This window comes from Serratia sp. CMO1, assembly GCF_015689115.1.
In the GTDB taxonomy this organism is placed as follows: Bacteria; Pseudomonadota; Gammaproteobacteria; order Enterobacterales; family Enterobacteriaceae; genus Serratia; species Serratia marcescens.
The window spans coordinates 1,477,633-1,708,318 of sequence record NZ_CP065032.1; the positions used below are offsets into that span (position 1 = coordinate 1,477,633).

The 230,686-nt window shown below is 58.6% G+C and carries 205 protein-coding genes, 3 pseudogenes and 1 other annotated feature (2 of these 209 running past the window's edge); of the genes and pseudogenes, 119 read left to right on the forward strand and 89 right to left on the reverse strand.

The features are described 5' to 3' along the window. From IT763_RS07020 to IT763_RS07030, 3 genes are all read right to left on the reverse strand, one after another. On the reverse strand, window positions 1-1,462 hold the 5' portion of the coding sequence (locus tag IT763_RS07020; RefSeq protein WP_015377182.1) for an FMN-binding glutamate synthase family protein. 164 nt of this gene lie to the left of the window's left edge; 1,462 of the gene's 1,626 nt are visible here — the first part of the coding sequence; it begins with the start codon at window positions 1,460-1,462; its stop codon lies off the left edge, out of view. Between the two features lie 180 nt (window positions 1,463-1,642). Further along, window positions 1,643-2,233, reverse strand: a complete 591-nt coding sequence (locus tag IT763_RS07025; protein WP_004939094.1) for a LuxR family transcriptional regulator — start codon at window positions 2,231-2,233, stop codon at window positions 1,643-1,645. 21 nt (window positions 2,234-2,254) lie between these two features. Beyond that, entirely contained in the window at window positions 2,255-2,971 is a 717-nt protein-coding gene (locus tag IT763_RS07030; RefSeq protein WP_016928483.1) for an EAL domain-containing protein, read from the reverse strand. 514 nt (window positions 2,972-3,485) lie between these two features. On the opposite strand from IT763_RS07030, the gene IT763_RS07035 reads away from it, so the two are divergent. The 4 genes from IT763_RS07035 (at window position 3,486) to IT763_RS07050 (ending at window position 8,458) form a co-directional block, all read left to right on the forward strand. Then, window positions 3,486-4,013 carry a fimbrial protein gene (locus IT763_RS07035; RefSeq protein WP_004939088.1) on the forward strand — a complete coding sequence of 176 codons (528 nt, stop codon included), beginning with the start codon at window positions 3,486-3,488 and terminating at the stop codon, window positions 4,011-4,013. 66 nt (window positions 4,014-4,079) lie between these two features. Beyond that, the gene (locus IT763_RS07040; RefSeq protein ID WP_016928482.1) at window positions 4,080-4,763 is read left to right on the forward strand and encodes a molecular chaperone; all 684 of its coding nucleotides are present in this window, start codon (window positions 4,080-4,082) and stop codon (window positions 4,761-4,763) included. Window positions 4,764-4,790: 27 nt separating this feature from the next. Further along, window positions 4,791-7,406 (forward strand): fimbria/pilus outer membrane usher protein, encoded by a 2,616-nt coding sequence (locus IT763_RS07045; RefSeq protein ID WP_028127938.1) that lies wholly within the window; start codon window positions 4,791-4,793, stop codon window positions 7,404-7,406. Between the two features lie 11 nt (window positions 7,407-7,417). Beyond that, window positions 7,418-8,458, forward strand: a complete 1,041-nt coding sequence (locus IT763_RS07050) for a fimbrial protein (RefSeq protein ID WP_016928480.1) — start codon at window positions 7,418-7,420, stop codon at window positions 8,456-8,458. Between the two features lie 76 nt (window positions 8,459-8,534). Here the strand turns inward: IT763_RS07050 and IT763_RS07055 are convergent, their stop codons facing one another. The 5 genes from IT763_RS07055 to IT763_RS07075 form a co-directional block, all read right to left on the reverse strand. Then, the gene (locus tag IT763_RS07055; RefSeq protein ID WP_206195294.1) at window positions 8,535-8,993 is read right to left on the reverse strand and encodes a helix-turn-helix domain-containing protein; all 459 of its coding nucleotides are present in this window, start codon (window positions 8,991-8,993) and stop codon (window positions 8,535-8,537) included. Window positions 8,994-9,198: 205 nt separating this feature from the next. After that, window positions 9,199-10,779 (reverse strand): malate dehydrogenase (quinone), encoded by a 1,581-nt coding sequence (gene mqo, locus IT763_RS07060; RefSeq protein WP_016928479.1) that lies wholly within the window; start codon window positions 10,777-10,779, stop codon window positions 9,199-9,201. 461 nt (window positions 10,780-11,240) lie between these two features. Then, entirely contained in the window at window positions 11,241-12,668 is a 1,428-nt protein-coding gene (gene phoA / locus IT763_RS07065; RefSeq protein ID WP_016928478.1) for an alkaline phosphatase, read from the reverse strand. A gap of 132 nt (window positions 12,669-12,800) precedes the next feature. Then, window positions 12,801-13,508, reverse strand: coding sequence for a glutathione S-transferase N-terminal domain-containing protein (locus IT763_RS07070; RefSeq protein ID WP_016928477.1), 708 nt, complete (start codon window positions 13,506-13,508; stop codon window positions 12,801-12,803). A gap of 74 nt (window positions 13,509-13,582) precedes the next feature. Next, the gene (locus tag IT763_RS07075; RefSeq protein WP_049299839.1) at window positions 13,583-14,266 is read right to left on the reverse strand and encodes a helix-turn-helix transcriptional regulator; all 684 of its coding nucleotides are present in this window, start codon (window positions 14,264-14,266) and stop codon (window positions 13,583-13,585) included. Window positions 14,267-14,441: 175 nt separating this feature from the next. Between IT763_RS07075 and IT763_RS07080 the strand changes: the two genes are divergently transcribed. Beyond that, a complete protein-coding gene (locus IT763_RS07080; protein ID WP_049299838.1) occupies window positions 14,442-14,789 on the forward strand; it encodes an antibiotic biosynthesis monooxygenase in 348 nt (115 codons plus the stop codon). Window positions 14,790-14,823: 34 nt separating this feature from the next. Here the strand turns inward: IT763_RS07080 and IT763_RS07085 are convergent, their stop codons facing one another. After that, on the reverse strand, window positions 14,824-15,555 hold the full coding sequence (locus IT763_RS07085) for an isochorismatase family protein (RefSeq protein ID WP_049299837.1): 732 nt from the start codon (window positions 15,553-15,555) through the stop codon (window positions 14,824-14,826). Between the two features lie 132 nt (window positions 15,556-15,687). Here IT763_RS07085 and IT763_RS07090 point away from each other — a divergent pair, with 132 nt between their 5' ends. Continuing rightward, a complete protein-coding gene (locus IT763_RS07090; RefSeq protein ID WP_049299836.1) occupies window positions 15,688-16,584 on the forward strand; it encodes a LysR family transcriptional regulator in 897 nt (298 codons plus the stop codon). Between the two features lie 170 nt (window positions 16,585-16,754). Further along, complete coding sequence (locus IT763_RS07095; protein ID WP_206195295.1) at window positions 16,755-17,252, forward strand: ATP-binding protein; 498 nt, start codon at window positions 16,755-16,757, stop codon at window positions 17,250-17,252. Between the two features lie 32 nt (window positions 17,253-17,284). Here IT763_RS07095 and IT763_RS07100 read toward each other — a convergent pair whose 3' ends face one another. From IT763_RS07100 to IT763_RS07115, 4 genes are all read right to left on the reverse strand, one after another. After that, window positions 17,285-17,791: a GNAT family N-acetyltransferase gene (locus tag IT763_RS07100; RefSeq protein WP_033640897.1), complete on the reverse strand. Its 507-nt coding sequence runs from the start codon at window positions 17,789-17,791 to the stop codon at window positions 17,285-17,287. A gap of 61 nt (window positions 17,792-17,852) precedes the next feature. Continuing rightward, on the reverse strand, window positions 17,853-18,110 hold the full coding sequence (locus IT763_RS07105) for a YjhX family toxin (RefSeq protein WP_004939031.1): 258 nt from the start codon (window positions 18,108-18,110) through the stop codon (window positions 17,853-17,855). A gap of 233 nt (window positions 18,111-18,343) precedes the next feature. Next, a complete protein-coding gene (cynS, locus tag IT763_RS07110; RefSeq protein ID WP_004939029.1) occupies window positions 18,344-18,814 on the reverse strand; it encodes a cyanase in 471 nt (156 codons plus the stop codon). A 20-nt stretch (window positions 18,815-18,834) separates the two neighbouring features. Then, entirely contained in the window at window positions 18,835-19,488 is a 654-nt protein-coding gene (locus IT763_RS07115) for a carbonic anhydrase (protein WP_016928470.1), read from the reverse strand. A gap of 114 nt (window positions 19,489-19,602) precedes the next feature. On the opposite strand from IT763_RS07115, the gene cynR reads away from it, so the two are divergent. Continuing rightward, window positions 19,603-20,553 carry a transcriptional regulator CynR gene (cynR, locus tag IT763_RS07120; protein ID WP_049299834.1) on the forward strand — a complete coding sequence of 317 codons (951 nt, stop codon included), beginning with the start codon at window positions 19,603-19,605 and terminating at the stop codon, window positions 20,551-20,553. On the opposite strand, the gene IT763_RS07125 is transcribed toward cynR, so the two are convergent. Further along, on the reverse strand, window positions 20,477-20,908 hold the full coding sequence (locus tag IT763_RS07125; protein WP_049299833.1) for a hypothetical protein: 432 nt from the start codon (window positions 20,906-20,908) through the stop codon (window positions 20,477-20,479). The two genes, cynR and IT763_RS07125, sit on opposite strands and share 77 nt — an antisense overlap. Window positions 20,909-20,966: 58 nt before the next feature. Next, the gene (locus IT763_RS07130; protein WP_049299832.1) at window positions 20,967-21,434 is read right to left on the reverse strand and encodes a helix-turn-helix domain-containing protein; all 468 of its coding nucleotides are present in this window, start codon (window positions 21,432-21,434) and stop codon (window positions 20,967-20,969) included. Window positions 21,435-21,497: 63 nt separating this feature from the next. Between IT763_RS07130 and IT763_RS07135 the strand changes: the two genes are divergently transcribed. Together IT763_RS07135 and IT763_RS07140 are read left to right on the forward strand one after the other, a co-directional pair. Beyond that, window positions 21,498-21,725 (forward strand): tautomerase family protein, encoded by a 228-nt coding sequence (locus IT763_RS07135; RefSeq protein ID WP_033650586.1) that lies wholly within the window; start codon window positions 21,498-21,500, stop codon window positions 21,723-21,725. A 139-nt stretch (window positions 21,726-21,864) separates the two neighbouring features. Beyond that, window positions 21,865-23,457: an ABC-F family ATPase gene (locus IT763_RS07140; RefSeq protein ID WP_028127944.1), complete on the forward strand. Its 1,593-nt coding sequence runs from the start codon at window positions 21,865-21,867 to the stop codon at window positions 23,455-23,457. A gap of 51 nt (window positions 23,458-23,508) precedes the next feature. On the opposite strand, the gene moeB is transcribed toward IT763_RS07140, so the two are convergent. Both moeB and moeA read right to left on the reverse strand, forming a co-directional pair. Then, on the reverse strand, window positions 23,509-24,264 hold the full coding sequence (gene moeB, locus IT763_RS07145) for a molybdopterin-synthase adenylyltransferase MoeB (protein ID WP_048796072.1): 756 nt from the start codon (window positions 24,262-24,264) through the stop codon (window positions 23,509-23,511). 2 nt (window positions 24,265-24,266) lie between these two features. Then, entirely contained in the window at window positions 24,267-25,505 is a 1,239-nt protein-coding gene (gene moeA / locus IT763_RS07150) for a molybdopterin molybdotransferase MoeA (protein ID WP_143778763.1), read from the reverse strand. A gap of 157 nt (window positions 25,506-25,662) precedes the next feature. Between moeA and IT763_RS07155 the strand changes: the two genes are divergently transcribed. The 8 genes from IT763_RS07155 (at window position 25,663) to IT763_RS07190 (ending at window position 33,492) form a co-directional block, all read left to right on the forward strand. Beyond that, the gene (locus IT763_RS07155) at window positions 25,663-26,199 is read left to right on the forward strand and encodes a DUF924 family protein (RefSeq protein WP_038629078.1); all 537 of its coding nucleotides are present in this window, start codon (window positions 25,663-25,665) and stop codon (window positions 26,197-26,199) included. Window positions 26,200-26,556: 357 nt separating this feature from the next. Continuing rightward, the gene (locus tag IT763_RS07160; RefSeq protein ID WP_015377209.1) at window positions 26,557-27,513 is read left to right on the forward strand and encodes an isoaspartyl peptidase/L-asparaginase family protein; all 957 of its coding nucleotides are present in this window, start codon (window positions 26,557-26,559) and stop codon (window positions 27,511-27,513) included. 19 nt (window positions 27,514-27,532) lie between these two features. After that, window positions 27,533-29,407, forward strand: a complete 1,875-nt coding sequence (locus tag IT763_RS07165) for a dipeptide ABC transporter ATP-binding protein (RefSeq protein ID WP_049299830.1) — start codon at window positions 27,533-27,535, stop codon at window positions 29,405-29,407. Window positions 29,408-29,430: 23 nt separating this feature from the next. Continuing rightward, window positions 29,431-30,966, forward strand: coding sequence for a glutathione ABC transporter substrate-binding protein GsiB (gsiB, locus tag IT763_RS07170; protein WP_016928459.1), 1,536 nt, complete (start codon window positions 29,431-29,433; stop codon window positions 30,964-30,966). Between the two features lie 52 nt (window positions 30,967-31,018). Then, the gene (gene gsiC, locus IT763_RS07175) at window positions 31,019-31,939 is read left to right on the forward strand and encodes a glutathione ABC transporter permease GsiC (RefSeq protein WP_016928458.1); all 921 of its coding nucleotides are present in this window, start codon (window positions 31,019-31,021) and stop codon (window positions 31,937-31,939) included. Between the two features lie 9 nt (window positions 31,940-31,948). Then, window positions 31,949-32,857 (forward strand): glutathione ABC transporter permease GsiD, encoded by a 909-nt coding sequence (gene gsiD, locus IT763_RS07180; RefSeq protein ID WP_016928457.1) that lies wholly within the window; start codon window positions 31,949-31,951, stop codon window positions 32,855-32,857. An 81-nt stretch (window positions 32,858-32,938) separates the two neighbouring features. Then, window positions 32,939-33,181 (forward strand): type II toxin-antitoxin system CcdA family antitoxin, encoded by a 243-nt coding sequence (locus tag IT763_RS07185; protein WP_079449478.1) that lies wholly within the window; start codon window positions 32,939-32,941, stop codon window positions 33,179-33,181. Between the two features lie 2 nt (window positions 33,182-33,183). Continuing rightward, window positions 33,184-33,492, forward strand: coding sequence for a CcdB family protein (locus IT763_RS07190; RefSeq protein WP_025302144.1), 309 nt, complete (start codon window positions 33,184-33,186; stop codon window positions 33,490-33,492). 35 nt (window positions 33,493-33,527) lie between these two features. Here the strand turns inward: IT763_RS07190 and fghA are convergent, their stop codons facing one another. The 3 genes from fghA to IT763_RS07205 are packed head-to-tail and all read right to left on the reverse strand — an operon-like array spanning window position 33,528 to window position 36,460. Then, window positions 33,528-34,370, reverse strand: a complete 843-nt coding sequence (gene fghA / locus IT763_RS07195; RefSeq protein WP_015377214.1) for an S-formylglutathione hydrolase — start codon at window positions 34,368-34,370, stop codon at window positions 33,528-33,530. Between the two features lie 14 nt (window positions 34,371-34,384). Continuing rightward, window positions 34,385-35,509, reverse strand: coding sequence for an S-(hydroxymethyl)glutathione dehydrogenase/class III alcohol dehydrogenase (locus IT763_RS07200; RefSeq protein ID WP_016928454.1), 1,125 nt, complete (start codon window positions 35,507-35,509; stop codon window positions 34,385-34,387). Window positions 35,510-35,539: 30 nt separating this feature from the next. Continuing rightward, a complete protein-coding gene (locus IT763_RS07205; RefSeq protein WP_116403718.1) occupies window positions 35,540-36,460 on the reverse strand; it encodes a LysR family transcriptional regulator in 921 nt (306 codons plus the stop codon). A 105-nt stretch (window positions 36,461-36,565) separates the two neighbouring features. On the opposite strand from IT763_RS07205, the gene IT763_RS07210 reads away from it, so the two are divergent. The 8 genes from IT763_RS07210 to IT763_RS07245 all read left to right on the forward strand — a co-directional run bounded on the left by IT763_RS07210 (window position 36,566) and on the right by IT763_RS07245 (window position 45,561). Continuing rightward, the gene (locus tag IT763_RS07210) at window positions 36,566-37,723 is read left to right on the forward strand and encodes a YbfB/YjiJ family MFS transporter (RefSeq protein ID WP_033640883.1); all 1,158 of its coding nucleotides are present in this window, start codon (window positions 36,566-36,568) and stop codon (window positions 37,721-37,723) included. 244 nt (window positions 37,724-37,967) lie between these two features. Next, window positions 37,968-38,633 (forward strand): GTP cyclohydrolase I FolE, encoded by a 666-nt coding sequence (gene folE, locus IT763_RS07215; RefSeq protein ID WP_004938969.1) that lies wholly within the window; start codon window positions 37,968-37,970, stop codon window positions 38,631-38,633. 79 nt (window positions 38,634-38,712) lie between these two features. Beyond that, a complete protein-coding gene (gene yeiB, locus IT763_RS07220; RefSeq protein WP_016928451.1) occupies window positions 38,713-39,885 on the forward strand; it encodes a DUF418 domain-containing protein YeiB in 1,173 nt (390 codons plus the stop codon). A 127-nt stretch (window positions 39,886-40,012) separates the two neighbouring features. Beyond that, complete coding sequence (galS, locus tag IT763_RS07225) at window positions 40,013-41,050, forward strand: HTH-type transcriptional regulator GalS (RefSeq protein ID WP_049299827.1); 1,038 nt, start codon at window positions 40,013-40,015, stop codon at window positions 41,048-41,050. Window positions 41,051-41,314: 264 nt separating this feature from the next. Next, window positions 41,315-42,307 carry a galactose/glucose ABC transporter substrate-binding protein MglB gene (mglB, locus tag IT763_RS07230; protein ID WP_004938962.1) on the forward strand — a complete coding sequence of 331 codons (993 nt, stop codon included), beginning with the start codon at window positions 41,315-41,317 and terminating at the stop codon, window positions 42,305-42,307. Window positions 42,308-42,406: 99 nt separating this feature from the next. Beyond that, the gene (mglA, locus tag IT763_RS07235) at window positions 42,407-43,915 is read left to right on the forward strand and encodes a galactose/methyl galactoside ABC transporter ATP-binding protein MglA (RefSeq protein ID WP_004938959.1); all 1,509 of its coding nucleotides are present in this window, start codon (window positions 42,407-42,409) and stop codon (window positions 43,913-43,915) included. Window positions 43,916-43,926: 11 nt separating this feature from the next. Beyond that, complete coding sequence (mglC, locus tag IT763_RS07240) at window positions 43,927-44,937, forward strand: galactose/methyl galactoside ABC transporter permease MglC (RefSeq protein WP_004938953.1); 1,011 nt, start codon at window positions 43,927-43,929, stop codon at window positions 44,935-44,937. A 231-nt stretch (window positions 44,938-45,168) separates the two neighbouring features. Continuing rightward, the gene (locus IT763_RS07245; protein WP_049299825.1) at window positions 45,169-45,561 is read left to right on the forward strand and encodes a tautomerase family protein; all 393 of its coding nucleotides are present in this window, start codon (window positions 45,169-45,171) and stop codon (window positions 45,559-45,561) included. A 126-nt stretch (window positions 45,562-45,687) separates the two neighbouring features. On the opposite strand, the gene sanA is transcribed toward IT763_RS07245, so the two are convergent. The 8 genes and pseudogenes from sanA to metG form a co-directional block, all read right to left on the reverse strand. Further along, a complete protein-coding gene (gene sanA, locus IT763_RS07250; RefSeq protein ID WP_016928448.1) occupies window positions 45,688-46,431 on the reverse strand; it encodes an outer membrane permeability protein SanA in 744 nt (247 codons plus the stop codon). A gap of 169 nt (window positions 46,432-46,600) precedes the next feature. Continuing rightward, window positions 46,601-48,298, reverse strand: a pseudogene (locus tag IT763_RS07255) (NAD-dependent malic enzyme). Window positions 48,299-48,519: 221 nt separating this feature from the next. Continuing rightward, entirely contained in the window at window positions 48,520-49,404 is an 885-nt protein-coding gene (cdd, locus tag IT763_RS07260; protein WP_016928447.1) for a cytidine deaminase, read from the reverse strand. Between the two features lie 137 nt (window positions 49,405-49,541). Beyond that, window positions 49,542-50,237 (reverse strand): CidB/LrgB family autolysis modulator, encoded by a 696-nt coding sequence (locus IT763_RS07265; protein WP_206195296.1) that lies wholly within the window; start codon window positions 50,235-50,237, stop codon window positions 49,542-49,544. Further along, window positions 50,234-50,641, reverse strand: a complete 408-nt coding sequence (locus tag IT763_RS07270; RefSeq protein ID WP_115435788.1) for a CidA/LrgA family protein — start codon at window positions 50,639-50,641, stop codon at window positions 50,234-50,236. Before IT763_RS07270 ends, IT763_RS07265 begins: the two co-directional genes overlap by 4 nt. A gap of 138 nt (window positions 50,642-50,779) precedes the next feature. After that, entirely contained in the window at window positions 50,780-51,991 is a 1,212-nt protein-coding gene (locus IT763_RS07275) for an MFS transporter (protein ID WP_197817539.1), read from the reverse strand. A 131-nt stretch (window positions 51,992-52,122) separates the two neighbouring features. After that, on the reverse strand, window positions 52,123-53,190 hold the full coding sequence (locus IT763_RS07280) for a sugar ABC transporter substrate-binding protein (RefSeq protein ID WP_049299821.1): 1,068 nt from the start codon (window positions 53,188-53,190) through the stop codon (window positions 52,123-52,125). 223 nt (window positions 53,191-53,413) lie between these two features. Continuing rightward, entirely contained in the window at window positions 53,414-55,441 is a 2,028-nt protein-coding gene (gene metG / locus IT763_RS07285) for a methionine--tRNA ligase (RefSeq protein WP_028127949.1), read from the reverse strand. A gap of 159 nt (window positions 55,442-55,600) precedes the next feature. On the opposite strand from metG, the gene apbC reads away from it, so the two are divergent. After that, complete coding sequence (gene apbC / locus IT763_RS07290) at window positions 55,601-56,713, forward strand: iron-sulfur cluster carrier protein ApbC (RefSeq protein WP_016928441.1); 1,113 nt, start codon at window positions 55,601-55,603, stop codon at window positions 56,711-56,713. Window positions 56,714-56,757: 44 nt separating this feature from the next. On the opposite strand, the gene IT763_RS07295 is transcribed toward apbC, so the two are convergent. Then, window positions 56,758-57,387: a phosphatase PAP2 family protein gene (locus IT763_RS07295; RefSeq protein WP_016928440.1), complete on the reverse strand. Its 630-nt coding sequence runs from the start codon at window positions 57,385-57,387 to the stop codon at window positions 56,758-56,760. Between the two features lie 228 nt (window positions 57,388-57,615). Between IT763_RS07295 and udk the strand changes: the two genes are divergently transcribed. The 4 genes from udk to dcuC all read left to right on the forward strand — a co-directional run bounded on the left by udk (window position 57,616) and on the right by dcuC (window position 62,369). Further along, the gene (udk, locus tag IT763_RS07300; protein WP_004938922.1) at window positions 57,616-58,257 is read left to right on the forward strand and encodes a uridine kinase; all 642 of its coding nucleotides are present in this window, start codon (window positions 57,616-57,618) and stop codon (window positions 58,255-58,257) included. 125 nt (window positions 58,258-58,382) lie between these two features. Then, on the forward strand, window positions 58,383-58,964 hold the full coding sequence (gene dcd, locus IT763_RS07305; protein WP_004938917.1) for a dCTP deaminase: 582 nt from the start codon (window positions 58,383-58,385) through the stop codon (window positions 58,962-58,964). 44 nt (window positions 58,965-59,008) lie between these two features. Further along, window positions 59,009-60,841: an outer membrane assembly protein AsmA gene (asmA, locus tag IT763_RS07310; protein ID WP_079449473.1), complete on the forward strand. Its 1,833-nt coding sequence runs from the start codon at window positions 59,009-59,011 to the stop codon at window positions 60,839-60,841. A gap of 175 nt (window positions 60,842-61,016) precedes the next feature. Beyond that, entirely contained in the window at window positions 61,017-62,369 is a 1,353-nt protein-coding gene (gene dcuC / locus IT763_RS07315; protein WP_015377222.1) for an anaerobic C4-dicarboxylate transporter DcuC, read from the forward strand. Between the two features lie 31 nt (window positions 62,370-62,400). Here the strand turns inward: dcuC and IT763_RS07320 are convergent, their stop codons facing one another. Then, a complete protein-coding gene (locus IT763_RS07320) occupies window positions 62,401-63,984 on the reverse strand; it encodes a TerC family protein (RefSeq protein ID WP_016928437.1) in 1,584 nt (527 codons plus the stop codon). 611 nt (window positions 63,985-64,595) lie between these two features. On the opposite strand from IT763_RS07320, the gene galU (IT763_RS07325) reads away from it, so the two are divergent. The 18 genes from galU (IT763_RS07325) to IT763_RS07410 all read left to right on the forward strand — a co-directional run bounded on the left by galU (IT763_RS07325) (window position 64,596) and on the right by IT763_RS07410 (window position 86,980). Further along, window positions 64,596-65,492 carry a UTP--glucose-1-phosphate uridylyltransferase GalU gene (galU, locus tag IT763_RS07325; protein WP_028127951.1) on the forward strand — a complete coding sequence of 299 codons (897 nt, stop codon included), beginning with the start codon at window positions 64,596-64,598 and terminating at the stop codon, window positions 65,490-65,492. A gap of 53 nt (window positions 65,493-65,545) precedes the next feature. Beyond that, complete coding sequence (gene galU, locus IT763_RS07330; RefSeq protein WP_016928435.1) at window positions 65,546-66,439, forward strand: UTP--glucose-1-phosphate uridylyltransferase GalU; 894 nt, start codon at window positions 65,546-65,548, stop codon at window positions 66,437-66,439. Window positions 66,440-66,887: 448 nt separating this feature from the next. Continuing rightward, on the forward strand, window positions 66,888-68,024 hold the full coding sequence (locus IT763_RS07335; RefSeq protein WP_016928434.1) for a polysaccharide export protein: 1,137 nt from the start codon (window positions 66,888-66,890) through the stop codon (window positions 68,022-68,024). A gap of 14 nt (window positions 68,025-68,038) precedes the next feature. Beyond that, on the forward strand, window positions 68,039-68,473 hold the full coding sequence (locus tag IT763_RS07340; RefSeq protein ID WP_016928433.1) for a protein-tyrosine-phosphatase: 435 nt from the start codon (window positions 68,039-68,041) through the stop codon (window positions 68,471-68,473). Window positions 68,474-68,485: 12 nt separating this feature from the next. Further along, window positions 68,486-70,633 carry a tyrosine-protein kinase Wzc gene (wzc, locus tag IT763_RS07345; protein WP_028127952.1) on the forward strand — a complete coding sequence of 716 codons (2,148 nt, stop codon included), beginning with the start codon at window positions 68,486-68,488 and terminating at the stop codon, window positions 70,631-70,633. A gap of 87 nt (window positions 70,634-70,720) precedes the next feature. Next, complete coding sequence (locus IT763_RS07350) at window positions 70,721-71,410, forward strand: cytidylyltransferase domain-containing protein (RefSeq protein WP_016928431.1); 690 nt, start codon at window positions 70,721-70,723, stop codon at window positions 71,408-71,410. Window positions 71,411-71,413: 3 nt separating this feature from the next. After that, on the forward strand, window positions 71,414-73,654 hold the full coding sequence (locus IT763_RS07355; RefSeq protein ID WP_016928430.1) for an N-acetylneuraminate synthase family protein: 2,241 nt from the start codon (window positions 71,414-71,416) through the stop codon (window positions 73,652-73,654). Next, window positions 73,655-74,896, forward strand: a complete 1,242-nt coding sequence (locus tag IT763_RS07360) for an oligosaccharide flippase family protein (protein WP_016928429.1) — start codon at window positions 73,655-73,657, stop codon at window positions 74,894-74,896. It begins immediately after the preceding gene. Beyond that, window positions 74,890-75,396: a DapH/DapD/GlmU-related protein gene (locus IT763_RS07365; RefSeq protein ID WP_071525944.1), complete on the forward strand. Its 507-nt coding sequence runs from the start codon at window positions 74,890-74,892 to the stop codon at window positions 75,394-75,396. Before IT763_RS07360 ends, IT763_RS07365 begins: the two co-directional genes overlap by 7 nt. Before the next feature lie 47 nt (window positions 75,397-75,443). Then, window positions 75,444-76,460, forward strand: a complete 1,017-nt coding sequence (locus tag IT763_RS07370; protein ID WP_016928427.1) for a hypothetical protein — start codon at window positions 75,444-75,446, stop codon at window positions 76,458-76,460. Between the two features lie 28 nt (window positions 76,461-76,488). After that, a complete protein-coding gene (locus IT763_RS07375) occupies window positions 76,489-77,628 on the forward strand; it encodes a glycosyltransferase family 4 protein (protein ID WP_049299856.1) in 1,140 nt (379 codons plus the stop codon). Next, on the forward strand, window positions 77,628-78,962 hold the full coding sequence (locus IT763_RS07380; protein WP_016928424.1) for an O-antigen ligase family protein: 1,335 nt from the start codon (window positions 77,628-77,630) through the stop codon (window positions 78,960-78,962). Before IT763_RS07375 ends, IT763_RS07380 begins: the two co-directional genes overlap by 1 nt. Window positions 78,963-78,993: 31 nt before the next feature. Next, complete coding sequence (locus tag IT763_RS07385) at window positions 78,994-80,052, forward strand: glycosyltransferase family 1 protein (protein WP_028127954.1); 1,059 nt, start codon at window positions 78,994-78,996, stop codon at window positions 80,050-80,052. Continuing rightward, window positions 80,052-81,116, forward strand: a complete 1,065-nt coding sequence (locus tag IT763_RS07390) for a glycosyltransferase family 4 protein (protein ID WP_206195297.1) — start codon at window positions 80,052-80,054, stop codon at window positions 81,114-81,116. Before IT763_RS07385 ends, IT763_RS07390 begins: the two co-directional genes overlap by 1 nt. Before the next feature lie 70 nt (window positions 81,117-81,186). Next, window positions 81,187-82,602, forward strand: coding sequence for a mannose-1-phosphate guanylyltransferase/mannose-6-phosphate isomerase (locus IT763_RS07395; protein ID WP_028127955.1), 1,416 nt, complete (start codon window positions 81,187-81,189; stop codon window positions 82,600-82,602). 63 nt (window positions 82,603-82,665) lie between these two features. Continuing rightward, window positions 82,666-84,039, forward strand: a complete 1,374-nt coding sequence (gene cpsG / locus IT763_RS07400) for a phosphomannomutase CpsG (protein WP_028127956.1) — start codon at window positions 82,666-82,668, stop codon at window positions 84,037-84,039. 128 nt (window positions 84,040-84,167) lie between these two features. Beyond that, window positions 84,168-85,562: an undecaprenyl-phosphate glucose phosphotransferase gene (gene wcaJ, locus IT763_RS07405; protein WP_049299854.1), complete on the forward strand. Its 1,395-nt coding sequence runs from the start codon at window positions 84,168-84,170 to the stop codon at window positions 85,560-85,562. A 92-nt stretch (window positions 85,563-85,654) separates the two neighbouring features. Continuing rightward, the gene (locus IT763_RS07410) at window positions 85,655-86,980 is read left to right on the forward strand and encodes a cellulase family glycosylhydrolase (protein ID WP_050487525.1); all 1,326 of its coding nucleotides are present in this window, start codon (window positions 85,655-85,657) and stop codon (window positions 86,978-86,980) included. Between the two features lie 219 nt (window positions 86,981-87,199). Here the strand turns inward: IT763_RS07410 and IT763_RS07415 are convergent, their stop codons facing one another. Then, window positions 87,200-90,190, reverse strand: a complete 2,991-nt coding sequence (locus IT763_RS07415) for a DUF4214 domain-containing protein (protein ID WP_049299816.1) — start codon at window positions 90,188-90,190, stop codon at window positions 87,200-87,202. Between the two features lie 641 nt (window positions 90,191-90,831). Here IT763_RS07415 and IT763_RS07420 point away from each other — a divergent pair. From IT763_RS07420 to gnd, 5 genes and pseudogenes are all read left to right on the forward strand, one after another. After that, on the forward strand, window positions 90,832-92,604 hold the full coding sequence (locus IT763_RS07420; RefSeq protein ID WP_028127960.1) for a type I secretion system permease/ATPase: 1,773 nt from the start codon (window positions 90,832-90,834) through the stop codon (window positions 92,602-92,604). A 52-nt stretch (window positions 92,605-92,656) separates the two neighbouring features. Then, window positions 92,657-93,988: an HlyD family type I secretion periplasmic adaptor subunit gene (locus tag IT763_RS07425; protein WP_016928416.1), complete on the forward strand. Its 1,332-nt coding sequence runs from the start codon at window positions 92,657-92,659 to the stop codon at window positions 93,986-93,988. A 2-nt stretch (window positions 93,989-93,990) separates the two neighbouring features. Continuing rightward, window positions 93,991-95,367: a TolC family outer membrane protein gene (locus tag IT763_RS07430; protein ID WP_016928415.1), complete on the forward strand. Its 1,377-nt coding sequence runs from the start codon at window positions 93,991-93,993 to the stop codon at window positions 95,365-95,367. A 457-nt stretch (window positions 95,368-95,824) separates the two neighbouring features. Continuing rightward, a pseudogene (locus tag IT763_RS07435) lies at window positions 95,825-96,004 on the forward strand (SDR family NAD(P)-dependent oxidoreductase); the annotation flags it as partial. Window position 96,005: 1 nt separating this feature from the next. After that, window positions 96,006-96,953, forward strand: a pseudogene (gene gnd / locus IT763_RS07440) (decarboxylating NADP(+)-dependent phosphogluconate dehydrogenase); the annotation flags it as partial. A gap of 74 nt (window positions 96,954-97,027) precedes the next feature. Here gnd and hisIE read toward each other — a convergent pair. The 9 genes from hisIE to hisL form a co-directional block, all read right to left on the reverse strand. After that, window positions 97,028-97,648 (reverse strand): bifunctional phosphoribosyl-AMP cyclohydrolase/phosphoribosyl-ATP diphosphatase HisIE, encoded by a 621-nt coding sequence (gene hisIE / locus IT763_RS07445; RefSeq protein ID WP_049299812.1) that lies wholly within the window; start codon window positions 97,646-97,648, stop codon window positions 97,028-97,030. Further along, window positions 97,642-98,418 (reverse strand): imidazole glycerol phosphate synthase subunit HisF, encoded by a 777-nt coding sequence (gene hisF / locus IT763_RS07450; protein ID WP_016928406.1) that lies wholly within the window; start codon window positions 98,416-98,418, stop codon window positions 97,642-97,644. The genes hisIE and hisF overlap by 7 nt, the downstream gene beginning before the upstream one ends. Further along, on the reverse strand, window positions 98,400-99,137 hold the full coding sequence (hisA, locus tag IT763_RS07455; RefSeq protein ID WP_016928405.1) for a 1-(5-phosphoribosyl)-5-[(5-phosphoribosylamino)methylideneamino]imidazole-4-carboxamide isomerase: 738 nt from the start codon (window positions 99,135-99,137) through the stop codon (window positions 98,400-98,402). Before hisA ends, hisF begins: the two co-directional genes overlap by 19 nt. A gap of 5 nt (window positions 99,138-99,142) precedes the next feature. Beyond that, entirely contained in the window at window positions 99,143-99,733 is a 591-nt protein-coding gene (hisH, locus tag IT763_RS07460; RefSeq protein ID WP_004938803.1) for an imidazole glycerol phosphate synthase subunit HisH, read from the reverse strand. Beyond that, a complete protein-coding gene (hisB, locus tag IT763_RS07465; RefSeq protein WP_016928404.1) occupies window positions 99,733-100,800 on the reverse strand; it encodes a bifunctional histidinol-phosphatase/imidazoleglycerol-phosphate dehydratase HisB in 1,068 nt (355 codons plus the stop codon). Before hisB ends, hisH begins: the two co-directional genes overlap by 1 nt. Continuing rightward, window positions 100,797-101,885, reverse strand: coding sequence for a histidinol-phosphate transaminase (gene hisC / locus IT763_RS07470; RefSeq protein ID WP_206195298.1), 1,089 nt, complete (start codon window positions 101,883-101,885; stop codon window positions 100,797-100,799). Before hisC ends, hisB begins: the two co-directional genes overlap by 4 nt. Then, complete coding sequence (gene hisD, locus IT763_RS07475) at window positions 101,882-103,189, reverse strand: histidinol dehydrogenase (RefSeq protein WP_033640853.1); 1,308 nt, start codon at window positions 103,187-103,189, stop codon at window positions 101,882-101,884. Before hisD ends, hisC begins: the two co-directional genes overlap by 4 nt. Before the next feature lie 4 nt (window positions 103,190-103,193). Beyond that, a complete protein-coding gene (hisG, locus tag IT763_RS07480; protein ID WP_004938793.1) occupies window positions 103,194-104,093 on the reverse strand; it encodes an ATP phosphoribosyltransferase in 900 nt (299 codons plus the stop codon). A 71-nt stretch (window positions 104,094-104,164) separates the two neighbouring features. Further along, window positions 104,165-104,291 (reverse strand) — a sequence feature (His leader region). Further along, window positions 104,267-104,314, reverse strand: coding sequence for a his operon leader peptide (gene hisL, locus IT763_RS07485; protein ID WP_100396937.1), 48 nt, complete (start codon window positions 104,312-104,314; stop codon window positions 104,267-104,269). Its footprint overlaps the feature before it by 25 nt. 229 nt (window positions 104,315-104,543) lie before the next feature. On the opposite strand from hisL, the gene IT763_RS07490 reads away from it, so the two are divergent. Then, window positions 104,544-105,368, forward strand: coding sequence for an SDR family oxidoreductase (locus IT763_RS07490; RefSeq protein ID WP_016928401.1), 825 nt, complete (start codon window positions 104,544-104,546; stop codon window positions 105,366-105,368). Here IT763_RS07490 and IT763_RS07495 read toward each other — a convergent pair. After that, a complete protein-coding gene (locus IT763_RS07495) occupies window positions 105,365-106,288 on the reverse strand; it encodes a LysR family transcriptional regulator (protein WP_206195299.1) in 924 nt (307 codons plus the stop codon). The genes IT763_RS07490 and IT763_RS07495 overlap by 4 nt on opposite strands. Window positions 106,289-106,537: 249 nt before the next feature. Here IT763_RS07495 and speB point away from each other — a divergent pair, with 249 nt between their 5' ends. The 3 genes from speB to IT763_RS07510 all read left to right on the forward strand — a co-directional run bounded on the left by speB (window position 106,538) and on the right by IT763_RS07510 (window position 109,846). Then, entirely contained in the window at window positions 106,538-107,470 is a 933-nt protein-coding gene (speB, locus tag IT763_RS07500; protein WP_164052578.1) for an agmatinase, read from the forward strand. A 77-nt stretch (window positions 107,471-107,547) separates the two neighbouring features. Then, the gene (locus tag IT763_RS07505; RefSeq protein ID WP_143778776.1) at window positions 107,548-108,933 is read left to right on the forward strand and encodes a sodium:solute symporter; all 1,386 of its coding nucleotides are present in this window, start codon (window positions 107,548-107,550) and stop codon (window positions 108,931-108,933) included. 103 nt (window positions 108,934-109,036) lie between these two features. Further along, entirely contained in the window at window positions 109,037-109,846 is an 810-nt protein-coding gene (locus IT763_RS07510; protein WP_206195300.1) for a nitrilase-related carbon-nitrogen hydrolase, read from the forward strand. A gap of 74 nt (window positions 109,847-109,920) precedes the next feature. Here the strand turns inward: IT763_RS07510 and IT763_RS07515 are convergent, their stop codons facing one another. Next, window positions 109,921-110,904, reverse strand: a complete 984-nt coding sequence (locus IT763_RS07515) for a magnesium and cobalt transport protein CorA (protein WP_015377262.1) — start codon at window positions 110,902-110,904, stop codon at window positions 109,921-109,923. Window positions 110,905-110,915: 11 nt separating this feature from the next. Beyond that, complete coding sequence (locus IT763_RS07520) at window positions 110,916-111,335, reverse strand: GNAT family N-acetyltransferase (RefSeq protein WP_049241084.1); 420 nt, start codon at window positions 111,333-111,335, stop codon at window positions 110,916-110,918. 131 nt (window positions 111,336-111,466) lie between these two features. Here IT763_RS07520 and IT763_RS07525 point away from each other — a divergent pair, with 131 nt between their 5' ends. Beyond that, a complete protein-coding gene (locus tag IT763_RS07525) occupies window positions 111,467-112,567 on the forward strand; it encodes a PQQ-dependent sugar dehydrogenase (RefSeq protein WP_016928391.1) in 1,101 nt (366 codons plus the stop codon). Window positions 112,568-112,580: 13 nt separating this feature from the next. On the opposite strand, the gene IT763_RS07530 is transcribed toward IT763_RS07525, so the two are convergent. Next, the gene (locus tag IT763_RS07530) at window positions 112,581-113,201 is read right to left on the reverse strand and encodes a glutathione S-transferase family protein (RefSeq protein WP_033640845.1); all 621 of its coding nucleotides are present in this window, start codon (window positions 113,199-113,201) and stop codon (window positions 112,581-112,583) included. 89 nt (window positions 113,202-113,290) lie between these two features. Further along, window positions 113,291-113,947 (reverse strand): HAD family phosphatase, encoded by a 657-nt coding sequence (locus IT763_RS07535; protein WP_206195301.1) that lies wholly within the window; start codon window positions 113,945-113,947, stop codon window positions 113,291-113,293. A 107-nt stretch (window positions 113,948-114,054) separates the two neighbouring features. Here IT763_RS07535 and IT763_RS07540 point away from each other — a divergent pair, with 107 nt between their 5' ends. Beyond that, window positions 114,055-114,291, forward strand: a complete 237-nt coding sequence (locus tag IT763_RS07540; RefSeq protein ID WP_206195302.1) for a hypothetical protein — start codon at window positions 114,055-114,057, stop codon at window positions 114,289-114,291. Beyond that, window positions 114,236-115,258 carry an isopenicillin N synthase family oxygenase gene (locus tag IT763_RS07545; RefSeq protein ID WP_206195449.1) on the forward strand — a complete coding sequence of 341 codons (1,023 nt, stop codon included), beginning with the start codon at window positions 114,236-114,238 and terminating at the stop codon, window positions 115,256-115,258. The genes IT763_RS07540 and IT763_RS07545 overlap by 56 nt, the downstream gene beginning before the upstream one ends. A gap of 59 nt (window positions 115,259-115,317) precedes the next feature. Here IT763_RS07545 and IT763_RS07550 read toward each other — a convergent pair whose 3' ends face one another. Both IT763_RS07550 and IT763_RS07555 read right to left on the reverse strand, forming a co-directional pair. Then, window positions 115,318-116,463, reverse strand: coding sequence for a PLP-dependent aspartate aminotransferase family protein (locus tag IT763_RS07550; RefSeq protein WP_206195303.1), 1,146 nt, complete (start codon window positions 116,461-116,463; stop codon window positions 115,318-115,320). 12 nt (window positions 116,464-116,475) lie between these two features. Beyond that, entirely contained in the window at window positions 116,476-117,843 is a 1,368-nt protein-coding gene (locus IT763_RS07555; protein ID WP_206195304.1) for a cystathionine beta-synthase, read from the reverse strand. 467 nt (window positions 117,844-118,310) lie between these two features. Here IT763_RS07555 and IT763_RS07560 point away from each other — a divergent pair, with 467 nt between their 5' ends. Then, the gene (locus IT763_RS07560) at window positions 118,311-119,516 is read left to right on the forward strand and encodes a serine hydrolase (protein WP_015377270.1); all 1,206 of its coding nucleotides are present in this window, start codon (window positions 118,311-118,313) and stop codon (window positions 119,514-119,516) included. Between the two features lie 102 nt (window positions 119,517-119,618). On the opposite strand, the gene IT763_RS07565 is transcribed toward IT763_RS07560, so the two are convergent. From IT763_RS07565 to IT763_RS07575, 3 genes are all read right to left on the reverse strand, one after another. After that, the gene (locus IT763_RS07565) at window positions 119,619-120,110 is read right to left on the reverse strand and encodes a fimbrial protein (protein ID WP_228009660.1); all 492 of its coding nucleotides are present in this window, start codon (window positions 120,108-120,110) and stop codon (window positions 119,619-119,621) included. A 19-nt stretch (window positions 120,111-120,129) separates the two neighbouring features. After that, window positions 120,130-120,975, reverse strand: a complete 846-nt coding sequence (locus IT763_RS07570) for a fimbrial protein (protein ID WP_228988424.1) — start codon at window positions 120,973-120,975, stop codon at window positions 120,130-120,132. Window positions 120,976-121,179: 204 nt separating this feature from the next. After that, on the reverse strand, window positions 121,180-121,509 hold the full coding sequence (locus IT763_RS07575) for a hypothetical protein (protein ID WP_016928383.1): 330 nt from the start codon (window positions 121,507-121,509) through the stop codon (window positions 121,180-121,182). Window positions 121,510-122,173: 664 nt separating this feature from the next. On the opposite strand from IT763_RS07575, the gene IT763_RS07580 reads away from it, so the two are divergent. The 9 genes from IT763_RS07580 (at window position 122,174) to IT763_RS07620 (ending at window position 130,582) form a co-directional block, all read left to right on the forward strand. Further along, complete coding sequence (locus tag IT763_RS07580) at window positions 122,174-122,695, forward strand: fimbrial protein (RefSeq protein WP_206195305.1); 522 nt, start codon at window positions 122,174-122,176, stop codon at window positions 122,693-122,695. A gap of 78 nt (window positions 122,696-122,773) precedes the next feature. Continuing rightward, entirely contained in the window at window positions 122,774-123,310 is a 537-nt protein-coding gene (locus IT763_RS07585; RefSeq protein ID WP_016928382.1) for a fimbrial protein, read from the forward strand. Window positions 123,311-123,356: 46 nt separating this feature from the next. Next, window positions 123,357-125,891 carry an outer membrane usher protein gene (locus IT763_RS07590; protein WP_075205891.1) on the forward strand — a complete coding sequence of 845 codons (2,535 nt, stop codon included), beginning with the start codon at window positions 123,357-123,359 and terminating at the stop codon, window positions 125,889-125,891. 81 nt (window positions 125,892-125,972) lie between these two features. Continuing rightward, the gene (locus IT763_RS07595; protein WP_079451001.1) at window positions 125,973-126,737 is read left to right on the forward strand and encodes a fimbria/pilus periplasmic chaperone; all 765 of its coding nucleotides are present in this window, start codon (window positions 125,973-125,975) and stop codon (window positions 126,735-126,737) included. A gap of 71 nt (window positions 126,738-126,808) precedes the next feature. Continuing rightward, window positions 126,809-127,447: a fimbrial protein gene (locus IT763_RS07600; protein WP_033640839.1), complete on the forward strand. Its 639-nt coding sequence runs from the start codon at window positions 126,809-126,811 to the stop codon at window positions 127,445-127,447. A gap of 50 nt (window positions 127,448-127,497) precedes the next feature. Beyond that, window positions 127,498-128,052, forward strand: coding sequence for a fimbrial protein (locus IT763_RS07605; RefSeq protein ID WP_028127969.1), 555 nt, complete (start codon window positions 127,498-127,500; stop codon window positions 128,050-128,052). 24 nt (window positions 128,053-128,076) lie between these two features. Then, window positions 128,077-128,499: a hypothetical protein gene (locus tag IT763_RS07610; protein ID WP_016928377.1), complete on the forward strand. Its 423-nt coding sequence runs from the start codon at window positions 128,077-128,079 to the stop codon at window positions 128,497-128,499. Beyond that, window positions 128,496-129,884 carry an FKBP-type peptidyl-prolyl cis-trans isomerase N-terminal domain-containing protein gene (locus tag IT763_RS07615; protein ID WP_151254356.1) on the forward strand — a complete coding sequence of 463 codons (1,389 nt, stop codon included), beginning with the start codon at window positions 128,496-128,498 and terminating at the stop codon, window positions 129,882-129,884. Before IT763_RS07610 ends, IT763_RS07615 begins: the two co-directional genes overlap by 4 nt. Continuing rightward, window positions 129,881-130,582: a helix-turn-helix transcriptional regulator gene (locus IT763_RS07620; protein WP_206195306.1), complete on the forward strand. Its 702-nt coding sequence runs from the start codon at window positions 129,881-129,883 to the stop codon at window positions 130,580-130,582. Before IT763_RS07615 ends, IT763_RS07620 begins: the two co-directional genes overlap by 4 nt. Before the next feature lie 17 nt (window positions 130,583-130,599). Here IT763_RS07620 and IT763_RS07625 read toward each other — a convergent pair whose 3' ends face one another. The 4 genes from IT763_RS07625 to deoC form a co-directional block, all read right to left on the reverse strand. Beyond that, window positions 130,600-131,967: an L-serine ammonia-lyase gene (locus IT763_RS07625; protein WP_206195307.1), complete on the reverse strand. Its 1,368-nt coding sequence runs from the start codon at window positions 131,965-131,967 to the stop codon at window positions 130,600-130,602. A 93-nt stretch (window positions 131,968-132,060) separates the two neighbouring features. Then, complete coding sequence (locus IT763_RS07630) at window positions 132,061-133,359, reverse strand: HAAAP family serine/threonine permease (RefSeq protein WP_004938697.1); 1,299 nt, start codon at window positions 133,357-133,359, stop codon at window positions 132,061-132,063. A 979-nt stretch (window positions 133,360-134,338) separates the two neighbouring features. Then, a complete protein-coding gene (deoR, locus tag IT763_RS07635; protein WP_016928372.1) occupies window positions 134,339-135,103 on the reverse strand; it encodes a DNA-binding transcriptional repressor DeoR in 765 nt (254 codons plus the stop codon). A 151-nt stretch (window positions 135,104-135,254) separates the two neighbouring features. Next, complete coding sequence (gene deoC / locus IT763_RS07640) at window positions 135,255-135,935, reverse strand: deoxyribose-phosphate aldolase (RefSeq protein ID WP_016928371.1); 681 nt, start codon at window positions 135,933-135,935, stop codon at window positions 135,255-135,257. A 219-nt stretch (window positions 135,936-136,154) separates the two neighbouring features. Here deoC and IT763_RS07645 point away from each other — a divergent pair, with 219 nt between their 5' ends. Beyond that, window positions 136,155-136,988 carry a hypothetical protein gene (locus IT763_RS07645; protein ID WP_049299039.1) on the forward strand — a complete coding sequence of 278 codons (834 nt, stop codon included), beginning with the start codon at window positions 136,155-136,157 and terminating at the stop codon, window positions 136,986-136,988. Between the two features lie 36 nt (window positions 136,989-137,024). On the opposite strand, the gene ybjG is transcribed toward IT763_RS07645, so the two are convergent. Together ybjG and IT763_RS07655 are read right to left on the reverse strand one after the other, a co-directional pair. Further along, window positions 137,025-137,630, reverse strand: coding sequence for an undecaprenyl-diphosphate phosphatase (gene ybjG, locus IT763_RS07650; protein WP_028127970.1), 606 nt, complete (start codon window positions 137,628-137,630; stop codon window positions 137,025-137,027). A 5-nt stretch (window positions 137,631-137,635) separates the two neighbouring features. After that, a complete protein-coding gene (locus tag IT763_RS07655; protein WP_033634209.1) occupies window positions 137,636-138,370 on the reverse strand; it encodes a phosphatase PAP2 family protein in 735 nt (244 codons plus the stop codon). Between the two features lie 292 nt (window positions 138,371-138,662). Here IT763_RS07655 and eco point away from each other — a divergent pair, with 292 nt between their 5' ends. Continuing rightward, a complete protein-coding gene (gene eco / locus IT763_RS07660; protein WP_016928367.1) occupies window positions 138,663-139,175 on the forward strand; it encodes a serine protease inhibitor ecotin in 513 nt (170 codons plus the stop codon). A gap of 471 nt (window positions 139,176-139,646) precedes the next feature. After that, window positions 139,647-140,015: a hypothetical protein gene (locus IT763_RS07665; RefSeq protein WP_071796762.1), complete on the forward strand. Its 369-nt coding sequence runs from the start codon at window positions 139,647-139,649 to the stop codon at window positions 140,013-140,015. A gap of 456 nt (window positions 140,016-140,471) precedes the next feature. On the opposite strand, the gene IT763_RS07670 is transcribed toward IT763_RS07665, so the two are convergent. Continuing rightward, complete coding sequence (locus tag IT763_RS07670; RefSeq protein WP_004938680.1) at window positions 140,472-142,160, reverse strand: aspartate:alanine antiporter; 1,689 nt, start codon at window positions 142,158-142,160, stop codon at window positions 140,472-140,474. A gap of 294 nt (window positions 142,161-142,454) precedes the next feature. Between IT763_RS07670 and IT763_RS07675 the strand changes: the two genes are divergently transcribed. Further along, window positions 142,455-142,844: an inner membrane protein YbjM gene (locus IT763_RS07675; RefSeq protein WP_004938679.1), complete on the forward strand. Its 390-nt coding sequence runs from the start codon at window positions 142,455-142,457 to the stop codon at window positions 142,842-142,844. Window positions 142,845-142,883: 39 nt separating this feature from the next. Here IT763_RS07675 and IT763_RS07680 read toward each other — a convergent pair whose 3' ends face one another. Beyond that, complete coding sequence (locus tag IT763_RS07680) at window positions 142,884-143,147, reverse strand: GrxA family glutaredoxin (protein WP_004938676.1); 264 nt, start codon at window positions 143,145-143,147, stop codon at window positions 142,884-142,886. Window positions 143,148-143,377: 230 nt separating this feature from the next. On the opposite strand from IT763_RS07680, the gene IT763_RS07685 reads away from it, so the two are divergent. From IT763_RS07685 to rlmC, 9 genes are all read left to right on the forward strand, one after another. Beyond that, window positions 143,378-143,692, forward strand: a complete 315-nt coding sequence (locus tag IT763_RS07685) for a YbjC family protein (protein WP_151254360.1) — start codon at window positions 143,378-143,380, stop codon at window positions 143,690-143,692. Between the two features lie 54 nt (window positions 143,693-143,746). Next, window positions 143,747-144,649, forward strand: a complete 903-nt coding sequence (gene rimK / locus IT763_RS07690; RefSeq protein WP_016928363.1) for a 30S ribosomal protein S6--L-glutamate ligase — start codon at window positions 143,747-143,749, stop codon at window positions 144,647-144,649. Between the two features lie 136 nt (window positions 144,650-144,785). Continuing rightward, window positions 144,786-145,265 (forward strand): YbjN domain-containing protein, encoded by a 480-nt coding sequence (locus tag IT763_RS07695; RefSeq protein WP_107227697.1) that lies wholly within the window; start codon window positions 144,786-144,788, stop codon window positions 145,263-145,265. Window positions 145,266-145,669: 404 nt separating this feature from the next. Next, a complete protein-coding gene (gene potF, locus IT763_RS07700) occupies window positions 145,670-146,779 on the forward strand; it encodes a spermidine/putrescine ABC transporter substrate-binding protein PotF (RefSeq protein ID WP_015377292.1) in 1,110 nt (369 codons plus the stop codon). 122 nt (window positions 146,780-146,901) lie between these two features. Continuing rightward, window positions 146,902-148,035, forward strand: coding sequence for a putrescine ABC transporter ATP-binding subunit PotG (potG, locus tag IT763_RS07705; protein ID WP_206195308.1), 1,134 nt, complete (start codon window positions 146,902-146,904; stop codon window positions 148,033-148,035). Window positions 148,036-148,059: 24 nt separating this feature from the next. Beyond that, a complete protein-coding gene (gene potH / locus IT763_RS07710; RefSeq protein WP_016928361.1) occupies window positions 148,060-149,022 on the forward strand; it encodes a putrescine ABC transporter permease PotH in 963 nt (320 codons plus the stop codon). After that, complete coding sequence (gene potI, locus IT763_RS07715; protein ID WP_206195309.1) at window positions 149,019-149,864, forward strand: putrescine ABC transporter permease PotI; 846 nt, start codon at window positions 149,019-149,021, stop codon at window positions 149,862-149,864. The genes potH and potI overlap by 4 nt, the downstream gene beginning before the upstream one ends. Before the next feature lie 104 nt (window positions 149,865-149,968). After that, window positions 149,969-150,448 carry a YbjO family protein gene (locus tag IT763_RS07720; RefSeq protein WP_028127974.1) on the forward strand — a complete coding sequence of 160 codons (480 nt, stop codon included), beginning with the start codon at window positions 149,969-149,971 and terminating at the stop codon, window positions 150,446-150,448. Between the two features lie 69 nt (window positions 150,449-150,517). Next, window positions 150,518-151,645, forward strand: coding sequence for a 23S rRNA (uracil(747)-C(5))-methyltransferase RlmC (gene rlmC / locus IT763_RS07725; protein WP_151254362.1), 1,128 nt, complete (start codon window positions 150,518-150,520; stop codon window positions 151,643-151,645). On the opposite strand, the gene IT763_RS07730 is transcribed toward rlmC, so the two are convergent. From IT763_RS07730 to IT763_RS07765, 8 genes are all read right to left on the reverse strand, one after another. Next, on the reverse strand, window positions 151,642-151,926 hold the full coding sequence (locus tag IT763_RS07730; RefSeq protein WP_015377296.1) for a type II toxin-antitoxin system RelE/ParE family toxin: 285 nt from the start codon (window positions 151,924-151,926) through the stop codon (window positions 151,642-151,644). The genes rlmC and IT763_RS07730 overlap by 4 nt on opposite strands. Beyond that, window positions 151,916-152,167: a type II toxin-antitoxin system Phd/YefM family antitoxin gene (locus tag IT763_RS07735; RefSeq protein ID WP_004928423.1), complete on the reverse strand. Its 252-nt coding sequence runs from the start codon at window positions 152,165-152,167 to the stop codon at window positions 151,916-151,918. Before IT763_RS07735 ends, IT763_RS07730 begins: the two co-directional genes overlap by 11 nt. Window positions 152,168-152,268: 101 nt before the next feature. Next, the gene (gene artJ / locus IT763_RS07740) at window positions 152,269-153,003 is read right to left on the reverse strand and encodes an arginine ABC transporter substrate-binding protein (protein ID WP_016928355.1); all 735 of its coding nucleotides are present in this window, start codon (window positions 153,001-153,003) and stop codon (window positions 152,269-152,271) included. 200 nt (window positions 153,004-153,203) lie between these two features. Beyond that, entirely contained in the window at window positions 153,204-153,872 is a 669-nt protein-coding gene (artM, locus tag IT763_RS07745; RefSeq protein WP_033637817.1) for an arginine ABC transporter permease ArtM, read from the reverse strand. Next, entirely contained in the window at window positions 153,872-154,588 is a 717-nt protein-coding gene (gene artQ / locus IT763_RS07750; protein WP_028127976.1) for an arginine ABC transporter permease ArtQ, read from the reverse strand. The genes artM and artQ overlap by 1 nt, the downstream gene beginning before the upstream one ends. Window positions 154,589-154,597: 9 nt before the next feature. Further along, window positions 154,598-155,329: an arginine ABC transporter substrate-binding protein gene (gene artJ / locus IT763_RS07755; RefSeq protein WP_004928409.1), complete on the reverse strand. Its 732-nt coding sequence runs from the start codon at window positions 155,327-155,329 to the stop codon at window positions 154,598-154,600. Between the two features lie 32 nt (window positions 155,330-155,361). After that, window positions 155,362-156,090 (reverse strand): arginine ABC transporter ATP-binding protein ArtP, encoded by a 729-nt coding sequence (artP, locus tag IT763_RS07760; protein ID WP_116403778.1) that lies wholly within the window; start codon window positions 156,088-156,090, stop codon window positions 155,362-155,364. Between the two features lie 263 nt (window positions 156,091-156,353). After that, a complete protein-coding gene (locus tag IT763_RS07765) occupies window positions 156,354-156,896 on the reverse strand; it encodes a lipoprotein (RefSeq protein ID WP_206195310.1) in 543 nt (180 codons plus the stop codon). A gap of 159 nt (window positions 156,897-157,055) precedes the next feature. Here IT763_RS07765 and IT763_RS07770 point away from each other — a divergent pair, with 159 nt between their 5' ends. Then, window positions 157,056-157,379 (forward strand): heavy metal-binding domain-containing protein, encoded by a 324-nt coding sequence (locus IT763_RS07770; RefSeq protein ID WP_004928400.1) that lies wholly within the window; start codon window positions 157,056-157,058, stop codon window positions 157,377-157,379. A gap of 53 nt (window positions 157,380-157,432) precedes the next feature. Here IT763_RS07770 and IT763_RS07775 read toward each other — a convergent pair whose 3' ends face one another. Continuing rightward, window positions 157,433-158,989 carry a DUF3300 domain-containing protein gene (locus IT763_RS07775; protein WP_206195311.1) on the reverse strand — a complete coding sequence of 519 codons (1,557 nt, stop codon included), beginning with the start codon at window positions 158,987-158,989 and terminating at the stop codon, window positions 157,433-157,435. A 187-nt stretch (window positions 158,990-159,176) separates the two neighbouring features. Between IT763_RS07775 and IT763_RS07780 the strand changes: the two genes are divergently transcribed. Beyond that, a complete protein-coding gene (locus IT763_RS07780; protein WP_206195312.1) occupies window positions 159,177-160,013 on the forward strand; it encodes an N-acetylmuramoyl-L-alanine amidase in 837 nt (278 codons plus the stop codon). Here the strand turns inward: IT763_RS07780 and IT763_RS07785 are convergent, their stop codons facing one another. Continuing rightward, on the reverse strand, window positions 160,014-161,024 hold the full coding sequence (locus IT763_RS07785) for an NAD(P)-dependent oxidoreductase (RefSeq protein WP_206195313.1): 1,011 nt from the start codon (window positions 161,022-161,024) through the stop codon (window positions 160,014-160,016). It abuts the gene before it with no gap. Between the two features lie 158 nt (window positions 161,025-161,182). Beyond that, window positions 161,183-162,622 (reverse strand): DUF2867 domain-containing protein, encoded by a 1,440-nt coding sequence (locus tag IT763_RS07790; RefSeq protein ID WP_206195314.1) that lies wholly within the window; start codon window positions 162,620-162,622, stop codon window positions 161,183-161,185. 149 nt (window positions 162,623-162,771) lie between these two features. On the opposite strand from IT763_RS07790, the gene IT763_RS07795 reads away from it, so the two are divergent. After that, the gene (locus IT763_RS07795; RefSeq protein WP_028127981.1) at window positions 162,772-163,119 is read left to right on the forward strand and encodes a DUF1294 domain-containing protein; all 348 of its coding nucleotides are present in this window, start codon (window positions 162,772-162,774) and stop codon (window positions 163,117-163,119) included. Here IT763_RS07795 and IT763_RS07800 read toward each other — a convergent pair whose 3' ends face one another. Further along, window positions 163,120-163,947 carry a MurR/RpiR family transcriptional regulator gene (locus IT763_RS07800; protein ID WP_028127982.1) on the reverse strand — a complete coding sequence of 276 codons (828 nt, stop codon included), beginning with the start codon at window positions 163,945-163,947 and terminating at the stop codon, window positions 163,120-163,122. 167 nt (window positions 163,948-164,114) lie between these two features. Here IT763_RS07800 and IT763_RS07805 point away from each other — a divergent pair, with 167 nt between their 5' ends. Further along, window positions 164,115-165,671 (forward strand): PTS transporter subunit EIIC, encoded by a 1,557-nt coding sequence (locus IT763_RS07805; RefSeq protein ID WP_028127983.1) that lies wholly within the window; start codon window positions 164,115-164,117, stop codon window positions 165,669-165,671. After that, window positions 165,668-166,363: an N-acetylmannosamine-6-phosphate 2-epimerase gene (locus IT763_RS07810; protein ID WP_206195315.1), complete on the forward strand. Its 696-nt coding sequence runs from the start codon at window positions 165,668-165,670 to the stop codon at window positions 166,361-166,363. The genes IT763_RS07805 and IT763_RS07810 overlap by 4 nt, the downstream gene beginning before the upstream one ends. 28 nt (window positions 166,364-166,391) lie before the next feature. Here the strand turns inward: IT763_RS07810 and ltaE are convergent, their stop codons facing one another. The 5 genes from ltaE to IT763_RS07835 form a co-directional block, all read right to left on the reverse strand. Next, window positions 166,392-167,408: a low-specificity L-threonine aldolase gene (gene ltaE / locus IT763_RS07815; RefSeq protein ID WP_016928343.1), complete on the reverse strand. Its 1,017-nt coding sequence runs from the start codon at window positions 167,406-167,408 to the stop codon at window positions 166,392-166,394. 75 nt (window positions 167,409-167,483) lie between these two features. Next, window positions 167,484-169,205 (reverse strand): ubiquinone-dependent pyruvate dehydrogenase, encoded by a 1,722-nt coding sequence (gene poxB / locus IT763_RS07820; protein WP_021504349.1) that lies wholly within the window; start codon window positions 169,203-169,205, stop codon window positions 167,484-167,486. 198 nt (window positions 169,206-169,403) lie between these two features. Beyond that, a complete protein-coding gene (hcr, locus tag IT763_RS07825; RefSeq protein WP_176063435.1) occupies window positions 169,404-170,405 on the reverse strand; it encodes an NADH oxidoreductase in 1,002 nt (333 codons plus the stop codon). A 55-nt stretch (window positions 170,406-170,460) separates the two neighbouring features. After that, the gene (hcp, locus tag IT763_RS07830; RefSeq protein ID WP_049299061.1) at window positions 170,461-172,110 is read right to left on the reverse strand and encodes a hydroxylamine reductase; all 1,650 of its coding nucleotides are present in this window, start codon (window positions 172,108-172,110) and stop codon (window positions 170,461-170,463) included. A 179-nt stretch (window positions 172,111-172,289) separates the two neighbouring features. Further along, on the reverse strand, window positions 172,290-173,186 hold the full coding sequence (locus IT763_RS07835; RefSeq protein WP_004928363.1) for a lysine exporter LysO family protein: 897 nt from the start codon (window positions 173,184-173,186) through the stop codon (window positions 172,290-172,292). A 187-nt stretch (window positions 173,187-173,373) separates the two neighbouring features. Between IT763_RS07835 and IT763_RS07840 the strand changes: the two genes are divergently transcribed. Further along, the gene (locus tag IT763_RS07840) at window positions 173,374-175,032 is read left to right on the forward strand and encodes an ATP-dependent endonuclease (RefSeq protein ID WP_016928338.1); all 1,659 of its coding nucleotides are present in this window, start codon (window positions 173,374-173,376) and stop codon (window positions 175,030-175,032) included. A gap of 14 nt (window positions 175,033-175,046) precedes the next feature. On the opposite strand, the gene IT763_RS07845 is transcribed toward IT763_RS07840, so the two are convergent. Beyond that, window positions 175,047-176,000, reverse strand: coding sequence for a VirK/YbjX family protein (locus IT763_RS07845; protein WP_206195316.1), 954 nt, complete (start codon window positions 175,998-176,000; stop codon window positions 175,047-175,049). A 242-nt stretch (window positions 176,001-176,242) separates the two neighbouring features. Between IT763_RS07845 and macA the strand changes: the two genes are divergently transcribed. Together macA and macB are read left to right on the forward strand one after the other, a co-directional pair. Continuing rightward, the gene (gene macA, locus IT763_RS07850) at window positions 176,243-177,310 is read left to right on the forward strand and encodes a macrolide transporter subunit MacA (RefSeq protein ID WP_016928336.1); all 1,068 of its coding nucleotides are present in this window, start codon (window positions 176,243-176,245) and stop codon (window positions 177,308-177,310) included. Continuing rightward, the gene (macB, locus tag IT763_RS07855) at window positions 177,310-179,256 is read left to right on the forward strand and encodes a macrolide ABC transporter ATP-binding protein/permease MacB (RefSeq protein WP_206195318.1); all 1,947 of its coding nucleotides are present in this window, start codon (window positions 177,310-177,312) and stop codon (window positions 179,254-179,256) included. The genes macA and macB overlap by 1 nt, the downstream gene beginning before the upstream one ends. A gap of 87 nt (window positions 179,257-179,343) precedes the next feature. On the opposite strand, the gene cspD is transcribed toward macB, so the two are convergent. Then, window positions 179,344-179,565, reverse strand: a complete 222-nt coding sequence (cspD, locus tag IT763_RS07860) for a cold shock-like protein CspD (RefSeq protein ID WP_004928349.1) — start codon at window positions 179,563-179,565, stop codon at window positions 179,344-179,346. A gap of 355 nt (window positions 179,566-179,920) precedes the next feature. Between cspD and clpS the strand changes: the two genes are divergently transcribed. Continuing rightward, the gene (clpS, locus tag IT763_RS07865; RefSeq protein WP_004928347.1) at window positions 179,921-180,241 is read left to right on the forward strand and encodes an ATP-dependent Clp protease adapter ClpS; all 321 of its coding nucleotides are present in this window, start codon (window positions 179,921-179,923) and stop codon (window positions 180,239-180,241) included. A 27-nt stretch (window positions 180,242-180,268) separates the two neighbouring features. Beyond that, on the forward strand, window positions 180,269-182,548 hold the full coding sequence (clpA, locus tag IT763_RS07870; RefSeq protein WP_206195319.1) for an ATP-dependent Clp protease ATP-binding subunit ClpA: 2,280 nt from the start codon (window positions 180,269-180,271) through the stop codon (window positions 182,546-182,548). A 205-nt stretch (window positions 182,549-182,753) separates the two neighbouring features. Here clpA and infA read toward each other — a convergent pair whose 3' ends face one another. From infA to trxB, 5 genes are all read right to left on the reverse strand, one after another. After that, complete coding sequence (gene infA / locus IT763_RS07875; protein ID WP_002211347.1) at window positions 182,754-182,972, reverse strand: translation initiation factor IF-1; 219 nt, start codon at window positions 182,970-182,972, stop codon at window positions 182,754-182,756. A 105-nt stretch (window positions 182,973-183,077) separates the two neighbouring features. Further along, complete coding sequence (aat, locus tag IT763_RS07880) at window positions 183,078-183,803, reverse strand: leucyl/phenylalanyl-tRNA--protein transferase (RefSeq protein WP_016928334.1); 726 nt, start codon at window positions 183,801-183,803, stop codon at window positions 183,078-183,080. Between the two features lie 29 nt (window positions 183,804-183,832). Beyond that, window positions 183,833-185,572 (reverse strand): cysteine/glutathione ABC transporter ATP-binding protein/permease CydC, encoded by a 1,740-nt coding sequence (cydC, locus tag IT763_RS07885; RefSeq protein WP_143778791.1) that lies wholly within the window; start codon window positions 185,570-185,572, stop codon window positions 183,833-183,835. A gap of 2 nt (window positions 185,573-185,574) precedes the next feature. Further along, a complete protein-coding gene (cydD, locus tag IT763_RS07890; protein WP_206195320.1) occupies window positions 185,575-187,341 on the reverse strand; it encodes a cysteine/glutathione ABC transporter permease/ATP-binding protein CydD in 1,767 nt (588 codons plus the stop codon). A 240-nt stretch (window positions 187,342-187,581) separates the two neighbouring features. Continuing rightward, window positions 187,582-188,553, reverse strand: a complete 972-nt coding sequence (gene trxB, locus IT763_RS07895) for a thioredoxin-disulfide reductase (protein ID WP_019454557.1) — start codon at window positions 188,551-188,553, stop codon at window positions 187,582-187,584. A gap of 654 nt (window positions 188,554-189,207) precedes the next feature. Between trxB and lrp the strand changes: the two genes are divergently transcribed. The 5 genes from lrp (at window position 189,208) to serS (ending at window position 197,045) form a co-directional block, all read left to right on the forward strand. After that, window positions 189,208-189,702: a leucine-responsive transcriptional regulator Lrp gene (lrp, locus tag IT763_RS07900; RefSeq protein ID WP_004928318.1), complete on the forward strand. Its 495-nt coding sequence runs from the start codon at window positions 189,208-189,210 to the stop codon at window positions 189,700-189,702. A gap of 120 nt (window positions 189,703-189,822) precedes the next feature. Continuing rightward, window positions 189,823-193,479 (forward strand): DNA translocase FtsK 4TM domain-containing protein, encoded by a 3,657-nt coding sequence (locus IT763_RS07905; protein ID WP_206195322.1) that lies wholly within the window; start codon window positions 189,823-189,825, stop codon window positions 193,477-193,479. A 198-nt stretch (window positions 193,480-193,677) separates the two neighbouring features. Further along, window positions 193,678-194,289 carry an outer membrane lipoprotein chaperone LolA gene (lolA, locus tag IT763_RS07910; RefSeq protein ID WP_015377319.1) on the forward strand — a complete coding sequence of 204 codons (612 nt, stop codon included), beginning with the start codon at window positions 193,678-193,680 and terminating at the stop codon, window positions 194,287-194,289. Between the two features lie 67 nt (window positions 194,290-194,356). After that, window positions 194,357-195,643, forward strand: a complete 1,287-nt coding sequence (locus IT763_RS07915) for a replication-associated recombination protein A (protein WP_048796507.1) — start codon at window positions 194,357-194,359, stop codon at window positions 195,641-195,643. A gap of 109 nt (window positions 195,644-195,752) precedes the next feature. After that, complete coding sequence (gene serS, locus IT763_RS07920) at window positions 195,753-197,045, forward strand: serine--tRNA ligase (protein ID WP_016928328.1); 1,293 nt, start codon at window positions 195,753-195,755, stop codon at window positions 197,043-197,045. Between the two features lie 53 nt (window positions 197,046-197,098). On the opposite strand, the gene IT763_RS07925 is transcribed toward serS, so the two are convergent. After that, the gene (locus IT763_RS07925; RefSeq protein WP_049300517.1) at window positions 197,099-197,464 is read right to left on the reverse strand and encodes a DUF1801 domain-containing protein; all 366 of its coding nucleotides are present in this window, start codon (window positions 197,462-197,464) and stop codon (window positions 197,099-197,101) included. Between the two features lie 163 nt (window positions 197,465-197,627). On the opposite strand from IT763_RS07925, the gene IT763_RS07930 reads away from it, so the two are divergent. Next, window positions 197,628-198,779, forward strand: a complete 1,152-nt coding sequence (locus tag IT763_RS07930) for an MFS transporter (protein ID WP_028127990.1) — start codon at window positions 197,628-197,630, stop codon at window positions 198,777-198,779. 48 nt (window positions 198,780-198,827) lie between these two features. Here the strand turns inward: IT763_RS07930 and pflA are convergent, their stop codons facing one another. From pflA to ycaO, 4 genes are all read right to left on the reverse strand, one after another. Further along, on the reverse strand, window positions 198,828-199,568 hold the full coding sequence (gene pflA, locus IT763_RS07935) for a pyruvate formate lyase 1-activating protein (RefSeq protein WP_016928325.1): 741 nt from the start codon (window positions 199,566-199,568) through the stop codon (window positions 198,828-198,830). A 281-nt stretch (window positions 199,569-199,849) separates the two neighbouring features. Continuing rightward, a complete protein-coding gene (gene pflB / locus IT763_RS07940; protein WP_016928324.1) occupies window positions 199,850-202,132 on the reverse strand; it encodes a formate C-acetyltransferase in 2,283 nt (760 codons plus the stop codon). Window positions 202,133-202,186: 54 nt separating this feature from the next. Beyond that, window positions 202,187-203,047: a formate transporter FocA gene (focA, locus tag IT763_RS07945; protein WP_004928284.1), complete on the reverse strand. Its 861-nt coding sequence runs from the start codon at window positions 203,045-203,047 to the stop codon at window positions 202,187-202,189. 461 nt (window positions 203,048-203,508) lie between these two features. Beyond that, entirely contained in the window at window positions 203,509-205,272 is a 1,764-nt protein-coding gene (gene ycaO, locus IT763_RS07950; protein ID WP_033640817.1) for a 30S ribosomal protein S12 methylthiotransferase accessory factor YcaO, read from the reverse strand. Between the two features lie 148 nt (window positions 205,273-205,420). Here ycaO and ansB point away from each other — a divergent pair, with 148 nt between their 5' ends. The 9 genes from ansB to lpxK all read left to right on the forward strand — a co-directional run bounded on the left by ansB (window position 205,421) and on the right by lpxK (window position 217,723). After that, the gene (ansB, locus tag IT763_RS07955) at window positions 205,421-206,467 is read left to right on the forward strand and encodes an L-asparaginase 2 (protein WP_016928322.1); all 1,047 of its coding nucleotides are present in this window, start codon (window positions 205,421-205,423) and stop codon (window positions 206,465-206,467) included. Window positions 206,468-206,769: 302 nt separating this feature from the next. Next, on the forward strand, window positions 206,770-207,855 hold the full coding sequence (gene serC / locus IT763_RS07960; protein ID WP_206195323.1) for a 3-phosphoserine/phosphohydroxythreonine transaminase: 1,086 nt from the start codon (window positions 206,770-206,772) through the stop codon (window positions 207,853-207,855). Window positions 207,856-207,968: 113 nt separating this feature from the next. Further along, complete coding sequence (aroA, locus tag IT763_RS07965) at window positions 207,969-209,255, forward strand: 3-phosphoshikimate 1-carboxyvinyltransferase (RefSeq protein WP_016928320.1); 1,287 nt, start codon at window positions 207,969-207,971, stop codon at window positions 209,253-209,255. A 262-nt stretch (window positions 209,256-209,517) separates the two neighbouring features. Then, the gene (cmk, locus tag IT763_RS07970) at window positions 209,518-210,207 is read left to right on the forward strand and encodes a (d)CMP kinase (RefSeq protein WP_028127992.1); all 690 of its coding nucleotides are present in this window, start codon (window positions 209,518-209,520) and stop codon (window positions 210,205-210,207) included. Window positions 210,208-210,391: 184 nt separating this feature from the next. Further along, the gene (gene rpsA / locus IT763_RS07975) at window positions 210,392-212,065 is read left to right on the forward strand and encodes a 30S ribosomal protein S1 (RefSeq protein WP_004928267.1); all 1,674 of its coding nucleotides are present in this window, start codon (window positions 210,392-210,394) and stop codon (window positions 212,063-212,065) included. 62 nt (window positions 212,066-212,127) lie between these two features. Next, window positions 212,128-212,412 (forward strand): integration host factor subunit beta, encoded by a 285-nt coding sequence (gene ihfB / locus IT763_RS07980; RefSeq protein ID WP_004928264.1) that lies wholly within the window; start codon window positions 212,128-212,130, stop codon window positions 212,410-212,412. Window positions 212,413-212,727: 315 nt separating this feature from the next. Further along, entirely contained in the window at window positions 212,728-214,959 is a 2,232-nt protein-coding gene (locus tag IT763_RS07985; protein WP_371811613.1) for a ComEC family protein, read from the forward strand. A gap of 35 nt (window positions 214,960-214,994) precedes the next feature. Beyond that, on the forward strand, window positions 214,995-216,743 hold the full coding sequence (msbA, locus tag IT763_RS07990) for a lipid A ABC transporter ATP-binding protein/permease MsbA (protein WP_110146850.1): 1,749 nt from the start codon (window positions 214,995-214,997) through the stop codon (window positions 216,741-216,743). After that, entirely contained in the window at window positions 216,743-217,723 is a 981-nt protein-coding gene (gene lpxK, locus IT763_RS07995) for a tetraacyldisaccharide 4'-kinase (protein WP_016928316.1), read from the forward strand. The genes msbA and lpxK overlap by 1 nt, the downstream gene beginning before the upstream one ends. Before the next feature lie 2 nt (window positions 217,724-217,725). Here lpxK and IT763_RS08000 read toward each other — a convergent pair whose 3' ends face one another. Continuing rightward, the gene (locus IT763_RS08000; RefSeq protein ID WP_016928315.1) at window positions 217,726-219,132 is read right to left on the reverse strand and encodes a VOC family protein; all 1,407 of its coding nucleotides are present in this window, start codon (window positions 219,130-219,132) and stop codon (window positions 217,726-217,728) included. 525 nt (window positions 219,133-219,657) lie between these two features. On the opposite strand from IT763_RS08000, the gene IT763_RS08005 reads away from it, so the two are divergent. The 6 genes from IT763_RS08005 (at window position 219,658) to IT763_RS08030 (ending at window position 223,926) form a co-directional block, all read left to right on the forward strand. Next, window positions 219,658-219,867: a cold shock domain-containing protein gene (locus IT763_RS08005; protein WP_004928244.1), complete on the forward strand. Its 210-nt coding sequence runs from the start codon at window positions 219,658-219,660 to the stop codon at window positions 219,865-219,867. 223 nt (window positions 219,868-220,090) lie between these two features. Next, the gene (locus IT763_RS08010; protein WP_004928241.1) at window positions 220,091-220,312 is read left to right on the forward strand and encodes a cold-shock protein; all 222 of its coding nucleotides are present in this window, start codon (window positions 220,091-220,093) and stop codon (window positions 220,310-220,312) included. Between the two features lie 113 nt (window positions 220,313-220,425). After that, complete coding sequence (locus IT763_RS08015) at window positions 220,426-221,652, forward strand: winged helix-turn-helix domain-containing protein (protein WP_079449438.1); 1,227 nt, start codon at window positions 220,426-220,428, stop codon at window positions 221,650-221,652. Between the two features lie 298 nt (window positions 221,653-221,950). After that, window positions 221,951-222,133, forward strand: coding sequence for a Trm112 family protein (locus tag IT763_RS08020; protein ID WP_004928237.1), 183 nt, complete (start codon window positions 221,951-221,953; stop codon window positions 222,131-222,133). Then, window positions 222,130-222,879 carry a 3-deoxy-manno-octulosonate cytidylyltransferase gene (kdsB, locus tag IT763_RS08025; protein ID WP_004928235.1) on the forward strand — a complete coding sequence of 250 codons (750 nt, stop codon included), beginning with the start codon at window positions 222,130-222,132 and terminating at the stop codon, window positions 222,877-222,879. The genes IT763_RS08020 and kdsB overlap by 4 nt, the downstream gene beginning before the upstream one ends. Window positions 222,880-223,029: 150 nt before the next feature. Beyond that, window positions 223,030-223,926, forward strand: a complete 897-nt coding sequence (locus IT763_RS08030; RefSeq protein ID WP_206195324.1) for a YcbJ family phosphotransferase — start codon at window positions 223,030-223,032, stop codon at window positions 223,924-223,926. Between the two features lie 7 nt (window positions 223,927-223,933). Here IT763_RS08030 and elyC read toward each other — a convergent pair whose 3' ends face one another. After that, a complete protein-coding gene (elyC, locus tag IT763_RS08035) occupies window positions 223,934-224,707 on the reverse strand; it encodes an envelope biogenesis factor ElyC (protein ID WP_015377333.1) in 774 nt (257 codons plus the stop codon). 152 nt (window positions 224,708-224,859) lie between these two features. On the opposite strand from elyC, the gene cmoM reads away from it, so the two are divergent. The 4 genes in view from cmoM to mukB are tightly spaced (each overlapping or abutting the next) and all read left to right on the forward strand, a layout consistent with a single transcriptional unit that may run on beyond the window. Then, entirely contained in the window at window positions 224,860-225,645 is a 786-nt protein-coding gene (cmoM, locus tag IT763_RS08040) for a tRNA uridine 5-oxyacetic acid(34) methyltransferase CmoM (protein ID WP_206195325.1), read from the forward strand. Continuing rightward, a complete protein-coding gene (mukF, locus tag IT763_RS08045) occupies window positions 225,642-226,964 on the forward strand; it encodes a chromosome partition protein MukF (protein WP_004928228.1) in 1,323 nt (440 codons plus the stop codon). The genes cmoM and mukF overlap by 4 nt, the downstream gene beginning before the upstream one ends. Beyond that, window positions 226,945-227,673 (forward strand): chromosome partition protein MukE, encoded by a 729-nt coding sequence (gene mukE / locus IT763_RS08050; RefSeq protein WP_206195326.1) that lies wholly within the window; start codon window positions 226,945-226,947, stop codon window positions 227,671-227,673. Before mukF ends, mukE begins: the two co-directional genes overlap by 20 nt. Further along, window positions 227,670-230,686 carry the 5' portion of a chromosome partition protein MukB gene (gene mukB, locus IT763_RS08055; RefSeq protein WP_016928310.1) on the forward strand. Its footprint extends 1,432 nt past the window's final position, so the window shows 3,017 of its 4,449 coding nt (coding positions 1-3,017); its start codon is at window positions 227,670-227,672; its stop codon lies beyond the right edge, outside the window. The genes mukE and mukB overlap by 4 nt, the downstream gene beginning before the upstream one ends.

The following is a 230,686-nucleotide window of genomic DNA, read 5'->3' on the forward strand; positions in this document are numbered from 1 at the left end:
GCAGCATATGGTGCGAGGTCAGCTGCTCCGGGCGGCTGACGCCGGCCGCCGCCAGCATGTCCGCCAGCGCTTTCACCGTATTTTGATGGAAGTGGTAGACGCGTTCCGCCTTGTTCGGCACCACCAGCGCCTTTTGCCGCAGCGGATCTTGCGTCGCGACGCCGGTCGGGCAGTGGTTGGTGTGGCAGCTTTGCGACTGGATGCAGCCGACGGCGAACATAAAGCCGCGCGCCGAGTTCACCCAGTCGGCGCCGAGCACCAGCACGCTGGCGATGTCAAAGGCGCTGATGATCTTGCCGCTGGCGCCAATCTTGATTTGGTCGCGCAGGCCGCAGCCCACCAGCGTGTTATGCACGAACAGCAGCCCTTCGCGCAGCGGCATGCCCATATAGTTGGAGAGTTCGAGCGGCGCGGCGCCTGTGCCGCCTTCCTTGCCGTCCACCACGATGAAGTCCGGCAGGATGCGGGTGTGCAGCATCGCCTTGACGATGGCGACGAACTCCCACGGGTGGCCGATGCACAGCTTGAAACCGACCGGCTTGCCGCCTGACAGCTCGCGCAGCTGTTGGATGAACTGCATCATTTCCAGCGGGGTGGTGAAGGCGCTGTGCGAAGCCGGCGAGATGCAATCCACGCCTTCCGGCACGCCGCGGGTGGCGGCGATTTCCGCATCCACCTTCTTCGCCGGCAGAATGCCGCCGTGGCCCGGTTTAGCGCCCTGGCTGAGCTTGATTTCAATCATTTTCACCTGCGGGCTTTGCGCCTGTTCGGCAAAGCGGCGCGGATCGAAATGGCCGTCGGCGGTGCGGCAGCCGAAATAGCCGCTGCCCAGCTCCCACACCAGATCGCCGTTGTTTTCGCGGTGATAGCGGCTGATGCTGCCCTCACCGGTGTCGTGGTAGAAGTTGCCCTTGGCCGCGCCGAGGTTGAGCGCGCGGATGGCGTTGGCGGAGAGCGCGCCGAAGCTCATGGCCGAAATGTTGAAGATCGACGCGGAGTAGGGCTGGCGGCAATCGGCACCGCCGATGGTGATGCGGAAACTGGTTGGGTCGGCGGCTTCCACCGGCCGCATGGAGTGGCCGATGCACTCATAGCCGGTTTGGTAGACGTCCAGCAGGGTGCCGAACGGTTTGTCACCCATCTCATTTTTCGCACGGCGATACACCAGCGTGCGCTGGGTGCGCGAAAACGGGATCTCTTCATTATCCTGCTCGAGGAAATACTGGCGCAGTTCTGGGCGGATGAACTCGAAGAAGAAGCGCAGGCGGCCGATGATCGGGTAGTTGCGGCAGATGGCGTGGCGCTGCTGCGTGAGATCGTAGATACCCAGCACCATCAGGCAACCGCAGGCCAGGGCCGGCAGCCAGAACCACGGATGGTTGTGCATCATGATCAAGAAAACCAGGGTGAGCAAGATGCTCAGCACAAAGCAGGTATAGCGGCTGAATAAGGACGACTTCATAACATCTCCTGATGTTTATTTTAATCCACACGACATGACTCACGGATAATCCGTGTGCAAATCGTAACCAACAGGAGAGGATGTTGTGTGTCTGTTGCTGCTTTGTCGCTGGTTGTTACATTAATTTAACCTGGCGGAAGGGGGTTGCCGCGCGGCGTGCCGCGCAACAAGCCAAGATATTTATTTTCCGGCGACGAAGATGGTGCTCATGCTGCGCAGCCGCAGCTTTTTCATCGCGCTGTATTTTTGCGAGAAGATGGTTTTCGGGTGCGTGCCGCGTTTTTCCGCAATGTGCAGCAGGCTGTCGCCGCGCAGCAGATTGAAGATCACGTCGCTTTCCGCCGGGCTGAGCTCGCGGGTTTTCTGCACCCGGATGCCGCCCGGTTCCTTGCTTTCCAGCAGCCGCTGGATTTTTTCCTGCAGCGAATAAAGCGGAATGCGGGTAGAAACCAACTCAACGGAAATCCCCAGGATCGACAGCAGTTTCACTACGCGCTCGTCGTCATAGAACACCAACAGGCGCGTCTTGCTGTTGTATTGCTGGTGCAGGGACACCAGGCTTTCTATCACGTTGACGCTCTGTTCCAGGTTTTGCGAGGTGAAAATCAGCGCGATATCGTGCTTGGTGATCTTCTCCGCTTTGGCGCCGCCATGCATGAAATCGGAAAACAGGCGGATATCGTACGCGCCGTAGTGTTTCTTCAGCAGCACCGACAGGCCAACATAGCTGTACTTACACTCACTAATCACAAGAACGTTGTTTTTAGACATAGGGCAAACACCAATACCGAGTTAAAAGTATTCAGCTGTAAGAAGCGAGTTCAAATCCTTGATGCTGGATTCCTTCCACAGCTTTCCCTGCAGTGCGTAATATGGCATTTCATCCAGCCATTTCTTGTGTTCGGGAGTTTCAACTCCTTCGATAATTACCTTGTAATGATTAAGGTAAAAGAAGCGCAGTAACGCGCGCATCAAGCCCTCGCCGCCGGACTTTTTCATAAAGTCCCAAAGCAAAAAACGGTCGAGCTTAACGAAGCGGAACTGGCTGTTGTACAACGCGGAAAAACCCGCATAGCCAGAACCAAAATCATCGAGCCAAAATGAATAACTATTCAATGACGGATCGCCGTGCACGCGATCTTTCACCAGCCGGGTTGAATTCTCGCTGATCTCAAAATGAATACAGCGCAGGGCATTAATTCTTTCGGCAAAGTGAGTATTCGCCAGCGATTGCAGGGAATAATCGTCAACATTCAAAGTGGCTATCACTTGGTTTTCATGAAACCAGTGTTTGTATTTATCGATCAGATTGATCTGATCCATCAAAATCTCAATCCGGGTTGCGCTGTCGGCGTGACGAAAGAACTGTTCAGGAGAAAAATGGGCGTATTCGCTATTAAACGTAAAGCGAGACAGACATTCAACGGCCAGCAATTGTCCCGATTTCGCGAACATTGGCTGAAAAACATAATTAATGCCGTTATTTTTCTCTCTGAAAGAACCGCTCATTTCCCAATCCTTGGATTGATATTTAACTTGTTGATTTTTAATGGTTAAAAAGAAAGTTACTCCAGGTTTATTGGTAAATTTCTTATTTAAAGCGTCAGGATGGCCGAAACGTGTCGACAGACCATTAAACGCGTAATTCGTGCCAAAGTCCAAACGTCGCAATCTGTTACTAAATGTAAATATTCGGGATAATATTCTGATTTTCAGGCCTTAACGCAAAATCTTGAACTCTGCAGCTTTCCCAAACACAGATTATTCCTATTCATATGAATCGTCAACATCGATCGATAGGTATCCTCCGATAGTTTATTCCTATCAAGAGGGGGCTTATGAATGTTTTAAACGATTTAACATTAAGAATATGCTTAGTCTATATTTCGTCCGGCAATGAGTTCATCGAGGCAACGCTCCTTTTCAGCAAGGGAGTGCTATCGCTGAGTGTATGCTCAGTGGCGGCAATATATATATAAGCCCGCCACTGAATCGATTATTTTATTGTTCTATGGAGCTGGAAATGAAAAAAGTATTATTGCCTTTGGCTGCCCTGGTATTGTCTGCAACTGCTTCCAACGCAATGGCAGCAAACGGCAACGTTAAATTCACCGGTGAAATTGTACAGTCCACCTGTAAAGTTGTTGATAAAGACCAGAATAAAGAAGTTTACCTGGGTAAATATCCTACCACCGCTTTCCCAACTGCCGGTTCTACCAGCGGTGCTAAAGCTTTCGATATCAGCCTGGAGAAATGTGAAGCGGGTAACTACACCCTGCGTTTCGACGGTAACACCCCAGCCGGCCACCCAGAGCTGTTGGCTGTAACTGGCGGCGCGACTGGCGTTGGCGTTGAAATTCTGGATAACAACGGTTCTACTCTGCCAATCTCTCAGGAAGTGGCTACCCCAGCTACCGTAACCGTTGCTGCTGATGGCGATAACCCAGGCGCTGCGACTTTCAACCTGCGCGCTCGTTACAAATCCTTCCAGGATCTGGTAACTGCCGGTCAGGCAAACTCTAACGCTACCTTCACCATCGAATACAAATAATTCGCTGGCAGGATAGATAGAGTTATTGGCCAAGGATGGCTAAATTTTGAGAGTTGAGACATTCCGATGAAAAAAATTCTGACTGGTATTTTATTCGCATTCTCTGTTAATGCCTTTGCCGGCATTCAGGTTGATGCGACGCGTGTCATCTATAACAGTGCAAGTAAATCCGCATCGCTCTCAATCAGCAATGACAGCGACGATACCTACATGGTGCAAACCTGGCTGGATACTGGCGATGCAAGCCAGATGCCTAAGAATTTGCCGATCGTGGTGACGCCACCCATTTTGAAGCTGGCTGCCAAGAAAGACGCCATTTTGCGTTTTATCTATTCCGGCAGCGGTTTGCCGCAGGACAGAGAATCTCTGCTCTGGGTCAACGTACAGGAAATTCCGCCAACGCCTAAGCAAGATAACGTGCTGCAGGTGGCGATCCGTACCCGTATCAAACTGTTCTATCGCCCGGATTCGTTGAAAACCAACCTGCAACAGCAGGCGGAAGCGCTGAAGTGGAAGCGCCAGGGCGGCAATTTAGTCGTGACTAACGATGGCCCGCTGTTCGTCACGCTGGGCGTGCTGAACCTGAAGAGCGGCGGCAAGAGCTGGAAAGTGAACGCCGACATGGTCAAGCCACACGACAGCCTGCGCATCTCCCTGCCTCAGGGGGCGCAATCAGCCAACACTATGTCGTTTACCTATATCAACGACTATGGCGGTCACACCGAGATTAAAAACGTCGCACTGAATTGATTTGAAGCACTTCAAGGAATGAAAGAAATGGCACACAAAAGAATAACAACCCTCGCGCCAAAACGTTTGGTGAAGCTGATTAATGGTGTAATTTATTTTTCTGCTGTGCCTTTTTCATTCTCACAGATGGCCATGGCGGAGGAGCAGTTCAACACCTCCTTCATCCATGGCGATGACAATATCGCCCAGGTGGCGTCGTTGGCCAGCGGGGATGATATTCTGCCGGGTAAATATCCGTTTGATATCTATCTCAACGGGCAGCGTATCGATCACCGCGAAATCGAGTTCAAGAAAGAATCCAAAGACTCTCCGGTAGCGCCGTGCCTGACGGCGGTGGACTACCAGGATTACGGCGTAAAGCTGCCCGGCGATCTGACCACCGCCGGTGCCGCGCAATGCTACGCATTGCCACAACAGATCTCCGGCGCCAAGCTGAGCTATGACGCCGCCGTACAGCGTATGGATCTGGAAGTGCCGCAGGTGTTTCTGATCCCGCGCCCGCAAGGCGCCATTTCGCCGAAAGTTTACGATCGCGGCATCAATGCCGGCTTTGTTAACTATAACTTTAGCGGCACTCATAACCGCTACGGCAACAACCAGAACGACAAGACTTCCGACTATTACTTCCTGAGCCTTAATAATGGCCTCAATATTGGCGATTGGCGCCTGCGCAACAACTCGACGTTGAACCAACAGTCGGGCGCCGGTACGCATTGGAAGAACATTTCCAGCTGGGCTGAAACGGACATCGTTTCTCTGCGCAGCCGTCTGGTGATCGGCCAGACCAACACTAATAACAATGTTTTCGACAGCATTCAGTTCCGCGGTGTGCAGATGTCCAGCGCCGACGACATGCTGCCGGAAAGCCAGCGCGGCTATGCGCCGGTGGTGCGCGGTGTGGCGACGACCAACGCGCGCGTTGAAGTGCGTCAGAACGGCTATACCATTTACAGCACCAACGTGCCGCCAGGGCCGTTTGCGCTGACGGACATTTTCCCAAGCACCCTGAGCGGTAACCTGGACGTGACGGTTATCGAAGCCAACGGTTCGAGAACCTCTTTCGTCGTGCCGTTCTCCTCGGTGCCGAACATGCTGCGCGAAGGGATTTGGAACTATCAGCTGACCGCCGGTAAATACCACGACGGCACCAGCCGCTATCAGCCCAAGTTTGTCCAAGGCACCTTGTCGCACGGTATGGCGTATGACATCACGCCTTACGGTGGCGTGCTGGTGGCGGAAAACTACCGTTCAGCGGTCGTGGGCCTCGGTAAAAACCTGGGGAACTGGGGGGCTGTCTCTTTTGATATGTCCTATTCCGACACCAACCTGGTGAACGGCGATGACAAGCAGGGGGAGAGTTTCCGTTTCCTGTATTCCAAGTCGCTCAACGATTGGGGGACGGAATTCCGCATTGCCGGTTACCGTTACTCGACCTCCGGCTATTATGATTTCTCCGATGCGGTTGCCGAGCGCGAACGCTATGAGAACGGTTATTACCGTAACGATTACTACGATCAAAACGATCGCAACCTGGGCGTGCCGGACTGGGCGGAATCTCGCCGTCGCAGCTATTACACCAGCCGTTTCAACAACAAACGCCAACGTGTTGAGCTGTCTGTCAACCAGCGCATCGCCGGTAATTCGACGCTGTACGCCAACGTCAGCAACCAGTCTTACTGGGGCGGATCCGGCGAAGACCGCACCGTACAAACCGGTTTCAACAGCAGCTATAAAAATATCAGCTATGGCGTCTTCTATCAGGACAGCCGCAGCAACTACGGCTATAAAGACCGCAGCGTCAACCTGACCGTATCGATTCCGTTCAGCTTCTTCAGCAAGGATTCGTCGGACATGACCGCCAGCTTCAACGCCGGCCACAGCAAGCAGAGCGGCAATACCTACAGCGCCGGCCTGAGCGGCACCGCGCTGGATGACAACCGCTTGAACTATGCGGTGCAAAGCGGTCATGATCGTTATTCGGGCCAAACCAGCTCGGCCAACGTCGGTTATCAGGGCAGCATGGGGACCATCAATGCCGGTTATAGCTACAGCAAAGATTATCAGCAGTCTTCGTTGGGCGTGGCGGGCGGTATCGTCGCACACTCCGGCGGCGTGACGTTGACCCAGCCGCTGCAGAATACGTTTGTGCTGGTGGAAGCCAAAGACGCCAAGGGCGTTCGTATCGAAAACCAACCGGGTGTCGCCATCGACCGCTTCGGTTACGCGGTGATGACCTCTGCGTCGCCATACCGCCATAACCGCGTGGCGCTGCGCACCGAAGATATCGGCAACGGCCTGGATATCCCGATGGCGGCGAGAGACGTGGTGCCGACTTACGGCGCAATCACCCGCGTGAAGTTTGAAACGCACACGGGCCAAAGCCTGTTGGTACACAGCAAGATGGCCGACGGCAGCGTACCGCCGATTGGCGCCAACGTCTTCAGTGCGGACGGCAAGAACAACGGTACTGTCGGTACCAACGGCGATATTTATATTTCAGGGGCTTCCGCAGGGGATCGCCTGCTGGTGAAATGGGGCAACGACGCGGGCGAAAGCTGCTCACTGGTGGTGCCGGAATTGAAAGCGGCGACCGAACAGCTGATGGGTTATCAGGAACTTTCGCTGACCTGCGGAAAACCGTAAAAGGAAAGGATATGTCTTCTTTGTTAAAGCACAAGAATCTCGGGTTGGCGGCTGGGCTGCTGGTCACGCTGGGCGCGTTTTCGCAGAGCAGCTATGCGCTGTCGTGTAAGCAGAACGGCAGCATTCGCCAGGATATCGTGCTGGATAAAGCCATCAAGGTGTCGACCGCCAATACCGCGCCGGGCGCGTTGCTGTGGCGTTCGCAGACCTTTACCTCGACCTTCCAATGTACGGATGACTGGAACAACCCGAAAGGGGAAAATGCCTACCTGTACTGGGATCCGCAGTCCCGGATGAGTCAGATCCATAATTCGATCGAAGTGGGTGTCACTTATCAGGGGATCGATGTCAAACCGACTAAAGGCGCACGTCAGGACGTCGGTCCCGGCACGGAATGCCGCCGTTCGGGCAGCCGTTGTTTGTCTCCGGCCAGATCGCTGACGGTAACCGTGTCTTACGCCATCTATATTAAAGCAACCGGCAAGGCGCCGCCGGCCGGCGGCAAGATCAACGACAACAACTCGTACTCGGTATTTCAGGTTGATGGCGTCGGCGGCTTGAACGGCACGCCGAACAGCAACTTTAACGCCTACATTTCCGGGCTGGGCAACATTCAGTTTATTTCCTGCAACCCGAAAATCACCGTGGTGGCCAACAACGGTTCGACGGTGAACTTCGGCACTATCCCGCGTCAGAATGCGGTGGTGGGCAAAATCGAGAAGCAGGTGCCGTTCTCGGTGGCCGCCAATATGTCCGATCCGACGACCGGACAGGACTGCCAGGGGGAGACGCTGCAGGCCAGCTTCAGCAGCACTTATCCGCTGCAGGATAACAGCGTGATCCTGCCGACCAGCGACAGCGGCTTCGGTATTTTGATCTCGCAGGCGGCGACGCCAAATACGCCGATCATGATGAACAGCCCGGTCGATCTGGGCCTGGTCAACGGCACCATCGTTGAAAAGAACTTTATGGCCAGCCTGAAATGGTTGAGCACCAACCCGAAAGTGGGGCCGTTCAGCGCATCGGCGAATATTGACGTCACCTTCAAATAATTCGGTGCCTGGTCAATAAAAGAAAGGGTTCAGTTCTCGCGAACTGAACCCTTTTTTGTGCCTTATACCGCGCTGATTAACGCAGCCCCATCCAGCTGGTGCAAACGCCTTCCGGCGGTTTGCCGGCGTACCAACGGGGCAGCGTAGGGGCATCATGGCGCGGTTCGGCCTGCATTTCTATCGGCTGCGCCGGCCATTCTGCGACGTCCCAGCGGGTGGTGCGGCGATACACTGCTGGGGTTTTGCCGAACTGTTTCTTGAAGGCGCGCGAGAACGAAGGCTGAGAGTCGAAATGGTATTGCAGGGCGATATCCAGGATCGGGCGTGGGGTGGAGCGCAGCGCCTGCGCCGCCTGTTCCAGGCGCCGCTCGCGGATATAGCTGCCGAGCGCGTGGCCGGTGGTGCTGCGGAACATGCGCTGCAGGTGCCATTTGGAGTAGCCCGACTTGGCGGCGACGTTATCCAGCAGCAGCGGCTGATCCAGATGAGTTTCAATCCAGTCTAGTAAATCGTGAATGATATTGACGCGATCCATGGTTTTAGTTCTCCCGCAAAAACGACATTCAGGTCACAGTGACTTAGCTTAATTATCCAAGTATATTCTTTGATAATAGGCGTGAGTGCGCCGTTACGCAAGGGTAAACCGGGGGTAAAAAGGTGGCCAAAAATGCTCTTTGAATGGCAGGGAGATAAAAGAAAGGCCGCATAAAGCGGCCTTTTCAGTAGGAAGTGACGGAAAATCAGTTAGTTTCTGGTTTCACTTCAATGTAGTTCAGACCCAGTACGCTGCTGGTGTAACCGCGGATCTTGTTGGTCATCTCGATATCGCCGTTCAGCTTGTGGCCGTAGGACGGGATGATCTCTTTCAGCTTGCTCTGCCATTCCGGCGTTGCCACTTTGTCTTTGAACACGGTTTCCATCAGGTGCAGCATGATTGGCGCAGCGGTGGAAGCGCCCGGCGAAGCGCCCAGCAGAGCGGCGATGCTGCCGTCTTCAGAGCTGACGACTTCGGTGCCGAACTGCAGCACGCCGCCTTTATCCGCGTCTTTCTTGATGATCTGTACGCGCTGGCCTGCGGTCCACAGCTTCCAGTCTGCCTGCTTGGCGTCCGGGAAGTACTCTTTCAGCGCGGCGAAGCGATCGTCGTCGTTCATCATCAGCTGGCCGACCAGGTATTTCACCAGATCGAAGTTATCCAGACCGACGTGGGTCATCGGCATCAGGTTCGAGGTGCTCAGCGAGTGCATCAGATCGAACAGCGAACCGTTCTTCAGGAACTTGCTGGAGAAGGTGGCGAACGGCCCGAACAGCAGCACGCGCTTGCCGTCCAGCATGCGGGTATCCAGGTGCGGCACGGACATCGGCGGCGAACCTACGCTGGCCAGGCCATACACTTTGGCCAGGTGCTGGTTGGCGATCGCCGGGTTGGTGGTGACCAGGAACTGGCCGCCGACAGGGAAGCCGCCGTAGCCGTCGGCTTCAGGGATGCCGGATTTCTGCAGCAGGGTCAGGGACGCGCCGCCTGCGCCGATGAACACGAACTTGGCGTTAACGGTGGTTTCTTTGCCGTCGCGGTTCAGATCGGCAACGGTCACGCTCCAGGTCTGATCGGCGTTGCGTTTGATGTCGCGCACTTCGTGGCTCAGGTTCAGCTTGAACTTGTCGCTGGCGCTTAGCGCGTCAACCAGCTGGTGGGTGATCACGCCGAAGTTAACGTCGGTACCCAGCGGCATGCGGGTCGCGGCGATTTTCTGCGCCGGATCGCGGCCGTTCATCACCAGTGGCGCCCACTGTTTGATTTGCGCAGGGTCTTCGGAATATTCCATGCCGCGGAACAGGGTGCTGTGCTGCAGCGCCGCGTAGCGTTTACGCAGGAAGTTGACGTTGTCGTCGCCCCACACGAAGCTCATGTGCGGCACGCTGTTAATAAAGGATTTCGGATCTTTCAGGACATTGTTTTTCACCTGATAAGACCAGAACTGACGGGAGATTTCGAAAGACTCGTTGACCTTCACCGCCTTGCTGATGTCGATGGTGCCATCGGCTTTTTCCGGCGTGTAGTTCATTTCGCTGAAGGCGGAGTGGCCGGTACCGGCGTTGTTCCAGCCGTTGGAGCTCTCTTCCGCCACGCCGTTCATGCGCTCATACATGTCGATGGTCCAGGTCGGCTCCAGCTCATGCAGATAGGTACCCAAGGTGGCGCTCATGATGCCGCCGCCGATCAACACCACGTCGACGGTTTTATTCTTCTCTTCAGCCGCCGCCTGCTGCGTAACGCCAAACAGGCTGAGACTGAAAATCAGGACGAGTAATTTTCTCATTGAATTAAATCTCTTGTGTGTAAATTCTACTCATTGCAGGTGAAAGAATTTAGCGGGAGTTACCCTGGAAAATAATGAAGCCGACCGCCCGGCGTGAGCCGATAGGCAGCGATAATGCCTTTTTGTTAATAGGGTATTTAACGAAAAGTGAACTATTGCAGGCCGTCCGGATGCAAATTGATCGGTTCACGTTACTGGCGGGGTATTATTGTTTGCGAGAATGTTAAAAACTACTTTTGTAACTAAAAAAAATGAATATAAGCAAAAATAGGCCGGTTGCTGTCGCAGTAATAAACAAAGAGGGGGGAGAGGCCGTATAACCGCGTTATTTTAGGGGGTTAATTGTCGCGCAATTAAACGTTATTTCGTTATCACACAATAATTGCGGTTAAATTGCAAATACCTATCGGTAACCAATAATAAATGGCCGCCGTTGCGGGCGGCCATCGTGCGGAAGGCGGTTACTGGATGCCCATCGCATCGCGCATGGTGAAGAATAGATCGGTCTGATCGGTCAATCCCACCACGTTGGCGGCGTGCGGACCGTAGGCCGCGACGCGCAATTGGGTGCCGGTGTGCCCCTGCGATTCTTCTTCCGAGTTGCCGTAGCTGAGGGTCATCGGCGCGCCGTCTTTGGTGGTCAGCAGCTGGGTCAGGCCCGGCGCTTTGGCGCCGGCGGCGACGATCTGGCTGGAGTGCGCATGGTCGGCGGTGACGATCACCAACGTGTTGCCGTCGGCGCGGGCGAAGGCCAGCGCTTTTTGCACCGCTTCGTCCAGATCGACGGTTTCACCAATCTGCCCGCACGGGTTGGCGGCGTGATCCTGCTTATCGATCGACGCGCCCTCGACCTGCAGGAAGAAGCCGTTCGGGTTATCTTTCAACAGCGCGATCGCTTTTTCGGTCATCGCCGCCAGCGTTGGCGTGGCCGCGGTGCGCGCCGGGTTGTTTTCGCAGGTTACCGCCGGCTTGTCGAGGTTGCCGTGATAGCTGGCTTTCGGCCCCAACCAGCGCACCGGCATGTTGCCGTCGGCGAACAGGCCCAGCAGCGGTTTTTGCTGGTTGGCCAACGTAACGGCCTGCAGCTCATCCGCGTTGCTCACCCATTGGTAACCCTGCGCCGCCGCCTGATCTTTCAGCGATTTTCCTTGCCATTCGCCGCTTTTCGCCAGCTGGTTGAAGGACTTCGCGCCGCCGCCCAGCGTGACGTCGGCGCGGGTCTTCAGCAACTGCTCGGTAATGGAGCCGCGGCCGCCGTTTTCCAGTGCGTTAGCGGCGCATTTCTCGCTGGTTTCCTCCGGGCCGTAGCATTTGCGCGAGGTGACGTGCGACACCAGCGCCGCTGGCGTAGCGTCTTGCAACTCGGCGGTGGAGACGTTGCCGGTGGCCTTGCCGGCCGCTTTGGCGATCTCCAGCAGCGTCGGCTGATCTTTGCCGTTCACGTCCACGCCGAGCGCGCCGTTATAGGTTTTCACCCCAGTGGTCCAGGCGGTGGCGGAGGCGGCGGAATCGGTCACGTAATCCGGCTTGTGGGTTTTCTTGTCCAGCGAGTAGTGGGTGTATTGCCCGGTCAGCGGCAGGGCGTCGATGCCCTTGAAGTAACCGCCTGCGCCTTCAGCGTAGTTGCGCGCGGCGGTGATCTCGGAATCCCCCATGCCGTCGCCGATCAGCAGTATCACGTTTTTCGCCGTTTTGTCCGACAGCGACGCCTTCAGCGCGGCGGTCTGATCGCCGGCCAGACGACGGGCGCCGCCCGGTTCGGCGAGGTTGCCGCGCGCGGCGCGCTCGGTCAGGCCATCGGTATTGGCCGAGGTTTCCGCCGCGATGGCGGAGGAACAGAGCAGGGCGGACAGCACGGCGCCGGCGAGCAGGGATACAGCAGGTTGCATGGGGTAAGCTCCTTGTCGTAATACAACAATATAAATAACATCAAATTGTTACGTAAGGAGAGTAGAGCAGAGGGATGACAATTTTATGACAGCGAAAGGCGGGATGGCCCGGCGGCCACCCCGTTTGGCGTCTCAGGCCGTGCGCGCCGGAATAGCCAGCCCGCGCTGCACCGCCGGCCGCGCCAGACCGCGCTCCAACCACTGCGCGACGCGGGGGAAACTGTCGAACGCCACCAGTTCGCGCGCCTCATAGAAGCCGATCAGGTTGCGCACCCAGCCCAGCAGCGAGATATCGGCGATGGTGTACTCCGCGCCCATGATCCAGTCGCGGCCCTCCAGGCGCGTTTCCAGCACGCCGAGCAGGCGTTTCGATTCGTTTTTGTAGCGCTCCAGCGGCCGCTTGTCTTCATATTCGCGCCCGGCGAATTTATGGAAGAAACCGAGCTGGCCGAACATCGGGCCGACGGCGGCCATCTGGAAGAACACCCACTGAATGGTTTCGTAACGCTGCGCCGGATCCTGCGGCAGGAAACGGCCGCTCTTTTCCGCCAGGTAGAGCAGAATGGCGCCGGATTCGAACAGCGGCAGCGGCCGGCCGCCGGGGCCGTCGGGATCGATGATCGCCGGGATCTTGCCGTTCGGGTTCAGCGCCAGGAATTCCGGCGTCCAGGTCTCGTTGTTGCCGATGTCGATCAGGTGCGCTTCATAAGGCAGGCCGATCTCTTCCAGCATGATGGACACTTTGACGCCGTTCGGCGTCGGCAGAGAGTAGAGCTGCAGCCGTTCCGGATGTTGAGCCGGCCAGCGTTTGACGATCGGGAATTGGGTGGAATCGAGCATGGAAACTCCTCGGGTTGGCGGGGTCGCTTAAGCGTACCCCTAGAGTATTGCAGTAAAACTACCCTGTCGCCGGGTTACACCGTGAGGTCAAAATGTGCGGCCAGCGCTTTTTTACCGGCGGGGGTCAGCTGCAGCTCACGGCTGTCGAGCCGGCGAAGGATCCAGCCGCGTTGGATAAAGACGGCCAACAGCGCTGCGCCCAGCGCGCCGCCGAGGTGAGATCGGCGTTCGCTCCAGTCCAGGCACCCGCAGGCGAAGCGACGGCGGGTGGGGGCGGGCGAGCAATCGACGCCCAGCCGCGTCAGCGCGGCCTGACCGGCGTCGCTTAACCGGTAGTCTTCTTCGCCGGTCAGCCAGTTCAGCGCATGCAGCCGATCGTGCAGCTTCACCGCCACCTCGCCCGCCATATGGTCGTAGCAGGTGCGAGCATACTGCAGCGAGGTAGGCGTGCTGCTCTTCACCGACGGGCGCGGCACGCCCGCCAGCGCCATCAGGCCTTCCAGCGCTGCGGCCACCGGTTGCCCGGCCAGCCGGAAATAGCGGTAGCGCCCCTGTTTGACGCAGGCAATCAGCCGCTGCTCCAGCAGTTTCGCCAGGTGTGCGCTGGCGGTAGACGGGGCGACCTCGACCGCCGCGCTGAGCTCGGTGGCGGTGTAGGCGCGCCCGTCCATCAACAGGCACAGCATGCGCGCCCGGGTGCGGTCGGCGATGGCGGCGCTTAGCGCCGCTAAACGAGCTTCTATCTCGATGTTATGCATACTTCGAGGTTAGACGAAGTATGACGGCGCGTCCATCGCTAGCCTGTGGCTATCGCATTCTGGTGCTGTGTGTCTGCGTTCGCTGGATATTGATGAGCGGGCGTTGAAATCGGTGCAGTGGCGCCGTTCGTTCAATGCGCGCGTGCCGGAATTTTACCGTTGAGAGGAGACGAGGATGATCGCCGTGATTTTTGAACTGCAGGCCGCCGACGGGCAGCGGGAGACTTACCTGGAGTTGGCGGCGGCGCTGAAGCCGCTGCTGGCGCAGATCGACGGATTCATTTCCATCGAGCGTTTTCAAAGCCTGGCCGATCCCGCGCGCCTGTTGTCGCTCTCCTTCTGGCGCGACGAGGTGGCGGTGCAGCAGTGGCGCAATCTCGAACAGCACCGGGCGGCGCAGGCGCGCGGCCGTGGCGAGGTGCTGGCGCAGTACCGGCTGCGGGTGGCGGAGGTGGTGCGGGACTACGGGCTGGAGAGCCGCGACCAGGCGCCGCAGGATAGCCGTGGCTATCACCGCACCTGAAAAAAGCCCGCCGGCGGCGGGCTTTCTTCGTCCGTTATTTCGCTTCGCTGCCCACCTTCATCGCCCCGGCGTAGCTGGCGCCCATCCCCCAGGCGGCGCCGTGGTCGCGGGCGATCTGCAATACGCCTCCCGCCGTGGCTTTGCGGCTCCAGTCCTGCTGCCATTCCAGCATCAACGCCACCCAGTTGATGGGCGTGGCGCCCGCCTGTATCAGGCGCTGCATGGCGTTGTTTTGGCTGTCTGGCGTAATGTCGCCGGTGACGTCCGACAGGATATAAACTTCATACCCCTCGCCCAGAGCAGACAGCGCCGGCAGCATCACGCAGCTGGCGGTCCACAATCCGCCGATGATGATTTTCTTGCGGCCGGATTGTTTGATCAGATCGACCACGCGCCGATCCTGCCAGACGTTGATGGCGGTGCGATCGTACACCTGCAGGTCCGGGCGTGCCTGCGTCACCTGCTGGAATACCGGCCCGGCGAAGCTTTTGGCATTGGCCGAGGCCAGAATGGTCGGCACGTTGAACACCTTGGCGGCCTTGGCGATGCCGGCGGCGTTATTCACCAGATTGGTTTGATCGATAGAGGAAATGGTCATGCCGAACATGTCCTGCAGATCGACCAGCAGCAACAGGCTGTTGTCGGCGGTCAGCGGTTGCACATAACCCGCCTGGCGGCTATCGGCGGCGGGGGATTGCGCCAGCGCGGCGACGGGGGCGACGGCGGCGCTCAGACCGAGCATCAGGGCGAACAGGGTCTTTTTCATTATTAACTCCATGATTATCAGTAGATTAAATTCACTTCCCACTCAGGGAAGCGGTTGAATGAAGTCTACTGAGGTTGTTGAGGTTAATAATCTGTGTTTTATTGAATTAATAATTAACCCATAGGACATAATATGGACGTGCTACTGACGATGCGCGCCTTTCGCCGCGTGGTTGAGCGCAACAGTTTCTATAAGGCGGCGGAGGATCTGGCGATCACGCCGGCGGCGTTGAGCAAGCAGATTAAGCAGTTGGAAAGTCGGTTGGGGACGCTATTGCTGGTGCGCACCACCCGCAGCATGAGCCTGACCGAAGCCGGGCAGCTCTATTACCAGGAAGCCTGCCGGTTGCTTGGCGAGTTCGACGCGCTGGAGCAGACGGTTGCCGCCAGCGCGCAGCAGGTCTCCGGCACGCTGCGGGTCAATGCGCCGCTCTCGTTCGGCCTGACGGTGCTGTCGCCGCTGCTGCCGCCGTTTATGCAACGCTACCCGCAGCTGCAGGTGGAACTGACGCTGGACGACAGGGTATTGGACGTGGTGGCGGCCGGTTTCGATATTTCCTTGCGCATTCGCCGCCGACTGCCGGATTCTTCCCTCAGTGCCCGGGCACTGGGTGAAGTGCACCAGCGAATTTGCGCCGCGCCCGGCTATTTGGCGCAGCACGGCGTGCCGCAAACGCCCAATGAATTGCAGCGACACAGCTGTCTGGCCTATTCCCTGGCGGAAAAGCCGGGGCAGTGGCAGTTCACCGCCGGCGAGGAGAGCCTGAGCGTGACGTTCACTCCCCGGCTGATCGCCAACAACAGCCTGATGCTGCGGGATATGCTGATGGCGGGACTGGGCATCGGTTCGCTGCCGTCGTTCGTGGCGGATCCCGAAATCGCCGCCGGCAGACTGGTGCGGCTGTTCCCTGAACAGATTGCCGACGTGCATCAGGTTTTCGCGGTTTACCCGACGCGCCGGCATCTGCAGCAGAAAGTGAGTTTATTCACCGAGTTTGTGCGAGAACAGGGATTGATGACGGCGAATTGACAACGGCGCACGGTTGTCATATTCCTTAGTTATGAAAAGATCCTATCGCCCATTCGCGCAAATTATTATCACCATGCTTCGTGTGGTGGGATAGCGCGTGTGTCGCCAATAAAAAACCCGCCGGCAAGGCGGGTTTTTTTATCCCCTTCCGGCAATGACCGGAGAACGGCATGAAAACCTACCCTGCAGTTTTACACCTGATGTGCGGCAAGGCCGGCGCAGGCAAATCGACGCTGGCGCAGCGTTTGGCGCAGCAACCGCAAACGCTGTTGCTGGTCGAAGATGCTTGGCTGGCGACGCTGTATGAACAGGAGATGGCCAGCCTGCAAGACTATGCGCGCTGTTCCGAACGGTTACGGCGGGCGCTGGGCGGGCACCTCGTTCAACTGCTGCGCGGCGGCTGGTCCGTGGCGCTCGATTTCCCGATGAATACGCCGGACAGGCGGCGTTGGGCCAAAGCGTTGGCGGAGGAGGCCGGCGTCGCGCACTGCCTGCATTTTCTCGACGCCAGCCATGCGCAGTGCCTGAGCCGGATAACGCTGAGAAACGCGCGCGGCGAGCACCCGTTTACACTGAGCGAAGCGGAGTTTGAGCGCCTGGCACAGTACTTTGGTCCCCCGGCGGAAGAGGAAGGAATGACCGTCTTACGTTATGGCGAACGGGACTGAAAACCGGCGCCATGACGGCGCCGGCAACAGGGTTATGCGTCGGCGTTAAACGCGTTGTGGAAGGCGACCTCCGCGCACGGCAGCGCGCCCTGGAAGGCGATGGCGCGGAAGTAGTCTTGCGGCACGCCCGGCAGGGTCAGCGCGCTTTGCGCCTGGAAGCCGAAACGGCCGTAATAGTTCGGATCGCCCAGCACCACGCAGCCTGCGGCATGCCGTTCTTGCAGTTCGGCCAATAGCTGGCGGATCAGCCGGCTGCCGATCCCCAAGTTCTGACAGGCCGGCAGCACCGACACCGGCGCCAGCCCGTACCACCCGGCGGCGCCGTTGCTGAGCACGACCGGCGAGACGGACGCGTGCCCGATCGGTGTGCCATTTTGCTCGGCGACCAGCGACAGGGTGAGGGCTCCCGCCGCGCGCAGCGCATTGACGATAAACTGCTCGGTGTGGCTGCTGTGTTCGGCGTGCAGGAACGCAGCGGCGGTCAGGGTGGTGATGGCGCCGACGTCGGCCGGCGTTTCGTGGCGTAACGTGATGTTCATGGTTGTATCCTGATTAAAAACGCTGAACCGACCGGACTGCCTGCCCGGCCGGTATCGATGATTAACGGTTGTCCAGCTGCGCCCGCACGGCCTTGAGCCCGGCGAAGGTGACGCGATAAGGGCGCCCCTGGCGAGAGAGGATCAGGCGTTTGGTTTTGAGCTTGGTGAAAACGGCCAGCGAGCAGTCGGCCAGGCCGAGCCCTTCGCGGGTGTAGCATTCGACGTGGGTGACGCGACCGGCGTCGTTGCGGGTGAAGGCGATATAGCCGCCTTTGGCCAACACGTGCAGCACGCGTTGTTCCGCTTTGGAAATGTTCATGTTGGGAGATCCTGTAATAACCCCAGATACGCGCATCCCCGCGCAAACGCGCGTCGGATACGTCAGAGTCCCTCGCCATACGGCAAGGAAGCGACTATCGGGTGGTTACAATCTCCAACATACAGGCCTCGGGCAGTGAAAAACGCCAGGGCGGCGTTTCAGCGCAGTTAATGTAGCCAATGGCCGGTTGGCTGTCAATTTGCCGGCGACACGGGCCGCCGGCGCAAGGCCAATCAGAAAGGCTTGGTCGGCAGGTATTTGCCGTCCAGGGTGATCACTGCGCGTTCGCCGCCGTCCGGATCGGCGACCTTCTTGATATCCAGCTTGAAGTTGATGGCGCTGATGATGCCGTCGCCAAACTGCTCGTGCACCAGCGCTTTCAGCGTGGAGCCGTAGACCTGCAGCATTTCATAGAAGCGATAAATGGTCGGATCGGTCGGCACGCCGCCGGGAATGCTGCCGCGCAGCGGGATGGTTTGCAGCAGCTGCACCGCCTCTTCGTCCAGCCCCAGCTTGGCCGCCACCGTGCGCGCCGCCGGTTCCGGCAGCGCGTGCTGCCCCAGCAGGGCGGCGGTGACAAACGCCAGGCTGAGGCCGGTGCCCTCGGCCAGCGCTTCGAACGTCAGGTTATGGCGGATCTTGGCGGCCATGATGGTGTCGGTGAGCGCTTCGCGCGGGGCGGCGTTGTGCAGAGAGTGTGTCATGTTAGCTCCTTATTGTAGGCTTAAAAACGGGCGATCGCCGGGGTGGCGGTCACCTCGGGATGGGTAGCGAGCGGCACGAAGCGGCGGGTTTCGCCGTCCAGCGCCTCGATAGCGCCGCTGGCGATGTCATAGACCCAGCCGTGCAGCGCCAGGCGGCCCTGATCCAGCGCCAGGGCGACGGAAGGGTGCGTTTTGATGTTGTTGAGCTGGGCGATGACGTTCTCGCGCACCATCGACGCGACCCGCGCCTCGTCGGAGGCATGCGGATAAGCCTGATTGACCGCCTTGGCGGAATCGGCGTAACGCAGCCAGCCGGCCACCGTCGGCAGGTGATCCAGGCACTGGCAGGTGGCGATGGCGGTCATCGCGCCGCAGTCGGAGTGGCCGCAGATCACGATATCTTCCACGCCCAGTGCGGCGACGGCGTACTCGACCGAGGCGGTCACCCCGCCGGGTTCGGGGCCGAAAGAAGGCACGATGTTACCGGCGTTGCGGATCACAAACAGATCGCCCGGCTCGCGCTGGGTGACCAGCTCCGGCACCAGGCGGCTGTCGGAACACGAGATAAACAGGGTGCGCGGGTTTTGGCGGGTCGCCAGCCGCTGAAACAGCGCCGTGCGTTCAACAAAGGCTTCGCGCTGGAACTTCAGGAAGCCTTCAATCACCTCTTTCATCCGTTTCTCCATTGGGTGTCGTTATGCGATGGCGGCATGATGAACGCTTCTGGCTATAGGGTCTAAGACCCATTTATAATGTCGGCTATAGGTTTTACTAATAGCTGGGGCGCTATGCTGCTGCGACACATCCGTTATTTTCTGGCCGTTGCCGAACAGGGCAACTTCACCCGCGCCGCCGAAGCGCTGCACGTCTCGCAACCGACGCTCTCCCAACAGATCAAACAGTTGGAGGATACGCTGGGAGCGCCGTTGTTCGATCGCAGCGGCAGAGCCGTGCGCCTGACCGACGCCGGTGAGGCCTGGATGCGCTATGCGCGGCTGGCGCTGCAGGATCTGGACGCCGGCGCGCGGGCGATCCATGACGTAGCGACGTTGGCGCGCGGCCATTTGCGGCTGGCGATGACCCCGACGTTCACCGCCTATCTGGTGGGGCCGGCGATCGATGCGTTCTACCGCCGCTATCCGGGGATTACGCTGAGCATTGAGGAGATGACGCAGGAGCGGATCGAGGCGCTGCTGGCGCAGGATAGGTTGGATCTGGGGATTGCCTTCGAGATGGCGCAGTCGGCGGAGGTAGAAGCCATGCCGTTGTTCAGTGAGACGCTGGAACTGATGGTCGGCGCCGATCATCCCCTGGCGGCGCGGCGTCGGCCGCTGACGCTGGCGGAGTGGCAACATCTGCCGCTGGCCTTGCTGAGCGGCGACTTCGCCACGCGGCAGTTTATCGATCGCTACTGCACACAGCTGGGATTTCGGCCGCAGGTGGCGGTGGAGGCCAATGCGCTGGGCGCCATTGTCGAGATCGTGCGGCGCGGGCAGCTCGCCACGCTGCTGCCGGCCGCGATTGCGCGCGAGAACCGGCAGTTGAAAAAGGTGGCGCTGGCCAACGCCATGCCGGCTCGGCAGGCGGTGTTGCTGCAGCGTAAAGACGCTTACCGCAGCGCCGCCGCGCAGGCGTTTATCGCCGTCCTGCAGCAACAGGGCGTTACGCCAACGCACTCCAGCGCTGCGTCATCCCCAGCAGATGCACCAGTCCGAAGCCGAGGCAAATCAGCGAGCTGACGACGATAAAACGCTGGCTGCGGCCGGTATCGCGCAGGGCGAAGGGGCCGGCGACACCGCGCAGCAGATAGATAAAGGTGATGATAAACAGCGCGGGCCGCAGCAGCGGCAGCGGCGCGATCAGGCCCGCGCCGGATAGCGCATACAGCGCCCAAATAAACAGCACCAGCGCGATACCGGCGGTGACGACGGCAGGGAACTTTTTACCCGCTTCCGCCGCCTTAATGAAGCGATCGCCGGCGCCGCACAGCCGATAGCCGCGCGGCCCGGTGGCGATCACCCAAATATGCAGCAGGGCGGCGATGGCGCTCAGCGCGGCGCCGATCAGCAGCGCGGTGTTATAGAGGTGTGGCATGGTTCAGCTTCCTTGTCCTAAATCAGTCTGGTATCAAGCGTAGACCAGAATGAGTAAGTCAGGCCGGGGGGCGCTCAACGGCCGACATTTGCAGCGCGTCTTCAGGCACCACGCGGGTCTGCGCATCGATAAATGCCAGCTGCACCGGCAGCCCGCTGCGTTTATCCACCAGTTGAACGTGGGGGGTGTCATGCAGAATATGCCGGTGGCCCCACGCCATCAGCGCAACCAGGATGGGCCCCAGGCTGCGTCCCTTGTCCGTCAAGACATATTCATGTCGCTCACGCTCGCCCGGCTCCCGGTAAGCGCGTTTGGCCAACAGTTCTTGTTCTACCATGACATTCAGACGGTTGCTCAACGCCTGGCGCGAAGCGCCGATATTCTCGCGCAGCTCTTCAAAACGGCGAACGCCGTAGAATGATTCGCGCAGGATCAGCAACGTCCAGCGATCGCCAAGCAGATCCGCGGCTTGCGCCAGCCCGCACAGGGCAAGAGAAACGGTAGGGAGATCGGGAGATTTTGACATGGGCATTTTCCTTCGCTAATCTAAGTCTTTTTTTTAGACTTAACTATATTCAAGGAGAGTATAATGCCATTTGTTAATGTGCAAACGGTGAAAGGCATGCTGGATGAACGGCAAAAAAGCGAATTGCTGTCCCGCATTACCGAATTGCTGGTAGAGATAGAAGGGCGAGGCGATCCGGCGTTCAGGCAGTCGGTTTGGGTCCGAATCGATGAACATGCGCCTGAACAATGGAGCCTGGGCGGCGTGCAGCCGACGGCGGCGATGATTGCCGCGAAGTTCCCGCCGCGTTAATTCAGCTATGCCGCCTGCGAAAAGGATCGGATGCCGCAGGCGCCGCTCAAAATGTCACCGAAACTTCCCGCGATCTCTGCACCCCGTTGTGGCATAATGCGCGCCAAATCACATTCCCTATGTATAAAGAGCGAGCGCTGTGTTAAGCACTAACAACATCACCATGCAGTTCGGCAGCAAGCCGTTGTTTGAAAACATCTCTGTCAAATTCGGCGGCGGCAACCGTTACGGCCTGATCGGCGCCAACGGCTGCGGCAAGTCCACCTTTATGAAAATCCTCGGCGGCGATCTGGCGCCGAGCGGCGGCAACGTGTTCCTCGATCCGAACGAGCGCCTGGGTAAACTGCGTCAGGATCAGTTCGCCTTTGAGCAGTACAGCGTGCTGGATACCGTGATCATGGGCCACACCGAACTGTGGGCGGTGAAGGAAGAACGCGACCGCATCTACGCATTGGCGGAGATGAGCGAAGAAGACGGCTATAAAGTGGCCGATCTGGAAGTGGCCTACGGCGAAATGGACGGCTACAGCGCCGAAGCGCGCGCCGGCGAACTGTTGCTCGGCGTGGGTATTCCGGTGGAGCAGCACTACGGCCCGATGAGCGAAATCGCGCCGGGCTGGAAGCTGCGCGTGTTGCTGGCGCAGGCGCTGTTCTCCGATCCGGAAATCCTGCTGCTCGACGAACCGACCAACAACCTGGACATCGACACCATTCGCTGGCTGGAAAACGTGCTCAACGAGCGCAACAGCACCATGATCATCATCTCGCACGACCGTCACTTCCTGAACATGGTCTGCACCCACATGGCGGATCTGGACTATGGCGAACTGCGCGTTTATCCGGGCAACTACGACGAATACATGACCGCCGCCACCCAGGCGCGTGAGCGTCTGCTGGCGGACAACGCCAAGAAGAAGGCGCAGATCAATGAGCTGCAATCGTTCGTCAGCCGCTTCAGCGCCAACGCCTCCAAATCCAAGCAGGCCACCTCGCGCGCTCGTCAGATCGACAAGATCCAACTGGAAGAGGTGAAAGCCTCCAGCCGCCAGAACCCGTTCATCCGCTTCGAGCAGGACAAGAAGCTGTTCCGTAATGCGCTGGAAGTGGAAGCGCTCACCAAGGGCTTCGATGATGGCCCGCTGTTCAGCAAGCTGAACCTGATGGTGGAAGTGGGCGAGAAGGTCGCGGTGCTGGGCGCCAACGGCATCGGTAAAACCACCCTGCTGAAAACGCTGGTGGGCGACGCGCAGCCGGACAGCGGCACCGTGAAATGGTCAGAAAACGCCCGTATCGGTTACTACGCGCAGGATCACGAATACGAGTTCGACGACACCCTGAGCGTGTTCGACTGGATGAGCCAGTGGAAGCAGGAAAAAGACGACGAGCAAGCGGTGCGCAGCGTGTTGGGCCGTCTGCTGTTCAGCCAGGACGACATCAAGAAGAAAGTGAAGGTGCTGTCCGGTGGTGAGAAGGGCCGCATGCTGTTCGGCAAGCTGATGATGCAGCGCCCGAATATTCTGGTGATGGACGAACCGACCAACCACCTGGATATGGAATCCATCGAATCGCTGAACATGGCGCTGGAGATGTACGAAGGCACGCTGATCTTCGTCTCCCACGACCGTGAGTTCGTCAGTTCGCTGGCGACGCGCATTCTGGAAATCACCCCGAACAAGGTGATCGACTTTACCGGCAACTACGAAGACTATCTGCGCAGCCAGGGCATCGTATAACCCTCGCGGCAACGCATCAGGGCGGGAATTATCCCGCCCTTTTTTTATCCGTCATTCCCCGCCGCACACTTCGCAGTGCGGATCCTTCGGCAGTTTCATTTCGCGGAACTGCATGCTCATCGCATCGAACATTAACAACTTGCCGCGCAGCGGCTGACCATAGTCGGCCAGCAGCTTTATCGCTTCCATCGCCTGCAGGGTGCCGATGGTGCCGACCAGCGGCGCCATCACGCCCGCTTCGACGCAGGTGAGGGCGCTGTCGCCGAACAGCCGGCTCAGGCAGCGGTAGCAGGGTTCGCCCGGCTGATAGGTGAACACGCTGAGCTGGCCTTCCATGCGGATCGCCGCGCCGGAAACCAGCGGTTTGCGCTGCGCGTGGCACAGGCGGTTCAGCGCGTCGCGCGCCGCCACGTTGTCGGTGCAGTCCAGCACCAGATCGCTGGCGGCGATCTCTGCCGCGACCGCGTCATCTTCCAGACGGCCGTCGATGGCGTCGATGCGGATATGCGGATTGATGGCGCTCAGTTCCTGCCTGGCGGAGCTGACTTTACTCTGGCCGATGCGATCGTCGCGGTGCAGGATCTGGCGCTGTAGGTTGGAGAGCGAGACGGTGTCGAAATCCACCAGCACCAGATGGCCGACCCCGGCCGCCGCCAGATAAGGCGCGGCGGCGCAGCCCAGCCCGCCCAGCCCGGCGATCAGCACGCGGGCGGCCTTCAGCTTCTCCTGGCCGTCGAAGTCAAAGCCGCGCAGCACGATCTGGCGGTTGTAACGCAGCGCTTCGGCGTCGGTCAATTCCGGCAACATGTTCAGCTCCTCAGCAGGGCGTTGAACGGCTCGATCTCCACCGTTTCACCCGCCGCCACCGAACCGCGTTCGCGCTCCAGCACGATGAAACAGTTGCCCTGGCTGTAGGAGCTGAAGACGTGCGAGCCCTGGTGGCCGGTAGTGCTGACCTCCAGTTCGCCCGCGGCGTTGCTGCTGAACACCCCGCGCTGGAAATCGAGGCGGCCCGGCGATTTCTTCAGCGGCGTCAGCGCGCGGGCGCGCAGGCGCGGCGGCAGGCGCCAATCGCTGTGGCCGGCCAGTTTCGCCAGCAGCGGTTGCACCAGTTGGTAGAAGGTCAGGGCGGCGGAAACCGGGTTGCCAGGCAGGCCGCAGAACCAGGCGTGGCCCAGTTTGCCGAAGGCGAACGGTTTGCCGGGTTTGATCGCCAGCTTCCAGAAGCTGACCTGGCCCAGTTCATCGAGCATCTGTTTGGTGTAGTCGGCTTCGCCGACCGAGACGCCGCCGCTGCTGATCACTACGTCGGCCTGGCTGTTCGCCTGTGTGAAGGCGTCGCGCAGCGCATCGCGATCGTCGCGGATAATGCCGAGATCGAGCACTTCGCAGCCCAACTGCTCCAGCATCAGGCGCACCGCGAAGCGGTTGGTGTCATAGATTTGGCCTGCCTGCAGCGGCTGGCCGACCGGCTGCAGTTCGTCGCCGGTGGAGAACACCGCCACCTTCAGCTTACGCATCACCTGCACTTCGGCGACCCCGAGCGAGGCCAGCAGCGGCAGCTGCGCGGCGCCCAGCTTCACGCCGGCCGGCAACACGCTGGCGCCTTGGCGAATGTCTTCACCCGCCAAACGGATATTCTGGCCGGCTTCTACCGGGGCGGTAAAACGCACGCCCTGGTCGCTCACTTCGGCCTGTTCCTGCATGACCACGGCGTCCGCCCCGGCCGGGATCGGCGCGCCGGTCATGATGCGCACGCAGCTGTTGGCCGGCCATTCACCGTCGAACGGCGCGCCGGCGAAGGCTTTCCCGGCGACCGGCAGCGGCGCATTGGCCGCCAGATCGGTGAGGCGCACCGCATAGCCGTCCATCGCCGAGTTGGCGAACGGCGGCACGTCGAGCGGTGAGACCACCGGCGCGGCGGTGATGCGACCGGCGGCGGCGGTCAGCGCGACGGATTCGGCCTGTTGCAGCGGGGCGATCTGCCCGAGCATTTTTTCCAGCGCTTGCTCCAGGGAGATGAGATCGGAAGTATGGCAATGATCCATAAGGGGAACTCCGTAATCAGGGTGCGCAATGATAGCGACAAAGTGCGAGTATTATGGCAGAGAACGCCGGGGGGGAGAACGGGTTATGCCCGCCATCTTTCGCACTGCGGCGTCAGGGCGATCGGGTATAAACTGCGAAAAACAGAGGAGGATCATGATGCATAAACAGGTTATCGAGTTCTGGTTCGACGAGATCGAACCGGTGATGTGGTTCAAAAAGGACGATGATTTCGATCGTCTGCTGCACAGCCGTTTCGGCGAAATCTGGCGGGCGGCGGCGGCGGGGGAGCTGGCGCACTGGCGCGACACCATCGAAGGGCGCCTGGCGGAGGTGATCGTGCTCGATCAGTTCAGCCGCAACCTGTTTCGCGGCACGCCGCAGTCATTCGCCTGCGACGGCATGGCGCTGGTCCTGGCGCAGGAGGCGATCCGCAGCGGGGAGTGCGAACGGCTGAGCCGCGAGCAGCGCGGCTTCCTTTATCTGCCGTTCATGCATTCGGAATCGCCGCTGATCCACCAGCAGGCGCTGGTGTTATATACCGAGCTCAATAACGGCGACCAGCTGGAGTTCGAGCTGCGGCATAAGGCAATCATCGATCGTTTCGGCCGCTACCCGCATCGCAATGCGATATTGGGGCGCACCAGCACGCCGGAAGAAGAGGCCTTTTTACAGCAGCCAGGATCGGGTTTTTAATCGTCGGATCATCTGCGCCCGGCCGGGCAAAAACAGCAGGCCGGGCGCCGCAATAAGCGTGACTCAGCGCGAACGTTTATTTCATTACGCTCTACCGCTATTTCCTCTCGCGAAGTTACCAATAATTCCAGCCGCACTGTCAGCGGTTTACCGCTTTTTATAACCTGCTGTTTTTATTCCAATAAGCTATTTCAAGGTGCGAAATGGTCTAAGCGCGCTACGCTAAAAGCGGGGCGTGGACGTTATGCTGTACTTCCACTGTAGGACTAAATAGAGTCGAAAAAGACTGAATAATAATGATACCGCGTTCAGCTTATTCGCTGCGCAACGGCGGGATTAACACAGGGTGTCAGGCAAATGAGCAAACCAGTGATTGCCATTCATGGCGGCGCGGGCGCAATTACCCGGGCGGCGCTGAGTGCGGAAAAAGAACGGCAGTATATCCAGGCGCTGTCCGAGATCGTGGCCGCCGGGCAGGCGGTATTGGCGCAGGGCGGCAGCGCGCTGGACGCGGTGACCGAAGCGGTGCGGCTGCTGGAGGAATGCCCGCTGTTCAACGCCGGCAAAGGCTCGGTGTTTACCCATCAGGGCACCCACGAACTGGACGCCTGCGTGATGGACGGCCGCACCTGCGACGCCGGCGCTGTCGCCGGCGTCAGCCATATCCGCAACCCGGTGCTGGCGGCGCGCGCGGTGCTAGAAAACAGCGAACACGTGCTGTTTGCCGCCGAAGGCGCCGAGAAGTTTGCCGCCGCCCACGGCCTGGAAATGGTTACTCCCGACTTCTTCTTTACCCAGGAACGCTTTGATCAGCTGCACCGCGCCCAGGCGGAGCAAGGGCGGGTCTTGCTCGATCACGACGGCGCGGCGCAGGCCGGGGATCCGCTCGATCCCGATCGCAAATTCGGCACCGTCGGCGCGGTGGCGCTGGATGCGCTGGGCAACCTCGCCGCCGCTACTTCCACCGGCGGCATGACCAACAAGCAGGCCGGGCGGGTAGGCGACACGCCGATCATCGGCGCCGGTTGCTATGCCAACAACGCCACCGTGGCGGTCTCCAGCACCGGCACCGGCGAAATCTTCATGCGCGGCGTGGCGGCCTATGACGTCTCCGCCCTGATCGAATACGGCGGGCTCAGCCTGCAAGAGGCCAGCGATCGGGTGGTGATGGAGAAGCTGCCGGCGCTGGGCGGCAGCGGCGGCATGATCGCCGTCGATCGCCACGGCAATATCGCGCTGCCGTTCAACAGCGAGGGGATGTACCGCGGTTTTGGCTATGTCGGCGATGCGCCGTCCGTCGGGATTTATCGCTAAGCGTTCACCGGGAGGGTGTATGACCGACGTTTCATTCCGGCCCGCCGGCGACGGGCTGTCATTGCCGCCGCAGCGGGTGCTGGCGGTGCGCGATCTGAGCATCAGCTTTCCTCAAGCGGACGGCGCCGTAGACGCGGTGCGCAACCTGTCGTTCGATCTCGATCGCGGCGAGACGCTGGCGATCGTCGGCGAGTCCGGCTCCGGCAAATCGGTCACTTCGCTGGGGCTGATGCGGTTGGTGGAGCAGGGCGGCGGGCGTATCGTCAGCGGCGCCATGACGCTGCGCCGGCGCGACGGCGGGTTGCTCGATTTGGCGCGCGCCTCGCAGCGCACGCTGCGCACGGTGCGCGGCGCCGACATGGCGATGATCTTCCAGGAGCCGATGACCTCGCTCAACCCGGTGTTTCCGGTCGGCGAGCAGATCGCCGAATCGCTGCGTTTGCATCAGGGCATGGACCACCGCAGCGCGCGCCAGGAGGCGCTGCGCATGCTCGATCTGGTGCGCATTCCGGAGGCTAAAGAGGTGCTGGGGCGCTACCCGCATCAGCTTTCCGGCGGCATGCGCCAGCGGGTGATGATCGCCATGGCGCTCTCCTGCAAGCCGGCGTTGCTGATCGCCGATGAACCCACCACCGCCCTCGACGTCACCATTCAGGCGCAGATCCTGCAGCTGATCCGCGTGCTGCAACAGGAGATGCAGATGGGGGTGATCTTCATCACTCACGACATGGGCGTGGTGGCGGAGATCGCTGACCGGGTGCTGGTGATGCGCCGCGGTGAGCAGGTGGAGCAAAATCGGGTGCGCGAGCTGTTCGCCGCGCCGCAACAGGCCTATACCCGGGCGCTGCTGGCGGCGGTGCCGAAGCTGGGGGCGATGGCCGATCGGCCGCTGCCGGCGAAGTTTCCGCTGCCGGATGGCGAGGGCGATGCCGCGCCGCAGGATACCGTGCCGCCAGACGCTGCGCCGATCCTGCGGGTGGAGCATTTGGTCACGCGTTTTGATCTGCGCGGCGGGCTGTTCAATCGGGTCACTCGCCGGGTGCACGCGGTGGAAAACGTCAGTTTCGATCTTTACCCCGGCGAGACGCTGGGGCTGGTGGGCGAGTCCGGCTGCGGCAAGTCCACCACTGGGCGCTCTTTGCTGAAGCTGGTGGACAGCCAAAGCGGCACCATTACCTTCGCCGGGCGGCGAATCGATCGGTTGAAGGGATCGGCGCTGCAGCACCTGCGGCGCGATATTCAGTTCATCTTTCAAGATCCTTACGCCTCGCTCGATCCGCGCCTGACGGTCGGTTTTTCCATCATGGAGCCGCTGTTGGTGCATAACGTGATGCGCGGCCGCGAGGCGGAACGGCGGGTGGCCTGGCTGCTGGAACGCGTCGGCCTGTTGCCGGAACATGCGCGCCGCTATCCGCACGAGTTTTCCGGCGGTCAGCGTCAGCGCATCTGCATCGCGCGCGCGTTGGCGCTGAACCCGAAAGTGGTGATCGCCGACGAGGCGGTCTCGGCGCTGGACGTGTCGATTCAGGCGCAGATCGTCAATCTGCTGCTCGATCTGCAGCGTGAGTTCGGCATCGCTTTTCTGTTCATTTCACACGACATGGCGGTGGTGGAGCGCATCAGCCACCGGGTGGCGGTGATGTACCTCGGGCAGATCGTCGAGATCGGCCCGCGGCAGGCAGTGTTCGACAATCCGCAGCACCCCTATACCCGCAAGCTGATGGCGGCGGTGCCGGTGGCCGATCCCGCACATGCTCACAAACGGCAGCCGCTGCCGGCCGATGAGATCCCCAGCCCGGTGCGCGCACTGGGCGATGAACCCGTTACCGCACCGCTGGTGCAGGTTGGCGCCGGGCACTTTGTCGCCCGCCACCCGATCGCCGGTGCTTTTTAAAGACCTCAGGAGAGACAAGCGACATGAAGCACACATTCAAACGCAATGCGCTGTTGGCCGCCGTACTGCTGGCGGCGGGAACCGGCCCGGTCTGGGCGGCGAAGGACGCGGTGATCGCCGTGGCCTCCAACTTCACCACCCTCGATCCTTACGACGCCAACGACACGCTGTCGCAGGCGGTGGCCAAGTCTTTCTATCAGGGGCTGTTCGGCTTCGACAAGGACATGAAGCTGGTAAACGTGCTGGCGGACAGCTATGAGGTCAGCAAAGACGGCCTGACCTACACCGTCAAACTGCGCCAGGGCATCAAATTCCACGACGGCACCGCGTTCAACGCCGAAGCGGTGAAGATCAACCTCGATCGCGCCAGCAACCCGGACAGCCACCTCAAGCGCTACAACCTGTTCAAGATGATCGACAAAACCGAAGCGGTGGACGCCAATACGGTGAAGATCGTGCTGAAGGCGCCGTTCTCGGCGTTCGTCAACAACCTGGCGCACCCGGCGGCGGCGATCATCTCCCCGGCGGCGCTGAAGCAATACGGCAAGGAAATCGGTTTCCACCCGGTGGGCACCGGGCCGTATCAGTTCGTGACCTGGAACCAGACCGATTTCGTCAAGGTGAAGAAGTTCGACGGCTACTGGCAGCCGGGGCTGCCGAAGCTCGACAGCATCACCTGGCGCCCGGTGGTGGATAACAACACCCGCGCGGCGATGCTGCAGACCGGCGAGGCGACCTTCGCCTTCCCGATCCCTTACGAGCAGGCCAAGGTGCTGGAAGGCAACGCCAAGCTGGACGTGGTGGCCGCGCCGTCGATCCTGCAGCGTTACATCAGCATGAATGTCACCCAAAAGCCGTTCGATAACCCGAAGGTGCGCCAGGCGCTGAACTACGCCATCAATAAGGACGCGCTGATCAAGGTGGCGTTCGCCGGCTACGCGGTGCCGGCGGAAGGACCGGTGCCGCCGGCGATCGATTTCGCCGCCCGCTATAAGCCGTGGCCGTACGATCCGGCCAAGGCGCGCGAGCTGCTGAAAGAGGCCGGCTACCCGAACGGCTTCACCACCACGCTGTGGTCTTCCCACAACCACAGCACCGCGCAGAAGGTGCTGCAGTTCACCCAGCAGCAGCTGGCGCAGGTGGGGGTGAAAGTGACGGTGACGGCGATGGACGCCGGGCAGCGCGCGGCGCAGGTGGAGAGCGTCGGGGTGAAAGACACCGGCGTGCGGCTGTTCTACACCGGCTGGTCGGCCTCGACCGGGGAAGCGGACTGGGCGCTGTCGCCGCTGTTCTCTACCCAGGCGGCGCCGCCGAAGCAGTTCAACACCGCGTTCTACAGCAATCCGCAGGTGGACAAGGATCTGACCGACGCGCTGGCGACCACCGATCGCGCCGAGAAGCAGAAACTGTATCAGGACGCGCAGGATCGCATCTGGGCCGACGCGCCCTGGATCTTCCTGGCGACCGAACGTCTGTTGTCGGCCAACAGCAAACAGCTGAGCGGCTTCTACGTGATGCCGGATACCTCGTTCAACTTTGATAACGCCGATCTGAAATAAGGCGCCCATCCCCGCCTGCGGCCAGACGGCGGCGGGCGGGGGAAGGAATGAGATGCTCAATTATTTTCTGAAACGATTGCTGGGTCTGATCCCGACGCTGCTGATTGTGGCGGTGCTGGTGTTCCTGTTCGTCCACCTGCTGCCGGGCGATCCGGCGCGGCTGGCGGCGGGGCCGGAGGCCGACGAGGCGGTGGTGCAGCTGGTGCGCAAGGATTTGGGGCTGGATAAGCCGCTGCCGCAGCAGTTCGCGCACTTCTTCGGCAACGCGCTGCGGGGCGACTTCGGCATCTCGATGGTGTCCAAGCGCCCGGTGAGCGAAGAGATCGCCTCGCGCTTTATGCCGACCTTCTGGCTGACCGTCGCCAGCATGCTGTGGGCGGTGGCGTTCGGTCTGGCGATTGGCGTGGTGTCGGCGGTGTGGCGCAACCGCTGGCCGGATCGCCTCGGCATGACGCTGGCGGTGTCGGGGATCTCGTTCCCGGCCTTTGCGCTCGGCATGCTGCTGATGCAGGTGTTCTCGGTCGAGCTGGGGTGGCTGCCGACGGTGGGCGCCGACAGCTGGCGGCACTACATTCTGCCTTCGATCACCCTGGGGGCGGCGGTGGCGGCGGTGATGGCGCGCTTCACCCGCGCTTCGTTCGTCGAGGTGTTGCAGGAGGACTACATGCGCACCGCGCGCGCCAAGGGCGTGCGGGAAAGCGTGGTGGTGATGAAGCACGGCCTGCGCAACGCGATGATCCCGGTGGTGACCATGATGGGGCTGCAGTTCGGCTTCCTGCTCGGCGGTTCGATCGTGGTGGAGAAGGTATTCAACTGGCCGGGGTTGGGGCGCTTGCTGGTGGATTCGGTGGAGATGCGCGATTACCCGGTGATCCAGGCCGAGGTGCTGCTGTTCTCGCTGGAGTTCATCCTGATCAACCTGCTGGTGGATATGCTGTACGCGGCGATCAACCCGGCGATTCGTTACCAATGAGGATGCGGCATGATTAAGCATTGGCGGCGCAACGCCGCACTGAAGGCGATGCCGCTTATCGACCCTAACGCGGTACGCACGCCGTGGGGTGAGTTTTGGCGGCGTTTTCGCCGTCAGCGGGCGGCGCTGGTCGCCGGCCTGTTGGTGCTGCTGCTGATTGCGGCGGCGCTGCTGGCGCCTTATCTGGCGCCGTTCGATGCGGAAAATTACTTCGATTACGACCGGCTGAATGAGGGGCCTTCGCTGGTGCACTGGCTGGGCGTAGATTCCCTCGGGCGCGATATCTTCAGCCGCATCCTGATGGGCACGCGCATTTCGCTGGCGGCCGGGGTGTTCTCGGTGCTGGCGGGCGGGGCGATCGGCACCCTGCTGGGGCTGCTGGCCGGCTACTATGAGGGCTGGTGGGATCGCCTCACCATGCGCGTCTGCGACGTGCTGTTCGCGTTTCCCGGCATTTTGCTGGCGATCGGCGTGGTGGCGATCATGGGCAGCGGCATGGCCAACGTGATCGTCGCGGTGGCGATCTTCAGCATTCCGGCCTTCGCCCGCCTGGTGCGCGGCAATACGCTGGTGCTGAAGCACCTGACCTATATCGAGTCGGCGCGCAGCATCGGCGCCTCGGACGGGACCATCATCCTGCGGCACATCCTGCCGGGCACCCTGTCTTCGATCGTGGTCTATTTCACCCTGCGCATCGGCACCTCGATCATCACCGCCGCCAGCCTGTCATTTTTGGGGCTTGGCGCCCAGCCGCCGACGCCGGAGTGGGGGGCGATGCTCAATGAAGCGCGCGCCGATATGGTGATCGCGCCGCACGTGGCGATCTTCCCCAGCCTGGCGATATTCATCACCGTGCTGGCGTTCAACCTGTTGGGCGACGGATTGCGCGACGCGCTCGATCCGAAATTGAAGGGGTGAGGGCATCGCTGAATTGGCATACCCCTGTTTTACGAGTATAATTGATGAAAATTTGACCCGTGTATATTACAGGGATGAGGTATGGATATGGCAAATAGCAATGTGACGAAAAAGACAGTCAACGTAACCATCGATCGCGATCTTTTCCAGCGCGCAAAATCCCTGGGCGTCAATGTGTCATCCGTATTGACAGACGCATTGAGCGTCCGCGTCAGGGATATTGAGATTCAACAGTGGCGCGAGCAAAATCGCGCGGCGTTAGAAGAACTTAATCGTATCACTGAAGAAAATGGTTTGTTGTCTGATGAATATCGGACATTTTGAACATGCAATTTACCGTATATGACAATACGTATCCGGCATCAGCCTATCCCTACTTACTGGACGTTCAAAGCGATCTTATTGATGTCCTCTCGACCCGGTTAATGATCCCTCTTTATGCTTTGGATAACGTCAGGGTTAAAATTTCTGCACGTTTATGCCCGGAGATTGAGGTCAACGGCGAAAAGTTTCTTGTTATGACGCATGAGATGGCTGCCGTACGTATTTCGCAGATTGGGAAGGCCGTTGGTAATGTCAATGAGCACAGGAATCAAATTAAAGCCGCTATCGATTTTCTGATTGATGGCTTTTGAAGAAATCCGGGCGGTTAAACCGCCCGGATTTTTTATCAGCGGAACAGGTGCTCGGCGTGGAAGCGCAGGTGATCTTCCACGAAGGTGGCGATGGTGAAGTAGCTGTGATCGTACCCCGGCTGAATGCGCAGCGTCAGCGGCCAGTCGCGCTGGCGCGCCAGTTCGGCCAGCCGCGCCGGCTGCAGCTGATCGGCCAGGAACTGGTCGTCATCGCCCTGATCGATAAGGACCGGCATTTTTTCCGCGCCGCTGGCCAGCAGATGGCAGCTGTCGTACTGCAGCCACTGGCTCTCGTCGCTGCCCAGATAGGCGGTGAATGCCTTGCGGCCCCACGGCACCTGGCACGGGTTGACGATCGGCGCGAAGGCTGATACCGAGCGGAAGCGCTGCGGATTGCGAAACGCCATCATCAGCGCGCCGTGGCCGCCCATCGAGTGGCCGAAGATCGACTGACGATCGCTGACGCTGAAGTGCTGTTCGATCAGCGCCGGCAGTTCGGCGCTGATGTAGTCGTACATGCGGAAGTGACGATCCCACGGCGCCTGGGTGGCGTTCAGGTAGAACCCGGCGCCCTGGCCCAGATCGTAGCCTTCGTCGTTCGGCACCTCGTCGCCGCGCGGGCTGGTGTCCGGCATCACCAGCACCAGGCCCAGCTCGGCGGCGATGCGCTGCGCGCCGGCTTTCAACGTGAAGTTCTCGTCGTTGCAGGTCAGCCCCGACAGCCAGTACAACACCGGCGGCGGGTTGTCATCGCGCGGCGGCGGCAGGTAGATGCTGAATGTCATGTTGCAATTCAGGCTCTGCGCCGCGTGGCGATAACGCTGTTGCCAGCCGCCGAACATGCGGTGCTCTTCGAGAAGTTCCAATGACAACGTCATCTCTGCCTCCTGGCTTATTTGTCGAAGTGGATGACGGAACGGATCGATTTGCCTTCGTGCATCAAATCGAACGCTTCGTTGATCTGCTCCAGCCCCATGGTGTGGGTGATAAAGTCGTTCAGCGCGAATTCGCCGTCCAGATAGCGCTCGACGATGCCCGGCAGCTGCGAACGGCCCTTGACGCCGCCGAATGCCGAACCGCGCCAGACGCGGCCGGTGACCAGCTGGAACGGCCGGGTCGAGATCTCTTCGCCGGCGCCCGCGACGCCGATGATCACCGATTCACCCCAACCCTTGTGGCAGCACTCCAGCGCGGAACGCATCACGTTGACGTTGCCGATGCACTCGAAGGAGAAGTCGACGCCGCCGTCGGTCAGCTCGACGATCACTTCCTGAATCGGTTTGTCATAGTCTTTCGGGTTGATCAGATCGGTAGCGCCCAGCTTGCGCGCCAGATCGAACTTGCTGGTGTTGATGTCGATGCCGATGATGCGGCCCGCGCCGGCCATCTGCGCGCCGATGATCGCCGACAGGCCGATGCCACCCAGACCGAAGATCGCCACGGTGTCGCCCGGCTGCACTTTGGCGGTGTTCATCACCGCACCCATGCCGGTGGTGACGCCACAGCCCAGCAGGCACACTTCTTCCAGCGGCGCTTCCTTGTTGATTTTCGCCAGTGAAATCTCCGGCACCACGGTGTATTCGGAGAAGGTGGAGGTGCCCATGTAGTGGAAGATCGGCTTGCCGTCCTTGAAGAAGCGGGTGGTGCCGTCCGGCATCAGGCCTTTGCCCTGAGTGGCGCGGATCGCCTGGCACAGGTTGGTCTTGCCGGATTTACAGAATTTGCACTCGCCGCACTCCGGGGTGTAGAGCGGGATCACGTGATCGCCGACCGCCACGCTGGTGACGCCTTCACCGACCGCTTCCACCACGCCGCCGCCCTCGTGGCCGAGGATCGCCGGGAACACGCCTTCCGGATCTTTGCCGGACAGGGTGTAGGCGTCGGTGTGACAAACGCCGGTGGCGACGATCCGCACCAGCACTTCGCCTTTTTGCGGTGGCATCAGCTCGACTTCTTCGATCTTCAGCGGCTGGTTCGGGCCCCAGGCAACGGCGGCGCGGGTTTTGATCATCTCCATCATAGTCTCCTCAGTGGTTTTCTTTTTAAATCAGGCGATATCGACAACGTCTGATAAATCGTTGGGGGTGCTTTCATCAACAGCGGCGGTTTCCGTCTGTTCAATAATCAATTCTTTCAGCGCGCGCACGTTCGGCCCGAACGCGTCGCGGCGCCACAGCAGCCAGGTGGCGGTGTCGGCCACGTCCGGCGGCAGGGTGTGAACCCGAACCCGCTCATGGCCCGGCAGCAGGCTGAGCACCGAATGCGGGATCATCGCCAGCCCGGCGCCGCTGGCGACGCAGGCCAGCATGGCGTGATAGGACTGGATCTCCATGATCTGCCCCGGCCGCGCGCCTTCGCGCTTGAACCAGGCTTCCAGCCGCAGGCGGTAGGAGCAGCTGGCGCGAAAGGCGAACAGCGTTTCGCCGTTGGCGTCTTTGGCGCTGTAGATCGGCGCGTGATCGAGACAGGAGATCACCACCATATGTTCAGGATAGGCGATACAGCCGTTCAACTCGTCATAAGGCACCGGCCCGTCGACCAGGGCGGCCGCCAACGTGCCGGCGCGCACCCGATCGGCGATTTCGCCGGAGGTGCCGGTGGTCAGCGACAGTGAAACCTGCGAGAAGCGCTGGTGGTAAGCCGCCAACAGCGAGGGCAGGCGGGTGGCGGCGGTGCTTTCCATCGAACCGAGGGCGAAGTTGCCTGCCGGTTCGCCGGCGTGGGTGATGCTCATCGCCTCGTCGCTCAGCGCCAGGATGCGATTGGCGTAGCACAGAAAGTTATGGCCCATCGGCGACAGGCGCAGGCGCTGTTTTTCGCGGATAAACAGATCGGCGCCCAGTTCCTGCTCGAGCTGGCGCAGCCGGGTGGTCAGATTCGACGGCACGCGGTGCAGCTGCTCGGCGGCGCGGGCGACCGAGCCGGTTTCCGCTACGCAGCAGAACATGCGAAGCTGGGTCAGATCCATAATATTCTCGTTTCGTGATGAACTTGATTAGTATTATTCAGTTTTTGTGAGTTTAATACTGCGGCATGATACTGGCAACTTTCTTTTAACCTTTTGGATGCCGATATGGCTTTACGTATTGCCTTGAGCGGGTTTGCCGCGCTGATCGTTGCGATGGGCATTGGCCGCTTCGCTTTCACCCCGCAGGTGCCGCTGATGATCGCGGAACATCAGTTCAGCCTGACCGGCGCCGGGCTGGTGGCGGCGATCAACTATTTGGGCTACTTGTGCGGCGCCTACGACGCGATGCGCGCCACGCGCCACGTCGAGCGGCGCCTGTGGCTGGGCGTATGGGGCGCGATGGCGCTGACGCTGCTGTCGGCGCTGGCGCAGGATGAATGGACGCACGGCGCGCTGCGCTTCGTCATCGGCTGGGCCAGCGGCTGGGCGATGGTGCTGGTGGCGGCCTGGACCAACGAGCGGTTGGCGCACTACGGCCGGCCGGCGCTGAGCGCGGCGGTATTCGCCGGGCCGGGCGCCGGCATCTTCCTCAGCGGCATGCTGGCGGTGGGCATCAACGCGCTGGGGCTGACGGCGGCGCAGGCCTGGCTGGTGTATGGCGGGCTGGCGCTGGTGCTGGTCGGGGGGATTAGCGCCTTTCTGCCGCGCAGCGGCGAGCTGCATCGCCCGGACGTGGCCCCGGAGCCGCTGCTGCTGACGCCGGCGCTCAAACGCCTGGTGTGGAGCTACAGTCTGGCCGGCTTCGGCTACATCCTGCCGGCGACCTTTTTGTCGCAGATGGCGGCGGCGCGCTTTCCCGCCAGCCTGTTCGCGCAATTCGTCTGGCCGGTGTTCGGCGGTGCGGCGGTGCTGGGGATTGTCATCGGCATTCTGACCCGCCATCGGCTGACCACCCAGACCCGGTTGGCGATCACGCTGTGGATACAGGCGGTGGGCGTGCTGAGCGCCGAAGTGGTGCCGGGCGTGGCCGGCCTGGCGCTCGGGGCGCTGCTGACCGGCGGCGGTTTCCTCTGCGTGGTGCAACTTGCTCTTCAGCACGGGCGTGAGCTGGCGCCGCGTCATGCGCGTTACATGGCCGGACTGTTGACCACCGGTTATGCGATCGGCCAACTGGTCGGGCCGATGTTGTCGGCGCTGTCGACCGCCATGACCCATCGACTGGAGCCGGCGCTGTATGTGGCGGTGGCGGCGCTGTTGGCGGCCGGGGGGCTGGTGGTGAATACCCCGGCGCGGCGGTTGGCGCAAAAAACGGCGACTCGGTGATTAAAATCCATACAAAAAACATGGAAACCCGCAGCCGGCCCGATTGTGCTAAATGCGAATATTTCACCTGCGGATGAAGCACTATCGCTGGATAATCGCCGCGCTCTCATCTACAGTGGGGGCAAAATCTTGACCGGGTTCACGTTATCCACCACGAAAACTCTGCCGTCACGAGAGCAAGCAATTCGCCGGCCGCACGCCCTACCAGGCCGCCGGCGGGTTCCGTCCGCAGGAGAACAAATACATGACATCATTAAGTAAAGAAGCCGCGCTGGTGCATGCGGCACTGGAAGAGCGTGGTCTGGAGACGCCGCTGCGCGGGGAAGTGCTGGATCGCGAAACGCGCAAGCGTCGCATCAAAGAGCACATGACCGAAATCATGCAGCTGCTGAATCTCGATCTGTCCGATGACAGCCTGGCGGAAACGCCGCATCGCATCGCCAAAATGTATGTCGACGAGATCTTCTCCGGGCTGGACTACGCCAACTTCCCGAAAATCACCGTCATCGAGAACAAGATGAAGGTGGATGAGATGGTGACGGTGCGTGATATCACGCTGACCAGCACCTGTGAACACCACTTCGTGACCATCGACGGCAAGGCTACCGTGGCCTATATCCCGAAAGACTCGGTGATCGGCCTGTCGAAGATCAACCGCATCGTGCAGTTCTTCTCCCAGCGTCCGCAGGTGCAAGAGCGCCTGACCCAGCAGATCCTGGTCGCGCTGCAGACTCTGCTCGGCACCAATAACGTGGCGGTATCGATCGATGCGGTCCATTATTGTGTCAAGGCGCGCGGCATTCGTGACGCGACCAGCGCCACCACCACCACCTCGCTGGGGGGGCTGTTCAAGTCCAGCCAGAATACCCGCCAGGAGTTCCTGCGTGCGGTGCGTCATCACCAGGGGTGATGGCGTTGCGGGGCGACCCGCAAGACGACAACAGGCGCCTGCGGGCGCCTTTTTCATGAGCGGAAGACAGCGATAAAAAATGAACAGTCATCCTCTGCCGCGCATCGCCACGCTGGACTGCGTGCGCGGCATCGCCATCCTCGGCATTTTATTGCTGAACATCAGCGCTTTCGGCTTGCCGAAGGCCGCCTACCTCAACCCGGCCTATTTGGGGATGCCGTCATCGCGCGACGCCTGGACCTGGGCGTTGCTCGATCTCTTCGCCCAAGCCAAGTTCCTGGCGATGTTCGCGCTGCTGTTCGGCGCCGGGCTACAAATGCTGCTGCGGCGCGGCAAAAGCTGGATCCGCGCGCGCTTGTCGTGGCTGGTGCTGTTCGGCCTCGCACACGCGATCTTCCTGTGGGACGGCGACATTCTGCTGGCCTACGGGCTGATCGGCCTGGTGTGCTGGCGCATGATCCGCGAAGCCAAAGAAACCGTCCAACTGCTGAAAACCGGCGTGGTGCTGTACTTGATTGGCGTGGCGGTGCTGCTGCTGCTCGGCTTCGTCTCGCACGGTGAGCCGGGCAGCTTCTGGCAGCCGGGCGTGGCGGAGTTGCAGTACGAGAAGTTCTGGAAGCTGCAGGGCGGTTTCGAAGCCTGGCGCAGCCGCGCCGATTTGCTCTCCTCCAGCCTGCTGGCCATCGGCGCGCAGTATGGCTGGGAGCTGGCGGGGCTGATGCTGTTCGGCGCCGGGCTGATGCGCAGCGGCTGGCTGCGCGGTAGCTACTCATCCGGCTATTACCTGCGGCAGGCGGCGTGGCTGCTGCCGCTTTCGGTGCTGATCCAGCTGCCGGCGGTGGCGCTGCAATGGCAGGTGCAGTGGGACTATCGCTGGAGCGGTTTCCTGCTGCAGGTCCCGCGCGAGCTGGGCGCACCGCTGCAGGCGATGGGCTATCTGGCGCTGTGTTACGGTTTTTGGCCCGCACTGTCGCGCCTGCGCATCGCCCGCTGGCTGACCCTGGTGGGGCGTATGGCGTTGAGCAACTACCTGCTGCAAACGCTGATCTGCACCACGCTGTTTTATCGTTTCGGCCTCTATGAGCAGTTTGACCGGCTGCAGCTGTTGGCGTTCGTGCCGCTGGTCTGGCTGACCAACCTGGCGTTTTCCGCACTGTGGCTGCGTTACTTCGAGCAGGGGCCGATGGAATGGCTGTGGCGCAAGCTGACGCAGCTGGCCGCCGGCGCAGCGGAACCCAGGACGCTGAAGTGAGCGCCCGTCGGCAGGTTAAAAAAATGTATGTAAACGTTTTCTTTCCTGTGACGTAATTCACGCAGAGCAGCGGGCCAATCGGGGTAGGATAGCGCCACCGGCCACAACCCCGATTTCAGGATCCCGCATGCCTCCAGTTCATCCGATCACCATTCGCGACGTGGCGAAACGCGCCGGGGTCTCCGTGGCGACCGTCTCCCGCGTGCTGAACCACAGCGCGCTGACCAGCAAAGAGACGCGCGAGCAGGTGCTGCAGGCGGTGGCGGATCTGGGCTATCGCCCCAACGCCAACGCGCAGGCGTTGGCGACCCAAAGCAGCGATACCCTGGGCGTGGTGGTGATGGACGTCTCCGATCCGTTCTTCGGCGCGCTGGTGAAAGCGGTAGACACGGTGGCGCAGAAACACCACAAGTATCTGCTGATCGGCAACAGCTATCATCAGGCGGACAAAGAGCGCCACGCGATCGAAGTGCTGATCCGCCAACGCTGTAACGCCCTGATTGTTCACGCCAAAGCCCTGAGCGACGCCGAGCTGATCGGTTTTCTGGAGCAGGTGCCGGGCATGGTGCTGATCAACCGGACTATCCCCGGCTATGAGCCGCGCTGCGTCGGGCTGGATAACGTCTGCGGCGCAGAAATGGCGATGCGTCTTTTGCTGTCGCAGGGCCATCGGCGCATCGGCTATCTGGGCTCCAATCATCCGATCGAAGACGGGCCGCTGCGCCAGCAGGGCTATGCGCAGGCGATGGCCGCCGCCGGACTGGCCACGCCCGACAACTGGCGTGCCTATGGTTCGCCGGATCTGCAGGGCGGTGAGGCGGCGATGGTGGAGCTGCTGGGGCGCAACTTACAGCTGAGCGCAGTGTTCGCCTACAACGACGCCATGGCCGCCGGCGCTATGGCGGTGTTGAAAGAAAACGGTATCACGGTGCCGCAGCATTTCTCGCTGATCGGCTTCGACGACATCCCCATCGCGCGTTACACCAGCCCCAAACTCACCACGGTGCGCTACCCGATCGTCTCGATGGCCACGCTGGCCACCGAGCTGGCATTGCAGGGCGCAGCAGGCCTGGCGGAGCCGCAGGCCGGTCATCTGTTCATGCCGACGCTGGTGCGGCGCCATTCTGTCGCCCCTTGGCAAAGTGAGGCGACGGTCACTCTCTGACGATTTAATCTTGTGTAACCGTTTTCAATCTGTGAGAAAATTCACAGAATATTAACATCGCGCCGTCTATGCTCTAGGCGTTTTCCGGCGCAAAGGCCCTTGCCGCTGCAACCTTTATCTCGCGCTGACACAGCATTTCTCGGAAATAACAAGATCCACGGACGACAGGTGTTGAGTGGAAATCGCCAGGCCTGGGGTGTGCGCACTGCCGGTGACCATTGGCTCAAAGACGAGTAATACCCTACACAGAACCGGAGACTGACAATGAATAAGAAGGTTTTCACCCTGGCCGCCATGGCCGCAGCCATGATGTTTGGCGCCGCAGCCCATGCTGACACCCGTATTGGCGTCACGATTTACAAATACGACGACAACTTCATGTCGGTGGTGCGCAAGGCGATCGAGAAAGATGCCAAGGCTTCACCGGACGTTACCCTGTTGATGAATGACTCGCAGAACGACCAGTCCAAGCAGAACGATCAGATCGATGTGCTGCTGGCCAAAGGCGTGAAAGCGCTGGCGATCAACCTGGTCGACCCGGCCGCGGCGCCGGTGGTTATCGATAAGGCGCGCGCAAACGATATCCCGGTGGTGTTCTACAACAAAGAACCTTCCCGCAAGGCATTGGACAGCTATGACAAGGCATATTACGTCGGCACCGACTCCAAAGAGTCCGGCGTGATCCAGGGCGAACTGATCGCCAAACACTGGCAAGCCAACCCGGCCTGGGATCTGAACAAAGACGGCCAGATCCAGTTCGTGTTGCTGAAAGGCGAGCCGGGCCACCCGGATGCCGAAGCGCGCACCACCTACGTGGTGAAAACGCTGAACGAAAAAGGCATCAAGACCCAGCAGCTGCAGATGGATACCGCGATGTGGGATACCGCGCAGGCGAAAGACAAGATGGATGCCTGGCTCTCCGGCCCGAACGCCAACAAGATCGAAGTGGTGATCGCCAACAACGACGCCATGGCGATGGGCGCGGTGGAAGCGCTGAAAGCGCACAACAAGACCAGTATTCCGGTGTTCGGCGTCGATGCGCTGCCTGAAGCGCTGGCGCTGGTGAAATCCGGCGCGATGGCGGGCACGGTGCTGAACGACGCCGACAACCAGGCGAAGGCCACCTTCGAGCTGGCGAAAAACCTGGCGGCGGGCAAGCCGGCCACCGAAGGCACCCAATATAAAATCGAAAATAAAGTCGTGCGTATTCCTTACGTCGGCGTAGATAAAGACAACCTGTCTCAGTTTGTTAAATAAGAATTGAGATCCCGCTAAGACCCCGCCTGCGGCGCCAACACCAGGGATACCGCCGGCGGGGATGTTTACGACTGCAAGATCGTTAAGCCAGGTGTATTTATGGCCGATAGCTCACGCGAATTTTTGCTGGAAATGACGGATATCTGTAAGTCATTTCCCGGCGTCAAAGCCTTGGACAATGTCAATTTACGCGTCCGTCCGCACTCGATTCACGCCCTGATGGGGGAGAACGGCGCGGGGAAATCGACGTTGTTGAAATGCCTGTTCGGCATTTACAAAAAAGACAGCGGCAGCATTGTATTTCAGGGCCGGGAAATCGATTTCAAGAGCTCGAAGGAAGCGCTGGAACACGGCGTTTCGATGGTGCATCAGGAACTGAACCTGGTGCTGCAACGCACCGTGATGGACAACATGTGGTTGGGACGCTACCCGACCAAAGGCCTGTTCGTCGATCAGGACAAGATGTTCAAAGACACCCAGGCGATCTTCGACGAGCTGGATATCGACATCAACCCGCGCGAAAAGGTGGGCAACCTGTCGGTGTCGCAGATGCAGATGATCGAGATTGCCAAGGCGTTTTCCTACGACGCCAAGATCGTCATCATGGATGAACCGACCTCTTCGCTGACGGAGAAAGAGGTCAATCACCTGTTCACCATCATCCGCAAGCTGAAAGAACGCGGCTGCGGCATCGTCTATATCTCGCACAAGATGGAGGAGATCTTCCAGCTGTGCGACGAGATAACGGTGCTGCGCGACGGCCAGTGGATCGCCACCCAGCCGCTGGAGGGGCTGGATATGGACAAGATCATCGCCATGATGGTCGGCCGCTCGCTGAGCCAGCGCTTCCCCGACAGGCAAAACACGCCGGGTGAGGTGATCCTCGAGGTGAAAAACCTGACGTCGCTGCGCCAGCCTTCGATCCGCGATGTGTCCTTCGATCTGCATCAAGGGGAGATCCTCGGCATCGCCGGGCTGGTGGGCGCCAAACGCACCGATATCGTCGAGACCCTGTTCGGCATTCGCGAAAAGGTGGCGGGCACCATCAAGCTGCACGGGAAAGCGATCGATAACCACAGCGCCAACGAAGCGATTAACCACGGTTTTGCGCTGGTGACCGAAGAGCGCCGATCCACCGGGATTTACGCTTACCTCGATGTGGGCTTCAACTCGCTGATCTCCAACATTCGCAATTATAAAAACAAGCTCGGCCTGCTGGATAACGCGCGGATGAAGAGCGACACCCAGTGGGTGATCGACGCCATGCGGGTGAAAACGCCGGGGCATCACACCCATATCGGCTCGCTGTCCGGTGGCAACCAGCAGAAGGTGATCATCGGCCGCTGGCTGCTGACGCAGCCGGAGATCCTGATGCTGGATGAACCGACGCGCGGCATCGACGTGGGCGCCAAGTTCGAGATTTATCAGCTGATGACCGAACTGGCGAAGAAGGGCAAGGGGATCATTATCGTCTCGTCCGAAATGCCGGAGCTTTTGGGGATCACCGACCGTATTTTGGTGATGAGCAATGGTCAGGTTGCGGGCATCGTTAACACCAAACAGACCTCGCAAAATGAAATCTTACGTCTCGCCTCCCTGCACCTTTAAGGATCGGAATTATGAACGCGCTAAATAAAAAAACCTTATTTACCTATTTCAAGGAAGGCGGCATTTACGTGGTGTTGCTGGTGCTGTTGGCCATCATCATCATTCAGGATCCTACCTTCCTCAGCCTGATGAACCTGAGCAACATCCTGACGCAGTCTTCGGTGCGCATCATCATCGCGCTGGGCGTGGCAGGGCTGATCGTGACTCAGGGCACCGACCTGTCCGCCGGGCGGCAGGTGGGGTTGGCGGCGGTGGTGGCGGCCACGCTGCTGCAATCGATGGATAACGTCAACAAGGTGTTCCCGCACATGGAAACCTGGTCGATTCCCCTGGTCATCCTGCTGGTGTGCGCGGTCGGCGCGGTGATCGGCCTGGTTAACGGCCTGATTATCGCCTATCTCAACGTGACGCCGTTCATCACCACCTTGGGCACCATGATCATCGTCTACGGCATCAACTCGCTGTATTACGATTCGGTCGGCGCGTCGCCGGTCGCGGGCTTTGATCCGAAGTTTTCCACCTTTGCCCAGGGCTTCTTGCGCTTCGGCGACTTTAAGCTGTCCTACATCACCTTTTACGCGCTGATCGCCATCATATTCGTCTGGATCCTGTGGACCAAGACCCGCTTCGGCAAGAACATCTTCGCCATCGGCGGCAACCCGGAAGCGGCCAAGGTGTCCGGGGTCAACGTGCCGTTGAACCTGATCATGATCTATGCGCTGTCCGGCGTGTTCTACGCCTTCGGCGGCTTGCTTGAAGCGGGACGCATCGGCAGCGCCACCAATAACCTCGGCTTTATGTATGAGCTGGACGCCATCGCCGCCTGCGTGGTGGGGGGCGTCTCCTTCGCCGGCGGGGTGGGTACGGTGTGGGGCGTGGTGACCGGGGTGATCATCTTTACCGTCATCAACTACGGTCTGACCTATATCGGCATCAACCCGTACTGGCAGTACATCATCAAGGGCAGCATCATCATCTTCGCCGTGGCGCTGGACTCGTTGAAATACGCCAAGAAGAAGTAGGTTTACCGCAGTACAGACAACAAGGCCGGCCTATTGCCGGCCTTGTTACGTTGGGGCGCTGTACGGTGCCAGGCAAAATAATAAGGCATTATTTGGCAATGGCTGGCGAGGTATCTCGGGATATCGCCTGATCTTAGGCTGGACTGGTTACAGCGTGACACAGTTTTCGGGCTACCAACGCGGTATGAAGTCAGTAAACTTGTTTCACCTACCGTTTCCGGGGAGCAAACTATGCCTGTATTTACCATTACGCTGAAAAGCCGTAATACGCTTGATAAGAAAAGAATTTCATCAGCTATTCACGCGGCGGTAGTAAAAACCGGCTATCCTGCGAACGATCAATTTCAGCGCTTTATCCGTCTTGAGGAAGACGATTTATATGTGGATCCCACTTATCCTGACCTGGATTCCCCCCGCAGCGCCAACTTCGTGTTGATTGAAGCCATGCTTTCCTCTGGTTCCCCTGATGCCCGCAAACATTTGCTCTTGCAATCACTGGTACAGGAACTCGCCCTGATTGGACTGGACAGCAATGATCTGATGGTCCTCTTCATTGAATTGGACCGTTTGAATAGTTCATTCGGCGGTGGCAGAAGGGCATCCCCGCTTTCAATGCCGCAATAAGCTGTCAGCGTACGTAGAGAGCGCTTTACGCAAATCATCCGGTATTCGTTAACACGGTGTTTTCTCTCGGATAATACGCCCTTTTAGCGTATTGCCGAGGCGCGTGTCAAACCCTCTGCCGGATGATTAAGGCTGTTTGGCTCTCTGCTTCTCTTCTTTCAGCTTGTGCTCCAGCTCAACCAACTGTTCCGGTGACACGGCGGGATAGCCCTGGGCGTCTTCCGGCACGGTGTGCATGGCGGAGATTGGGATCAGCGGGCCGAGGAAGCGCGGTTCGCGCTTGAGGATGTACAGATCGGTCAGCGCGCCCAGGCGAGCGAAGATCTCGCGGGCGCGCACCGTCATCATGTCTTTCGGCGACGGCACCGCGTAACACTGCGCCTGAATGCCCATGTGCAGGGCGATGAATAGCGCGCGCTCGCAGTGGAAGCGCTGGGTGATGATGATGAAATCGTTGGTGTCGAACACCTTGCGGGTGCGCACGATGGAGTCCAGGGTGCGGAAACCGGCGTAGTCCAGCACGATATCGCTCGGCGCCACGCCGGCGGCGATCAGATCGCGCCGCATGGTCATCGGTTCATTATAGCTTTGCTGGGCGTTGTCGCCGCTCAGCAGCAGGTATTTCACCTTGCCGCTGTTATAGGCGTTGATCGCCCCCTGAATGCGGTAACGGTAGTACTGGTTGATCACGCCGGTGCGGTAATACTTGGCGGTGCCGAGCACCACGCCGACCTGGCGGTGCGGCAATTCCTGCAGTTCGTCGTAGACGTAAGGCGCGGTTTTCCAACTGATCCAGCGATCGAGCGCAATAGCCGAACCCATCAACACCGCAATGATGATGAACAGGCTGATGATCAGGCGTTTCCACATGTTGTTGCCTTACGCGCGCCGGGCTGAAAAAGATGGATCAAGGCTACTTTACCTGACCGACCGACGCAAGACGCGAACCGCCTGAAGCACGCGCGCCGCCGCATTTTTCGGCGGTTTTGCCGCACAAAAAAGCCCGGCGGAGCCGGGCTGGGTCATTTCAGCTCACCATTCAGAACGAGGTGCGCTTGTAGCTGCGGTACTGCGGCCGCCAGAAGTTGTGCTCGATGGCTTTCGACAGCGCATCTTCGGAGGTGACGATCGCCACGCCCTGCAGCTGGGCGGCTTTACCCACTTCCATGGCGATGCACTTCGACACGCCCTGAATATCGTCGATATTCGGCAGCAGCGCGCCGTGGCCGTCGGTGGCCAGCGGCGAACAGTCCGCCAGCGCGCGGCTGGCGGCCATCAGCATGGCGTCGGTGACGCGAGTGGCGCCGGAGGCCAGCACGCCCAGACCAATTCCCGGGAAGATGTAGGAGTTATTGCACTGGGCGATCGGGTACAGCTGCTCTTTATAGCTTACCGGCGCGAACGGGCTGCCGGTCGCCACCAGGGCGGCGCCGTCGGTCCAGTTGATGATGTCTTCCGGACGGGCTTCCACGCGCGAGGTCGGGTTGGACAGCGGCATCACGATAGGGCGTTCGCAGTGCTTGTGCATCTCGCGGATCAGCTCTTCGGTAAACAGCCCCGGCTGGCCGGACACGCCGATCAGGATGGTCGGCTTGGCGTTGCGCACCACGTCCAGCAGCGAGATGGCGTCGCTGGCGGTTTCCCAACCGGCCAGATTGTCGCTCTTCTGCACCAGCTTGCTCTGGAAGTCGAGCAGGTTCGGCAGTTTGTCGGTCAGCAGGCCGAAACGGTCAACCATGAACACGCGGGCGCGCGCTTCGTCTTCGCTCAACCCTTCGGACTTCATCTGCGCGATGATCTGCTCGGCGATGCCGCAGCCGGCGGAACCGGCGCCGAGGAAGGTGACGGTCTGATCGCGCAGCTGGCTGCCGGCGGCGCGGCTGGCGGCGATCAGGCTGCCGAGGGTGACCGCGGCGGTGCCCTGAATGTCGTCGTTGAAGCAGCAAATCTCGTCGCGGTAGCGGTTCAACAATGGGGTGGCGTTGTTCTGCGCGAAGTCTTCGAACTGCAGCAGGACGTTCGGCCAGCGGCGTTTGACCGCCTGAATAAACTCTTCGACGAAGGCGTGGTACTCCTCGCCGGAGATGCGAGGATGGCGCCAGCCCATGTACAGTGGATCGTTGAGGCGCTGCGGGTTGTTGGTGCCGACGTCCAGCACCACCGGCAGCGTGTAGGCCGGGCTGATGCCGCCGCAGGCGGTGTAAAGCGACAGCTTGCCGATTGGGATGCCCATGCCGCCGATGCCCTGATCGCCCAGGCCGAGAATACGCTCGCCGTCGGTGACCACGATCACCTTAACGTTCTGCTTGGTGGCGTTTTGCAGCATGTCATCGATGCGATCGCGGTTCGGGTAGGAGATGAACAACCCGCGCGCACGGCGATAGATATCGGAGAAGTGTTCGCAGGCCTCGCCGACGGTCGGGGTTTAGATGATCGGCATCATCTCACTCAGGTGCGAGTCCAGCAGACGGTAGAACAGGGTTTCGTTGGTGTCCTGGATGTTGCGCAGGTAGATGTGCTTATCGTTATCGTTCTTGAAATCCTGATACTGACGGTAGGCGCGTTCCACCTGTTCTTCGATGGTCTCCACCGCTTCCGGCAGCAGGCCGTGCAGGTTGAAGTGGCTACGTTCTTCCTCGGTGAAAGCGCTGCCTTTGTTCAGCAGCGGAAATTCCAGCAGAATCGGGCCGGCGTAAGGGATGTAGAGCGGGCGTTTGCTTTCGTATTCTAGTTCCATCAGTTTTACTCTTCACGTATCAGATAACTGTATTGCCGACGATCCTAAAAGATAAAGAGAAGATGTACAGCATTTGTTGCCCGATGATGAACCAGGTTGGCGTAATTATCGACAATCAAATGATTTTTTAACTAAAGAAAGTCTCTCTGGCGGCGTCGGGGCATTGTATTTGGCGGGCGGGGCTGTTAGCGGCGGAACCGGATGGCCCCGCCGTTGTGCGCTTAGAAGGCGGCGCGGCTGACGTTTTGGCAACCCAGCGCCGCCAGGGTGGCGCGGGTGGCGTCCCATTGGCTGAGGATCGCCTCCTGCGGCTCGACCAGTACGGCGCGGCGGATGTTCAGGCAGTCGCCGCCGGAGAGGTTCAGCAGGATCAGCGCGGCCTGCAGCGGCGGCAGGCTCGGGTTGAAGGCGGCGTTTTCCGCATAGCGGCCGGCGTAGAGGCTGCCGTCCTCCGTTTCCAGCGCTACGCCGCTGTGGGCGTTGCTGTACGGAGCATGGCTCTGATTGGCCGCCGCCAGCGCCGCCTGCGTCAGCGCATCGTCCAGCGCCAGTCGGTGGCCGTGATCGACCTTGTCCATCAGCAGCGAAGCGATATCCAGATCTTTCGGGCCGAAGGCGTCCGGCAGATAGTCCGCCAGCGTGGCCGGTGCGCGGCCCGGCAGACGGATCTGCAGTTCGCCGCCGCTGTTCAGTTCATTCATAAACTGGCGGCAATGGCCGCACGGCGTGTAGTTGACGGTGATCGAGGCCAGCGCTGGCTCACCGCGCAACCAGGCATGGGTAACCGCGCACTGTTCCGCATGCACGGTTTGCTGCAGCGGGGCGCCGCTGAATTCCATATTGGCGCCGAAATAGAGGTTGCCGCTTTGCCCGCGCGCGATGGCGCCGACGTGGAAATGCGATATCGGGGTTAACGAGCAGGCCGCCGCCAGCGGCAGCAGCGCGAATGCCAGTGCGTCATCGTCCAACCCGCAGCCTGAGCGGATCGCCGCCGCTTGCTCGGCCGTGAACATCGCCGGAAAGTCGGACGCGTCCAGATAGGGCTGCAGGGCGGATTGCAGTGTCGCGGGCAGTGCGCTGAAAGCGGTGTGAAAACGCGGATGCATAGAAAGTCTCTCTACGGGTTAACGGGATAACATTCTAGGCAGGCCAGAGACATTAAAGTGTGATTAATGTCTCTTAATTAATGAAATTAATGCAATGGAATACATAAATGCGAGATGTATCGCAAGTTTCACCCTGATCAACCGAACAGATGCAGCAGCACCGGAAACACAAACGGCGCCAGCAGCGAGGTGATGATGCCGCAGATGACCAACGCCAGCGAGCCGAAGGCGCCCTCCTGATAGTCCATCTCCGCGCAGCGCGCGGTGCCCAGCGCGTGGGAAGCCGTGCCCATCGCCAGGCCACGCGCCGAGGGGGTGGTGATTTTCAACAGGTTGAACAGCGTGTGGCCGAACACGGCGCCGAGGATGCCGACGAAAATGACGCAAACCGCGCTGATCGCCGGAATGCCGCCGAGCGAGTCCGCGACGGCCATCGCGATCGGCGTAGTGACCGATTTCGGCAAGATAGAGGCGGCGATTTCCGGCGTGGCGCCCAACCACCGGGCGATGGCGCCGCCGCTGATCATGGCGGTCAGGCTGCCGATGAAGCACACCGTGATAATCGACTTCCAGCGTGCGCGGATTTGGTGCAGCTGCTCATAGAGCGGGAAGGCCAGCGCGACGACCGCCGGCTGCAGCAGATCGTTGAGGATTTTGCTGCCCTGAAAGTAGCGCTCATAGGGAATGCCGGTGAGCAGCAGCAGCGGGATGATCACCGCCATGGACACCAGCAGCGGGTTGAGCAGCGGCATATTCAGCTTGCGCGCCAGCCAGCGCGCGCCAAAATAGACCGCCAGCGTCAGCGGCAACGACCACCAGATTTCATGGATCATGAATTGTCCTCCGGGTCGTCGGGCTTGCCGGCGATGCGGCGCTCGCGATGAAAATAGTGTGAGGTATAGCCGACTACCACCAGCACCATCAGCGTGCTGATGAGGCAAGAGATAACCAGCGGGCCCAGATGCGCGACGATCTGGTCGTAATATTTCATCACCCCGACGCCGATCGGCACGAACAGCAGCACCATATAGCGGATCAGCAAATGGCAGCCGGGTTTAACCCATTTGGCTGGCATAATCTGGGTTGAGAGCAGGGCGAACAGCAGCAGCATGCCGATGATGCTGCCGGGAATGGCGAACGGCAGCAGCGCCGCCACCGCGTTGCCGACGAACAGACACAGGTAGATGAGGAGCAGAGCCCTCAGGTATTTCCAGCACAGTGTGAGCACGTTGGCCATTGTCTTTTCCCGTTTAACTGATGTATTCATCATACAATTAAACTGTGAGCCATGCCACAGATCGCACCATGAATTCTCGCTATGGGTGCTATGCCCGAGCGGCGGGTTGACAGCCCGTATTGGCCGCTGCCTGCGGGATCAGCGTACGTCTTCGGCCGCCGCCATGTGTTCTGCCAGCCGGTGGCCGAGGAAGAAAAACAGCAGGCTGAGCAGGGCGGCGACGATCAGCATCACGAACATCAACGGCGGCGCGGCATAGCTGAGCAGCACCCCGCACAGAACCGGGTTGATGGCGCCGCCCAGCGCGCTGAGGTTTTGTACCCCATAGTAGCTGCCTTTCAGGTGCGGCGGCGCGATAAAGTCGATAAACATGTATTCCACCGGGATAACGATGATTTCGCCGAGGGTAAACACCGCCATCGCCGCCAGCCATAGCCAGACCGCCTGGCCGGCCGCCATGAAACCGAGCAGCCCGACGATGAAAAACAGCGTGCCCAGCACCAGCCAGCGCAGCATGTTTTCCTGGCGCATGCCGCGGCTGAGCAGGTATTGCAGGGCGATGACGATGCTGGCGTTGACGATCATCACCAACCCAATGATTTTGTAGGCGAACTCGGCGCTGGAGACGGTGATCAGGTACTGCGACAGATAGCCGGTGAACTGACCGAACACCACGGCGCCCAGGGTGCTGCCGAGGGTGAAGTAGATAAGCCGCCGATCGCTTCGCAAGATGGTCAGCGTCTGACGGAAGTTGGGGAGCGCGGCCGGTACAGCGGCGGCAGGCGTTGCGCGCTGTTCCCGGCCGCGCAAGCGCAGGCTCAGTGCCGCCACCGTCGCCAGCGCCAATCCGCCCGACAGATAAAACGGCAGCAACGGGCTAAGCCCGGCCACCAGGACGCCGAGCGCAGAGCCGATCGCCCAGCCGACGTTGACCAGCGTGTAGTTGATGGAAAAAGCCTTGATGCGCTGCTCGACCGGCAACCCGTCGGCGAAACAGGCCTTAATGGTGATGCTTAGCACCGAATAACAGGTATGCAAGATGGCCAGCACCACGATCACGCCGCCGGGGCGCGGGATCCAGGGAATGGCGAAAAAGCTCAGCGCAAACAATACAATCGACAGCAGGATCAGGCGGTTTTTGCTGAATTTGTCCACCAGATAGCCGCCGTACAGGCTGGCAAGGATGCCGAGGGTGAGGCTGACGCCCAGAATCACGCCCACGCTCTTCGGCAGCAGATGGAAATGTTCGGTGAGGTAGATGGTGATGAACGGCAGCGTAACGCCGCGGCCGATGGTCAACACCAGCGAACTGGCCAGCAGTACGTTGATCAGCGAGGGGAATCCCTTCATTTGAGGCCTGTTTATGCATACAGTTATTGGGCGATGCAGATAACATAGCGTATTTTGGCGAGGACGGAAGGGGAAAGCCGATAATTAGTTTAAAAACAGAGGCTGCGTCGGCAGCCTCGTCAAAAACAGCATTATTTACCGTGTTCGGCCTGCAGCGTGGCGAACCACGGCTGAACGAAATCGCTGCTGGTGCCCCAGCCGGGGATGATCTTCGCCAGCCCGGCGACGTTGACCGGCCCCGGCTGCGCCAGCAGCAACGCCTGCGGAATGACCGCCGCTTTGAATTGATAGCTGTCCGGCGTGCTTTCCCCGGCGATCTTGTTAGCCACCAGGCGCAGGTTGACCGCGCCGATCAGCTTCGGATCCACCGCCACGCTGACCTGCCATGGGCTGCCGGCTTCGCGCATCAGCTGCAAGTCCTGGTTGGAGATATCGATGCTGTACAGTTTGATTTCGGTGCGGCCGTTCTCTTTCAGCGCCTTGTAAGCGCCCTGGGTGAAAGCGTCCCAGGTGCCCCAGATGGCGTCAATCTTGCCTTTCGGGTATTTCGCCAGCACCGCACCCACTTTATTGGCGGTATCGCCCTGCACGTCGGATGAAACCGCGCCAATCGATTCCAGCTCGTGAATGCCCGGATGCTGTTTCAGCAACTGCTGATAGGCGGCCTGGCGACGCTCCATCGGCGGGAAGCCTGCTACCCAGAGTTTGATGATGTTGGCCTGGCCGTTGAAATCCTTCACCAACTGGCCGAACGAGGCGTTAGCCAGCGAAGCGTCGTCCTGCTGCGAGACGGTGACGCCGGGAACGTGGCCGCCGACGTCGGTATCGAACGCCGCGACGGCGATGCCGGCCGCCGCGATGCGTTTAACCAGGTCGGTGGAATAGGGGGCTCGCCCCTGCGAGAGAATAATACCGTCATATTTCTGGCTGATAGCCTGGTTGACGAAGTCCTGGAAGCGCGCATCGTCGCCGTTGCTGAGGAAGGTGTCCACCTTGAAGCCCAGCTTGCGCCCTTCCTGAATGGCGCCCGCCAAAAATTGCGTGGTGTTGTCGTCGGATCCGAGGTTGCGGATCACCGCGATGCGCACCGGCCCTTGATGTTGAGCGATGGCGGCCGGCACGGCGGCGTTTTCCGCCGCCTGCAGCGGCAGGGCGGCCAGCAGGCTGAGGGCGAGCAGCGAAGACGTGAGGTTTTTCATTATTATAGGCTCCAAAAAAGCAGGGGAAACGACCCCGGTGAAGAGTGGTTATAGCAATCTTTCTGTCTGGACGTCTATTCGTTGTGTGGGAGCATCATAGCCGGATGCAGCGTGCGAGGGAATCAGGGCGGTTATGACTTTTTCTTACTGTTTATAACGTTGGCGACGGATCAATAAAAAAGGGCCGAGCAAGCTCGACCCTCGATGTTACGCGCTGGCGCGGTTACTTGACCTGCATGCCAGGCTGCGCGCCGCTGTCCGGGCTCAGCAGGAAGATCTCTTTCCCACCGGGGCCTGCCGCCATCACCATGCCTTCTGAAATGCCGAAGCGCATTTTGCGCGGCGCCAGGTTGGCGACCATGATGGTCAGGCGGCCTTCCAGCGCTTTCGGATCCGGGTAAGCGGAGCGGATGCCGGAGAAGATCTGGCGCGATTCACCGCCCAGGTCCAACTGCAGTTTCAGCAGTTTGTCGGAGCCTTCGACAAAGTCGGCGCTCTTGATCAGGGCGATGCGCATGTCCACCTTGGCGAAGTCGTCGAAGGTGATGGTTTCCTGAATGGGATCATCGGCCAATGGACCGGTCACCGGTTTGGCGGCGGCCATGTCTTCCTTCGAGGCGTTGACCATTTCGCTGACCTTGTCCAGATCGATGCGGTTGAACAGCGCTTTGAACGCGTTCACCTGATGGCCCAGCAGCGGTTGCGGGATCGCGTCCCAGCTGAGCTCGGCGTTGAGGAACGCTTCGGCGCGTTCGGTCAGCGAAGGCAGCACCGGCTTCAGGTAAGTCATCAGCACGCGGAACAGGTTAATGCCCATCGAGCAGATGGCCTGCAGATCGGCATCGCGGCCTTCTTCCTTCGCCACCACCCACGGCGCCTGCTCATCCACGTAACGGTTGGCCAGATCGGCCAGCGCCATGATTTCGCGGATCGCGCGGTTGAACTCGCGGCCGGCGTAGGCTTCGGCGATGCTCTGCGCCGCGTCGACGAAGGTCTGGTACAGCGCCGGATCGGCCAGGCTGTCGGCCAGCTTGCCGCCGAAGCGCTTGTTGATAAAGCCGGCGTTGCGCGAAGCCAGGTTCACCACCTTGTTGACGATGTCGGCGTTCACGCGCTGCACGAAGTCTTCCAGATTGAGATCGATGTCATCAATGCGTGAAGAGAGCTTGGCGGCGTAGTAATAACGCAGGCAGTCGGCGTCCAGATGCTGCAGGTAGGTGCCGGCCTTGATGAAGGTGCCGCGCGATTTGGACATCTTGGCGCCGTTCACCGTCACGTAGCCGTGCACGAACAGGTTGGTCGGTTTGCGGAAATTGCTGCCTTCCAGCATTGCCGGCCAGAACAGGCTGTGGAAGTAGACGATGTCCTTGCCGATAAAGTGATACAGCTCGGTGGTGGAGTCTTTGCGCCAGAACTCGTCGAAGTCCAGATCGCCGCGCTTGTCGCACAGGTTCTTGAAGGAACCCATGTAGCCGATCGGCGCGTCCAGCCAGACGTAGAAGTATTTGCCCGGCGCATCCGGGATTTCGAAGCCGAAGTAAGGCGCATCGCGGGAGATGTCCCACTGCTGCAGACCGGATTCGAACCACTCCTGCATCTTGTTCGCCACCTGCTCTTGCAGCGCGCCGGAGCGCGTCCACGCCTGCAGCATTTCGCTGAAGGCCGGCAGATCGAAGAAGAAGTGCTCCGAGTCGCGCATCACCGGCGTCGCGCCGGAAACTACGGACTTCGGATCGATCAGTTCCGTCGGGCTGTAGGTGGCGCCGCACACTTCGCAGTTGTCGCCGTACTGATCCGGCGATTTGCATTTAGGGCAGGTGCCCTTCACGAAACGGTCCGGCAGGAACATGCCTTTCTCCGGATCGTACAGCTGAGAAATGGTGCGGTTCTTGATAAAACCGTTTTCTTTCAGGCGGCTGTAAATCAGGGTGGACAGCTCACGGTTTTCATCGCTATGGGTCGAATGGTAGTTGTCATAGCTGATGCCAAAGCCGGCGAAATCCTGTTGGTGCTCCTGGCTCATCTCCGCGATCATTTCTTCCGGTTTCACACCCAGTTGCTGCGCTTTCAGCATGATCGGCGTGCCGTGCGCGTCGTCCGCGCAGATGAAATGCACTTCGTGGCCGCGCATTCGTTGGTAACGCACCCAGATATCCGCCTGGATGTGCTCGAGCATGTGGCCGAGATGGATGGAACCATTTGCGTACGGTAGCGCGCACGTCACCAATAATTTTTTCGCGACTTGAGCCATAGTGAGAACTTGCTTTCTGTAATGAATAAAAGGGCCTTCGATGTTAACCGATCGCGCCCTTCGCTGCTAGGGCGGTTTCTTACAGGTTATACGCGCCAGCTACCGGGCAGTTCTGATATGCTTAGCCGGAAGCGACTCATTCAAAATCAAGGAGCCGGGATGAACGCAAAATCCCCTGAGCAGACCAACCCCGAAGTTCTGCGCGCCCTGGTGACCGGTGTACTGGCCGCCTTTGAACACCCGACGTTGAAAAACAACCTGACCGCGCTGAAGGCTATTCATCACTGCGCATTATTGGACGACGTACTGCATATCGAACTGACGATGCCGTTTGCCTGGCAGAGCGGTTTTGAAGCGCTGCAGGCGAGCGTCGGCCCTGAGCTGTTGCGCGTGACCGGCGCCGCCGCCATCGACTGGAAGCTGAAACACGATATCACGACGCTGAAACGCGCCAACGGCCAAGCCGGGATCAAAGGCGTGCGCAACATCATCGCCGTCAGCTCCGGCAAAGGCGGGGTGGGGAAATCCAGCACCGCCGTCAACCTGGCGCTGGCGCTGGCCGCCGAAGGCGCCAAGGTCGGCATTCTGGACGCCGACATTTACGGCCCGTCGATCCCCAATATGCTGGGCACCGAACATGAGCGGCCGACTTCGCCGGACGGGCAGCACATGGCGCCGATCATGGCGCACGGCCTGGCGACCAACTCCATCGGTTATCTGGTGACCGACGACAACGCCATGGTGTGGCGCGGCCCGATGGCCAGCAAGGCGCTGATGCAGCTGCTGCAGGATACGCTATGGCCGGATCTGGATTATCTGGTGCTGGACATGCCGCCGGGCACCGGCGACATTCAGCTGACGCTGTCGCAGAACATTCCGGTGACCGGCGCGCTGGTGGTCACCACGCCGCAGGATATCGCCCTGCTGGATGCCGCCAAGGGCATCGTGATGTTCGAGAAAGTGCATGTGCCGGTGCTGGGCATTGTCGAAAACATGAGCGTGCACATCTGCAGCCACTGCGGCCACCATGAGCCGATCTTTGGCACCGGCGGCGCCGAGAAGCTGGTGCAGAAATATAACAGCCGTCTGCTGGGGCAGATGCCGCTGCACATCTCGCTGCGCGAAGATCTGGATCGCGGTACGCCGACGGTGATCAGCCGCCCGGAGAGCGAATTCGCCGACATGTATCGTCAACTGGCCGGCCGCGTGGCCGCGCAGATGTATTGGCAGGGTGAAGCGATCCCGACGGAGATTGCCTTCCGCGCGCTGTAATCTGCCTATGGCGATGAAAAACCCGGCTTAAGCGCCGGGTTTTTTTATGGGATGCGGGTAGGGTTGTGCAAATCTGCCCGGGTATAAGGGCGTTCGATCTGCGCCAGCGTTTTGGCGATATGTTCCAGCAATCCCTGGGTGGGGGCCGGCTGCCGCTGTCCCATCAGCGCCAACGGCAAGGCCAGCGCGATGGCCAAATGCGACCAGGCAAGCTGTGGTCGCGCTTTCCCTCGCTGCAGCCATAGAAACAGCGCGCTGGCCAGGTAGCCTAACATCAGCCCGCTGATGACCTCGGATACCGAATGCACGCGGATTTCCAGGCGCGACACGCCGATGGTGAAAGGCAATATCCATCCGGTCACCAGCGCGATGCTGCGCACCGGGTGGGAAAATCGACCGGTTAAAGCCCAAAGCAGCGGCGGCCAGATGCTGGCCGCGAGGGCCGAATGGCCGCTGAATCCGGTGAAATCATAACTTGCGCTACCAATGCCCCAGCCCATAAAGGCCAACTTGGACAGGCAGACCAGTCCGCCGGTGAAACCGAAAATCAGCGCCCATTGCCAACCTGCAACGCGGGTGGCGGGCGATGCGAGCAGCAATAAAAACAGAATCAGCGCGCAGGGCAGCAGCAGCATGCTGTCGCCGAAAAAAGTCAAAAAATACCAATCCAGCACATCATTCTCCGATGAAAGACTACGGGGTCCCTAAGTCAGCGCAGGAGTGTAACCTGTTGCGGGGCATTGCCCTAGCCGTGAGATTCTTAAAATGCCGCGTGCCCGTGGCGTGGCAGCCCGAATTCACCCGCCGCCGCGCAATATACAGTGGCGCAATCCCCGGCGACTCCCTATAATTGTCGCGTTTTAGTTCCCCCCTTCACACTATGAAATCAGGTCTTTAATTTTATGACTGACAATCCGCATCAGTGCGTCATTATTGGTATAGCTGGCGCATCTGCCTCCGGAAAAAGCCTTATCGCCAGCACGTTGTACCGCGAACTCCGCGAGCAAGTCGGTGATGAGCACATCGGCGTTATTCCAGAAGACAGTTACTATAAAGACCAGACTCACCTGACCATGGAAGAACGGGTCAAAACCAACTATGACCACCCGAGCGCCATGGATCATAACCTGCTGTTCCAGCATCTGCAGATGCTGAAGGCCGGTAAGGCGATCGAGCTGCCGCTGTATAGCTACACCGAACACACGCGCAAGAAAGAAACCGTCCACCTGGAACCTAAAAAAGTGATCATTCTGGAAGGGATCTTGCTGCTGACGGATATCCGTTTGCGCCAGGAGATGAACTTCTCGATCTTCGTCGACACGCCGCTGGATATCTGCCTGATGCGCCGTATGAAGCGCGACGTCAACGAGCGCGGTCGCTCGATGGATTCGGTGATGGCGCAATACCAGAAGACCGTGCGCCCGATGTTCCTGCAGTTTATCGAACCTTCCAAACAATACGCCGATATCATCGTTCCGCGCGGCGGCAAAAACCGCATCGCGATCGATATTCTGAAAGCCAAAATCAGCCAATTCTTTGAATAATGCCGCTTAATGGCCGGAAATGCGCATTTCCGGCCGACGGCCAACTATTTGCACCCCGGCGTAGACCTTTCGCCCGTTGTGTGGCAATTTTTGTTTAGTTACGCGTTTTGATGGAGAAGAAAGACATGAGACTGTGCGACCGCGATATAGAAGCCTGGCTGGATAGCGAGAAACTGGTGATTTCGCCGCGCCCGCCGCTCGAACGCATCAACGGGGCCACAGTAGATGTCCGTTTGGGCAATCAGTTCCGCGTGTTCCGCGGCCATACCGCGCCGTTTATCGATCTCAGCGGGCCGAAAGATGAAGTCAGCGCCGCGCTGGATCGCGTGATGAGCGACGAGATTGTCCTGCCGGAAGGCGAGGCGTTCTTCCTTCATCCCGGCGAACTGGCTCTGGCGGTGACGTTCGAATCCGTGACGCTGCCGAACGATCTCGTGGGTTGGCTCGACGGCCGTTCTTCTCTGGCGCGTCTGGGGCTGATGGTGCACGTGACCGCGCACCGTATCGATCCGGGCTGGCACGGGCGCATCGTGCTGGAGTTTTACAACTCCGGCAAGCTGCCGCTGGCGCTGCGGCCGGGGATGCTGATTGGCGCCTTGAGCTTTGAGCCGTTGTCCGGCCCGGCGGCCCGGCCATATAACAGCCGGCAGGACGCAAAATATCGCGATCAGCAGGGCGCAGTAGCCAGTCGAATCGACAAGGACTAACGGCGCGGGATGCGCCGTCGGTGTGGCGCTGACAAGAGGGTGGCATGAGAAGATTACTGACGACATTGGCGATTTTACTGGTGGTCGTGGTGGCGGGAATGTCCGCGCTGGTACTGCTGGTCAATCCGAATGATTTTCGCGGTTACATGGTCAAAAAGGTCGAGCAGAAGAGCGGCTACCAGCTAACGCTTGAAGGCGACCTGCGTTGGCATATCTGGCCGCAGCTCAGTATTTTGGCCGGGCGCATGACGCTGACCGCGCCGGGCGCCAAGGCGCCGGTGGTGAGCGCGGAAAACATGCGCCTTGACGTCAAACTGTTGCCGCTGCTGTCACATCAGCTGTTTGTGAAACAGGTGATGTTGAAAAATGCCGTCATTCGTCTCACGCCCGACAGTGAAGAGCACTCACAAGTGGACGCCCCGATTGCGCCGGCCGGCAGCGGCGCTGATGCGGCAGACACGGCCTGGAAGTTCGACATCGATAACTTGCGCGTCGTGGACAGCCTGCTGATTTGGCAGCGTGCCGACAACGCGCAAATCAATGTTCGGGACATCAATCTTACCCTGCAGCAAACGGAGAAACGGCAGGCGCAGCTTGAACTGTCCAGCCGGGTCAACCGCGATCAGCGCGACCTGGCCTTCAGCATGACGGCCGATATCGATTTGCAGCAGTTCCCGCACCAGATCGGCGCCAAAGTGACCCAGTTCAATTATCAACTGGCCGGGGCGGACATTCTTAACGGCGGCATTCAGGGCGAGGGCAATGCCCAGGTAGTCTATCAACAGACGCCGGCGCAGATTGCCGTCAGCCAACTGAACGTCAGCGCCAACAACAGCCAGTTGGCCGGCGATATCAGCGCCACGTTGGGGGCGGTGCCGGGCTATGTGGTGAATCTCAATTCGGCTAACCTCGATCTCGACGCGCTTTCCGGCTGGCAATCCAGCACCAATACCGCCGAACAGCCCGCCGTGACCGCCGCGCCGGTGATCGCCAGCCAGGTCGACGATCGGCAGCAGAACCTGGAAGCGCTGCGCGATTTCAATGCGCAGTTGAACCTGCAAGCGGCGCAGTTGACCTATCGCGGTATGAACGTCACCCAATTGGCCGTTGCCGCGGACAATCAACGCGGCCTGCTGACGCTGCATAAGCTTGCCGGGCACTTGGCCGGCGGTGATTTCTCCTTGCCGGGATCGCTCGACGCACGCGGCAATAAACCGGTCATCAGCGTGCAACCGACGCTGAACCAAATTGAGCTGGGCACGGTGCTCAAAGCTTTCGACATGCCGCAGATGCTGACCGGCAAGTTCAGCATGAAAGGGGATCTGACCGGCGATCGCCTCTCTTCACAGTCATTTGAGCACCGCTGGCGCGGTACGGCGCAGCTGGCGATGCAGGATGCGCAACTGCACGGTTTGAACATCCAGCAACTGATCCAACAGGCCGTGGCGCGCAATGACAACAGCGTGCGCGGTCAAGACAGCTATCAGCGCTATACCGAAGTCAAAAATGTTTCGGCGCAAGCTACCCTGAACCAGGGCACGGTCAAACTCAGCGGCCTGACGGCGGATTCGCCTTTGCTGGCGCTGACCGGCGCCGGCAGCATCGATATGCCGGGCAAACAGTGTGATATGGCGCTTAACGTGCGCGTCACCGGCGGTTGGCAAGGGCGCGGCGAGCTGATCGAACAGCTGCAAAAAACGCCGATCCCGCTGCGGGTCTACGGGCCGTGGCAACAGCTGAATTATCAACTGCAGGTCGATCAGGTGCTGCGTAAAACGCTGCAGGATCGGGCCAAGGATGCGCTGAACAAGTGGGCTGAAAAGAACAAGGGTTCGCGCGAGGGTCAGGATTTGAAAAAGCTGCTCGACAAGCTGTAATCCCTCCTGACGCGGGCCGTTTTGCGGCCCGCGTCAGTATCGACGTTTCCCGCGATAATTTCCCTCCGTTACCTTGATGAAGGTCATGAAGACCCGCGATCAATTTGTGCAGAGTAAGGGCGCATTCTGCTATGACTATGCGCCTGAGCGCGAAAAAATGACGAGTTGAGGAAACATGATAGAGCTTCTTATTGGCGCGGCGGTGGCGGCGGGCGTGGGCCGTTATATCATCAAAGGGTATTCCGCCACGGGCGTCTTGATGGTGGGAGGGCTGCTGCTGCTTGGCATCAGCGCCCTGATGGGGAAAACGCTGTTGCCGTCCGGCGCCGCATCTACCGGCTGGCGCGCGACCGATATGATCGAGTACGTCAAGATCTTGCTGATGAGCCGCGGCGGCGATCTGGGCATGATGATCATGATGCTGTGCGGTTTCGCCGCCTATATGACGCATATCGGCGCCAACGACGTGGTCGTCAAGCTGGCCTCGCGCCCATTGCAGATGATCAATTCGCCTTATCTGCTGATGGTGGCGGCCTATTTTGTCGCTTGCCTGATGTCATTGGCGGTTTCTTCCGCGACTGGACTCGGCGTATTGCTGATGGCGACGCTGTTCCCATTGATGGTGAACGTTGGCATTAGCCGCGGCGCCGCGGCGGCCATTTGCGCTTCGCCGGCGGCGATTATCCTGGCGCCGACTTCCGGCGACGTGGTGCTGGCAGCCAAGGCGGCGGAAATGCCGCTGGTGGACTTCGCGTTCAAAACCACGCTGCCTATCTCGATTGCGGCCATCGTCTGCATGGCCGTGGCGCACTTTTTCTGGCAGCGTTATCTCGATAAGAAGAGTGATGAACAGCACCACATCATGGACGTCAGTGAAATAAAAACGCATGCGCCGGGGTTCTACGCGATATTGCCGTTTACGCCGATCCTCGGCGTGCTGATCTTCGACGGCAAATGGGGACCGGAGCTGCACATTATTACCGTGTTGGTAGGGTGCATACTGTTGGCGGCTGCGATCGAGTTCGTGCGCAGTTTCAGCGCCAAACAGGTATTCAGCGGCCTGGAAGTGGCGTATCGCGGTATGGCGGATGCATTCGCCAGCGTGGTGATGCTGTTGGTGGCCGCGGGTGTCTTCGCGCAAGGGTTGAGCACCGTCGGTTTTATCAGCGGGTTGATCGGGTTGGCGCAGTCGTTCGGTACCGGCGGTTTGATCATGATGCTGGTGTTGGTGGTGATCACCATGCTGGCGGCTATGACCACCGGCTCCGGCAATGCGCCGTTCTATGCGTTTGTCGAACTGATCCCGAAACTGGCGGCACAGATGGGCGTGAATCCTGCCTATCTGGTGATCCCGATGCTGCAGGCCTCTAATCTCGGCCGTACGCTGTCGCCGGTTTCCGGCGTGGTGGTGGCGGTCTCCGGCATGGCGAAAATCTCGCCGTTTGATGTGGTGAAGCGTACTTCAGTGCCGGTAATTGTCGGGTTGGTGGTGGTGATCGTGGCGACGGAGCTGCTGGTTCCCCAGTAAAAGGAAGGCCGGGCGATGCCCGGCCTCGATGTTAAACCTCGTACTCCTCCGGTGGAGGCGGCGGGGTGATCTTCACTTTCAGGATGCGGTGGCTGTTGACCTCCAATGGTTCGAACAGGTAGTCACCGATCTTGATTTGTTCTCCTTCTTGCGGCACGCGCTGGCTGTGTTCCATCAACAGCCCCGCCAGCGTGTGGTATTCGCGCTTTTCTTCCAGCGGCATCGGCAGATACAACACCAGATCTTCCAGCGGCATATAGCCGTTGGCGGTCCAGCTGCCGTCCTCGTTTTGCTGAATGTCGTGGCGTGCGTCCACCTCTTCGCCGGCCTCCGGCAGGTTGCCGGCGATGGTTTCCATCACGTCCGTCAGGGTGACGACGCCTTCGACGGAGCCGAACTCATCGACCACAAAGGCAAAATGCGTCTGCGCCTGGCGGAATTGCTCCAGGGCGCTTAACAGCGTGAGCTGCTCCGGGAAGATTAACGGTTGGCGTATCAGCGCTCGCAGATCCAGCGGCGCCTGCGCCAGTTGCTGTTTGAGGACGTCGATGGTGTGGATCACGCCCAGCGGTTCGTCGCTGGCGCTGCTTTCCACCACCACGATGCGCGTGTGCTGATTACGTTCCAGCAACTGCGTCAGCTTTTCCTGCGGATCGTTCAGCTCAAGGTATTCGACGTCGTGACGCGAGGTCATGATGCTACTGACCGTGCGCTGCGCCATGCCGAGTACGCGTTCGATCATGCGCCGCTCTTGCTGATTGAAGATCTCGCCGTTTTCGCTGTCGCTGTCCGCCAGCAGGTTGGCGGAATGGCTGTCGACTTCCGCTTCTTCATGTTTGCCGCTCAGCATGCGCAGCACCGCTTCGGCGGTGCGTTCACGCAGCGGCCGCACCTTCGACAGGAAGCGACGGCGGTTGAACTGCGCCAGCTGGTTCAGCGCCTCGATCATGACCGAGAAGCCGATCGCCGCGTAGAGGTAGCCTTTAGGAATGTGATAGCCAAAGCCCTCCGCCACCAGGCTGAAACCGATCATCAGCAGGAAGCTAAGGCACAGAATGACGATAGTCGGGTGAGCGTTGACGAAGCGCGTCAGCGGTTTGCTGGCCAGCAGCATCAGGCCGATGGCGATACAGACCGCGATCATCATCACCGCCAGGTGATCGACCATCCCCACCGCGGTGATCACCGAGTCGAGCGAGAAAACGGCGTCCAGCACCACGATCTGCGCCACTACCGGCCAGAAACGTGCGCCTTTGCGCGCACCGTGCTGCTCTTCGTCCTTGCCTTCCAGCCGCTCATTGAGCTCCATGGTGGCTTTGAACAGCAGGAATATCCCGCCGACCAGCATGATCAGATCGCGGCCGCTGAAGGGGTGCTCCGCGACGATGAACATCGGTTTGGTCAGCGTCGCCAGCCACGAGATGGAGGCGAGCAGCGCCAGACGCATGACCAGCGCCAGCAACAAACCGACGACACGGGCCTTATCTCTTTGTTGTTTTGGTAATTTGTCCGCCAGAATGGCGATGAAGACAAGGTTGTCTATACCCAGCACGATTTCCAGCACGACCAAAGTGGCCAGGCCGGCCCAAATTGTTGGATCAGCGATCCATTCCATACGCCCAATTTCACCTGTAAGTTCTACGGCTTATGCCGCACGGGAATGATGGGCGTTGAGGCGGCAAAATTCAACTTTAATCGGGAGGATGTGGTTCAGAACAGGAGGATTGCCGTAAACATCGATCGGCGCCGAGCGGCCAAAGGAATCAATGGCCTGGGGAGCAAATATCTACCGGGATGCCATGCGCTCAGAAAAGAAACGCCTTATTAAATTTATTTAAATCAAAACATTAAAACAATTTTCTTTGGCTATGATTCTTATCGGTATGCGGCACGAGTAGTCTTATTCTGAAAACGGCTGACTGGGGGGATCTAAGGCTTGTATCACTTAGACATTAGTATAAGAATCTTAGTCATATAACGGCAGTAACTAACATTGTTTGGTTATAAAGGCACCGGTTTTTTTATTTTTTTGTGAACAGCATGACAGTTCAAACGAAGAATGAGTGCCGCTTTGCATAAAAATTGCCTGGCTCATGCAATGACGTGGGGGGATGCGTCATTAACAGTACTTTGGTAGCTGCAAGCCAAGGGCGGTAGCGTGCCCGATTGGATCCCCTTGTTCACGCTGCACAGATGAATGCAGCGCTACGATGAATTGGAATGAAAATGCAAACAAGACTTAAGGCAGTGATCCCCGTTGCGGGCTTGGGAACCCGTATGTTGCCGGCGACCAAGGCTATCCCTAAAGAAATGTTGCCCGTGGTCGATAAGCCCTTAATTCAGTACATTGTTGCTGAATGTGTGGCGGCGGGGATTAAAGATATCGTATTGGTCACGCATTCATCGAAAAACGCGATTGAAAACCATTTTGACACTTCGTTTGAGCTGGAGGCCATGCTCGAAGCACGCGTGAAGCGCCAACTCCTGAGTGAAGTGCAAAGCATTTGTCCCCCGGATGTGACCGTGATGCAGGTGCGTCAAGGACAGGCGAAAGGGTTGGGGCATGCGGTGCTGTGCGCCAAACCAATGGTGGGTGATGCTCCTTTCGTTGTGCTGTTGCCCGATGTTTTATTGGATGATTCTACGGCGGATTTGCGCAAAGAAAATCTGGCTAAAATGATCCAACGTTTTGGTGATACGGGTTACAGCCAAATCATGGTTGAACCTGTGCCGGAACAAGATGTGTCCAAATACGGTGTGGTAGATTGCGCAGGCGCGACGATCGCCGCGGGAGAAAGCGCACCGATGACGGCGGTGGTTGAGAAGCCGGCCCGCGAGGATGCCCCTTCCAATCTGGCCGTCGTCGGCCGGTATGTGCTTGCCGCCGATATTTGGCCGCTACTTGAGAAAACCCCTCCCGGCGCGGGTGATGAGATTCAACTGACCGATGCGATTGCGATGCTGATGGATGAACAAACGGTTGAAGCATTCCATATGAGCGGTAAGTCCCATGATTGTGGCGACAAGTTTGGCTATATGAAGGCGTTTGTGCAGTACGGTCTGCGTCACGGTTCGGAAGGTGAAAATTTCAGCCGCTGGCTGAAGCAGACGTTGGGAAAGTAACAGGCTGTCGCCACTGCGGCTGAAAGCGATCACGAGATTGAATGAGGTCTACCATGACGAAGTTGAAAGCGGTTATTCCCGTTGCCGGATTGGGCATGCGTATGCTGCCGGCGACCAAAGCGATTCCGAAAGAGATGTTGCCAATCGTTGATAAACCGTTGATTCAATACATTGTCAACGAATGCGTCGCGGCGGGGATTAAAGAGATCATCCTGGTGACGCATTCTTCCAAGAACGCCATTGAAAACCATTTCGATACCTCATTCGAGCTGGAGGCGATGCTGGAGGCACGCGTGAAACGGCAATTGCTGGATGAGGTGCAGTCGATAACGCCAAAAGGCGTGACGCTGATGCACATTCGCCAGGGGCAGCCAAAAGGACTGGGACATGCCGTTCTCTGCGCTAAACCGTTGGTCGGTGATTCTCCATTTGTCGTTCTGTTGCCGGACATCTTGCTGGATGACGCAAAAGCCGATTTGAAGAAAGACAACCTGTCACACATGATTGCGCGCTTTGAGCAGAGCGGCCTGAGCCAGGTTTTGGTGCAAAAGGCAGACGAACACGTACTGCATGATTATTCCGTGGTTGAGTGTGAGGCCAGCAACCTGAAACCGGGTGAAAGTGCTCGTATCACATCGATTATTGAAAAACCGGCGCCGGAAACCAAGTTGGAATCCAACTACTCTGCGGTAGGGCGCTATGTCTTGTCCGCCGATATTTGGCCGCTGCTGGAGACCACGGAACCGGGAGCCTGGGGGCGTATTCAACTGACCGATGCGATTGCAGAATTGTTGAAACACAAACCGGTAGAGGCGACGGAGCTGGTGGGGGAATCGTTCAACTGCGGTGAAAAACTGGGTTACCTTCGCGCTTTTGTCACTTATGGGTTGCGTCACCCAACCCAAGGCAAAGCTTTCCGTGAATGGGCTGAACAGCTGTCGCTTTGAGTAAAACTTCTCGCTTCTCTCGATGAGGGCCGTTGCCATCATGGCGGGAGAAGCTAGAATAGTTGTTGAATTTTGGGGAATTTCACTGTCCCATTTTTTATATTAGTATACATTTTACTGCGATTATCCGAGTTGCTATGGCGAGAGAGTTTTATGCGGTATGGCCATGTGCTTATGACAAGTCGCTGTTATTAATAAAAAATTAAAGTTTAAACTCGCCTCCGCACTGATTTTTACCGGTGCTGGGCATCACAGTTTATTTATCCTGCTCATAATAGCTTTGCTCTTATCAACGGCAGATAAACGTTCTCGATAATTGCAAACAGAGCCCATGTTTTGAGACGGCGCAGCAAGCGACAGACAGTTTGATAAGGTTACAGAGACGCTGCCACGGTTGGCGCGCATAGTAGCTTTGCAGATACATTTACTTGAAAGTGATGATAATTTGATGGCAAAACGACAATTGAAAGCGATATCACTATTGATATCGATTAGCGTAATCAGTGGATGCACTGTTTTTCCTGGAACCCATTTATCGACCAGCGGAAAAGACGTCGTAAAACAAGAAGATGCTGACTTCGATATCGATAAACTGGTCAACATTTACCCTATGACACCGAAGCTGTTGGACTCAATGCGTCCGACACAGGTGGTTGCTCAGTCGAATGCGCAGCTGGATGCATCGTTGCGTACGTATGAGTACCGGATCGGGATCGGCGACGTCCTTAACGTTACCGTCTGGGATCACCCTGAGCTGACCACGCCTGCGGGGCAATACCGCAGCGCCAGCGACACAGGCAACTGGGTACACTCCGACGGCACGATCTTCTATCCTTATATCGGTAAGGTAAACGTGGTGGGTAAAACCGTTACCCAAATCCGCGATCAAATCGCCTCCCGTTTGGCTCAGTACATCGAAAGCCCGCAGGTTGACGTCAATATTGCCGCTTTCCGCTCGCAAAAAGCTTACGTGACGGGCGAAGTTACCAAATCCGGACAGCAGCCGATCACCAACGTACCTCTAACTGTGATGGATGCGATTAACGCTGCAGGCGGTCTGACTGAAAATGCCGACTGGCGCAACATCGTTCTCACGCACAATGGAAAAGAGCAGAGTCTGTCGCTGCAAAAGCTGATGCAGAATGGCGATCTGACCCAAAACCGCCTGCTTTATCCTGGGGATATTCTGTATATTCCGCGCAACGACGATCTTAAAGTGTTTGTTATGGGTGAAGTTAAGACCCCTGCGACGCTTAAAATGGATCGCAGCGGCATGACGTTGACGGAAGCGTTGGGGAATTCTCAAGGGATAAGCCAAGCTGCGGCCGATGCGACCGGCGTGTTCGTTATCCGGCCATTGCACGGAACGCAGGGCGACAAGCTGGCTAATATTTATCAGCTCAATATGTCCGATGCGACAGCATTGGTAATGGGGGCTGAATTCCATCTGCAACCGTATGACATTGTTTACGTGACGGCAGCGCCAATCGCGCGTTGGAACCGTCTGATCGTTCAGTTGGCACCAACCATCGATAGCTTCAACAATCTCACGGAAGGCTCACTGCGTATCCGCAACTGGCCGTAGTAGGGGGGTTAGCCATGTTTGATTCTATCTTGGTTGTCTGTGTAGGTAATATTTGCCGCTCCCCCACGGGGGAGCGTCTCTTGAAGCGGCATCTGCCGGAAAAAGAGATCGCTTCCGCAGGCATCGGCGCCTTGGTTGGCAAAACTGCGGACAAGAGCGCTATTTCCATTGCGGAAAAACATCAGCTGTCGTTAGAGGGCCATGAGGCCAGACAGTTGACGAAAGAAATGTGCCGGGAATATTCATTGATTCTGGTTATGGAGAAAGGGCATATCGATGCCGTTTGCCGTTTGGCTCCGGAGGTCAGAGGCAAAACCATGCTTTTCGCCCATTGGTTGGGACAGAAAGAAATTCCCGATCCCTACAGAAAGAGCGCTGAAGCGTTTGAGTTTGTTTACCGCCTTCTTGATGATGCAGCCCAAAAATGGGCCCAGGCATTAAATCGTTAACCAGAGATTACAATGACTGATAATACGAAACCAGGCTTATCAACAGCCAATAATCATGATGAGATTGATCTAAGTCGCTTGTTGGGAACTTTAATTGATCACCGCTGGCTCATCATCGGGATTACTGCGTTATTCTCTGTTGCCGGGATCATTTATTCACTGTTCGCGACTCCGATATATCAAGCTGACGCGATGGTTCAGGTTGAACAAAACGTCGGTAACTCGTTGGTCAACGACCTATCCCAAATGCTGCCGAACAGTCAACCGGGCTCTTCCACGGAGATCGAGCTGATAAAGTCACGCATGGTGACGGGCAAGACTGTCGATGATCTGAACCTTGAAACGGTGGTGCAGCAAAAATACTTCCCGGTATTTGGTCGCGGCTGGGCCCGCTTGACGGGAACCGAACCTGCCAAAATTGCGTTGTCCCGCCTCAATGTGCCAGCCAACTCAGACGATCTTGAGCTGGAATTGACGGTGATCGATGCAAAGAACTATGTGTTGAGCAATAACGGCACCGAGATTATCAAAGGGAAAGTCGGTGCGCTGGAAAGCGGCCATGGGGTTTCCTTGCTGGTAAGCGATATTTCAGCGGAGCCAGGCACCGTATTTGAAGTCGCCAAGTTGGCGCGACTGGTTGCGACCAATAATCTGTTGGATGCATTGACCGTTGAAGACAAAGGCAAAGATACCGGCGTTTTGGCGTTGAGCTTGACCGGTGACGATCCGATATTAGTGCGAAACATTCTTGACAGCATCAGCAAAAATTATCTGTTGCAGAACGTCGAGCGTAAATCGGAAGAGGCCGCTAAAAGCCTGGATTTCTTGAAAGAACAACTGCCGGAAGTTCGCAGCTCGCTGGATAGCGCCGAAGATAAGCTCAACCGTTTCCGTCAGGCGAATGATTCTGTCGATCTGTCACTTGAAGCGAAGTCTGTTCTTGATACGATCGTGGGGGTTGAGGCTCAACTGAATGAGCTAACGTTTAAAGAAGCGGAAATCTCCAAACTTTATACCAAAGAACACCCCGCTTATCGTGCACTGATGGAAAAACGCGCTACGCTGCAGCAAGAAAAAGACAAGCTGAACAAGCGTGTCAGCGTCATGCCGAAAACCCAGCAGGAAATTTTGCGCTTGACCCGTGATGTGCAGGCCGGGCAAGAGATTTACATGCAGTTGCTGAATAAACAGCAAGAGCTGGGGATTACTAAAGCGAGCACGGTTGGTAACGTGCGAATCGTGGATCCTGCCGTTACGCAGCCTCGTCCGGTTAAACCGCAAAAAACCATTATCGTACTGATAGTCACGTTGCTTGGTGGCTTGTTCTCGACGGGTTTTGTATTGCTTAAAACCATGCTGCATCGCGGCATCGAAAGCCCGGAACAGCTGGAACAGCAAGGGATCAACGTTTACGCCAGTATTCCGCTGTCTGAATGGCAGCAAAAAAGCGACCGCGAAACCATGCTGTCCGGCAAGCGCAATAGCAACAGGAGTTACACCCTGCTTGCCGTGGGCAATCCGGCCGATCTGGCGATCGAAGCCGTTAGAAGCCTGCGTACCAGCCTGCATTTTGCCTCCTTGGAGGCCAAAAATAACGTTCTAATGATTTCGGGCGCCAGCCCAAGCATCGGTAAAACGTTTGTCAGTATCAACTTGGCAGCCGTTATCGCTCAGGCGGGGCAACGTATTCTGGTCGTGGACGCCGATATGCGTAAAGGCTACGCCCACTCACTGTTAAACTGTGAATTGGGCGTAGGGCTGTCTGATGTATTGTCAGGACAAGCGACAGCGCAGCAAGCGGTCAAAAAGACCTCGATTGAGAATCTTAGCTTTATCTCGCGTGGCAAGATCCCACCGAACCCGTCAGAGCTGTTGATGCACAACCGCCTGACGGAATTCCTGGAATGGGCGGGCAAAGAGTATGACATCGTTCTGGTCGATACCCCGCCGATCCTGGCAGTGACGGATGCCGCGATTGTCGCACGCAATGTAGGCACTACCTTGTTGGTCGCGCGTTATGGCGTGAACTCGCTGAAAGAGATCGAAGTGAGTATTCGTCGCTTCGAGCAAAACGGCATGGAAATTAAAGGTATTATCCTTAACGCCGTAGAAAATAAATCGGGTAGCGCCTACGGCTACTACGCTTACGAGTATAAATAAATCCCCTTCTAAGAAAAAGCTCCTCGTAATGAGGAGCTTTCTGATTCATTCAAAGTAATTAGTAAAATCCAATTTCGGAGAGAATAAATGAGTAATCTTGCAATTATTCCGGCAAGGGGTGGGTCTAAGGGTATTCCCAAGAAAAATATTAAAGAAATTGCAGGTAAACCATTAATTGCCTGGAGCATAGAGCAGGCACTAAATTCTTCGAGTATTGAGCGCGTTATTGTTTCAACAGATTGTGAGGATATTGCTGCTGTAGCCAGGGAATATGGCGCAGAAGTGCCGTTCATGCGCCCAGCTCATCTCGCGAACGATACCGCCGCGACGGAACCTGCACTTTTGCATACCCTGGAATGGTTGGCTGAACATGAGAATTACCATCCAGACTATACCGTCTTGCTGCAGGCAACCTCTCCTGTACGTAAAGATGATGCGATTGATTCTGCAATCAAAAAGATTATCGAAAAAAAAGCCGATTCATTACTGAGTGTATGTGAGTTTTGGCATTTCCTGTGGGAAAACGAAGACAATCCGAAAGCTTATTACGATTATTTAAACCGTCCGCGTCGGCAAGATATTAAGCCTGAAAATATCAAACTCAAAGAAAACGGTTCTATTTACGTTACGAGAAGTGACATTCTCCTCAGCACCGGTAATCGTCTTGGCGGTAAAGTCATTGCGCATAAGATGTCTGAAGAGGAAAGCTTTGAAATTGACACCCTGCTGGATTGGGCGGTTGTTGAAGTAATTTTGAAAAATTGGAGTGGGAGATAATTCATGTTAATCCAGAAAAAGATATCTGATTTTTTAGTGTTTGAAACAGAATCAATCATTAAAGCATTAGAAAAAATCAACTCGAACAAAAAGCGAATCATTTTTGTTGTCACTGAAGACGGCAAGCTGTGCGGCTCTTTTTCTGACGGTGATTTCCGCCGCTGGATCACTAATGGTGATTTCGATCTGAGTCGCGAAATGTCAGAAGTGATGAACCAGAACGTTCGCTATAAAAAAGTGGACGCGCCACGTAACGAGATTGACTCACTGTTTACGAATGGCGTTGACGTATTGCCGCTGGTTGATGACTATCGGCGTCTGGTCGCTGTGGCGCTGCAAAGCGAAAAAGGCCTGACGATCGGCAAGCACACCATCACTGAAACTTCGCCGACTTACATTATTGCTGAAATTGGCAACAACCATAATGGCGACATCAAGTTGGCTAAGCATCTGGTTGACCTGGCGGTTGACGCGGGGGCCGATTGCGTTAAATTCCAAATGCGTGACCTGAGCTCGCTATATAAGGGCGGCAACGATAAAGACAAATCAGCCGATCTTGGCGCGCAGTACACGCTGGATTTGCTAAGAAAATTCCAGTTGAGCAATGAAGAACTGATCGAAGTGTTCGATTACTGCAAGGAGAAGGGGTTGACCCCGCTCTGTACCCCTTGGGATCTGAAGAGCCTTGAAATACTGGAAAACTACGGTATGGAAGGTTATAAGGTCGCTTCCGCCGACTTCACCAACCACGAAATGTTGGCCGCGCTGGCTGCTACAGGCAAACCGCTGATTTGTTCTACCGGCATGTGCAGCGAAGCGGAAATCAAAAGCTCGGTTGATTTTTTGAAATCCAAAGGCGCCGAGTTTGTGATTCTGCATTGCAACTCAACGTATCCGACGCCGTTTAAAGACGTCAACCTGGCCTATATCAAGCGTCTGCAGCAGGTAACGGGTTGCCTGGTGGGCTATTCCGGCCATGAGCGCGGTATTTCCGTGCCGATCGCCGTTACTGCCTTGGGCGCACGCGTGATCGAGAAACACTTCACCATCGACAAATCTATGGAAGGCAATGACCATAAAGTGTCTCTTTTACCACCTGAGTTCAAAGAGATGGTTGTGCGCATCCGCGAAGTTGAAGAGTCCATGGGCAATGCCGGCGAGCGTACTATCACCCAAGGGGAAATGATCAATCGCGAAACTCTGGCGAAGAGTTTGATTATCAATCGCGATCTGAAAAAAGGCGAAATCATTACCCGCGAGATGGTAGAGGTGAAGAGCCCGGGCCAGGGTCTGCAGCCTCTGTATCTGGAGCAATTGGTCGGCAAGAAAGCCAATCGTGACCACGAAAAAGGCGGTTACTTCTACGAGTCAGATCTGAATGATGTAGCGATAGAGGCTAAGGACTATGACTTCAATCGTCCGTTCGGCATTCCTGTGCGCTATCACGATTACGGCAAGCTGAAGAATAAATCCAACCTGGATTTCGTCGAATTCCACCTGAGCTATCAGGACATGGAGCTGGATTTGACCGAATTCTTCTCCGGCGCTGAAGATATCGGTTTTGCGGTACATAGCCCAGAGTTGTTCGCCAACGATCATATTTTGGACTTGGCAACGGATGATCCTGCTTATCTTGCCCATTCGATCAAACAGTTGCAGCGTGTCTGTGATGTGACTCGCGCATTAAAGCAGTATTTCCCGAAAACTGAGCGTCCGGTCATCGTGGTGAATGCGGGTGGTTTCAATACCACCGGTTTCTTGCCGAAAGAGTCGCGTCAGGCGATGTACGAACGTATTGGTGCCGCTTTGGGGGAGATCAATCAAGAAGGCGTTGAAATTATCATCCAAACGATGCCTCCATTCCCATGGCACTTTGGTGGCCAGAGCTACCACAACCTCTTTGTCGATCCGGACGAGATTAAAGCGTTCTGTGAAAAATACGGCTATCGTATTTGCTATGATACGTCGCACTCCATGATGGCTTGCAATTATTACCAATGGGATCTTCATGACTTCACCCAGAAAGTCGGCCCTTATACCGCGCACATGCATATTGTTGATGCACTGGGTGTGGATGGTGAAGGGGTTCAGATCGGTAAAGGTGATGTGAACTTTGACGAGCTGGCGGATGATCTGCGCCGCTATGCGCCGGGCGCGCAATTTATTCCGGAAGTGTGGCAGGGGCACAAAAACCAAGGGGAAGGGTTCTGGCATGCGCTTAACTTCCTGGAAAAGTATCTGTAAATGAGTAAAGCCATTATGGGGGCTGCGGCTTTGTCGATAGGGGATATTCTCGGCAAAGTCATCGGCTTCATCATATTGCCTTATTTGACAGCACACCTTGGCGCGTCGGGGTACGGCGCGCTGACTCTGTATTTGTCCGTTATTCAGATCTTGATCATTTTCATTTCGTTCAGTGGTCAAGGTCTGTTGCCGGTCAAATATATGCAGGAGGGGGAAGGGAGCTCCCTGGTGTTCCGCAGAGATAACATCACCTTGGCTGTCGCGTCGAGCGTGCTATTGGTGGCTATATTCTACATAGTCACACTGGTCACCAAGATCTCAGTTTCTTTCAGTGATGGTTTTCTGGTTGTTTTAGCGTCTCTGGCACAAGCGCTTAACTTTATCAATTTATCGCATTTGCGCATTAGTCAGACCTATAAAGTTGCGGCTATCGGTCAATTTTTGCTTTCCGCATTCAATGTTTTGTTCACGATCGCCCTTTTTGAAATGATAGCGGCGACGCCAGGACAACGTTTGATAGCGATCGCGGCATCATTTTTCAGCATTCAGTTAGCCTATGAGTTCTTTGTCTACCGGAAGAGAGCGGTTAAACGCAGCGAGCTCGAGCCGTCGCGTAAACGTTATAAGGAAATCATTAGCTATGGAGTATCCTTATTACCGCATCACGGTAGTTATTGGATTAAGTCATCGGTAGATCGTTTCTTTATCGCTCATTACATGAGCACTGCTGTTGTGGGGGTTTATGGCTTGGCATTCCAGCTAACCTCCATCGTTATGCTTTTTTTTGGTGTAATCAATCAGGCGTTCCAGCCATTTATTTACCGCAAACTTAAAGCGAACGATTTTCGAGGCGTGGAGCTTATTCAATATGGATACACGGCTCTGGTTATTGTCTCATGTGTTATTTATTTCTTTATTCTGCCGTTTGCTTTTCCATATTTATTTAATGCTGAATTCAATAGCGCAATTTATTACTTCAACATACTTTTGCCTGGAACTGCATTTTTATCGATTTATTATATTTTTACGCACTCACTGTTTTACTATCGTAAAAATAAATTAATATCGATTATTACTATGGGCTCGATGATTACGCATTTGATTGGTATCTTTGTCATCACCATGACGGAAATAAAAGTTGAGTATTTCTGCCTGGTTTATGCAATTTCCAGTTTTTATGCATGTGCAGTGACTTTTTATTGTGGCAAGCGACAGATCGGCATTGAGAGGAAAAGATGCTAGCAAGTCTTAAACGATGGTTGCGAAACTTACGTAAGCAGCGTTATCGCTCAAAAGTTATCAGAGTGGCTGAAAGCTGCGGCCGCGATCCGAAAGTCAATTTTTTAACTGTGGTTAATAACAAAACCCGGCTTGGCAACAACTTCAACTCTAATGGCTTGACGGTGGTCGGCAAGGGCAGGGTTGTTATTGGTGATAATTTCCATTGTGGTTTTGGCTGCGTGCTAATTACAGAAAATCATAATCATCATGGAAACGCTATTCCCTACGATAATACTTATGTGCTGAAGGACACGCACATAGGAGATAATGTGTGGTTAGGAATCAATGTCATTGTTCTTCCTGGCGTCAGCATTGGTGAGGGGGCGATTATCCAAGCCGGCAGCGTGGTGGTTAAAAATATAGAGCCTTACGCTATAGCCGGTGGCCATCCTGCCAAACCCTTTTCGCAACGTGATGTTGCTCATTATCTGCAGCTTAAAGCTGAAGGCAAATTCCATTGAACGGCAACTAAACATTCATGCCCGTAGCTTAATCGGATATTAGAAATATGAGTAAGTACATTGCGTATATCGAGTCACCGCTTCAGGCTTTTAATCTCATTGAATATCTTGATGCGAATGACATCATGCTCGATCTGCTGATTGTCAATAAGCGCTCGGCCAATTCCGCGTTGAATCATGGGCAGATCGTGTATCTGCTGAAGATGATTAAGCATCGCTCCTTGAAAACCATTGATGCTGAGGGGAATTTGGGCAATGCTTTTGACATTAAGCGGCAATTGAAGAGCGCGACTTCAGTAGTGAGTGCGAAGGAAACTGTCACTTTGATCGCCGGTGAGTACCGCGCCAGAGTTTTTTGGATTTTGGCGCATAAGTACCCAAAAAGGGATGTAGTTCTACTGGATGACGGTACGGCAACGCTCAGAATTAAACGTTACAATAATGTCACTACTCGGAGCATCGTAAAGTCGGTTTTCCTTAAGTCACTTGGCATGACCAATAATGAGCGCGAAAAAATAACCTTTTTCTCTGTGTATGACATTGAAGGCAATGTTTCAAAACGCGATGTGGTCATTAAACACAGTTACCAAAACTTTAAGGCTAAACTGGCCAGCCTTCCTGATGGCAAGAACAGAGTCTTCATTATAGGCACGCCGCTTTTTGAGGCGGGGGTAACGTCTGTTGATGATATTGATTTGACGCTTAAAATGATAAGCGATTTAAAGTCAAACCAGACTGATGCCGAACTGGTTTATATTCCTCATCGCCGCGAACGTGAAGAGAAAATAGAGGAAATCAGAAAGCATGTAGAGGTTCGTCGCTTGGACTTTCCCTTTGAGGTTTATCCGATTGTGGCTGGGGAGAACGTCAGGTCTATAGCCGGTTTTTATTCATCATTGTATGATAATCTTGTAAAGATATACGATGAAAAAATAAAAATAACCGCTTATGTTCTCGATGAGAAAGTTTTGTCGCCAGAGTGGGTCGGATTCGTCGGCGCAATTTATAAAAACTATGAGAGTTATGAAAACGCGGACATTACGCTGATTAAAAACAAACTTTAATCTTATAAATTATATTTTGGTGATGGGAATGAAGATTGCTTTAATTAACACGCTTTATGCTCCTTATAAAATAGGTGGTGCTGAGGTATCAGTCCAACTATTGGCTGAAAGTTTGCAACGGGCCGGGCATGAGGTTGGTGTATTTTGTCTTCATGAACTTGATGAGGTAAAGTATGACACTCTTAATGGCGTGCATATTGCCTATTTACCTCTCAAGAATGTGTACTGGCCGTTCAAGGCATCAGCTGCAAGCAAATTAAAAAAAGCGGTGTGGCACCTACTCGATTCTTATAATCCATTTATGGCTCGAGCCATGCGCAACGAGCTACGCAAGTTTTCTCCGGATGTGGTGCATACCAACAACCTCAGCGGGTTTTCCGTTGCTGCGTGGCGAGTGGCCAAGAAGTTGGGGGCGCGCGTGGTGCATACGACTCGCGATTATTATCTATTCCACCCCAATGGCACGTTGTTTAAACATGGCCAAAATATGGATGTACAGTCGCCTGCAGTGCGCATCACCTCTTATCTAAAGAAAAAAGCCAGTCAGCGCGTGGATGCTTTTGTTGGTATAAGTAAATATATTTCCGCCTTGCATCAGGGAAATGGATTTGCTCGCAACGCGGTGCATACGCATATCTACAATCCTGTCGCGGCGATAGACTACGTACCGACCGTCAGCGAAAAGGTCAGGATCGGTTTTGTCGGTCGTCTCACCGAAGACAAAGGGTTTGATGAGTTTTGTGCTCTGGCAAAACAGGCCAGCGGCGATCCCCAGGTTGCATTCTACGCCGCCGGCAGATTCAACGGTGACGCTTCTGGCGAGAAGTTGAAGGGGTTGGCGTTGGAAGCAGGCATTCATTTGCTTGGCTTTATCAAGATTGAAGAGTTTATGGCGCAGATTGACGCCGTTGTTCTACCGACGCGGTGGAATGAACCCTTTGGGCGGACAGTTGCGGAATCAGCCATCTCTGGTAAGGTTGTGTATACGTCTTTCAATGGTGGAGTGGCTGAAATCGCCGCTTTTTACGACAACATTTTCGAGCTAAAAGATTTTTCTGTCGCTAGTGTGGTAAGCGTCGTTAGAGAAAATAACAATAAATCGCGTCGTTCGTTTTTTGAACTGGAAAAAATAACCGATGCCTATGAGAGTGTGTATAGAGGGTCATAATGAGAGTATCGACAAAGTCGCTGGTTGTTTTTCTTTTGCTGACGTACATGGCATTGCTCTCATTGAACGGCGTCGTGACCGTCGCTGCGTATATGTCGACCAGGGCACTTTTGTTATATAAAGACTTTTTTGCCATGGCAGTTCCAGTTTTCGTACTAATACTACTTTTTGCGCGTAATCCTACCGTGTCAAAACAGTGTAGAAGCGTATTGGTCTTTTTCTTGTCAATGGTAGTCTTCTCGTTAGTTTATATTCTTTTTAGTATGATTGCCGGAAGATTTGATTTCTTCCGTTCTATAGTTCAGTTTCGCTTAGAGTTGCTTACATTCGGTTCTTTTTTCTTCGCGGCCGTTTTACTTCTTTTTGAATATAATGAACGTGTCGAAATTGTTAATAAAATCATCAAGTACTATATTTTCTTTGCCGTATTGAATGCGCTTTTTGCAGTCGCCGAATCCAGCTTGGCAGGCCTGCTTTATGCGCTAATCGGTTTTGACCCAGGCCCGCAGTTGACACAGTTTGGTAAAGAATATGGTCTTCTGCTGCGCACTATCCAAGGTCAATTACGTGCTTTTGGTTTGCTCACCGGGCCATTCAGCCTCAGTGAATATCTGTTCTTTGCACTGGTGTTATCGCCTTATGTAAGCGTAAAACATCGCAAAAAGTATATTCTTCTCACTATGGTAGGGATCGCATTTTCAACATCGAAAACGGCGATCATTATGGCGCTGCTTTATATCATGTTCCTGATGTTGAGACGCTTTTTCTCTCAACGTTTTAGCCTGAACTCAGTTACCATGGTAACGATGGTCTTGTCACTGTTCTTTTATATTACGACAACCAATTACAGTATTTATGAGATGATATTTCCGAAGGAGAATGCTTACGCGGAGAACAGCATTTTACTTCGTACAGTCAATATAGAGGCCGTGCGAGCTGACAGTGAATATTCGCCATTTATCGGTGCTGGGTATGCTGTGAATGGCAACGCAGTGATTGGTGATGACAATACGAACTCAATCCCGCTTGACAGTATGTATATCTACATGTTGTCGAATTACGGGAATGTCGGCATCATTATTCTTGTTATCGTTGCGTCGGTTATTCTTGGCATTCTTTATCAACGTACTCGTCTTGGCCTTAACCCCAGTATTTACCTATACTGGATGATCTCGCTATCGATGAACTTTGTTTATAATAACCCGTTGACAAACTATCCAGGCTACATATTCCCAATTATTATCTCAATCTTGTTATTGTCGATTAGAACGCCCGAGACGGGGGCCGTGAGTCGGTCAAAGAAGAATGTAGGCTATATTCAATCGCTACATTGACGCGATATTATTTAAAGTTACGAGGTAATTAATGATCTATGTCAATGCGCGATTTTTAACGCAGGATTTGACAGGTGTTCAGCGGTTTGCTCAAGAAATATGTCTTGCGCTGAGTAAAATTAGGCATGATGTCATTTTTGTATCGCCACCTAATATTATTCATCACGATATCGCGTCGCAATTGAATGTTCAGGTAGTGGGTAAGAAAAGTGGCCACTTTTGGGAGCAGTTGGAGCTTCCTGCTTTTTTAAGGAAAAATAAAAGTCCTCTTCTCATTAACCTTTGTAATACGGCACCGATCTTTTATCGTAATAAAATTGTTACTCATCACGACATTATATATAAACGCTATCCGCAAAGTTACTCTGCAAAATTTCGTTTTGTTTATAATAATCTAGTCCCTCTGATGCTACGTCACAGTAAGGCGTTGATAACGGTTAGTGAGTTTTCTAAAAAAGAAATTAGCCAGGCGTTTGACTACCCATTAAACAATATTTACGTAATCTATAATGCGGTCTCTGAGCAGTTTAAACCTGCTGCGCCAGTATCCGATACAGAGCGCCCCTATTTATTGGCTGTTTCGTCTCCAAATTATCACAAAAACTTTCATGGTCTGATTGCCGCTTTCTCTAAAATGGCAAACAGCCAGGATGTAACACTGAAAATCATTGGAGCCGCCAATAAGAACTTCGCGGATGTGGGGTTTTCGACAAAAGAAGCTGCGGCGAACGATAACATACAGTTTTTGGGGCGGGTGAGCGATCAACAGCTTGTCGAACTCTATTCTCATGCTCGTGCCTTTGTGTTTCCTTCTTTATATGAAGGGTTTGGCATTCCTCCGTTAGAAGCACAGGCCTGTGGCTGCGCGGTAGTATCGTCCAATCGCGCTTCTTTGCCCGAGGTGTTGTTGCAGAGTGCATTGTACTTTGAGCCAGAGAATATCCCGGAAATGCAACAGGCACTGGAGCGGATTATACAGGATGAAGCGTTGCGCCAAACTTTAATCGCTGAGGGTTTTGAGAATGTCAAACGTTTCGATTGGATGCGTTCGGCTGCAGCGTTGAGCGAGATAATGACGAGAGCTATGTAATGAAAAAAAAAGTGCTGCATGTTGCCGAAACAGTGAAAGGTGGCGTCGCTACGGTAATTAGACAACTTGTACAGCAAAATGATGAATTTGATTTTTACTGTGTGTTGCCCGATAGCCAATACCGCGAGATCGGGGCTTTCCCTGATGAAAAAATGAAGGTATTTTCGCGCACCGGGAGAAATATCCCTTCATTTATCTCTTTGGCTATTAACTATATCCAGTTAGTGCGTAAAGAAAAACCGGATGTCATTCACGTCCACAGTACTTTTGCAGGGGTTGTTTGCCGGTTGTTAACGCCATTGGTAAGAATGACGTGCAAACCCAAAATTATTTATTGCCCACATGCTTTTTCTTTCCTGATGGACACATCAGAAAAGAAAAAAAAGGTCTATGCCAAGATAGAGAAAGTACTGCAAAAGAATACCGATGTGATCATCTGTACCAGCGAATATGAGAAAAGAACGGCACTGATGGCCGGAATGGATCCGGGCAATTTGACCGTGGTTTATAACGGCGTAGAGCCTCCTGTCGCGTTGTCCGATGAGACTAGCCCTTATCATCAAGATAAAATCAATATATTGTTTGTTGGCCGCTTTGATTACCAAAAAGGATTTGATTTGGTTCAGCAGATTGCCGATAAACTGGATGACAGATTTTTAATCACGATCGTCGGCGGCAATGTGCATGCGAAAGAACAACCCGCCCCTCATGTCCGAATGGACTTTAAAGGCTGGTTGACGCCTTCAGCGATGGCTCCTTATTTCACTTATGCGGATGTGTTGTTGATGCCAAGCCGCTGGGAATCGTTCGGCCTTGTCGCCGTTGAGGCAGAGAGCTCTGGGTTGCCTGTGGTCGCCAGCCGCTGCAGTTCATTGCCGGAGGTGGTGAATGAAGGTGTTACGGGCTATCTGTTTACGACCAATGCAGCTGATGAGGCCGCTGAAATACTGAGTACTCGCGACAAGCGCGATTGGGGTGCAATGAAAGCAGACTGTGTCGATTTCTACAATGCTAATTTCACTTCAGAAAAAATGGTATCCAATACCTACCGTCTTTACAGATAATCGATACATCCACGTTTTTTGGAATGAAAATAAATTTTTTTCCTATTATATTTAATCGGTGAGAGTAAAAATGAGTAACCTTTATCCTGTTATTATGGCTGGGGGAACAGGAAGTCGCCTGTGGCCGCTTTCTCGTGAATTATTTCCCAAACAGTTTTTAGCACTGTGCAACGAGTTTTCCATGTTGCAAACAACGGTCATGCGGCTTAAAGGGTTAGACATTATTGATCCTCTTGTTATATGTAACGAAGAGCATCGTTTTATCGTGGCTGAACAGCTACGACAAATAACGCGTTTGTCACATAATATTATTCTGGAGCCGGTAGGGCGTAATACCGCGCCGGCGATTGCGCTCGCCGCTTTGCAGGCCGTTTCCAGCGGTGACGATCCGCTGATGTTGGTATTGGCCGCGGATCACGTCATTCAGGACGAAGAGATTTTCCGCGACGCGGTGAATCAGGCTATTCCTTATGCTGAAGCGGGTAAACTGGCTACTTTCGGCATAGTACCGACGGGCCCGGAAACGGGCTATGGGTATATTCAAAAAGGTACCAGCATCGACGGTTCCAGTATTTGCGGCGTTTCGCGGTTCGTTGAAAAACCTGATCTTGATACTGCGCAGCAGTATCTGACCAGCGGTGAATATCTCTGGAATAGCGGTATGTTCTTGTTCAAAGCCAGCCGTTACCTAGAAGAATTGGGGCGCTTCCGCCCAGATATTTTGGACGCGTGTAAGCTGTCGCTCGCGCATCTGACCCCTGATATGGACTTTATCCGCGTTGATCGAAACGCTTTCATCGCCTGCCCGGATGAGTCTGTCGATTATGCCGTGATGGAACAGACTGCAGATGCTGTCGTCGTGCCTCTGGACGCGGGGTGGAATGACGTCGGATCATGGTCTGCGTTGTGGGAAATCAGCGAAAAAGACACAAAAGGGAACTCTACTTTCGGTGATGTTCTTGAGCATAACTGTTCAAATAACTACATTCGCGCGGAGCATAAATTGGTGGCCGCTGTTGGGGTGAACAATCTGGTTGTGGTTGAAACCAAAGACGCCGTGTTGATTGCCGATAAAGATAAAGTGCAAGACGTGAAGGAAATCGTCAATCAGCTGAAACGGCAAAAGCGCTCCGAAAGCAAACAGCACCGTGAGGTTTATCGTCCATGGGGCAAACATGATGCGATTGCGCAAGGCGATCGCTTCCAGGTTCGCCGCATTACCGTGAAGCCTGGTGAGAAATTGTCCTTGCAGATGCATCATCATCGCTCGGAACACTGGGTAGTGGTGTCAGGCACCGCCAAAGTGCATACCAATGGAAAAATGCAACTCATCAGTGAAAACGAATCCATTTATATCCCTCTTGGGGTTGAACATTCTCTCGAAAACCCGGGAAAAATCCCGTTGGATTTGATTGAGATTCAATCGGGTGCCTATTTGGGCGAGGACGATATCGTGCGAATCGGCGATTCCGCTCAGCATAATTAAGAATTTTGGTGCGGCGGATATTTGAGCCGCATCGCTGTATTTACATTTGGTAAGGATCTCAATATGTCTCAATCATTGACTTGTTTCAAAGCATACGACATTCGCGGGCAACTAGGTGAAGAACTGAACAGCGATATCGCCTATCGTGTCGGCCGTGCCTATGGAGAGTTTTTGCAACCTCAAAGCGTTGTCGTCGGGGGAGACATTCGTTTGACCAGCGAGGAACTAAAACTCGCGTTGGCTGAGGGGCTACGCGATGCTGGGGTTAATGTTCTGGATATTGGCGTCAGTGGGACTGAAGAAATCTATTTTGCCACTTTCCACTTAGGTCTCGATGGTGGCATCGAAGTGACGGCCAGCCATAATCCTATGAATTACAATGGAATGAAGCTGGTGCGCAGCCAAGCCAAGCCGATCAGCGGTGATACCGGTTTGCGCGATATTCAGCGCCTGGCGGAAAATAACAGCTTCGCTGCGGTTGATCCGGCCAAGCGCGGTAGCTACGAAAAAATATCGATTGAAAAAGAGTATGTGGATCATCTGCTGGGCTATGTGAATACGGCTAACTTCAAACCGTTGAAGCTGGTGGTCAACTCCGGTAACGGCGCGGCCGGTCACGTCATCGATGCTATCGAATCGCGTTTCAAGCAGCTTCAGGTGCCGGTTGAGTTTATCAAGGTTCATCACCAGCCTGACGGCAATTTCCCCAACGGGATCCCTAACCCGTTGCTGCCGGAATGTCGGGAAGATACGGCGCAAGCCGTGCGCCAGTATAAGGCGGATATGGGGATCGCGTTTGACGGTGATTTCGATCGCTGCTTCTTGTTCGATGAGAACGGTGGATTCATTGAAGGTTACTATATCGTTGGCCTGCTGGCCGAGGCGTTTCTGGAGAAAGACGGCGGGGCGAAAATCATCCATGACCCACGCTTGAGCTGGAACACCATTGATGTGGTCAAGCAGGCGGGCGGAGTGCCGGTGATGTCGAAAACTGGCCATGCATTCATTAAAGAACGTATGCGCCTGGAAGACGCCGTATACGGCGGCGAGATGAGTGCCCACCATTACTTCCGCGACTTTTCATATTGCGATAGCGGCATGATCCCATGGCTGTTGGTTGCGGAGTTGCTGTGCATTAAAAACAAGACGCTCGGGGAGTTGGTCGGGGATCGTATGATCGCGTATCCAGCATCGGGTGAAATTAATAGCAAACTGCAAAATCCAAAAGCCGCGATCGAAAGAGTATTAAATCGCTATCGGCCTACGGCGCTGGAATTTGACACGACCGATGGCATTAGTCTGGAATTTGCAGATTGGCGATTTAATTTACGCAGCTCGAATACTGAGCCGGTGGTGCGTTTGAACGTCGAGTCGCGAGCCAATCCTGCACTGATGCAGAAGAAAACAGAGGAAATACTGGCCTTGCTTCGAAGCTGATCTCTGGTTTTAAAGCTATATTCTAATGCTGGGCGGGCGGTATACGGCCCAGCATTGCGAAGTGATATAGGTACCAGAGAAAACTAACAAAAGGCATCTATACTATGATAGTTAATAGGCAGTTATCTATGAACGGTTTCCGTCGGGGTGTGTTGCATACTAATGCGTCTCTTACTTCAATGCTTCAGCGCTTCTCTGATATTTTCGTTATCTTTAGCGGATTGTACTTATCCTGCTTAATCTCCGGTGCCGCATTTAGCATGCAGCACTGGATTATGGTATTAATTTCGATCGTCATCTTCCAAATGATTGGTGGTATTACTGATTTTTATCGATCATGGCGTGGTGTGCGTGCGGGTCTGGAAATCCAGCTCATTTTGCAAAACTGGTCGTTGAGCCTGCTGTTGACGTCGGGCACGGTGGCGCTGATAAATGTGTTCAACAACGAATATTCCATTTATATCCAATGGTATCTGTTGGTGTGCTGCGGTTTGATCATTACGCGCAGCGTGATCCGGCTGCTCTTGGGATACATGCGCAATATTGGTTTCAATACCCGTAATGTGGCCATCATGGGGGCGATGCCCGTCGGCATTCGCCTGGCAGAGTCTTTGCGTGATGCTCACTGGATGGGATTTAAAGTGTTGGGCATTTACGACAATGATAATTCTCCATTGAACAGCAAGATTGAGCGCTGTGGCGACTTGTCTCAACTCGTCAGCGATGCAAAATGTGGGCGTATTGATCGGGTATATATCGCAATGTCGATGGAGCAGGAAAAATTGATCAAAGATACGATTGCGGATCTTTCTGATACGACCTGCTCAGTGATGCTGATTCCTGATATCTTTACGTTCAATATATTACAGTCGCGTTCTGAAGAAATTAATGGCGTCCCTGTCGTTTCATTGTTTGATACCCCGATGAGCGGGATTAATCAGGTGATTAAGCGTATTGAAGACATCATTCTGTCAATATTTATTCTGCTGTTCATATCTCCGGTTCTGCTGCTGATCGCCGGTATGGTTAAGTTTACCTCTACCGGTCCGATCATCTTCAAACAAAGGCGTTATGGCATGGATGGTAAGGCTATCGAGGTATGGAAGTTCCGTTCGATGACCGTGATGGAAGATGGCGATAAAGTCGTTCAAGCGAAAAAAGGGGACTCGCGTTTAACACCGGTCGGCGCCTTCTTGCGACGCACCTCGCTGGATGAACTGCCGCAGTTTGTCAATGTATTGAAAGGCGACATGTCGATCGTAGGTCCAAGGCCGCATGCCGTGGCACATAATGAGCAGTATAGAAAGTTGATCAACGGCTATATGCTGCGCCATAAAATGAAGCCAGGCATTACGGGATGGGCCCAAATCAATGGTTGGCGTGGCGAGACGGATACGTTGGAAAAAATGCAAAAGCGCGTTGAGTTCGATTTGGACTATATCCGTAACTGGAGCGTTTGGTTGGACATTAAAATCGTCTTCCTGACCATTTTCAAAGGATTCATTAATAAAGCGGCGTACTGAGGTTTTCTCCGAGCGTCGCGCCCGGGAAATGCGGATTTCCTGATCTCTGGGGTATTGAGACGATTCATTTTTCTTTTAAAACTGGAGGTCGGATGTTGACTAAATCAAGCCGTAAACGGATGCGTCGCCAGGGACCCGCCGCATCGCTGGCTCTCGCATTGCCGCTGATGTTCATCAGTGCGAATGCGTTGGCTTTCGAAGTCGGGGTGCATGCGCATTTTCGCTGGTATCCCAACGATCCGGATAAATATTTGGAGCTGATCAAGCGATACGGTTTCACGTCGTATCGTGCGGATTTTCCCTGGAGCGGGTTGGAACAGCAAAAAGGGCAGTATGTCATAACCGGCAATATGCAAAAGGCTGACCAAGCGTTTAACGATGCTCAGGCGAAATTCGGTCTGAATGGGTTATTAGTATTGGCGTACGGTAACAAGCTTTACGATCCATCGGGTTATCCAACCACCCCTGAGGCCATTCAGGCATTCGCCAATTATGCGTATTGGACAGCGTCTAAATACAAGGGCAAGATCAAGTATTACGAGATCTGGAACGAATGGACGAATGCCACTGCAATTAAGCCAAAGCCGCGGACGCCTCCGCCGCCGGAAGTTTTCGTCGCGCTGGTGAAAGCAACGGCGGCTGCGGTGAGAAAAGCCGATCCCAACGCAATTGTCATTACGGGAACGGCTAACCCAACAGGCACTCGCGATCCTTCCTGGGTTGATAACATCGTTAAACTCGGCGTGTTGAATTACGTTGATGGCTTCTCTATCCACCCTTACTCGTATGGCAACGATAATTACGCTATACGGGCCCCTGAGGGGAACCTCGGCGTCGTGGATAAATTTGAGGCCCGGCTTGCAAAGGCAGCAGGTAAGACGGTGCCGATTTATATCACGGAAATTGGCGTGCCAACCTATGACGGTAAAGGCGGGTTATCAAAAGATGTGGCCGCGCAATATGTGGTGAAATATACCTTCCTGGCCAAATCGCGTCCCTTTATTAAGGGGGTATGGTGGTACGATTTGCTCGATGATGGCGACAACCCGAAAATCAACGAACATCGATTTGGGTTGCTGACGCGGAACGGCCAACCGAAGCCGTCGATGCTGGCTTTAAGTCAGGTGGCAGATGTTGCGCGATCCTATTCCGTCGAAAAATATCAAGTGCTGCCGGGCGGGAAAATCTCCATAGCCCTGAAAGGCAATAATCAGCATGCGATGCTTTTCTGGCAGGAAAAACCGGTGAGCCAACCTGCAAGCGGCATTTCTTCAAGCCTGCGCAGTTTTATGTCTGCTGAAGCTCCGCAAAACCAAAGTGCCACACCGCTCAAAGAGGTTCAGGGGAATACGGCCGCACCCGATGGTGATGTACCGGTAATGATGCGCTCCAGTGCCCCTATAGCATCGCCTTGGTAGGCTATCGAGAGCGCCGTACGCGCCGTGAATAAAAAACCGCAAGCTTAATAAGCTTGCGGTTTTTTTTTATCCAGGATTAAGCGACGCGCTTCTTCATCACTCGCCGACATTGACGCCAATAAAAAGCCAGCCGGCATAGCCGGCTGGCATCAGTACACGTATTGCATTTCCCCTCGCGGCGCTGAATAAAAATCAGCTCGCTCGGTGATGGCGCTACGCTTACGCGTAGTGCAGCGTATCCACCAATTGCTGGTGGTTCTGCCCGGTCAGGTATACCACGGTATCGTTGAGATCCAGCGTATGGTTATCGTTGTTGTCGATAATCACATAAGAGCTGGCAGTATTACCGCCACCGCTGAATACTACGGATGCCACACCCACTTTCGACGTCAGCGAGTTGCTGCTGTCCAGACCGAGAATGCCGCCCAGCAGGCCGATAACGCCGTTGGTCAAACCGCCCACCAGAGTCCCCAACAGCGCATCCAGTGTGTCTGCGGAACGTGTGCCGTAGTCCGCGACCGCCGTGCCGGTGGCGTCATTGGAGATAGTCAGGCCGCCATGGTTAACATCGACAATCTTGTCTTTGAGGCTGCTAAAGTCCTTGATGGTCACACCCGCCTGGGTGTTACTCGCCTTGATGTCATAGGTGTTGGCACCTGCGCCACCGGTCAGCGTGGTGTTGCCAATCACGCCCAGGGTATCGGCAGCACTGGAACCTTCTACGGTCATTTGGTAACCGTTCAGGCCCAACGCCGTCAACACCGGCGCCAACAGGTTGGTGGTAATGACGCTCAGCGGCAGAATGTTCAGCAATTGAATGATGATACCGTCACCGGTACCGCCATGGCTGGAGTCGAGATTCAGACCCGCGGTGTTGGTGGACGCATTGATATCACGCACGTTGCTGAAACCGCTGCCCAGCGTCAGATCCAGCGCGTGGTCACCGGTCACGTTGATGGTCTGAACCTGCGCATTGGTGCCGGCCAAGGACAGAATGTTATCGAAGTTGCCGGTACCACCTGAGGCCACGTTCACCGTGCTCAGCGCGGTACCCAACAGGGCGCTGCTGCTGCTGTTGAGGGTGATGGCGCCGGCATTCACATTGGCGGAACTCACAGCATCGAAGTTGATGTTGAAGTGATCGGTGGCGTTCTGCACGAAGGTGAAATTCAGCGTACTGGCGGAGGTCGCGTCCCCTTTCACTTCCAGCTGCGCGGCGTTGCCGCCGGCGGCGTTGATGACGTTGACGTTAGCCAGACCGGAGATCACAAATCCTTGCGTGCCCAGATTAGTGGTCGCCGCGTTCTGCGTAATCGTGCCGCCGGTAGTGCCTTCAACCGTAGATGTACCGTTGGTCAGCCCAAAGTCAAAGGTGTTGGTTGGCGTAGTCACGCTGGTGGTGGTCGGTGAACCAATCAGCGGTGTCGTAATCAGCGTACCAACGGACTTGCCGATGTAGCCGGTCAGGTCGATCTTCTCGAAATTCGAGAAGTTATTGGCGTTGCTGGTCACTGTGCTGGTGCGAACGCCCAGGGCGTTCTGGTTGGTCACCACGGTTTTGGTAATGAAGTTGGCGGAGATGGAGTCCGTACCCGCGCCGCCGTCAGCCTTAACCGTGTTGGCCACGCTGTTCGCACCGCCCGAAACCCCGTTCCCAGCCCAGTGCAGGCTGTCGTTGCCGGCGCCAAGGTTAAACTGCGCCGTGCCGGCCGCAATGTTTGCCGCCGATGTGACGACTACGTCATCCGCACCCGAACTGGCATTCAGGATGACGTTGCCGTTATTGACGGTGATATCTACGCCTGGATTAACGCCGTTGTCAGACAGGTTGACCGTTGCTGCGCTGGTGCCGTTAATGGTCAGATTCGCCAGATGGTCGGCGAACTTCAGGTTCACGATGCTGGCGGCATTGGCGTTCAGTTGCACATCCGTCAACACTGCCGTTTCGGCATTGCTAATTTGGTGAGATGCGCCGGTGTTGACGGTGCCCGTCGCGTTGCCGCCGGCGGCCGTTGCCGTCAGAGACGCAGCGGTTTTGTACAGCAGGCTGGTACCGATATCGTATTCGAAGCCATGCTGCTGAGTGACGGTGGCACTGTCAGTGGCGACGGAGTTGCGCAGGTCGTTGATAATGGCCTGCGTGATGGTCGTTTTGCTCCCCAGCGCACCATAGCTGGCTAATTGCGCAGCGGTGGCGGCGGTGCCATGCACCAGGGTAAAGATATGCTGAACAAAATCATCGCCAGTCAATTGAGCGCCTTTCTTTTGCGACTCTGCGGAATTGATCAGGGTAGTGATGACTTGTGCATAAGTCTTACCGGCAAACAGTTCTTTGCTCCAGGTGTCCAGCCCGCTGGCATCGACGCCACGGCCCGGTATTGCCAGGAAGGCGGCTGCGACTTGTTCTTGATAGTTCAGGGCCGGCAGTTCACCCGGTTGCCACACGTGCGTCGCCGCCTGGAAGTGTTGTTGGGCCGTGGTATCGCCGGCGGCAACGGTGCCCTTCAGTGCTGCGATCACTTGAGCGACGACATCGCCGCGAGTCGAACCGCCACTCAGCAAGGCAAGATAGCTGCTGCTTTCGGCCGAGGTCGGTGCGCGTTCATAGCTATTTTGGAAGATGGCATTGATGAAATCGCTATCGCTTAACGTTTTCAGCGGGCTGTTGTTCACGAAGGTTTGTGCGACTGCCGCCAGCGTTTTGCCGCCCTGCGCCAATACGGTTCCCCAGTAGGTAATGCCGTCCTGAGTTTGCGTTAAGCCCACGACATGGAAAACACCCTGGACGTCAGCTGCGCCGGCCGACGATGCGGCGGTTGCGACTGGGAACAGGGTTTTTTCGACTTGGGCTTCGAAATTGCTCTGTGCTGTCAGCAGCGTTGAATCAAAACCGCTGTAGCTGAGTACGTCGTTAATCACCTTGGCGACGACGGATGCCGTGGTGGGGTTGCCCGCTAAAAGATCGGCGAGCACGCTGCTGCTAGGGGCGCTGCCGTTCACTGCGGTGTATATTTTGGTTACGATCTGAGAAGCCGTCAGACCGTTCAGGCTTGCGGTGCCTGCAATGAATTTTTGCGCAACTTGTTCCAGAGAAAGTGCAGAAGTTTCAATTTTCTGCGAGTAGTAATCTAACGCCGCGGTGTCAATATTCTTTCCAGAGATTGCAAGGAAAAAAGCAGCCGCTTTTTGCTGTGCTACTAATGTGGCCATACGTTACCCCTTTGGATGTACCCATTTTCTACGGACATAAGAAAGATGTGACCGGCCCCCCATAGCCGTGCCAGGAAGAGGTTTGGTCAGATTTTTTAGTATTAAATCTTGTAAAAACAACGGCATATAAAAATGACACACTAATGCCAATTGTTGCTTTCACGATTTAATCAAAGGAGCTGATGAGATTTTTGTCAAGGTTATAGGATTTTTTTTATTTTTTTGATTTTTGCTTTTCTATAACCAATTGTGATCTCAATTAATACTGTGGGTTTGCTGTGTAAGATTAATGTTTTTATGTCTAAGATAATCACCTTTGGCTTTTTAACATTGGGGATTATTAGATTTCTAATGATTTAACTGGCGTGGCATCGGGAATGGCCTCGTTGATGCACGGCGGATGCGATGTGATGCCATATTCGTTTAGCCTTTGCTAACTTTTTGCTTTGTATTGTTTTTTTTTGTTCTTTTTGGCACATGTTTTTTTCATCTGCCAGCCTTGCTGGAATTCCATATATGTATCTATAGTTAATGAAAAAGCATCTGCAGTCTTGAGCATGTTTGGGGCTTTTTTTGTGAGGTTAATCTCATAAATATCAATGCGGATTGGACTGACAGTGCACATGATGTAAGGGCAGAAAGTGAATCAATTTATACCGCGCAATGAAATTGCGGATGTTATACGGACTCGCAGTAAGGTTTTTTGGACCGTTGGCATATTTACCGCATTTATTAATTTATTAATGCTAGTTCCTTCTATCTATATGCTCCAGGTTTACGACCGGGTGCTTCCTTCGCGTAATGAAATCACGCTGTTGATGCTGACGCTGATCATGTTGGGCATGTTCGGCATGATGTCGCTGTTGGAATACGTGCGCAGCATGGTGGTGATCCGTATCGGCAGTCAGCTGGATATGCGTCTCAACACGCGAGTCTACACTGCGGCCTACGAGGCGAATCTGAAAAACGGTTCTTCCGACGCCGGCCAGATGCTGAGCGACTTGACCAATCTGCGCCAATTCCTCACCGGCAGCGCGCTGTTCGCCTTCTTTGATGCGCCGTGGTTTCCGATCTATCTGTTGGTGATATTCCTGTTTAATCCTTGGTTGGGGCTTTTCGCCCTGGTCGGTGCGCTGTTGCTGATCGCATTGGCGGTGATCAACGAAATGGTGTCGAAAAAGCCGCTGGCGGAGGCCAGCAAGCTGTCGATTATGTCCGGTACGCTGGCCAGCACCAATCTGCGAAATGCCGAAGTGATCGAGGCTTTGGGGATGTTGCCTAACCTGAAACGCCGGTGGTTCGGTCTGCACCAGCGGTTTTTGAACAGTCAGCGCATCGCCAGCGAACGCGCATCGCGGGTCACATCGATCACCAAGTTTGTGCGCATGTCGCTGCAATCGCTGGTGCTGGGGCTGGGGGGCTGGCTGGCGATCGATGGGCACATCACGCCCGGTATGATGATCGCCGGCTCCATTCTGATGGGGCGAACGCTGGCGCCGATTGAGCAGGTTATTAACGTCTGGAAGAGCTACAGCGCGGCAAAGCTTTCTTATGGCCGGTTGGTCAAGCTGCTGGAAACGCACCCGCAACGTGGCACCGGTATGTCCTTGCCGCGTCCGGAAGGGGTACTCGCAGTAGAAGGCGTCACCGCCACGCCGCCGGGCTCCAAAGGCGATGCGGTATTGCATAACGTGACTTTTGCCATCCAGCCCGGTGACGTGCTGGGGATCATTGGCCCGAGCGCGTCGGGGAAATCGACGCTGGCGCGTTTGCTGGTCGGCATTTGGCCGGTCAGTGAAGGGATTGTTCGGTTGGATAATGCCGACATCTATCAGTGGAACAAGGATGAATTGGGGCCGTATATCGGCTATCTGCCGCAGGACATTGAGCTGTTTGCCGGGACTATCGCCGAGAATATCGCTCGCTTTAACGATATCGATTCAGAGAAAGTCATTGAAGCCGCTAAGCTGGCCGGTGTGCACGAACTGATCCTGCGTTTCCCTAACGGCTACGATTCGGTGCTCGGCAACGGTGGCGCTGGGTTGTCCGGTGGACAGAAACAGCGTATCGGCCTGGCGCGCGCATTGTACGGCGACCCTTCGCTGGTGGTATTGGATGAGCCTAACTCCAATCTGGATGATGCGGGCGAGAAAGCGTTGAACCAGGCCATTATGTTCCTCAAGCAACGTAATAAAACGGTGGTTCTGATTACCCATCGCACCAATTTGCTGTCGATGACCAGCAAGTTGTTGCTGTTGGTGAATGGCAACGTCAACGCGTTCGGCCCGACTCAACAAGTGCTTCAGGCGTTGGCCAATGCGCAAAAAGCGCAGACGCAACAGCCTCAGCAAGCGGTGAGGGCGGTAAATTCTGAGCCGGATGAAGGCAACATCCCAAAAACGCAAATTAATTAAGCCGTGAATTGCCTGATGGCTTCATTGCCGTCCGCAGTGTAAAGGAGTTGGTATGTCGACGCATATTGGCGAGCCGCAAGACTCGTATATTGAAGAGATCCCGCAGGATGAACGGCGGTTTACCCGGATGGGCTGGCTGGTAGTGGGAATTGGTCTGTTCGGATTTTTGGCCTGGGCAGCGTTCGCGCCTCTGGATAAAGGGGTGGCATCACCGGGATCGGTAACCGTTTCCGGCAACCGCAAAACGGTGCAGGCCCCGGCCAGCGGCATCATCAAGAATATCGCGGTGAAAGACGGCGACAAGGTGAAAGCCGGTGAGGTTCTGGTGCAATTGAGCCAGGTGCAGGCGCAGGCTCAGGTTGATTCGCTGCGCGATCAGTACTACACCACGCTGGCCACCGAAGGGCGTTTACTGGCTGAACGCGATGGTCTGAGCAAGGTCACTTTTTCCCCTGTTTTCACCCAGGTTAAGGATCAGCCGCGCGTGGCCGAAATCATCGCGTTGCAAACGCAGCTGTTCGCCTCTCGCCGCCAGGGGCTGCAAAGTGAAATTGACGGTTATAAGCAGTCGATGGATGGGATCCGCTTCCAGTTGAAAGGCCTGCAGGATTCGCGCGCCAACAAGCAGATCCAACTTTCCAGCCTGCGTGAGCAGATGAACAGCATGAAGCAACTGGCGGCGGACGGTTATTTGCCGCGCAATCGTTATCTGGAAGTCCAGCGCCAGTTCGCTGAGGTGAACAGCAGCATCGATGAAACCATCGGGCGGATTGGTCAATTGCAAAAGCAGCTGCAGGAATCTCAGCAGCGCATCGATCAACGCTTCGCAGACTATCAGCGCGAAGTCAGGACGCAACTGGCGCAAACCCAAATGGACGCCAGCGAGTTCCGCAACAAGCTGCAAATGGCCGACTTCGATCTGGGCAACACCGCCATCATCTCACCGGTGGATGGCACCGTGGTCGGATTGAATATTTTCACTCAGGGGGGCGTCGTGGGAGCGGGTGACCACCTGATGGACGTTGTGCCCAGCCAGGCGACGCTGGTGGTGGATTCTCGCCTGAAAGTCGATTTGATCGACAAGGTGTACAACGGGTTGCCGGTGGATCTGATGTTTACCGCCTTCAACCAAAACAAAACCCCGAAAATTCCGGGGACGGTCACGTTGGTTTCCGCCGACCGCCTGGTCGACAAATCCAATGGAGAACCTTACTACCAGATGCAGGTCACGGTCTCGCCGGAGGGCATGAAGATGCTCAGTGGCGAGGACATCAAGCCGGGGATGCCGGTCGAGGTGTTCGTGAAAACGGGCTCGCGCTCGCTGCTGAGCTATCTGTTTAAACCTATTTTGGATCGCGCTCATACTTCATTAACCGAGGAATAATTTTGATTCAATCAAAACGACAGGCTGCCGGTCTGGTTATCGGCACCCTTTTGTTTGCGATATCTGCGCCGGTTTATTCGATAGGGATTTTAGACGCATATTCGCTGGCATTAGAAAAGGACCCGACCTTCCGGGCGGCTATAAAAGAGAAAGAAGCGGGAGATGAGAACGAAAACATCGGTAGGGCGGGGCTGCTGCCGAAGGTGTCGTTGAACTATCAGAATTCACCGCGCAATTGGCAGACGCAAAAATATCCGCAGAGCGACTTTTTCGGCAATGTTTCGGAGGTCACCCGGCGGCAGCAATATCGCAGTTATTCCAGTTCGATCACGCTGACGCAGCCGCTGTTCGACTATGAAGCGTACGCGCGCTACAAAGCCGGCGTGGCGCAGACGATGATGTCGGACGAGCGCTATCGCGGCAAATTGCTGGATCTTGCGGTTAGGGTGATTAACGCCTATGTCGAAGTGGCCTATTCCAAGGATCAAATCGCGTTGGCCGAAGCGCAAAAGGCGGCTTACAAGGAACAGTTGACCTTGAACGATCGCCTGATGAGCGCCGGTGAAGGCACCATTACCGACGTATCGGAAACCCAGGCGCGCTACAGCCTGGCCGAAGCGCAGGTAATCGAAGCGCGCGATGCGCTGGACGCCGCCCAGCGCGAATTGGAAGTGATTATCGGCATGCCGCTGAACCAACTGGATGAATTGCAGGTTTTGCGTCCGGGCAAGTTTAAGGTGGCGCCGCTGATCCCGTCCAAGTTCGAAGAGTGGCAAAAGATCGCGCTGGAGAACAACCCGGTGTTGGCTGCGTCGCGTCATGGCGTGGACGCCGCCAAGTATGATGTCGAAAGGAATCGTGCGGGCTTTATGCCTCAGGTTCAGCTGTATGCTTCGCATTCGGAAAACGACTCCAGCAGCGATAATACGGTTAACCAGAAATACCGTACCGACAGCATCGGCGTGCAGGTCAGCATGCCTATTTATTCCGGCGGCGGCGTTTCGGCGTCGACCCGGCAGGCGGCGGCGCGCTATGGCCAGGCGATGTATGAAATGGATGCACAGACGGGCACCACGCTCAACGATCTGCGCAAGCAATACAATTTGTGCATCAGCAGCCGCGCCAAGGTGGCGGCCTATGAGTTGGCGGTACAATCGGCTACGACACAGGTGACGGCGACTCGGCAGAGCGTACTGGCCGGGCAACGCGTCAACGTCGATGTGCTCAACGCCGAACAGCAGCTCTATAGCGCCCAGCGCGATCTGGCTTCCGCCAAGTACGCCTACATCAAATCATGGATCACCTTGCTGAGCGATTCCGGTACGTTGGATGAAAAAGATGTTATGCGGGTCGCGCAGTATTTTGCCCGCAGTCGCTAGTCCGGTTTTGCGATGAGGCGAGTATTTATCTGAAAGGGAGCAGCGTTAAGCTGCTCTTTTTGTTTTGTTGCGTTATGTTATCGGTCGGTGGCCGCAGGCCTGATTTTCGTTCGTTTGCCAGAGGGGCGATGGCACTGTATCAACCGGTTGTATTCAATCGCTGCCTCCGGCGCAGTTAAGCTGTGTGATAACGCAGAGAGCGCGGCGTGCTAGCGGTTTTAATCCGTGTTTTTCAGCACGCAGTGATGGCTGAGTTCGGCCTGAACGGCTCTCAGGTGCCAGAGTCATGACGCGACGAGAGAGAGCGACCGTTGCCGTTTATGGTGCTTTACGGTCGATGAGCCGTAAACCTTTGATGGTCGAAAAGGATGCGTGATTCTACGTTTTATTTAAAATAAGCCTATGGCTTTAGACGGCTGTTTTTCTTGAGCGCGTTGGGCGCGAGTGAGGGGTTTGTATGGCGGTTTTAGTTACTGGCGGAGCCGGCTACATCGGTTCACATACAGTGTTGATGCTGTTGGAGCGCGGTGAAGAGGTGGTGGTATTGGATAATCTGTCGAACTCGTCAGCGGAGTCTTTACACCGCGTAGAGAAACTGACGGGAAAAGCCGCCGTGTTTTACCAAGGTGATGTTCAGGCCGATCCTGGAGAAAATCGCTGCGGTTGCGGAAGGCGAGCCTTGCGTGACCTACATTGGCGCAGACGGTGCCGGCCACTATGTGAAGATGGTGCACAACGGCATCGAATACGGCGACATGCAGCTGATTGCCGAAGCCTATTCTCTGCTGAAACAGGCGCTGAATCTGAGCAACGAGCAGCTGGCCGAAACCTTCGCCGAGTGGAACAAGGGCGAACTGAACAGCTACCTGATCGACATCACCAAAGACATCTTCACCAAGAAAGACGAAGAGGGTAAATACCTGGTCGATGTGATCCTGGACGAAGCTGCCAACAAAGGCACCGGCAAGTGGACCAGCCAGAGCTCGCTGGATCTGGGCGAACCGCTGTCGCTGATCACCGAATCGGTGTTCGCGCGCTACCTGTCCTCGCTGAAAGATCAGCGCGTTGCCGCGTCTAAAGTGCTGACCGGCCCGAAAGTGGCGCCGTTCACCGGCGACAAAGCTGAATTCATCGAGAAAGTGCGTCGCGCGCTGTATCTGGGCAAGATCGTGTCCTACGCGCAGGGCTTCTCTCAGCTGAAAGCCGCGTCTAAAGAAAACAACTGGGATCTGCACTACGGCGAAATCGCCAAGATCTTCCGCGCCGGCTGCATCATCCGCGCCCAGTTCCTGCAGAAGATCACCGACGCTTACGCGGCGGACGCCGATATCGCCAACCTGCTGCTGGCGCCATACTTCAAGCAAATCGCCGACGAGTACCAGCAGGCGCTGCGTGACGTGGTGGCTTACGCCGTGCAGAACGGCATTCCTACGCCAACCTTCTCCGCCGCGATCGCCTACTACGACAGCTACCGTTCTGCGGTGCTGCCGGCGAACCTGATCCAGGCGCAGCGCGACTACTTTGGTGCGCACACCTATAAACGTATCGACAAGGAAGGCGTGTTCCATACCGAATGGATGGAATAATCCCGCCCGTTGAGCGATAAAAAAAGCCGCCGAGGTTAACGCCCGGCGGCTTTTTTATTGCGCGTGATTTAACGTCACGCTTTTTTCTGATGCCTTTCGCGCAGCCGGCCGATCACCGCGCTCATATCCAAATCCTGGTCCTGCAGCAGCACCAGCAGGTGATAGATCAGGTCCGAAGCTTCGTTGGTCAGCTCTTCGCGATCGTTGACCGTGGCGGCCAGCGCGGTTTCCACGCCTTCCTCCCCGACCTTCTGCGCGATGCGCTTGGTGCCGCTGGCGTACAGGCTGGCGGTGTACGAGCTGTCCGGGCTGGCGTGCTTGCGCTCCGCCAACAGCTGTTCCAACTGATAGAGGAACGTCCAGTCGCTGGCGGCCGGGTGGAAGCAGCTGCTGTTGCCGAGGTGGCAGGTCGGGCCGATCGGGGTGGCCAATATCAGCAGCGTGTCGTTATCGCAGTCCGGCGTGATGCTGACCACCTTGAGGAAGTGGCCGGAGCTTTCACCCTTGGTCCACAGGCGCTGCTTGGTGCGCGAGAAGAAGGTGACGTTGCCGCTTTGCTCGGTGGTCGCCAGCGCTTCCGGCGTCATGTAACCCAGCATCAGCACTTCGCCGGAAACGGCGTGCTGCACGATGGCCGGCATCAGGCCGTCGGTTTTTTCCCAGTCCAGCTGGTTTCTCTGTTGTTCTGTCAGCACACGCGAATCTCCACGCCTTGTTCGACCAGGAACCTTTTCAGTTCGCCGATATTGATGATTTGTTTGTGGAACACCGATGCCGCCAGCGCGCCGTCGACGTCCGCATCGCGGAACGCTTCCAGGAAGTGCGCCATGGTGCCCGCGCCGCCGGAGGCGATCAGCGGCACCTTGCAGGCCTCGCGCACCCGGCGCAGCTGCTGCAGATCGTAACCGTTGCGCACGCCGTCCTGGTTCATCATGTTCAGCACGATCTCACCGGCGCCGCGGCGCTGCACTTCCTGCACCCAGTCGAGGGTTTCCCACTGGGTGATTCGGGTGCGGCTCTCGTCGCCGGTATATTGGTTGACATGATACTTGCCGGTTTCACTGTCGAACCAGGTGTCGATGCCCACCACGATGCACTGCACGCCAAAGCGTTCAGCCAGGCGGCTAATCAGCTCAGGATCGGCCAGCGCCGGCGAGTTGATCGAAATCTTGTCGGCGCCGAAAGACAGGATCTGGCTGGCGTCCTCGGCGCTTTTAATGCCGCCGGCGACGCAGAACGGAATATCAATCACCTCCGCCACGCGCGACACCCAGCTTTTGTCCACCACCCGGCCGTCGCTCGAGGCGGTGATATCGTAAAATACCAGCTCGTCCGCGCCTTCTTGCGCATAGCGCTGCGCCAGCGGCACGATGTCGCCGATGATTTCGTGGTTGCGGAACTGCACGCCTTTCACCACTTGCCCGTCTTTAACATCCAGGCACGGGATTATCCGTTTTGCCAGCATGCGATCGCCTCCTCAACGCTAAATTTACCTTCCAGCAGGGCGCGCCCCACGATCACGCCGGCAACGCCGCTGCCGCGCAGCTGGGCGATGTCGTCCAGATTGCCGATGCCGCCCGAGGCCTGGAAGGCCACCTGCGGATAACGGCGGCTGATCGCCTGATACAGCGCCACGTTGGAACCGGCCAGCGTGCCGTCGCGCGAAATATCGGTGCACAGCACGTGCTTGAGCCCGTAGGGCAGGAACTGCTCCACCACCTGTTCCAGCGTGGCGTCGGAATCTTCTTGCCAGCCGCTGATGGCCACGCGCTTCACGCCCTGTGCGTCGATGCGCACGTCCAGCGCCAGCACCAGCGCGTCGGCGCCGTAGCGCTCGAACCAGCTCTGCACCAACTGCGGTTGTTTCACCGCGGTGGAGCCGATCACCACGCGCGTGGCACCGGCCTCCAGCAGGGCGCTGACGTCTTGCTCGTTGCGGATGCCGCCGCCGACCTGCACCGGCACGTCAACCCCCGCCAGCAGCTTGCGCAGCAGCGGGATCTGGCGCGCCGCCGGATCCTTGGCGCCGGTCAGATCGACCAGATGCAGCACCTGCGCGCCCTGTTGTTGATAGTCCTGCAGACGCAGCAGCGGATCGTTGCCGTAGTCGCGCTGCTGGCCGTAATCGCCCTGATGCAAACGCACCACGTTGCCGTCGATCAAATCCAAAGCCGGAATAATCATGCTGCCTACATCTCCAGAAAGTTTTTCAACAGTTGCGCGCCGGCCGCTCCAGATCGTTCTGGATGAAACTGCACGCCGAAGAAATTGTCTTTTTGCACGGCGGCGGTGAAGGGCTCGCCGTAGTTCGCCTGGGCGATGGTGCTGGGACATATCGGCATCGCATAGCTGTGTACGAAATAGAAGTAGGCGCCGTCATCGATGCCGCGGAACAGATGGTGGCCCGCCTGCGCGGACACCTGGTTCCAGCCCATGTGCGGCAGCGGCAGGCCGAAGTCGGTCATCTGCTTCACCGGCGTATCGATGAGGCCGAGCGTGGTCACACCGCCGTTCTCTTCGCTGCTGGCCGCCAGCAGCTGCATGCCGAGGCAAATGCCCAGCACCGGCTGCGTGCAGGCCCTGATCAGTTCGATCAAATCGCGCTCGCGAAGCTGATCCATCGCCGCCTGCGCGGTGCCGACGCCCGGCAGGAACAGCTTGTCGGCGCGCAGCACGATCTCCGGATCGCGGCTCACCTCCGGCTGATAGCCCAGGCGCCGCACCGCGTAGGTGACGGAGGCCAGGTTGGCGCAGCCGGTATCCAAAATCACCACGTTCATCACAGCACTCCTTTCGAACTCGGCAGGGTATTGCCCTCGACGCGGATCGCCTGGCGCAGCGTGCGGCCAAACACTTTGAACAGGCTCTCGACCCGGTGGTGGTCGTTTTTGCCCTTGGTCTTCAGGTGCAGCGTGCAGCCCATGGTGTAAGACAGCGAACGGAAGAAGTGCTCGACCATTTCGGTGCTGAGATCGCCGACGCGCTGATAGTTGAACTCGGCTTTGTACTCCAGGTGCGGGCGGCCGGAGATATCCAGCGCGCAGCGCGCCAGGCATTCGTCCATCGGTAACACGAAGCCGAAGCGGGCGATGCCGCGCTTGTCGCCCAATGCCTTGTTCAGCGCTTCACCCAGCGCCAGGCCGGTGTCTTCCACCGTGTGGTGATCGTCGATATACAGGTCGCCTTTGACGTCGATCTCCATGCGGAAGCCGCCGTGGGTGGCGATCTGATCCAGCATGTGGTCGAAGAAGCCGACGCCGGTTTTGATTTTGCTGCCGCCTTCGCGATCCAGCCACACGTTGACGTCGATCTGCGTCTCTTTGGTCACGCGGTTAACCCGCGCGTGACGGTCACGCAGGGTCAGCTGGCGCACGATCTCTTTCCAACCCAGCACGCCGCGCTGGTAACGCAGCCCCTGGATGCCCATATTTTCCGCCAGCTGCACATCGGTCGGCCGATCGCCGATCACGTAGCTGTGTGCGGTATCGAGCACGCCGGGTTCCAGGTAGCCCTTCACCAGCGCGGTTTTCGGCTTGCGGCAGTCGCAGTTGTCCGCCGGCAGATGCGGGCAGATCAGCACATCGGTGAACTGAATGCCCTGGGAACTGAGGATCTGCATCATCAGGTTGTGCGGCGGATCGAAGGTTTCCTGCGGGAAACTGGCGGTGCCGAGCCCATCCTGATTGGTGATCATCACCAGCTGATACCCCGCCTGTTGCAGCGCCAGCAGGGAAGGGATCACGTCTGGCTCGAGCGCCAGCTTGTCCAGGCGGTCAACCTGGAAATCTTCCGGTGGCTCGGCGATCAGCGTGCCGTCACGATCGATAAAGAGGATTTTTTGGCTCACATTGGCTCCTGGCGAGTCTGGTTGGCGCCGGGCAGGGCGGACAAGGCGTCCACCACGCGTTGACATTCGTCGCGGGTGCCTATGGTGATGCGCAGGCAGCCGGACAACCCGGGCTGTTTGTTTTGGTCTCGTAAGATAATGCCCTGATCCCACAAGCTTTTAAACACATTACTTGAGGCGGTGAAGCGGGCCAGCAGGTAATTGCTGTCGCTGGCGAAAACCTGCTCGACGCAGGCGCATTTCTCCAGCTGTTGCTGCAGCCAGCTGCGGGTGGCTGCGATGTCGGTGACGCGCTGGCGCATGGTGCGGATACCTTCTTCGCTCAGCGCCTGCGCGGCGATATCCGCCACCGGCGTCGAGAGCGGGTAAGGCGCGATCACCTTCAGCAGTAGGGCAATCAGATCTTCATTGGCGAGCGTAAAGCCGCAGCGCAGGCCGGCCAGCGCAAAGGCCTTCGACAGCGTGCGCAGAATAGCCAGGTGCGGGTAGTCACTCAGCCAGCCGGCCACCGAAGCCTGCGGGCAAAACTCGATATAGGCTTCGTCCACCGCGACGATCGCCTTGCCTTTGGCCAGCTCCAGCAGGCTGCGTAGATCGTCCGGATCGATCAGGTTGCCGGTTGGGTTGTTCGGGCTGCAGACGTAGATCAGCTTTACGTTGTCCAGGCTGTCCGCGATGGCCGGCAGATCCAGCTGCCAGTCTTCTTTGGCGGCCACGGTGCGGCGCTCCACGCCGAAGGTTTCGGCGCTGACGGCGTACATGCCGTAGGTCGGCGGGCAGAACAGAATGGCGTCTTTGCCCGGCTCGCAGAAGGCGCGGATCAGCAGCTCGATGCCTTCATCGGCGCCGCGGCTGACCAGCACCTGCTCTTTCTTCACCCCGGCATAGGCGGCGTAGCGTTCGATCACCTGCGCCGGCTGGCACTCCGGATAGCGGTTGAAGGTTTGCGCGGTCAGCTGGAATTCCGGGGCGATCGGGTATTCGTTGGCGTTCAGCCATACGTCGCCCTTGCCGCCGAGGCGGCGCGCCGATTGATAAGGGGTCAGCTCGCGAACGTTGGTGCGCGCCAGTTTTTCGATGCTCATGCTTGCTCCTTCAGGGCGGCGACGCGCAGGGTCACGGCATTCTTGTGGGCGATCAACTGCTCGGCGGCAGCCAGCGTCTCGATGGTGGCGGCCAGGTTGCTGAAGCCCTGCGGCGTCAGTTCCTGCACCGTCATGCGTTTTTGAAAATCGGCCAGCCCCAGGCTGGAGCAGGTGGCGGTGTAGCCGTAGGTCGGCAGCACGTGGTTGGTGCCGGAGGCGTAATCGCCGGCGGACTCCGGCGACCAGTCGCCGAGGAACACCGAACCGGCGCTGGTGATGCCGTCCACCAGTTCACGCGCATTGCGGGTCTGAATAATCAGGTGCTCCGGGCCGTAGCGGTTGCTGATCGCCACGCACTCGGACAGATCGCGCGCTACGATCAGGCGGCTGCTCGCCAGCGCCTGACGGGCGGTCTCGGCACGCGGCAGCTCGGCCAGCTGGCTTTCCACCGCGTCGGCCACCGCCTGCGCCATCGCCGCGTCCGGCGTCAGCAGGATCACCTGCGAATCCGGGCCGTGTTCGGCCTGCGACAGCAGATCGGAAGCGACGAATGCCGGGGTGGCGCCGGCGTCGGCGATCACCAGCACCTCCGAAGGGCCGGCAGGCATGTCGATGGCCGCGCCGTCGAGGCGCTGGCTGACCTGCCGCTTGGCTTCGGTCACGAAGGCGTTGCCCGGCCCGAAGATCTTCGCCACGCGCGGCACGCTCTCGGTGCCGAACGCCAGGGCGGCGATCGCCTGCGCGCCCCCGACCTGAAACACTTCCTGCACGCCGCACAGCTGCGCCGCATACAGGATCTCATCGGCGATCGGCGGCGGCGAGCACAGCACCACCCGGCGGCAGCCGGCGATGCGCGCCGGCGTCGCCAGCATCAGCACGGTGGAGAACAGCGGCGCCGATCCGCCGGGAATATACAGACCCACCGAGTCGATAGGGCGGGTCACCTGTTGGCAGCGCACGCCCGGTTGCGTTTCGACGTCCACCGGCGGCAGTCGCTGCGCGTTGTGGAAGGTTTCCACGTTGGCGACGGCAACCGCCATCGCCTGTTTGATGTCGTCGCCCAACCGCGCGGCGGCGGCGGCGATCTGCTCGGCGCTGACGCGCAGCGCCGAGACTTCCGCCTTGTCGAAACGGGCGCTGTAGTCGCGCAGCGCCCGATCGCCGTTGGCCTTCACGTTGTCGAGGATTTCGCTCACCGTGCGGGTGATGCTGTCAGAGGCGGCGATTGCCGGGCGCATCAGCAGCTCGGTCTGGCGTTCGGCGCTGCTGGTCGCCCAATCGATCGGCGTGTTGAAGGTCGACATGGCGTTACTCCATCATCTTTTCAATCGGCAGCACCAGAATCGAGCTGGCGCCGAGCGCTTTCAGTTTTTCCATGGTTTCCCAGAACAGGGTTTCGCTGCTCACCATGTGCATCGCCACGCGGTTCTGCGCGCCGGCCAGCGGCAGAATGGTCGGGCGCTCGGCGCCCGGCAGCAGCGCGACGATCTCGTCCAGTTTCTCGCTCGGCGCGTGCAGCATGATGTATTTGGATTCACGCGCCTGGATCACGCCCTGAATGCGGGTCATCAGGCGATCGATCAGCTGCTGTTTGGCTTCCGGCATTTCGCCGTCGCGCTGGATCAGGCAGGCCTTGGAGCGGTAGATCACCTCCACTTCGCGCAGGCCGTTGGCCTCCAGCGTGGCGCCGGTAGAGACCAGATCGCAGATGGCGTCGGCCAGGCCGGCGCGCGGCGCCACTTCCACCGAGCCGTTCAGCAGGCAAGATTTGAAGCGCACGCCCTGCTTGTCGAGGTATTGCTTCAGCAGGTGCGGGTAAGAGGTGGCGATGCGGGCGTCCTGCAGGCTTTGCGGGCCGGTGTATTCGGCGTCGAGCGGGGTGGCCAGCGACAGGCGGCAGCCGCCGAAATCGAGGCGGCGCAGGGTGAAGTAACGCGGGTCTTCGCCCTGGGCGCGGCGGCTGAGCAGTTCTTCTTCCAGCACGTTTTCGCCGATGATGCCGAGATCGACCACGCCGTCCATCACCAGGCCCGGAATATCGTCGTCGCGCACGCGCAGGATATCGATCGGCATGTTTTCCGCGAAGGCGATCAGACGCTGTTGCTGCAGGTTGATCTTGATGCCGCAGCGCGCCAGCAGTTCCTGGGATTCATCGCTCAGGCGGCCCGACTTCTGCATTGCGATCCGTAAACGTGTCTTGTCCAGCATGGTAACCTCTGTTTAATCTGTAATTTTATGAATTTATTGTAAAAACTATTCTTTTCTGTCTGTCCGGAGCCAAAAAAAAACCCTCGGAAGAAATCTTCCGAGGGCTCTCTCTTGCGTTCTGCGCGCCACTGGAAGATTAACAAACCGTCTTCCAGCACTCATCGCCTGAAAGACTAGTCAGGGTGATGGTGATGATGGTGGTTGAACTGAACGCGTGTCATGGTGTTTTTCTCTAATCAAAAGCCGGTAAAAACCGTATGCCAATTAAGCTAAACTATCCGCTGTCCACCGCGCAACCCTTTTTTAACGTCATAAATTTAATTTATTGAAACAGGTTAGGTTATTAGCCACAGACGGCTTTACCTGACCTTAAGCCGGGCAGATTGTATCGCCGTGCGCAGTGGCGTAGCCTTAGGGGTAGGGCGCTGCGATCTTCAGGAGAGGAAGAGGATGAAAAAGGTAGCCATTATTGGTTTGGGTTGGCTGGGCATGCCGTTGGCGCTGTCGCTGATGGGGCGCGGGTATGACGTGGTCGGCAGCAAAACCACGCCGGACGGCGTCGAGGCCGCGCGCATGAGCGGCATCGAATGTTACCAACTGGAGCTGACGCCGGAGCTGGTGTGCGATCCGGACGATCTGGAATCGCTGCTGCGTGTGGATGCGCTGGTGGTGACACTGCCCGCTCGCCGCACCGTCGAAGGCAGCGAAAACTATTTCAATGCGGTGCGCATGCTGGTGGACAGCGCGATGGCCTTTGGCGTGCCGCGGGTGATCTTCACCAGTTCCACCTCGGTGTACGGCGAAACTGCCGGCACGCTGCGCGAAGAGTCGCCGCTGCGGCCGGTCTCGCCGTCGGGCCGGGTGTTGGCCGAGCTCGAACGTTGGTTGCATGAATTGCCGAATACCTCGGTGGACATTCTGCGCCTGGCGGGGCTGGTGGGCGCCGATCGTCACCCCGGCCGCTTCCTGGCGGGAAAACTCGACGTGAAGGGCGGTTCGCAGGGGGTAAATCTGGTGCACCAGGACGACGTCATCGCCGCCATCCAACTGTTGCTGAAGCTGCCGAAGGGGGGCCACGTGTACAACCTGTGCGCGCCGCGTCATCCGGCCAAACGCGAATTTTATCCGGCGCTGGCCGAGCAGTTGCACCTGGAGCCGCCGCAGTTCGCCGACGAGGCGGAGCAGGATGAGCGACTGGTGGACGGCAACCGCATCTGCAACGAGCTGGGTTTCGAGTACCAGCATCCCGATCCGGCGCGCATGCCGGTCAGCTAAACGTCATCATGCCCCGCAAATGCGGGGTTTTTTTCGCCAGCGCGCACCAAATCCTCCAGCAGCGCGTTCAACGCCTCGTCGGGCTGGACGGGGCGGCTGACCAGGCTGAGCGTGGCGCGGTAAGAGAGCGCCGCGCCGCCCAACTGCCGCAGCAGCCCCTGTTCCACCCAGCGCGCCGCGTAGTGGGTGGGCAGATAGCCAAGACAGGTGCCGCTCAGCACCAGATGGGCGACGCTTTCCATATGGTGAGCCACCGCCGCCAGATGCGGCGGCGCGATCGGGCACAGCTGCTGCGCCAGCAGGTAGCCGCGCTTGACCCAGCGCGCGTTTTCAATCTGCTCGCGCTCCGGTTCTTCCACCGCGAACAGCGGGTGATCCTCACTGCAATAGATCGCCTGCGTCTCCTCCAGCCACGGCTGATAACGCAACGCTTCCAGCTGTTGGCCGAAGTAGCCGATGCCCAGATCGAGCTGCCGGTGCAGCAGCCCTTGCTCAATCTCGTTCGGCGAACAGATGCGGCACTGCAATTGCACGTCCTGATGTCGGCGCTGGAAGTGTTTGATGGCCTGGCTGAACGGATTGTCCGGCAGCGAAACCAGGTTATCCACCAGACCGATTTGCAGATCGCCGGTCAGCAGGCCGTTCAGCGACTGGCTGACCCGGGTGAAGTCGCGGGCGGCGTTGAACAGCGAGCGGCAGGCGATCAGCATGCGTTCGCCCTTGGGCGTCAGCCGGAAGCCGGAGCGCCCGCGCTGACACAGGCGAAAACCCAGCCGGGTTTCCAACGAGGCCAGGTGGGTGCTGATGGTGGATTGGTTCATCAGCAGCGCTTCCTGCGCGGCGCTGACGCCCTGGGCTTCCGCCACTGCGACGAACACCCGCAGCAGTTTCAGATCGATATCGCTTAGGTTGGTGAGCATCGCCCCCTCCGCAGAACGTCGGCCGGTTAACCCATTTTTAACATCGAAGAAATAGGTGCGGCGCTGAAGATATGGCCTTCCTTATGGCATGAATTTTAAATAAAAATCAATACTTCAATAAGTTAGTTGCATCGCGTTTTTCGATGTTTACATGCAAAAGCGGGAATGGTAGCCGAGGTGGCCAACGGGGTAGCCTGCGAATGTTGCTCAAATGTTTCAATCCATCGCAGATAAAGACAAGGAAACGCCATGCTGAACCAACCCCAAAGCGGTAACGATATGCCGCGCTTTGCCGGCCTCCCCACCATGATGCGCCTGCCCGCGGCCGAACAGGCGCGCGGTCTGGACGCCGCCTTCGTCGGCGTTCCACTCGATATCGGCACCTCCAACCGCAGCGGCACTCGCTATGGCCCGCGCCAGATCCGCCAGGAATCGGTGATGATCCGCCCCTACAACATGGGTACCGGCTCTGCGCCGTTCGAACGGCTGCAGGTGGCCGATCTGGGGGATGTCGCCATCAACCCCTACAGCCTGGCGGACAGCGTACGGCGTATCGAGGCGGCTTACCACGAGATCCTGGCGCACGGTTGCACGCCGTTGACGCTCGGCGGCGATCACACCCTGACGCTGCCGGTGCTGCGCGCCATTGCCCGTCGTCATGGTCCGGTCGGGCTGATCCACGTCGATGCGCATTCCGATACCAACGAGGAGATGTTCGGCGAACAACTGGCGCACGGCACCACTTTCCGCCGCGCGTTTGAGGAGGGGCTGCTGGCGCCGGAAAAGGTGGTGCAGATTGGCCTGCGCGGCAGTGGCTATGCGGCGGACGACTTCGACTGGTCACGCCGCCAGGGCTTCCGCGTGGTGCCGGCAGAGGCCTGCTGGCACCGGTCGCTGACGCCGCTGATGGCGGAGATCCGCGAGCAGATGGGCGAAGCGCCGATTTATCTCAGTTTCGATATCGACGGGCTGGATCCGGCCTTCGCGCCGGGCACCGGCACGCCGGAGGTCGGCGGGCTGTCGGTTTGGCAAGGTCTGGAGATCGTGCGCGGCTGCCGTGGGTTGAACCTGGTCGGCGGCGACGTGGTGGAAGTGTCGCCGCCTTACGATCGCTCCGGCAACACCGCGCTGCTGGCCGCCAACCTGTTGTTTGAAATGTTGTGCGTGCTGCCGGCCCGTTGAGGCCGGCGCACTGACTCTACCGGCGGAGCGGTTGCGTCGGGGCCCCTGATAACAATAACTACGGAGTGGAGGTACCCATGAATCTCGATCTGCTGGTCGTGGTGTTTTACTTTCTGGTGATAGGCGCGGTGGGGTGGATGGGCATTCGCCGCGCCAACTCCAAAGAGGCGTATCTGGTGGCCGGGCGCAACCTGGGGCCGGGGCTGTATCTGGGCACGCTGTCGGCGGTGGTGCTCGGCGGCGCGTCGACCATCGGCAGTGTCAAGCTCGGCTACACCTACGGTATCTCCGGCGTCTGGCTGTGCGGCGCGTTGGGGATGGGCATCGTGGTACTGAGCCTGGTGCTGGCCAAGCCGCTGCTCAAGCTGAAGCTGTATACCGTCAGCCAGGTGCTGTCGCGGCGCTATCACCCGGCGGCGCGGGTCACCAGCGGCGCGATCATGCTGGCGTATGACCTGATGGTGGCGGTGACCTCGATCATCGCCATCGGCAGCGTGATGCAGGTGATGTTCGGCCTGTCGTTCAGCGCATCCATCCTGCTCGGCGGCGGGCTGGTAGTGCTGTATTCGACGCTGGGCGGCATGTGGTCGCTGACGCTGACCGACATCATTCAGTTCATCATCATGACCGTCGGCATGATGCTGGTGCTGATGCCGATGAGCATCGTCAAGGCCGGCGGCTGGGAGGCGTTCACCAGCCTGCTGCCCGCCGGTTACTACCAACTGTCGTCGATCGGGCTGGACACCATTCTGGTGTTCTTCCTTATTTACTTCTTCGGCATTCTGATCGGCCAGGACATCTGGCAGCGGGTGTTCACCGCCCGTAGCGCCAATGTGGCGCGCTTCGCCGGGCTGGGGGCGGGCGTCTATTGCGTGCTGTACGGCGTGACCGGCGCGCTGATCGGCATGGCCGGCAAGATCGTGCTGCCGTCACTCAGCAACACCGACGGCGCCTTCGCCGCCATCGCGCAAGCGGTGTTGCCGGTTGGCGTCAGCGGGCTGGTGGCCGCCGCGGCCTTGGCGGCGCTGATGTCCACTGCCAGCGCCTGCCTGTTGGCGTCTTCGACCATCGCGCTGGAGGACGTGCTGCCGGCCATCCGCCGTAAACCTTCCGGCGGGCTGGCCGCCGGGCGCTTCACCACGCTTTTCATGGGCGCGGTCATGCTGGGGCTGGCGTTTGTGGTGCGCGACGTGTTGGCGGCGCTGACGCTGGCTTACAACCTGTTGGTGGGCGGCATGCTGATCCCGTTGGTAGGGGCTATCTTCTGGCCGCGCGCCACCAGCGCCGGCGCCATCGCCAGCATGCTGACCGGCAGCCTGTGCGTGGTGGGGCTGATGATCTGGCACGGTATCGACGCCAACAGCCCGATCTACGGCGGTCTGCTGGGCGGCGGCGTCGCCTTCGTGCTGGGCAGCCTGCTGAGCCGCCCGGCGCCGCAGCTGGAGACTCAAACTGAACGCTGAGGGCGAGCCGGGCTTTTATCACGGCGCCTTTACTGATTTACTGAGGAGCAGGGCGCATCGCCGCCCTGTCGGTTTAACGGTGAAGGTAAGGAGAAGGTGAGTCATGGGTACGATCAGCGTCGCATGCTGCCAGTTAGCGTTGCGGGTAGGGGAAGCGGATCACAATCGGGCGCTGTCCGCCCAGGCTATCCGCCGGGCGGCGCAGCGCGGCGCCAACGTCATCGTGTTGCCGGAGTTGGTGAACAGCGGCTACGTGCTGCGCGATAAGGCGGAGGCGCTGGCGTTGGCCGAAGCCGAGGACGGGCCTAGCCTCAGCCTGTGGGGGACCCTGGCGCGCGAGTTGGATGTGGCGATCGTCGCCGGTTTCTGCGAGCGGCTGCCCGATGGCGGGGTGGCCAACAGCGCGGCGTTGATCGATGCGCAGGGCGTGAGGGCGATTTACCGCAAGGCCCACCTGTGGCATGAGGAGAGCACGATCTTTACCCCCGGCGATCGGCCGCCGCCGGTCGTCGAGACGCGCTTTGGCCGGTTGGCGGTGATGATCTGCTACGATCTTGAATTCCCCGAATGGGTGCGTCTGCCGGCGCTGGCCGGCGCTCAGCTGCTGTGCGCACCGGTCAACTGGCCGCTGGCGCCGCGCCCGCAGGGAGAACGGCCGGCGGAGATGGTGAAGGCGCAGGCCAACGCCGCCGTCAATCGGCTGTTCATCGCGGTGTGCGATCGTTGCGAAACGGAATGCGGCGTTGCGTGGATCGGCGGATCGGTGATCGTCGACGCCGATGGCTATCCGTTGACGCAGAGCCTGACAGGCGAAGGCATGGTGCTGGCGGAAATGGATATCAGCACGGCCGATGACAAGCGCATCGGCCGCTACAATCATGTGCATCGCGATCGGCGGCCGATGCTGTATTGAAGCGGCGGGGCAGTCGGCGGATCCGGCTGCCCCGCCGATCGTTTCTCCGGCGGGAAAATCCGCCGTTTTGGCGCTTACAGCCAGCCTGATTTCTTCAGCTTCTGATACAGGAAAATACAGCCGACGGCGGTCGCCCCCAGCGTGGCGTGATAGGCCCACGGGAATTTCAACTCCGGCATGTCGGCGAAGTTCATCCCGTACAGGCTGAAGATCACCGTCGGGATAGCCAAAATCGCCCCCCAACCCGCCAGCCGTTTCACCACTTCGTTTTGTTTGACCGTCACCAGCGCCAGGTTGACGTGCATGGCGTTGGTCAGCATTTCGCGCATGTCGTCGATGTTGCTGACCACCTGATGCGCGTGATCCTGCACGTCGCGCACGTAGGCGCGCAGCTCTTTCGGGATCACCTCTTCGTGCAGGCGAATCAGCTGGTTGCAGATTTCATCCATCGGCAGCGCGGCGTTGCGCAGCGCCAGCAGGTGGCGGCGCAGGGTATAGACGTTCTCGATCGCCGCCTGATCGAACTCCGACTGGAACATGTTGGCTTCGATGTTCTCGATGGTGCTCTCGAAGCGCGTCACCACGCTGCGGTAGTTATCCACCACGAAGTCCAACACCGAATAGAGGGCGAAGCCCGGCCCGCGGCACATCTGCTTGTGGTTCTCTTCCGCTTTGGCGCGGATCGGCGCGTAACTGGGCGAGGCGCCGTGGCGCACCGTCACCAGAAAGTTTTTGCCGACGAAGAAGTGGGTTTCGCCGTATTCGATTTCGTCGTGCTCGCCCCACTGCGCGGTTTTCACCACGATGAACAGCGAGTCGCCGTAGGTCTCCAGCTTCGGCCGCTGGTGCGCGCACAGCGCGTCTTCGATCGCCAAATCGTGCAGGCCGAACTCCTCCTGCACCTTGCGCATAAACGCCGGCTCCGGCTGCCGCAACCCCAGCCAGACGAAGGTGTCCGGCTGTTTGACCACCTCGCTGATATCGTCGATGGTCACTTCGCCCAGCCGTTGGCCGGCTTTGTACGCCACACAGTTCACCACCATGCTTTTGCTGTCCATCTGTCCATCCATCAATCAGTCAGGGTTTTGGTAAGAAAATAGCACTCGTGTTCCACCGGATACTCTTTCAGCGTCATTTGCAGCTGATAGCCGAGCTTTTCGTAGAACGGCCGCGCCTGGAAGCTGAAGGTGTCGAGACGGGCGTAGCGGCAGCCGCGCGCCTGCGCCTCGTGCTCGGCGGCGCGCATCAGCCGGCCGCCGAGGCCGCTGCCGCGCTGGGTATCCGCCACCCACAGCCACTCGATGCTCAGCCAGTTGCCCCAGGTTTCGGCGGTCAGCCCGCCGATCACCGTGCCGGCCTCGTCGCGCGCATAGACGCTGAGCGGCTTGCGGTGGCTGGCGTCGATATGCGGCAGGTTGTAAGCGCGCAGGCCTTGCCTGATCGCATCGAGGGTATGTTCGTCAATCGCGTCGGTAACGGTAATGTCCATTTTTCCTCCTGGGTTATGGATTAACTTAAGCACACTGCGGCTAAAAGGCAACCCGTTGAAATGTAATGTAAACACCCATTCCGATGGGCTGGACTACACTAAACGGGTCATTTCATCTTCAGGAGGACGCCATGCCCCGATTGACTCTGCTGGCCGGTTTGCTGCTGTGCAGCGGCCTGCTGCACGCCGCGCCGACGGTCAGCCAATTGCAGGACGGCCTGGAACACCCGTGGTCGCTGGCCTTCTTGCCGGCGGAACAAGGCCTGCTTATCACCGAACGGCCCGGCCGGCTGCGGCTGTGGCAGCAAGGCAAAGGCCTGTCGCCGCCGATCGCCGGCGTGCCGCAGGTCTACGCCGAAGGACAGGGCGGCCTGCTGGAGGTGTTGCCGGCGCCCGACTTCGCCGCCAGCCGCCGGGTGTACCTGAGCTTCGCCGAATCGGGCGAGGGCGGCAAAGCCGGCACGGCGGTCGGCTATGGCCGCCTGAGTGACGACGGCGCGCGGCTGGAAAACTTTAAGGTGATCTTCCGTCAGCAGCCCAAGCTGTCGGTCGGCAATCACTTTGGCGGCAAGCTGGCGTTCGATCGGCAGGGCTACCTGTTTATCGCGCTGGGCGAAAACAACCAGCGGCCGACGGCGCAGGAGACCGACAAGCTGCAGGGCAAGCTGGTGCGGCTGACCGCCGAGGGCGCGATACCACCGGATAATCCCTGGGTCGGCCAGGCAGGTAAACGCCCGGAGGTCTGGTCTTACGGCCACCGCAATCCGCAAGGGCTGGCGTTGAACCCGTGGAGCGGCGCGATCTGGGAACACGAGCACGGCCCGCGCGGCGGCGATGAGCTCAATATCCCGCTGCCGGGTAAAAACTACGGCTGGCCGCTGGCCACCTACGGCATCAACTATTCCGGCCAGCCGATCCCGGAGGCCAAAGGAGAACGGGTGCCCGGCACCGAACAACCGCTGCACTATTGGCGAGTCTCGCCCGGCCTCAGCGGCATGGCGTTCTATGACGGGCAGCGTTTCCCCGCCTGGCGTCACTCGCTGTTCATCGGCGCGCTGGCGCAAAAGGCACTGATTCGCCTGACGCTTGAGGGTGACAAAGTGGTGGCGGAAGAGCGGCTGCTGGGCGATCGCGGCGAACGCATCCGCGAGGTGCGCAGCGGGCCGGATGGCTATTTGTATCTGCTGACGGACGAACGGGACGGCAAGCTGCTGAAGGTCGGGGCGTCGTAACGCCCCGCACGCGTCAGGTGAGCTCGCTCATCACGCCGCGCTGATAGGCCGGGCGAGCGCGCAGCTGCTGATACCAGCGCTCCATGTTCGGTCGCGGGCGGCGGGCGATCGGCATCTCGAACCAGCCGTAGGCGAAGCTGCCGAGCGGGATATCGCCGAAGCCGAATGCGTCGCCGGAGAGGTAAGGCTGGTGCGCCAGCGTCTGTTCAATGACGTCGAAGTGTTTTTCCAGCGTGGCGATCGCCGCTTCGATTTTCGCCATGTCGCGTTGCTCCGGCGCGGTGCGGATCAGGCCCCAAAAGACGATGGTGAAGGCCGGAACGATGGTCGAGGTGGTCCAGTCCATCCATTTCTCGGCGGCGGCGCGCGCCTGCAGATCTTGCGGATAGAACGCCGCGTCGCCGAATTTCGCCGCCAGGTAGCGCACGATGGTGTTGGACTCCCACAGCACGAAGTCATCGTCCTGCAGCAGCGGCACCAGGCCGTTCGGGTTCAACGCGCGGTAACTCTCTTCGTTGACCTTGCCGAACGCGCCGCCGGCGTTGATGTGGGTATAGCTCAGCCCCAGTTCGGCGGCGCACCACAGCACCTTCCTGACGTTGTTCGAATTCTCACGACCCCAAATGGTCAGCATGGGATAACTCCGTTAGCGGATTAAAGACCCTTAATACCTACGCCACAATGCGCTTTTTGTCACACCGCAGGGCATTTTTTGTCTGCCGATCAACGCTCCCAGCGGCACACTTCCCAGCCGCGCACCGCCGCCAGCGCGCTCAACTCGCTGTCGGGGTTGATCACCGTGGCGCTGTCGACGAATTGCAGCATCGCCTTGTCGTTGAGGGAGTCGCTGTAGCCGTGGCTGTGCTCGAACTTCAGGTGCGGATGCTGCGCCAGCCAGTGTTGCAGGCGGATCACCTTGCCCTGTTGGTAGGTCATGGTGCCGTAGGTGTGGCCGGTGAAGCGGCCGTCGCTGATTTCCACGCCGATCGCCAGCGCATCGTCGGCGCCGAGCTGTTCGGCGATCGGCGCCACCAGGTGTTCGCCGGTGGCGGAGATCACCAGGATGCAGTCGCCGCGTTCGCGGTGCCACTGCAGGCGTTCACGGGCGGCGGGATAGACGCGCGGCAGGATGTCGCGCCGGATGTAGCGTTGCACCCAGCCGGCCACGGTTTGCACGCTCAGGCCGGTCAGCGGCGCCAGCGTGGCCTGCATGTAGTCCTCCATCGACAGCTTGCCCTGATAATAGAGCTGCATCAGCTGCTGCTCCTGCAGTTCCAGCTCCGCCGGCGCGAAGCCCTGGCCGACCAGCCAGCGGATCCACAGGCTGGCGCTGTCATCGTCAATCAGGGTTTCATCCAGGTCGAATAAGGCTAAATCCATCAGTATTTCTCCGGCAGGCAGGGTATGAGGTCGTTTACAGGATAGCGGATAGCGCACGTCGCCAGCCAGCGGCGTCGGCGAAATTGCGCAGAGCATAAGAAACATTGATGACGGTTTTGCGACAGTTTGTTGAACGTTTGCATAACTTAGAACGCAACAATATTGGCCGTCCCGGCGAGCGCGATGGTAACTATGGGGCAAATGCAGCTACCCGCCAGGGAGTGACAATGTTGATTATTCGCCTGTACGGCAGCCCGATCGTGATCGGGGAAGAAGAGGAACCGCATGATGACGCACTTGACGACGCTGAAGACGTTGCCGCTGCTGGATCTTTCGCAGCTTGACGGCGATGCGCGCCAGCGGCGCGCCTTTCTCGACGATTTGCGCGCGGCGGCCCGCGACGTCGGTTTTTTCTATCTGCGCGGGCACGGCGTGGACGGCGCGTTGAATGCGCGACTGCAGCACGCCGCGCGGCAATTTTTCGCCCTGCCGGAAGCCGACAAGCTGGCGGTGCAGATGGTGCATTCGCCGCACTTTCGCGGTTACAACCGGGCGGCGGCGGAGCTCACGCGCGGGCAGCCTGACTGGCGCGAACAGTTCGATATCGGCGCCGAACGCCCGGCGCTGACGCTGGCTGATGACACGCCGCGCTGGGCGCGTCTGCAGGGGCCAAATCAGTGGCCGGCGGCGCTGCCGGCGCTGAAACCGCTGCTGCTGGAGTGGCAACAGGCGATGACCGCCATGTCGCTGCGGCTGCTGCGCGCTTTCGCTTTGGCGCTGTCGCTGCCGGAGCAGGCGTTCGATCGCTTGTACGGCGAGAAGCCCAACGAGCACATCAAACTGATCCGCTATCCGGGGCGGGACGCCACCGGCAGCGCACCGGGCGTCGGCGCGCACAAGGACTCCGGGTTTCTCAGCTTCCTGCTGCAGGACGCGCAAAAAGGGCTGCAGGTGGAGGTGAGCGAAGGGCGGTGGATCGACGCCCAACCGCGTGAAGACACTTTCGTGGTGAACATCGGCGAGCTGCTGGAACTGGCGACCAACGGCTATCTGCGCGCCACGGTGCACCGGGTGGAAACGCCGCCGGCGGGGCGCGACAGGCTGTCGATCGCGTTCTTCCTCGGCGCACGGCTGGACGCGGTGGTGCCGCTGTATCAATTGCCGCCGCAGTTGGCGGCGCAGGCGCGCGGCCCGGCCAGCGATCCGCTCAACCCGCTGCTGCGCGACGTGGGGTATAACTACCTGAAAGGCCGCATCCGCTCCCATCCCGATGTGGCGCACCGTTTTTATCAGGACGTCATCGGCGTCTGAACGCCGGGCGTAAAAAAGCCCGGCGCGTCGGCCGGGCTGATGGTGCGCTGATGCGGCGATTATTCCGCCAGCGCCTGCTGCAGATCGGCGATCAGATCTTCCACATCCTCTATCCCCACCGACAGGCGCACCAGCTGCGGCGTGATGCCGGTTGCCAGGCGCTGTTCCAGCGGAATGGAGGCGTGCGTCATGCTGAACGGCTGGCTGATCAGGCTTTCCACGCCGCCCAGGCTTTCCGCCAGGGTGAACAGGCGCGAACGCTGGATGACCCGGCGCGCATAGGCGTCGTCGCCTTTCAACCGTACCGAGATCATGCCGCCGAAGCGCGTCATCTGGCGTGCCGCCAGCGCATGCTGCGGATGGCTCGGCAGGCCGGGGTAGTAGACGTTTTCCACCTGCGGCTGGCTCTCCAGCCACTGGGCGATACGCAGCGCGCTGTCGCTGTGGCGCTGCATGCGCAGGGCCAGAGTGCGAATGCCGCGCAGCGTCAGGAAGCTGCTGAACGGATCGAGAATGCCGCCGACCGCGTTTTGCAGGAAACCGAGCTGTTCCGCCAGCGCCGGGTTATCCCCCACCGCCGCGACGCCGGCCACCACGTCGGAGTGGCCGTTGAGGTATTTGGTGGCGGAGTGCACCACCACGTCAAAGCCCAGATCCAGCGGACGCTGCAGATACGGCGAAGCGAAGGTATTATCCGCCACGCTGATAAGCTGATGCTTTTTAGCGATCGCGGCGATGGCGCTCAGATCCGCCAGCTTGAGCAGCGGGTTGGTCGGGGTTTCCACCCAGATCATTTTGGTATCCGGTTCGATCGCCTGTTCCAATCGGGCGAGATCCGCCGGCGACACGTAAGTCACGCGCAGGCCGGCGGTGCGGCTGCGCACTTTTTCCAGCAGGCGATAGGTGCCGCCGTACAGGTCGTCTACCGCGATCAGGTGGCTGTCTTTATCGAGCAGCTCCAGCACCGTGGAGCAGGCCGCCAGACCGGAGGCGAAGGCGTAGCCGCGGCTGCCGCCTTCCAGTTCGGCGATGGCGCTTTCCAGCGCGGTGCGCGTCGGGTTGGCGCTGCGGGAATATTCATAGCCGGTATGTTCGCCCGGCGCCGGTTGGGCGTAGGTGGAGGTGGCGTAAATCGCCGGCATCACTGCGCCGGTCGCGTCCGGGGTGTAACCGGCGTGAACGGTCAACGTATCAAACTTGGCCATAATGGGTCCTTATTAACGTAATTTTTGGCGCCAGGCGTTAAGCACGTCTGTGCGGGTAATCAGGCCGAGGAAGCGCTCGCCGTCGAGCACCACCGCGACGTGGCCATGGTTGAAGGTGGCCTGTAATTCCTCGTAGCCGGCTTCCTTTTGCAGCGTATGGACCTGTTTGGTCATCGCGCTGCCGGCCGTCAGGCTGAAGTGGGCGGCGTCGGCCTGGACGGCGTTAAGCAGATCCCACTCATCGATCAGACCGACCACCCGATCGCCTTCCAGCACCGGCAGCTGAGAGATGTCGTACAGCCGCATGCGGGCGTGCACGATCGCCAACGTATCGTCCGGCGCGGCGGAAACGGCGGCGCCTTCGTCGTGGCGGTAGGCGATCAGATCGCGCAGATCGCCGTGCTGCGGTTTGCTCAGCAGACCCTGTTCCAGCATCCAGTGGTCGTTATACATTTTAGACAGGTATTTGTTGCCGCTGTCGCAGACGAAGGTCACCACCCGCTTGGGTTCGGTTTGCGCGCGGCAATAACGCAGGGCGGCGGCCAGCAGGGTGCCGGTGGAGGAGCCCGCCAGCACGCCTTCCTTGCGCAGCAGCTCGCGCGCGGTGGTGAAGGCTTCGGCGTCGCCGATGCGGTAAGCATTGCGGACCTGGTCAAAGTCGCTGAGCGGCGGGACGAAGTCTTCGCCGATGCCTTCCACCAGCCAGCTGCCCGCTTCGCCGATGTGGCCGTTGTCGAGATAGTCCGCCAGTATTGAACCCGCAGGGTCGGCCAGCACGAATTCCGTCTGCGGCGAAACCTCGGCGAAATAGTGGCTCAGCCCGCCCAGCGTGCCGCCGGAGCCGACGCCGACCACGATGGCGTCCACGTCATGCTCCATTTGCCGCCACAGTTCGGGCGCGGTGGTGGTGGTATGGGCCGCCGGATTGGCTGGGTTGTTGAACTGATCGATATAAAAGGCGCCGGGGATCTCCCCGGCCAGACGTTTGGCGTAATCCTGATAGTAAGCCGGATGCCCTTTGCCGACGTCCGAGCGGGTCAGCAGCACTTCCACGCCCAGCGCGCGCAGGTGGAAGATCTTCTCGCGGCTCATCTTGTCTGGCACCACCAGCAGCAGCTTATAGCCTTTCAGCGCCGCTACCAGCGCCAACCCCAGGCCGGTATTGCCGGCGGTGGCTTCGATGATGGTGCCGCCCGGCTGCAGTTTGCCGTCGCGCTCGGCCTGTTCGATCATCGACAGCGCCACGCGGTCTTTGATCGAACCGCCGGGATTCTGGTTCTCCAGCTTGACGAACAGCCGGCATGGGCCGGTATCGAACTGGGTCAGTTCCAGCATCGGGGTATTGCCAATCATCTCGATGACGGAATGGGGGATTGCCATGACTCATCTCCAGGATTATTCGGTATAAAAGTCTTTGTGCGGATGATAGCGCTGAGGATAAGCGCTTTAAAAAGAACAAATAACGGTTCTATATGCCATTATGGAATATATTAATCTTTTTTAGACGTATGGATGCGCAGATGTTTAGCGGTGCAGATGCTTGGCCGTGTAGCCGTGGGTGGATGCAAAAATGCGCGTCGCGATGCTTTTTTGAACGATAAGCGGGGGGCTGCGTACAGTTATGTAAAAATGCTGAAAATTCACGCTAAACCCTGCAAAAATAAGATAAATCACATAAACTCACAGCAAGGGCATTTTCGGTGCGTTGTGTTACCCGCTACGGGCGCCGCAAGGGGTTGCGGCCGGCACGCGCGCACCGGGCCACTCTCGCTGGTTGGCTTAAAACGTGAACATGTTTGAAAGTTAACGCTATTTCAATGGTTTTGAATGGACACTCTGGCGACGTCATGATGAAAAAAAACTTATCCACTTCCCTGAAAAAACTGACCTTCAGCGTAGGCATCCTGTTGCTGGCCGCCCCGGCCGTGCACGCGGCTGAGCCGCCGGCGCCGCCGCAGGTAGACGCCAAGGCCTTCATTCTGATGGACTACAACAGCGGCAAGGTGCTGACCGAAGGCAATGCCGACACCCGTCTCGATCCCGCCAGCCTGACCAAGATCATGTCCAGCTACGTGATCGGCCAGGCGATCAAGGCCGGCAAGATCAAGCCGGAAGACATGGTCACCGTCGGCAAAGATGCCTGGGCGCCGGGTAACCCGGCGCTGCGCGGTTCTTCGCTGATGTTTATCAAGCCCGGCGATCAGGTGCCGGTGCTGGAACTGAATAAAGGCATCGTGATCCAGTCTGGCAACGACGCCAGCATCGCGCTGGCGGACTACGTGGCGGGCAGCCAGGATTCGTTCGTCGGCCTGATGAACAACTACGCCAAATCTCTGGGGCTGCAGAATACCCACTTCCTGACGGTGCATGGTCTGGATGCGGAAGGGCAGTACAGCACCGCGCGCGACATGGCGCTGTTGAGTCAGGCGCTGATCCGCGACGTGCCGGACGAATACGCGCTGCATAAAGAGAAAGAGTTCACCTTTAACAAGATCCGCCAGATTAACCGCAACCGTCTGCTGTGGAGCAGCAACCTGAACGTCGACGGCATCAAGACCGGTTACACCAGCGGCGCCGGCCACAACCTGGTGGCGTCCGCCACCGACGGCCCGATGCGTCTGATCTCGGTGGTTTTAGGCGCGCCGAGCGATCGCGTGCGCTTTAGCGAGAGCGAAAAGCTGCTGACCTGGGGCTTCCGCTTCTATGAAACCGCGACGCCGATCAAGGCCGATAAGCCGTTCGTCACCCAGAAAGTGTGGTTCGGCGACGTCAGCGAAGTGCCGCTCGGCGTGGCGAAAGACGCTTCGGTCACCATTCCGAAAGGGCAGATGAAAAACCTGAAGGCCAGCTACAAGCTGACCCAACCGACGCTGGAGGCACCGCTGGCGAAAAACCAGGTGGTCGGCACCATCGATTTCCAGCTGGACGGCAAGACCATCGAGCAGCACCCGCTGGTGGCGATGCAAGAGGTGAAAGAGGGCAACTTCTTCAGCCGCATCTGGGATATGGTGATGATGAAGCTGAGCCAGTGGTTCGGCGGGATCTTCGGCTGAATAGCCTGATGTGGGAGCGCCCCGGGCGCACCATCCTCGACCAAGCCGCAACGGAGACGTTGCGGCTTTTTTTATTTTCAGTATCCGGCCGAAGCGGCGCTATTAAAAATAGTCCACCAGCATGGTGGCTCCGCTGGAGAAGTCACCTTCCGCCAGGGTGACGGCGCTGTTTTTCACCGGCACCGCATCAAGCGTCGGCGGATTGGCGTAGTCGATGTTCAGCGGCGTATTGATGGCGAAAGCCTTGCCGTTGGCCAGCAGTTTGATGCCCAGCCCATTGACGCTGCTGTTCAACACGCTGCTGTCAAAGGCCGCCGCGCTGCCCATGATCTTCATTTTCAACTGGCGGCTGTTATCCAGAAACTCACACTTGATGCTGTAATCGATGCGTTGCATATAGCGATTACCGTCGATACGTTTGATGCCGACCTTGCCGAAGTCGATATCGATGGTGCGCCCGTCGTTGATCACGCAAGGCGGAGGCGCCACCACGGTGGCGGTGATACTGACCTTGGTGCCCTGGTCGGCGGCCTGGGGGGCGGCGCTGATCACACCCAGCGTAAACAGCAGAGCGCAGCGCGTTTTCCTCATCATGTTCATTTGGGTTCCCGTCTCAAGGTGCGCTGAAGATCAGCGTGGCCGAGCCTGACATCGGACCGGTGGCGATACTGGTGTAAGGCACATTGTTCTTCACTGGCACAAAGGTGACGGTGTCGTTGCCCAGCCCGTTGACGATGCGCGTTCTGAACGTATTGTTGGGTTTCACCACCGCGCCATTGTGCACCATGGCTACGCCGACATTAGGATTGGAGGTCTTGATGAAATCGCTGGAGAAGCCGCTGGCATCGCTGACCATGCGAACCAAAATGTCTTGTGTCGCGCTCTGATCGTCACACCGGTAGCTGAGCGCCTTGTCCTGTTTGAGTTGGGCGTCGCTGGCGCTCTGCGTGAGGAAGTCCTGGCGGATCTGCCCAAAGTCGACGTTAATCTGCTGGCCGTTGTTGATAGTGCAACTGGTGGTGACGAAGTAGGCGTCGTTGTCGGCGATCAGGCGCCACCGGTAAGGCCCACACTTTGGGCAACCTGACTGGTCATTTTTTTGTTCAAAGTTGATTTGGCCGATGACGTCGCCCTTGTTCACCTTGATATCCTGCGTCGGCGAACGGTTGAGCACGATGTAAACCCTGATGGAAATGCTGGCACTGTTTAGGCCGGTAATCGTCATCACCTGGATACCTGATTGGATCGGGGATAAGTAGTCGGTGCCGTTGATTGTCATGCCGTTGGCAAGCGTACCGAAAATGGCGGTGTTCATCGACAACGCCGGGCTGCCGGTGAGTAAAATATCTTTCCAGCTGGCGACGTCGTTTTTACAGGTCACCTGACTGACGTTGACGATTTCATTTTTCCCGATGGACAATTCAGGGCCTATCTTTACCCTGACGTCGACCGGCGTCATTGAACCACCCTGACCAATGCTCCCGCCGTCGGAGGTTTTACAAGTAAATGCATTGGCGTTACCAATGAGTACGAAGAAAGATAATGCCAGGCAGTGTTGTAAAAATAGGATGGTTGTTTTTCTCACAATAATATCCCGATTATATAGTGTCATTTGGTTAGGTGCCGCCATGAAATAGGGCTAATTAGGCTGACTGTGCCGGCGTTATTCCGTTAAACGAGAATAAGGCGCATCTATTCCTGGTATTTCCTTGTTGCCAGCTGGCAGTAGGGCAGTGGGGTACCACCTCAACGAGTTGTTGATGGAGCCGTCCGTTACGAGCACTTCTTGTTTGGCGACGAGCTCCAACAGCAGTAGCCGGGCGCGGTAAACCCCGACGTTGACGGCGTTGGCCAGTTGCCGGGTAGACAACCACAGATGCTGAGGTGGCAGTCCGGTGTCGGGACATTGACGGGGCGACTGCGCGAATAATGTTTGCAGCAGATCGTGCTGCAATTGCCGTATTTCCTTTTGTTTTGGAGATAACGCTTCCATAGCACTTCCTCTGTATTTCGATTGCTGTATTCCTAAGAAAAAACAAAGTTTCACTGCCTACCAATAACGAGGTAAATCGCGAATCAAGAAAAATCCTATCTATTTATCAGGATTGAAAAAAAGGGGGTTCCCACTCCGTTCTTACCTGTTTGCAGGCTGGGGGAGTGTCACGCAGAAACCTAAAGTTTTGGTTTATTATATTCACAAAGAGCTGCTTTGCGATCTGATTAATTGTGAAACAGAGAAAAACAGGATATTGCACTATAAAAGTATTTTTTACGATCTATGAGCCTAAAAATAACACTAAATTAACTTTAATTAGGAAATAAATTGCGAATGTTCGTCTTGATCAAAAAAAGACTTTTTTTGCTGGTGGGCATTTGCCAGAATATTCATCGCCAGACAAGAAGGGCGGGTTAGAAAGTATTGGTCTCTGCTTGTTGTGATTTCGTTTATTTTTATATGACGAGTTCATTAATGGGCAGGCCGCTGCAGACTTGCCGTTATCGACGTGTTTATTGTCGGTATTTTTGGGTTTTGGCAGTTAACCAACCAGCAAGATGCTAAAGAATCAGGGCTGCGTATATATAAGCGCGAGCAGATTTCCTGTTGCTCTTTTTCTTGATTGGAATATGCATTTTTTCTTATAAGGAATATAGGTTCTATGAAACTTAACAAAGTCATGATGGCTGCAGTGATTGCATTTGGCGCAAGTTCTTTTGAACAGGCAGCCGATCAGGGACACGGTAAAGTGACCTTCACGGGTTCTATTATTGATGCGCCATGCTCTATTGCACCCGAGTCTATCGATCAGACCGTAGATCTGGGCCAGGTTTCTAACGTGGCGTTGAAAAACGGCGGCAAATCCAACCCGCGTCCATTTGAAATCAAGCTGGAGCAGTGTGATACCACTACGCTGAAAACCGTTAAAACCACCTTCAGCGGCATTGCATCGTCAACCAACAAGGATCTGTTGGGTATCGCGGGGACCGCCAGCGGCGCCGGCGTAGCAATCACTTATGGCGGCCAGCCGATCAAACTGGGTCAGGCGACTGCGGCACAGACGCTGAATACTGGCAACAACAGCCTGAACTTCGCCGCTTACCTGCAGGGTGAAGGCGCTTCCGCAGCCATCGTTCCGGGCGATTTCACCGCCGTAGCCGACTTCACTCTGGCTTATCAGTAAGTGAGACAGCAGGCTTAATCAACCAGGCATGGGGTACGCCGCATGCCTGGTGACTCTCTGTGTCAAAGGAATGTCGCGATGTTTTTTTCAAGGAATCGAGCGGGTGCCGTTCTTTTGGCGTCGTTGGCGTTTGCGCCCGGCAGTGCAATTTCCGCCGCACAGGGGTGGGGCAAAGTCAGTATGCACGGCGCCATTATCGACACTGCCTGCGCCATTGCCGCCGGCAGCCGCGATCAGACTATCGATATGGACACTCTTCCTATCGGACAGATCATTCGTGACGGCCAGGGGATGACTAAACCTTTCAGTATTGAATTGGTTAATTGCATTTTGGAACGTCCGGAAAACAAGCCTGATTGGAAATTCTTTCAGGTCACGTTTGACGGTTTGGCGGAAGGCGTTTTGTTTGGCGTACAGGGCGATGCGCGCGGCATCGCATTGAAGATAAAAGACAGCCGCGGCAGGCCGGTTATTCCAGGGGAGCCGTTGCCGATGGAGGGAATAATACCGGGGAGCCGAGTGCTGAATTATTCCATGACGTTAATGCCGAATCACCAGCCGTTGAAGGTGGGAGCGTATTTTTCCACAGTGCGTTTTAAGCTGGATTATTTTTGATTTTTTCTCGTACTGACGGTTAATTCGTTATTGAAAGGACTTTATTATGCTTTCACCGGCAGGGAAGTTATTTCGTCTTCAGGCCTTGGGGCTCTGTGTCGCCCTTTCTCTGGGAAATCCGATCGCGTTGGTTTATGCCGCCGACGTTATTCAATTCAATACTGACGTCTTGGACATCAACGATCGTAAAAATATCGATCTGAGCCAGTTTACGCGCAGCGGCTACATCATGCCGGGTGTTTATACCATGGTGGTGCACGTCAATAAGAACGACCTGCCGGAACAGCCGGTGACGTTTATGGCGCCCGAGAACGATCCTAAAGGCAGCGAAGCCTGTCTTTCGCCGGAGTTGGTCAACCAACTGGGGCTGAAAGAAAAACTGTTGAGCACGTTGAACTGGACGCACGGCGGCCGTTGCCTTAACGCCTCCAGCCTGGCTGGGATGGAAGCCCGCGGCGATCTTGCCAGCTCCTCGCTGTACCTCAATATTCCTCAGGCCTATCTGGAATACAGCTCGGAAAACTGGGATCCGCCTTCGCGCTGGGATGACGGTATTCCCGGGCTGCTGTTTGACTATAACGTCAATGCTCAAACGCAAAAACATCAGAAAGGCGGCAGCAGTTACAGCCTGAGCGGCAACGGCACCGGCGGCGCCAATCTGGGCGCCTGGCGTCTACGCGCCGATTGGCAGGCTAATCTCAACCATCAGACCGGTTCTTCTCAGTCGACCGACAAACAGTTCGACTGGAGCCGCTATTACGCCTATCGGGCTATTCCGGCGCTGCGCTCGCGGCTGACGATGGGGGAGGATTATCTGAACTCCGACATTTTCGACAGCCTGCGTTTTACCGGCGTCAGTCTGCGATCCGACGACAGCATGTTGCCGCCCAACCTGCGCGGCTATGCGCCGGAAGTGACGGGCGTGGCGAAAACCAACGCCAAGGTGGTGGTCAGCCAACAGGGGCGCGTGCTGTATGAGACGCAGGTGGCGGCGGGGCCATTCCGCATTCAGGACATCAACGACGCGGTTTCCGGCGAGCTGGACGTACGCGTCGAAGAGCAAGACGGCAGCGTGCAGGAGTTCAAGATGAACACCGCCAACATCCCTTATCTGACGCGACCGGGTACGGTGCGTTACAAGCTGGCGACGGGCAAGCCGTCGGAATGGGGGCATCACCTGCGCGGGCCGATGTTCGGCACCGGTGAGTTCTCCTGGGGCATCAGCAACGGCTGGTCGCTGTACGGCGGGGGCATCGCCGGCGGCGATTACAACGCGCTGTCGCTGGGGATCGGGCGCGATCTGATGGCGCTGGGGGCGTTGTCGTTCGATGCCACGCAGTCGCGTGCGCGCTTGCCGCAGGAGGGCGCTCTGACCGGCGGTTCGTACCGGTTGAGCTATTCGAAGAACTTCGACCAGTACGACAGCCAGATCACCTTCGCCGGCTACCGCTTCTCCCAGGAGGACTTCATGAGCATGGGGGACTACCTCGATGCGCGTTACGAAGGAGGACGCAGCGGCAAGAGCAAGGAAATGTACACCATCACCTTCAACAAACAGTTCCGCGATCTGGGGTTGAGCACCTATCTCAACTACAGCCACCAAACCTACTGGGATCGGGCGCCGAACGATCGTTACAACCTGATGGTATCGCGCTACTTCGATATCGGCGATTTCAAAAGCGTCAGCGTGTCGCTGTCGGCCTACCGCAACCGCTATAACGAACGCAATGACGACGGGATGTATCTGTCGCTGTCGCTGCCCTGGGGCAGCGCGGGCACGCTCAGTTACAACATGACGCTCGATCGCGAAGAGAACGCCCACCGGGTCGGTTACTACAACCGGGTCGATGAACACAACAACTATCAGATCAGCGCCGGCGCCGCACGCAGCGGGGCGACGGCCAGCGGCTATTACAGCCATCAGGGCGATATGGCGCAGATCAACGCCAACGCCAGCTACCAGGCCGGCCGCTATAGCGCCGTCGGCATCGGCGCGCAGGGCGGCCTGACGATGGCGGCGGAAGGGGCGGTGCTGCACCGTGTCAATACGCCGGGCGGCACACGCTTGCTGCTCGATACCGAAGGCGTCGCCGGCGTGCCGGTACGCGGCTACGGCAGTACGGTGCTGACCAACCGTTACGGCAAAGCGGTGGTGGCGGATGTAAACAGCTACTACCGCAATAAGGCCAGCATTGATCTCAACAGCCTGAGCGACAACGTCGAGGCGACGCGTTCCGTGGTGCAGGCCACGTTGACCGAGGGAGCCATCGGCTACCGCAAGTTTGAGGTGATTGCCGGCGAGAAGGCGATGGCGATCGTCAAACTGGCGGACGGCAGCGAGCCTCCATTCGGCGCCACGGTGTTGAATGCCCGTAAACAGGAGACCGGCATCATCAATGACGGCGGCAGCGTTTACCTGTCCGGCCTCAACCCCGGCGAGCGTATGAGCGTGCATTGGAACGGCGCGGCGCAGTGTGAAATCCAGCTGCCGGCGCCGTTGCCGGCCGAAATGCTGATGAACACGCTGCTGCTGCCTTGCCGTCCTCTTGCCGGCAACAAGCCGGCGGCTGACGCCAACTGACTTACACCCGGCGGAGTGCGCTCCGCCGCTAAACCGCCGGGGCGGGATTGCCCGCCTTCGGCCGACTGGAACCGTGAAGACATGATGAATCTGACTATGACCAGAAAGACCGTTTCCCTTGTGGGCCCGCTCGCCGCCGCATTGACGCTCGGCGCGGTCGGCCTGCCCGCTCATGCGGCTATCGCGCTGGATCGCACGCGCGTGATTTTCGACGGCGACCTGAAAACGGTCAGTCTCAACATCAGTAACCAGAACAAACAGTTGCCGTATCTGGCGCAGGGGTGGATCGAAGACGATCGCGGCAACAAAATCCAAAGCCCTTTCACCGTGTTGCCGCCGGTGCAGCGGGTGGAGCCGGGCAAACCGAGCCAGGTGAAGATCCAGTCGCTGCCGGCCGCGCGTCAGCTGCCGCAGGACAGGGAGACGCTGTATTACTTCAACCTGCGTGAAATCCCGCCGCGCAGCAACAAGCCGAATACGCTGCAGATAGCGTTGCAGACGCGCATCAAAATGTTTTATCGCCCGGCGGCGCTCGCCCCGAAGAAGAACGCGGCGCCGTGGCAGGAGCAGCTGACCCTGACCCGGCAGGGTGACAAGTACGTGGTGAACAACCCGACCCCGTATTACGTGACGATCGTTGAGGCGAGCGCCGGCAAGGGCGGGAAAGGGGCGGCGGGCTTTGAACCGTTGATGGTGGCGCCGAAGGCCAATGCCCCGCTGAACGTCTCCGCCGCGAGCCTCGGCAACGCGCCGTCGCTGGCGTACATCAACGATTACGGCGGGCGGCCGCAGTTGAACTTCCGCTGCGCCGGCAATGCCTGCCAGGCCGTGCCGGCCGCCAAATGACGAGCCGCGCGCAGGCAGGAAAGACAGAGTGAACACAGCGGAGTGAACGAATCATGCAACGAAAGATCCCCATGCTGTTGGGAAAGGCCTATGAGCGCCATCAGCGACGCACTATCGGCCTGACGGTATTGGCCGCGCTGATGGTGCCGCTGACGGCGGGCGCGATGCTGATGCTGATGCCGCCGGCCCGCGCGGTAGACAATTGGGACGTGGAGGGCGCGAACGGCACGCTCCACGTCTACGGTGCGTTGACGGAAAGCGCCTGCAGCCTGGAAATGACCACCGCTCGTCAGGAAGTGTGGTTGGGTGAGACGGGAACGGCGCACTTCCAGCGCCCGGGCGATCGCGGCACGCCGGTGGCGTTCGAGCTGACGCTGAAAGACTGTCTGCGGGCGCCGGCGAGCAACCGCGACGCCTGGACCGGAGTGCTGGCCTGGAGCGGCAGCCAGCCTGCGGTGTCCGTGGCGTTTGCCGCGCCGACGGATGACGACGCGCCGGGGTTGGTCAGGGTCGCCGGCGTTACCGGATTGGGGTTGCAGTTGGCAGATGCCACCGGCCTGCCTGTGCGCCTCGGCGCGCGTAACAAACCGGTATTGCTGACGCCGGGACAAAACACCCTGATGTACACGGTGACGCCGGTGCGCACCCCGGCGACGCTGAGCGCCGGCGCTTACCGTGCGGCGATCGATTTCCGGCTTTACTACGACTAATACGCCGCTTGCGCCCGGTCGGCGCAAGCGCAACCAAAGGGAGTGGCGTCATGCGCGCGACAGAGACGAACCGGCGCCGGAGCGCGCTGTTGGGGGCTGGCATGGTCATGGCGGCCGGCATAATGGCGCAGTCGGCGACTGCGGCGGAAAACATGCGCTTTCACGGCACGCTGGTGGCCGAGCCGTGCGTCATTCAGCCAGGGGATGAGGACATCCCGCTGGATTTCGGCACCATCGTCGACAAATACCTGTATCTGAACACCCGCTCCCACAGCCAAACCTTCGCGTTGCACCTGACCGAGTGCGATCTCAGCCTGGGCAATACGGTGGCTATCACGTTTACCGGCACCGAGAACGCCAAACTGCCCGGCCTGTTGGCGTTGGATGCCGGCAGCCTGGCGTCGGGGATCGGCATCGGGCTGGAGGACAGCAGCGGCAAGGCGCTGCCGCTCAATCGCGCCAGCGATAAATTCCGCCTGAATGCCGGCAACACCACGCTTACGCTGCAGGCCTATGTGCAAGGGGAGCCGGAGGCTATCCAGACGAAGTCCATCGGCCGCGGCACCTTCAGCGCGGTGGCCACTTTTACGTTGGAATACGAATAAGCGTCTACAAGGACAAGAAACGCAATGATGAGAAAGCACGTCAATCACGCCCTGCGCATGGGGCTGCTGTGCCTGTTGGCGTTGAGCGCCGCCGCTTGCCAAAGCCAAAAGTCGGGCAAGCCCGCCGTGAACACCAAAAATCAGGTTGTGCAACCTCCGTCAGAAGAGGCTTTGCGCAAGCAGCGTGAGGCCGAGCAACTGCAGCAGTGCCAGCAGCAACTGGGGGCATTGCGCGCGATCGACGAGAAACAGTATCAGCGCTATAAGCAGGCCTTCGACAGCCTGATGAGCGGCGCTTCGCAGTACGCCAGCCTGCGCGCCAGGGTAAACGGCGACACGCAGGCGACGGTGGATGCGCTGTATCGCTATAAGGTCAACTATCTGTGCGCCGGGGTGAATCAGGCGGTGTTGACCGGCTTGGCGGATCGCGGGGAGCAGATTAAATGAGGCTGCGCCTGCTGGGCTGCGTCGCTCTGCTGTTCTCCGGCGTCGCGCTGGCGGACGACGGCGTGCCGGCGCTGCTGCAGTTTGCCGAGCAGTATCAACGGCAAAACACCGTGCCGACGAACGAAAAAGCGGCGCCAGCCGACCGCGGGGCGGGACAAAAAAGGCCTGAGCCGGCAAAGCGCTCGTCGGGCGCCAACCAGCCTGCTTCATCGGCCAAAGCTTTTACGCTGACCCAGGAATTATTGGCGCGTGACCAACAGCTGGCGCGTCAGCGAATGGAACTGACGATGTTGCGCCAGGAACTCGCCGCGTTGCGGGCGGAGAAAGCGACGCCATCCGTCGCGACGTTGCCGGACTCGTCAACGCTTCAGCAGTGGATCGCCGGGCTGGGCGCCGCCTGGCGCGGTTCGCCCGATGCGCAGCGCGCCGAGGCGCTGTTGCGTCAGGCGACGCAGGAAACCGCCAAAAGCAGAGCGGCGGCGGCGCAGGCCGAACGGCGCGTTACCGAGCTGGAATCTGCCGCGCAGGCATCGGCACAGACGCTTGCACTACGCCAACGCGAGCACCAGGAGGCGTTGCACGCTCTGCGCGCCGCGTTGGAAGAGAGCGAGCAGAAGCGGGCCGGTGAGCAGAAAGTGACCCAGCAGACGCGCGAAGCGCTATTGGCGCTGCATAAGCGGCTGCAATGGGAAGTGACGCCGGAGCAGTTGAAGGATGAACGCAAGCGTTTGTCCTATGCGGCGGGCAGTGCGCTGGGGCGGGACATTCAGGGGGTAGTGGCGGCGCGTCAAAGCTGGGGCGTACCGGTGGACCGCGACAGCCTGTTGGCGGGCGTCATCGATAGCGTCTCGGGGCGTTTGCGGCTGCCGCCGGATGAACTGGATGCGCTGACGGCGCAGGCGGATGCCGCCGCCGTGGCCGCGCGTGAGAAACGCGTTAACGAACAGCGGCGGCGTGATGAAGATTACCTGGCGCGATTCAGTCAACAAAAGGGCGTAAAGCAGTCGGCGATGGGCTTTTGGTATCGGGTGGATTACGCCGGGGAGGGCGCGCTGGCGCCAACGGCGGTGGTCGATGTGGTCGTGAAGGAGAAGTTGACCGACGGTACGGTGATCCAGGATATGGAACTGAGCGGCAAGGTGCTGTCGCAACCGCTGTCCGAGTATCCGCCGCTGTTCAGGGAGGCGATAAGCCATCTGCACAACCACGGTTCGCTGACGATGGTTGTGCCGCCGGCGCTGGCCTACGGCGAAACCGGCTACCCGCCGAAAGTGCCACCTAACGCCACCATGATTTATGAATTACGCATCGACAACAGTCAGGCGCCGGCAAAGGGCGCTCAGGCGGTTAAACGGGAAGCCGGAACGGCGGGAGGGCAGGGATGAACACGATGATAAAAATCGCGCTATTTGATGAAAACCGTTACTTCAGCGCCGGCTGGCAGGAGGCTCTGGCGCTGCACTTCAGCACTTACGGCAAGCGCACGCTGTTACTGGATGCGCAGCAGGTTCACGAAGCCGATCTGGTGTTCTGCTATTTTCTTCCCGGCGTGCAAAGCTGTTTTTGTCACTTCTTTGAGACGCAGACCGCGGGGCGCAAAACGCTGTATTTCTCGTTGCGAACGCCGGAGGGGCGGCATAAGCGCACCGTTGGGAACCGTTGCGCGCTGGAGGCCGGTGTTATCTACCACGATACGCCGTTGGTCTCGGCGCTGTATCAGGTGAGCGCCGAGCTGGAGCGGCGCAGCAAATGGCCGGGCAGGCCGGGTTGTGGCAGGAACTGCATATGCCAGCACCGCGGCCTGACGCTGCGCGAACAGGAGATCATGCGCTGTATGACGCGGGAGATGGGGGTGACGCAAATCGCACGGATGCTGGACATCAGCGTGAAAACCGTCAGCAACCACAAGATGAGCGTTATGCGCAAAATGGGATTCCGGCGTAATGCCGAGCTTTATGGGTGGCTGCGACACAGCGCCCGTCCCGGCGCCATGGGGCTCGAACCGGCATTCAGCCGGGCGTTGCGGCAGGGAAGGAACGGCATTGAGACGGCGCCGGCCAAATCGGACCGGCCGGCGCCTTAAGTGCCTTACCGTGGCGATCAGTTGCAGGCCACGACCTTGATCGCCAGCCCGCCCGGTGAGGTTTCGCGGTATTTGGCGTTCATGTCTTTGCCGGTTTCGTACATGGTTTCGATGACCTTATCCAGACAAACCCGCGGTTCGCTGGTGCGGCGCATCGCCATGCGCGCGGCATTGACTGCCTTGACGGCGGAAATGGCGTTGCGTTCGATGCAAGGCACCTGAACCTGGCCGGCGAGCGGATCGCAGGTCAGTCCCAAATGGTGCTCCATGGCGATCTCCGCCGCGATGCACACCTGCGCCGGGCTGCCGCCCAGCAGCTCGGTCAACCCGGCCGCCGCCATCGAGCAGGCGACGCCCACTTCCCCCTGGCAACCCACTTCGGCGCCGGAGATCGAAGCGTTCATCTTGTACAGCGCGCCAATCACGCCGGACGCCAGGAAGTAGCGGGTGTAGGAATTGGCGTTCACCGGGCGGATGAACTTGTCGTAGTAGGCCAGCACCGCAGGGATGATGCCGCAGGCGCCGTTGGTCGGGGCGGTAACCACGCGGCCACCGGCGGCGTTCTCTTCGTTGACCGCCAGCGCGAACATGTTGATCCAATCGACCACGTTCATCGGGTCGATATTGTTCTTGTCTCCGGTCACCAGAATGCGGCGCAGCGCGGCGGCGCGGCGCGGCACCTTCATCGGGCCGGGCAGCAGGCCTTCGGTGTTGATGCCGCGCTCAATACCGGCGCTCATCACCTGCCAGACGTCGGCGAAGTGCGCGTCGATATCCGCTTTGCTGCGCAGCGCCAGCTCGTTCTGCATCACCAGGCCGGACAACGACAGCCCGGTCTCTTTGCAATGCTGCTGCAAATCGTGCGCCGATTTGAACGGGTAGGGCACCGGCGTTGCGCCCTCGGCGGACTGGCCGAAGTGCTCTTCGTCGACGATAAAACCGCCGCCGATCGAGTAATAGGTTTTGCTGTGCAGCAAGCGTTCACCGGCGAAGGCGCGGATGCGCATGCCGTTTTCGTGCAGCGGCAGGTTATCGCCGTGGAAATTCATGCCGCCATGCTGCGGGAAATCCACCTCGTGGTGGCCGTTGGCCAGCGGCAGGCGGCCGCGCTGTTCGACGTCGCGGATAAAGCCCGGAATGCTGTCGATGTCCACGTCGTGCGGCAGGTTGCCGGCCAGGCCCATGATGATGGCGATATCGGTATGGTGGCCTTTACCGGTCAACGACAGCGAACCGTACACATCGACCACCACGCGGGTGGTGTCCTGCAGCTGCTGGTGGGCGATCAGATCGTCAATGAACTGTTTGCCGGCTTTCATCGGACCAACGGTGTGAGAACTGGATGGGCCAATGCCAATTTTGAAAATATCGAAAACGCTGACCATGGTCTCGCCTCCTTCTTCAGGTTTCAGGCGGTGAATACGGGAAATGGGGGCAGTGCGGGAGGGCCGGCGCGCAGCGGCGCCGGCCGGACGTGATTAGCCGAGCAGGCTGAACACGATAGCAGAGATGGCGATCAGACCCATCACAACCACAAATACGTTGCTGATGTGGCCGCTGTACTTGCGCATGGCAGGCACTTTACGGATGGCGTACATCGGCATCAGGAACAGCAGCATGGCGATGATTGGGCCACCCAGGGTTTCGATCATGCCCAGGATGCTCGGGTTCAGGGTGGCGACGATCCAGGTGGTCACCAGCATGAAGATAGCGGTCATGCGGTTCAGCTTGGCGGTGCTGACGGTTTTTCCGCGGCTCTTCATTGACTTGGCAACCAAGCCGTTGAAGCCTTCACGGGCGCCCAGGTAGTGGCCCAGGAACGATTTGGTGATGGCGACGAAGGCGATAACCGGCGCGATGTACTCGATCATCGGGTTGTTAAAGTGGTTAGCCAGGTAAGACAGAATCGAGATGTTCTGCGCCTTGGCTTCCGCCAGGTTTTCCGGCGTCAGGCTCAGCACGCAGCTGAACACGAAGAACATCACGGTCAGCACCATCATGATGTGCGCGTAAGCCAGAATGCGGGAGCATTTCTTCTCGGCGTCCGCGCCGTACTCTTCGCGTTTGGCGACGGCGAAGGCGGAGATGATCGGCGAGTGGTTGAAGGAGAACACCATCACCGGGATCGCCAGCCACAGAGTCATGATCAGGCCGTGACCCATGCCGGTACCGCTGCCGGACAGCGACACGTTTTCGAAGATGGCGCCGGTCCAGTTAGGGATCAGGTATACCGCCAGCAGCATCAGCACCGCTACGAACGGGAAGACCAGGATGCTCATGGTTTTCACGATGGCCTGCTCACCGAAGCGCACGATGGTCATCAGGCCGACGATCAGGATCAGCGACAGGATGGCGCGCGGCGGCGACGTCATGCCCAACTGGTGGGTGATGAAGCTGTCGACGGTATTGGTGATCGCCACGCTGTAAACCAACAGAATCGGGTAGATGGCGAAGAAGTACAGCAGGGTGATCAGTTTACCGGCGGTGATGCCGAAGTGCTCTTCCACCACGGCGGTGATGTCTTCACCGGGATTTTTGCCGGACAGAACGAAACGGCACAGGCCGCGGTGGGCAAAGAAGGTCATCGGGAAAGCGATGATGGCCATGATGATCAGAGGAATCAAACCGCCGATGCCGGCGTTGATGGGCAAGAACAGGACGCCTGCGCCGATGGCGGTGCCGTACAGGCCCAACATCCACATGGTATCCGTTTTACGCCAGGTACTGCTGGAGCCCGAGGCCGCAGAGGCAATTGTGCCGGTCTGTGTAGTGTCCATAAATATCTCCGAAGTGAACACGAATTTAAAATTAAAAGGCAAAACTTAAGGTTAAACCGTCAAACGTCCTATTCAGGCAACGCTTGCGGTAAGAATCAGGTGTTGCTTGCGGGGATGTTTTGGCGTCCCCCTGGTTGTTTATTGCGTTCATTACCAAGGCACAGCGCCGGGTAATTCACTAAAGACTTTTCACCTTCACGGGTGATAAAAGTCGTTACCGCTGCCGACAGGTCATTGCCTGTCGATTTTTGTTGGCGGCAAGATAACGATTTACAGTAGAAACAACCGTGATCCTGCTCTCAAATGCGTAATATGTGCAGTTATCTGCTTTTTCATCGATTTTTCGCGCATTTGTTGCACATTTGTGTAAGATTTTGTGCTGAGAACGCTCTCATAAAAATTTCTGCGATTATGTGGCTTGTACAATAATTAGCCGGATAAAGCGCTGTGCTCAGCAGCAAGCCGAGCAATATATTTTATGCGTGGTTTTGGATCTAGCTAAAAACCCGGATTAAGCAGTTTTAGTGATGTGGATCACATTGTGTTTTTAAGGTAAATCGAATTTATGTTTTTGTTTTTAATCATTTTTATTTAAAACTCACCGCTAGTAACGAAGGGAAATTACTTACGTGGTTAGCGGATAAAAATGCGTAACCATTCATCATATAAATAACAGATACCTAACAGGTATTGGTGAGATTTGCTGCAATCGCGTAAACCGCCGTTTATTTAAACTTCCTGGCCTTTGGCACGATTTATCATATAAAAGCCATAAATAGCCGTTAATTCACCCAGCCGACCGCGTGTTTAGCCTGCGAAAAAATAATCACTCGGGTGAGCTGTTGCATTTTATTAACCTGATGTTGCGTGCGGATAAGTGAAAAACGCGAATTGATTGCGCATTATTTGTTCATTTTCCGGCGGGGAAAGAGGGATATCGACGCGGTGCGCCGTCGGTTATGACGGCGCTGAAGGCGGATTAATAGCGGATAGCGATGGCGTTGTCGTTGAAGAACGCCAGGAAGTCGGCGCCCGGCTGGCGATCGGTGATCACCCGATCGAACTGCGTCAGCGGGCCGATGCAGGCCGGCTTGGTTTTGCCGAACTTGCTGTGGTCTGCCACCAGGATCTTTTGCTGCGCCATCGCCATGGCGCGATGCTTCATTTCCAGCTCGTCGAAGTTGAAGCAGGTGGCGCCGTGCTGCAGGCTGAGGCCGGCGGCGGAGATAAAGGCGATGTTCGGGCAGATGTGATCGAGTTCGTTGCGGCCGCCGACGCTGGAAAAGATGTAGTTGTTCGGCTTGAACTCGCCGCCGCACAGAACCACCTTGCAGTTCGGTTTGTCCTGCAGCGCCAGGAAGGTGTTCAGCGAATGACACACGGCGGTGAAAGCCAGCTCGTCGGCGATGGCGTCGATGATCGCCGGGGTGGTGGTGCCGCAGTCAAAAAACACCGTGTCGTTTTCATTGATCAGCGGCGCTGCCAGCAGTCCGATGCGCCGTTTCTCCGTGACCTGTTTGGCTTTTTGATCGGAAACGAAGTAGTTGGTCACGCCGTTGCTGCGCGGATCGGTCACCACGTAGCCGCCGAGCAACACCACGGCCGCCGGTTCGGCGCTCAGATCGCGGCGAATGGTCATCTCCGAGACCCCCAGCAGCGCGGCGGCTTCTTTCAGGTGGATCTTGTCAGCGCGTTTTAACGCCTGAACTAACCGGTTGATACGTTCTTCGCGCCGCGTTTCCATAGATCCGTCTTCCCACCGGTAATAGAGATAAAAGGCGAGCCGGCATTTCCGACGCTAAACACAACGATGCGGGGCAATATCGGGCCGCATCAACCGCCCGTATTGTCCCGCATCGGAGTGTATGGCCATGCCCGTCAGGGCAAGCCGACGATCAGTAGCTGCCCGCCGCCGGCTGGGCGCCGGAGACGATGGCGACGCCGGAGCTGGTGCCGATACGTGTGGCGCCGGCTTTAATCATCTTCTCGGCGGTGGCGCGATCGCGCACGGCGCCGGAAGCTTTCACGCCCATTTCGCTGCCCACGGTCTCGCGCATCAGTTTGACGTGCTCTTCCCGAGCGCCGCCGGTGCTGAAGCCGGTGGAGGTTTTCACGAAGGCGACATCGAGTTCGCGACACATTTCACAAACCTGGACGATCTGCGCATCGCTGAGCAGGCAGGTTTCCAATATTACCTTCAACGGGATCGCCGCGCAAACCTCGCGCACGGCGGCGATGTCGGCTTTCACTTCGTCCAGCAGGCCGCTTTTCAACCAGCCGACGTTGATCACCATGTCGATCTCTTGCGCGCCGGCGGCGATCGCCGCTTTGGCTTCAAAGGCTTTGGCGACGGTCAGGCCGGCGCCCAGCGGGAAACCGATCACCGAGCAGACTTTCACGGTGCTTTCCTGCAGCAGCTGGGCCGCCAGCGGCACATAGCCGGAGTTGACACATACCGCATAGAAGTTGTGCTGCTGCGCTTCTTCGCACAGTTTGGCGATCTGCATTTCGGTGGCGTCCATGGCCAGCAGGGTGTGGTCAACATAGCTGGCGTAATCGATGCTTTCGGTGGTCATCGCGGTTCCTTAGTGAAGTTGAGAAAATAGCATGGATAGGTAATGTGAAAATAATAACATTTCAACATCGATAAACCTAGCGGGATTTGAAAAATGTCGACGAGATCATAGTTACTTCACTGTTATCTGTATAACTTAGGGGAGGATTATTTGTTATTTTAATAACATTTTCAGTGGCTGCTCGCGGCCTGCACGGGCGAAACGTCGAGGGGAAAAAAGATGGAGATCAACATCGATCTGGCTCCTGAAGCTTTCGGGACGCATCGGCAGGAACTGTTCCGCAACGCGGATTTCGCGGTGAGCGCGCATCGCTGCGCAGAACGCGGGCTGATGCTGACGCTGGCGAATTGCCGTGGCGCGCTGAGGGTTTTACCGTATCAGGGCCTCGCGATCTGGGACGCTGAGTTTGACGGTCATTCGCTGAAATCGGGCCGCCGCAGCACGCGGGGCGCCGGAAGAAAGCGCGCTGACGACGCCGCGTTCTGTCCCGCCTGGCCGGGTCACGACGGCGCGCCGATCCAGATGCAACGCGTGTGGCTGCAGCTGGCGGGCGATGAGCTGACGTTGCACGGTGAAGGCGAGCGGTTGGGCGAGCGTTGGCGCATCGGCCCGGCGCTGCGTCTGGCGGCCCAGAGCGCGCAGTTCGCCATAGAGATGAAGATTACCAACCTGGGCGAGCGGCCGCAGCCGCTGCGCTATGTTTGCCGCCTCAACTATGATTGCATTCCCGACGCGGTATTCCGCCAGAACCTGCCGACGCCGGCTTTGTCAGGGGATACGATCGGGCAGGAACTGCTGTGCTCCGACGATCTGACGCGCTACGTGGATCAGGCCGAGTTCTTTATGCTGGCGCCGCAAGGCCGGCGCTATGTGACGCGTTTTGCCACCGGGCAATTCAACTATGGCCTGCGGCGCATCGCTGTCCAGGGCAACAGGCGGCTGCTTGCTTTTATCCAGCCGGCAAACTGCCGCCCGAATGCGCCAGAGGGTGAGGGGGTGATGCTGGGAGCGGGAAAAACGCGGGCGTTTTGCGTGACCACCGGCGTGGTGTGAAAGCAGGGGCGGTAACGCCCCTGTCATGTTATGCGGTTATTCTTTCACCCAGCCGCGGCGAATGGCGAAGGCAAACAGGAAGCGATACAGACGCGACAGCTTGTCGGCGAGGACATCACCGAACAGATTCCATACCAGCTGAGCGAACAGGCAGCCGACCAGGCCGAGCAGGAAACCGCCGACCATATCCAGCGGCCAGTGCACGCCGAGGTAAACGCGTGACCAGGCGATGCCGACGGCGACAATCATCAGCAGCGCGCCGGACCAGACCCGGTGCCAGAACAGGAACGCCAGTGCAAAGGTAAAGATGGCGGTGCCGTGATCGCTGGGGAACGAGCTGTCCGGCGCGTGCGCCAGGAAGGTATAACCCACGCCGGCGACGAACGGACGCTCATGCGGCAGCAGCGCGCCGATAGCGGAGGCGGCAAGCATGGCGAACAGCAGCGCGATCGTGGTTTTCGCCACCACTTCGCGCTGTGAAACCAGCTGGCTTCGCGGCCCCCACAGCCACAGGCCGACGATCAGCAGCGGCACGATAATGATAAGATCGCGCGCCAAAAAGGTGGCGAAATCGATCATCCATTCGGGAGATGCCGGGGTCGCATTGATCCAGGCGAAAAGAACATGGTTTAACTGCTCCATAACCGTTACCTCATCTTGCGGCGCCAATAGCCGCTAATCATCCAATAAATAGCCAACTGGCTTAACCAAACCCACCAACCCGCCCACAGGTTATGGGTAAGAAAATGTGCGCCGCGCATGATCTGACCAAAGCCCATCAACATGCCGAGCGCAATGCCGCCACACCAGCAGCACCAGGCCAGGCGCGGGCGCTGCGGATAAAACAGGAAAAACAACGCCATGACCGCGAAACCGCTCGAGGCGTGCCCGCCGGGGAAACAGCGACCGGGGCCCGGCAGCGCCGGTACCGCGCCGAATAAAGGGAAGGACATCGCCTTGCCGCCGTACTCGATCAGATCCCACGGACAGGAGTGCGCGCTGGTGGCCTTGAGAATGCCCACCACCAGCGGGCCGATGCCGAGAAGCAGCATGCTGACAATCAGGCGCGCGCTGCGGCGATAGATGCCCCAAAACAGCGTGAGCACCGCTCCCACGATCACTATCTGCTTCAACAGACGGTGATTGATCAGATCCAGCCAATAATTGTTTTGCCACGGGAAATGCCCGCTGGCGGCATCGTACCAATAATTGCTGATCGCCCAGTCCAGCTGTTCGTTGCGGGAGAGCCACAGGAATACCAACCCGCTGATCAGCAGGCCAAAAACTTGCCAACGGTAAAAGGATGTCGGCAGGGAGTAAAGGGCGGTTGTCTTAATTTGCTGTGCCGTTGAGGATTGATTTAATGACGATTCTGGATTCACGCGCAGGCTCGGTGACAGGATTGAATAGCGCCACTGTAATAATTCTGTCTTAAGAAAACCTTAGTCCTGCGGCAAGAGAACCCTATCTGATGCACCCGCTTGGGCGCCGGTCAGCGCGTGTTTTTCTCGTATTAACCGGCGGTTTTTTGGGGTATTGCTCCGGTTAATGGGTGGTATTAGGCGATTGTCACTATTTATCTCCTATTGTAAAGAAGATTAAACTTGTGGCGAGCGTGGCGGTAGTGTATTAGTTTATAAGCGGATTATTTGACAAAAAGTGTAGGGATAAAACATGAACAAGGCATCCGTTGTATTTTCCGGCCTGCTGATGGCCGTTTCCGCCGGCGCTATGGCGGCGACCTCTGGCGATGACGCAGACATGAGCAAACAGCCGCTGGAAAAAGTCGCGCCTTACCCGAAAGCCGAGAAGGGCATGAATCGCCAGGTGATCTACCTGCCGAAGCAAGAACACGAAGAGAACTACAAGGTAGAGCTGCTGATCGGCAAGACGCTGGAAGTGGACTGCAACCGCCATATGATCGGCGGCACGCTGGAGACCAAAACCCTGTCCGGCTGGGGTTACGACTACCTGGTGCTGGAGAAGCTGTCTGAACCGGCCTCGACCATGATGGCCTGCCCGGACAACACCAAGACCAAGCAATTCATCGCCGCCAACCTGGGCGACGCCGCGATGCAGCGTTACAACAGCCGCCTGCCGATCGTGGTGTATGCGCCGAAAGACGCGGAAGTGAAATACCGCATCTGGAAAGCCGAAGATACCGTAAGCCAGGCTGAATCAAAGTAATCCGCGATTAGCGCTGTGAATACATGATCTTGTACAAAGCCGTTTGAAGAGCATTTTGCAATTATATGCGGCTCTTCAGGCGGTTTTTTATTTTCAGTCAGGAAAGCCGAGTGCTTAGCCAAATTTTTTCAACCTACAGAGGGAAAATAGAAAGTGACTCAAGCTAACAAGGTTAATATCCTTGGTTTAAGGGCATTTTTTTAATTCTCACTCGCAATATCCTCATTTTTATCCCCCTTTATCTCTGATTATATTGTTGTGAATTGCAATTATTTGGCTAATAACAAACCGTTTCGGTTACATAAATAAAAATATTCTTATTAATCATTTTATTGTTGTTTTATTGATTTTATTTAATGGCAAAGGGATGGAAATTAATTATTGTGCTGCTAGATTCATCAATGTAATTAGCTCCACGGCAATTACATTGTTCGCTAATTAATATCTAAAAAAACTTACGAGGATATTCCAATGGCTGATTGTAAATGCAATGAACAAGATCCGCATGCTCAAAATGAACATGTTGCTGATTTTACTGCGGTTGGATTTTCGCAAAAAACACCGGCGCCGGTACCTGTAGACCTTAAGCAGCAGGGGGTATTGGCGCTTAAACTTTCGGTTTGCGTTGGGGCCAGTTATAACCCAGCAAACAACCAAATTTGTTTTACCATTCCTATCTACGGTGACTTTTGCGTTTCTTCGCCTATTCCAATTCCCATTGGTGGGCAGCTTAAAGTGTGCGCAGAGACCTGTGGTTCCTTTATTCCTACGGGGTTGAAGGCCACTATTTATCTGAACGGTTCCGTTCTGTTCTCTGTCGTTCTTTTTGGCGCTTGTTAATGTAAAAAGAAAAGCAAGGCACCTTAGATGTCTTGCTTTTTTTGATATTAAGATATTGATAAGGCCGTTGTTGGGTTCAGACCCAATTGCTAATTAATACAGCCACTCCGTTCTCACTCTTTCTGCAATCAAACCTTGGGAAATGCATTGTTTGATAGCCGACCGCCCGACACTAAACGTTAAGAGAAACGATGTTTCAGGAAGGCGCGGACGCGCTGTACGTCGTCAGTTGAGGTGTTGCTGCCATCTGATGGTGGTCCCGCGGGCGGCGGCGTGCAGGCAACAAAAAACCCGATAATCTTGAACCTAAAAGGCGGGATTATCGGGCTCCACAAAATGGGGACATCAAAGAAAAGCAGTGGCACTAATTCAGACTGCGGCCCCCAACGAAAGTTCTGGCCGGCGACAAAAAAATCAAAATATTTTTATCGCCGATCCATCTCTCCCGCTAATCGATCAGCCGAGTATGCCCGGCCATAGCACCACGATGAGAGAACCCGCCAGCGTTAACAGCACGTTAGCGATGGCGTAGGTGCCGGCATAGCCCAGCGCCGGGATGTTGCTGCGCGCGGTGTCGCTGATGATCTCCATCGCCGGCGCGCAGGTGCGGGCGCCCATGATGGCGCCGAACAGCAGGGCGCGGTTCATGCGCAGCACGTAGGCGCCGAACAGGAAGCAGATAATCACCGGCACCAGGCTGACGATAAGCCCGGCGATCAGCATCTGGCCGCCGACCGCGCCCAGGCTGTGGCCGATGCCGGCGCCGGCGCTCAGGCCCACGCCCGCCATAAACACCATCAGGCCGAATTCTTTCACCATGTTCAGCGCGCCCTGCGGAATATAACCGAAGGTCGGGTGGTTGGCGCGCAGGAAGCCGAGCATGATGCCGGACATCAACAGGCCGGCGGCGTTGCCGATGCCGAACGAGAAGTTGCTGAACTGAATGGTGATCTGGCCGATCAGCAGGCCGATGATGAAGAAGGCGCAGAACGCCAGCAGATCGGTCACCTGGCTGTGGATCGAGATAAAGCCAATCTTCTCCGCCACACTTTTCACCCGGCGCGCGTCGCCGCTCACCTGCAGCACGTCGCCCTTGTTGAGCACGATGCTGTCGTCGATTGGCATTTCGATCTGGCTGCGGATCACGCGGTTGAGGAAGCAACCGTGGTCGGTCAGCTTCAGCTGGCTCAGGCGTTTGTTCACCGCGTTGCTGTTCTTCACTACGATCTCTTCGGTCACGATGCGCATGTCGAGCAGATCGCGGTCGAACACTTCCTTACCGTTGCGGAAGCTCGGATCCAGCCGCGCGTGGGCGTCCGGATAACCGACCAGCGAGATCTCGTCGCCCACCTGCAGCACCGCGTCACCGTCCGGGTTGGCCAGAATGCCGTTGCGGCGGATGCGTTCAATGTAGCAGCCGGTCTGGCGGTAGATGCCCAGTTCGCGCAGGTTCTTGCCGTCGGCCCAGGCCACCAGCTCGGGGCCGACGCGGTAGGCGCGGATCACCGGCAGGTAGACCTTGCGCTGGCTGTCGGTGTCCAGGCCGCGTTCGCGGGCGATCTGCTGGGCGGAGGTGGACAGATCCTGGTGCTGCAGCTTCGGCAGGTAGCGCGCGCCGAAAATCAGGCTGACCAAGCCGATCAGGTAGGTGAGGGCATAGCCGAGGCTCAGATGATCCTGCGCCGCCAGCAGCGCCGGGCCGTTGACGATGGTGTTGCGCAGCGTATCGCCGGCGCCCACCAGCACCGGCGTCGAGGTCATCGAGCCGGCCAGCATGCCGGCGGTCAGGCCGATGTCCCAGTGGAATAGCTTGCCGAGGCCGATGGCGATCACCATTGCCGAACCGACCATCACCAGCGCCAGCATCAGGTAATTCTTGCCGTCGCGGAAGAAAATCGAGAAAAAGTTAGGCCCGGCTTCCACCCCGACGCAGAAAATAAACAGCATGAAGCCGAGATTCAGCGCCTCGGTGTTAATGGCGAAGTGTTGCTGGCCGAGCAACAGGGAAACCACTAAAACGCCAATGGAATTACCGAGTTGGACGGAGCCCAGACGGAGTTTACCGAGGCACAGCCCCAGCGCGAGTACCACGAACAGTAACAGAATGTAGTTACCGTTTAACAAACTAGCGACGTTTATGTTCACGGAGGATAACTTATTGTTTACCAGTAAGTGCTTGATATAGATAACTATAAGAGATAAATTCAGCCTTAAAACGACGTCATAAATCACCACCAGCAGAAAGCGAAGCGAACCATCGTTCGGCGGCGTTCATTCTAGACGCTATGACCGATGACAGCCAGCACAGAAAGCTGATTTCCTGCGCCGCCGGGCGCATTTAACTCTCTTTTGACCAAGGAAAAAATTCGGTTCAGCGTCACCGCACGGGTGACCGGGCCGATTTCTATTGATGCGGTAATTGGGCGGGGGAGAATTCGCATGACGAGTTATCGATATTGGCTGGGCATTCTCAGCTGTTTTCTGTTGTTCAGCCTGGTGTTTCTCGGCCAGCAAACCGGCCTGTTCGGCAGCACGGATCATGAGCACCACGGTGAAACCGGCCTGCTGCTGTTTGTGATCCCCGGCGCAATCGCCAGCTATTTGTCGAGCCGCAAGCGGCTGCTGTGTCCGTTGCTGGGGGCGCTGTATGCATTGCCGCTGTGCCTGCTGATCCGCCACTTCTGGCTGACGCCGTCCTATTCGTTTTGGCAGGAATTGGCTTACGCCACCAGCGCGGTGTTTTGGTGCGTGTTCGGCGCGATGCTGATGCTGTTCGCCCTCGGTCTGTTGCACACGCTGCAGCAGCTGCACCGGCGGCAGCGGCAATAAAAAAAGGCGCGTTAAGCGCCTTTTTTGTCGTTCAAAAACTTACTGGAACAGGTTCAGGTGTTCTTTAGCGTAAGCTTCGAAATCGGTGCAACCGCCGATGTGCTTCTCGTCCAGGAAGATCTGCGGCACGGTTTCAACCGGTTTACCGACGGTTTTTTCCAGATCGGCCTTGGTGATGCCTTCCGCGTGGATGTCAACGTAACGGAAGTTGAAATCGTCGCGTTCTTCAGTCAGTTTTTCCGCCAGTTCTTTAGCGCGGACACAATAAGGACAGCCAGGACGCCCGAAGATTACTGCAAACATGCAACGCTCCTTAATTGGATTTTCGATAAATTATTCGCGATTGCAACGACATCCCGTCACCGAAAAAGTCATTACCTGCGTCAGATGGCGCCTACTATGCCCGTTGAGGCGGTGAAAAAAAAGCAGGAATTACCTGTTAATCTGATTCATGTAACCAATTAGTCTGCCGGGGCTGTCGCCGTCGGCGGGAATTCACTACACTGGGGGCAGACCTTCTGGAGAAGAAAAATATGCGTTCATTCGGTGACTTACCGCGCCCGGTGCTGGTGTTGGAAGGGCTGGGTATCGTGATGCTGGTATTGGCCTACCTCAGTATTCACGGCCACCTGCAGCTGCCGGGCTGGCTGGCGTCGCAGCAGGCGGCGGTCGGCATGATTTTCCTCGGCGTGGCGCTGATGGTGCCGGCGGCGGCGTTTCTGGTATGGCGCGTGGTGCAGGGCTTCGGGCCGCTGATGCGCGGCGGCTTGCCGCCGGAAAACGATCGCCGCAAACCGCAAGATGCAGACGCATCGAAAGATAATCAGGAGCGCGATCCGCGCGCCTGAGCGCCGCGGCCGCTAACTCGCCTGCCGGGCAGGCGTTGGCTTTTGGGGTGACGAGTGAAAATTGCCATTCTTTCTCGCGACGGATCGCTCTATTCATGTAAGCGGCTGCGTGAAGCGGCGGAAGATCGCGGGCACAGTATCGATATCATCGATCCGCTCTCCTGCTATATGAACATCAATCCGGCGGCGCCGACCATTCATTATCGCGGCCGTCAGCTGGAACGTTACGATGCGGTGATCCCGCGCATCGGCTCTGCCATCACCTTTTACGGCACGGCGGTGCTGCGCCAGTTCGAGCTGCTCGGCAGCTACCCGCTAAACGAATCCGTGGCCATTACCCGCGCCCGCGACAAGCTGCGTTCGCTGCAGCTGCTGGCGCGGCAGGGCATCGATCTGCCGATCACCGGTTTTGCCCATTCGCCGGACGACACTGGCGATCTGATCGAGCTGGTCGGCGGCGCGCCGCTGGTGGTCAAACTGGTGGAAGGCACGCAGGGCATCGGCGTGGTGCTGGCGGAAACCCGGCAGGCGGCGGAAAGCGTGATTGACGCCTTTCGCGGGCTGAATGCCCACATCCTGGTGCAGGAGTACGTGCGCGAGGCGCAGGGGCGCGACGTGCGCTGTCTGGTGGTGGGCGGCCGGGTAGTGGCCGCCATCGAACGGCAGGCCAAGCCCGGCGAGTTTCGCTCCAACCTGCACCGCGGCGGCACCGCCCGCAAGGTGACCATCACCGCCAGGGAGCGGGCGATCGCGGTGAAAGCGGCGAGCACGCTGGGGCTGGACGTCGCCGGGGTGGATATCCTGCGCGCCGAACGCGGCCCGCTGGTGATGGAGGTCAACGCGTCGCCGGGGCTGGAAGGGGTGGAAACCACCACCGGGCTGGACATCGCCGGCATGATGATCGAATACATTGAGCAGCGCGGCCGGCCGGGCTTCCGCCTGAAGTCCGGCGGTTAACGGGGTGGGCGGAGCGCATTTCCCGCCGTGCAATATCTGAATTAGTGAATTAAGCCGCATTGATCGTGGCGTATCGGGTGAATATTCCGTAAGCTATGCGCCTTTTCGCGTATTGAATATTGTGAGGCTGGTTATTATGGATTCACTCATTGTCCCCGATTTGGCGCTGTTGCGGCGCTGGCTGGATCAGTCGGGCATTTCTTTCTTTGAGTGCGATTCCTGCCAGGCGCTGCACCTGCCGCACATGCAGAACTTCGACGGCGTGTTCGACGCCAAGATAGATCTGGTGGACAACGTCATTCTGTTCTCCGCGCTGGCCGAAGTGAAGCCGACCGCGCTGATCCCGCTGGTGGCGGACCTGAGCCAGATCAACGCCAGCTCGCTGACCATCAAGGCGTTTGTCGATATTCAGGACGACAACCTGCCGAAGCTGATCGTCTGCCAGTCGCTGAGCGTGGCGGTCGGCATCACCTACGAGCAGTTCACCCACTTCATGCAGCAGGGCGAAGAGCAGATCTCGATGGTGATCCTTGAGGCGCGGGCGAACGATCTGCTGTTTATGGGTGACGAAGAAGAGATCCCCGCTGGCGCCGTGCGTCAACCGATGCTGCACTGATCCTCGCCATACCTTAAGCATGCCGTCGCTCCGGCGGCATGCTGCCGTGACGCCTCTCCGCAATAAAATATTCTGCACTTTGGCCTTTGCCGCCCGATCTTTCTCGCCTTTTGCGCCGTTAATGGCGTATCACATAGAGAAAACTGCATAAAAAATCGATAAAAGGCGTTTTTTACCCTGGGGGCTGGCGGGTTACGATGGCAGCGGCTATGCTGCTGATTCTGCAAAGGGCTTGCGATTCCCCTTGTGACCACGCGAGCAGGGCAGTGAAAAAGGCGCATGCAATCATATGCATAGCCATTCAGTTCGCGGTTGCAACGATTGCGCTCAATCAGGAAAGGTTTTGTATCGCTGCAGATACAAGTTCAATTCTATGATTCACCCTGTTTTGGAGGAAGTTACGGATGGTCACCCAACGTAAAAAGTGGTTATCGGGTGTGGTTGCCGGCCTGTTGATGGCCGCGTCCGTCAATGCGTCAGCCGAAGAGAAAACGCTGCACGTGTATAACTGGTCCGATTATATCGCGCCGGACACTTTGGCTAATTTCCAGAAAGAAACCGGCATCAAAGTGGTGTACGACGTCTTTGACTCCAACGAAGTGTTGGAAGGCAAACTGATGGCGGGCAGCACCGGTTATGATCTGGTGGTTCCTTCATCCAACTTCCTCGAGCGCCAGTCTCAGGCCGGCATCTTCGAACCGCTCGACAAGAGCAAAATGCCCAACTACAAGAATCTCGATCCCGAGATGCTGAAGCTGGTTGCACACAATGACAAAGACAACAAATACGGCATCCCATACCTGATGGTGACCACTGGCATCGGCTATAACGTCGACAAGGTGAAGGCGGCATTGGGCAAAGACGCGCCTGTCGACAGTTGGGATCTGATCCTCAAGCCGGAAAACCTCGAGAAGCTGAAAAGCTGCGGCGTCTCCTTCCTCGATGCGCCGAGCGAGGTTTACGCCACCGTGCTGCACTACCTGGGCAAGGATCCCAACAGCACTAATGCGGCCGACTACACCGGCGCGGCCAACGATCTGCTGCTGAAACTGCGGCCGAACATTCGTTACTTCCACTCTTCTCAGTACATCAACGATCTGGCTAACGGTGATATCTGCGTGGCGATCGGCTGGTCCGGCGACGTGATGCAGGCGGCCAACCGCGCCAAAGAGGCGAAGAACGGCGTGAACGTGGCCTACGCGATCCCGAAAGAGGGGGCGCTGACCTACTTTGACATGTTCGCCATGCCGGCGGACGCCAAGAACAAAGACGCCGCGTACCAGTTCCTGAACTTCCTGATGAAACCTGACGTGATGGCGGGCATCAGCAACTATGTCTATTACGCCAATGCGGTGAAAGATTCCACGCCGCTGGTGAACGCCGAAGTGCGCGAGAACCCGAATGTCTATCCGCCGGCCGATCTGCGCGCCAAGCTGTTCACGCTCAACGTGCAGTCGCCGAAGCTGGACCGTGTCATTACCCGCGCATGGACTAAAGTTAAAAGCGGGAAGTGATGATGGGGGGGATACCCCCATCGTCGGTAAACCGGCAGGCGGGCGCTCCCCGCCTGCATTGCCGTTTTGGGCCACGGCGCTCGCCGTGGTTTTGTGCCGCTTTACGCCGGAGAGCACCCCGATTGAACGACGCCATCCCTCGTCCTCAAGCCAAGTCGCAGAAGGTCTTCACCCCTCTGCTGGAAATCCGTAACCTCACCAAAACCTTCGACGGGCAGAATGCGGTCGAAGACGTCAGCCTCACCATCTACAAGGGCGAGATCTTTGCGCTGCTTGGCCCGTCCGGCTGCGGCAAGTCCACCTTGCTGCGCATGCTGGCCGGCTTTGAACAGCCGACGGAAGGGCAGATCGTGCTCGACGGGCAGGATATGTCGCATGTGCCGCCGTACCAGCGGCCGATCAACATGATGTTTCAGTCGTACGCGCTGTTTCCGCACATGACCGTGGAGCAAAACATCGCGTTCGGCCTGAAGCAGGACAAAATGCCGCGGGCGGAGATCGCCAAACGGGTGGCGGAAATGCTGGCGCTGGTGCACATGCAGGAGTACGCCAAACGCAAACCGCACCAGCTTTCCGGCGGCCAGCGGCAGCGGGTGGCGCTGGCGCGCAGCCTGGCCAAGCGGCCGAAGCTGCTGCTGCTGGATGAACCGATGGGCGCGCTGGACAAGAAGCTGCGCGATCGCATGCAGCTGGAAGTGACCGACATTCTCGAGCGCGTCGGCGTGACCTGCGTGATGGTGACGCACGATCAGGAGGAGGCGATGACCATGGCGGGGCGCATCGCCATCATGAACCGCGGCAAGTTCGTGCAGATCGGCGAGCCGGAAGAGATCTACGAGCATCCGAATAGCCGCTTCAGCGCCGAATTTATCGGTTCGGTCAACGTCTTCGACTGCGTGCTGCAAGAGCGCCACGACGATGCGCTGATCCTGCAAAGCCCGGGGCTGCGCCATGCGATCAAGGTGGATCCGGACGCCTCGGTGGTGGACGGCGTGCCGATCCAGGTCGCGCTGCGGCCGGAAAAGATCCTGCTGTGCGAACAAGTGCCGGAAGACGGCTGCAACTTCGCGGTGGGGGAAGTGGCGCACATTTCCTATCTGGGCGATCTGTCCATCTACCACGTGAAGCTGCACAGCGGGCAGATCATCAGCGCCCAGCTGCAAAACGGCCATCGTTTCCGCAAGGGGATGCCCACCTGGGGCGATGAAGTGCGTCTATGTTGGGAAACCGACAGCTGTGTCGTGTTGACGGTGTAGTGGAGCTGGTGAGGAGTAACCCGTATGTCCCTGCTTTCTGAACGCACGCCGGAACCGCCGGCCAAAACGCCGGCCACCCTCAAGGCCTTGTTCCATCGCCTGCTGATGGCTCACGGCCGCAAGCTGGTAATCGCATTGCCGTATTTATGGCTGACGCTGCTGTTTATGCTGCCGTTCCTGATCGTGTTCAAGATCAGCCTGGCTGAGCTGGCGTTGGCGGTGCCGCCTTACACCGAGCTGATGAGCTGGGTGGACGGTAAGCTGAACATTGCGCTCAACTTCGCCAACTATCTGCAGCTGACCGACGATCCGTTGTATATCGATGCCTACCTGCAGTCGCTGCGCGTGGCGGCGGTCTCGACGCTGTGCTGCCTGATCATCGGCTATCCGCTGGCCTGGGCGGTGGCGCACAGCAAGGCGTCGACCCGCAACATTCTGCTGTTGCTGGTGATCCTGCCTTCCTGGACTTCGTTCCTGATCCGCGTTTACGCCTGGATGGGGATCCTGAAAAACAACGGCACGCTGAATAACTTTCTGATGTGGCTAGGGGTGATTGACCAACCGCTGGTGATCCTGCACACCAACCTGGCGGTGTATATCGGCATCGTTTATTCCTATCTGCCGTTTATGGTGCTGCCGATTTACACGGCGCTGATCCGGCTGGATTACTCGCTGGTGGAGGCGTCGCTGGATCTGGGGGCGCGGCCGCTGAAAACCTTCTTCAGCGTGATCGTGCCGCTGACGCGGGGCGGCATCATCGCCGGTTCGATGCTGGTATTCATTCCGGCGGTGGGGGAGTTCGTGATCCCGGAACTGCTCGGTGGGCCGGACAGCATCATGATCGGCCGCGTGCTGTGGCAGGAGTTCTTCAATAACCGCGACTGGCCGGTGGCCTCGGCGGTCGCCACCATCATGCTGCTGTTGCTGATCGTGCCAATTTTGTGGTTCCACAAACACCAGAACAAGGAAATAGGGGGGCAGGAATGAACAACTTGCCGGTAGTGCGTTCACCGTGGCGCATCGCCATCCTGACGATCGGTTTTACCTTCCTGTATGCGCCGATGCTGATGCTGGTGATCTACTCCTTCAACAGCTCCAAGCTGGTGACGGTGTGGGCCGGCTGGTCCACGCGCTGGTATACCGAATTGTTCCACGATTCGGCGATGATCAGCGCGGTGGGGCTCAGCCTGACCATCGCTGCCGCCTCCGCCACCGCCGCGGTGGTACTGGGGGCCATCGCCGCCGTGGTGATGGTGCGATTCGGCCGCTTTCGCGGTTCGACCGGCTTCGCGTTTATGCTGACCGCGCCGCTGGTGATGCCGGACGTGATCACCGGCCTGTCGCTGCTGCTGCTGTTCGTGGCGATGGGGCATGCCTTCGGCTGGCCGTCAAAGCGCGGCATGTTTACCATCTGGCTGGCGCATGTCACCTTCTGTACCGCTTATGTGGCGGTGGTCATCAGCTCGCGTCTGCGCGAGGTGGATCGCTCGATTGAAGAGGCGGCAATGGATCTGGGGGCGCCGCCGCTGAAGGTGTTCTTCGTCATCACCTTGCCGATGATTGCGCCGGCGCTGATCTCCGGCTGGATGCTGGCGTTTACCCTGTCGCTGGACGATCTGGTGATCGCCAGTTTCGTCTCCGGCCCGGGCGCCACCACGTTGCCGATGCTGGTGTTCTCCAGCGTGCGCATGGGGGTGAATCCGGAAATCAATGCGCTGGCCAGTCTGATCCTGCTGGTGGTAGGCATCCTCGGCCTGATCGCCTGGTGGTTTATGGCGCGCTCGGAAAAACAACGATCGCGTGAATTGCAGCGGGCGGCCCGTAGCTGAATCGTAACAAACCTGCTATTTTTGCAATCAATAAGTATTGCAACTAACTACCTGACTTTACATGCGCCACCTGTATAGGTGGCGCGTCGTAGCGGAACACGGATATGTCAGACATGCTGAAAAGCGGGCAGGGAATGGGATCGACTTCGGATGCGCCGGTGCCGGTGATGGTGGCGGGCACCGCCATGGTGGCGATCAAGTGTATCAGCGTGGTGCTGCTGCTGGGCGAGCTGGGCGTCGACGGCGCGCAGGAATTCGTCAACACCAGCGCGCAGGCGTGGGATTCCACCTTTATCTTTCTGGCCGGCCTGATGCTGCTGTGCCTGCAAATCAGCTGCGGCTTTGCGGTGATGCGCGGCCGCAATTGGGGGCGCTGGGGCTATGTGGCCTGCCAGTGCATCGTGGTGCTTTACCTGCTGTTGGCCACCATCGGCAGCGTCTTCCCCGAGGTGTTCACCGTGGAGGGGGAAACCAGCGGCCAAATCCTGCACGTTCTGATCCTGCAAAAGATCCCCGACGCGGTGATCCTGGCGTTGCTGTTCGTTCCTGCCGCCAGCCGCCGCTTCTTCACCGCGCGCAAGTGAGATTTTAGGCGCGCGGAGTGGTAAACTCTGCGCCCTTAATTCGTCATCCTGAACTTCACGGTAATCTTCATGCATTGCGCTTTGTATACGGCGGGCACCTGCCGTTCCTGTCAGTGGCTGGAAAAGCCCTATCCGCAGCAACTGGCCGACAAACAGCATCACCTGCACTCGCTGCTGGCCGGGCGCGACGTCGCACAGTGGCTGCAGCCGGCGGCGGGGGAACTGAGCGCATTTCGCAATAAAGCCAAGATGGTGGTCAGCGGCAGCGTGGAGCGTCCGCTGCTCGGCATGCTGCACCGCGACGGCACGCCGGTCGACCTGAGCGATTGCCCGCTGTATCCCGCCGGCTTTGCGCCGATGTTTGCGGTGCTGAAAAGCTTCATCGCCCGCGCCGGCCTGACGCCGTATAACGTGGCGCGCAAACGCGGCGAGCTGAAATACCTGCTGCTGACCGAAAGCACGCTCGACGGCGGCGTGATGCTGCGCTTCGTGCTGCGCTCGGAAACCAAGCTGGCGCAGCTGCGCGCCGCGCTGCCGTGGCTGCAGCAGCAGCTGCCGCAGCTCAAGGTGATCTCCGCCAATATTCAGCCGGTGCATATGGCGATCATGGAAGGGGAGCGCGAGATCGCGCTGACCGAACAGCAGGCGCTGGAGGAACAGTTCAATCAGGTGCCGCTGTTCATCCGCCCGCAAAGCTTCTTCCAGACCAACCCGCAGGTGGCCGCCGAATTGTATGCCACCGCCCGCGACTGGGTGCGCGCGCTGGGTATCGACAGCATGTGGGATCTGTTCTGCGGCGTCGGCGGTTTCGGCCTGCACTGCGCGCAGCCGCAAACGCGGTTGACCGGCATCGAAATCAGCGCGGAAGCGATCGCCTGCGCGCGCCAGTCGGCGCAGCGGTTAGGGTTGTTGCAGGTCGATTTTCAGGCGCTCGACTCCACCCGCTTCGCCACCGCCGAAGGCCAGGTGCCGCAGCTGGTGCTGGTCAATCCGCCGCGGCGCGGCATCGGCCAGGCGCTGTGCGATTATTTGAGCCGGATGGCGCCGGATTACATTCTGTATTCCAGCTGCAACGCCGAGAGCATGGCGAAAGATATCGAGATGTTGCCGGGATACCGCATCGAACGGGTGCAGCTGTTCGACATGTTCCCGCATACCGCGCACTACGAAGTGTTGACGCTGTTGGTGCGGCGTTAAAGGCGCTTTTTGGCAGCCGTGTAAGCCGCTGAACGTTCGCGTTTGCCCACAGACAGGACCAGAACCACGATCTCCGTTTCCATGACGCGATATACCAAACGAAAGCCTGAGGCTCTGAGTTTGATTTTGTAGCAATCAGGCAAACCGGCGAGTTTGTTGGCGGGGATGTGGGGATTAACCAGCACCGATGCCAGCTTTTTTTTGAACTGTTCCCGGATCACCGGGGACAGTTTTTTAAATTCCTTCAGCGCATGTTCTTCGAATTCAAGCTTATAAGTCATCCAAATTGACCTTAATGCGTTTGCCGTTCATCCGTGAACGAACGATTTCAGCGAGTTCGATATCTTCCAGGTACTCCGCGATCGCCTCCCAGGTTTCCGGAGAGACGTAATATCCCGAAATCTTACCGTTGGTCAGGACGGCGACCGGTTGCCCTTGTGCCTCTTTAAGGGCGGCGTTGGGCGATTTCTTAAAATCGCTGATGCTGACTGCCGAGTCGGCAAGAATGGGTTGAACCGTCATGATGTTATCCTTGATGCTAAATTCAGTATCAAATTTAGCACTAACCGGATGGGGTGGCAATTAGATGGAGCCGCCGAAGGAGGGCGACTCCACACGCGGACTTACTGCGGGAACCACTTGTCGTTGATGGCTTTGTAGGTGCCGTCGGCCTTGATGGCGTCCAGCGCGGCGTTCAGCTTGGCCAGCAGCGCCTGGTTATCCGGGCGCACCGCGATGCCGAGACCGGTGCCGAAGTATTGCGCATCGGTGATGTGCTCGCCGACCGGCGCCAGCTGCGGGTTGGTTTTCAGCCACTCGTTCACCACGGCGGTGTCGCCGAACACGCCGTCGATACGGCCGTTTTTCAGCTCCAGAATGGCGTTCTGGTAGCTGTCGTAAGAAACGGTGTTAATCTCCGGGTGCTTGTCCTGCATGTATTTCTGGTGGGTGGTGCCGTTTTCCATGCCGAGCTTTTTGCCTTTCAGATCCGCCAGCGAGCTGAACTTGCCTTTTTGCGCGATCACAATCGCCGAGTTGGCGTAGTAAGGTTGGGTGAAGGCGACCTGTTTGCTGCGCTCCGGCGTGATATCCATCCCGGAAATCACCGCATCGTATTTTTTGAATTTCAGCGCGGCGATCAGGCTGTCGAACGCCTGGTTGGTGAAGGTGCACTGCGCCTGCATCTGCTTGCACAGCGCGTTGGCCAGATCGATATCGAAACCGACGATCTGGTTGTTGGCGTCGAGCGATTCGAACGGCGGGTAGGTGGCGGAGGCGGCGAAGCGGATAGTCTCGGCTGCGGCGGCGTTAAAGGTCATCCCGGCCAACATCGTCGCGGCAAGCAGCAGTTTTTTCATGCGTAGAGCTCCTGTCTGGATCCTGAAAGTGATTATTCGCTATCGTTTGTTTTTACTGGTAATCGCCAGAGGTTTTTGTGCGAATGCCTGTTGTTAACCCTGCCACTGAGTGAATTAAAATGCAATATAAATGATTAAGTATTGTTTTGAGGGGGTAAAAAAAGCCCCGCACAATGGCGGGGCTCATGGGGGCAGCGGCCTCAGTTGCGGCGCTCAAACGCCAGCGCGCGGCGCTCCACCAGTCGCATCAGCAGCGTCAGCAGGCCATTGACGCACAGGTACACCAGGCCGGCGGCGCCGAACACCATCACGTCGTAGGTGCGGCCATACATCAGCTGGCTGTAGCCCATCACTTCCATCAGCGTGATGGTATAGGCCAGCGAGGTGCTTTTGAACACCAGCACCACTTCGTTGGAATAAGACGACAGCGCGCGTTTGAAGGCGAACGGCAGCAGGATGCGCAGCGTCTGCCGGCGCGACATACCCAGCGCTTCGCACGACTGCCATTGCCCGGCGGGAATGGCGCGCACCGCGCCGTAGAACAGCTGCGTGGTGTAGGCCGCGCTGTTCAGCGCCAGCGCTATCATCGCGCACAGCCAGGGCTGCGACAGCAGGTTCCACAGCCACGGATAGTCGCGGATCGCCGGAAACTGACCGGGGCCGTAGTAGATCAGGAAGATCTGCACCAGCAGCGGCGTGCCGGTGAACAGCGTCACGTAGATCTTGACCAGCGGCGTCAGGATTGGCGTTTTCAGCGTTAGGATCACCGTCAGCAGCAGCGACAGCACCAGCGCGACGATCAGCGCGGCGACGGTCAGCGTCAGGCTGGTATGCAGCCCTTTGAGGATTTCCGGCAAATACTCAATCATCAGACCGGCCCCCGCTCAAAGCGCGTGGCGCGCAGCTCAATGCGTTTGATGACGTATTGGCTGAACAGCGTCACCAGCAGGTAGATGGCCGCCGCGATCACATACCAGGTAAAAGGCTCCTGGGTGCGGGTGGCGATGCTCTTGGTTTGCAACATCAGATCGTTCACGCTGATCAGCGACACCAGCGCGGTGTCTTTCAACAACACCAGCCACTGATTGCCGAGGCCGGGCAGGGCGTGGCGCCACATCTGCGGCATGATCAGGCGAAAGAAGATCGCCGCCTTACTCAGTCCAAGCGCTTGACCGGATTCCCACTGCCCCTGCGGCACCGCTTTGAGCGCGCCGCGCAGCGTCTGCGAGGCGTAGGCGGAATAGAGCAAGGCCAGGGCGATCACCCCGCACAGGAACGGGCTGACTTCGAAATTGTCGATCGCCAGCTGAATCGGCAGCTGGAACAGACCGAGGTTGAGGGTAAAGCCGTCGGAGAGCATCAGCAGCAGCTGCGACGAGCCGAAATAGATAAACAGCACCACCAGGATTTCCGGCAGGCCGCGCAACACGGTCACCCAAGCGGTGCCGAGCCAGCTGACCGCTTTCCAGCGGGACGATTCCCATACGGCGAACAGCATCGCCAGAATCAGCCCGAGGATCAGGGCGCAAACGGCAAGGCCGACGGTCATGCCGGCGGCGCTTGCTAAAGGTTGTAATTCATTCATTTGGGTGTATTACTGCTGGAACCATTTTTTGTAGATGGTTTCATAGGTCCCATCCTGCTTGATCTTGTCCAGAGCGGCGTTGAACTTGCCCTGCAGATCGGTATTCTTCTGGCGCACCGCGATGCCGAGGCCGGTGCCGAAGTAGTCTTTGTCGGTCACTTTGGCGCCCACTGCCGCCAGCGCGTCATTCTGCTTCAGCCACTCGTTGACCACCGCGGTATCGCCGAACACCGCATCAACGCGGCCGTTCTTCAGATCCAAAATGGCGTTCTGGTAGCTGTCGTAAGGCACGGTGGTGATTTCCGGGTGCTTGTCGGTCAGGTATTTTTGGTGGGTGGTGCCGTTTTGCACGCCTACTTTCTTGCCTTTCAGCGCCGCCACGTCGGCGATTTTTCCTTTCTGCGCGATGAACAGCGCCGAGTTATCGTAGTAAGGCTTGGTGAACAGCACCTGCTTCTCACGCTCCGGCGTAATGTCCATGCCGGCCATCACCGCATCGAAACGCTTGAACTTCAGGCTCGGGATCAGGCTGTCGAACGCCTGGTTGGTGAAGGTGCACTCGGCCTGCATCTCTTTGCACAGCGCGTTGGCCAGATCGACATCAAAACCCTGAATTTTGTTGCCGGCGTCAATAAATTCAAATGGAGGATAGGAGGCTTCGGTAGCGAAACGGATGGTTTCGGCTGCGGAGGCGGAAACGCTGATGCCGGCCAGAACGGCGGCGATTATTAGTTTTTTCATCGCAAAATCCCCAAATTACAGCAAGTTAATCGTTAGTGTGATAAGTAGTTGGCAAACTCGGTGGTCCGTGGCTGCGCAAAGTGGCTGCTGTCGCCTTGCTCCACCACGTGGCCGTTTTCCATGTACACCACGCGGCTGGCGGTCTTGCGCGCCACTTCCACTTCGTGGGTGACGATCACCTGCGTGATGCCGGTGCCGGCCAGTTCGCGAATGATGCTGACGATCTGAGCGGTGATTTCCGGATCCAGCGCCGCGGTCGGTTCATCGAACAGCAGCACCTGGGGTTCCATCATCAGGGCGCGGGCGATCGCCACGCGCTGCTGCTGGCCGCCGGAAAGGTGCAGCGGGAAGCGATCGGCGAAGTCGGTCAGGCGCAGACGCTTGAGCAGCTTGTCGGCGCGCTCCATCGCCTGAGCCTTGGTCAGACCCAGCACGCGGCAAGGCGCCTCGATCAGGTTCTGAACCACGGTGAGGTGAGGCCACAGGTTGTATTGCTGGAAGACCATGCCGACGTTTTGACGCAGTTCGCGAATGGCTTTCTCGCCCGGCGCCTGTTTGAAGTCGAATTGGTTGCCGGCGATCTGCAGTTGGCCCGAACGCGGCATTTCCAGCAGGTTCAGCACCCGCAGCAATGAGCTTTTCCCGGCGCCGCTTGGGCCAAGCAGCACCAGGGTTTCCCCGGCTGGACATTCCAGCGTGATGTCAAACAGCGCCTGGTGAGCGCCGTAATAGCAATTGATACCGTTAAGTTGAATACTCATGCGCCAGAATTGAATAGACATTGATGCCGCAAATGTTAACTTCCACAGAATACTTATGCAATCTTTGTGCGTTAAAATTTATGAGTGTGCGGCGGGACAGTAAAAGATTAGCACAAGATACCGCGACTCAAGCCGAGGGAGGGGATTTGTGGCGCAGGCTGTGAGATCGGTAGCGAAATTTTTTCTATTGGACGAAATTTGAGCGACTGGCGGACGGCGGGGATGACCGACGCGGCAAGCCCGCGTCGGCCGGGGAGTGCGGGTTATCGGTTTTCCAGCACCTGGCGCACGCTGCCGTTGGTGGCGTGTGCTGGAACATTCAGGTAGCGAATATCATCAACCACCCAGCAGGTGCCTTCGCGCACCATCAGCACTTCGTCTTGCCAGTTCACGGTGCTGTTGGCGTCTTTCTGGTAGCTCAAGTCAACGCGCAGCGGGATGTTCTTCGCATCGGTGTTAGGAATGGTCGAGGCGCTGGCGACGGAGGCGTTGCTTGGCCCTTGCGCATTGCCGGAGAACAGATCGCCGGTTATCCGGTGCTTGCCCGGGTTTTGAGCGGCGCTGACCAGATCCTGATACAGCACTTTGCTCAGATAGGGCTGCAGCTGCGCCAGGCGGTTGCTGTCCGGCAGGCCGGCGCCCTGCTGGATGCGCAGGTCATAGAACTTTTGCGCGATCGTATCCGGGCCGCCTTCCACACAGCTGCCGCTGCGGGTGCCGATATCCTTGTATGCCGGTTCCACCGTGGTACAGGCACTCAGCAACAGCGCTAAGGGTAAAACAGCCGCAATCGTTTTTGTTTTCATCTTATTACCTTATGTGAAAGTCTCTACCATGAAGACCGATAGCTTACAGTATAAATGCGTTTTTTGGCCTTGCATTCGTACTGCGTGCCATTGATTAAGCGAACATAATGCCAATCTTCTGGTCATAGATACGTTGAATTAATCAAACAAGGAGTTCTGATGCAGCTTTCAACTACCCCGACCCTGGAAGGGTTTACCATCACCGAATACTGCGGCGTCGTCACCGGCGAAGCGATCCTCGGCGCCAACATTTTTCGTGATTTCTTCGCCGGCGTGCGCGATATCGTCGGCGGCCGCTCGGGCGCTTATGAGAAAGAGCTGCGCAAGGCGCGCCTGATCGCATTCGAAGAGCTGGAAGACCAGGCGAAAGAGCTGGGCGCCAACGCGGTGGTCGGCATTGATATCGATTATGAAACCGTTGGCAAAGACGGCAGCATGCTGATGGTGACCGTCAGCGGCACCGCGGTGAAAGTCAGCCGCTAACGCCAAGCTTTCTTTTCGCCCCGGCCATTCCGCCGGGGCGACATCCTCTTGATTTATCCCACCTTGTGCTGCTCGACGATTGGGCGGTGTTCCTGCGGCTTCGTGGGCACCGGCTCCTGGCGATGCGGCACAGGCTGAACGGACGTCTGATGGAGCTGCGGCGCCGGGGCCGCATGTGGCATGATGCGCTGTTGCGGCGCCGGCATCGGGCTTATCGCCGCCGGATGCTGCGGCGCTGCCGGTTCGCGGATCACCGGCTGAGCGACGTGCGGGGCCTGCAGAACCTGCGGGCGCGCGACGGCTTGATGCATCGCCGCAGCGGCCGGCATCGGATGCGTCTGCAGCGACGCTGAATGTACGGCTGTCGGCTGCTGTGGGTGAGGCGCCGTCGGAACGGCATGCGTGAACGTCGGCGTGCTCATCGGCTGCTGTGCATGAGGCGCGATGACCGGTTGTTGCACGTGTGGGGCGGCCGCTACCGGCGGGTGTACGGCTATAGGCTGCTGTACGTGAGGCGCCACCGGCTGGGTATGCGCAAAGGTCGGCAGGGTTATCGGCGCATGGGCCGCAGGCGCGACACGCGGCTGCGCGTTAGGCGTCGGCGGGTTGAAATGCGGCGTCGGTGCGGCGGTCGTATTGTTGTAGTTATTCACTGTATGGATGCTGCGATTCACATTGTTCACGTTGTTATATTGGTTGATGTTCGTGACGCGATTCACCACGGTGGTGGAATGCGATACGTAGGGCGCATCGCGGTAGACCACCGGTTGGCGTCGATCGTCCCAGCGCATATCCCAGCTGTGCCAGCCGCTGTTGTGCTGATTGAACAATGAGGCGACCGCAATGCCGACACCGAAGCTGATCACGCCGGCCGCCAACATGTCGCCGCCGCTGTAGCCCGAAGGTTGATACCGATAGCTCGGATAAGCTGGGATCGGCGTGCCGTAGGCCACCCAGGGATCGTAATGCGGGACGTAAACCGTATCCGGCTGGCTGGGTTCGATGACGATGGTTTCGCCCGGCGCCGCCACCACGCGCTGGCGATAGGGCTGCTGCTCAACGTAACGGGGGGTGGGGGCCACGACGATGCGCTGCTGCGGGGTGTTTTTCAGCGTGCCTTGGCTGGCCGCCCGTTGACGCATCACCTGAATGGCGTTCATCACGTCGGTGGGATCGTTCAGGTAGGCTCTGCCCAGGGCGGTGGTCCAGGGGATGTTTTTCGCCATTTGATCGAGCACGTCGGGGAATTGCACCAGGCCGCGCACGCTGGGATCCCAAGGCTGAGCGTCGGCCGCTGAGCTGAGCGCCGCCGGTTGCAACCCGCGGTTTTGCGCCAGCCAGGCATTCGCGGCGCTGATTTGGTCAGGATAACCCGCGCCGGCCAACACCTGCGCCAGCAGCTTGTCGGGGAACAGCGCCACCGGGCTGACCAACTGGTACAGCTGGTCGGCGGTCAGCGGCGTATAGGCCGGCGCGCTCACATTGGCGGCGGATGCAGCCGAGGGCGGCGCGCTCCCGCCCATCGCATCGGCGACTTTTTGCCGATCGCAGCCGCTGAGCGGCAGCATGGCGGCACAGAGCAACCAGGACAGATAGCGTGGCGTGAACATGTTCGACTCCGCTCTTTCAGCGCAGATGATACTTTGAGACTATCATGGGCGGGAAAGGCCGCCAGTCGGGAGCAACACTCGCTTGCACATCGGCGTTGTCTGTCATTATTTCTCGACGAACGTGATGATTGGATACAGGTCAATCGCGTCGCGTTACATCTCTCACGGACGCCAATCAGGAGGATAAGTGAAAATTTGGCCAGGGATCATCGCCGCCGCGCTGTTGGCGGGGTGCCAAAATCCGCAACAGGACACGCTCGTCGATCGCGGCGCTTACCAGCTCGAGACGCTGCACCAGGCGCAGGGCGCCGATCGGCGCATTCGCTTTTTGGTGATGCACTATACGGCGGAAGACTTCCATTCATCTCTGAAAACGCTGACCGATGAACACGTCAGCGCGCACTACCTGTTGCCGGCGCATCCGCAGCGCGAACACGGCAAACCGACGGTGTACCGGCTGGTGCCGGAAGCGATGCGCGCCTGGCATGCCGGCGCCAGCGGCTGGCGCGGGCGCAGCAATCTCAACGACACCTCGATCGGCATTGAAATCGTCAACAAGGGGTTCACCCGCAGCATGCTGTTCACCCACTGGCAGCCCTACACGGCGGAACAGATCGCCGTGTTGATTCCGCTGAGCCGCGACATTATCCAACGCTATGGCATTCAGCCGCAGGACGTGGTGGGGCACAGCGACATCGCGCCGCAGCGCAAACAGGATCCCGGCCCGCTGTTCCCCTGGCGGCAACTGGCGCAGGCCGGCATCGGCGCATGGCCGGACGAGGCAGACGTGCAGCGGCTGCTGGCGGGGCGAGACAGACAGGTGCCGGTGCCGCTGGCACCGCTGCTCGAAAAGCTGGCGCGTTACGGCTACGCGATCGACCCGTCGTGGGATGCGCGGCAGCAGCGCAATGTGCTGGCGGCGTTTCAGATGCATTTCCGGCCCGACGATGTTCGCGGCGAGCCGGATGCAGAGAGTGAGGCGATTATCGATGCGCTGCTGTTGAAGTACGGCGCGTGGCGTTGATTACAGGCCGTGCAGTTTGCCGTGATCTTTCAGCCAGCGGGCGGTGCGCGCGATGCCTTCTTCCAGCGAGACGATCGGCTGATAGCCCAGCTCTTGCTGCGCGTGAGTGGTATCGAGCGTGAGGTCGAAGTTGAGTTTGGCGACGCCGTAGTGGGTCAACACCGGCTCCTTTTCGCTTTTGCTGCCCAGGCGCTCCATGCCGCGCGCCATCATGTCGAGCATCGGGTAGGGGACGGAGCGGATGCGACACTTCATGCCCAAATCGTCGATCAGCTGCTGCACCACGGTGCGAAGCGGACGCGGCTGCTGGTTGGTGATGTTGTAGGCGCGGCCGGACGGCGTGTCTTCTTTTAGCGTCGCCAGCCACATGGCGTGCACCGCGTTCTCCAGGTAAGTCATGTCCACCATCGCCGCGCCGCCGCGCGGCAGCAGCAGGTTGCCGTAGCGTTTGATCATTTGCAGCAGCCGCGGCAGCATCACCTTGTCGTGCGGCCCGAACAATCCCTGCGGGCGCAGAATGGTGAAATGGGTCTGCGGATTGGACAGCGCCAACTGCTGGATCACCTGCTCGCCGGCGGCCTTGCTGCGCGCGAACTCATTGGCGTAGCGCTGCGGGCGGAAGTCTTCGGTTACGTTGCGGTGATGGTGGTAATCGAAATAGATCGCCGGGGAAGAGATGTGAATGAACTGCGCCACGCCATAGGCCGCCGCCCATTCGCCGAGGCGGCGGGTGGCGCGGACGTTGGCCAGTTCGAAGGCTTCTTCGGTGCCCCAGGGCGAGGTAAAGCTGGAACAGTGCCACAGCACGTCGACGTCAGCCAGCATCGCCTTGGCCTGCGAAGAGATCAGGTTGGTGAGATCGGCATGAATGAACTCCGCGCCCATTTTTTCCAGCAGGCCGCCCATCGCCTGGTTGCGGCCGGTGGCGCGCACTTTGATGCCCTGACGGCGCAGATATTCAACGGCGTTACGGCCTAACCCACTGGTGGCACCGGTGACCAATACCTTCATAACGGACTCTATTCTCACCCAAAATCGGAATACCGGCGGGCGCTTGCGGCGCTCCCAGCAAATAAGATGCCATTCTTCCGTGATTTCGTGCGCTATGCAATCGGAAAGCCCCGAAGCACAGCGGCAAACTGTGCGGTTGATCGACAAATGAACGGCGTTCAGCGCTGTTGGCGGTCCAGGCTCTCGGCAAGCTCGGCGATGCGCTTCGCCATGCCGCGGAAAATGAACAGATGTGCGGGCATCATGGCGAACCAATACAGCAGCCCGCTGAAGCCGGCCGGGTGCCACCAGGCGCGCACGTCCAGCGTGCGGCGATCGCCGTGATCGGTGATGGTGAAGCTCAGCCGCCCCAGGCCGGGCGCCTTCATGCCGAACAGCAGCGCCAGCTGCCGCAGCGGCTTCAGGGTAATCACTTTCCAGCCGTCGATTTCGTCACCCAGCGCCAGGGCCACGCGCGCCGGGCGGCCATAGACCACGCCGTTGCCGATCATGTCGTCCATGCGGGCGCGGATCCGCCACAGGATATTGGCGTAGAAATAGCCTTCTTCACCTCCCAGCTGCTGCACCGTTTGCCACAGCGCCTGGCTGGAGGCGGCGGTGTCCAGCGCGCAACCGGCCTGTTTGGGGTAGTAGCCGTAGCCGGGGCGCCAGCGCGCCCGCGCCGCCGGATCGTAGCCCCAGTCGGCGGAGTCGACCACCTCCAGTTCGCGCTGCAGCGTGGCGGTGACCGCCTGATCAAAAGTGTGCAGACGCTGCGGGATCAAGGCTTGCAGCGGCCGGCCGTCGGCGGGCAGATCGTGCTTCAGCCCCTGGATCAGCGCGCGGGCGATCGGCGTTGGCACCGAGGTGATCAGGCTGATGAACCACACCGAAATCAGCCGCGTCGGCAAGGGGATCGGGATTAGCCAGCGCCGTTTGCCGCTGATGGCGATAAAGCGTTGGAACATGTCCTGATAGCTGAGGTATTCCGGCCCGGCGACGTCGAAGATGCGGTGTTCCTGCGCCGGATGCGCCAGCAGATCGGCCAGATAAACCAGCAGGTTCTCCAGCGCCACCGGCGACGATTTCGAGCGCACCCAGCGCGGCGGCGTCAGCACCGGCAGGTGATAGACCATGTCGCGCATCACTTCGAACGCCGCCGAGCCGGGGCCGACGATGATGCCGGCGCGCAGCTCGGTCACCGGCACGCCGCTCTGGCGCAGGATCTCGCCGGTCAGGCGGCGGGCCGCCAGGTGCGGCGAACTGTCGTCGTTCGGCTGCAGCGCGCCGAGAAAGACCACCTGCCTGACGCCGGCATTGCGCAGCGCGTCACGCAGATTTTCCGCCGCCTGGCGCTCCTTTTCGATAAAGTCGTCGCCGTCGCCCATCGCGTGCACCAGATAGTACAGCGTATCTATCTCCCACAGCGCCGCGCTCAGGGTGTCCGGGCGGTACAGATCGACATACAGGCAGTTGACCTGCGGCCAGTTCTGCGCCTGCAGCCACTCGATGCGCCGCGCGGCGGCGGTAATCTGGTGCCCCTGTTCGATCAGGTGCGGGATCAGGTTCTGGCCTATATAGCCGCTGGCTCCAAGAACCAGTACGCGTTGGGGTGTCATCGGCCGCCTTGTGCGGTGAAAGAATCGCAGAACGACAGGATGCCAAATTCAGGGTTTAAATGCACTTTTTGTATGGGTATAAGCCGGTTGCATCCGCCGCGGCGCAGGTTCACACTACGCGCCCCTTATCGCACGAAAAACCGAATGCCATGAAGCTCAATGTGATTTGTTACGCCCTGCTGGGCCTGGCGCTGATCGCCAGTTTTTTCTCGCCGCATCCGGTGTGGATGGGGTTGCTGCTGGCGAACCTGCTGACGTTTCTGATCTACGGCGGCGATAAGCTGGCGGCGCGCAAGGGATGGCGACGAGTGCCGGAGGCGACGCTGTTGCTGTTCGGCGCGCTGGGCGGGTGGTTGGGCGCGCTGCTGGCGCAGCAGCTGTTTCGCCACAAAACCCAGAAACAGCCGTTTAAAACCTGGTTCATCCTCAGCGTGGCGCTCAATCTGGCGGCGGTGCTGGGGCTGTGGTACTGGGTTTACGGCCGCTGGATCTTCTGATTACAGCAGCAGCGGCAGAGTCGCGCTGGCGGTGGTCTGCATCGCCTGAGCGTAGGCGGGATCGCGCTGAGTCAGTTCGGCGATCATCAACTCCACCAGCAGCATGGCGCCGACCTTGGCCGGCAGGGCGCCAGCGGTCAGCGGCCCTTCCGGTTTGGCCGCCACCAGCAGCGTATCCGCCATCTTGGCCAGCGGGCTGCGTTGGGTATTGCTGACGGCGATCACGCGTGCGCCGCGCCCTTTGGCCAACGTCACCGCATGCAGCACGTCCTTGGTTGAGCCGGAGCTGGAGATGACGATCAGCAGATCCCGCTCACTCAGCGAGGCTGCATTCATCGCCGCCCGGTGCATGTCGCTGAACAGCTGCGCCGGTTTGCCGAGGCGCAACAGCTTGTAGTGCAGGAAGTCGCCGATGATGGCGCTGGCGGCGACGCCGTAAATCTGCACCGAAGCGCAACGTTGCAAGCTGTCCGCCGCCTGTTGCAGCGCCTGCGGATCCAACAGCGCGCCGGTATCCCGCAGCGCCTGTACGCTCTCTTCCACCAAATTTTCCGCCGCGCTTTGGCGCGTCGCCGCTTCCGGCTGGCTTTGTTGCAAGCTGAGGGCCAGCGCCATTTTAAATTCGGTATAGCCTTTGCAGCCGAGATGGCGGCACAGCCGCGTGACGCTGGCTTCGCTGGTGGCGCTTTCACGCGCCAGTTCGGTGATGGTCAGGTAAACGGCGCGGGAGGGCTCCGCAAGAAGATAGTTGCCGAGCTTTTGCAGCGTGGGGCTGTACCCTGCCAAATCCTGCCGCAGCCGCAATAACAAGTTGCCTGTATTCATCACGTTACCTTTCTGAGTATTCCCGTTTCTATTGTGGCGGAAAGACGCCGCGGCTCGCCAGTGAAATCGACGGATTGTGAAGCCGATCATCGTTATGAATAAATTTTTCATTAAAAATATTATTTTGTGGTAAAAATTTTCATCATAAAAATGATATCGGGGGAAAATTTATGTCAACACCAGAATTGCCGCGCTCCGGCGGCTGGTTCGAAAAAGCCCAGCTGTTCGGCAAGTCGTTCATGCTGCCGATCGCCGTGCTGCCGGCGGCTGGTCTGCTGTTGGGGATCGGCGGTGCGCTATCCAATCCCAATACCGTCGAGGCGTATCCCTTCCTCGATGTCGGCTGGTTGCAAAGCATATTTACCGTGATGGCCAGTGCCGGTGCTATTGTGTTCGCCAACCTGGCGGTCTTGTTCGCGGTCGGTGTGGCGGTGGGGCTGGCCAAAAGCGACAAGGGCACGGCGGGGCTGGCCTCGCTGATCGCCTATCTGGTAATGAACGCCACCATCAATGCGCTGTTGAAAATTAACGGCACGCTGGCCACGCAGAACGCGGGCGCGGTGGGGCAGGGAACGATTCTCGGGATCCAGACGCTGGAGACTGGGGTGTTCGGCGGGGTGGTCATCGGTTTGGTGACCTGGTATCTGCACGGCCGCTATAACAAGATAGCGCTGCCACCGTTCCTGGGTTTTTTTGGCGGCTCGCGCTTTGTGCCGATCGTCAGCTCACTGGCGGCGATGGCGGTCGGTGCCCTGATGACGGTGGTGTGGCCGCATTTCCAACAGTTGATCTTCGGCATGGGCGGGCTGGTAGACGCCAGCGGCTATCTCGGTACCTTTATCTACGGCTTCGTATTGCGCATGCTCGGGCCGTTCGGCCTGCATCACATCTTCTATCTACCGTTTTGGACCACCGCGCTTGGCGGCAGCGAAGTGATCAACGGACAGCTGGTGGAAGGCACACAGCGCATTTTTTTCGCCCAGTTGGCCGACCCGAATACACAGCAGTTCTACATTGGCACGGCGCGTTTCATGTCCGGCCGTTTTATCACCATGATGTTCGGCCTGGTCGGTGCCTGCCTGGCGATGTACCAGAGTGCGCGTCCCGAGAACCGCAAACGCGTCGGCGGACTGTTGCTGTCGGCTGCGCTGACTTCGTTTCTGACCGGCATCACCGAACCTATCGAATTCTCGTTCCTGTTTGTCGCACCGGCGCTGTACGTGGTGCACGCGCTGTTCGACGGCCTGGCGTTCATGATCGCTCACATCCTGCATATCACCATCGGCCAGACGTTCTCCGGCGGCTTTATCGATTTCATGCTGTTCGGCGTGCTGCAGGGCGAAGCGAAAACCCACTGGATATACGTCCCGCTAGTCGGTGTGCCTTGGTTCTTCCTGTACTACTTCACGTTCCGTTTCCTGATCCTGCGCTTCAACTTTAAAACGCCGGGGCGCGAGGCGGAAGCTGCGCCGGAAGCGGTGATGACGGGCACCGAACGCTCGCAACAGGTGCTGGCAGCGCTGGGCGGCAAAGAGAATATCGTCGAACTGGATTGTTGCGCCACGCGATTGCGCGTGACGGTGAAACAGAGCCGGCTGCTGGACGAAAGCGGGCTGAAAGCCAGCGGCGCACGGGCGGTTATCGTTCGCGGCAACGGTGTTCAGGTGATCTACGGCCCGCACGTCACCATCATTAGAAACGAAGTCGAGGAGTTGTTGGATTTATGACGCTTTCCATTTTACAGCAGATTGAGGGGCGCCTGGTGGTGTCTTGCCAGGCGCTGGACGACGAGCCGCTGTACAGCGATTTTATCATGTCGCGCATGGCGCTGGCGGCCGAGCAAGGCGGCGCGGCGGCGATCCGCGCCAACGGCGTCGAAGACGTTAAAGCTATCATGCGCACGGTGGCGCTGCCGGTCATCGGCATCATAAAGCGCGATTATGCGGGCAGCGACGTGTATATCACGCCGACCCTGCGCGAAATCGATGAGTTGATGGCGGCGGCGCCGCAGATGATCGCGCTGGACGCCACCGGCCACCCGCGGCCGGGGGAGTTGCAGCTGGCCGCGTTGGTCGCCGCGATCCGCGCCAGGTATCCCCGGCTGTTGCTGATGGCGGACATCGCCACCCTGGAGGAGGCGCAAGAGGCCGCCAGGCTGGGCTTCGACTGTGTGGGCACCACGCTGTACGGCTATACCGCTGAAAGCCGGGGCGCCCGACTGGCGGATAACGATTTCGGCTTTCTGCGTGCGGTGCTGGCGGCGGTATCGGTGCCAGTCATCGCTGAAGGCAATGTCGAAACGCCGGCGATGGCCGCGCGCTGCCTGAGGCTGGGGGCGCATGCGGTGGTGGTGGGCGGCGCCATTACGCGCCCGCAGCAGATCACCCGCCGCTTTGTCGACGCCATCGGCGGGCGATAAGAGACTCCCGGCGCACCGGGAGGGGAAATCAGGCGTGCTGCTGAAGAAACTCCCGCCACAGTTCGACCACCCGCTGCAGATCCTGACGGCTGACGTCGAGGTGGGTCAGAATGCGCGTCAGCGGGCCACTGCTGATCAGCACGCCGCGTTCGCGCATCCACGGACCGAATTTGGCCGCCAGCGCCGGCGGTTGGCGCAGGTACAGCACGTTGGTCTGCGCGCCGGGAGCGGCGATCTCCACGCCGATCTGCCGCAGCTGTTGCTCCAGCCAGACCGCGTTGTCATGGTCTTCGCGCAGCCGCGCAACGTTATGCTCCAGCGCGTAGAGGCCGGCCGCCGCCAGGATGCCGGCCTGACGCAGCCCGCCGCCGGTCATCTTGCGCCAGCGCAGCGCGCGCTGAATGAAGGCCTCGCTGCCGCACAGCAGCGATCCGACCGGCGCGCCCAACCCTTTCGACAGGCAAATGGTGAAGGTGTCGCAGTATTGCACGATCTCTTTCAGCGGCAGGTTCAGCGCCACGGCGGCGTTGAAGATGCGCGCGCCGTCGATATGCAGCGCCAGCTGCCGCTCGCGGGTAAACTGCCACGCCTGCTGCAGGTAGGCCTGCGGCAGGACTCGGCCGCTGATGGTGTTTTCCAGGCTCAGCAGCCGGGTGCGGGCGAAGTGGATATCGTCGGGTTTGATGGCGGCGGCGAGCTTGTCCAGCGGCAGCGTGCCGTCGGCGTCGGCCTCGATCGGCTGCGGCTGAATGCTGCCCAGCACCGCTGCGCCGCCGGCTTCGTATTTGTAGTTGTGCGCCTGCTGGCCGACCAGGTATTCATCGCCGCGCTGGCAGTGGCTCAGCAGCGCCACCAGGTTGGCCTGGGTGCCGCTGGGCAGAAACAGCGCCGCTTCTTTGCCTGACAGGCGCACCGCCTCGGCCTCCAGCGCGTTGACCGTCGGGTCATCGCCGTAGACGTCGTCGCCGACCTCTGCCTGAGCCATCGCCTGGCGCATGGCGGCGCTGGGGCGGGTAACGGTGTCGCTGCGTAGATCGATAAGCATAGGGTTCCTGGAATGTAAGGGAGAGGAAAAGGGTACATGGCATCATATACCCTTTATTTTATCGGGGCAGCTTGCTTAGCGCAGCCAGTTGGTTTTCGCCAGTTCAACCACTTCGTCGCCGCGGCCGTTGATGATAGCGCGCAGCATGTACAGGCTGAAGCCTTTCGCCTGTTCGAACTTGATCTGCGGCGGCATTGCCAGCTCTTGCTTGGCGGTGACCACGTCCAGCAGCGCCGGGCCGGGATGCGCCAACATCTCCTGCAGCGCGCCGTCCAGATCGGAGGCTTTTTCCACGCGGATGCCCTTGATGCCGGCGGCGTTGGCGATCGCCGCGAAGTCCGGATTATGCAGATCGGTGCCGTCGGTCAGGTAGCCGCCGGCCTTCATCTCCATCGCCACGAATCCCAGCACGCTGTTGTTGAACACCACGATTTTCACCGGCAGCTTGAGCTGCGCCAGCGACAGGAAATCGCCCATCAGCATGGTGAAGCCGCCGTCGCCGCACATGGCGATCACCTGTTTATCCGGCGCGGTGGCCTGAGCGCCGATCGCCTGCGGCATGGCGTTGGCCATCGAACCGTGGTTGAACGAACCGAGCAGGCGGCGCTTGCCGTTCATTTTCACGTAGCGGGCGGCCCACACCGTCGGCGTGCCGACGTCGCAGGTGAAGATGGCGTCGTCGCTGGCGTACTGGCTGAGCTGCTGCGCCAGATACTGCGGGTGGATCGGTTGGTCGTCGTTGGCGGTCGCCAGCCCGTCGAGATCCTTGCGCGCGTTGCGGTAATGCTCCAGCGCCTTGTCGAGGAACGCCCGGTCGCGCTTCGGCTCCAGCTGCGGCAGCAGAGCGGTGAGGGTGGTGTGGATATCGCCCACCAGCGCCATATTGACCGGGCAGTGTGCGCCGATGCTGCCGGGGTTGATGTCGATCTGAATGATGTTGGCGTTGGTGGGGTAGAACGCCCGATAGGGGAACTGGGTGCCGAGCAGCACCAGCGTGTCGGCGTTCATCATCGCATGGTAGCCGGAGGAGAAACCGATCAGCCCGGTCATGCCGACGCTGTAAGGGTTGTCCCATTCGATATGCTCTTTACCGCGCAGCGCGTGCACCACCGGCGCCTGCAGCAGCTCGGCCAGCTTAACCACTTCATCGTGCGCGCCGGCGCAGCCGCTGCCGCACATCAGGGTGATGTTCTTCGCCTTGTTCAGCGTTTCCGCCAGCTTGTTCAGCTCGCTCATCGGCGGCTGCACCAGCGGCAGCGCCGGGGTATGCCAGGTCACGGCCGCGTCTTCCGGCGCCATGCGCAGTGCCACGTCGCCCGGCAAGACGACCACCGACACGCCACGATTGAGGATCGCCTTGCGCATGGCGATCTCCAGCACGCGCGGCAGCTGTTCCGGGTTGGAGACCAGTTCGCAATAGTGGCTGCATTCGCGGAACAGCTCCTGCGGATGGGTTTCCTGGAAGTAGCCGCTGCCGATTTCGCTGGAAGGGATATGCGCGGCGATCGCCAGCACCGGCACATGGTTGCGGTGGCAGTCGAACAGGCCGTTGATCAGGTGCAGGTTGCCGGGGCCGCAGGAACCGGCGCACACCGCCAACTGGCCGGTAAGCTGGGCTTCGGCGCCGGCGGCGAAGGCGGCCACCTCTTCATGGCGGGTGCCCAGCCATTCGATGGTGCCCATGCGGTGCAGGCTGTCGCTAAGGCCGTTGAGCGAATCGCCGGTCACGCCCCAAATGCGTTTTACGCCTGCTTGATCCAGCGTTTTGGCGATCAGTGTGGCTACGGTTTGCTTCATGGTTCCCCCAAACAAGGTTTGAAAAACGATGTGGACTCGATCCGGTGAGTGGCAGCAGAACAACTGCAAGCATAGCTTACCGGCTGTGGACGAGATGCGGTCAGGAAGGGTAAAGAGCGTAGGACGGGGAAAAGTGTAACCGGGCTGAAGAGGGGGAACTTGCCGATAAATGCCCCATCGCGGCGATGGGGCCAGGGATCACGCCAGCGTGACATCGCCCTGCAGTTGGCAACTACAGGCCAGCACGTAGCCCTGCGCGATTTCTTCCGCGCTCAGCGTCATGGCGCTGGTGGTGGTGTAGTCGCCCTCGAGGATGCGGGTTTTGCACGAACCGCACACCCCGGCGCGGCAGGCGGCGTTGACCGGCAGGGCATGGGCCTCCATCGCCGCCAGCAGCGTGCTGCCGACCGGCACGCGGAATTCGCGCAGCGGGCGGGCGGCGCGCAGCGTCAGCCCTTCGGTTGCGTCGGCCTGCGCCGCCGGCGTGTGGAACTGCTCCTTATGGAAACGCTCGGCCGGCACGCCGAGCCGGCGACAAAGCTGCTCCACCTGATCCATGTAGGGCGCGGGGCCGCAGGTCATCACCGTGCGTTCGGCGATATCCGGCGCCGCCTGCCGCAGCGTCTGCTCATCGATGCGGCCGCTAAGGTAGCCGGGTTGCAGACCCCGCTCGGCCATCAGTGTCAGGCGCAGCTGCGGATGGGCGGCGCACAGCGCGCGCCATTGATCGGCGAAAATCGTGTCTGCGGGGGTGCGCACGTTAACGATCGCGACGATATCGCAGGCCGGACGGTTGGCGGTCAGCCAGCGGCACATCGAGACGATCGGCGTCACGCCGCAGCCGGCGGCCAGCATCAGATAACGATCGGCCGGGTGGCGCTCGCAGCTGAATTCGCCCTGCGCGTCGGACAGCCACAGCGTGTTGCCGGGCTTGACCTCTTGCGTCAGCCAGCGCGATCCGACGCCGTCCGGCAGGCAGCGCACGCTGATGCTGAGAAAGCGGCTCTGGCCAGGCGAGGAGGAGAGCGTATAGGCGCGCAGCGTCTCCTCGCTGTTGCGAATGCTGACCAGCGCGAACTGGCCGGCCTGGTAAGGATAGAAAACGTCGCAGATCAGGTTCAGCGTCCAGACGTCGGCGGTTTCACGCCGGATGGAATGCACCTGCATGCGGTTCGGGCAAAGCGGAGTGGGTTGAGTCATCGGGCACCTCAAAAAGCAAAGGGGCCGGCGCAGGCGGCCCCATAACGTAACGGCATCAGGCGAGCAGCGCGGCGATATCCTGCTCGACGGTGGTGATCGGACGCAGGCCGAATTTCTCGTTGAGGATCGCCATCAGGTTGTCGGTCAGGAAGCCCGGCGCGGTCGGGCCGGTGACGATGTTTTTCACCCCCAGCGACAGCAGCGTCAGCAGAATGACGATCGCCTTCTGTTCAAACCACGACAGCACCAGGCTGAGCGGCAGCTCGTTGACGCTGCAGCCGAGCGTATCCGCCAGCTTGACCGCCAACATGATGGCGGAGTAAGCGTCGTTGCACTGGCCGACGTCCAGCAGGCGCGGCAGCCCTTCCAGCGTGCCGAAATCCAGTTTGTTGAAACGGTATTTGCCGCAGGCCAGCGTCATGATCAGGCAGTCTTGCGGCACGCTGCGGGCGAAGTCGGTGAAATAGCTGCGTTCGTCGCGGCTGCCGTCGCAGCCGCCCACCAGGAAGACGTGGCGCAGTTTTTTCTGCGACACCAGGTCGATGACCGTGTCGGCGGCGTTCAGCAGCGTCTGGCGGCCGAAGCCGACGGTGATCAGGTGCTCAATCTCGGTGTAAGGGAAGCCGTTCATGCCCTGAGCCTGGCGGATCACGGCGCCGAAATCGTCGCCTTCCAGATGGTTGACGCCCGGCCAGCCGACGATGCTGCGGGTCCAGATACGATCGCCGTAGTTGCCGACGTTAGGATCGATGATGCAGTTGGAGGTCATCACGATTGGGCCGGGGAATTTGGCGAATTCCGTCTGCTGGTTTTGCCAGCCGCTGCCGTAGTTGCCCACCAGGTGCTTGAATTTTTTCAGTTCCGGATAGCCGTGCGCCGGCAGCATTTCACCGTGGGTGTAGACATTGACGTTTTGCCCTTCGGTTTGCTCGAGCAGCATGCGCAGATCTTTGAGATCGTGGCCGGAAATCAGAATGGCTTTCCCGGCCACCGGGCGTACGTTGACCGCGCTGGGCTGCGGATCGCCGTAGGCCTGGGTTTCACCGCGATCGAGGATCGCCATCACGTTGAAGTTCATCTTGCCGATGCCCATGGCGTTGTTCAGCAGGGTATCGACGTCGCGCGGCCGGGTGCCGAGCCAGGCCATGAAAGCGTGGTAGTCGGCATAGAGCTGTTCGTCGAACTGGCCGAGCACGTGCGCGTGTTCCATATAGGCCGCCGCGCCTTTCAGGCCGTACAGGCACAGCAGGCGCAAACCGTGTACGTCGTCGCCGACCTCGGCCTTGTCGCTGTCGAGGGCAAACTGCGCCGCCTGTTGCAGCAGCGCAGGCATAGCGTCACCGGCCAGCTGCAGCGCCGCCATCGGGTGATCGACGCGCACGTCGGCATCCAGCAGCCGGCAACGGGCGGCCAGCGAGTCGCGCAGCAGCAGGGTTTCCCGCGCGTAACCGATGATGCGCTGGGAGTCGAAGTTGACGTTGGTCAGGGTGGAGAAGAAGGCGCGCGGGGCGAAGCTGTCGATTTCGTGGTCGACGATGCCCAGCGAACGCGCCTGCAGCGCCCAGGCCGAGAGGCCCTGCAGCGCCGCCACCAGCAGATCCTGCAGATCGGAGGTTTCCGCCGTTTTGCCGCACATGCCCTGAGCATACGCGCAGCCGTTGCCTGCCGGGGTTCGAATGGTTTGTTCACATTGCACACAGAACATAGTCGCTTCCTTTTAATTTTAAAGTTGCATTTGTAATGCTTGTTTAAAAGCATAGATCGGCGATCGGGGTTGCAAAAGGCTTTTGTGCGACTACTGCGGGCAAGTTTGATTTAGCGCAATTTTGCCGTGCGGATGGGAATTATTACGCTTTGGGGGCCGGGGGCCCCCAGGGGAAAGGATCAGGAGAACAGGGCGATCAGCACCGGCGCCAGCAGGCTCAGCAGGAAGCCGTGGACGATGGCGGGGGGCACCATGTCCAGTCCGCCGCTGCGCTGCAGCACCGGCAGGGTGAAGTCCATCGAGGTGGCGCCGCACAGGCCGAGGGCGGTGGAGCGGCTGCGGCGCACCAGCGTCGGGATCAGCATGATCGCCACCAGCTCGCGCGCCAGATCGTTGAAGAACGCGGCGCTGCCCATCACCGGGCCGTAGGCGTCGGTGATCAGAATGCCGGACAGCGAGTACCAGCCGAAGCCGGAGGCCATCGCCAGCCCGGCCTTGACCGGCAACCCCAGCAGCTGCGCCGCCAGCGCGCCGCCGGCCAGCGACGCGACGGTCACCACCAATGCCACCAGCGTGCCGCGGCGGTTGAGCACGATCTGGCGCAGCGTCATGCCGCTGTTGCGCAGCTGAATGCCGACCAGCAACAGCAGGAAGATCAGCGCATATTCGCTGCCTTTATGGGCGAACTGCAGCCATTGCCACTGCGTCAGGCCGAGCAGGAAGCCGCCGAGCACCACGCCGCACAGCTTGAGCGACTCCAGCGCCATGTGCACGCGCGAAGGCAGCTTTTCCTGTTTATGGCTGCTGCGCCACGGCATGCGCCGCTCCAGCAGCGCCAGCAACAGCAGATTGGCGCAGAGAATGCAGAAGAAGAACACCGCGCTGTACTGGAAGATCAGCACCAGGTTGCTGCTGAGATCTTCCATAAACGCCAGGCTGATGCCCATGAAAAACAGGATCACGTACACCATCCAGCTGAGCAGCCGGTTGATCAGCACCAGCAGCGGGCGATGGCGTAAGGGAATGAGGTAACCGACAATCAGCGGTAACAGAATAATCAACAGTCCTGAGTACATGGTGCAGCTTGTGTCCTTGAGTTTTGAGGCGTGCCGAACGGCGGCGAGGAGCACACGCTAACCAAAAGCCCGGCCGGAGTAAAGCGGCAGATTTGACGCTGGCCGCTTGACCTGCAAGGGGTTTTTTGACCATGCTCTGTGAAGGTCGCCTCATTGAAGAGGCGACGGCGCGCACGGGAGGCGGCGGATGTTCTTGGAGCGTATCGAAATTGTAGGTTTTCGCGGCATTAATCGGCTGTCGCTGATGCTGGACGACAACACGCTGTTGCTCGGCGAAAACGCCTGGGGTAAATCCAGCCTGCTGGATGCGTTGACGCTGCTGCTGGCGCCGGAGCAGAAGCTGTATCGGTTTGAAGCGCACGATTTCCATTTCCCCCCCGGTGAAGAGTCAGCCAAAGAGCGCCACCTGCAGGTGGTGTTCACCTTCTGCGAAAAAGACATCGGCCATGCGCACCTGCCGCGCTATCGCCACCTGACGCCGCTGTGGGTCAAGGGCGAAGATGGCCTGAGCCGCATCCATTACCGCTGCGAGGGCGAGCTGGCCGACGACGGCACGGTGTGCACCTGGCGCGGTTTTCTCGACGCCGACGGCAACGCCTTTCAACTGCACCATATCGAACAACTGGCCCACGCCATTATCCGCATCCATCCGGTATTGCGCCTGCGCGACGCGCGCTTTATTCGTCGCCTGCGCCCCAGCAGCCTCGGCGATGAACGCAAACCCGATACCCAGGCGCTGGCGCAGCAGTTGGATCAGCTGACGCGCGAGCTGGTGCGCAATCCGCAGAAGCTGACCAACGGTGAGCTGCGCCAGGGGCTGGCGGCGATGCAGCAGCTGCTGGAGCACTATTTCGCCGAGCAGAGTTCGCAGGTGACGCGGCCGCGCCGCCGCGGCGGTGAACCGGAGCAGGACGCCTGGCGCGCGCTGGACGGCATCAACCGCATGGTGGCCGAGCCGAACAGCCGCAGCATGCGCCTGATCCTGCTGGGGATGTTTTCCACCCTGCTGCAGGCCAAGGGCGACGTCAAGCTGGATCCCCATGCCCGGCCGCTGTTGCTGGTGGAGGACCCGGAAACTCGCCTGCACCCGATCATGCTGTCGGTGGCCTGGGGGCTGCTCAATCAGCTGCCGCTGCAGCGCATCACCACCACCAACTCCAGCGAACTGGTGTCGCTGGTGCCAGTGGAGCACGTCTGCCGGCTGGTGCGCGAGTCGGGGCGGGTTGCGACCTACCGTCTCGGGCCGCGCGGGCTGAGCGCCGAAGACGGGCGGCGCATCGCGTTTCACATCCGTTTCAACCGGCCGTCGTCACTGTTCGCCCGCTGCTGGCTGCTGGTGGAAGGCGAGACCGAAGTGTGGCTGCTGAACGAGCTGGCGCGCCAGTGCGGCTATCATTTCGAGGCGGAAGGGGTGAGGGTCATCGAATTCGCCCAGTGCGGCCTGAAGCCGCTGCTGCGCTTCGCCCGCCGCATGGGCATCGAGTGGCATGCGCTGGTGGACGGCGACGAGGCAGGCAAAAAGTACGCCAATACCGTGCGCAGCCTGCTGGACAATCATGAAGACAACGAACGCGATCGGCTGACCGCGCTGCCGGCGCCGGACATGGAGCACTTCATGTTCCGCGAAGGGTTCGGCCCGGTTTATCACCGAATGGCGTCGGTGCCGCTCAACGCGCAGATGCCGGTGCGCAAGGTGATCCTGAAAGCGGTTCACCATTCGTCGAAACCGGATCTGGCGATTGAGGTCGCGATGCAGGCCGGCGAATGGGGCACGGACTCGGTGCCGCCGCTGCTGAAGAAAATGTTCTCACGGGTAATCTGGCTGGCGCGCGGCCGGGCGGACTGACAGCCCGCCGGGCGTCATCGGGCGCAGAAATGCGCCGCCAATTCCTGTTCCAGCGCGTCCAGCAGCTGATAGCGACGGCGATACTCGGCGCGCTTCTTGCTGGCAACCTCTTCGATAGGTTTGCGGGCGATGCGCTCGGGCAGCAGGAAATAGCCGCTGTCGAGCGGTTTGGCGCCCATCGACAGCCAGAACTGATCATAATCGGCGTGCAGTTGGCCCTTCTTCTTACTCTGGTAACGCCAGTTTTGATAGATATGGGTGGCATTGCCGACGGCTACGATCTGGCGGATGCCGAGATGCCGCGCCAGCGTGCAAATGCCCTCCAGCACCAGCCGTTTAGGGAACAGACCGTGACACTCCTTGGTGGTGTGCTGGATCTCGGCGTGCGGCACCTCATGGTTCGCGCCCTGCAGGCCGCCAATGAACAGCGTCGGCTGCTGCTGATAATGCATCAGCGCAAAGGTGATTTCCGCCAGCATCACGCCGTTGGCGTTGCGCAGCAGCAGCGTGGCTTCCCCTTCCTTATTCAGTTTGTCGATCGCCGCCAGTTCCAGCGCGATCGGCGCTTCGTTTTTGCCCATCGCGCGGGCCAGCACGAAAGGCTGTGGGCCGAGGTGGCCGAGACGCATCTTCAGCGGCATGCGCTGCACGATGAGATCGTAATGATCGCGCAGGGCGAACAGGCATTCGATCTTGCTCATGTTGGCCGCCAGGTAGGGGCGATGCAGCTTGCACGGCAGGTTCGGCTGCGCGCTCAGGATCTCCTCCCGCAGCGGGTTGCTGGCCAGGGTGCTGAGCAGGCCGCTGGTGGTGCGCCAGTTGAGCAGCGAACGGCCGAGAAACTTCAGGCGAAACGAGGTTTTTTTCCAGGCGTTGCTCGGTGCCTTTTCGCCATTGATCAGCGCCGTCATCAGTTGCCAGCCGTTAAGCGGCCGGGCGGAGGCGAGTGGGTAGCTGAGCTGTGACATGATGAAATCCTTGGCTGTGTTGAATGGCGTTATTTCATCAAGGTTTCACTAAACGGGAGTTCAATGCTGAACTGTAACCAGGCGTGTCTCCACATTGTGTTGAGCTAAGGTTTAGTTATTCCCTACGTTGCATGCTAATTTAGCTCCGCCGCCGCAATGGGCGGTTGATATTCACAAGCACAGGCAGGTCCATTTTGACAGGGTTTAAAGGACATAAACGCCGCTGGATACTCGTTCTGGCGGTGATTGCGGCGATTGCCGCGGCGGCCGTTTGGCACTTCCGCCATCCGGCGCCGACCGATTTCAAAACGGTGAAGGTCACAAAACGCGATCTGCAGCAGAACGTGTTGGCGACCGGCCAGCTGGACGCGGTGCGCAAGGTTGACGTCGGCGCGCAGGTCAGCGGGCAGTTGGAAAAACTGTATGTCGAGATCGGCGACAAGGTGAAAAAAGGCCAGTTGCTGGGGGTTATCGATCCGCAACAGGCGCAGAACAGCATTCGCGAAGGCGAGGCGACGCTGCGCGAACTGCATGCGCAACTGCTGCAGGCGCAGGCCGAACAGCAACTGGCGGCGGTCACGCTGCAGCGCAACCAGGCGCTGGCCAGGCTGCAGGCAGTGTCGCGTCAGGATCTGGATCAGGCGGCGACGCAGTTGGCGGTGAAGAAGGCGCAGGTGGGCACCATCAATGCGCAGATCGCGCGGAATCAGGCCAGCTTGGACACCGCCAAGATCAACCTGGCCTACACCCGCATCGAAGCGCCGATGGATGGCGACGTGGTGCAGATCACCACGCTGCAGGGCCAGACGGTGATCGCGGCGCAGCAGGCGCCGAACATTCTGACGCTGGCGGATCTCGGAACCATGCTGGTGAAGGCGCAGGTGTCGGAGGCCGACGTCATTAACCTCAAGCCAGGTCAGAAGGCCTGGTTCACGGTGCTGGGCGATCCGACCCGGCGCTTCGACGGCGTGCTGAAAGACATTCAGCCGACGCCGGAAAAGGTCAACAACGCCATCTTCTATTATGCGCGTTTCGAAGTGCCCAACCCGGAAAGGCTGCTGCGCTTGCAAATGACGGCGCAGGTGCATATTCAGCTGGCCGGCGTCCAGCAGGCGCTGGTGATCCCGCTGGCGGCGCTGGGCGATCAGATCGCCGACAATCGCTACCACGTCTCGGTGTTGAAACAGGGCAAGGAAGAGAAGCGCGAGGTGGCCATCGGCCTGCGCAACAATATCGACGTGCAGATCCTCCGCGGGCTTGAGGCGGGCGATGAGGTGATCGTCAGCCGCGGCGGCGTGGAGGCCGGCTGATGGCGGCGCTGTTGCAGCTGAGCGGCATTCGCCGCAGCTACCGTTCCGGCGAGCAGACGGTCGAGGTGCTGAAGGGGATCAGTCTGAGCATCGACGCCGGTGAAATGGTGGCGATCATGGGGGCTTCCGGCTCCGGCAAATCGACGCTGATGAACATTCTCGGCTGTCTGGACAAGCCGAGCGCCGGCGTGTATCGGGTGGCCGGGCAAGATGTGGCGACGCTGAGCGACGATGCGCTGGCGCAGCTGCGGCGCGAGCATTTCGGCTTTATCTTTCAACGCTACCATCTGCTGCCGCACCTGAGCGCGGCGCACAACGTCGAGGTGCCGGCGGTGTACGCCGGGCTGGGCAAAGCGGCGCGGCGCGAACGGGCGGAGGCGCTGTTGCGGCGGTTGGGGCTGGGGGAGCGCGTCAACTATCGGCCGAGCCAGCTTTCCGGCGGCCAGCAGCAGCGCGTCAGTATCGCCCGCGCGTTGATGAACGGCGGGCAGGTGATCCTGGCGGATGAGCCGACCGGCGCGCTGGACAGCCACTCCGGCGAAGAGGTGATGGCGATCCTCAAACAGCTGTGCGCCCAGGGGCACACGGTGATCCTGGTGACTCACGATCCGGCGGTGGCGCGCCAGGCGGAGCGAATCATCGAGATCCGCGACGGCGAGATCATCGCCGACTCGCGCCCGGCGCCGCAGGAGAATGTGCAGGCCAATCCGCTGGCGCTGGCCGCAACGGCGCCTTCCTGGCGGCAGATGGGCGGCCGTTTCCGCGAGGCGCTGATCATGGCCTGGCGCGCGATGGCGGCCAACAAGATGCGCACCGCGCTGACCATGCTCGGCATCATTATCGGCATCGCCTCGGTGGTGTCGATCCTGGTGATCGGCGACGCCGCCAAGCAGATGGTGCTGGCGGACATCAAATCCATCGGCACCAATACTGTCGATATTTATCCCGGCAAGGATTTCGGCGACGACGATCCGACCTATCGGCAATCGTTGAAATACGGCGATCTCGACGCGCTGCGCGAACAGCCGTACATCAGCGCGCTGTCGCCGAGCATCAGCAGCAGCATGCGGCTGCGCTTGGGCAACGTCGATGCGGCGGCCAACGTCAACGGCGTCAGCGAGCAGTTCTTCCGTGTGTACGGCATGAGCTTTACCCAGGGCGTCGGCATCGATCCGATGCAGGTGCAGTCGCAGGCGCAAACGGTGGTGATCGACGCCAATACCCAACGGCGGCTGTTCCCGCACCAGAAGAACGTGGTGGGGGAAGTTATCCTGGTGGGCAACATGCCGGCGACGGTGGTCGGCGTGGCCAAGGAGAAGCAGTCGATGTTCGGCAGCAGCAAGACGCTGAACGTGTGGGTGCCGTACAGCACCATGGCCAACCGGCTGATGGGCAACAGCTATTTCGATTCGATCACCGTGCGCATCCGCGACGGTTACGACAGCAAGGAAGCGGAGCAGCAACTGTCGCGCCTGTTGACGCTGCGCCACGGCAAGAAGGACTTTTTCACCTATAACATGGACAGCCTGGTGCAAACCGCGGAGAAAACCACCCGCACGCTGCAGCTGTTCCTGACGCTGGTGGCGGTGATTTCGCTGGTGGTCGGCGGCATCGGCGTGATGAACATCATGCTGGTGTCGGTGACCGAGCGCACGCGCGAGATCGGCATCCGCATGGCGGTGGGTGCTCGTTCCGGCGACGTGTTGCAGCAGTTCTTGATCGAGGCGGTGTTGGTCTGCCTGGTGGGGGGCGCGCTGGGGATTACGCTGTCGTTCGCCATCGGCCTGGCGGTGCAGTTGGTGTTGCCGGGTTGGCAGATCAGTTTCCCGCCGGCGGCGTTGCTGAGCGCGTTTCTCTGTTCTACCGGCATCGGCGTGGTGTTCGGCTATCTGCCGGCGCGCAATGCCGCGCGGCTGAATCCGATCGATGCGCTGGCGCGCGAGTAAGTAAAGGGCATAAAAAATGCCAGTCACACGGCGGCTGGCATTTTTATCGCAGTCAGGGGCAAGGCAGCGCGACGCTGCCGGAAGCGTTCAGGACAGCGCCTCGCTTTCCACCGGCACAATAAGACTGGCATGGTTCCCTTTCGGCCCTTGATGCACGTCGAAGCTGACCTGCTGGCCCGCCTTCAACGTTCTGTAACCATCCATCTTGATGGTGGAATAATGCGCGAAAATATCTTCGCCGCCGCCGGCTGGGCAGATGAAGCCAAAGCCTTTGGCGTTGTTAAACCATTTAACAGTACCCGTCTCCATGCTTTTACATCCCTCGCAACGCTATTTTAAGTGAGATGAATAACTGAATTCGCACCCGCCGTGGGCGGGTAGCAGGGTGGACAAGGGGTGGTTAAAAGACCACCAGCCACGAATTTACACTCTAGAGCAAATGATCGGGGCGTCAAGGGATCGGCTTTTGTCGGCGGGGAGCAGTTCACCAAAGTTTGAAGCAGGTAACGCTATTGCCACGATTCAGTCACAATTGGCCCGTTTTTTTGCGCACGTTACAGTGCGGCGGGACGATGCCGAAGATGATAAAATAGTAACTATCCCCACTTTGAATAACCGAAACCTGCCCCCATATCAGAGGGCAGAGCAGAGAAGATGAGCAGCGATGGGCAATAACAACGACTGGCTAAACTTTGAACACTTGGCCGAAGAAAAACAAATCGATGCGGTAAAACCGCCGTCTATGTATAAAGTTATACTTAACAACGACGATTACACACCGATGGAATTTGTGATTGACGTTCTGCAAAAGTTCTTTTCTTATGATATTGAACGCGCAACGCAACTGATGCTCACGGTCCACTATCAAGGCAAGGCGATCTGTGGTGTTTTTACCGCCGAGGTGGCGGAAACCAAAGTCGTCCATGTGAACCGGTACGCAAGGGAGAACGAGCATCCGTTGCTTTGTACGCTGGAAAAAGCCTGAATAAGGCAATCTATTGGGGAGGTGCTTATGCTCAATCAAGAACTGGAACTCAGTCTCAACATGGCTTTCGCCAGGGCGCGTGAGCACAGACACGAGTTTATGACCGTGGAGCACCTGTTGCTGGCGTTGCTGAGCAACCCTGCCGCGCGAGAAGCGCTCGAGGCATGTACGGTGGATCTGGCCGCGTTGCGCCAGGAGCTGGAAGCCTTCATCGAACAAACCACACCGACGCTGCCCGCCGGCGAAGAGGAGCGCGACACTCAGCCGACGCTCAGCTTCCAGCGCGTGTTGCAGCGCGCGGTCTTCCATGTGCAATCTTCCGGCCGCAGCGAAGTGTCCGGCGCCAATGTATTGGTGGCCATCTTCAGCGAGCAGGAGTCGCAGGCGGCTTATCTGCTGCGCAAGCACGACGTCAGCCGTCTCGACGTGGTGAACTTCATTTCACATGGCACGCGTAAAGACGAGCCGGGCCAAGCGCCGAATGCGGAAAACCCGGTGAACGAAGAGCAGTCCGGAGGGGAAGACCGTATGGAAAACTTCACCACCAACCTCAATCAGTTGGCCCGTGTGGGCGGCATCGATCCGCTGATCGGCCGCGATCGTGAGCTGGAGCGCGCGATTCAGGTGCTGTGCCGCCGTCGTAAAAACAACCCGCTGCTGGTCGGCGAATCCGGCGTGGGCAAGACCGCCATCGCCGAAGGTCTGGCCTGGCGTATCATGCAGGGCGACGTGCCGGAAGTGATGGCGGACTGCACGCTGTATTCGCTGGATATCGGTTCACTGCTGGCCGGCACCAAATACCGCGGCGACTTCGAGAAACGCTTCAAGGCGCTGCTCAAGCAGCTGGAGCAGGATCAGAACAGCATCCTGTTCATCGATGAAATTCATACCATCATCGGCGCCGGTGCGGCTTCCGGTGGGCAAGTGGATGCCGCCAACCTGATCAAACCGCTGCTGTCGAGCGGCAAGATCCGGGTGATCGGCTCGACCACCTACCAGGAGTTCAGCAACATCTTCGAAAAGGATCGCGCTTTGGCGCGCCGCTTCCAGAAGATCGATATCACCGAACCGACGGCGGAAGAGACCGTTCAGATCATCAACGGCCTGAAGGCCAAGTATGAAGCGCACCACGACGTGCGTTATACCGCCAAGGCGATCCGCGCCGCGGTGGAGCTGTCGGTGAAATACATCAACGATCGCCATCTGCCGGACAAGGCGATCGACGTGATCGACGAGGCGGGCGCCCGCAGCCGGTTGATGCCGGCCAGCAAGCGCAAGAAAACCGTTAACGTGGCCGATATCGAATCCGTGGTGGCGCGTATCGCGCGCATCCCAGAGAAAACCGTGTCGGCCAGCGATCGCGACGTGCTGAGAAACCTGGGCGATCGCTTGAAGATGCTGGTATTCGGCCAGGATCAGGCGATCGAAGCGCTGACCGAAGCGATCAAGATGAGCCGCGCCGGTCTGGGCCACGAGCGCAAGCCGGTCGGTTCCTTCCTGTTCGCCGGGCCGACCGGGGTCGGGAAAACCGAGGTCACCGTTCAGTTGGCCAAGGCGATGGATATCGAGCTGCTGCGTTTCGACATGTCCGAGTACATGGAGCGGCATACCGTCAGCCGTCTGATCGGCGCGCCTCCGGGCTACGTCGGTTACGATCAGGGCGGGCTGCTGACCGATGCGGTGATCAAGCATCCGCATGCGGTGGTGCTGCTCGATGAGATCGAGAAGGCGCACCCGGACGTGTTCAACCTGCTGTTGCAGGTGATGGATAACGGTACGCTGACCGACAACAACGGCCGCAAGGCGGACTTCCGCAATGTGATCCTGGTGATGACCACCAACGCCGGGGTGCGGGAAACCGAACGCAAGTCGATTGGTCTGGTGCAGCAGGACAACAGCACCGACGCGATGGAAGAGATCAAGAAGGTGTTTACGCCGGAGTTCCGCAACCGTCTGGACAACATCATCTGGTTCAACCATCTGTCTACCGAGGTGATCCAGCAGGTGGTCGACAAGTTTATCGTCGAACTGCAGGCGCAGCTGGATGCGAAGGGTGTCTCGCTGGAAGTGAGCGACGAAGCGCGCGATTGGCTGTCGGTGAAGGGTTACGACCGTGCGATGGGCGCTCGTCCGATGGCGCGCGTCATGCAGGAAAACCTGAAGAAACCGTTGGCCAACGAGTTGCTGTTCGGTTCGCTGGTGGACGGCGGTTCCGTGAAGGTCGAGCTGGACAAGGACAAGAAACAGCTGACCTACCACTTCCTCAGCGCCGCCAAGCGCAAAGCGGACGAGGGCGCGGTGCACTAAGGCCGCCTTCAGGCAAAGAAAAAGCGATGCTTCGGCATCGCTTTTTTTATGGGTGAGATTCACCGTACAACAGAAACGAGTGAGCCCTCTCAGTTTACCTGCGCACCTGCAACCCGTTGTGTAACGTCGCTGCGGGGGTAAACGGAAAGGGCTCCCGAGGGATTACATCCTCGATGCCGCCAGCGTGTGGCGCGCGGTGAGCCGATTAACGGCTACGGAAGACAATGCGGCCTTTGCTCAGGTCGTACGGGGTCAGCTCTACAGTGACTTTGTCGCCCGTCAGGATGCGGATATAGTTTTTACGCATTTTACCGGAGATGTGTGCGGTTACCACGTGCCCGTTTTCCAATTCAACGCGGAACATGGTGTTCGGCAGCGTATCAAGAACGGTGCCCTGCATTTCAATATTGTCTTCTTTGGCCATCGAATCCTCTAGGTCTAACTACCTTAGTTTTTAACCGGCAAGATAATGCCGAAAAACCCCCATTATGTAAAGATGTGTCGGTGAACATTGCACCGTTTCCACCAATTAGTTTACTGGATAGGGCGGTTCAACCGGCTGTGGGGATATGACTTGCGGCTCCCAGCACGCCGGTGCCAAAGGCCGCCGTTGAAGGGTGCTGAGCTGCTGCAAGAATTGACGGCGCGGAATTTCACGCGCGCCAAGGCGGGCAGTGTGAGCGTTCAGCACCTGGCAGTCAATCAATTCCCCGCCATAAGCGGCAAAATGGCGGCAAAAGGCCATCAATGCGCATTTTGAGGCGTTGGTGACGCGGCTGAACATCGATTCGCCGCAGAACAACGCGCCCTGCGCCACACCGTACATGCCGCCGACCAGTTGATCATCCTGCCATACCTCCACCGAGTGCGCGTAGCCGAGGCGATGCAGATGTTGATAGGCGCGCTGCACCTCCGGGCCGATCCAGGTGCCTTCATTCGGCCGGTGGGCGCAGGCGGCGATCACCGCGGCGAAGTCGTGATTAAGCGTGATGCGAAACGGATCGTGGCGAAGAAAGCGTTTCAGGCTGCGGTTGAGATGAAACTCGGCTGGGAACAGCACCGCACGCGGATCGGGTGACCACCACAGAATCGCTTCCCCCGGCGAGTACCAGGGGAAGATGCCGCGCTCGTAGGCTGCCAGCAGCCGCGGCGCCGTCAGGTCGCCGCCGATCGCCAGCAGGCCGTTGGGATCGCGCAGGGCGCCCTCAGGCGAGGGAAACGCCAGCGACTGGGGGGAAAGCTTAACGATGCGCATACAGGGTTTCTGCGTCCTCTACGGGCCGATTACGGCGCCAGGTTGCTGATACGGTTGCGAAAGCGGGCATAGCGGCCCTGCTGGCGCATTAGGGCGGCGTGATCGCCCTGTTCGACAATTTGGCCGTCATCCATTACGCAAATGCGATCGAGATGCTCCAGGCCGTACAGGCGGTGCGTCACCAGGATCAGCGTCTTGCCCTGACAATGCCGGCGCAGCAGCGCCAGGATCTGCTGTTCGGTTTCGGCGTCCAGCCCTTCGGTCGGTTCGTCAAGCAGCAGCAGCGGGGCCGGATGCAGCAGCGCGCGGGCGATGCCCAGGCGGCGCTGTTCGCCGCCGGACAGCTGCCGGCCTCCTTCGCCGAGCCAGGCGTTCAGCCCGCCGTCGCCGGCCAGCAATTTGCCGAGCCCCACCTGCTGCAGGACGTCACTCAAATGAGCGTCGTCGGCATCCGGTGCGGCCAGCCGCAGGTTTTCCCGCAGCGTATCGCTGAAGATATGCACTCGCTGGCTGACGACCGTGGTCATTCGACGCAGGGTGGTTTCATCATAATCTTCCAGCGGTTCGCCGTTGAGCAGAATTTTTCCGCCGTCGGTGCGCCAGGCGCGGGTCAGCAGCTGCAGCAGGGTGGACTTGCCGCAGCCGGTGCGGCCGAGCAAGGCGATGTGTTCGCCGGCCGCGACTTCGAGCGTGACGTCGCGCAGCACCGGCTGCGGCTGATCGGGGTAGGTGAAACTCAGCTGCCGCAGGCTGAGCTGCGCCCGGTCGGCGGCGGCCGGACCGGCGGCGGGGAAGGTGACTTCCGGCTGGCGATCGATGATCTGTTTGACCCGCGTGGCGGAGGCGATCACCTGGCCGAGGTGCTGGAAGGCGCCGGCCACCGGCATCAGCGCTTCGAACGACGCCAGCGCGGCGAAGACAAACAGCGCGATCAGCGCGCCGGGTTGGGTATCGCCGCCGATGCCGGCGGCGGTCAGCCACAGCAGCAGCGTCACCGTCAGCCCGCTGGCGAGGATCATCAGCGCCTGCGCCTTGCCGCTCAGCGAGGCTTGCTGCCACTGGCGGCGTTGCCACAGCTGTTCGGTGGCATTCAGCGTCTGGCGGAAGTCGTTGACGGCGCCGAACACCACCAGCTCCGCCTGCCCCTGCAGCCAGGCGGTCAGGTCGGTGCGGTATTGGCCGCGCAGGGCGGTGAGTTGCCCGCCGATCGGTTTGCCGGCGCGATAGAACACCGGCGGCACCAGCAGCAATAGCAGCAACAGAATGCCGCCCAGCGTCAGGGCGAGCGCAGGATCCAGCCAGCTCAGGCCGTAGGTGACGACCAGGATCACCACCGCCGCGCTGATCAGCGGCGAGATCACCCGCAGATAAAGATGATCCAGCGTGTCCACGTCCGCCACCAGGCGGTTGAGCAGGTCGGCCTGGCGGAAACGGGCGATGCCGCCCGGCGTCAGCGGCAGGAGCTTGCTGAAGGTGAACACCCGCAGGTGCGACAGCACGCGGAAGGTGGCGTCGTGGCTGACCACGCGCTCGGCGTAGCGCCCGGCGGTGCGGAAGATCGCCGCGCCGCGCACGCCGGCGGCGGGCAGCATGTAGTTGAAGGTCAGCAGACCCGCCAATCCGGCCAGCGAAGAGGCGGCCAGGAACCAGCCGGAGAGCGCCAGCAGGCCGATGCTGGCCAGCAGAGTGACGATCGCCAAAAGGATGCCCAGGCTAATCAGCAGGCTATGGCGGCGATACAACGCCAAAAACGGCAGCAAAACGCGCATGATTAAAGCTCCCCGCGGCGGTGGGCGATCAGAGTGGCGAACAGGCCCGGCTGGGCGCTGAGGGTGGCGTAATCGCCCTGTTGCACGATGCGCCCGTTATCCATCACCCAAATCTGATCGTAGTCTTCGGTATCTTCCAGCTGATGCGTCACCAGCAGGGTGGTTTGCTGATGCGAAGCGGCATTCAACGCCTGCATCACCCGTTGTTCGCTATGGGCATCGAGGCTGGCGGCCGGTTCATCGAGCAGCAGCAAGCGGCGCGGGCCGATCAGCGCCCGGGCGACCGCCACGCGCTGCGCCTGGCCGACCGACAGGCGGGCGGCGTTATCGCCCACTTCGGTGTCGAGCCCCTGCGGCAGATACGGCAACAGCTCGCTGACGTAGGCGTGTTCCACCGCCTGCTGCAGCTGCGTTTCATCGGCCTGCGGGCAGCCCAGCAGGATATTGGCGCGCAAGGTTTGCGCCGGCAGGTGCGGGTTTTGCCCGACCCAGCTCAGCTGCTGCCTCCAGTTCTCTGCGGACAGGTCACGCAGTTCGATGCCGTTGACGGTCAACGATCCACGGTAGGGCAGGAAGCCGAGCAGCAGATTGAGCAGCGAACTTTTGCCGGCGCCGCTCAGCCCGACCAGCGCCACGCGCTGCTGCGGTTGCAGGGTGAAACTCAGCGGCCCGGCCAGCAACACGCCGTTCGGCGACAGGATTTCCAACGCGTTCGCCTGTAGCGTCAGCGGTTGATCGGCGGGCAGCTGCCGCGTGCCGTTGCCCATCTGCTCGCCTTCGGCGCTGAGGAAGGTTTCCAGCGCTTCCGCCGCGCCGACCGCCTGCGCTTTGGCATGGTAGAAGGTGCCGAGATCGCGCAGCGGTTGGAAAAACTCCGGCGCCAGAATCAGCACCAGAAAACCGGAAAACAGCGTTACTCCGAGGCCGTAGCTGCCGAAATTGAGTTCGCCGAGGTACGAAAAGCCAAAGTACACCGCCACCACGGCGATGGAAATCGAAGCGAAGAATTCCAGCACGCCGGAAGAGAGGAAGGCCATGCGCAGCACTTCCATGGTGCGGCTGCGGAAGTCTTCGGAGGATTTGGCGATCTGCGCGGTTTCGGCCTGCGCGCGGTCGAACAGCCGCAGGGTGTCCAGGCCGCGCAGGCGGTCGAGGAAGTTACCGCTCAATCGCGCCAGCGCCACAAAGTTGCGGCGGTTGGCGTCGGCGGCCCCCATGCCCACCAGCGCCATAAACAGCGGGATGAGCGGCGCGGTCGCCAACAGAATCAAACCGGCGGCCCAGTTGATCGGGAAGACGGCGATCAGGATCAGCAGCGGGATAAACACCGCCAGATACATCTGCGGCAGATAGCGCGAGTAATAGTCCTGCATATCCTCGATCTGTTCGACGATGATGCTGGCCCAGCTGCCCGCCGGTTTGCCCTGGATCCAGGCCGGCCCGAGCTGCTGCAGCTTATCCAGCACCTGCCGGCGCATGCGCTGGCGGATCACCTGCCCACACAGAAAACCGACCCGTTCCCGCAGCCAGCTCAGCAGCGCCCGCAGCGCGAACGCGACGGCCAGCCAGATAAACGAAGGGATCAGTTGCTCACGCGGGGTGTGTTCGATGATCAGGGCGTGCAGCAGGCTGGCCAGCAGCCACGCCTGCGCCACGATCAGCAGGCCGCTGAACAACCCCAACAGCATGGAAAGGCGCAGCCAACGCTGCGCTAACGAACTCTGGGTTTTAAGCCAACGGGTTAACTGTTGCTGTCTGGTTTTTTTCATCAGATATGCGTCTGCGTCGCCGGCGCCCGTTTGTTACGGGCTGGGTTAACGTACTGTTAAATAATAGTGTTTGGCGCAATCGGCGACAAACAAGCGAGGCCTCATGTTACCTCGTGACCCGGCAGACTGAAAAGAATAAAGCGGGCAAATATGGCTATAACAGATGGGAGGGAGAGATTGCTGAACCCAGAAACAAAAAAAGCGGCTCGAGAGCCGCTTTTTGCCGATGATGAAAACGTCTTAGCAGACTTCTGCGCCGGCGATGCCGTCCAGATAACGCTCTGCGTCCAGCGCCGCCATGCAGCCGGTGCCGGCGGAGGTGATCGCCTGACGGTAGATGTGATCCATCACGTCGCCCGCGGCGAAGACGCCGGGGATAGTGGTTTGGGTCGCATTGCCGTGAATGCCGGACTGCACCTTGATGTAGCCGTTTTCCAGCTCCAGCTGACCGCCGAAGATGCCGGTGTTCGGGCTGTGGCCGATGGCGATGAACACGCCGGCCAGTTCCAGCTCACGGGTTTCGTTTTCCGCTTTGGTGCTGCGGATACGCACGCCGGTCACGCCCATTTCATCGCCCAGCACTTCGTCCAGCGTATGGTCGGTGTGCAGCACGATGTTGCCGCTCTTCACTTTTTCCATCAGCCGGTCGATCAGGATTTTCTCCGAACGGAAGCTGTCGCGACGGTGGATCAGGTGAACCTCGGCGGCGATGTTGGACAGGTACAGCGCTTCTTCAACGGCGGTATTGCCGCCGCCGACCACCGCGACTTTCTGGTTGCGGTAGAAGAAACCGTCGCAGGTTGCGCAGGCGGAAACGCCTTTGCCCTTGAACGCGTCTTCGGAAGGCAGGCCAAGATAGCGGGCGGAGGCGCCGGTCGCGATGATCAGCGCGTCGCAGCTGTATTCACCGCTGTCGCCGAACAGGCGGAACGGACGCTGCTGCAGATCGACGCTGTTGATGTGGTCGAAGACGATTTCAGTCTGGAACTTCTCCGCGTGCTCGCGCATGCGCTCCATCAACGCCGGGCCGGTCAGGCCTTCGGCGTCGCCGGGCCAGTTTTCCACTTCGGTGGTGGTGGTCAGCTGGCCGCCTTGTTCCAGACCGGTGATCAGCACCGGGTTCAGGTTGGCGCGCGCCGCGTAGACGGCGGCGGTGTAACCGGCCGGGCCGGAACCCAGAATCAGTAATTTGCTATGTTTAGCCGTGCCCATGAATAACCTCTTTATTCCACAATGGCGGACAATGAAGCCGATTGTAGGGAAAATGGCGCAGTAAAAAAAGCGCCGGGCGACGTTGTTAACGATTTGTATGATAGTTGTCGCCTATTAATGCACCCGCTGTCGGCAAATCGTACGCCGAACGCAGAAATTTACCTTATCAAAGCCGCATTCGGCCGCTGAATCGCCAACCGCGCAAAAACGGCGCATTCTGCGACTTCAGCCGCTCCCCGCCGGGGTTTATCTGCCAGCGATTCATAACCAAAAATGGGATGCAGACTTTTCGTGACGGTACGTTGTTCTGATTTTGCTTCTTTTACTTTGACAATCCGCTGCGCATTTGCGAAAACATCATAGGAAGAAGAAATTATCCCCGTAACACCAGCAAATCGTACGTATTTGCGCCGCGAGGCGGCAATGCGCGATGGGTGTGCGGAGCAGAGCGCGCAAGCGTTTGCTGATTTTTTCTCGACCTAAACGTCGTTACCTGCATCGCGCGGGGTTGGACAGACAGGCTGCGCGGCGTGGAATGATGGTAGTGAAGAAGCATATGACAGGCATCGGGTCTTCGCTTGGAACGAACCCTTACACATTGACGTTGGCTAGGGTGTGGCAAGTGCACGGAAGAAAATAAGAGAGACAATAATAATGGCAGACAACAAGAAACGCCCGGGTAAAGATCTTGACCGTATCGACCGCAACATCCTGAATGAGCTGCAGAAGGATGGGCGTATTTCGAACGTCGAGCTTTCGAAGCGCGTGGGGTTATCCCCGACACCATGTTTGGAACGCGTGCGCCGTCTCGAGCGCCAGGGTTTCATTCATGGCTATACCGCATTGCTGAACCCGCATTATCTGGATGCGTCCCTGCTGGTTTTCGTGGAGATCACGTTGAACCGCGGCGCGCCGGATGTGTTTGAGCAATTCAACTCGGCAGTGCAGAAGCTTGAAGAGATTCAGGAGTGTCATCTGGTTTCCGGCGATTTCGACTACCTGTTGAAAACCCGCGTACCGGACATGTCGGCTTACCGCAAATTGCTGGGTGAAACCTTGCTGCGTTTGCCGGGGGTTAACGACACCCGTACCTACGTAGTGATGGAAGAAGTGAAACAGAGTAACCGTCTGGTTATCAAAACACGGTAAGGTGCAGGTGCAAAACCTGATTAAATTGGTTACACTCCTGTTTATTCATACAGTTTCGGCGCCGGGGCAGTTTCTCGGCGCTGTTGCTATGTCAGCTAACAGGAACCTGGAGAGCCTTTCTTGAGCCAGGAATATACAGAAGATAAAGAAGTTACCCTGAAAAGACTCAGCAGTGGCCGGCGTTTGCTGGAAGCTGTGCTTATCGTGGTAGCGATTTTTGCCGTTTACCTCATGGCTGCGCTGGTCAGTTTCAACCCGTCTGACCCAAGCTGGTCGCAGACCGCGTGGCATGAGCCGATTCACAATCTGGGCGGCGGTGTCGGAGCCTGGTTGGCCGATACGCTGTTCTTCACCTTCGGGGTGCTCGCCTACGCGATACCGCCGATCATGCTGGTCCTGTGCTGGGCGGCTTATCGCCAACGCAGCAACAGAGACTACATCGACTATTTCGCGCTTTCCCTGCGCCTGATCGGCACCCTGGCGTTAGTGCTCACCTCCTGTGGGTTGGCGGCGCTGAACGTTGACGATCTCTATTACTTCGCCTCCGGCGGCGTGATCGGCAGCCTGCTGAGCAACGCCATGTTGCCGTGGTTCAACGGCATCGGCGCTACGCTGGCGCTGCTGTGCGTATGGGCGGCGGGGTTGACGCTGTTTACCGGCTGGTCCTGGCTGGTGATCGCCGAGAAGATCGGCGGGGCGGTGTTGGGCGTTGCGACGGTGATGACCAATCGCTCACGTCGCGAAGAGCGCTATTTCGAGGATGACGAGCGTTACGTTGACGACGAGCCTGAGCAGGCAGGGAAGGGTGCCGCCGCAGCGGTTGCCGCGACCGCCGCCGGAGCCGCGGCCGCCGATGACGACGTGCTGTTCTCCGCGCCTTCGGTTACCGAAAGCGCCAAAGCGGCGGCGGAAGACGCCGCCGATCCGTTGCTCAGCGGCCTGCGCGCCGACGACGGTGAGCTTGAAGCAGAAGCCGCACCCAGCGCGCCGGTGGCTTCGCCTGCACCGACGGTGAAGGCAGAGATCCACGAGCCCGTCGCTGCGCCGATCGCCGCTCAGGCGCCGTCGGTAACGGTGGCGCCGGCCGCGCCGGCCTCGGTCAATCAGCACCCGGTAAGTGCGTCGGCGCAAGATGCTACGCCGCCGCTGTATTCCTTCGAGATCCCGGAAGAAACGCCTGCGCCTAAGGCGACGCGTCCTGTCGATCCTTATCAGGATGACGATGAGCCGCGCCTTGGTAACTGGCAAGAGCCGGCCGCGCCGCAGCCGCCGGCGCGTTCTCCCTTTGATTTTACCGCCGCACAGCGTGACAGCGTTGACATCGGCAGTTCGAGCGGTTTCAGCGCCACCGGCGCCAAACCGCAGCCGGATACGGCGGCAGCCGCTGCTGCGGGCGTTGCGGCGGCGACCTTTATGCCGGCCTTCACGGCGACCAGCGACGGCAATCCGCAGGTTAAGCAGGGCATCGGCCCTGAGCTGCCGCGGCCGAACCCGGTACGCATCCCGACCCGTCGCGAGCTGGCTTCCTACGGTATCAAGCTGCCTTCGCAGCGTGCGGCCGAACAGGAACAGCGCCAGACAGAGGCGGAGCCTCAACAGCTGACGGCGGCGAACCCGCAGGAAGAAGAGGCGCTGCAAGAAGCGGCGCTGCGCCAGGCGTTCGCCGAGCAGCAAAGCCAGCGCTATGGCGAAAGCTACGCGTCTGAGCAACAAGATGACGAGAGCGCATTGCAGGAAGCCGAGCTGAGCAAGGCGTTTGCCGAGCAGCAGCACCAACGCTACGGCGAAGGCTATCAACAGGACGACGAAGAGGCGCAGCAAGAGGCCGCGCTGCGCCAGGCGTTTGCCGAGCAGCAGCAGGCGCGCTACGGCCAGCAAGCATCTGCTCCGCAGGCGCCGGCCGCCAGCCCGATCGATACCCGCAATGCTTTCAGCTTCTCGCCGATGGCGGATCTGGTGGACGATGGCCCGAGCGAGCCGATGTTCACGCTGTCCCCGCAGCTTGAAGAGCGCATTGAACAGCAAAGCGAGCAAGAGGACGATGTGCCGTTCGGTCAGTTTGAGCCGGCGGCGCCGGCTGCCCAACCTCAGCAATCGCACCCGCAGCCTCAACAATACCAGCAGCCGCAGCAACAGCAGCATCAACAGCCGTCGCAGCAGCAATATCAGCAGCCGCAGCAACAGCCGCAGGTGCAGCAGCCTCAGCAACCTCAGGCCGAGCAGCATCCGGCGATGGACAGTTTGATTCACCCGTTCCTGATGCGCAACGATCAGCCGCTGCAGAAACCGACCACGCCTCTGCCGACGCTGGATCTGCTGACTGAAGCGCCGAAAGAAGTGGAGCCGGTCGATTCCTTCGCGCTGGAACAGAAAGCGCGCCTGGTGGAGGCCAGCCTGGCCGATTATCGCGTGAAAGCCGACGTGGTGGACATCCTGCCGGGGCCGGTCATCACCCGCTTCGAGCTGGATCTGGCGCCGGGCGTTAAAGCGGCGCGCATTTCCAACCTGTCGCGCGATCTGGCGCGTTCGCTGTCGACTTCGGCGGTGCGCGTGGTGGAAGTGATCCCCGGTAAGCCTTATGTCGGTCTGGAGCTGCCGAACGCCAAGCGGCAAACGGTATATCTGCGCGAGGTGCTGGATTGTCCGGCCTTCCGCGACAACCCGTCGCCGCTGTCCATCGTATTGGGTAAAGACATCTCCGGCGAGCCGGTGGTGGCCGATCTGGGCAAAATGCCGCACTTGCTGGTCGCCGGTACCACCGGTTCCGGTAAGTCGGTCGGGGTCAACGCCATGATCCTGAGCATCCTGTATAAGGCCACGCCGAAAGAAGTGCGCTTTATCATGATCGACCCGAAAATGCTGGAACTGTCGGTTTACGAAGGCATTCCACACCTGTTGACCGACGTGGTCACCGACATGAAAGACGCCGCCAACGCGCTGCGCTGGTGCGTGGGTGAAATGGAACGCCGCTACAAGCTGATGTCTGCCCTGGGCGTGCGTAACCTGGCCGGCTACAACGAGCGCGTCGATCAGGCCGAAGCGATGGGGCGTCCGATCCCGGATCCATTCTGGAAGCCGACCGACAGCATGGACATCACGCCGCCGGTGTTGGAGAAAGAGCCGTACATCGTGGTGATGGTCGACGAATTCGCCGATCTGATCATGACGGTCGGCAAGAAGGTCGAAGAGCTGATCGCTCGCCTGGCGCAGAAAGCGCGTGCGGCGGGCATCCATCTGGTGCTGGCGACCCAGCGTCCGTCGGTGGATGTGATCACCGGCCTGATCAAGGCCAACATTCCGACGCGCATCGCCTTTACCGTGTCGAGCAAGATCGACTCCCGCACCATCCTCGATCAGGGGGGCGCCGAGTCCTTGCTGGGCATGGGTGACATGCTCTATCTGGCGCCGAACTCCTCGATCCCGGTGCGCGTGCATGGCGCATTCGTGCGCGATCAGGAAGTGCACGCGGTGGTCAAGGATTGGAAAGCGCGCGAGCGGCCCCAATATAAAGAGGGCATTCTCAGCGGCGGCGAAGACGGCGAGGGCGGTGCCGGCGGCGGCATGGACGGCGACGAAGAGCTGGATCCGCTGTTTGACCAGGCGGTGGATTTCGTGGTGGATAAACGCCGCGCCTCCATCTCCGGCGTACAGCGCCAGTTCCGCATCGGCTATAACCGCGCGGCGCGTATCATCGAACAGATGGAGGCGCAGGGCATCGTCAGCGAGCAGGGGCATAACGGCAACCGCGAGGTGCTGGCGCCGCCGCGGCACGATTGATGGTCGCTTAGCCATTGCAATTTAATAAGAAAGGGCCGCTTAAGCGGCCCTTGTGCAAAGAAGCGTAAACCCGTTTCTTCTCGGAACATTGGCCTACCGGCCGATCGCCGGCTTCAGGTAAAGTAACGGGAGTAAAGGGTTGATTGACCCGCACGGCGTCGCCCTGCGGTTAACGCATTTCATAAGGTATCTGGAATAATGAAAAAACTGTTAGTTGCCTGCTGTCTGCTTTCGGGATTCGCTTCTACCTCCGTGCTGGCCGACGCCGCACAGGATCTGCAAAGTCGCCTGGCGAAGGTGAACAGTTTCCACGCCAGCTTCTCGCAAACCGTGACCAGCGCCGAAGGCGCCGCGGTGCAACAGGGTGAAGGCGAGCTGTGGGTGAAGCGGCCGAACCTGTTCAACTGGCACATGACGTCACCCGATGAGAGCGTGCTGGTCTCCGATGGTCAAACCCTGTGGTTTTACAACCCGTTCGTCGAGCAGGTGACGGCGACCTGGTTGAAGAACGCCACCGGCAATACGCCGTTTATGCTGATTACCCGCAATAATGCCAGCGACTGGAAACAGTACAACGTGAAGCAAAAGGGCGATGATTTTGAATTAACGCCGAAATCCGCCAGCGGCAACCTGAAGCAATTCGCCATCAGCGTGACCAACAGCGGCACCATCCGCAGCTTCGCCGCGGTGGAGCAGGATGGCCAGCGTAGTGCTTATACGCTGAAAAGCCAGCAGAACGTCGCCGCCGATCCGGCCAAATTCAAATTTACCCCGCCGAAGGGGGTGACGCTGGACGACCAGCGCCAGTGAGGTGCAAGTGAGTAATAATCTGTCGCTCGATTTTTCCCAGAACGAGTTCCAGCCGTTGGCCGCGCGCATGCGGCCGACCACGCTGGCGCAGTATATCGGCCAGCAACACCTGCTGGCCGCCGGCAAGCCGCTGCCGCGCGCCATTGAGGCCGGGCAACTGCACTCGATGATTTTATGGGGGCCGCCGGGCACCGGGAAGACGACGTTGGCAGAGCTGATCGGCCGTTATGGTCAGGCGGATGTCGAACGGATCTCTGCCGTGACCTCCGGCATCAAGGAGATCCGCGAGGCGATTGAGCGGGCGCGGCAAAACCGCGACGCCGGCCGCCGCACCATCCTGTTCGTCGACGAAGTGCACCGCTTTAACAAAAGCCAGCAGGACGCTTTCCTGCCGCATATCGAAGACGGCACCATCACCTTTATCGGCGCCACCACCGAAAACCCGTCGTTCGAACTGAACTCGGCGCTGTTGTCCCGCGCCCGCGTTTACCTACTGAAGGCGCTGACCGCCGAAGATATCGGCCAGGTGCTGGATCAGGCGATGAGCGACAAGGCGCGCGGCTTTGGCAATCAGAACGTCGAGCTGCCCGCGGAAACGCGCCGCCTGCTGTCGGAGTTGGTGGGCGGCGATGCGCGCCGGGCGCTGAACAGCCTGGAAATGATGGCGGACATGGCGGAGATCGATGCCAAAGGCGTGCGGGTGCTGACGCCGGAGTTGCTGAAAGAGGTGTCGGGCGAGCGCAGCGCGCGCTTCGACAACAAGGGCGACCGTTATTACGACCTGATTTCCGCGCTGCATAAATCAGTGCGCGGTTCGGCGCCGGACGCCGCGCTGTACTGGTATGCGCGCATCATTACCGCCGGCGGCGATCCGCTCTATGTGGCGCGCCGTCTGTTGGCGATTGCCTCTGAAGACGTGGGCAACGCCGATCCGCGCGGCATGCAGGTGGCGATCGCCGCCTGGGATTGCTTCACCCGCGTGGGGCCGGCCGAGGGCGAACGCGCCATCGCGCAGGCGATTGTTTACCTGGCCTGCGCGCCGAAAAGCAATGCGGTTTACACCGCGTTCAAGGCCGCCATGCGCGATGCCAAAGAGCAGGCCGATTATGACGTGCCGGAGCACCTGCGCAACGCGCCGACCAAGCTGATGAAGGAGATGGGGCTGGGGGCGGAATACCGTTACGCCCACGACGAACCCAACGCCTACGCCGCCGGCGAGAACTATTTCCCGCCCGAAATGGCCCATACGCGCTACTACCAACCGACCTCGCGCGGGCTGGAAGGGAAAATCGGCGAAAAGTTGGCATGGCTGGCTGAGCAGGATCAAAATAGCCCGACAAAACGCTACCGCTAGCGTGGCCGTTGCGGTAAGGTTAGCGGGTATCACTCTTCTTTTATGCGGCTATAAATCAGCCGCATAGAACAACAACACTTCTTTCAATAACAACAAGCACAGGATTAGCATGCTCGATCCCAATCTGCTGCGTAATGAGCTAGACGCAGTCGCCGTCAAACTGGCTCGCCGAGGCTTTAAACTCGATCTGGATCTGCTGCGTTCGCAGGAAGAACGCCGCAAAGTTCTGCAGGTAGAAACTGAAACGCTGCAAGCGGAACGCAACTCCCGATCGAAATCCATCGGCGCGGCCAAAGCGCGTGGGGAAGACATCGAGCCGCTGCGTCGCGAAGTGAACGAGCTGGGTGACAAGCTGGATGCCGCCAAGGCGGCGCTGGATGCGCTGCAAAGCGAGATCCGCGATTACGCTCTGACGCTGCCTAACCTGCCGGACGACGCGGTGCCGGATGGTAAAGACGACAGCGAAAACCTGGAAGTCACCCGCTGGGGCGAACCGCGCCAGTACGACTTCGCGGTGCGCGATCACGTCGATCTGGGCGAAATGGCCGGCGGGCTGGATTTTGCCGCCGCGGTTAAGCTGACCGGTTCGCGTTTCGTGGTCATGAAAGGGCAAATCGCCCGCATGCACCGCGCGCTGTCCCAGTTCATGCTGGATCTGCACACCGAGCAGCACGGCTACCTGGAGGCCTACGTACCTTATCTGGTCAACCACGCCACGCTGTATGGCACCGGCCAACTGCCGAAGTTCGGCGAAGATCTGTTCCATACCCGCCCGCTGGAAGAAGAAGCCGACAGCAGCAACTACGCGCTGATCCCAACGGCGGAAGTGCCGCTGACCAACCTGGTGCGCGACGAGATCGTGGAAGAGGAAACTCTGCCGCTGAAGATGACCGCGCACACGCCATGCTTCCGTGCGGAAGCCGGTTCTTACGGTCGCGATACCCGCGGTTTGATCCGCATGCACCAGTTCGACAAGGTCGAGATGGTGCAGATCGTCCGTCCGGAAGATTCGATGGATGCCCTGGAAGAGCTGACCGGTCACGCGGAAAAAGTGCTGCAGCTGCTGAACCTGCCTTACCGCAAGGTGCTGCTGTGCACCGGCGATATGGGCTTCGGCGCATGCAAGACCTACGATCTGGAAGTGTGGTTGCCGGCGCAGAACACCTACCGCGAGATCTCGTCCTGCTCCAACATGTGGGACTTCCAGGCGCGTCGCATGCAGGCGCGTTGCCGCAGCAAGGCCGACAAGAAGCCGCGTCTGGTTCACACGCTGAACGGCTCCGGCCTGGCGGTCGGCCGTACGCTGGTGGCAGTGCTGGAAAACTACCAGCAGGCCGACGGTCGCATTCAGGTGCCTGAAGTGCTGCGTCCTTATATGGGCGGCCTGGAATATATTGGCTAAACGGCAAGCTACGAGAAAAAAGCGCCTGCGGGCGCTTTTTTTATGTCGAGAATTCAGTCTGTCGCCAGCGCGTAGGCCTGTTTAATGTAGTCCGCCAGATGCTTGCTTTTCACCTCGGCGAGCGAGTGGAGCTTGATGTGCCGCCGATATTGGCCGTTGCCTTCGAGCTGATGATGGCTGTCTACCAGCCGGTAGCCGTGACCGAACTCCACCGTGACGTGGTGGCGATAGGCGAAAACGCCGCAGAAAAATTGAGTATGCGAGAACATGATGCCGCCGTATTTGACCGATTCGGTGACGCCACTGCCGCTTGTCGCGGCGATCCGACGTACCTGCTGCACAATGGCCAGCAGCTCATCGTGCGTGCTGCCGATGTCCGCCAGCAGGGTCTCTACCGCAGCATCATTTGCGTGACTCATCTTGCTTCTCCATCGTTAAATTCGCTCTGCGCTGAGCATAGCGCTTTTCCAGCCGATTAGCCGGAAACAAATCGTGCGGTGGAATGATAAGAGGCGATTGACTTTTTTATCGCCAGTGGCATGATGCGCGCACTCTCATTGCGCGTTCGGTCACAATTTCACTATGTCCGCATACTCCCGCCCAGTGCTCCTATTGCTCTGCGGCCTTTTGCTGCTCACGGTATCCATTGCCGTTTTGAATACGTTAGTGCCGCTTTGGTTAACCCATGCCCAGCTGTCAACCTGGCAGGTGGGAATGGTCAGCTCCTCTTATTTCAGCGGCAACCTGTTGGGCACGTTGGTGGCGGGCAGACTGATCCAGCGCGTCGGCTTTACCCGCAGCTATCATCTTTCTTGTCTGGTGTTCGCCGCGGCGACCGCCGGCATGGTGCTGTCGATCGATTTCTGGAGCTGGCTGGGCTGGCGCTTCTTCGCCGGCGTCGGTTGCGCCTGGATCTGGGTGATCGTGGAGAGCGCGCTGTTGCGCAGCGGTAACCTGAGCAACCGTGGCCAGCTGCTGGCGGCCTATATGATAGTCTATTACCTCGGTACGGTGACCGGCCAATTGCTGTTGAGCATGACCTCGACCGAATTGCTGCACGTGGTGCCGTGGGTGACCGCCATTGTGATCAGCGCGATGTTGCCAATGCTGTTCGCGCGGGTCAACCGCCATGAAGACGAGCCGCAGCAGGCGGCGGTATGGACAATGTTGAGACGCCGCAGCGCGCGCCTCGGCATCAACGGCTGCATCATCTCCGGCATCGTGCTCGGTTCGCTGTATGGCTTGATGCCGCTGTATCTCTCCCATCAGGGCATGAGTGACGCCAACGTCGGTTACTGGATGGCGCTGCTGGTCAGCTCCGGCATCGTCGGGCAATGGCCGGTCGGGCGCCTGGCCGATCGTTACGGGCGCCTGCTGGTGCTGCGCATTCAGGTGTTCGTGGTGATCCTCGCCAGCGTGGCGATGCTCGGCAACTACGCCATGGCGCCTTCACTGTTCATCCTCGGCTGTGCCGGCTTTACCCTGTATCCGGTGGCGATGTCCTGGGCCTGCGAGAAGGCAATGCCGCATGAACTGGTGGCGATGAACCAGGCGCTGCTGATGAGTTACACCATCGGCAGCCTGCTGGGCCCATCGATGACGGCGCTGCTGATGCAAAACTACTCCGATCGCGTGCTGTTCGTGATGATCGCCGCCGTGGCGCTGGTTTACCTGCTGATGCTGCTGAAAAAGCAGAAGCCGGATCGCCACCACACGCCGTTCGCCGCCGCCTGAGCATAAAAAAACCGGCCATGAGCCGGTTTTTCTTTTGGCGTGCGCCAATCAGTAAATCACTTTGTGGCCGTAGCTTTCCAGGATGCCTTTGACGCGATCCATGGTCTCGGCCTTCGGCGGGTGCACACCGTCCAGTTTGTACTCTTCCCCCATCGCTATCCATTTGTGCTTGCCCAGCTCGTGGTAAGGCAGCAGCTCGATTTTCTCGATGTTGGTCATGTCTTTGGTGAACTCGCCCAGCAGGTGCGCCGATTTATCGTCGTCTGACCAGCCCGGCACCACTACGTAACGGATCCAGGTGCGCTGATTGCGTTTCGCCAGGTAGCGGGCGAATTCCAACGTGCGGTGGTTGGAGACGCCGACCAGATTCTGGTGGATATCGTCGTTCATCTGTTTCAGATCCAGCATGACCAGATCGGTGGTGTCCAGCAACTCGTCGATCACCGGATCGTAGCGGCGCACGAAGCCATTGGTGTCCAGGCAGGTATTGATGCCTTCGGCGTGGCAGGCGCGGAACCAGTCGCGCACGAATTCAGCCTGCAGGATCGCCTCGCCGCCGGACGCGGTCACGCCGCCGCCGGAGGCATTCATGAAGTGGCGGTAGGCCACCGCGTCTTTCATCAGCTCTTCGACGGTCACTTCTTTGCCGCCGTGGGTGTCCCAGGTGTCGCGGTTATGGCAATAGAGGCAGCGCATCAGGCAGCCCTGGAAGAAGACGATAAAGCGGATCCCGGGCCCATCGACGGTGCCGCAGGATTCGAAGGAGTGGATGCGACCAGTTACTGACATTGCGGGTTTTTCTCCAATATTGACTGTCAAACGCAGTCTAAAAATAGGCGCGTGGCCGCCGGCCAGGTATCTGCGATGCAGTGGCGGGGTGAGCCCGCCACCGGGGGTAATGATGCCTGTCGGCCGGTCAGTTGCCGGATAACTGTTTTGCCGGCTATCCATCCAGTATAGATGTCCGGCAAAACAGACTCGTACAGAGTCAGGGGAGAGCGGTGGGAGAAAAGGGCCGGCAGAACCGGCCCCGACGTTGGCACCGGGCGGTTTCCCGCCCGGTTGGCGCATTACATCGTTTGAGTGAAGGTACGAGTAATGACGTCCTGCTGCTGCTCTTTGGTCAGCGAGTTGAAGCGCACGGCGTAACCGGAGACGCGGATGGTCAGCTGAGGGTACTTCTCAGGGTTTTCCATCGCGTCCAGCAGCATTTCGCGGTTCATCACGTTGACGTTCAGGTGCTGACCGCCTTCGATGGAGGCTTCATGGTGGAAGTAACCATCCATCAGGCCTGCCAGGTTGGCTTTACGCACGTCGTCGTCTTTACCCAGCGCGTTAGGCACGATGGAGAAGGTGTAGGAGATCCCGTCTTTCGCGTAGGCAAACGGCAGTTTGGCTACCGAGGTCAGGGAGGCTACTGCGCCTTTCTGGTCGCGGCCGTGCATCGGGTTGGCGCCTGGGCCGAACGGTGCGCCGGCGCGGCGGCCATCCGGGGTGTTACCGGTTTTCTTGCCGTACACCACGTTGGAGGTGATGGTCAGTACGGACTGAGTCGGTACCGCGTTGCGGTAGGTGCGCAGTTTCTGAATTTTCTTCATGAAACGTTCCACCAGGTCGCAGGCGATGTCATCGACGCGGGCGTCGTTGTTACCGAACTGCGGATACTCGCCTTCCACTTTGAAGTCGATAGCCAGGCCGTCTTCGTCGCGAATGGTGGTGACTTTCGCGTACTTGATGGCGGACAGGGAGTCGGCCGCAACGGACAGACCGGCGATGCCGCAAGCCATGGTGCGATAAACGTCACGGTCATGCAGCGCCATCAGCGCAGCTTCGTAGCTGTACTTGTCGTGCATGTAGTGAATGATGTTCAGCGCGGTCACGTACTGCTTGGCCAGCCAATCCATAAAGTGATCCATGCGCGCCATGACTTTGTCATAGTCCAGCACTTCGTCCATCATCGGCGCTTCTTTCGGGCCGACCTGCATTTTCAGTTTTTCGTCAACGCCGCCGTTGATGGCGTACAGCATGGTTTTCGCCAGGTTGGCGCGGGCGCCGAAGAACTGCATTTGTTTGCCGACGATCATCGGGCTGACGCAGCAAGCGATGGCATAGTCATCGTTGTTGAAGTCAGGGCGCATCAGGTCGTCGTTTTCGTACTGAACGGAAGAGGTGTCGATGGACACTTTCGCCGCGAATTTCTTGAAGTTCAGCGGCAGCTTCTCAGACCACAGGATGGTCATGTTCGGCTCCGGAGACGGCCCCATGGTGTACAGGGTGTTCAGGAAGCGGAAGCTGTTTTTGGTGACCAGGGTACGGCCGTCGACGCCCATACCGGCCAGGGACTCAGTCGCCCAGATTGGGTCGCCGGAGAACAGCTCATCGTACTCAGGGGTACGCAGGAAGCGCACCATACGCAGTTTCATCACCAGGTGGTCGATCAGTTCCTGCGCTTGTTCTTCGGTCAGTTTGCCCGCCTTGATGTCGCGTTCGATGAACACGTCGAGGAAGGTGGACACGCGGCCGAAGGACATGGCGGCGCCGTTCTGGGATTTCACCGCGGCCAGGTAGCCGAAGTAGGTCCACTGCACCGCTTCTTGCGCGCTGGTGGCCGGGCCGGAGATGTCGTAGCCGTATTTGGCGGCCATCTCTTTGATCTGAGCCAGAGCGCGGTGCTGTTCAGCGATCTCTTCGCGCAGCTGGATGGTCATTTCCAGGTCTTCGCCGTTTTCCAGTTTTTCCTGCAGCGATTTGAACTGGTTCAGTTTGTCGGCCATCAGGAAGTCGATGCCGTACAGCGCCACGCGGCGGTAGTCGCCGATGATGCGGCCGCGGCCGTAGGCGTCTGGCAGACCGGTCAGCACGCCGGATTTACGGCAGTTCAGGATGTCTTTGGTGTAAACGTCGAATACGCCCTGGTTGTGGGTTTTACGGTATTCGGTGAACACTTTTTTCAGCTGCGGATCCAGCTCGCGGCCGTACACTTTGCACGAACCTTCGACCATTTTGATGCCGCCGAACGGGATCAGCGCGCGTTTCAGAGGGGCGTCGGTCTGCAGACCCACGATGGTTTCCAGCTCTTTGGCGATGTAACCCGCGTCGTGAGAAATGATGGTTGAAGCAACGTTGGTGTCGAAATCAACCGGCGCATGAGTGCGGTTTTCCAGTTTGATCCCTTCCATAACCTTGTCCCACAAGGTGGTGGTGGCTTGAGTTGCGCCAGCCAGGAAGGATTCGTCACCTTCATAAGGCGTGTAGTTTTTCTGGATGAAGTCACGAACGTTGACTTCATTCTGCCAGTCACCCTTGCTGAAACCTTCCCAAGCGTTGGCTAATTTCTCGTTAAGTTCGGTCATTGTACACCTACCTTTGATTGTGGATTTCTAACTCTGCGCGCGGTAACTCACAGCTTAGTGCTGCTCGCGGCCCCCGCGCAGATAAATTACCCAGTAAGTCAACCCAACCAGCAGACCGCCGCCGATGATGTTACCGAGGGTGACCGGAATCAGGTTGTCGATGATGAAGTTGCTTACTGTCAGATGAGCGAATTGCTCAGGTACCGCCCCTACGGCTTGCCAGAACTCCGGCGTGGCGAAGTGTTTGACCACGATGCCCATAGGGATCATAAACATGTTGGCGATGCTGTGTTCGAAGCCGCTGGCGACAAACATCCCGACCGGCAGCACCATGGCGAGCATCTTGTCGGTCAGGGTGCGGCCGGAGTAGCTCATCCAGACCGCCAGGCAGACCATCAGGTTAGCCAGAATGCCGAGGCAGACGGCTTCGATAAAGGTGTGATGCAGCTTATGGTCTGCGGTTTGCAGGACATTCAGGCCCCACTGGCCGTTGGCGACCATATACTCGCCGGAGAACCAGATCAGCGCCACGAAGAACAGCGCGCCGACCAGGTTGCCGAGATAAACGTTCAGCCAGTTGGCGCCCAGCTGGCCCCAGCTGATGCGGCCGCTGGCCTTGGCGATGACGATAAGTACGGTAGAAGTGAACAGGTCGGCGCCCGACACCACCACCAGCATTAACCCGAGAGAGAAGCAGATGCCGCCGACCAGTTTCGCCAGCCCGAAAGGTACGCCGGCGGTGCCGGTGGTCGCCGTGATGTAGAAGACGAAGGCGATGGAAATGAAGACACCGGCGGTGATCGCCAAATAAAACGTTTTCAGCGGATGTTTGGTGGCTTTATACACGCCGGCATCTTCAGCGATTTTCGCCGTTGCTGCAGGTAAAATCAGATCGAAGGGGCTGTCAGTTTTCAAACTAACTCTCGCTCTTAAGGGTTAAAACAACGCAATGAGATACTAGCAAAGCAGTATAGGGGAAAATTTGATTTGGATCATAAGGCGGGGAAGTAGAGCGGCGAAATGACGTGTTTTTTGTGTGGTTTTTATGATTAATTTATTGATTTTTAATGAAAAACATTTTTTTAATGTTTGCAAATTTTTTTGAATCCACCGAATGGTCGGCATAGAGTAAAGTTAAATTTTTAGGCGTTTTGTCGCCGCGCGGCGCTGAAAGTTTAATTATCGGTTAATTATTATTTCACCGTCCGGCAACAATTGACGGTTTATTTATTTTTATGGCCGTTTAACCGCCTATTTTCCGGCGAAAAAATAAAACCGAATGCGTTGAAATAAACCGCAAAAATGAAAACGCCGCAACGGAGTGCGGCGTTTGGCAACAGGGGTACTCCCAAAGTGGTGGCACCCCCTGATGATGCTTAGGCCTTGGCCCAGTGGCGGCGTTTGGCTGCCTGCAGCTTCTCGTAAGCCGCCAGCAGCGCCTGATGCGCCGGCAGCGCCTTCAGATCGGCATCGACGGCGAACAGCCCGTTGAAGCGCTCTTCACCGCTGATGGCGGCGGAGGCGGCGTCGACCGCTTCCTGGCCGTACATTTTCACGAACGCGGTATAGTATTGCGCCGCTTCGCGTTCAGGCTCCTGCGCCAGCAGCAGCAGCGTTTGCAGGCAGCGGTAGTAGTTGCTGCGCGCCGGGCTCAGCACCGAGGCGTTGAAGTCCTGCGTCCATTCGGTCCAAATCAGCGCCTGATCCAGATCGCCGCCCGCCAGCGCCAGCATCGACTTCAGCTCGCCCACGCGCAGGGTATGCCAGGCGTTGTCTTTGCCGCTGGCAATGCCCAGCAGTTCGCGTACGCGGGTGAAATCGTCCAGCCCTTCGTCGTCCAGCTGCTCGATCAGCGCCAGGTATTCTTCCGGCTCCCACTCGCTGCCCGGCAGCGCCAGCAGCGTATCGCGCAGGTGCGCGCCCATGCTGTTGTTGGCCAGCAGCAGGTCTTCCGCCGGGTAGATATCGGACATGCCCGGCACGATGATGCGGCAAGCGTAGACGCCCAGGTGCTCGTAGTCGGCGATGTACACTTCCGCGTCTTCCTTGTCGAAGATGCTCATCAGGGTGGCGAACTCTTCCTGCGTGCTGCCGCTGAAGTTCCAGTCAACGAACGGGTAATCGGCATCCTGTTTGAACAGATCCCAGGAGATCAGGCCGCTGGAGTCGATGAAGTGCGTTTCCAGGTTGGTGTGTTCCGCCACTTCTTCGTCATCGAAGGTCGGCGCGGTGAACACGTCGAGATCTTTCAGGCTGCGGCCCTGCAGCAGTTCGGTTACCGTGCGCTCCAGCGCCACGCCGAAGTCCGGATGCGCACCGAATGAAGCGAAGCAGGTGCCGTTGGTCGGGTTGAACAGCACCACGCAGATCACCGGGTAGTTGCCGCCCAGCGAGGCGTCATAGGAGAGGATCGGGAAACCTTCCTCTTCCAACTTGGCGATGGCTTCCACCACGCCCGGGTAGCGGTTCAGCACTTCGTCCGGGATCGCCGGCAGGCTGATGGATTCGGCGATGATGCGGTTTTTCACATAACGCTCGAACACTTCCGACAGGCCCTGCACGCGCGCTTCGTTGGCGGTGTTGCCGGCGGACATGCCGTTGGAAACATACAGGTTGCCGATGATATTCATCGGGATGTACACGGTTTGCTGGTCGGACTGACGGGTAAACGGCAGCGCGCACACGCCGCGATCGGCGTTGCCGGATTGCAGATCGACCAGATCGCTGGCGCTCAGCTCTTGCTGCGGATCGTAGAAGGCGTGCAGGCGTTCGTCGAGGATGCCGGCCGGCAGCGCGTCGTCTTCAGGGATCGGGAACCATTTCTCATTCGGGTAGTGCACGAAGTCGCCTTCGGCGATCTGCCGGCCCAGATAGAAATCGGCAAAGAAGTAGTTGGTGGACAGGCGCTCGAAATATTCACCCAGCGCGGAGGCCAGCGCGGCTTTTTTGCTGGCGCCTTTGCCGTTGGTGAAGCACAGCGGGCAATCGCGATCGCGAATGTGCACCGACCACACGTGCGGCACCGGGTTCAGCCAGGAGGCTTCTTCGATGTTGAAACCGAGGTCGCTCAGTTTCTGCTGGAAACGGGCGATGGAGTCTTCCAGGGCGGCGTCTTTACCGGGGATAAAAGTTTGCGTCATTGTCTTCACTTTTTGCGCGTACTAAAAACGCGCAATGATACGGGGTTTTACGCTGGAGCTCCACGTATTCCTAAAGCGGTGGCAAAGTCACAGTTTTTTTAAGGATAAAGGCCATAATTCAGCGAGTTATCTGTCACGGAGAAATCTAATGAAATCAGTGAAACTCAGCGTGTTAACCCTCTTGTTGACCGGCGTCAGCGCTTCGGCGCTGGCGCTGCCCAACATCACCCTGCTGGCGACCGGCGGCACCATCGCCGGCGGCGGCGATTCGGCGACGAAATCCAACTATACCGCGGGCAAGCTGGGCGTCGAGGCGCTGGTCGATGCGGTGCCGGCGCTGAAAAACATCGCCAACGTGCGGGGGGAGCAGGTGGTGAACATCGGCTCGCAGGACATGAACGATCAGGTCTGGCTGACGCTGGCGAAGAAAATTGACGCCGACTGCGGCAAAACCGACGGCTTCGTCATCACCCACGGTACCGATACGCTGGAAGAGACGGCCTATTTCCTCGATCTGACGGTGAAGTGCGACAAGCCGGTGGTGCTGGTCGGGGCGATGCGGCCGGCGACGGCGATGAGCGCCGACGGCCCGTTCAACCTGTATAACGCGGTGGTGACGGCGGCGGATCCGCAATCGGCCAACCGCGGGGTGCTGGTGGCGATGAACGACACCGTGCTGGACGCGCGCGACGTCACCAAGACCAATACCACCGCCGTGCAGACCTTCCAGTCGCCGAACTTCGGCCCGCTGGGGTACATCCACAACGGCAAGATCGATTACCAGCGTTCGCCGCAGCGCAAGCATACCCGGGAGACGCCGTTCGACGTCAGCAAGCTGAACGAGCTGCCGAAGGTCGGCATCGTCTACAACTACGCCAACGCCTCCGATGCGCCGGCCAAGGCGCTGATCGCCGAAGGATATCAGGGCATCGTCAGCGCCGGGGTCGGCAACGGTAACCTGTATAAAACCGTGTTCGACACCTTGGCGACGGCGGCGCACAACGGCGTGGCGGTGGTGCGTTCTTCGCGCGTGCCGACCGGCGCGACCACCGAGGATGCGGAAGTGGACGACGCCAAATACGGCTTCGTGGCCGCCGGCACGCTGAATCCGCAAAAAGCGCGCATTCTGCTGCAGCTGGCGCTGACGCAAACCAAAGACGCGAAGCAGATCCAGCAGATGTTCAATCAGTACTGATCGTTTTCTCTCCTGCGGGGGCCGTCCGGGCTCCCGCAGCCATCTCGGCTGAATACAGCATAAAACACCGCGTTAACCTGCTGAATTTCCCCATGTCGCAGGGTTTTATCGTCCAAACAATCGCGACGGCCGCAGAGCCTGTCATCACCCGGCGCGACCGTTTGCCGCCGACGGGCGAATAAGCGTTGCAGCCATGGGGCGTGAGTGATAAAACCGATGGGTTGGTTAACGCGAGCGTTAGCTTCGGGCATCTTTTCGACAGGTCGCTTTTCTGCGGCGAACAGTGAATGTGGTGAGGGGAAATGACTCAGGTTTATAATTTTAGCTCTGGCCCGGCGATGCTGCCGGTGGAAGTGTTGCGTCGTGCGGACCAGGAACTGTGCAATTGGCACGGCCTGGGCACGTCAGTGATGGAGATCAGTCACCGCAGCAAAGAATTCATCGCCGTTGCCGAGCAGGCGGAACAGGATCTGCGCGATCTGCTGAAAGTCCCCTCCAACTATAAAGTGCTGTTTTGCCACGGCGGCGCCCGCGCACAATTCGCCGCGCTGCCGCTGAACCTGCTGGGCGACAAGGCCACCGCCGACTATATCGACGGTGGTTATTGGGCGCACAGCGCCATCAAGGAAGCGGAAAAGTATTGCACCCCGAACGTCATCGACGTGAAAACTCGCATCGACGGCCTGAGCGGCATCAAGCCGATGAAAGAGTGGCAGCTGAGCAACGACGCTGCTTACGTGCATTATTGCCCGAATGAAACCATCGACGGCGTGGCCATTGATGAAACGCCGGACTTCGGCGACAAAGTGGTGATCGGCGATTACTCCTCGACCATTCTGTCCCGCCCGCTCGACGTCAGCCGCTTCGGCGTGATTTACGCCGGCGCGCAGAAAAATATCGGCCCGGCCGGCCTGACGCTGGTGATCGTGCGCGACGATCTGCTGGGCAAGGCGCGCAAAGAAGTGCCGTCTATCCTCGATTACACCGTGCTGGCCGAGAACGACTCGATGTTCAACACCCCGCCAACCTTCGCCTGGTACTTGTCCGGGCTGGTGTTCAAATGGCTGAAAGAGCAGGGCGGCCTGGTGGAGATGCAAAAACGCAATCAGGCCAAGGCCGAGCTGCTGTACGCGACCATCGATAAATCCGACTTCTACCGCAGCCAGGTGGCGATCGCCAACCGTTCCTGGATGAACGTGCCGTTCCAGCTGGCCGATGCGGCGCTGGACAAGGTATTCCTCAGCGAAGCCGAGGCCATCGGCCTGCAGGCGCTGAAAGGCCACCGGGTAGTTGGCGGCATGCGTGCTTCTATTTACAATGCCATGCCGCTGGCCGGCGTGCAGGCGCTGACCGACTTCATGACCGACTTCGAACGTCGTCACGGTTGATTCCGTCAGCCCGCCAGGCGCGGGCTGCTCAGGCTGTTGTCCTTTTGCATTAAAGCGGCTCCGGCATTATTCCGGAGCCGTTTCGTTTATCAGAATTGGAGAGTTTTGTTCACATGGTGGATTCCCTGACGTTACAACCGGTCGCCCTGGTCAATGGCACCGTCAACTTACCCGGCTCGAAGAGCGTTTCTAACCGCGCTCTGCTGCTGGCGGCGCTGGCGGAGGGAACGACCCGGCTGACCAACCTGCTGGACAGCGACGATGTGCGTCATATGCTGAATGCGCTGCAGGCGTTGGGCGTGAACTACCGGCTTTCCGCCGACCGCACCGTGTGTGAAGTGACCGGTGTGGCCGGGCCGTTGGTGGCCAACCAACCGCTGGAACTGTTCCTCGGCAATGCCGGCACCGCGATGCGCCCACTGGCGGCGGCGCTGTGCCTTGGTGAAGGTGATGTGGTGCTGACCGGGGAACCCCGCATGAAAGAACGCCCGATCGGCCATCTGGTGGACGCGTTGCGCCAGGGCGGGGCGCAGATTGATTACCTTGAGCAGACCGATTACCCGCCGATTCGCCTGCGCGGCGGTTTCCAGGGCGGCGACGTCACCGTTGACGGCAGCGTCTCCAGCCAGTTCTTGACCGCGTTGCTGATGACCGCGCCCCTGGCGCCGCAGGATACGCAGATCCACATCAAGGGCGAGCTGGTTTCCAAGCCCTACATCGACATCACGCTGCATCTGATGCGCACCTTCGGCGTATCGGTGAGCCACGACAACTACCGGGTATTCCATATCCAGGGGCGCCAGACGTATATCGCGCCGGGCGACTACCTGGTTGAGGGCGACGCTTCTTCCGCCTCTTACTTCCTGGCGGCGGCGGCGATCAAGGGCGGCACCGTGCGCGTGACCGGCATCGGCCGCAAAAGCGTGCAGGGCGACACCAAGTTCGCCGACGTGCTGGAGAAAATGGGCGCGCGCATCACCTGGGGCGACGATTTCATCGAGTGCAGCCGCGGTGAACTGCGCGGCATCGACATGGACATGAACCACATTCCGGACGCGGCGATGACCATCGCCACCGCGGCGTTGTTCGCCGAGGGGCCGACCACCATCCGCAATATCTACAACTGGCGGGTGAAGGAGACCGACCGTCTGGCGGCGATGGCCACCGAGTTGCGTAAAGTGGGGGCGGAAGTGGACGAAGGCGAAGACTACATTCACGTCGTGCCGCCGGCCAAACTGCAGTTCGCCGAGATCGGTACCTACAACGATCACCGCATGGCGATGTGCTTCTCGCTGGTGGCGCTGTCGGATACCCCGGTCACCATTCTCGATCCGAAATGCACCGCGAAAACTTTCCCGGATTATTTCGAGCAGTTGGCGCGCATCAGCCAGCCGGCGTAGTAACCCGTCAAATCGTTTCTTTTAAGGCCCCTTTGTGGGCCTTTATCGTTTTTAACCTTCGGCAACCGGCGTTTCTTCTATACTTTTTCGCGGTTGTGCGCTTATTTTCAACAACCGGACAGTTCCAGGGTAACAGATTGCCGTAGGGCAGCGTATAATACGCCACCGTATTTGCCCCTGATTGGGCAGGTGGCAGAGTGCACGGGCTTCGAGTCGAAGCGCGCCGTGTCTCTGTGAGGTTTTCTACCTGAAGGAGAGAGAAATGACGGCTACAGCCCCGGTGATAACCGTTGATGGACCAAGTGGCGCAGGCAAAGGCACGCTGTGTAAAGCGTTGGCCGAGTCCCTTGGTTGGCGTTTGCTGGATTCTGGCGCGATCTACCGCGTGCTGGCGCTGGCGGCGTTGCATCATCAGGTGGATATCACTTCTGAGGAAGCGCTGGTTCCGCTGGCCGCACATCTCGATGTTCGCTTCGTTGCCCAGGACGGCAAGCTGCAGGTGATTTTGGAAGGTGAGGACGTCAGCAATGAGATCCGCACCGAAACCGTCGGCAACACTGCGTCGCAAGCGGCGGCGTTTCCGCGCGTGCGCGAGGCGTTGCTGCGCCGCCAGCGCGCGTTTCGCGAGGCGCCCGGCCTGATTGCCGATGGCCGCGACATGGGCACGGTGGTGTTCCCGGACGCGCCGGTCAAGATTTTCCTCGACGCCAGCTCGGAGGAGCGCGCGCACCGCCGCATGCTGCAGTTGCAGGAGAAGGGCTTTAATGTTAACTTTGAACGTCTTTTAGCCGAGATAAAGGAACGGGACGACCGTGACCGTAATCGGCCTATCGCGCCTCTGGTGCCCGCTTCTGACGCCCTCGTGCTGGATTCTACCAGCATGTCGATAGAGGAAGTGATCCAGCAGGCGTTGACGTATGCACAGAAAGTATTGGCGTTGCCGCAGCAATAAGCGCGGCGGCGCTATTGGCTTTTTGTCATATTTGTCATAGCGGTATCGCAATATATCGGGTAAAATTTTACCCCTGTAACCTTAAACCCTGTCGGCATGGAGCCAATGGCGGGGTATGTGAAACAACCCCATTCGGCGGGATGCTAAATGGACGTTAAACTAAAGAACCCTGAAGATTAACAACATGACTGAATCTTTCGCTCAACTCTTTGAAGAATCCTTAAAAGAAATCGAAACCCGCCCGGGTTCCATCGTTCGTGGCGTCGTTGTTGCTATCGACAAAGATATCGTACTGGTTGACGCCGGTCTGAAATCTGAGTCTGCCATCCCGGCTGAGCAATTCAAAAACGCCCAGGGCGAGCTGGAAATCCAGGTTGGTGACGAAGTTGACGTTGCTCTGGATGCTGTTGAAGACGGCTTCGGTGAAACCCTGCTGTCCCGTGAGAAAGCTAAGCGTCACGAAGCTTGGATCACGCTGGAAAAAGCCTACGAAGAAGCTGAGACTGTAACCGGTGTTATCAACGGCAAAGTGAAGGGTGGCTTCACCGTCGAGCTGAACGGCATCCGCGCGTTCCTGCCAGGTTCCCTGGTTGACGTGCGTCCGGTACGTGACACTCTGCACCTGGAAGGCAAAGAGCTTGAGTTCAAAGTCATCAAGCTGGATCAGAAGCGCAACAACGTTGTCGTTTCTCGCCGTGCGGTTATCGAATCCGAAAACAGCGCTGAGCGCGATCAACTGCTGGAAAACCTGCAGGAAGGCATGGAAGTTAAAGGTATCGTTAAGAACCTCACTGACTACGGTGCATTCGTTGATCTGGGCGGCGTAGACGGCCTGCTGCACATCACTGACATGGCTTGGAAACGCGTTAAGCACCCAAGCGAAATCGTCAATGTTGGCGATGAAATCACTGTTAAAGTGCTGAAGTTCGACCGCGAGCGTACTCGTGTATCCCTGGGCCTGAAACAGCTGGGCGAAGATCCATGGGTTGCTATCGCGAAACGTTACCCAGAAGGCACCAAGCTGACTGGCCGTGTAACCAACCTGACTGATTACGGCTGCTTCGTAGAAATCGAAGAAGGCGTTGAAGGTCTGGTACACGTTTCTGAAATGGATTGGACCAACAAAAACATCCATCCGTCCAAAGTTGTTAACGTGGGCGACGTAGTGGAAGTGATGGTTCTGGACATCGATGAAGAACGTCGTCGTATCTCCCTGGGCCTGAAGCAGTGCAAATCCAACCCATGGCAGCAGTTCGCAGAAACCCACAATAAGGGCGACCGCGTTGAAGGTAAAATCAAGTCTATCACTGACTTCGGTATCTTCATCGGCCTGGACGGCGGCATCGACGGCCTGGTTCACCTGTCTGACATCTCCTGGAACGTTGCAGGCGAAGAAGCAGTACGTGAATACAAGAAAGGCGACGAAATCGCTGCGGTTGTTCTGCAAGTTGACGCAGAGCGCGAGCGTATCTCCCTGGGCGTGAAGCAACTGGCTGAAGACCCGTTCAATAACTACCTGTCTATGAACAAGAAAGGTGCTATTGTTACTGGTAAAGTCACTGCAGTTGACGCCAAAGGTGCTACAGTTGAATTGGCAGGCGGCGTAGAAGGTTACCTGCGTGCATCTGAAGCCTCTCGCGACCGCATTGAAGATGCAACTCTGGTTCTGAACGTAGGTGACGAAGTTGAAGCTAAATTCACCGGCGTTGACCGTAAGAACCGCGTTGTAAGCCTGTCCGTACGTGCTAAGGACGAAGCTGACGAGAAAGACGCCATCGCAACTGTTAACAACAAACAGGAAGAAGGCAACTTCTCTAACGCAATGGCTGAAGCTTTCAAAGCGGCTAAAGGCGAGTAATGACGGGGGGCGGTCGCTGACCGCCCCGATACGGTAGTTTAGCTGCAAAGCTTGGAGGTACTATGACCAAGTCTGAACTTATTGAAAGACTTGCTGGCCAGCAATCTCATATTCCGGCGAAGGCCGTTGAGGATGCAGTGAAAGAGATGCTTGAGCACATGGCCGCAACGCTGGCCGAGGGCGAACGCATTGAGATCCGCGGATTCGGCAGTTTTTCTCTTCACTACCGTGCCCCGCGTGTAGGCCGCAACCCGAAAACCGGTGACAAAGTAGAGCTGGACGGTAAATACGTTCCTCACTTCAAGCCAGGCAAAGAGTTGCGTGACCGCGCCAATATCTATGGCTAGTCGCTGACTGATCATAGCGTTGTTGCTTGAAAAGAATATAAAACGGTGCCTGTAAGGCGCCGTTTTTTTTCGCCTGCAATTCTCCGCGATATGCTCGCGAGTTGCGTACTACGCCGCATTTACGATGTGGCTCCTGCATAGATCTCTCTTATCCTGCCATGTTCACCGCATCTTCGTTAAAGCCTGCTGGCGGTGACATGTCGCCTGAATGATCCTGCTTGCTTGCCGTGATGCGCTTTTGCTCATGGCGGAGCCGATGGGAGAAGAGCGATCAAAATTTCGCTGGATCTGGCGATACTCGCCGTTATCTGCGGCATCCTGCCGCTGTTGGTTTTACCGCAGTTGCCTGAGCAATGGCAGCTGTGGCCGCTCGTGCTTGTTGTCTGTTTACTGCTGCGCACGCGCAGGCCATTCTGCCGCTATTTGGCCTGCCTGGGATTGGGATTCATATGGGCGGTTTTCAACGCCGGCAGCCTGATCGGGCAAATGGATCGCTTAACTCGCATGCCGGACGTGACGGCGGTGGTGCAGGTGAGCAGCGTCGCGCTGGAGCCCGCCGCCAGTAAACAGACGCTGATGCGCATCGAGCGGGTCGACGGTCATTGGTTGGCGCCTGCGCTGGCGTTTACCACGACGTGGGCTCCCGAACAGCAGCGGCTATGCGCCGGGCAGCGTTGGCAATTGAAACTGCGCCTGCGGCCGGTACATGGCAAGCTCAATGAAGGCGGATTTGACAGCCAACGTTGGGCGATCGCCCAGCGCCAACCGTTGACGGGCCGGGTCAGGCAGGCTCGTTTGCTGGATGGCGATTGCGGGCTGCGCCAGCGCATCATCAGCCATGCGGAAACCAACATCGGTGAATTGCGTTACAAGGCGGTATTGCTGGCGCTGGCGTTTGGGGAACGAACCGCGCTGGAGCAGGCTTTGCGCACGCTGATGCTGAAGACCGGCATCGCTCACCTGATGGCCATTTCAGGGTTGCATGTGGCGATGGTCGCCATTTTGTTCTGGGCCGCGTTGCGCGCGCTGCAGTTTTTTCTGCCCGCCCATTTGATTGGCTATCGCTTTCCATTGGTCGCAGGCTGGGTGGCGACGCTGATCTATGTTTGGTTGGTGGGCGCCCAGCCGCCGGCGGTGCGTACCGCGTTGGCGATGACGCTGTGGATGCTGCTGCGCTTGCGCGGCGTTCATTGTTCTTCCTGGCAAGTGTGGTTGTGGTGTATCGGGCTGATTTTGCTGTGCGATCCGTTGGCGGTTTTGTCAGACAGTTTCTGGCTGTCGGTGCTGGCGGTGGGGTGTTTGATTTTTTGGTTTGAATGGGCGCCGCTCGGTGAGCGATTCCGGTCGGCCTGGTATTGGGCGCCGGTGCGTTGGCTGCATATTCAGCTGGGTATGACGTTGTTGCTGGTGCCGATGCAGGTCGCGCTGTTCTTAGGTCTGACGCTGACCTCGCTGCCCGCCAATCTTTGGGCGGTGCCCATCGTCTCATTGGTGACGGTGCCGTTGATTTTGCTGGCGGTGATTGGCGGCGTCCTCCCCTCGCTAAGTTACGGGCTTTGGTGGTTGGCAGATTTCACGTTGAGCGGGGTGTTTGTGCCGCTGCATTACCTGCAACGCGGTTGGGTGGATTTGGGAGCCGCCTCGCTGCTGGCCAGCATAGCGGGATGGCTTATCGTTATCTGCTGGCGTTTTCATTGGTGGTGGCGCTATGCGCCGGGGCTGGCGGCGGTGGCGGTATGCTGCGTGTTGTGGCGTGGCAAAGCGCCGGACTATCGCTGGCGCGTCGATATGCTTGATGTCGGGCACGGGTTGGCGGTGGTTATCGAGCAAAACGGCAAGGGGATACTGTACGATACCGGCGATCGTTGGCCCGCGGGCAGCGCCGCCGAACGGCATATCTTACCGATGCTGAACTGGCGGAATATTGAACTGGAGCAGATCATTATCAGCCATATTCACCTCGATCATATCGGCGGGCTGCCGGTGATGCGGCGGGCATTTCCTCAGGCGACGGTGCGCAGCCCGATACGCGGGGAAGGACACTTGCCCTGCGTCGCCGGTGAGCGTTGGCGCTGGCAATCGCTGCAATTCGAGGTGCTGTGGCCACCGAAAACGCGCAAAAGGCCGGTCAATGACGACTCCTGCGTGATCCGCATCGACGATGGGCAATACAGTTTGCTGCTCACCGGTGATGCGGAAAAGAAGGCGGAGGAGCAGCTGTTACGGTTGCGGCGCGATCGTTTGGCTGCCACGGTGTTGCAGGTGGGGCATCACGGCAGCAAGACGTCTTCTACGCCGCCGTTTCTGCGCGCGGTCAATCCCGAAGCGGCGCTGGCGTCCGCATCGCGTTACAACAAATGGCGATTGCCGGCGCGGAAAGTGGTCGCCAGATACCGGGCAAATGACATTCAATGGCGCGATACGACGCGCTCCGGTCAGTTATCGGTACTTTTTTTCGACAACGATTGGCAAATTAAAGGCTTTCGCGAACAATTAATGCCCCGTTGGTACCATCAGCGGTTTGGCGTAGAGGGTGATAATGAGTAAAATAGGCCGCTATTTCTTCCGATGCTGGTATTTGCATGATGAATGATAAAGATCTCTCGACCTGGCAGACGTTCCGTCGACTCTGGCCGATGATCACTCCTTTTAAGACCGGGCTGATTGTGGCCGCCATTGCGTTGATTATGAACGCAGCGGGGGACACGCTGATGCTGTCTCTGCTTAAACCGTTATTGGACGATGGGTTTGGAAAAACCGACAGCAGCGTGCTGGTGTGGATGCCGCTGGCGGTGATTGCGCTGATGCTGATGCGCGGCGTGACCAGCTTTGTTTCAAGCTACTGCATTTCCTGGGTTTCCGGCATGGTGGTGATGCAAATGCGTCGCCGCCTGTTTGGCCACATGATGAGAATGCCGGTGGCCTTCTTCGATCAGCAGTCCACCGGGACTTTACTGTCGCGCATTACCTATGATTCCGAGCAGGTGGCTTCCTCCTCTTCCAGCGCGCTGGTGACCGTGGTGCGTGAAGGAGCCTCGATCATTGGCCTGTTCATCATGATGTTCTACTACAGCTGGCAGCTGTCGGTGATCCTGATCGTGCTGGCACCGATCGTCTCCATCGCCATTCGCCTGGTGTCCAAGCGTTTCCGCAACATCAGCAAGAACATGCAGAACACCATGGGGCAGGTGACCACAAGTGCCGAACAGATGCTGAAAGGCCATAAAGAAGTGCTGATTTTCGGTGGCCAGCAAGTAGAAACCGAGCGTTTTAACTCGGTGAGCAACCGCATGCGCCAACAGGGCATGAAACTGGTTTCCGCGTCTTCCATTTCCGATCCGATCATTCAACTGATTGCTTCGCTGGCCCTGGCGTTCGTGCTGTTTGCCGCCAGCTTCCCAAGCGTGATGGAAACCCTGACCGCCGGTACCATTACCGTGGTGTTCTCGTCGATGATCGCGCTGATGCGTCCGCTGAAGTCGCTGACCAACGTCAATGCCCAGTTCCAGCGAGGGATGGCGGCCTGTCAGACGCTGTTCTCCATTTTGGATATGGAACAGGAAAAAGACACCGGCACCCGCGAAGTGAAGCGTGCGAAAGGCGACATCGAATTCCGTAACGTCACCTTCTACTACCCGGCCAAAGACACGCCGGCGCTGCGTGATATCAACCTGAAAATCGCTGAAGGCAAGACCGTCGCGCTGGTGGGCCGTTCCGGTTCGGGTAAATCCACCATCGCCAACCTGCTGACGCGCTTCTACGATATTCAGGAAGGCGAAATCCTGATGGATGGCCACGATTTGCGTGAATATACCCTGGCCTCGCTGCGCAATCAGGTGGCTCTAGTTTCGCAAAACGTGCACCTGTTCAACGACACCATCGCCAACAACATCGCCTATGCGCGCGAGAGCGAATACAGCCGCGAGCAGATTGAGAAAGCGGCGGAAATGGCGTACGCGATGGACTTCATCAACAAGATGGAAAACGGTCTGGATACGGTGATCGGTGAAAACGGCGTGATGCTGTCCGGCGGCCAACGCCAGCGCATTGCCATCGCGCGCGCGCTGCTGCGTGACTGCCCGATCCTGATCCTGGATGAGGCGACCTCTGCGCTGGATACCGAGTCCGAGCGGGCCATTCAGGCCGCGCTGGACGAACTGCAGAAAGACCGAACTTCACTGGTGATCGCGCACCGTCTGTCGACCATTGAGAAGGCGGACGAGATCCTGGTGGTGGAGGACGGCCGCATCGTCGAACGCGGTGAACACGCCGAGTTGCTTGAGCGCCAAGGCGCCTATGCGCAGCTGCACCGCATGCAGTTTGGTCAATAATGATTGAGCGCATCTGGTCCGGCGGTTCGTTGCTTTATCTGGCGCTATTGCCGCTCTCGTGGCTCTATGGCTTGTTCAGTTGGCTGATCCGTCTCAGTTACCGCTGCGGCCTGCGTAAAAGTTGGCGTTCGCCGGTGCCGGTAGTGGTGGTGGGTAACCTCACCGCCGGCGGCAACGGCAAAACGCCGATGGTGATTTGGCTGGTGGAACACCTGCAACAGCGGGGCTATCGCGTTGGCGTGGTGTCACGCGGCTACGGCGGCAAGTCGGCGGTTTATCCGCTGGTGCTCGGTCAGAATACGTCGACCCGCGAGGCGGGCGATGAGCCGGTGCTGATTTATCAACGTACCGGTGCGCCGGTGGCGATCGCGCCCAAGCGAGCCGAGGCGGTGCAGGCCCTGCTGCAACAACAGCCGCTGGATGTGATCATCACCGACGACGGTTTGCAGCACTACGCTTTACAGCGTGACTTCGAGCTGGTGGTCATCGACGGCGTGCGTCGTTTCGGCAACGGCTGGTGGTTGCCGGCCGGGCCGATGCGCGAGCGTGCCGCGCGGCTTGGCAGCGTCGATGCGCGCGTCGCCAATGGCGGCGTGGCGCAGGCCGGGGAAATTGCCATGCGCCTGCAGGCGCGTGATGCGGTGAACCTGCTGAGCGGTGAACGTCGCCCGGCGGCTGAGCTGCCGCGCGTGGTGGCGATGGCCGGCATCGGCCATCCGCCGCGTTTCTTCGCGACGTTGGAAAAGTTGAACGTCGAAGTCGTACAGGAAGTGGCGTTTGCCGATCATCAGGAATATCAGCAGGAACAGCTGGCGGCGCTGGTTGCAGCCGATCAAACGCTGTTGATGACGGAGAAGGACGCGGTGAAGTGTCGCGCCTTTGCCCAGCCTAATTGGTGGTATTTGCCGGTTGATGCGGTGCTACCTTCCGCTCAGGCTGAGCAATTGCTGCAGGATATCGAATCTCTGCTGACTAAGTAATCTCAGGATGCCAGCGTGGCAAGTCCCAAGGCTTGCGCGCAGGCTTCCAGCGAACGCTGCTGGGTTTGCTGATACAGCGCCAGCTCGTCGATCACCTCACTGCCCAACGCTTGTTCAAACGCTGCCCGGCTGGAAGCGGCGTTGTACTGCGCGTGGCGGCTGTCGCCCAGGTTTGACTGGAAAATCCCCGCCGCGCTGACCGGCAGAAAATCTTCATACACCAGAGGCTGGAAGCGAACGTGTTCTTTCTCGATCAGTTGTTCCAGGGTGCTGTGCTTATCCAGCGACTCTTTGGCCGCCAGGCCGCATTCGGTCGGGAAATAGCGGAACCAGGCCAGCTGTTGCTCACGCAGCGTGGCGTAATCATCCGGAAACGCCCGGAAGTTTTCCTCCAGCAGTTGATAGTAGCGCTCGGCATTCTTCTCGCTCGGCGGCGCCTGCAACGCATCGTTGGTCGCCTGCAGCAAACGGTCGTAAAGTTCGCGTCCTTTAGGCGTTAGCGCCACGCCGCGTTGTTCGATCTCGCCGAAGCGCGCGGTATGGTGACCGGCGACGGCGTGCCCGTCGTGCTCAACGAAATCGACGCTTTCTTCCAGCGCTTTGAAGCTGGTTTGGCGGAGCAGGATCGCGCGGCGGCGGCGCGGCGGGCCCTCGATGACCGCTTTGGGCGTAATACCGCGGCCGGGCATCGCTTGCTGAACGCGATCGATATCCAGCGTGCGTGGTGTCAGGTGGTTGATATGCGGCCCTTTAAACGCCACCACGTCGGCGATCAGGCGATGCTGATCGTGCAGCTGCCGGTATTCTTCGGCGCTGACCGTCGCCTGGTTGTGCCAGCGGAAGGTTTCCAGCGCTTGTTCGACAAATTCTTGCGCCTGCACTTCATTCAGCCCGCCTTGCGCTTCCTGCAGCGCGATCAGCTCCAGCGCGCGATCGGTAAAGATACGGCGGCGCGCCAGCAAGCGCTCGGCCAGCGCACGCAGCGCGGGATCTTCTATCAGTTCCAGGCGCAGCAGGGAGGTGAACACGCGGAAAGGACTGATCTGCAGCGCGTCTTCGTGTATGGCGCGAAAAGCGGTGGAGTGCACCGGAACGCCCGCCACCGATAGATCATAGTAACCGACCGGCGCCATGCCCATCACCCGGAACAGGCGGCGCAGGGTGGCCAGTTCGTCCGCCGTACCGACCCGGATCGCGCCGTGGCGCTCCATGGCCAGGCGTTCGATCTCGCCGGTGATTTGCAGTTGATGAGCCAGTGCGGCATCTTCGCGCAGAACCTGTCGGTTGGTTTCCGCCACCAGCTCCAGCAGATCGCCGTACAGCGGTACCTCTTTTTGATACATGTCCGACATCGCGTGAGAGAATCTGGCGCGGATTTCATTAGGTGAAACGAACTGCTGGGCGGTCATGCGCATAGCTCCTTGATTCAGCATAATCTGAAAAATCGTGTTTTTAGCGGCAAAAGTGCTGGCGAAAAAGCCGTCTGCCTTGTTTTCCCCTCAAGTTTAGCCATCTGATTTGGGATTTGTTATAGCAGCGTCAAGCATATTAGAGTTTTATGCGTTAGCTCTCATTTGCAGCGCTCAGACGGGCAAATGATGCTCCGGTGAGGAGAGGAACGCGGTGGATCGGCCGCGGCGAGCGTTAAATTAAGTCATGTATATTCAGGGGGATAAAAATAAATTCGGCGTAATGATGAATTTATTGCAATAAACCTCTTGTGCATTCACCATTTTTATGAGTAAATGCAAGTCGGCCTGTAATCCAGACCTATTTATGTTCGAGTTTAGAGTTAAGCAGTTCCTCCAAAAACGTTATCATCCGATTCCGCTTCAAAGACGAACCTTCTAAGTACCTCCCATAAGTAATGTTTCTGAAATGGCCGCAATTGCCTCTTATGGCAGGTTTTGTAAATATATTTAAAGGTAAAAGTAATGTCTAAGAAGACTGGTCAAGTTAAGTGGTTCAACGAAAGCAAAGGTTTTGGTTTCATTGAGCAGCACGACGGCGGCAAAGATGTATTTGTACACTTCTCCGCAATCATGACCGACGGTTTCAAGACCCTGGCTGAAGGCCAGCGTGTCGAGTACACCATCCAGGACAGCCCGCGCGGGCCGGCTGCCGCCAACGTAGTTGCTCTGTAAGAAGACAGGGAACGCGTATAAAGAGATCTTAATACAACCATGGTGACGCTTCAGCGCTGAGTCATGCGGAAGATATTAAGTTCAACAAGCCCGCCTTAGTGCGGGTTTTTTATTTTTTTGCTCACGAGAGGTTTGTTACGAAAAACTTTAGGATGGGCTGGTAGCGTCCAGACAATATAAAAAATGACGTTGTCAAGGATGCTCAAGTAAAAGGATATAAGTTATGTTTAAAAATACTGTGTTAAAAATGGGTCGTGTGAAATGGTTTAATCAGGCCGAAGGCTATGGTTTTATTTCACCGGTAGATGGCAGCGACGAAATCTATGTCAACCGCAACGCTATCGCCAACACCAAAAATAAGTCGTTGAACGAAGGTCAGAACGTTGAGTTCTCGATCTATCGCAGCTCGCATGGGCTGTCCGCGGCAGACGTTATCGCGTTCTGATCGCATCCTCCTTCCTCGCCAGTGCCGGTGTCGCCACCCGCAAGCACTGGCGAAGATAAATCCCGCGATATCCACTATTATCAGGCCATTGCCTACTCGCCACGGATATCAGGATGACCACCCCGACCATTTCCCTTACCGCCGCTCGCGCGTTGCACCTTGCCGCCCAGGGACTGCTTTCTCCGCTTAAACGCCAGGCTCGGCCCGATGACGTCGTGAGCGCGATCCAGCGCATGGGGCTGTTACAAATCGATACCATTAGCGTCGTCGCTCGCAGCCCGTATCTGGTGCTGTTCAGCCGTTTGGGAACCTATCAGCCGGAGTGGCTTGAGCAGGCGCTCGCCGGCCGCAAGCTGTTCGAGTATTGGGCGCACGAGGCCTGTTTCCTGCCGATCGAAGATTTTGGTCTGCTGCGCCACCGCATGCTGGCGCCGCATGATATGGGCTGGAAATACTCGGCCGACTGGGTGCAGCAGCACCAGGCCGCGATGGACAACCTGCTGCGGCACATCGAACAACAGGGGCCGGTGCGTTCCGCCGATTTCAGCGCCGAGAAGAAAGGCAACAGCGGGTGGTGGGACTGGAAACCGGAGAAACGGCACCTGGAGATCCTGTTTACCGCCGGCAAGCTGATGGTGGCCGAGCGTCGCAACTTCCACCGGGTTTACGAGCTGACCGAAAGGCTGCTGCCGGCCTGGGACGATGCGCGTCATGCGCTGCCTGCGGAGCGGGCGCGCCGGCAGATGCTGCATCGCACCTGCCGCTATCTGGGCATTTTTCGCGCCGAATGGTTGGCGGATTATTATCGGCTGAAACGCGTGGCGCCAAAAGCCTTGCTGGCAGAGCTGCAGGCGCAGGGGGAAATTTCGCCGGTGCAGGTAGAGGGGCTGGAAGGGCAGTTCTATGTGCATGAATCACTGGCGGAACTGCTGCCGCTGGCGGAGCAGGGCAAATTGAAATCGACGGTCACCAGCCTGCTGTCGCCTTTTGATCCGGTGGTGTGGGATCGCCGCCGGGCGCTCGAACTGTTCAACTTTGACTATCGGCTGGAGTGTTACACGCCGAAAGAAAAACGCCGCTACGGTTACTTCACGTTGCCGGTGCTGCATCGGGGCGAGCTGGTGGGGCGGATTGACGCCAAGGCGCACCGTCGCCAGGGCATCTTCGAGATCATCAGTTTCCATGCGGAGCCGCAGGTGCGCTTCGGCAAACAGCGAACGCAGGATATCCGGCAGGCCATCGCGCGCACGGCCAAATGGCACGGTGCGCAACGCGTCGCGCTGGGCGACATTCCGGCCGCGTTAGCCGCTGAATGGGGTGCCGGCTGGGAAGTGGGATAACGAGCGACGCCGTCGGTGGGGTAAAACGAAGTGAAGCGTCGCTCGTTACAAAGGGGCTCAGTGGCTGAAGTTAGCGAACAGAGCGATGATTTTATGCAGACGTTTGATCATGTATCACTGCTTTCTTTTGTGATTTTCATCACAAAATTCTACGCCGGGATGCGCCGCAGTTCAAGCTGTCACGCTGACGCAGTGAGGAAATATCGGCGGGTTGGCGCTGCCGATGATTAACCTGGGGCCGGGCATTATGCTATCCTCACTGCCTTTCCCAGATGACCTATCCCCTAGCGGAGGATGCATGGACCACCGTTTACTCGAAATCGTTGCCTGCCCGGTATGCAACGGCAAACTCTATTTCAATAAAGAAAACCAGGAGCTGGTGTGCAAAGCGGACGGGTTGGCTTACCCGCTGCGTGACGGCATTCCGGTACTGTTGGAAAATGAAGCGCGTGCGCTGTCGCTGGATGAGAAGCACGCATGAGTTTTATCGCTATTATTCCCGCCCGCTACGCCTCAACCCGTTTGCCGGGCAAACCGCTGGCCGATATTCACGGCAAGCCGATGGTGGTGCACGTGATGGAGCGTGCCCGTGAGTCCGGCGCCAGCCGCGTCATCGTGGCGACCGATCATCCTGAAGTCGCCAAAGCGGTGGAAGCCGCCGGCGGCGAAGTGTGCATGACCAGCCCGGATCACCATTCCGGCACCGAGCGTCTGGCGGAAGTGATCGCGCACTACGGCTTTGCCGACGATCAGATCATCGTTAACGTGCAGGGCGACGAACCGCTGATCCCACCGGTGATCGTGCGGCAGGTGGCGGAGAACCTGGCGGGCAGCCAGGCCGGCATGGCGACGCTGGCGGTGCCGATCGAGAGCGCCGAAGAGGCTTTCAACCCCAACGCGGTGAAGGTTGTGATGGACGCGCAGGGCTACGCGCTCTATTTCTCACGCGCCACCATTCCGTGGGATCGCGAGCGTTTCGCCGCGTCGAAAGAGAGCATCGGCGACAGCCTGCTGCGTCATATCGGCATCTACGCGTACCGCGCGGGCTTCGTGCGCCGCTACGTCAGCTGGGCGCCGAGCCAGCTGGAGCAGATCGAGCTGTTGGAACAGCTGCGCGTGCTGTGGTACGGTGAAAAGATCCACGTGGCGGTCGCGAAAGCGATCCCGAGCGTGGGGGTCGATACGCCGGAAGACCTCCAGCGCGTGCGCGACAGCATTCAACCTTGAGCCTGATTTCGTCGGCGCGCCGCGCAACGCGCCGACGAGGCAACACCCCCATTATTGATCCCCGTTTTGTTGATCTGCGTTGAAGAATTTTTCCGCTCGCCGTTTGATGATGTTACGCATCCCCCCTAATTAGCCTGAGGTGAATGCCTTATGGAGCAGTTACGCGCCGAACTGAGCATTGTGCTGGGTGAGTCCATCAGCCGGCTGGAGCGGGTGAGCGAACAGCCTTATGCGCATATGTATTCACTGTACGATCGGCAGGGCAACGCGATCCCGTTGATGGCGAAAAGCTTTATCTGTCGGGGCATCGCCCAGCAGGAGGCGTACAAGCTGTCGATGCTGGCGCGCGACGGGGATATTCGCCTGCCTACGGTGTATGGCGTGGTGTGCACCCACCAGGCGCCGTATACGGAAATCCTGCTGATCGAGCGCCTGCGCGGCGTGTCGGCTGAGGCGCCGACGCGCTCGCCGGATCGCTGGAATATGCTGATGGAGCAGATCGTTGACGGGATATTGGCCTGGCACCGCATCGACAGCCACGGCAGCGTCGGCAGCGTTGACAGCACGCAGGAGAATGACTGGTTTTGCTGGTATCAACAGCGGGTCGAAGTGTTGTGGGCGACGGTGGTCAATCTCACCACCCCGCAGTTGACCATGGCGGATCGGCGTTTGCTGTACCGCACGCGTGAAACGCTGACCCATTTCTTCGTCGGCGTCGATGATCCCTGTGTTCTGGTGCACGGTAACTTATCGCTGCGCAGCATGCTGAAAGATCCCAAAACCGATCAACTGCTGGCGATGCTCAACCCCGGCGTAGTGCTGTGGGCGCCGCGCGAATACGATCTTTTCCGCCTCTGCGAGGCGGGCATGCCCAGCCAGCTGTTGTTCAACTATCTGCAGCGGGCGCCGGTCGCCGACGCTTTCCTGGCGCGGCGCTGGCTATATGCGGTATGGGAAGCGGTAGGGCGTTTGATCCATACCGGCAAGCTGGAGCGGCGGCCGTTCGACTATGCGTCGCAACAGCTGCTGCCCTGGCTAGCCGGTTGAACGGGCTTTACTCTGCGCCGGCGCTATCTGCGCCCTTCAGCCATTGCCACAGGCTACCCAGCGTTTCATACCAGGCGCGCTCGGTATGGCCGAGGAACATTGACGACGGTGTGGCGCGATCCCAGATATTCAGCGGCGAGTCGATAGCCAACTGATTGGCCGGCGCCGGGATCGGATGCAGCCCCTTAGCCTTGAAGAAACGCATGGCGCGCGGCAGATGGTTGGCGGAGGTCACCAGAATGAACGGTTGCTCGCCGACCAACTTGGCGACCTGAGCGGCCTCTTGCTCGGTATCGCGCGGTTCCCCCAAGATCACCATATCACTGCGCGGCACGCCCAGGCTTTCGGCCACCAGCGCCGCAGTGGCGGCGTTGCTTTGCATGGGGCCGGCGGACGCGCCGGTGAACACCATCCTGGCGCCGGGATGTGCAAGGTAGAGCCGCACGCCTTCCGTGACGCGCGGCAGACTGTTGCCGAGCAGGTTTGAACTGGGCGCCCAATCGGGATTGTAGGTATAGCCCCCGCCCAACACGACGATGTAGCTGACCGGATCGTTACCGCGATAAGTCTGGTATTCGGCTTCGATCGGCCGCAGCAGCCGGTCGGCCACCGGTTGCAGGCTGAAAAGCAGTAAAAACAGCCAGCTCAGCGTGAAAATCGTCTTACCGCTTTTTTGCCAGCGGGTGAACCACAGCAGCAGCAGCGCCAGCCCCATCAGCAGCATCAACAGCGGCAGTGGCATCAGCAGGGCGCCAAAGAACTTTTTCAGGTTGAACAGCATCGAAAATCAGATCCTTTTGGGTGAAAAATCGGCATCCAGGTATAAACAGGCCGCAAGAAGATACATTCTAAGCCAGTCTGTGCCAAAATAGCAGGTTTGAATGGGCGTGCGCTTTGCCGCCGACAAGACTGAGATCAGCGGAGCCGTTGTCCATGCAGGATCGCAATTTTGACGATATTGCTGAAAAATTTGCGCGTAATATTTACGGCACCACGAAAGGAAAAATCCGCCAGGCGGTGGTTTGGCAGGATCTGACCGGGCTGCTGGCGCAGTTGCCGCAGCGGCCGCTGCGCATTCTCGACGCCGGGGGCGGTGAAGGCCATATGGCCTGCCAACTGGCAGAATTAGGACATCAGGTGTTGTTGTGCGATCTTTCTGGTGAGATGATCCAGCGCGCCGCGCAGCTGGCGGAGCAGAAAGGTGTGAGCCAGAACATGCAATTCGTACAAAGTTCTGCGCAGGATATCGCTCAACATTTGGAACAGCCGGTTGATCTGATATTGTTTCATGCAGTGCTTGAATGGATCGCCGAGCCCGAAGCGGCGCTGCAGGCGTTGTATGACTGCCTGACGCCGGGCGGCGCGCTGTCGCTGATGTTCTTCAACGCCAACGGCCTCTTGATGCGCAACGTGGTGTTGGGTAATTTCCAACTGGTGGATCCCGAGGTCAGACGGCGCCGCAATCGTTCGCTGTCGCCGCAATATCCGCACGATCCGCTATTGGTCTACGGTTGGTTGGAACAGCTGGGCATGCGCATCGGCGGCAAAACCGGCGTGCGGGTGTTCCACGACTATCTGCAGAGCAGACAGCTGCAAACACAAAAATTTGAAGAGTTACTGGCGCTTGAACAGCACTATTGCCGGCAGGAGCCGTACGTGAGTTTGGGGCGCTATATTCACGTCATGGCGCATAAACCAAACCTGAAGGACGAACTATGAGTGAATTTTCCCAGACAGTACCCGAACTGGTCGCCTGGGCACGGAAAAATGATTTCTCTATTTCGCTCCCTACGGAGCGTCTCGCATTTCTGCTCGCCATCGCCACCCTGAACGGCGAACGACTGGATGGCGAGATGAGCGAAGGTGAGCTGGTTGATGCATTTCGCCATGTCAGCAAGGGTTTTGAACAGACGCATGAAACGGTGGCGATGCGCGCCAACAATGCGATTAACGACATGGTGCGCCAGCGCCTGTTGAACCGCTTTACCAGCGAGCTGGCGGACGGCAACGCGATTTACCGCCTGACGCCGCTGGGTATCGGCATTACCGATTACTATATTCGCCAACGCGAATTCTCCACGCTGCGTTTGTCGATGCAGCTGTCGATCGTGGCGCAGGAACTCAAACGCGCCGCCGATGCCGCCGACGAGGGCGGCGACGATTTCCATTGGCACCGCAACGTGTTCGCGCCGTTGAAATATTCGGTGGCGGAAATCTTCGACAGCATCGACATGACCCAACGCGTGATGGATGAGCAGCAGCAGAGCGTGAAGAACGACATCGCGGCGCTGCTGAGCAAGGATTGGCGGGCGGCGATCTCCAGCTGCGAGATGCTGTTGTCGGAAACCTCGGGTACCCTGCGCGAGCTGCAGGATACGCTGGATGCGGCGGGCGATAAGCTGCAGGCCAACCTGCTGCGCATCCAGGACGCAACCCTCGGCAACGTGGAGCTGGGTTTCGTCGACAAGCTGGTGTTCGATCTGCAAAGCAAGCTGGATCGCATCATCAGCTGGGGCCAGCAGGCGATCGACCTGTGGATCGGCTACGATCGCCACGTGCATAAATTTATCCGTACCGCTATCGATATGGACAAAAACCGCGTGTTCGCCCAGCGCCTGCGTCAGTCGGTGCAAACCTATTTCGACCACCCGTGGGCGCTGACCCATGCCAATGCCGATCGTCTGCTGGACATGCGCGACGAAGAACTGGCGCTGCGCAGCGAGGAAGTGACCGGGGAACTGCCGCCGGATCTGGAATTCGAAGAGTTCAGCGAGATTCGCGAACAGCTGGCGGCGATGATCGAAGAGGCGCTGAAGGTGTACCAGGAACAGCAGATGCCGCTCAACCTTGCGGCGGTGATGCGCGATTACCTGGCGCAATATCCGCGTGCGCGTCATTTCGACGTGGCACGCTTAGTGGTCGACCAGGCTGTTCGCCTCGGTGTGGCTGAAGCAGATTTCTCAGGGTTGCCGGCGGAATGGCAGGCAATCAATGATTACGGAGCCAAGGTCCAGGCCCATGTCATCGACAAATATTGAACAAGTAATGCCAGTCAAGCTGGCCAAGGCGCTGTCCAACTCGCTGTTTCCGGCGTTGGACAGCCAACTGCGCGCGGGTCGTCACATCGGTATCGATGAGCTGGACAATCACGCCTTTTTAATGGATTTCCAGGATGAGCTGGAAGAATTTTACAACCGTTACAGCGTCGAGCTGATTCGGGCGCCGGAAGGCTTCTTCTATTTGCGCCCGCGCTCCACCACGCTGATCCCGCGTTCGGTGCTGTCCGAGCTGGATATGATGGTGGGTAAGATCTTGTGCTACCTGTATCTCAGCCCCGAGCGCCTGGCGCACGAAGGCATTTTCAGTCATCAGGAGCTGTACGACGAGCTGCTGAGCCTGGCCGATGAGAACAAGCTGCTGAAGTTCGTCAACCAGCGCTCCACCGGTTCGGATCTCGATCGGCAGAAGCTGCACGAAAAGGTGCGCACTTCCCTGAACCGCCTGCGCCGCCTCGGCATGGTCTATTTCATGGGCAATGACAGCAGCAAGTTCCGCATTACCGAGGCGGTGTTCCGCTTCGGCGCCGACGTGCGCAGCGGCGACGATCCGCGTGAAGCGCAGCTGCGCATGATTCGCGACGGCGAGGCGATACCGGTTGAAACCAGCCTGTCGCTGAACGATGAGAATGACGCTGAGGATCAGCAGGTTGATAACGCTCCTGACGGTGCAGAGGATGAACAGGAATGATTGAACGCGGTAAATTTCGCTCGTTGACGCTGGTTAACTGGAACGGCTTCTTCGCCCGCACCTTTGATCTGGATGAGCTGGTGACCACGCTGTCCGGCGGTAACGGGGCGGGGAAATCCACCACCATGGCGGCCTTCGTCACCGCACTGATCCCCGACCTGACGCTGCTGCACTTCCGTAACACCACCGAAGCGGGCGCCACCAGCGGCTCACGCGACAAAGGCCTGCACGGCAAGCTGCGCGCCGGCGTGTGTTACTCCACCCTTGACGTCGTCAACTCACGCCACCAGCGCGTGGTGGTTGGCGTGCGTCTGCAGCAGGTGGCGGGGCGCGATCGCAAGGTCGATATCAAACCGTTCACCATTCAGGGGTTGCCGACCGCGGTACAGCCGACTGAATTGCTGACCCAGACCGTGGGTGAGCGCCAGGCGCGCGTGCTGTCGCTGCAAGAGTTGAAAGAGCGCGTGGAAGAGATGGAGGGCGTGCAGTTCAAGCAGTTCAACTCCATCACCGATTACCACTCGCTGATGTTCGATCTGGGCGTGATCCCGAAACGCCTGCGTTCGTCCGCCGATCGCAGCAAGTTCTACCGTCTGATTGAGGCGTCGCTGTACGGCGGTATTTCCAGCGCCATCACCCGCTCGCTGCGCGATTACCTGCTGCCGGAAAACAGCGGCGTGCGCAAGGCGTTCCAGGACATGGAAGCGGCGCTGCGCGAAAACCGCATGACGCTGGAAGCGATCCGCGTCACCCAGTCGGATCGCGACCTGTTCAAGCATCTGATCTCCGAGGCCACCTCCTATGTGGCGGCGGACTATATGCGTCATGCCAACGAACGCCGAATCCATCTGGACGGCGCGCTGGCGCTGCGCAGCGATCTGTTGGGCAGCCGCAAGCAGCTGGCCGCCGAACAGTATCGCCATGTGGAAATGGCGCGCGAGCTGAGCGAACAGAGCGGCGCTGAATCCGATCTGGAAACCGATTACCAGGCCGCCAGCGACCACTTGAATCTGGTGCAGACGGCCATGCGTCAGCAGGAGAAGATCGAACGCTATGAAGCCGATCTGGAAGAGCTGACCTACCGTCTGGAAGAGCAGAACGAAGTGGTGGCCGAGGCGAGCGAGCAACAGGCCGAAAACGAAGCGCGCGCCGAAGCGGCCGAGCTGGAAGTGGATGAGCTGAAGAGCCAGTTGGCCGACTACCAGCAGGCGCTCGATGTGCAGCAGACCCGCGCCATTCAGTACCAGCAGGCGCTGCAGGCACTGGAGCGCGCGCGCGCGCTGTGCCAACTGCCGGACCTGACTGCCGATAATGCCGAACAGTGGTTGGATACCTTCCAGGCCCGCGAGCAGGAGGCGACCGAAGCGCTGCTGATGCTGGAACAGAAGCTGAGCGTGGCCGACGCCGCGCACGGCCAGTTCGAACAGGCCTATCAGCTGGTGGGTAAAATCGCCGGTCAGGTCAGCCGCAGCGAAGCCTGGCAGTGCGCGCGCGAATTGCTGCGCGATTGGCCTTCGCAGCAGCACTTAGCCGAGCGCGTTCAGCCGCTGCGCCTGCGCCTGAGCGAACTGGAGCAGCGCTTGCGCTCGCAGCAGGACGCCGAGCGCCTGCTGCAAGAGTTTTGCAAACGCCATGGCCAAGAGTACCAGCCGGACGATCTCGACATGCTGCAGCAGGAGCTGGAAGAGCGCCTGGAAGCGCTGTCGCAGAACGTCAGCGAAGCCGGCGAACGCCGCATGGAGATGCGCCAGGAGCTGGAACAGATCCAGCAGCGCATCCGTGAGCTGACGGCGCGCGCCCCGGTGTGGCTGGCGGCGCAGGATGCCCTGAGCCAGCTCAGCGATCAGAGCGGGGAGCCGCTGGAAAACAGCCAGCAGGTGACCGAATACATGCAGCAACTGCTGGAGCGCGAGCGTGAAACTACCGTCGAGCGCGACGAAGTGGCGGCCCGCAAGCGCGAAGTGGAAGCGCAGATCGAGCGCCTCAGCCAGCCGGGCGGCGCGGAAGATCAACGCCTGGTCACCTTGGCCGAACGTTTCGGCGGCGTGCTGCTGTCGGAAATTTACGATGACGTCACTATTGATGACGCACCTTACTTCTCGGCGCTGTATGGACCTTCGCGCCACGCCATCGTGGTGCCGGATCTGTCGCTGGTGCGCGAGATGCTGGAAGGACTGGAAGATTGCCCGGAAGATCTTTACCTGATCGAAGGGGATCCGCAGTCGTTCGATGACAGCGTATTTGCCGTCGAAGAACAGGACAAAGCGGTGGTGGTGAAGATCGCCGATCGCCAGTGGCGTTATTCCCGCTACCCGGAAGTGCCGTTGTTCGGCCGTGCGGCGCGCGAAAACCGGCTGGAGGTGCTGCATGCCGAGCGTGAAACGCTGGCGGAGCGTTACGCCACGCTGTCGTTCGACGTGCAGAAAACTCAGCGCTCGCACCAGGCTTTCAGCCGCTTTATCGGCACCCATCTGGCGGTGGCGTTCGACGCCGATCCGGAAGCGGAGATCCGCGGTCTGAACGCCCGTCGAGGCGAGATTGAGCGTGCGCTGAACAATCACGAAGCGCAGAATCAGCAGCAGCGTCAGCAGTACGACCAGGCCAAAGAGGGCATTTCCGCGCTCAACCGCCTGATGCCGCTGGTGTCGTTGCTGAACGATGAAACGCTGCAGGATCGCGTCGACGAGATCCGCGAAGAGCTGGAAGAAGCGCAGGACGCCGCGCGCCACATTCAACAGCACGGGGTGTCACTGACCAAACTGGAGCCGCTGCTGTCAGTGCTGCAGAGCGATCCGCAGCAGCATGAACAGCTGCAGCAGGACTATGCGCAGGCGCAAAGCGTGCAGCGTCAGGCTAAACAGCAGGCGTTCGCGTTGACAGAAGTGGTGCAGCGTCGCGCGCACTTCAGCTATACCGACTCCGCCGGCATGCAGAATGCCAACAACGATCTCAACGACAAGCTGCGTCAGCGTCTGGAGCAGGCGGAAGCCGAACGCGCCCGCGCCCGTGAGCA

Coding starts and splice junctions, on each gene's coding strand:
- IT763_RS07025 (WP_004939094.1), bottom strand. CDS start 2,233: ATGTCTAAAAACAACGTTCTTGTGATTAGTGAGTGTAAGTACAGCTAT.
- IT763_RS07030 (WP_016928483.1), bottom strand. CDS start 2,971: ATGAGCGGTTCTTTCAGAGAGAAAAATAACGGCATTAATTATGTTTTT.
- IT763_RS07035 (WP_004939088.1), top strand. CDS start 3,486: ATGAAAAAAGTATTATTGCCTTTGGCTGCCCTGGTATTGTCTGCAACT.
- IT763_RS07040 (WP_016928482.1), top strand. CDS start 4,080: ATGAAAAAAATTCTGACTGGTATTTTATTCGCATTCTCTGTTAATGCC.
- IT763_RS07045 (WP_028127938.1), top strand. CDS start 4,791: ATGGCACACAAAAGAATAACAACCCTCGCGCCAAAACGTTTGGTGAAG.
- IT763_RS07050 (WP_016928480.1), top strand. CDS start 7,418: ATGTCTTCTTTGTTAAAGCACAAGAATCTCGGGTTGGCGGCTGGGCTG.
- IT763_RS07055 (WP_206195294.1), bottom strand. CDS start 8,993: ATGGATCGCGTCAATATCATTCACGATTTACTAGACTGGATTGAAACT.
- mqo (WP_016928479.1), bottom strand. CDS start 10,779: ATGAGAAAATTACTCGTCCTGATTTTCAGTCTCAGCCTGTTTGGCGTT.
- phoA (WP_016928478.1), bottom strand. CDS start 12,668: ATGCAACCTGCTGTATCCCTGCTCGCCGGCGCCGTGCTGTCCGCCCTG.
- IT763_RS07070 (WP_016928477.1), bottom strand. CDS start 13,508: ATGCTCGATTCCACCCAATTCCCGATCGTCAAACGCTGGCCGGCTCAA.
- IT763_RS07075 (WP_049299839.1), bottom strand. CDS start 14,266: ATGCATAACATCGAGATAGAAGCTCGTTTAGCGGCGCTAAGCGCCGCC.
- IT763_RS07080 (WP_049299838.1), top strand. CDS start 14,442: ATGATCGCCGTGATTTTTGAACTGCAGGCCGCCGACGGGCAGCGGGAG.
- IT763_RS07085 (WP_049299837.1), bottom strand. CDS start 15,555: ATGAAAAAGACCCTGTTCGCCCTGATGCTCGGTCTGAGCGCCGCCGTC.
- IT763_RS07090 (WP_049299836.1), top strand. CDS start 15,688: ATGGACGTGCTACTGACGATGCGCGCCTTTCGCCGCGTGGTTGAGCGC.
- IT763_RS07095 (WP_206195295.1), top strand. CDS start 16,755: ATGAAAACCTACCCTGCAGTTTTACACCTGATGTGCGGCAAGGCCGGC.
- IT763_RS07100 (WP_033640897.1), bottom strand. CDS start 17,791: ATGAACATCACGTTACGCCACGAAACGCCGGCCGACGTCGGCGCCATC.
- IT763_RS07105 (WP_004939031.1), bottom strand. CDS start 18,110: ATGAACATTTCCAAAGCGGAACAACGCGTGCTGCACGTGTTGGCCAAA.
- cynS (WP_004939029.1), bottom strand. CDS start 18,814: ATGACACACTCTCTGCACAACGCCGCCCCGCGCGAAGCGCTCACCGAC.
- IT763_RS07115 (WP_016928470.1), bottom strand. CDS start 19,488: ATGAAAGAGGTGATTGAAGGCTTCCTGAAGTTCCAGCGCGAAGCCTTT.
- cynR (WP_049299834.1), top strand. CDS start 19,603: ATGCTGCTGCGACACATCCGTTATTTTCTGGCCGTTGCCGAACAGGGC.
- IT763_RS07125 (WP_049299833.1), bottom strand. CDS start 20,908: ATGCCACACCTCTATAACACCGCGCTGCTGATCGGCGCCGCGCTGAGC.
- IT763_RS07130 (WP_049299832.1), bottom strand. CDS start 21,434: ATGTCAAAATCTCCCGATCTCCCTACCGTTTCTCTTGCCCTGTGCGGG.
- IT763_RS07135 (WP_033650586.1), top strand. CDS start 21,498: ATGCCATTTGTTAATGTGCAAACGGTGAAAGGCATGCTGGATGAACGG.
- moeB (WP_048796072.1), bottom strand. CDS start 24,264: ATGTTGCCGGAATTGACCGACGCCGAAGCGCTGCGTTACAACCGCCAG.
- moeA (WP_143778763.1), bottom strand. CDS start 25,505: ATGGATCATTGCCATACTTCCGATCTCATCTCCCTGGAGCAAGCGCTG.
- IT763_RS07155 (WP_038629078.1), top strand. CDS start 25,663: ATGCATAAACAGGTTATCGAGTTCTGGTTCGACGAGATCGAACCGGTG.
- IT763_RS07160 (WP_015377209.1), top strand. CDS start 26,557: ATGAGCAAACCAGTGATTGCCATTCATGGCGGCGCGGGCGCAATTACC.
- IT763_RS07165 (WP_049299830.1), top strand. CDS start 27,533: ATGACCGACGTTTCATTCCGGCCCGCCGGCGACGGGCTGTCATTGCCG.
- gsiB (WP_016928459.1), top strand. CDS start 29,431: ATGAAGCACACATTCAAACGCAATGCGCTGTTGGCCGCCGTACTGCTG.
- gsiC (WP_016928458.1), top strand. CDS start 31,019: ATGCTCAATTATTTTCTGAAACGATTGCTGGGTCTGATCCCGACGCTG.
- gsiD (WP_016928457.1), top strand. CDS start 31,949: ATGATTAAGCATTGGCGGCGCAACGCCGCACTGAAGGCGATGCCGCTT.
- IT763_RS07185 (WP_079449478.1), top strand. CDS start 32,939: ATGGATATGGCAAATAGCAATGTGACGAAAAAGACAGTCAACGTAACC.
- IT763_RS07190 (WP_025302144.1), top strand. CDS start 33,184: ATGCAATTTACCGTATATGACAATACGTATCCGGCATCAGCCTATCCC.
- fghA (WP_015377214.1), bottom strand. CDS start 34,370: ATGACGTTGTCATTGGAACTTCTCGAAGAGCACCGCATGTTCGGCGGC.
- IT763_RS07200 (WP_016928454.1), bottom strand. CDS start 35,509: ATGGAGATGATCAAAACCCGCGCCGCCGTTGCCTGGGGCCCGAACCAG.
- IT763_RS07205 (WP_116403718.1), bottom strand. CDS start 36,460: ATGGATCTGACCCAGCTTCGCATGTTCTGCTGCGTAGCGGAAACCGGC.
- IT763_RS07210 (WP_033640883.1), top strand. CDS start 36,566: ATGGCTTTACGTATTGCCTTGAGCGGGTTTGCCGCGCTGATCGTTGCG.
- folE (WP_004938969.1), top strand. CDS start 37,968: ATGACATCATTAAGTAAAGAAGCCGCGCTGGTGCATGCGGCACTGGAA.
- yeiB (WP_016928451.1), top strand. CDS start 38,713: ATGAACAGTCATCCTCTGCCGCGCATCGCCACGCTGGACTGCGTGCGC.
- galS (WP_049299827.1), top strand. CDS start 40,013: ATGCCTCCAGTTCATCCGATCACCATTCGCGACGTGGCGAAACGCGCC.
- mglB (WP_004938962.1), top strand. CDS start 41,315: ATGAATAAGAAGGTTTTCACCCTGGCCGCCATGGCCGCAGCCATGATG.
- mglA (WP_004938959.1), top strand. CDS start 42,407: ATGGCCGATAGCTCACGCGAATTTTTGCTGGAAATGACGGATATCTGT.
- mglC (WP_004938953.1), top strand. CDS start 43,927: ATGAACGCGCTAAATAAAAAAACCTTATTTACCTATTTCAAGGAAGGC.
- IT763_RS07245 (WP_049299825.1), top strand. CDS start 45,169: ATGCCTGTATTTACCATTACGCTGAAAAGCCGTAATACGCTTGATAAG.
- sanA (WP_016928448.1), bottom strand. CDS start 46,431: ATGTGGAAACGCCTGATCATCAGCCTGTTCATCATCATTGCGGTGTTG.
- cdd (WP_016928447.1), bottom strand. CDS start 49,404: ATGCATCCGCGTTTTCACACCGCTTTCAGCGCACTGCCCGCGACACTG.
- IT763_RS07265 (WP_206195296.1), bottom strand. CDS start 50,237: ATGATCCATGAAATCTGGTGGTCGTTGCCGCTGACGCTGGCGGTCTAT.
- IT763_RS07270 (WP_115435788.1), bottom strand. CDS start 50,641: ATGGCCAACGTGCTCACACTGTGCTGGAAATACCTGAGGGCTCTGCTC.
- IT763_RS07275 (WP_197817539.1), bottom strand. CDS start 51,991: ATGAAGGGATTCCCCTCGCTGATCAACGTACTGCTGGCCAGTTCGCTG.
- IT763_RS07280 (WP_049299821.1), bottom strand. CDS start 53,190: ATGAAAAACCTCACGTCTTCGCTGCTCGCCCTCAGCCTGCTGGCCGCC.
- metG (WP_028127949.1), bottom strand. CDS start 55,441: ATGGCTCAAGTCGCGAAAAAATTATTGGTGACGTGCGCGCTACCGTAC.
- apbC (WP_016928441.1), top strand. CDS start 55,601: ATGAACGCAAAATCCCCTGAGCAGACCAACCCCGAAGTTCTGCGCGCC.
- udk (WP_004938922.1), top strand. CDS start 57,616: ATGACTGACAATCCGCATCAGTGCGTCATTATTGGTATAGCTGGCGCA.
- dcd (WP_004938917.1), top strand. CDS start 58,383: ATGAGACTGTGCGACCGCGATATAGAAGCCTGGCTGGATAGCGAGAAA.
- asmA (WP_079449473.1), top strand. CDS start 59,009: ATGAGAAGATTACTGACGACATTGGCGATTTTACTGGTGGTCGTGGTG.
- dcuC (WP_015377222.1), top strand. CDS start 61,017: ATGATAGAGCTTCTTATTGGCGCGGCGGTGGCGGCGGGCGTGGGCCGT.
- IT763_RS07320 (WP_016928437.1), bottom strand. CDS start 63,984: ATGGAATGGATCGCTGATCCAACAATTTGGGCCGGCCTGGCCACTTTG.
- galU (WP_028127951.1), top strand. CDS start 64,596: ATGCAAACAAGACTTAAGGCAGTGATCCCCGTTGCGGGCTTGGGAACC.
- galU (WP_016928435.1), top strand. CDS start 65,546: ATGACGAAGTTGAAAGCGGTTATTCCCGTTGCCGGATTGGGCATGCGT.
- IT763_RS07335 (WP_016928434.1), top strand. CDS start 66,888: ATGGCAAAACGACAATTGAAAGCGATATCACTATTGATATCGATTAGC.
- IT763_RS07340 (WP_016928433.1), top strand. CDS start 68,039: ATGTTTGATTCTATCTTGGTTGTCTGTGTAGGTAATATTTGCCGCTCC.
- wzc (WP_028127952.1), top strand. CDS start 68,486: ATGACTGATAATACGAAACCAGGCTTATCAACAGCCAATAATCATGAT.
- IT763_RS07350 (WP_016928431.1), top strand. CDS start 70,721: ATGAGTAATCTTGCAATTATTCCGGCAAGGGGTGGGTCTAAGGGTATT.
- IT763_RS07355 (WP_016928430.1), top strand. CDS start 71,414: ATGTTAATCCAGAAAAAGATATCTGATTTTTTAGTGTTTGAAACAGAA.
- IT763_RS07360 (WP_016928429.1), top strand. CDS start 73,655: ATGAGTAAAGCCATTATGGGGGCTGCGGCTTTGTCGATAGGGGATATT.
- IT763_RS07365 (WP_071525944.1), top strand. CDS start 74,890: ATGCTAGCAAGTCTTAAACGATGGTTGCGAAACTTACGTAAGCAGCGT.
- IT763_RS07370 (WP_016928427.1), top strand. CDS start 75,444: ATGAGTAAGTACATTGCGTATATCGAGTCACCGCTTCAGGCTTTTAAT.
- IT763_RS07375 (WP_049299856.1), top strand. CDS start 76,489: ATGAAGATTGCTTTAATTAACACGCTTTATGCTCCTTATAAAATAGGT.
- IT763_RS07380 (WP_016928424.1), top strand. CDS start 77,628: ATGAGAGTATCGACAAAGTCGCTGGTTGTTTTTCTTTTGCTGACGTAC.
- IT763_RS07385 (WP_028127954.1), top strand. CDS start 78,994: ATGATCTATGTCAATGCGCGATTTTTAACGCAGGATTTGACAGGTGTT.
- IT763_RS07390 (WP_206195297.1), top strand. CDS start 80,052: ATGAAAAAAAAAGTGCTGCATGTTGCCGAAACAGTGAAAGGTGGCGTC.
- IT763_RS07395 (WP_028127955.1), top strand. CDS start 81,187: ATGAGTAACCTTTATCCTGTTATTATGGCTGGGGGAACAGGAAGTCGC.
- cpsG (WP_028127956.1), top strand. CDS start 82,666: ATGTCTCAATCATTGACTTGTTTCAAAGCATACGACATTCGCGGGCAA.
- wcaJ (WP_049299854.1), top strand. CDS start 84,168: ATGAACGGTTTCCGTCGGGGTGTGTTGCATACTAATGCGTCTCTTACT.
- IT763_RS07410 (WP_050487525.1), top strand. CDS start 85,655: ATGTTGACTAAATCAAGCCGTAAACGGATGCGTCGCCAGGGACCCGCC.
- IT763_RS07415 (WP_049299816.1), bottom strand. CDS start 90,190: ATGGCCACATTAGTAGCACAGCAAAAAGCGGCTGCTTTTTTCCTTGCA.
- IT763_RS07425 (WP_016928416.1), top strand. CDS start 92,657: ATGTCGACGCATATTGGCGAGCCGCAAGACTCGTATATTGAAGAGATC.
- hisF (WP_016928406.1), bottom strand. CDS start 98,418: ATGCTGGCAAAACGGATAATCCCGTGCCTGGATGTTAAAGACGGGCAA.
- hisA (WP_016928405.1), bottom strand. CDS start 99,137: ATGATTATTCCGGCTTTGGATTTGATCGACGGCAACGTGGTGCGTTTG.
- hisH (WP_004938803.1), bottom strand. CDS start 99,733: ATGAACGTGGTGATTTTGGATACCGGCTGCGCCAACCTGGCCTCCGTC.
- hisC (WP_206195298.1), bottom strand. CDS start 101,885: ATGAGCATCGAAAAACTGGCGCGCACCAACGTTCGCGAGCTGACCCCT.
- hisD (WP_033640853.1), bottom strand. CDS start 103,189: ATGTCGACCTTCAACACGCCGATCGATTGGGCGACCAGCAGCGCCGAA.
- hisG (WP_004938793.1), bottom strand. CDS start 104,093: ATGCTGGACAAGACACGTTTACGGATCGCAATGCAGAAGTCGGGCCGC.
- IT763_RS07490 (WP_016928401.1), top strand. CDS start 104,544: ATGAAAAAGGTAGCCATTATTGGTTTGGGTTGGCTGGGCATGCCGTTG.
- IT763_RS07495 (WP_206195299.1), bottom strand. CDS start 106,288: ATGCTCACCAACCTAAGCGATATCGATCTGAAACTGCTGCGGGTGTTC.
- speB (WP_164052578.1), top strand. CDS start 106,538: ATGCTGAACCAACCCCAAAGCGGTAACGATATGCCGCGCTTTGCCGGC.
- IT763_RS07505 (WP_143778776.1), top strand. CDS start 107,548: ATGAATCTCGATCTGCTGGTCGTGGTGTTTTACTTTCTGGTGATAGGC.
- IT763_RS07510 (WP_206195300.1), top strand. CDS start 109,037: ATGGGTACGATCAGCGTCGCATGCTGCCAGTTAGCGTTGCGGGTAGGG.
- IT763_RS07515 (WP_015377262.1), bottom strand. CDS start 110,904: ATGGACAGCAAAAGCATGGTGGTGAACTGTGTGGCGTACAAAGCCGGC.
- IT763_RS07520 (WP_049241084.1), bottom strand. CDS start 111,335: ATGGACATTACCGTTACCGACGCGATTGACGAACATACCCTCGATGCG.
- IT763_RS07525 (WP_016928391.1), top strand. CDS start 111,467: ATGCCCCGATTGACTCTGCTGGCCGGTTTGCTGCTGTGCAGCGGCCTG.
- IT763_RS07530 (WP_033640845.1), bottom strand. CDS start 113,201: ATGCTGACCATTTGGGGTCGTGAGAATTCGAACAACGTCAGGAAGGTG.
- IT763_RS07535 (WP_206195301.1), bottom strand. CDS start 113,947: ATGGATTTAGCCTTATTCGACCTGGATGAAACCCTGATTGACGATGAC.
- IT763_RS07540 (WP_206195302.1), top strand. CDS start 114,055: ATGACGGTTTTGCGACAGTTTGTTGAACGTTTGCATAACTTAGAACGC.
- IT763_RS07545 (WP_206195449.1), top strand. CDS start 114,236: ATGACGCACTTGACGACGCTGAAGACGTTGCCGCTGCTGGATCTTTCG.
- IT763_RS07550 (WP_206195303.1), bottom strand. CDS start 116,463: ATGGCCAAGTTTGATACGTTGACCGTTCACGCCGGTTACACCCCGGAC.
- IT763_RS07555 (WP_206195304.1), bottom strand. CDS start 117,843: ATGGCAATCCCCCATTCCGTCATCGAGATGATTGGCAATACCCCGATG.
- IT763_RS07560 (WP_015377270.1), top strand. CDS start 118,311: ATGATGAAAAAAAACTTATCCACTTCCCTGAAAAAACTGACCTTCAGC.
- IT763_RS07565 (WP_228009660.1), bottom strand. CDS start 120,110: ATGATGAGGAAAACGCGCTGCGCTCTGCTGTTTACGCTGGGTGTGATC.
- IT763_RS07570 (WP_228988424.1), bottom strand. CDS start 120,975: ATGACGCCGGTCGACGTCAGGGTAAAGATAGGCCCTGAATTGTCCATC.
- IT763_RS07575 (WP_016928383.1), bottom strand. CDS start 121,509: ATGGAAGCGTTATCTCCAAAACAAAAGGAAATACGGCAATTGCAGCAC.
- IT763_RS07580 (WP_206195305.1), top strand. CDS start 122,174: ATGAAACTTAACAAAGTCATGATGGCTGCAGTGATTGCATTTGGCGCA.
- IT763_RS07585 (WP_016928382.1), top strand. CDS start 122,774: ATGTTTTTTTCAAGGAATCGAGCGGGTGCCGTTCTTTTGGCGTCGTTG.
- IT763_RS07590 (WP_075205891.1), top strand. CDS start 123,357: ATGCTTTCACCGGCAGGGAAGTTATTTCGTCTTCAGGCCTTGGGGCTC.
- IT763_RS07595 (WP_079451001.1), top strand. CDS start 125,973: ATGATGAATCTGACTATGACCAGAAAGACCGTTTCCCTTGTGGGCCCG.
- IT763_RS07600 (WP_033640839.1), top strand. CDS start 126,809: ATGCTGTTGGGAAAGGCCTATGAGCGCCATCAGCGACGCACTATCGGC.
- IT763_RS07605 (WP_028127969.1), top strand. CDS start 127,498: ATGCGCGCGACAGAGACGAACCGGCGCCGGAGCGCGCTGTTGGGGGCT.
- IT763_RS07610 (WP_016928377.1), top strand. CDS start 128,077: ATGATGAGAAAGCACGTCAATCACGCCCTGCGCATGGGGCTGCTGTGC.
- IT763_RS07615 (WP_151254356.1), top strand. CDS start 128,496: ATGAGGCTGCGCCTGCTGGGCTGCGTCGCTCTGCTGTTCTCCGGCGTC.
- IT763_RS07620 (WP_206195306.1), top strand. CDS start 129,881: ATGAACACGATGATAAAAATCGCGCTATTTGATGAAAACCGTTACTTC.
- IT763_RS07625 (WP_206195307.1), bottom strand. CDS start 131,967: ATGGTCAGCGTTTTCGATATTTTCAAAATTGGCATTGGCCCATCCAGT.
- IT763_RS07630 (WP_004938697.1), bottom strand. CDS start 133,359: ATGGACACTACACAGACCGGCACAATTGCCTCTGCGGCCTCGGGCTCC.
- deoR (WP_016928372.1), bottom strand. CDS start 135,103: ATGGAAACGCGGCGCGAAGAACGTATCAACCGGTTAGTTCAGGCGTTA.
- deoC (WP_016928371.1), bottom strand. CDS start 135,935: ATGACCACCGAAAGCATCGATTACGCCAGCTATGTTGACCACACCCTG.
- IT763_RS07645 (WP_049299039.1), top strand. CDS start 136,155: ATGGAGATCAACATCGATCTGGCTCCTGAAGCTTTCGGGACGCATCGG.
- ybjG (WP_028127970.1), bottom strand. CDS start 137,630: ATGGAGCAGTTAAACCATGTTCTTTTCGCCTGGATCAATGCGACCCCG.
- eco (WP_016928367.1), top strand. CDS start 138,663: ATGAACAAGGCATCCGTTGTATTTTCCGGCCTGCTGATGGCCGTTTCC.
- IT763_RS07665 (WP_071796762.1), top strand. CDS start 139,647: ATGGCTGATTGTAAATGCAATGAACAAGATCCGCATGCTCAAAATGAA.
- IT763_RS07675 (WP_004938679.1), top strand. CDS start 142,455: ATGACGAGTTATCGATATTGGCTGGGCATTCTCAGCTGTTTTCTGTTG.
- IT763_RS07680 (WP_004938676.1), bottom strand. CDS start 143,147: ATGTTTGCAGTAATCTTCGGGCGTCCTGGCTGTCCTTATTGTGTCCGC.
- IT763_RS07685 (WP_151254360.1), top strand. CDS start 143,378: ATGCGTTCATTCGGTGACTTACCGCGCCCGGTGCTGGTGTTGGAAGGG.
- IT763_RS07695 (WP_107227697.1), top strand. CDS start 144,786: ATGGATTCACTCATTGTCCCCGATTTGGCGCTGTTGCGGCGCTGGCTG.
- potF (WP_015377292.1), top strand. CDS start 145,670: ATGGTCACCCAACGTAAAAAGTGGTTATCGGGTGTGGTTGCCGGCCTG.
- potH (WP_016928361.1), top strand. CDS start 148,060: ATGTCCCTGCTTTCTGAACGCACGCCGGAACCGCCGGCCAAAACGCCG.
- potI (WP_206195309.1), top strand. CDS start 149,019: ATGAACAACTTGCCGGTAGTGCGTTCACCGTGGCGCATCGCCATCCTG.
- IT763_RS07720 (WP_028127974.1), top strand. CDS start 149,969: ATGTCAGACATGCTGAAAAGCGGGCAGGGAATGGGATCGACTTCGGAT.
- rlmC (WP_151254362.1), top strand. CDS start 150,518: ATGCATTGCGCTTTGTATACGGCGGGCACCTGCCGTTCCTGTCAGTGG.
- IT763_RS07730 (WP_015377296.1), bottom strand. CDS start 151,926: ATGACTTATAAGCTTGAATTCGAAGAACATGCGCTGAAGGAATTTAAA.
- IT763_RS07735 (WP_004928423.1), bottom strand. CDS start 152,167: ATGACGGTTCAACCCATTCTTGCCGACTCGGCAGTCAGCATCAGCGAT.
- artJ (WP_016928355.1), bottom strand. CDS start 153,003: ATGAAAAAACTGCTGCTTGCCGCGACGATGTTGGCCGGGATGACCTTT.
- artM (WP_033637817.1), bottom strand. CDS start 153,872: ATGATTGAGTATTTGCCGGAAATCCTCAAAGGGCTGCATACCAGCCTG.
- artQ (WP_028127976.1), bottom strand. CDS start 154,588: ATGAATGAATTACAACCTTTAGCAAGCGCCGCCGGCATGACCGTCGGC.
- artJ (WP_004928409.1), bottom strand. CDS start 155,329: ATGAAAAAACTAATAATCGCCGCCGTTCTGGCCGGCATCAGCGTTTCC.
- artP (WP_116403778.1), bottom strand. CDS start 156,090: ATGAGTATTCAACTTAACGGTATCAATTGCTATTACGGCGCTCACCAG.
- IT763_RS07765 (WP_206195310.1), bottom strand. CDS start 156,896: ATGAAAACAAAAACGATTGCGGCTGTTTTACCCTTAGCGCTGTTGCTG.
- IT763_RS07770 (WP_004928400.1), top strand. CDS start 157,056: ATGCAGCTTTCAACTACCCCGACCCTGGAAGGGTTTACCATCACCGAA.
- IT763_RS07775 (WP_206195311.1), bottom strand. CDS start 158,989: ATGTTCACGCCACGCTATCTGTCCTGGTTGCTCTGTGCCGCCATGCTG.
- IT763_RS07785 (WP_206195313.1), bottom strand. CDS start 161,024: ATGAAGGTATTGGTCACCGGTGCCACCAGTGGGTTAGGCCGTAACGCC.
- IT763_RS07790 (WP_206195314.1), bottom strand. CDS start 162,622: ATGACACCCCAACGCGTACTGGTTCTTGGAGCCAGCGGCTATATAGGC.
- IT763_RS07795 (WP_028127981.1), top strand. CDS start 162,772: ATGAAGCTCAATGTGATTTGTTACGCCCTGCTGGGCCTGGCGCTGATC.
- IT763_RS07805 (WP_028127983.1), top strand. CDS start 164,115: ATGTCAACACCAGAATTGCCGCGCTCCGGCGGCTGGTTCGAAAAAGCC.
- IT763_RS07810 (WP_206195315.1), top strand. CDS start 165,668: ATGACGCTTTCCATTTTACAGCAGATTGAGGGGCGCCTGGTGGTGTCT.
- ltaE (WP_016928343.1), bottom strand. CDS start 167,408: ATGCTTATCGATCTACGCAGCGACACCGTTACCCGCCCCAGCGCCGCC.
- poxB (WP_021504349.1), bottom strand. CDS start 169,205: ATGAAGCAAACCGTAGCCACACTGATCGCCAAAACGCTGGATCAAGCA.
- hcr (WP_176063435.1), bottom strand. CDS start 170,405: ATGACTCAACCCACTCCGCTTTGCCCGAACCGCATGCAGGTGCATTCC.
- hcp (WP_049299061.1), bottom strand. CDS start 172,110: ATGTTCTGTGTGCAATGTGAACAAACCATTCGAACCCCGGCAGGCAAC.
- IT763_RS07835 (WP_004928363.1), bottom strand. CDS start 173,186: ATGTACTCAGGACTGTTGATTATTCTGTTACCGCTGATTGTCGGTTAC.
- IT763_RS07840 (WP_016928338.1), top strand. CDS start 173,374: ATGTTCTTGGAGCGTATCGAAATTGTAGGTTTTCGCGGCATTAATCGG.
- IT763_RS07845 (WP_206195316.1), bottom strand. CDS start 176,000: ATGTCACAGCTCAGCTACCCACTCGCCTCCGCCCGGCCGCTTAACGGC.
- macB (WP_206195318.1), top strand. CDS start 177,310: ATGGCGGCGCTGTTGCAGCTGAGCGGCATTCGCCGCAGCTACCGTTCC.
- cspD (WP_004928349.1), bottom strand. CDS start 179,565: ATGGAGACGGGTACTGTTAAATGGTTTAACAACGCCAAAGGCTTTGGC.
- clpS (WP_004928347.1), top strand. CDS start 179,921: ATGGGCAATAACAACGACTGGCTAAACTTTGAACACTTGGCCGAAGAA.
- clpA (WP_206195319.1), top strand. CDS start 180,269: ATGCTCAATCAAGAACTGGAACTCAGTCTCAACATGGCTTTCGCCAGG.
- infA (WP_002211347.1), bottom strand. CDS start 182,972: ATGGCCAAAGAAGACAATATTGAAATGCAGGGCACCGTTCTTGATACG.
- aat (WP_016928334.1), bottom strand. CDS start 183,803: ATGCGCATCGTTAAGCTTTCCCCCCAGTCGCTGGCGTTTCCCTCGCCT.
- cydC (WP_143778791.1), bottom strand. CDS start 185,572: ATGCGCGTTTTGCTGCCGTTTTTGGCGTTGTATCGCCGCCATAGCCTG.
- cydD (WP_206195320.1), bottom strand. CDS start 187,341: ATGAAAAAAACCAGACAGCAACAGTTAACCCGTTGGCTTAAAACCCAG.
- trxB (WP_019454557.1), bottom strand. CDS start 188,553: ATGGGCACGGCTAAACATAGCAAATTACTGATTCTGGGTTCCGGCCCG.
- lrp (WP_004928318.1), top strand. CDS start 189,208: ATGGCAGACAACAAGAAACGCCCGGGTAAAGATCTTGACCGTATCGAC.
- lolA (WP_015377319.1), top strand. CDS start 193,678: ATGAAAAAACTGTTAGTTGCCTGCTGTCTGCTTTCGGGATTCGCTTCT.
- IT763_RS07915 (WP_048796507.1), top strand. CDS start 194,357: ATGCGGCCGACCACGCTGGCGCAGTATATCGGCCAGCAACACCTGCTG.
- serS (WP_016928328.1), top strand. CDS start 195,753: ATGCTCGATCCCAATCTGCTGCGTAATGAGCTAGACGCAGTCGCCGTC.
- IT763_RS07925 (WP_049300517.1), bottom strand. CDS start 197,464: ATGAGTCACGCAAATGATGCTGCGGTAGAGACCCTGCTGGCGGACATC.
- IT763_RS07930 (WP_028127990.1), top strand. CDS start 197,628: ATGTCCGCATACTCCCGCCCAGTGCTCCTATTGCTCTGCGGCCTTTTG.
- pflA (WP_016928325.1), bottom strand. CDS start 199,568: ATGTCAGTAACTGGTCGCATCCACTCCTTCGAATCCTGCGGCACCGTC.
- pflB (WP_016928324.1), bottom strand. CDS start 202,132: ATGACCGAACTTAACGAGAAATTAGCCAACGCTTGGGAAGGTTTCAGC.
- ycaO (WP_033640817.1), bottom strand. CDS start 205,272: ATGACGCAAACTTTTATCCCCGGTAAAGACGCCGCCCTGGAAGACTCC.
- ansB (WP_016928322.1), top strand. CDS start 205,421: ATGAAATCAGTGAAACTCAGCGTGTTAACCCTCTTGTTGACCGGCGTC.
- serC (WP_206195323.1), top strand. CDS start 206,770: ATGACTCAGGTTTATAATTTTAGCTCTGGCCCGGCGATGCTGCCGGTG.
- aroA (WP_016928320.1), top strand. CDS start 207,969: ATGGTGGATTCCCTGACGTTACAACCGGTCGCCCTGGTCAATGGCACC.
- cmk (WP_028127992.1), top strand. CDS start 209,518: ATGACGGCTACAGCCCCGGTGATAACCGTTGATGGACCAAGTGGCGCA.
- rpsA (WP_004928267.1), top strand. CDS start 210,392: ATGACTGAATCTTTCGCTCAACTCTTTGAAGAATCCTTAAAAGAAATC.
- ihfB (WP_004928264.1), top strand. CDS start 212,128: ATGACCAAGTCTGAACTTATTGAAAGACTTGCTGGCCAGCAATCTCAT.
- msbA (WP_110146850.1), top strand. CDS start 214,995: ATGATGAATGATAAAGATCTCTCGACCTGGCAGACGTTCCGTCGACTC.
- lpxK (WP_016928316.1), top strand. CDS start 216,743: ATGATTGAGCGCATCTGGTCCGGCGGTTCGTTGCTTTATCTGGCGCTA.
- IT763_RS08000 (WP_016928315.1), bottom strand. CDS start 219,132: ATGACCGCCCAGCAGTTCGTTTCACCTAATGAAATCCGCGCCAGATTC.
- IT763_RS08005 (WP_004928244.1), top strand. CDS start 219,658: ATGTCTAAGAAGACTGGTCAAGTTAAGTGGTTCAACGAAAGCAAAGGT.
- IT763_RS08010 (WP_004928241.1), top strand. CDS start 220,091: ATGTTTAAAAATACTGTGTTAAAAATGGGTCGTGTGAAATGGTTTAAT.
- IT763_RS08015 (WP_079449438.1), top strand. CDS start 220,426: ATGACCACCCCGACCATTTCCCTTACCGCCGCTCGCGCGTTGCACCTT.
- IT763_RS08020 (WP_004928237.1), top strand. CDS start 221,951: ATGGACCACCGTTTACTCGAAATCGTTGCCTGCCCGGTATGCAACGGC.
- kdsB (WP_004928235.1), top strand. CDS start 222,130: ATGAGTTTTATCGCTATTATTCCCGCCCGCTACGCCTCAACCCGTTTG.
- IT763_RS08030 (WP_206195324.1), top strand. CDS start 223,030: ATGGAGCAGTTACGCGCCGAACTGAGCATTGTGCTGGGTGAGTCCATC.
- elyC (WP_015377333.1), bottom strand. CDS start 224,707: ATGCTGTTCAACCTGAAAAAGTTCTTTGGCGCCCTGCTGATGCCACTG.
- cmoM (WP_206195325.1), top strand. CDS start 224,860: ATGCAGGATCGCAATTTTGACGATATTGCTGAAAAATTTGCGCGTAAT.
- mukF (WP_004928228.1), top strand. CDS start 225,642: ATGAGTGAATTTTCCCAGACAGTACCCGAACTGGTCGCCTGGGCACGG.
- mukE (WP_206195326.1), top strand. CDS start 226,945: ATGTCATCGACAAATATTGAACAAGTAATGCCAGTCAAGCTGGCCAAG.